Annotated in this window: 202 protein-coding genes, 6 tRNA genes, 3 pseudogenes and 2 CRISPR repeat arrays (2 of these 213 cut by a window edge); of the genes and pseudogenes, 98 read left to right on the top strand and 113 right to left on the bottom strand. The window is 50.4% G+C overall.

The annotated features are described in order from the left end of the window. Positions 1–672 carry the 3' portion of a sensor histidine kinase gene (locus tag J2S36_RS05150; protein ID WP_309956206.1) on the top strand. The gene continues 108 nt to the left of window position 1, outside the view, so only the last 672 of its 780 coding nucleotides appear in the window; its start codon lies off the left edge, out of view; it ends in the stop codon at positions 670–672. After that, positions 669–1,394, top strand: coding sequence for a LuxR C-terminal-related transcriptional regulator (locus J2S36_RS05145; RefSeq protein WP_309956204.1), 726 nt, complete (start codon positions 669–671; stop codon positions 1,392–1,394). Before J2S36_RS05150 ends, J2S36_RS05145 begins: the two co-directional genes overlap by 4 nt. Before the next feature lie 201 nt (positions 1,395–1,595). Here the strand turns inward: J2S36_RS05145 and J2S36_RS05140 are convergent, their stop codons facing one another. Further along, complete coding sequence (locus J2S36_RS05140) at positions 1,596–2,333, bottom strand: phosphoglyceromutase (RefSeq protein ID WP_309956202.1); 738 nt, start codon at positions 2,331–2,333, stop codon at positions 1,596–1,598. 291 nt (positions 2,334–2,624) lie between these two features. Here J2S36_RS05140 and J2S36_RS05135 point away from each other — a divergent pair, with 291 nt between their 5' ends. The 5 genes from J2S36_RS05135 to J2S36_RS05115 all read left to right on the top strand — a co-directional run bounded on the left by J2S36_RS05135 (position 2,625) and on the right by J2S36_RS05115 (position 10,164). Next, the gene (locus J2S36_RS05135) at positions 2,625–5,471 is read left to right on the top strand and encodes a TIGR03773 family transporter-associated surface protein (RefSeq protein WP_309956201.1); all 2,847 of its coding nucleotides are present in this window, start codon (positions 2,625–2,627) and stop codon (positions 5,469–5,471) included. Between the two features lie 236 nt (positions 5,472–5,707). Continuing rightward, positions 5,708–5,780, top strand: a tRNA-Thr gene (locus J2S36_RS05130). Between the two features lie 309 nt (positions 5,781–6,089). Next, on the top strand, positions 6,090–7,016 hold the full coding sequence (locus tag J2S36_RS05125) for a metal ABC transporter ATP-binding protein (protein WP_309956199.1): 927 nt from the start codon (positions 6,090–6,092) through the stop codon (positions 7,014–7,016). Then, the gene (locus J2S36_RS05120) at positions 7,013–7,816 is read left to right on the top strand and encodes an ABC transporter permease (RefSeq protein WP_309956197.1); all 804 of its coding nucleotides are present in this window, start codon (positions 7,013–7,015) and stop codon (positions 7,814–7,816) included. The genes J2S36_RS05125 and J2S36_RS05120 overlap by 4 nt, the downstream gene beginning before the upstream one ends. Positions 7,817–8,070: 254 nt before the next feature. Then, positions 8,071–10,164, top strand: a complete 2,094-nt coding sequence (locus J2S36_RS05115) for a glycoside hydrolase family 3 protein (RefSeq protein ID WP_309956195.1) — start codon at positions 8,071–8,073, stop codon at positions 10,162–10,164. A gap of 246 nt (positions 10,165–10,410) precedes the next feature. Here the strand turns inward: J2S36_RS05115 and J2S36_RS05110 are convergent, their stop codons facing one another. From J2S36_RS05110 to topA, 4 genes are all read right to left on the bottom strand, one after another. Beyond that, positions 10,411–12,012: an alpha/beta hydrolase gene (locus tag J2S36_RS05110; protein ID WP_309956193.1), complete on the bottom strand. Its 1,602-nt coding sequence runs from the start codon at positions 12,010–12,012 to the stop codon at positions 10,411–10,413. Positions 12,013–12,118: 106 nt separating this feature from the next. Further along, positions 12,119–13,516 (bottom strand): DNA polymerase III subunit delta', encoded by a 1,398-nt coding sequence (locus tag J2S36_RS05105; RefSeq protein WP_309956191.1) that lies wholly within the window; start codon positions 13,514–13,516, stop codon positions 12,119–12,121. Beyond that, positions 13,513–14,172: a dTMP kinase gene (gene tmk, locus J2S36_RS05100; RefSeq protein WP_309956189.1), complete on the bottom strand. Its 660-nt coding sequence runs from the start codon at positions 14,170–14,172 to the stop codon at positions 13,513–13,515. The genes J2S36_RS05105 and tmk overlap by 4 nt, the downstream gene beginning before the upstream one ends. Positions 14,173–14,301: 129 nt before the next feature. Beyond that, the gene (gene topA / locus J2S36_RS05095) at positions 14,302–17,082 is read right to left on the bottom strand and encodes a type I DNA topoisomerase (protein ID WP_309956186.1); all 2,781 of its coding nucleotides are present in this window, start codon (positions 17,080–17,082) and stop codon (positions 14,302–14,304) included. Positions 17,083–17,405: 323 nt separating this feature from the next. On the opposite strand from topA, the gene sftH reads away from it, so the two are divergent. Continuing rightward, positions 17,406–19,826, top strand: a complete 2,421-nt coding sequence (gene sftH / locus J2S36_RS05090; protein WP_309956184.1) for a DNA 3'-5' helicase SftH — start codon at positions 17,406–17,408, stop codon at positions 19,824–19,826. Between the two features lie 49 nt (positions 19,827–19,875). Here the strand turns inward: sftH and J2S36_RS05085 are convergent, their stop codons facing one another. From J2S36_RS05085 to J2S36_RS05055, 7 genes are all read right to left on the bottom strand, one after another. Further along, on the bottom strand, positions 19,876–20,286 hold the full coding sequence (locus J2S36_RS05085; RefSeq protein ID WP_309956182.1) for an Rv3654c family TadE-like protein: 411 nt from the start codon (positions 20,284–20,286) through the stop codon (positions 19,876–19,878). After that, on the bottom strand, positions 20,283–20,642 hold the full coding sequence (locus J2S36_RS05080) for a TadE/TadG family type IV pilus assembly protein (protein ID WP_309956180.1): 360 nt from the start codon (positions 20,640–20,642) through the stop codon (positions 20,283–20,285). The genes J2S36_RS05085 and J2S36_RS05080 overlap by 4 nt, the downstream gene beginning before the upstream one ends. A gap of 270 nt (positions 20,643–20,912) precedes the next feature. Further along, positions 20,913–21,143, bottom strand: a complete 231-nt coding sequence (locus J2S36_RS05075) for a DUF4244 domain-containing protein (RefSeq protein ID WP_309956178.1) — start codon at positions 21,141–21,143, stop codon at positions 20,913–20,915. A gap of 302 nt (positions 21,144–21,445) precedes the next feature. Continuing rightward, complete coding sequence (locus J2S36_RS05070; protein ID WP_309956176.1) at positions 21,446–22,126, bottom strand: type II secretion system F family protein; 681 nt, start codon at positions 22,124–22,126, stop codon at positions 21,446–21,448. A 38-nt stretch (positions 22,127–22,164) separates the two neighbouring features. After that, positions 22,165–23,028, bottom strand: a complete 864-nt coding sequence (locus tag J2S36_RS05065) for a type II secretion system F family protein (protein WP_309956174.1) — start codon at positions 23,026–23,028, stop codon at positions 22,165–22,167. A 46-nt stretch (positions 23,029–23,074) separates the two neighbouring features. Beyond that, positions 23,075–24,199 carry a TadA family conjugal transfer-associated ATPase gene (locus tag J2S36_RS05060; RefSeq protein WP_374717344.1) on the bottom strand — a complete coding sequence of 375 codons (1,125 nt, stop codon included), beginning with the start codon at positions 24,197–24,199 and terminating at the stop codon, positions 23,075–23,077. A gap of 134 nt (positions 24,200–24,333) precedes the next feature. Then, on the bottom strand, positions 24,334–25,461 hold the full coding sequence (locus tag J2S36_RS05055; protein WP_309956170.1) for a CpaE-like family protein: 1,128 nt from the start codon (positions 25,459–25,461) through the stop codon (positions 24,334–24,336). Positions 25,462–25,701: 240 nt separating this feature from the next. Here J2S36_RS05055 and J2S36_RS05050 point away from each other — a divergent pair, with 240 nt between their 5' ends. Next, positions 25,702–26,970: a hypothetical protein gene (locus J2S36_RS05050; protein ID WP_309956168.1), complete on the top strand. Its 1,269-nt coding sequence runs from the start codon at positions 25,702–25,704 to the stop codon at positions 26,968–26,970. 66 nt (positions 26,971–27,036) lie between these two features. Here the strand turns inward: J2S36_RS05050 and nth are convergent, their stop codons facing one another. Further along, positions 27,037–27,717 (bottom strand): endonuclease III, encoded by a 681-nt coding sequence (gene nth, locus J2S36_RS05045; RefSeq protein WP_309956165.1) that lies wholly within the window; start codon positions 27,715–27,717, stop codon positions 27,037–27,039. Positions 27,718–28,053: 336 nt separating this feature from the next. Between nth and J2S36_RS05040 the strand changes: the two genes are divergently transcribed. Beyond that, a complete protein-coding gene (locus J2S36_RS05040) occupies positions 28,054–28,731 on the top strand; it encodes a Crp/Fnr family transcriptional regulator (protein ID WP_309956164.1) in 678 nt (225 codons plus the stop codon). A 145-nt stretch (positions 28,732–28,876) separates the two neighbouring features. Here the strand turns inward: J2S36_RS05040 and J2S36_RS05035 are convergent, their stop codons facing one another. The 3 genes from J2S36_RS05035 to J2S36_RS05025 form a co-directional block, all read right to left on the bottom strand. Further along, positions 28,877–29,503, bottom strand: a complete 627-nt coding sequence (locus J2S36_RS05035; protein ID WP_309956162.1) for a hypothetical protein — start codon at positions 29,501–29,503, stop codon at positions 28,877–28,879. 267 nt (positions 29,504–29,770) lie between these two features. After that, positions 29,771–30,709, bottom strand: coding sequence for an L-lactate dehydrogenase (locus J2S36_RS05030; protein ID WP_309956160.1), 939 nt, complete (start codon positions 30,707–30,709; stop codon positions 29,771–29,773). A gap of 357 nt (positions 30,710–31,066) precedes the next feature. Continuing rightward, on the bottom strand, positions 31,067–33,448 hold the full coding sequence (locus J2S36_RS05025; RefSeq protein WP_309956158.1) for a bifunctional metallophosphatase/5'-nucleotidase: 2,382 nt from the start codon (positions 33,446–33,448) through the stop codon (positions 31,067–31,069). A gap of 345 nt (positions 33,449–33,793) precedes the next feature. On the opposite strand from J2S36_RS05025, the gene J2S36_RS05020 reads away from it, so the two are divergent. Together J2S36_RS05020 and J2S36_RS05015 are read left to right on the top strand one after the other, a co-directional pair. After that, a complete protein-coding gene (locus J2S36_RS05020; protein ID WP_309956156.1) occupies positions 33,794–34,027 on the top strand; it encodes a hypothetical protein in 234 nt (77 codons plus the stop codon). A 173-nt stretch (positions 34,028–34,200) separates the two neighbouring features. After that, a tRNA-Gly gene (locus tag J2S36_RS05015) sits at positions 34,201–34,274 on the top strand. A gap of 207 nt (positions 34,275–34,481) precedes the next feature. Here J2S36_RS05015 and J2S36_RS05010 read toward each other — a convergent pair. The 9 genes from J2S36_RS05010 to J2S36_RS04970 all read right to left on the bottom strand — a co-directional run bounded on the left by J2S36_RS05010 (position 34,482) and on the right by J2S36_RS04970 (position 46,491). Then, the gene (locus J2S36_RS05010; RefSeq protein ID WP_309956154.1) at positions 34,482–36,053 is read right to left on the bottom strand and encodes a recombinase family protein; all 1,572 of its coding nucleotides are present in this window, start codon (positions 36,051–36,053) and stop codon (positions 34,482–34,484) included. Continuing rightward, positions 36,050–37,300 (bottom strand): recombinase family protein, encoded by a 1,251-nt coding sequence (locus tag J2S36_RS05005; RefSeq protein WP_309956152.1) that lies wholly within the window; start codon positions 37,298–37,300, stop codon positions 36,050–36,052. Before J2S36_RS05005 ends, J2S36_RS05010 begins: the two co-directional genes overlap by 4 nt. A gap of 788 nt (positions 37,301–38,088) precedes the next feature. After that, the gene (locus J2S36_RS05000) at positions 38,089–38,934 is read right to left on the bottom strand and encodes an N-acetylmuramoyl-L-alanine amidase (protein ID WP_309956151.1); all 846 of its coding nucleotides are present in this window, start codon (positions 38,932–38,934) and stop codon (positions 38,089–38,091) included. Beyond that, a complete protein-coding gene (locus tag J2S36_RS04995; RefSeq protein WP_309956149.1) occupies positions 38,931–39,401 on the bottom strand; it encodes a phage holin family protein in 471 nt (156 codons plus the stop codon). Before J2S36_RS04995 ends, J2S36_RS05000 begins: the two co-directional genes overlap by 4 nt. 85 nt (positions 39,402–39,486) lie before the next feature. Further along, complete coding sequence (locus J2S36_RS04990; RefSeq protein ID WP_309956147.1) at positions 39,487–39,705, bottom strand: acetyl-CoA carboxylase; 219 nt, start codon at positions 39,703–39,705, stop codon at positions 39,487–39,489. Then, positions 39,702–40,124 carry a DUF1617 family protein gene (locus J2S36_RS04985; protein ID WP_309956145.1) on the bottom strand — a complete coding sequence of 141 codons (423 nt, stop codon included), beginning with the start codon at positions 40,122–40,124 and terminating at the stop codon, positions 39,702–39,704. Before J2S36_RS04985 ends, J2S36_RS04990 begins: the two co-directional genes overlap by 4 nt. A gap of 15 nt (positions 40,125–40,139) precedes the next feature. Next, positions 40,140–42,971: a phage tail spike protein gene (locus tag J2S36_RS04980; protein ID WP_309956143.1), complete on the bottom strand. Its 2,832-nt coding sequence runs from the start codon at positions 42,969–42,971 to the stop codon at positions 40,140–40,142. 152 nt (positions 42,972–43,123) lie between these two features. Further along, positions 43,124–43,816, bottom strand: a complete 693-nt coding sequence (locus tag J2S36_RS04975) for a hypothetical protein (RefSeq protein WP_309956141.1) — start codon at positions 43,814–43,816, stop codon at positions 43,124–43,126. Further along, the gene (locus tag J2S36_RS04970) at positions 43,816–46,491 is read right to left on the bottom strand and encodes a phage tail protein (protein WP_309956138.1); all 2,676 of its coding nucleotides are present in this window, start codon (positions 46,489–46,491) and stop codon (positions 43,816–43,818) included. Before J2S36_RS04970 ends, J2S36_RS04975 begins: the two co-directional genes overlap by 1 nt. A gap of 117 nt (positions 46,492–46,608) precedes the next feature. Between J2S36_RS04970 and J2S36_RS04965 the strand changes: the two genes are divergently transcribed. Continuing rightward, complete coding sequence (locus J2S36_RS04965) at positions 46,609–47,286, top strand: hypothetical protein (protein ID WP_309956137.1); 678 nt, start codon at positions 46,609–46,611, stop codon at positions 47,284–47,286. A gap of 19 nt (positions 47,287–47,305) precedes the next feature. After that, positions 47,306–47,803, top strand: coding sequence for a hypothetical protein (locus J2S36_RS04960; protein WP_309956135.1), 498 nt, complete (start codon positions 47,306–47,308; stop codon positions 47,801–47,803). A gap of 190 nt (positions 47,804–47,993) precedes the next feature. Here the strand turns inward: J2S36_RS04960 and J2S36_RS04955 are convergent, their stop codons facing one another. From J2S36_RS04955 to J2S36_RS04880, 16 genes and pseudogenes are all read right to left on the bottom strand, one after another. Next, the gene (locus tag J2S36_RS04955; protein ID WP_309956133.1) at positions 47,994–48,407 is read right to left on the bottom strand and encodes a polysaccharide deacetylase family protein; all 414 of its coding nucleotides are present in this window, start codon (positions 48,405–48,407) and stop codon (positions 47,994–47,996) included. A gap of 20 nt (positions 48,408–48,427) precedes the next feature. Next, positions 48,428–49,012, bottom strand: coding sequence for a major tail protein (locus J2S36_RS04950; RefSeq protein ID WP_309956131.1), 585 nt, complete (start codon positions 49,010–49,012; stop codon positions 48,428–48,430). A 13-nt stretch (positions 49,013–49,025) separates the two neighbouring features. After that, positions 49,026–49,367, bottom strand: a complete 342-nt coding sequence (locus J2S36_RS04945) for a hypothetical protein (protein ID WP_309956129.1) — start codon at positions 49,365–49,367, stop codon at positions 49,026–49,028. After that, a complete protein-coding gene (locus J2S36_RS04940; protein WP_309956128.1) occupies positions 49,364–49,801 on the bottom strand; it encodes an HK97-gp10 family putative phage morphogenesis protein in 438 nt (145 codons plus the stop codon). The genes J2S36_RS04945 and J2S36_RS04940 overlap by 4 nt, the downstream gene beginning before the upstream one ends. Further along, positions 49,801–50,133: a head-tail adaptor protein gene (locus tag J2S36_RS04935; RefSeq protein ID WP_309957494.1), complete on the bottom strand. Its 333-nt coding sequence runs from the start codon at positions 50,131–50,133 to the stop codon at positions 49,801–49,803. Before J2S36_RS04935 ends, J2S36_RS04940 begins: the two co-directional genes overlap by 1 nt. A gap of 14 nt (positions 50,134–50,147) precedes the next feature. Continuing rightward, positions 50,148–50,465, bottom strand: a complete 318-nt coding sequence (locus J2S36_RS04930; protein WP_309956127.1) for a head-tail connector protein — start codon at positions 50,463–50,465, stop codon at positions 50,148–50,150. 32 nt (positions 50,466–50,497) lie between these two features. Further along, positions 50,498–51,724 carry a phage major capsid protein gene (locus J2S36_RS04925; RefSeq protein ID WP_309956126.1) on the bottom strand — a complete coding sequence of 409 codons (1,227 nt, stop codon included), beginning with the start codon at positions 51,722–51,724 and terminating at the stop codon, positions 50,498–50,500. A gap of 14 nt (positions 51,725–51,738) precedes the next feature. After that, positions 51,739–52,617, bottom strand: a complete 879-nt coding sequence (locus tag J2S36_RS04920; protein ID WP_309956125.1) for a head maturation protease, ClpP-related — start codon at positions 52,615–52,617, stop codon at positions 51,739–51,741. Beyond that, on the bottom strand, positions 52,614–53,918 hold the full coding sequence (locus J2S36_RS04915) for a phage portal protein (protein WP_309956124.1): 1,305 nt from the start codon (positions 53,916–53,918) through the stop codon (positions 52,614–52,616). Before J2S36_RS04915 ends, J2S36_RS04920 begins: the two co-directional genes overlap by 4 nt. Positions 53,919–54,023: 105 nt before the next feature. Further along, the gene (locus J2S36_RS04910; protein WP_309956123.1) at positions 54,024–54,194 is read right to left on the bottom strand and encodes a hypothetical protein; all 171 of its coding nucleotides are present in this window, start codon (positions 54,192–54,194) and stop codon (positions 54,024–54,026) included. 87 nt (positions 54,195–54,281) lie between these two features. Next, entirely contained in the window at positions 54,282–54,758 is a 477-nt protein-coding gene (locus J2S36_RS04905) for a hypothetical protein (protein ID WP_309956122.1), read from the bottom strand. Positions 54,759–54,773: 15 nt separating this feature from the next. Then, a complete protein-coding gene (locus J2S36_RS04900) occupies positions 54,774–55,316 on the bottom strand; it encodes a hypothetical protein (protein ID WP_309956120.1) in 543 nt (180 codons plus the stop codon). A 171-nt stretch (positions 55,317–55,487) separates the two neighbouring features. Continuing rightward, positions 55,488–55,672, bottom strand: a pseudogene (locus J2S36_RS04895) (terminase TerL endonuclease subunit); the annotation flags it as partial. 772 nt (positions 55,673–56,444) lie between these two features. Beyond that, entirely contained in the window at positions 56,445–57,005 is a 561-nt protein-coding gene (locus J2S36_RS04890; RefSeq protein WP_309954381.1) for a hypothetical protein, read from the bottom strand. Between the two features lie 181 nt (positions 57,006–57,186). After that, positions 57,187–58,791 (bottom strand): terminase large subunit, encoded by a 1,605-nt coding sequence (locus tag J2S36_RS04885; protein ID WP_309956118.1) that lies wholly within the window; start codon positions 58,789–58,791, stop codon positions 57,187–57,189. Between the two features lie 114 nt (positions 58,792–58,905). Beyond that, a complete protein-coding gene (locus J2S36_RS04880; protein ID WP_309956116.1) occupies positions 58,906–59,094 on the bottom strand; it encodes a hypothetical protein in 189 nt (62 codons plus the stop codon). Positions 59,095–59,479: 385 nt separating this feature from the next. On the opposite strand from J2S36_RS04880, the gene J2S36_RS04875 reads away from it, so the two are divergent. Continuing rightward, a complete protein-coding gene (locus J2S36_RS04875) occupies positions 59,480–60,559 on the top strand; it encodes an IS110 family RNA-guided transposase (protein WP_309956115.1) in 1,080 nt (359 codons plus the stop codon). A 34-nt stretch (positions 60,560–60,593) separates the two neighbouring features. On the opposite strand, the gene J2S36_RS04870 is transcribed toward J2S36_RS04875, so the two are convergent. From J2S36_RS04870 to J2S36_RS04855, 4 genes are all read right to left on the bottom strand, one after another. Further along, a complete protein-coding gene (locus tag J2S36_RS04870) occupies positions 60,594–62,000 on the bottom strand; it encodes a DNA cytosine methyltransferase (RefSeq protein WP_309956113.1) in 1,407 nt (468 codons plus the stop codon). Beyond that, positions 61,997–63,250 (bottom strand): site-specific DNA-methyltransferase, encoded by a 1,254-nt coding sequence (locus J2S36_RS04865; protein WP_309956111.1) that lies wholly within the window; start codon positions 63,248–63,250, stop codon positions 61,997–61,999. The genes J2S36_RS04870 and J2S36_RS04865 overlap by 4 nt, the downstream gene beginning before the upstream one ends. Continuing rightward, the gene (metK, locus tag J2S36_RS04860; protein ID WP_309956109.1) at positions 63,222–64,412 is read right to left on the bottom strand and encodes a methionine adenosyltransferase; all 1,191 of its coding nucleotides are present in this window, start codon (positions 64,410–64,412) and stop codon (positions 63,222–63,224) included. The genes J2S36_RS04865 and metK overlap by 29 nt, the downstream gene beginning before the upstream one ends. A 79-nt stretch (positions 64,413–64,491) precedes the next feature. Then, positions 64,492–65,064 carry a P27 family phage terminase small subunit gene (locus J2S36_RS04855; RefSeq protein ID WP_309956107.1) on the bottom strand — a complete coding sequence of 191 codons (573 nt, stop codon included), beginning with the start codon at positions 65,062–65,064 and terminating at the stop codon, positions 64,492–64,494. Positions 65,065–65,104: 40 nt separating this feature from the next. Between J2S36_RS04855 and J2S36_RS04850 the strand changes: the two genes are divergently transcribed. Both J2S36_RS04850 and J2S36_RS04845 read left to right on the top strand, forming a co-directional pair. Continuing rightward, positions 65,105–65,668 carry a ClbS/DfsB family four-helix bundle protein gene (locus J2S36_RS04850; RefSeq protein ID WP_309956105.1) on the top strand — a complete coding sequence of 188 codons (564 nt, stop codon included), beginning with the start codon at positions 65,105–65,107 and terminating at the stop codon, positions 65,666–65,668. 266 nt (positions 65,669–65,934) lie between these two features. Beyond that, the gene (locus J2S36_RS04845) at positions 65,935–66,339 is read left to right on the top strand and encodes a hypothetical protein (RefSeq protein ID WP_309956102.1); all 405 of its coding nucleotides are present in this window, start codon (positions 65,935–65,937) and stop codon (positions 66,337–66,339) included. On the opposite strand, the gene J2S36_RS04840 is transcribed toward J2S36_RS04845, so the two are convergent. The 8 genes from J2S36_RS04840 to J2S36_RS04805 form a co-directional block, all read right to left on the bottom strand. Further along, positions 66,333–68,798 carry a glycoside hydrolase domain-containing protein gene (locus J2S36_RS04840; RefSeq protein ID WP_309956100.1) on the bottom strand — a complete coding sequence of 822 codons (2,466 nt, stop codon included), beginning with the start codon at positions 68,796–68,798 and terminating at the stop codon, positions 66,333–66,335. The two genes, J2S36_RS04845 and J2S36_RS04840, sit on opposite strands and share 7 nt — an antisense overlap. 409 nt (positions 68,799–69,207) lie before the next feature. After that, positions 69,208–69,585, bottom strand: a complete 378-nt coding sequence (locus J2S36_RS04835) for an HNH endonuclease (protein WP_309956099.1) — start codon at positions 69,583–69,585, stop codon at positions 69,208–69,210. Between the two features lie 143 nt (positions 69,586–69,728). Next, positions 69,729–70,187 (bottom strand): hypothetical protein, encoded by a 459-nt coding sequence (locus J2S36_RS04830; protein ID WP_309956097.1) that lies wholly within the window; start codon positions 70,185–70,187, stop codon positions 69,729–69,731. Further along, a complete protein-coding gene (locus tag J2S36_RS04825) occupies positions 70,178–71,554 on the bottom strand; it encodes an SNF2-related protein (RefSeq protein ID WP_309956095.1) in 1,377 nt (458 codons plus the stop codon). The genes J2S36_RS04830 and J2S36_RS04825 overlap by 10 nt, the downstream gene beginning before the upstream one ends. Continuing rightward, positions 71,535–71,813: a VRR-NUC domain-containing protein gene (locus J2S36_RS04820; protein WP_309956093.1), complete on the bottom strand. Its 279-nt coding sequence runs from the start codon at positions 71,811–71,813 to the stop codon at positions 71,535–71,537. The genes J2S36_RS04825 and J2S36_RS04820 overlap by 20 nt, the downstream gene beginning before the upstream one ends. A gap of 134 nt (positions 71,814–71,947) precedes the next feature. After that, entirely contained in the window at positions 71,948–74,209 is a 2,262-nt protein-coding gene (locus tag J2S36_RS04815) for a phage/plasmid primase, P4 family (protein WP_309956091.1), read from the bottom strand. Beyond that, positions 74,206–74,643 (bottom strand): DUF7768 domain-containing protein, encoded by a 438-nt coding sequence (locus J2S36_RS04810; RefSeq protein ID WP_309956090.1) that lies wholly within the window; start codon positions 74,641–74,643, stop codon positions 74,206–74,208. Before J2S36_RS04810 ends, J2S36_RS04815 begins: the two co-directional genes overlap by 4 nt. Next, the gene (locus J2S36_RS04805; RefSeq protein ID WP_309956087.1) at positions 74,640–75,404 is read right to left on the bottom strand and encodes a phage antirepressor; all 765 of its coding nucleotides are present in this window, start codon (positions 75,402–75,404) and stop codon (positions 74,640–74,642) included. The genes J2S36_RS04810 and J2S36_RS04805 overlap by 4 nt, the downstream gene beginning before the upstream one ends. Before the next feature lie 480 nt (positions 75,405–75,884). Here J2S36_RS04805 and J2S36_RS04800 point away from each other — a divergent pair, with 480 nt between their 5' ends. Further along, a complete protein-coding gene (locus tag J2S36_RS04800; RefSeq protein ID WP_309956084.1) occupies positions 75,885–76,829 on the top strand; it encodes an Abi family protein in 945 nt (314 codons plus the stop codon). Here the strand turns inward: J2S36_RS04800 and J2S36_RS04795 are convergent. The 7 genes from J2S36_RS04795 to J2S36_RS04765 form a co-directional block, all read right to left on the bottom strand. Next, positions 76,826–78,793, bottom strand: coding sequence for a DNA polymerase (locus J2S36_RS04795; RefSeq protein WP_309956081.1), 1,968 nt, complete (start codon positions 78,791–78,793; stop codon positions 76,826–76,828). The two genes, J2S36_RS04800 and J2S36_RS04795, sit on opposite strands and share 4 nt — an antisense overlap. Before the next feature lie 79 nt (positions 78,794–78,872). Next, complete coding sequence (locus J2S36_RS04790) at positions 78,873–79,424, bottom strand: DUF2815 family protein (RefSeq protein WP_309956080.1); 552 nt, start codon at positions 79,422–79,424, stop codon at positions 78,873–78,875. Between the two features lie 23 nt (positions 79,425–79,447). Next, positions 79,448–80,584: a DUF2800 domain-containing protein gene (locus tag J2S36_RS04785; RefSeq protein WP_309956078.1), complete on the bottom strand. Its 1,137-nt coding sequence runs from the start codon at positions 80,582–80,584 to the stop codon at positions 79,448–79,450. After that, on the bottom strand, positions 80,571–80,984 hold the full coding sequence (locus tag J2S36_RS04780) for a hypothetical protein (RefSeq protein WP_309956076.1): 414 nt from the start codon (positions 80,982–80,984) through the stop codon (positions 80,571–80,573). Before J2S36_RS04780 ends, J2S36_RS04785 begins: the two co-directional genes overlap by 14 nt. Further along, complete coding sequence (locus J2S36_RS04775; RefSeq protein WP_309956075.1) at positions 80,981–81,217, bottom strand: hypothetical protein; 237 nt, start codon at positions 81,215–81,217, stop codon at positions 80,981–80,983. The genes J2S36_RS04780 and J2S36_RS04775 overlap by 4 nt, the downstream gene beginning before the upstream one ends. A gap of 5 nt (positions 81,218–81,222) precedes the next feature. Beyond that, positions 81,223–81,912 carry a sigma factor-like helix-turn-helix DNA-binding protein gene (locus J2S36_RS04770; protein WP_309956073.1) on the bottom strand — a complete coding sequence of 230 codons (690 nt, stop codon included), beginning with the start codon at positions 81,910–81,912 and terminating at the stop codon, positions 81,223–81,225. A 351-nt stretch (positions 81,913–82,263) separates the two neighbouring features. Further along, positions 82,264–82,407, bottom strand: a complete 144-nt coding sequence (locus J2S36_RS04765; RefSeq protein WP_270772271.1) for a hypothetical protein — start codon at positions 82,405–82,407, stop codon at positions 82,264–82,266. 181 nt (positions 82,408–82,588) lie between these two features. On the opposite strand from J2S36_RS04765, the gene J2S36_RS04760 reads away from it, so the two are divergent. The 7 genes and pseudogenes from J2S36_RS04760 to J2S36_RS04730 all read left to right on the top strand — a co-directional run bounded on the left by J2S36_RS04760 (position 82,589) and on the right by J2S36_RS04730 (position 89,452). Then, on the top strand, positions 82,589–83,770 hold the full coding sequence (locus J2S36_RS04760) for an ABC-three component system protein (RefSeq protein ID WP_309956070.1): 1,182 nt from the start codon (positions 82,589–82,591) through the stop codon (positions 83,768–83,770). Next, complete coding sequence (locus tag J2S36_RS04755; protein ID WP_309956068.1) at positions 83,757–83,978, top strand: ABC-three component system middle component 7; 222 nt, start codon at positions 83,757–83,759, stop codon at positions 83,976–83,978. The genes J2S36_RS04760 and J2S36_RS04755 overlap by 14 nt, the downstream gene beginning before the upstream one ends. Then, a complete protein-coding gene (locus J2S36_RS04750) occupies positions 83,968–85,671 on the top strand; it encodes a DUF2326 domain-containing protein (protein WP_309956066.1) in 1,704 nt (567 codons plus the stop codon). Before J2S36_RS04755 ends, J2S36_RS04750 begins: the two co-directional genes overlap by 11 nt. Further along, the gene (locus tag J2S36_RS04745; protein WP_309956064.1) at positions 85,668–85,925 is read left to right on the top strand and encodes a helix-turn-helix domain-containing protein; all 258 of its coding nucleotides are present in this window, start codon (positions 85,668–85,670) and stop codon (positions 85,923–85,925) included. Before J2S36_RS04750 ends, J2S36_RS04745 begins: the two co-directional genes overlap by 4 nt. Continuing rightward, positions 85,915–86,337: pseudogene (locus J2S36_RS04740) on the top strand (type I restriction-modification system subunit M N-terminal domain-containing protein); the annotation flags it as partial. The gene J2S36_RS04745 and the pseudogene J2S36_RS04740, both read left to right, overlap by 11 nt. Before the next feature lie 60 nt (positions 86,338–86,397). After that, entirely contained in the window at positions 86,398–86,595 is a 198-nt protein-coding gene (locus J2S36_RS04735) for an N-6 DNA methylase (RefSeq protein ID WP_309957492.1), read from the top strand. 307 nt (positions 86,596–86,902) lie between these two features. Further along, a complete protein-coding gene (locus J2S36_RS04730) occupies positions 86,903–89,452 on the top strand; it encodes an ATP-binding protein (RefSeq protein WP_309956061.1) in 2,550 nt (849 codons plus the stop codon). Positions 89,453–89,606: 154 nt separating this feature from the next. Here the strand turns inward: J2S36_RS04730 and J2S36_RS04725 are convergent. From J2S36_RS04725 to J2S36_RS04700, 7 genes and pseudogenes are all read right to left on the bottom strand, one after another. After that, positions 89,607–90,760 (bottom strand): annotated as a pseudogene (locus J2S36_RS04725) (IS3 family transposase). 235 nt (positions 90,761–90,995) lie between these two features. After that, positions 90,996–91,214: a hypothetical protein gene (locus tag J2S36_RS08620; protein ID WP_374717332.1), complete on the bottom strand. Its 219-nt coding sequence runs from the start codon at positions 91,212–91,214 to the stop codon at positions 90,996–90,998. A 770-nt stretch (positions 91,215–91,984) separates the two neighbouring features. Further along, entirely contained in the window at positions 91,985–92,572 is a 588-nt protein-coding gene (locus tag J2S36_RS04720) for a thiamine pyrophosphate-dependent enzyme (protein WP_309956059.1), read from the bottom strand. Between the two features lie 2 nt (positions 92,573–92,574). Next, positions 92,575–93,054, bottom strand: coding sequence for a hypothetical protein (locus J2S36_RS04715; RefSeq protein ID WP_309956058.1), 480 nt, complete (start codon positions 93,052–93,054; stop codon positions 92,575–92,577). Positions 93,055–93,059: 5 nt separating this feature from the next. Then, positions 93,060–94,286: an MFS transporter gene (locus J2S36_RS04710; RefSeq protein WP_309956056.1), complete on the bottom strand. Its 1,227-nt coding sequence runs from the start codon at positions 94,284–94,286 to the stop codon at positions 93,060–93,062. Between the two features lie 7 nt (positions 94,287–94,293). Further along, a complete protein-coding gene (locus tag J2S36_RS04705; protein ID WP_309956054.1) occupies positions 94,294–95,418 on the bottom strand; it encodes a DNA glycosylase AlkZ-like family protein in 1,125 nt (374 codons plus the stop codon). A gap of 1,050 nt (positions 95,419–96,468) precedes the next feature. Then, positions 96,469–96,843, bottom strand: a complete 375-nt coding sequence (locus J2S36_RS04700) for a hypothetical protein (protein WP_309956052.1) — start codon at positions 96,841–96,843, stop codon at positions 96,469–96,471. Positions 96,844–96,876: 33 nt separating this feature from the next. On the opposite strand from J2S36_RS04700, the gene J2S36_RS04695 reads away from it, so the two are divergent. Then, on the top strand, positions 96,877–97,083 hold the full coding sequence (locus J2S36_RS04695) for a hypothetical protein (RefSeq protein ID WP_309956050.1): 207 nt from the start codon (positions 96,877–96,879) through the stop codon (positions 97,081–97,083). A 357-nt stretch (positions 97,084–97,440) separates the two neighbouring features. Then, a complete protein-coding gene (locus J2S36_RS04690) occupies positions 97,441–97,857 on the top strand; it encodes a hypothetical protein (RefSeq protein ID WP_309956048.1) in 417 nt (138 codons plus the stop codon). 897 nt (positions 97,858–98,754) lie between these two features. On the opposite strand, the gene J2S36_RS08615 is transcribed toward J2S36_RS04690, so the two are convergent. From J2S36_RS08615 to J2S36_RS04670, 5 genes are all read right to left on the bottom strand, one after another. Next, a complete protein-coding gene (locus J2S36_RS08615) occupies positions 98,755–99,066 on the bottom strand; it encodes a hypothetical protein (protein WP_374717331.1) in 312 nt (103 codons plus the stop codon). 167 nt (positions 99,067–99,233) lie between these two features. Further along, positions 99,234–99,485: a transposase gene (locus J2S36_RS04680; protein ID WP_309957490.1), complete on the bottom strand. Its 252-nt coding sequence runs from the start codon at positions 99,483–99,485 to the stop codon at positions 99,234–99,236. Between the two features lie 235 nt (positions 99,486–99,720). Beyond that, positions 99,721–99,927 carry an IS1/IS1595 family N-terminal zinc-binding domain-containing protein gene (locus tag J2S36_RS08655; RefSeq protein WP_445344344.1) on the bottom strand — a complete coding sequence of 69 codons (207 nt, stop codon included), beginning with the start codon at positions 99,925–99,927 and terminating at the stop codon, positions 99,721–99,723. Positions 99,928–100,317: 390 nt separating this feature from the next. Beyond that, the gene (locus tag J2S36_RS04675) at positions 100,318–101,013 is read right to left on the bottom strand and encodes a response regulator (protein ID WP_309956046.1); all 696 of its coding nucleotides are present in this window, start codon (positions 101,011–101,013) and stop codon (positions 100,318–100,320) included. After that, the gene (locus J2S36_RS04670; RefSeq protein WP_309956044.1) at positions 101,013–102,170 is read right to left on the bottom strand and encodes a sensor histidine kinase; all 1,158 of its coding nucleotides are present in this window, start codon (positions 102,168–102,170) and stop codon (positions 101,013–101,015) included. The genes J2S36_RS04675 and J2S36_RS04670 overlap by 1 nt, the downstream gene beginning before the upstream one ends. Positions 102,171–102,630: 460 nt before the next feature. Here J2S36_RS04670 and J2S36_RS04665 point away from each other — a divergent pair, with 460 nt between their 5' ends. From J2S36_RS04665 to J2S36_RS04595, 16 genes are all read left to right on the top strand, one after another. Further along, positions 102,631–102,792, top strand: a complete 162-nt coding sequence (locus tag J2S36_RS04665) for an aureocin A53 family class IId bacteriocin (RefSeq protein WP_309957488.1) — start codon at positions 102,631–102,633, stop codon at positions 102,790–102,792. 166 nt (positions 102,793–102,958) lie between these two features. Next, a complete protein-coding gene (locus J2S36_RS04660; RefSeq protein WP_309956042.1) occupies positions 102,959–103,219 on the top strand; it encodes a hypothetical protein in 261 nt (86 codons plus the stop codon). A 22-nt stretch (positions 103,220–103,241) separates the two neighbouring features. After that, positions 103,242–103,940 (top strand): hypothetical protein, encoded by a 699-nt coding sequence (locus J2S36_RS04655; protein WP_309956040.1) that lies wholly within the window; start codon positions 103,242–103,244, stop codon positions 103,938–103,940. Between the two features lie 6 nt (positions 103,941–103,946). Continuing rightward, on the top strand, positions 103,947–104,855 hold the full coding sequence (locus J2S36_RS04650; protein ID WP_309956038.1) for an ABC transporter ATP-binding protein: 909 nt from the start codon (positions 103,947–103,949) through the stop codon (positions 104,853–104,855). Then, positions 104,852–105,307 (top strand): PH domain-containing protein, encoded by a 456-nt coding sequence (locus J2S36_RS08610; RefSeq protein WP_374717330.1) that lies wholly within the window; start codon positions 104,852–104,854, stop codon positions 105,305–105,307. Before J2S36_RS04650 ends, J2S36_RS08610 begins: the two co-directional genes overlap by 4 nt. Beyond that, a complete protein-coding gene (locus tag J2S36_RS04645; protein ID WP_510183383.1) occupies positions 105,304–106,713 on the top strand; it encodes a PH domain-containing protein in 1,410 nt (469 codons plus the stop codon). The genes J2S36_RS08610 and J2S36_RS04645 overlap by 4 nt, the downstream gene beginning before the upstream one ends. Positions 106,714–107,088: 375 nt before the next feature. Next, a complete protein-coding gene (locus J2S36_RS04640) occupies positions 107,089–107,700 on the top strand; it encodes a helix-turn-helix domain-containing protein (protein WP_309956034.1) in 612 nt (203 codons plus the stop codon). A gap of 196 nt (positions 107,701–107,896) precedes the next feature. Next, positions 107,897–108,187 (top strand): 50S ribosomal protein L7/L12, encoded by a 291-nt coding sequence (locus J2S36_RS04635; RefSeq protein ID WP_309956032.1) that lies wholly within the window; start codon positions 107,897–107,899, stop codon positions 108,185–108,187. A 136-nt stretch (positions 108,188–108,323) separates the two neighbouring features. Next, positions 108,324–108,485 carry a hypothetical protein gene (locus J2S36_RS04630; RefSeq protein WP_309956030.1) on the top strand — a complete coding sequence of 54 codons (162 nt, stop codon included), beginning with the start codon at positions 108,324–108,326 and terminating at the stop codon, positions 108,483–108,485. Further along, entirely contained in the window at positions 108,482–108,934 is a 453-nt protein-coding gene (locus J2S36_RS04625) for a hypothetical protein (protein ID WP_309956027.1), read from the top strand. Before J2S36_RS04630 ends, J2S36_RS04625 begins: the two co-directional genes overlap by 4 nt. A gap of 303 nt (positions 108,935–109,237) precedes the next feature. Next, positions 109,238–109,423, top strand: coding sequence for a hypothetical protein (locus J2S36_RS04620; protein ID WP_309956026.1), 186 nt, complete (start codon positions 109,238–109,240; stop codon positions 109,421–109,423). Then, on the top strand, positions 109,424–109,939 hold the full coding sequence (locus tag J2S36_RS04615; RefSeq protein ID WP_309956024.1) for a hypothetical protein: 516 nt from the start codon (positions 109,424–109,426) through the stop codon (positions 109,937–109,939). A gap of 252 nt (positions 109,940–110,191) precedes the next feature. After that, entirely contained in the window at positions 110,192–111,142 is a 951-nt protein-coding gene (locus J2S36_RS04610; RefSeq protein WP_309956022.1) for an Abi family protein, read from the top strand. Positions 111,143–111,382: 240 nt separating this feature from the next. Continuing rightward, complete coding sequence (locus tag J2S36_RS04605) at positions 111,383–113,206, top strand: glycoside hydrolase family 2 TIM barrel-domain containing protein (protein WP_309956020.1); 1,824 nt, start codon at positions 111,383–111,385, stop codon at positions 113,204–113,206. A gap of 1 nt (position 113,207) precedes the next feature. Beyond that, the gene (locus tag J2S36_RS04600; protein ID WP_309956018.1) at positions 113,208–113,687 is read left to right on the top strand and encodes a NanQ anomerase/TabA/YiaL family protein; all 480 of its coding nucleotides are present in this window, start codon (positions 113,208–113,210) and stop codon (positions 113,685–113,687) included. A 31-nt stretch (positions 113,688–113,718) separates the two neighbouring features. After that, a complete protein-coding gene (locus J2S36_RS04595; protein WP_309956016.1) occupies positions 113,719–115,236 on the top strand; it encodes an amino acid permease in 1,518 nt (505 codons plus the stop codon). A gap of 182 nt (positions 115,237–115,418) precedes the next feature. Here J2S36_RS04595 and J2S36_RS04590 read toward each other — a convergent pair whose 3' ends face one another. Further along, positions 115,419–116,774 (bottom strand): TFIIB-type zinc ribbon-containing protein, encoded by a 1,356-nt coding sequence (locus J2S36_RS04590; RefSeq protein ID WP_309956014.1) that lies wholly within the window; start codon positions 116,772–116,774, stop codon positions 115,419–115,421. 169 nt (positions 116,775–116,943) lie between these two features. Next, a complete protein-coding gene (locus J2S36_RS04585) occupies positions 116,944–117,600 on the bottom strand; it encodes a methylated-DNA--[protein]-cysteine S-methyltransferase (protein ID WP_309956012.1) in 657 nt (218 codons plus the stop codon). Positions 117,601–117,808: 208 nt separating this feature from the next. On the opposite strand from J2S36_RS04585, the gene J2S36_RS04580 reads away from it, so the two are divergent. Then, positions 117,809–120,427: a histidine-type phosphatase gene (locus J2S36_RS04580; RefSeq protein ID WP_309956010.1), complete on the top strand. Its 2,619-nt coding sequence runs from the start codon at positions 117,809–117,811 to the stop codon at positions 120,425–120,427. 460 nt (positions 120,428–120,887) lie between these two features. Here J2S36_RS04580 and J2S36_RS04575 read toward each other — a convergent pair whose 3' ends face one another. Together J2S36_RS04575 and J2S36_RS04570 are read right to left on the bottom strand one after the other, a co-directional pair. Then, positions 120,888–121,895: a hypothetical protein gene (locus J2S36_RS04575; protein ID WP_309956008.1), complete on the bottom strand. Its 1,008-nt coding sequence runs from the start codon at positions 121,893–121,895 to the stop codon at positions 120,888–120,890. A gap of 248 nt (positions 121,896–122,143) precedes the next feature. Continuing rightward, a complete protein-coding gene (locus J2S36_RS04570) occupies positions 122,144–124,864 on the bottom strand; it encodes a metallophosphoesterase (RefSeq protein ID WP_309956006.1) in 2,721 nt (906 codons plus the stop codon). Positions 124,865–125,513: 649 nt separating this feature from the next. Here J2S36_RS04570 and J2S36_RS04565 point away from each other — a divergent pair. Further along, positions 125,514–132,026 (top strand): SpaA isopeptide-forming pilin-related protein, encoded by a 6,513-nt coding sequence (locus J2S36_RS04565; protein WP_309956004.1) that lies wholly within the window; start codon positions 125,514–125,516, stop codon positions 132,024–132,026. A 159-nt stretch (positions 132,027–132,185) separates the two neighbouring features. Here the strand turns inward: J2S36_RS04565 and J2S36_RS04560 are convergent. The 3 genes from J2S36_RS04560 to J2S36_RS04550 form a co-directional block, all read right to left on the bottom strand. Then, positions 132,186–132,262 (bottom strand) — tRNA-Pro (locus J2S36_RS04560). A gap of 169 nt (positions 132,263–132,431) precedes the next feature. Continuing rightward, complete coding sequence (locus tag J2S36_RS04555) at positions 132,432–133,544, bottom strand: metallophosphoesterase (protein WP_309956002.1); 1,113 nt, start codon at positions 133,542–133,544, stop codon at positions 132,432–132,434. Positions 133,545–133,638: 94 nt separating this feature from the next. Then, on the bottom strand, positions 133,639–136,071 hold the full coding sequence (locus J2S36_RS04550) for a transglycosylase domain-containing protein (protein ID WP_309956000.1): 2,433 nt from the start codon (positions 136,069–136,071) through the stop codon (positions 133,639–133,641). A gap of 229 nt (positions 136,072–136,300) precedes the next feature. On the opposite strand from J2S36_RS04550, the gene J2S36_RS04545 reads away from it, so the two are divergent. From J2S36_RS04545 to J2S36_RS04525, 5 genes are all read left to right on the top strand, one after another. Then, positions 136,301–136,624 carry a WhiB family transcriptional regulator gene (locus tag J2S36_RS04545; protein ID WP_309955999.1) on the top strand — a complete coding sequence of 108 codons (324 nt, stop codon included), beginning with the start codon at positions 136,301–136,303 and terminating at the stop codon, positions 136,622–136,624. A 70-nt stretch (positions 136,625–136,694) separates the two neighbouring features. Next, positions 136,695–136,850 (top strand): Sp36 family protein, encoded by a 156-nt coding sequence (gene sp36, locus J2S36_RS04540; RefSeq protein WP_309955998.1) that lies wholly within the window; start codon positions 136,695–136,697, stop codon positions 136,848–136,850. Between the two features lie 138 nt (positions 136,851–136,988). After that, positions 136,989–137,447 carry a RidA family protein gene (locus J2S36_RS04535; protein ID WP_309955996.1) on the top strand — a complete coding sequence of 153 codons (459 nt, stop codon included), beginning with the start codon at positions 136,989–136,991 and terminating at the stop codon, positions 137,445–137,447. A 147-nt stretch (positions 137,448–137,594) separates the two neighbouring features. Then, positions 137,595–138,146 carry a helix-turn-helix domain-containing protein gene (locus J2S36_RS04530; protein ID WP_309955993.1) on the top strand — a complete coding sequence of 184 codons (552 nt, stop codon included), beginning with the start codon at positions 137,595–137,597 and terminating at the stop codon, positions 138,144–138,146. 72 nt (positions 138,147–138,218) lie between these two features. Further along, positions 138,219–138,797: a LytR C-terminal domain-containing protein gene (locus tag J2S36_RS04525; RefSeq protein WP_309955991.1), complete on the top strand. Its 579-nt coding sequence runs from the start codon at positions 138,219–138,221 to the stop codon at positions 138,795–138,797. 177 nt (positions 138,798–138,974) lie between these two features. Here J2S36_RS04525 and J2S36_RS04520 read toward each other — a convergent pair whose 3' ends face one another. The 5 genes from J2S36_RS04520 to cysS all read right to left on the bottom strand — a co-directional run bounded on the left by J2S36_RS04520 (position 138,975) and on the right by cysS (position 145,294). Continuing rightward, entirely contained in the window at positions 138,975–140,339 is a 1,365-nt protein-coding gene (locus tag J2S36_RS04520) for a uracil-xanthine permease family protein (RefSeq protein ID WP_309955989.1), read from the bottom strand. 135 nt (positions 140,340–140,474) lie between these two features. Continuing rightward, a complete protein-coding gene (locus J2S36_RS04515; RefSeq protein ID WP_309955987.1) occupies positions 140,475–141,017 on the bottom strand; it encodes an ASCH domain-containing protein in 543 nt (180 codons plus the stop codon). Between the two features lie 171 nt (positions 141,018–141,188). Next, positions 141,189–142,580 carry a hypothetical protein gene (locus J2S36_RS04510; RefSeq protein ID WP_309955984.1) on the bottom strand — a complete coding sequence of 464 codons (1,392 nt, stop codon included), beginning with the start codon at positions 142,578–142,580 and terminating at the stop codon, positions 141,189–141,191. 164 nt (positions 142,581–142,744) lie between these two features. Beyond that, positions 142,745–143,719: a 23S rRNA (guanosine(2251)-2'-O)-methyltransferase RlmB gene (rlmB, locus tag J2S36_RS04505; protein WP_309955983.1), complete on the bottom strand. Its 975-nt coding sequence runs from the start codon at positions 143,717–143,719 to the stop codon at positions 142,745–142,747. Positions 143,720–143,869: 150 nt separating this feature from the next. Next, a complete protein-coding gene (gene cysS / locus J2S36_RS04500) occupies positions 143,870–145,294 on the bottom strand; it encodes a cysteine--tRNA ligase (protein WP_309955981.1) in 1,425 nt (474 codons plus the stop codon). Between the two features lie 205 nt (positions 145,295–145,499). Here cysS and J2S36_RS04495 point away from each other — a divergent pair, with 205 nt between their 5' ends. Both J2S36_RS04495 and brnQ read left to right on the top strand, forming a co-directional pair. Continuing rightward, positions 145,500–146,960, top strand: a complete 1,461-nt coding sequence (locus J2S36_RS04495) for an MFS transporter (RefSeq protein WP_309955979.1) — start codon at positions 145,500–145,502, stop codon at positions 146,958–146,960. Positions 146,961–147,239: 279 nt separating this feature from the next. Then, positions 147,240–148,592 (top strand): branched-chain amino acid transport system II carrier protein, encoded by a 1,353-nt coding sequence (gene brnQ / locus J2S36_RS04490; RefSeq protein WP_309955977.1) that lies wholly within the window; start codon positions 147,240–147,242, stop codon positions 148,590–148,592. 148 nt (positions 148,593–148,740) lie between these two features. Here brnQ and ispF read toward each other — a convergent pair whose 3' ends face one another. The 6 genes from ispF to J2S36_RS04460 all read right to left on the bottom strand — a co-directional run bounded on the left by ispF (position 148,741) and on the right by J2S36_RS04460 (position 151,276). Continuing rightward, positions 148,741–149,223: a 2-C-methyl-D-erythritol 2,4-cyclodiphosphate synthase gene (gene ispF, locus J2S36_RS04485; protein ID WP_309955975.1), complete on the bottom strand. Its 483-nt coding sequence runs from the start codon at positions 149,221–149,223 to the stop codon at positions 148,741–148,743. Positions 149,224–149,296: 73 nt separating this feature from the next. Next, entirely contained in the window at positions 149,297–150,019 is a 723-nt protein-coding gene (ispD, locus tag J2S36_RS04480) for a 2-C-methyl-D-erythritol 4-phosphate cytidylyltransferase (protein WP_309955973.1), read from the bottom strand. Between the two features lie 177 nt (positions 150,020–150,196). Beyond that, the gene (locus J2S36_RS04475) at positions 150,197–150,745 is read right to left on the bottom strand and encodes a CarD family transcriptional regulator (RefSeq protein ID WP_309955971.1); all 549 of its coding nucleotides are present in this window, start codon (positions 150,743–150,745) and stop codon (positions 150,197–150,199) included. A gap of 235 nt (positions 150,746–150,980) precedes the next feature. Further along, a tRNA-Phe gene (locus J2S36_RS04470) sits at positions 150,981–151,053 on the bottom strand. Positions 151,054–151,089: 36 nt separating this feature from the next. Further along, positions 151,090–151,163: transfer RNA gene (locus J2S36_RS04465), tRNA-Asp, on the bottom strand. Positions 151,164–151,203: 40 nt separating this feature from the next. Further along, positions 151,204–151,276: transfer RNA gene (locus J2S36_RS04460), tRNA-Glu, on the bottom strand. Positions 151,277–151,515: 239 nt separating this feature from the next. Between J2S36_RS04460 and J2S36_RS04455 the strand changes: the two genes are divergently transcribed. The 3 genes from J2S36_RS04455 (at position 151,516) to J2S36_RS04445 (ending at position 154,716) form a co-directional block, all read left to right on the top strand. Continuing rightward, on the top strand, positions 151,516–153,246 hold the full coding sequence (locus J2S36_RS04455) for a mechanosensitive ion channel family protein (RefSeq protein ID WP_309955969.1): 1,731 nt from the start codon (positions 151,516–151,518) through the stop codon (positions 153,244–153,246). Positions 153,247–153,252: 6 nt separating this feature from the next. Continuing rightward, the gene (gene msrB / locus J2S36_RS04450; protein ID WP_309955966.1) at positions 153,253–153,687 is read left to right on the top strand and encodes a peptide-methionine (R)-S-oxide reductase MsrB; all 435 of its coding nucleotides are present in this window, start codon (positions 153,253–153,255) and stop codon (positions 153,685–153,687) included. Between the two features lie 159 nt (positions 153,688–153,846). Beyond that, a complete protein-coding gene (locus J2S36_RS04445) occupies positions 153,847–154,716 on the top strand; it encodes an EamA family transporter (protein ID WP_309955964.1) in 870 nt (289 codons plus the stop codon). Here the strand turns inward: J2S36_RS04445 and J2S36_RS04440 are convergent. Continuing rightward, positions 154,691–155,545 (bottom strand): HAD-IIB family hydrolase, encoded by an 855-nt coding sequence (locus tag J2S36_RS04440; RefSeq protein WP_309955962.1) that lies wholly within the window; start codon positions 155,543–155,545, stop codon positions 154,691–154,693. The genes J2S36_RS04445 and J2S36_RS04440 overlap by 26 nt on opposite strands. Before the next feature lie 100 nt (positions 155,546–155,645). Here J2S36_RS04440 and J2S36_RS04435 point away from each other — a divergent pair, with 100 nt between their 5' ends. The 7 genes from J2S36_RS04435 (at position 155,646) to pstB (ending at position 164,274) form a co-directional block, all read left to right on the top strand. Continuing rightward, positions 155,646–156,254, top strand: coding sequence for a hypothetical protein (locus J2S36_RS04435; RefSeq protein WP_309955960.1), 609 nt, complete (start codon positions 155,646–155,648; stop codon positions 156,252–156,254). 89 nt (positions 156,255–156,343) lie between these two features. Further along, positions 156,344–159,028: an RNA degradosome polyphosphate kinase gene (locus tag J2S36_RS04430; RefSeq protein WP_309955958.1), complete on the top strand. Its 2,685-nt coding sequence runs from the start codon at positions 156,344–156,346 to the stop codon at positions 159,026–159,028. After that, the gene (locus J2S36_RS04425; RefSeq protein WP_309957487.1) at positions 158,977–159,885 is read left to right on the top strand and encodes an NUDIX hydrolase; all 909 of its coding nucleotides are present in this window, start codon (positions 158,977–158,979) and stop codon (positions 159,883–159,885) included. Before J2S36_RS04430 ends, J2S36_RS04425 begins: the two co-directional genes overlap by 52 nt. A 191-nt stretch (positions 159,886–160,076) precedes the next feature. Continuing rightward, a complete protein-coding gene (gene pstS / locus J2S36_RS04420; RefSeq protein ID WP_309955955.1) occupies positions 160,077–161,183 on the top strand; it encodes a phosphate ABC transporter substrate-binding protein PstS in 1,107 nt (368 codons plus the stop codon). Between the two features lie 101 nt (positions 161,184–161,284). Beyond that, positions 161,285–162,358: a phosphate ABC transporter permease subunit PstC gene (gene pstC / locus J2S36_RS04415; protein ID WP_309955953.1), complete on the top strand. Its 1,074-nt coding sequence runs from the start codon at positions 161,285–161,287 to the stop codon at positions 162,356–162,358. After that, positions 162,355–163,464, top strand: a complete 1,110-nt coding sequence (gene pstA, locus J2S36_RS04410; RefSeq protein ID WP_309955952.1) for a phosphate ABC transporter permease PstA — start codon at positions 162,355–162,357, stop codon at positions 163,462–163,464. The genes pstC and pstA overlap by 4 nt, the downstream gene beginning before the upstream one ends. Before the next feature lie 30 nt (positions 163,465–163,494). After that, a complete protein-coding gene (pstB, locus tag J2S36_RS04405) occupies positions 163,495–164,274 on the top strand; it encodes a phosphate ABC transporter ATP-binding protein PstB (RefSeq protein WP_309955949.1) in 780 nt (259 codons plus the stop codon). Between the two features lie 124 nt (positions 164,275–164,398). On the opposite strand, the gene J2S36_RS04400 is transcribed toward pstB, so the two are convergent. Both J2S36_RS04400 and J2S36_RS04395 read right to left on the bottom strand, forming a co-directional pair. Continuing rightward, on the bottom strand, positions 164,399–165,403 hold the full coding sequence (locus J2S36_RS04400; RefSeq protein WP_309955947.1) for an inorganic phosphate transporter: 1,005 nt from the start codon (positions 165,401–165,403) through the stop codon (positions 164,399–164,401). A gap of 3 nt (positions 165,404–165,406) precedes the next feature. After that, positions 165,407–166,027 (bottom strand): DUF47 domain-containing protein, encoded by a 621-nt coding sequence (locus J2S36_RS04395; RefSeq protein WP_309955945.1) that lies wholly within the window; start codon positions 166,025–166,027, stop codon positions 165,407–165,409. 281 nt (positions 166,028–166,308) lie between these two features. Here J2S36_RS04395 and J2S36_RS04390 point away from each other — a divergent pair, with 281 nt between their 5' ends. The 10 genes from J2S36_RS04390 to J2S36_RS04345 all read left to right on the top strand — a co-directional run bounded on the left by J2S36_RS04390 (position 166,309) and on the right by J2S36_RS04345 (position 180,412). Beyond that, the gene (locus J2S36_RS04390) at positions 166,309–167,700 is read left to right on the top strand and encodes a peptidase U32 family protein (protein WP_309955943.1); all 1,392 of its coding nucleotides are present in this window, start codon (positions 166,309–166,311) and stop codon (positions 167,698–167,700) included. 560 nt (positions 167,701–168,260) lie between these two features. Then, positions 168,261–171,389: a CRISPR-associated helicase Cas3' gene (gene cas3, locus J2S36_RS04385; RefSeq protein ID WP_309955942.1), complete on the top strand. Its 3,129-nt coding sequence runs from the start codon at positions 168,261–168,263 to the stop codon at positions 171,387–171,389. Further along, positions 171,379–173,112 (top strand): type I-E CRISPR-associated protein Cse1/CasA, encoded by a 1,734-nt coding sequence (casA, locus tag J2S36_RS04380; RefSeq protein WP_309955940.1) that lies wholly within the window; start codon positions 171,379–171,381, stop codon positions 173,110–173,112. Before cas3 ends, casA begins: the two co-directional genes overlap by 11 nt. Next, the gene (gene casB / locus J2S36_RS04375; RefSeq protein WP_309955938.1) at positions 173,102–173,737 is read left to right on the top strand and encodes a type I-E CRISPR-associated protein Cse2/CasB; all 636 of its coding nucleotides are present in this window, start codon (positions 173,102–173,104) and stop codon (positions 173,735–173,737) included. Before casA ends, casB begins: the two co-directional genes overlap by 11 nt. A 64-nt stretch (positions 173,738–173,801) precedes the next feature. Continuing rightward, complete coding sequence (gene cas7e / locus J2S36_RS04370) at positions 173,802–174,908, top strand: type I-E CRISPR-associated protein Cas7/Cse4/CasC (protein ID WP_309955936.1); 1,107 nt, start codon at positions 173,802–173,804, stop codon at positions 174,906–174,908. 17 nt (positions 174,909–174,925) lie between these two features. After that, a complete protein-coding gene (gene cas5e / locus J2S36_RS04365) occupies positions 174,926–175,645 on the top strand; it encodes a type I-E CRISPR-associated protein Cas5/CasD (protein WP_309955933.1) in 720 nt (239 codons plus the stop codon). A 9-nt stretch (positions 175,646–175,654) separates the two neighbouring features. Continuing rightward, positions 175,655–176,305, top strand: coding sequence for a type I-E CRISPR-associated protein Cas6/Cse3/CasE (cas6e, locus tag J2S36_RS04360; RefSeq protein ID WP_309955931.1), 651 nt, complete (start codon positions 175,655–175,657; stop codon positions 176,303–176,305). Between the two features lie 84 nt (positions 176,306–176,389). Beyond that, on the top strand, positions 176,390–177,331 hold the full coding sequence (gene cas1e / locus J2S36_RS04355) for a type I-E CRISPR-associated endonuclease Cas1e (protein WP_309955929.1): 942 nt from the start codon (positions 176,390–176,392) through the stop codon (positions 177,329–177,331). Positions 177,332–177,452: 121 nt separating this feature from the next. Next, entirely contained in the window at positions 177,453–177,899 is a 447-nt protein-coding gene (gene cas2e, locus J2S36_RS04350) for a type I-E CRISPR-associated endoribonuclease Cas2e (protein ID WP_309955927.1), read from the top strand. A gap of 274 nt (positions 177,900–178,173) precedes the next feature. After that, positions 178,174–179,116: direct repeats of the CRISPR family, unit length 28 nt; unit sequence GTAAGCCCCGCGCATGCGGGGATGATCC. Positions 179,117–179,423: 307 nt separating this feature from the next. After that, positions 179,424–180,064: a CRISPR direct-repeat array (repeat unit 28 nt; unit sequence GTAAGCCCCGCGCATGCGGGGATGATCC). A gap of 27 nt (positions 180,065–180,091) precedes the next feature. Continuing rightward, positions 180,092–180,412 carry a DEAD/DEAH box helicase gene (locus J2S36_RS04345; RefSeq protein WP_309955925.1) on the top strand — a complete coding sequence of 107 codons (321 nt, stop codon included), beginning with the start codon at positions 180,092–180,094 and terminating at the stop codon, positions 180,410–180,412. Here the strand turns inward: J2S36_RS04345 and J2S36_RS04340 are convergent. From J2S36_RS04340 to J2S36_RS04330, 3 genes are all read right to left on the bottom strand, one after another. Then, complete coding sequence (locus J2S36_RS04340) at positions 180,409–180,879, bottom strand: hypothetical protein (protein WP_309955923.1); 471 nt, start codon at positions 180,877–180,879, stop codon at positions 180,409–180,411. The two genes, J2S36_RS04345 and J2S36_RS04340, sit on opposite strands and share 4 nt — an antisense overlap. Before the next feature lie 104 nt (positions 180,880–180,983). Then, positions 180,984–181,277, bottom strand: coding sequence for a hypothetical protein (locus tag J2S36_RS04335; RefSeq protein ID WP_309955922.1), 294 nt, complete (start codon positions 181,275–181,277; stop codon positions 180,984–180,986). Between the two features lie 231 nt (positions 181,278–181,508). Then, positions 181,509–182,432, bottom strand: a complete 924-nt coding sequence (locus J2S36_RS04330; RefSeq protein WP_309955921.1) for a DUF4862 family protein — start codon at positions 182,430–182,432, stop codon at positions 181,509–181,511. A gap of 712 nt (positions 182,433–183,144) precedes the next feature. On the opposite strand from J2S36_RS04330, the gene J2S36_RS04325 reads away from it, so the two are divergent. From J2S36_RS04325 to J2S36_RS04315, 3 genes are all read left to right on the top strand, one after another. Then, positions 183,145–183,537 (top strand): GntR family transcriptional regulator, encoded by a 393-nt coding sequence (locus tag J2S36_RS04325; protein WP_309955919.1) that lies wholly within the window; start codon positions 183,145–183,147, stop codon positions 183,535–183,537. A 128-nt stretch (positions 183,538–183,665) separates the two neighbouring features. Further along, on the top strand, positions 183,666–184,388 hold the full coding sequence (locus J2S36_RS04320) for an ABC transporter ATP-binding protein (RefSeq protein ID WP_309955917.1): 723 nt from the start codon (positions 183,666–183,668) through the stop codon (positions 184,386–184,388). Positions 184,389–184,436: 48 nt separating this feature from the next. Next, complete coding sequence (locus tag J2S36_RS04315) at positions 184,437–185,348, top strand: hypothetical protein (RefSeq protein ID WP_309955915.1); 912 nt, start codon at positions 184,437–184,439, stop codon at positions 185,346–185,348. Between the two features lie 211 nt (positions 185,349–185,559). On the opposite strand, the gene J2S36_RS04310 is transcribed toward J2S36_RS04315, so the two are convergent. After that, the gene (locus J2S36_RS04310; protein WP_309955912.1) at positions 185,560–186,390 is read right to left on the bottom strand and encodes a glutaminyl-peptide cyclotransferase; all 831 of its coding nucleotides are present in this window, start codon (positions 186,388–186,390) and stop codon (positions 185,560–185,562) included. Between the two features lie 303 nt (positions 186,391–186,693). Here J2S36_RS04310 and pth point away from each other — a divergent pair, with 303 nt between their 5' ends. The 3 genes from pth (at position 186,694) to lysS (ending at position 192,678) form a co-directional block, all read left to right on the top strand. Beyond that, positions 186,694–187,278 (top strand): aminoacyl-tRNA hydrolase, encoded by a 585-nt coding sequence (gene pth / locus J2S36_RS04305; RefSeq protein ID WP_309957485.1) that lies wholly within the window; start codon positions 186,694–186,696, stop codon positions 187,276–187,278. Positions 187,279–187,377: 99 nt separating this feature from the next. Further along, positions 187,378–190,971 carry a transcription-repair coupling factor gene (mfd, locus tag J2S36_RS04300; RefSeq protein ID WP_309955911.1) on the top strand — a complete coding sequence of 1,198 codons (3,594 nt, stop codon included), beginning with the start codon at positions 187,378–187,380 and terminating at the stop codon, positions 190,969–190,971. A 174-nt stretch (positions 190,972–191,145) separates the two neighbouring features. Beyond that, positions 191,146–192,678: a lysine--tRNA ligase gene (gene lysS / locus J2S36_RS04295; protein WP_309957483.1), complete on the top strand. Its 1,533-nt coding sequence runs from the start codon at positions 191,146–191,148 to the stop codon at positions 192,676–192,678. Positions 192,679–192,825: 147 nt separating this feature from the next. On the opposite strand, the gene J2S36_RS04290 is transcribed toward lysS, so the two are convergent. Further along, the gene (locus tag J2S36_RS04290) at positions 192,826–193,206 is read right to left on the bottom strand and encodes a hypothetical protein (RefSeq protein WP_309955909.1); all 381 of its coding nucleotides are present in this window, start codon (positions 193,204–193,206) and stop codon (positions 192,826–192,828) included. A gap of 228 nt (positions 193,207–193,434) precedes the next feature. On the opposite strand from J2S36_RS04290, the gene J2S36_RS04285 reads away from it, so the two are divergent. Both J2S36_RS04285 and J2S36_RS04280 read left to right on the top strand, forming a co-directional pair. Continuing rightward, complete coding sequence (locus J2S36_RS04285; protein WP_309955906.1) at positions 193,435–193,590, top strand: hypothetical protein; 156 nt, start codon at positions 193,435–193,437, stop codon at positions 193,588–193,590. After that, entirely contained in the window at positions 193,577–193,759 is a 183-nt protein-coding gene (locus J2S36_RS04280; protein ID WP_309955904.1) for a hypothetical protein, read from the top strand. Before J2S36_RS04285 ends, J2S36_RS04280 begins: the two co-directional genes overlap by 14 nt. Positions 193,760–194,080: 321 nt before the next feature. Here J2S36_RS04280 and glpK read toward each other — a convergent pair whose 3' ends face one another. The 6 genes from glpK to glpA form a co-directional block, all read right to left on the bottom strand. Next, the gene (gene glpK / locus J2S36_RS04275) at positions 194,081–195,607 is read right to left on the bottom strand and encodes a glycerol kinase GlpK (RefSeq protein ID WP_309955902.1); all 1,527 of its coding nucleotides are present in this window, start codon (positions 195,605–195,607) and stop codon (positions 194,081–194,083) included. 50 nt (positions 195,608–195,657) lie between these two features. Continuing rightward, positions 195,658–196,413: an MIP/aquaporin family protein gene (locus J2S36_RS04270; protein ID WP_309955900.1), complete on the bottom strand. Its 756-nt coding sequence runs from the start codon at positions 196,411–196,413 to the stop codon at positions 195,658–195,660. A 288-nt stretch (positions 196,414–196,701) separates the two neighbouring features. Next, positions 196,702–197,373: an ATP-binding protein gene (locus J2S36_RS04265; protein ID WP_309955898.1), complete on the bottom strand. Its 672-nt coding sequence runs from the start codon at positions 197,371–197,373 to the stop codon at positions 196,702–196,704. Positions 197,374–197,382: 9 nt separating this feature from the next. Next, positions 197,383–198,666, bottom strand: coding sequence for an anaerobic glycerol-3-phosphate dehydrogenase subunit C (locus J2S36_RS04260; protein ID WP_309955896.1), 1,284 nt, complete (start codon positions 198,664–198,666; stop codon positions 197,383–197,385). After that, positions 198,666–199,988 carry a glycerol-3-phosphate dehydrogenase subunit GlpB gene (glpB, locus tag J2S36_RS04255; protein ID WP_309955894.1) on the bottom strand — a complete coding sequence of 441 codons (1,323 nt, stop codon included), beginning with the start codon at positions 199,986–199,988 and terminating at the stop codon, positions 198,666–198,668. Before glpB ends, J2S36_RS04260 begins: the two co-directional genes overlap by 1 nt. Then, a complete protein-coding gene (gene glpA / locus J2S36_RS04250; protein WP_309957481.1) occupies positions 199,985–201,736 on the bottom strand; it encodes an anaerobic glycerol-3-phosphate dehydrogenase subunit GlpA in 1,752 nt (583 codons plus the stop codon). The genes glpB and glpA overlap by 4 nt, the downstream gene beginning before the upstream one ends. 337 nt (positions 201,737–202,073) lie before the next feature. Between glpA and J2S36_RS04245 the strand changes: the two genes are divergently transcribed. Further along, complete coding sequence (locus J2S36_RS04245) at positions 202,074–203,033, top strand: sugar-binding transcriptional regulator (RefSeq protein ID WP_309955893.1); 960 nt, start codon at positions 202,074–202,076, stop codon at positions 203,031–203,033. Positions 203,034–203,187: 154 nt separating this feature from the next. Beyond that, on the top strand, positions 203,188–204,183 hold the full coding sequence (locus J2S36_RS04240) for a hypothetical protein (protein WP_309955891.1): 996 nt from the start codon (positions 203,188–203,190) through the stop codon (positions 204,181–204,183). A 39-nt stretch (positions 204,184–204,222) separates the two neighbouring features. On the opposite strand, the gene radA is transcribed toward J2S36_RS04240, so the two are convergent. The 3 genes from radA to J2S36_RS04225 form a co-directional block, all read right to left on the bottom strand. Then, on the bottom strand, positions 204,223–205,602 hold the full coding sequence (gene radA, locus J2S36_RS04235; protein WP_309955888.1) for a DNA repair protein RadA: 1,380 nt from the start codon (positions 205,600–205,602) through the stop codon (positions 204,223–204,225). Positions 205,603–205,765: 163 nt separating this feature from the next. After that, positions 205,766–206,431 carry a potassium channel family protein gene (locus tag J2S36_RS04230; RefSeq protein WP_309955886.1) on the bottom strand — a complete coding sequence of 222 codons (666 nt, stop codon included), beginning with the start codon at positions 206,429–206,431 and terminating at the stop codon, positions 205,766–205,768. Between the two features lie 167 nt (positions 206,432–206,598). Then, on the bottom strand, positions 206,599–207,972 hold the full coding sequence (locus J2S36_RS04225; RefSeq protein WP_309955884.1) for a TrkH family potassium uptake protein: 1,374 nt from the start codon (positions 207,970–207,972) through the stop codon (positions 206,599–206,601). 324 nt (positions 207,973–208,296) lie between these two features. Between J2S36_RS04225 and J2S36_RS04220 the strand changes: the two genes are divergently transcribed. After that, positions 208,297–208,512 (top strand): helix-turn-helix domain-containing protein, encoded by a 216-nt coding sequence (locus tag J2S36_RS04220; RefSeq protein WP_309955882.1) that lies wholly within the window; start codon positions 208,297–208,299, stop codon positions 208,510–208,512. A gap of 3 nt (positions 208,513–208,515) precedes the next feature. Here the strand turns inward: J2S36_RS04220 and J2S36_RS04215 are convergent, their stop codons facing one another. After that, positions 208,516–208,755, bottom strand: a complete 240-nt coding sequence (locus tag J2S36_RS04215; RefSeq protein ID WP_309957549.1) for a hypothetical protein — start codon at positions 208,753–208,755, stop codon at positions 208,516–208,518. Between J2S36_RS04215 and J2S36_RS04210 the strand changes: the two genes are divergently transcribed. The 3 genes from J2S36_RS04210 (at position 208,738) to J2S36_RS04200 (ending at position 210,452) form a co-directional block, all read left to right on the top strand. Next, entirely contained in the window at positions 208,738–208,803 is a 66-nt protein-coding gene (locus tag J2S36_RS04210; protein WP_434533527.1) for a 30S ribosomal protein bS22, read from the top strand. The genes J2S36_RS04215 and J2S36_RS04210 overlap by 18 nt on opposite strands. A 371-nt stretch (positions 208,804–209,174) precedes the next feature. Beyond that, positions 209,175–209,624, top strand: coding sequence for a MarR family winged helix-turn-helix transcriptional regulator (locus J2S36_RS04205; RefSeq protein ID WP_309955880.1), 450 nt, complete (start codon positions 209,175–209,177; stop codon positions 209,622–209,624). A 105-nt stretch (positions 209,625–209,729) separates the two neighbouring features. Further along, on the top strand, positions 209,730–210,452 hold the full coding sequence (locus J2S36_RS04200; protein ID WP_309955878.1) for a histidine phosphatase family protein: 723 nt from the start codon (positions 209,730–209,732) through the stop codon (positions 210,450–210,452). Here J2S36_RS04200 and J2S36_RS04195 read toward each other — a convergent pair. The 4 genes from J2S36_RS04195 to J2S36_RS04180 all read right to left on the bottom strand — a co-directional run bounded on the left by J2S36_RS04195 (position 210,445) and on the right by J2S36_RS04180 (position 214,701). Beyond that, positions 210,445–210,882 (bottom strand): PLD nuclease N-terminal domain-containing protein, encoded by a 438-nt coding sequence (locus J2S36_RS04195; protein ID WP_309955876.1) that lies wholly within the window; start codon positions 210,880–210,882, stop codon positions 210,445–210,447. The two genes, J2S36_RS04200 and J2S36_RS04195, sit on opposite strands and share 8 nt — an antisense overlap. A gap of 86 nt (positions 210,883–210,968) precedes the next feature. Next, positions 210,969–212,096 carry a 1,4-dihydroxy-2-naphthoate polyprenyltransferase gene (locus J2S36_RS04190; RefSeq protein ID WP_309955874.1) on the bottom strand — a complete coding sequence of 376 codons (1,128 nt, stop codon included), beginning with the start codon at positions 212,094–212,096 and terminating at the stop codon, positions 210,969–210,971. 136 nt (positions 212,097–212,232) lie between these two features. After that, complete coding sequence (locus tag J2S36_RS04185) at positions 212,233–213,597, bottom strand: AMP-binding protein (protein ID WP_309955872.1); 1,365 nt, start codon at positions 213,595–213,597, stop codon at positions 212,233–212,235. 48 nt (positions 213,598–213,645) lie between these two features. Then, positions 213,646–214,701 (bottom strand): 1,4-dihydroxy-2-naphthoyl-CoA synthase, encoded by a 1,056-nt coding sequence (locus tag J2S36_RS04180; RefSeq protein ID WP_309955870.1) that lies wholly within the window; start codon positions 214,699–214,701, stop codon positions 213,646–213,648. A 29-nt stretch (positions 214,702–214,730) separates the two neighbouring features. Here J2S36_RS04180 and J2S36_RS04175 point away from each other — a divergent pair, with 29 nt between their 5' ends. The 3 genes from J2S36_RS04175 (at position 214,731) to J2S36_RS04165 (ending at position 219,588) form a co-directional block, all read left to right on the top strand. Beyond that, positions 214,731–215,870 (top strand): o-succinylbenzoate synthase, encoded by a 1,140-nt coding sequence (locus J2S36_RS04175; protein ID WP_309955868.1) that lies wholly within the window; start codon positions 214,731–214,733, stop codon positions 215,868–215,870. A 137-nt stretch (positions 215,871–216,007) separates the two neighbouring features. Then, entirely contained in the window at positions 216,008–217,798 is a 1,791-nt protein-coding gene (gene menD / locus J2S36_RS04170) for a 2-succinyl-5-enolpyruvyl-6-hydroxy-3-cyclohexene-1-carboxylic-acid synthase (protein WP_309955866.1), read from the top strand. 188 nt (positions 217,799–217,986) lie between these two features. Next, the gene (locus tag J2S36_RS04165) at positions 217,987–219,588 is read left to right on the top strand and encodes a trypsin-like peptidase domain-containing protein (RefSeq protein ID WP_309955864.1); all 1,602 of its coding nucleotides are present in this window, start codon (positions 217,987–217,989) and stop codon (positions 219,586–219,588) included. Between the two features lie 98 nt (positions 219,589–219,686). On the opposite strand, the gene J2S36_RS04160 is transcribed toward J2S36_RS04165, so the two are convergent. After that, the gene (locus J2S36_RS04160) at positions 219,687–221,192 is read right to left on the bottom strand and encodes an isochorismate synthase (protein WP_309955861.1); all 1,506 of its coding nucleotides are present in this window, start codon (positions 221,190–221,192) and stop codon (positions 219,687–219,689) included. A 40-nt stretch (positions 221,193–221,232) separates the two neighbouring features. Between J2S36_RS04160 and J2S36_RS04155 the strand changes: the two genes are divergently transcribed. The 9 genes from J2S36_RS04155 to J2S36_RS04115 all read left to right on the top strand — a co-directional run. Then, the gene (locus J2S36_RS04155; protein ID WP_309955859.1) at positions 221,233–221,928 is read left to right on the top strand and encodes a class I SAM-dependent methyltransferase; all 696 of its coding nucleotides are present in this window, start codon (positions 221,233–221,235) and stop codon (positions 221,926–221,928) included. Positions 221,929–222,275: 347 nt separating this feature from the next. Then, complete coding sequence (locus J2S36_RS04150) at positions 222,276–223,559, top strand: NAD(P)/FAD-dependent oxidoreductase (RefSeq protein ID WP_309955858.1); 1,284 nt, start codon at positions 222,276–222,278, stop codon at positions 223,557–223,559. A gap of 185 nt (positions 223,560–223,744) precedes the next feature. Further along, positions 223,745–224,107: an NADH-quinone oxidoreductase subunit A gene (locus J2S36_RS04145; RefSeq protein WP_309955857.1), complete on the top strand. Its 363-nt coding sequence runs from the start codon at positions 223,745–223,747 to the stop codon at positions 224,105–224,107. A gap of 5 nt (positions 224,108–224,112) precedes the next feature. Then, a complete protein-coding gene (locus tag J2S36_RS04140) occupies positions 224,113–224,670 on the top strand; it encodes an NADH-quinone oxidoreductase subunit B (RefSeq protein ID WP_309955855.1) in 558 nt (185 codons plus the stop codon). Beyond that, on the top strand, positions 224,667–225,380 hold the full coding sequence (locus J2S36_RS04135; RefSeq protein WP_309955853.1) for an NADH-quinone oxidoreductase subunit C: 714 nt from the start codon (positions 224,667–224,669) through the stop codon (positions 225,378–225,380). Before J2S36_RS04140 ends, J2S36_RS04135 begins: the two co-directional genes overlap by 4 nt. Further along, positions 225,380–226,729, top strand: coding sequence for an NADH-quinone oxidoreductase subunit D (locus J2S36_RS04130; RefSeq protein WP_309955851.1), 1,350 nt, complete (start codon positions 225,380–225,382; stop codon positions 226,727–226,729). The genes J2S36_RS04135 and J2S36_RS04130 overlap by 1 nt, the downstream gene beginning before the upstream one ends. Continuing rightward, complete coding sequence (nuoE, locus tag J2S36_RS04125) at positions 226,729–227,439, top strand: NADH-quinone oxidoreductase subunit NuoE (protein WP_309955849.1); 711 nt, start codon at positions 226,729–226,731, stop codon at positions 227,437–227,439. Before J2S36_RS04130 ends, nuoE begins: the two co-directional genes overlap by 1 nt. Beyond that, entirely contained in the window at positions 227,436–228,779 is a 1,344-nt protein-coding gene (gene nuoF, locus J2S36_RS04120) for an NADH-quinone oxidoreductase subunit NuoF (protein WP_309955847.1), read from the top strand. Before nuoE ends, nuoF begins: the two co-directional genes overlap by 4 nt. Further along, positions 228,776–230,686, top strand: partial view of an NADH-quinone oxidoreductase subunit G gene (locus J2S36_RS04115; RefSeq protein ID WP_309955845.1) — the 5' portion only. It continues 660 nt past the right edge of the window; 1,911 of the gene's 2,571 nt are visible here — the first part of the coding sequence; its start codon is at positions 228,776–228,778; its stop codon lies off the right edge, out of view. Before nuoF ends, J2S36_RS04115 begins: the two co-directional genes overlap by 4 nt.

Genomic DNA, 230,686 nt, shown 5'->3' with positions numbered 1-230,686 from the left:
TTGCACGACGGAGCACAGCAGTACATTGTAGCGGCGAATATGGCATTGGGGGAGGCGCAGCTAATCTTGCAGATGTGTCTGGAAAAGACGGAGAAAGTGCTGGCGGATTCCGGTACTGTTCCAGATTCTTCTGGTGATTCGGTTAATGCGGTTGATGCGGTTAATGCGCAATTGCATGAGCTTTCACGTATTTTGTTCCGGGCGCAGGATGCTGGCGAAGAAGGTTTGCGGAGCCTGCGGGCTGCTGTGAACAATATTCATCCGCATGTGTTATCGAATGTTGGGCTTGAAGTGGCGGTACGTGCGGCAGCAGAATCGAGTCCGGCGGCGGCGCAGGTGGTTGCACCGCATCCGCTGCCGTTAATGCCCGACGGGGTAGCTGCGGCTGCTTATTTCTTTGTTTGTGAAGCTCTTACTAATGTTGCGAAATATGCTCCTTCGGCCCGCGCAACGATTCTGCTTGCTGCAGATAAAACTTTGCATGTTTCCGTGGTTGATGACGGACCGGGCGGAGCGAAAATCTCGCCTGGGCATGGTCTTGCTGGTTTGCGTGAGCGTTTAGCTGCTTTCGGCGGAGATTTACGCTGTGATTCCCCGCAGGGCGGACCGACCACAGTGGCGGCATCAATTCCGTTGTTACTTGAACCGGGAGAAAGCGGGATTGTACGGTGAAGCTTTTTATTGCAGATGATGCGGCTCTGATTCGTGAGGGTTTGAGCGGAATTCTTGAGCGGACGGGACATGAGGTTGTTGGACATGCGCAAGATGCGGTGCAGCTGCGCTCGCGGATTGGCGCACTGCTGAACGCTGGTGAAGAGATTGATGTGTTGGTTACCGATGTGCGAATGCCGCCGGAAATGCGGGATGACGGACTGCGGGCTGCAGCGGATATCCGTCGTGATTTTCCGCAGTTGGGAGTGATGGTTCTTTCACAATATGTTGCTCCGGCATATGCGAGTGTGCTTTTTCATGACGGAATAAGTTCGGCAGGGGGAAGCAGCAGTTTTTCGCGTTTTCCTGGATCTTTTCCGTATGGTGCGCAAGGCGGACTGGGATATTTGCTGAAAGACCGCGTGGCGCGCGTTGGAGACTTTATCAGATCTCTGGGGATTGTGGCTGCTGGCGGGGTGGTTGTTGATCCGGAAATTGCTGCAGGATTGGTGCAGGGGAAAAGCGGTGCTTTGGGAAAGCTTTCTCCGCGTGAACGTGAGGTGTTGGAGTTGATGGCGCAGGGGCTTTCCAATACTGATATTGCTGAGCAGCTTTATCTTTCCGGAGCTGCTGTTTCAAAACATGTGGCGAACGTATTCCTCAAGTTGGGACTTGCTCCGGGAGAAGAAAATCGGCGGGTGCGCGCTGTGCTTGCATATCTTACAGCGAGCGGCGTGGTCTAATCTGTGCAGCTGCAGCGTGTGTGAACTGGGTAGAGTGTGGCGAACCGGCCAAAATCGACCCAACTAAAAAGGTTCCGCACATTTTGTTCGAGCTGCGGGTGTATGTAATACGAAGAGCCGATAAAACAGAGTGCTGCCGATAGTTTTAGCTATCAGCAGCACTCTGGATATTGCGATGATTACTCATCGTGACTTATTAATTTACTTACCTTGATTGGCAACTGCAGCAATCTTTGCTTCAGCTTCCGGATCGAGATAGGTGCCGCCCTTTTTGACTGGCTTGAGGGTTTCTTCATCTAGTTCATATACGAGCGGTACGCCGGTTGGGATGTTTACGCCAGCGATATCGTCGTCGGAAATCTCGTCGAGGTGCTTGACAATTGCGCGCAGTGAATTACCATGAGCAGCAATCATTACCGTCTTGCCGGTCTTAATTGCCGGTACGATGGTTTCTTCCCAGTAAGGGAGGAGGCGCTCCAGTACGTCTTTCAAGCATTCGGTAGCTGGGATTGGTTCGCCTGCATAGCGTGGATCGGAATCTTGCGAGAATTCGCTGCCAGCTTCGATTGCTGGCGGTGGAACATCGTAGGAACGACGCCACTGCATGAACTGATCTTCACCGTATTCGTCGCGAATTTCTTTCTTGTTCTTCCCCTGAAGGGCACCGTAGTGACGTTCGTTTAAACGCCAATCGCGCTCGACTGGGATCCAATGCCGGTCAGCAGCGTCAAGTGCAAGATTTGCGGTCATGATTGCGCGGCGCAGCATTGAGGTGAAAAGCAGATCTGGGAATACGCCAGCTTCCTTCATTAACTCGCCGCCGTGTGTGGCTTCGGCGCGCCCAGTTTCTGAAAGTGGTACATCCACCCAGCCGGTGAAAAGATTCTTTGCATTCCATTCGCTTTGTCCGTGGCGAAGAAGCACGAGTTTATAAGTCATATTCACTTCCCTTGAGTATTTCGTAGTGGGAATGCGCCTTGATATAGCGCACTTAAGAACATTCTATCGTGTTGGCTGGTTTAGCTAAAGGACGAAGGGGAATCATTTTCTTATTATCAGGTTTGAGTTGGGAGGAAAACTGGCGCAATACAGTTTTAATGAGATCTGTTCTTAAAAAAGAAACGAATCCCACAAAGCTTCTTGTTGAGAAAGAGTCCCAATAAGATAGTATTGATTATTGAAATGGAAAACTATCCGCTTTGGATACTTTGGAACACTGGAAAGATTCACATGAGCTTTGCAACCGCACTAGTAAAAACGCATGGCAGCGAGCAAAAGCGCGCCGCTGGCAAAATCTTCCTCTCCTTATTTGCTGCGCTCGTCCTCGCTTTTGCGCCGCTTACCGCGCAAGCTGCGGAAAAGCGCGTTATCGATAGTGGTCATACAGATGGTTTTTACGTCGATATTACTGGCGCTAAACCTCGTGTAATGATTCGCAATGGGATTAGGAACGATCTTTACAATATGGATTCAACTGAAATTCATATTGCAGATTACTCGTATGTGCTAAGTGAACATTGTCAAGAGGATTACTTCGCATATTTTGATAATAGTTACCTTCCGCAACTGGGTGAAGCAGGGAAAAACGGTTATTACGGTGCGTGTGGTGATGCTAGTGCAGCGCCAGGCATGAGCGCTCCTGGGCAAGAAGAGCTTGGGGCGACGGTGCAGATACAATTCACGAAAGTGGAAGGCCCAGGCAAGATCAGTTTCTATAATAATAATCAGATGGCGGAAGCTGAAGATGGTTCAGATGCGATTTTGCCATTCATGGAGAATGGGAATTTCTATATTGAAGCCGGTGACGTATTAAAAATCCCAGGGCATCAGCATGGGCACTGGTATTTTGAATATGCTGGGTACTATCACCTTACTGGCCGTGCGATTGTGACGAAGAAAGACGGCTCCCGTTCAGTATCCGACCCATTCACGCTCACATACCTGGTTCGGAAAAATAAGCTTGATCAGCGTGAAACGCCGCAGACACGAGTGCTTTCTGAAATTCCAGACACGATTGCTGCGGGAAACTCGGGTAGCGAACCGGAAAATCCGCATTCAGATGCGCCAACTGAGCCAGATGCGCAGCCGGGGGCTGAGGTTCCAGGTAGCACTCCAGGTGACGCCGAGGATGATGGTGTAAATTCGGGAAATGGAAGCGCTGCAGATAGTCCGGAGAAACCCGAAAGTGGCGATGTGTCTCCAGGTGCGCAGTTAGATCCGGTAGATCCTGCCCCTGGCGAAACTGCTGACGAAAACACGATGGGCGAAGATGGTTCAAGCATATTAGACGCAGATCAGCCTGATCCACGCGACGATCAGCTCCAGAAGTGTGTGCCGTCGGGAAATAAGCGCATTGTGCTCAGTCGGGGGCATATTGATCTGTTTAATGTGGTTTCGCAAAACGGAAAATTGGTTTTGAATGCGAAAGATGACACTAGCGGACGTGGTCCAATTGAGCGTCAGCCAGAAGAGGTGATTGTGCATGTAAATTCACATGCGAAGCTAACTCTTCCGACTGGTTTTGCGAATCTGCTTGGACGGAAAGCTAATGCAGATTTCACTGCTCCGATCTACTTCCTTGGTGAAAACGGTGACGATCAAGGTAAAGTTCCATTCCCAGGCTGGGATACGAGCGGGGTGCGTCCAGACTTTGGCGCGATCGATATTGAATTTATGAAAGTACAAGGGCCTGGAGAAGTGTATATGTACACTGCGGGCTTGGGCGCGCCAAGTGCGCAACTTGCTTCGCAAAGTTTTGCAGTGCGCTCAGGAGAAAAAATCCATCAGGCATTTCCAGCTCACGTGCATACAAACTGGATTTTTACCAAGCCAGGTGTTTATACCATGCAAATGCGGGCAGCTGATGCAAGTAATAGTGCACTTACAGATCTCCCAGTAGCTGCAGGGGCGCTGTATACTCCGGGTGCCGGTGCGTCAAATATTGCTACTTACACTTGGTATGTGGGAAGTAATGTTCCGCAGGAATTGATTGATGGGTGCCCAGTGGTGGATCACCCAGTAGATAATAACGACAATGTTGTGGAGAATCCTGCAAGTGAAGATTCAGGCAAGAAAGATCCAGCTGAACTTTCAAACGAAGGGTTGCCGAGCGGGCAAAATGGCGGCGCTGGAAGTGCGCTTCCGCAAAATGGTGTGAACGCGGGAGGCAATGGCAGCGCGCCAAAGCAAGCCGCGCAGCAGCGTTATGTGGATGCAATTTATGCAAGGATAAAGGATGATCGTACGCAGCCAGCAAAGTGGGTTGATCCAACTTCGTTGCCATTTGCAATCGGGAATGCAGGGAGAGCAAAAATGGTGGAAACCGTTGGGCGAATCCCGGCAGGTAGTGATGTGTGGATGATTTCAAGCAGTCAGGTGCAGGGTGTGCCGTGGCTTGGTGTAAATTCGCAGCATCCAACTCTGCTGGCAAAGACTACAGGGCACTTGCGCCTTGCGCTTACATCGTTCTCCGGGCCTGGCGCAATGGAAGTGTTCTACTCCAGTAATTTCGGCGGTGCAGGGCAGCGGATTTTCTCTGGTGGAAACGGTACTGCTGGAGGTGCGATCGTATTGAATCCGAATGTGCATGCGCATCCAAACTGGGTCTTCTCGAAGGCAGGTACGTATCGTGTGGGCGTCACCGTCTCTGCAACCTTAAAGAATGGGCAAAATATCTCGAATCGTACCGTGCTTACTTTCAATGTGGGCAGTGCGAACGGGGTGACGAATGGGCACTTTGATCTTGGAGCTGAAATCGGGCAGGCACTTGTGGGGGCTTCGGGTACTACCAACTTGGGTGGTGCTAAAGGCGGTGTGTTGGCTGCAAAGGCAAATGTACCTTCCCTCAGTAACGGAAGTGGATTGAGTGCAAGTAGTGATCCGTTGAATGGGCAGTCTGGCGTTGGTGCGAAGGCATTGCGTGGTTCGCAGAAAGGCAATTTCAAAGATTCGTTTGATGTAAGTGCAAGCGGGTCGTGGTGGAATACAAATACTCTTCTTGGTGTGATTATTGCACTGCTGCTTGTGAATGCTGCTCTCTCTGGAGTGCGTTTGATGCAAAAACGGAAGCAGAGTTGATCCATCAAGATTTCCATTTAACCTGTTAATCTGTGCGATCTCGGAATTGAGTGAGTGAGAAGATGTGGGCGGGTGAGGAAGTGAAGGTTTTGATTTGTGACGGCTTTCGCGCTCTGATTATTTGAAATTAGTGTGCAAAATTCGGTACATTTATCAAGCTGATTAGTTTCCTCGCCCGCAGCATCTGCTGGTTGATTGGAATCTGGTACTAACCAAATTTTGGTAGTGCAAGGCATGCCGCCTTAGCTCAGTCGGCAGAGCGTCTCACTCGTAATGAGAAGGTCGTGGGTTCGATTCCCACAGGCGGCTCAAATGTGATGTCCCGCGAGATAGGTTCGCCTGTGTCGCGGGATTTTCTTTGTTTTTGCGCTGGGATGTCCGGGCGGGCTAAGCGCCAAACGGGGCTAATACCGGGTTAATGCCCAGAAATTGGGTCTGATGGCGGTGTTTCGTTAGTTTTTGATCCGTCCTTTTCGGATGTTGAGACTGTCTTCCCGGGGGAGGGCAGTGCCAGGGGTATTATTTTCCAGACGGACTTAAACTTCTTGCGAGAACCAATTTTGGACGAATTCAAAATTGATTTTCTGAATGTTGCGGAGCTGGGCGGGGTGAATAGTTGTGAATAATGCTGGCATTTTTCTTAAACTTGAGCATGTTTCTGTTGATTATGGCGGCACACGCCCGGCCTTGTCGGAGATCACGGTAAACTTGCACGGCGGCCGTGTTATTGGTTTGCTCGGGGCGAATGGCGCAGGTAAAACCACGCTGATTAACGTGAGTGCAGGTGTGCGCACGCCAACCTCTGGGAGTGTCACAGTAAAGGGAGGGCCGCTAGGTTGGTGTGCCCAACAACTGATGATCGATTGGTTCGTGAGCATTCGCACCAATGTATGGATGGGAGCCTCCCTCGCCGGTTTACGCGGAGCTGAAGCCTGGAAACGAGCTGATGAGGCGTTGGCAAGTGTCGGGCTCGAAAATGAACCGATCCATGAAACTCCCGAGATTTTGTCTGGCGGTCAGCAGCAGCGCCTCATGATCGCGCGAGTGCTCGCAATGCGCCCGCAGATTATGCTGCTTGATGAACCAACAGTTGGTTTGGACTTGGGGCACATCGCACGTTTGTCGCAAGCGATACATGCCAGCCGTGACCAAGGGAACCTGGTCGTGATTTCTTCGCATGATTTTACTGCGATTGAGTCTCTGATCGATGACGTATTGCTATTGGATGGCGGCATCTTACGCTTTATGGGGACTAAACAAGAATTCGTGACACGGTTTGCGCAGCATGAAAACATCGCGATCGAGCTGGCAGATCCGGTAGCAGATCTTCGCCACCTCGCTCTTCCTCATGATTACAACATCACTATTGATGATGACGGGCGGCATCTCACACTCACAGTTCCGACTGGGACTCCTTTCGGCGGTTTGTTGCGCAGTATCGAAGCCGAAGGAGGCATTGTGAAAGATGTGGTACGCCGCGGAGTGACCTTGGGCGAAGCATTTTTAGCAGCGACCGCAGGCGAGCAGAAGGAGCAGAGCCGATGAGCCAGCGCGCATATAAATCTGAAACCAATGCTGATTCGCGATCCGTGGCATCTTGGTTCCACTCGCTCGCGATTATGATGCGGCTGGAATGGCTCGGAGCCGAACTGCACACCTGGCAGCGTTGGGTGTCCCTGGCGGTATTGCCGATGACATATCTTGGACTGCTCGGTGTTGGGCTTGCCTCCGCCTTTGGGGACGGCACCTACCTCAATTTCGTTGTTCCTGGCGCAATCGTCATGCAAGCTCTCAGCGGTCTGAATAGAGTTGTGGCGCGGACGGTCACTGAACGGCGCTGGGGTCTTGCCGCATTCAAACTGCAATCAGGCGTTCCTAAATCGGCTTATCTGTTTGGTCTGATTTTTCCTGGAATCGCGATATTTGCGGTGCAAGCTCTCATCTTATTGGTCTTTGCGGCGATTCTCGGGGTGCGTTACAGTCTGCTGACGATTGCGGTGATGATGTTCGCTGCCGTGCTGGGCGCGCTCACGTGGAGTCTGTTGAGTTTCGTAGTGGCGTCTGCAGTGCGTAATTATCAGACTCGCGATTTCATTCTGACCATCACGATCATGCCGCTCACTTTTGCGGCTCCCGTATTCTATCCCCTTGATAGTGCGCCGCTTGCACTCAAGATGTTGGCGCTCATCAATCCGCTCACATATCAGGTTCACTTGGTACGCGGTGCCACCTACGGGCAGATCGAAATGCTCCCAGCGTTCGTCTGCCTTGGCACTCTTGTTATGGCTGCAGTAATGGCATTATTTGCCGCTCGGAAAATGCAGGAACTATCTTTCGAAGGATAGAATCCCTCCAGTCCGCAAGGTGCCAGATCCATTCTTGCCCCTCCCAAAAAACGTCGGCTTCACTCGGCTCTGCGTGGCGTTCATTTGAATCCTGCGCTTACACTCGGCGCAACTCGATGTAAGCCTGGCAAATTTACGTATGTAGATATGGATGAAGCCGAAATTGCATTTTGTTGCAAACATCTGTGAGATATAGCGATATGGCCGTCAAAACTGAGAGAATAGAAACGTATGTATCTTGATTGGAGAATGCGATGAAGCAACCAAAATTGGAAGTTCGTGCAAAACAGTTGATTGAAGTTGACGGGCTGAAATTCAAAGATCTCAATGGCAATGGAAAACTTGATCCGTATGAGGATTGGCGGCTTCCATATGCGGAGCGGGTAAAAGATCTTGTGTCACAGATGAATCTCGACGAAAAAGTTGGGATGATGCTGATCAATACGCGCTTCACCGGATATCAGGTGCCTGCAGGGGAGCCTACTTCACACGATGGCATTATTGATGAACGGGTGATCGAAGAAGGCACGAATATTTTTGCGAAACGCAAGATTTGGCCAACTACCCATACCATCAATGAGCTGCACCTGCGGCATTTTATTCTTCGTGATAACTATTCACCAACTAAACTTGCCCGTTGGAACAATGCAATGAATGAAATTTGCGAAGCCTCACGCCTCGGGATCCCTTGTATTTCTACTTCCAATCCGCGCAATGAAAATGCGGAATTCGTATTCGGAATGAACGATGCGATGGGCGTATTTTCCACATTCCCAGCCACAATGGGGATTGCTGCAGCAGTGCTCGGTGAAAAAGCGCTGGGCAAAGATGGGCAGATTTTCTCAGATTTTGCGCAGGCTGCACGGATCGAATGGAATGCTGCAGGTATTCGCAAAGGCTATATGTATATGGCTGACGTAGTTACTGATCCGCGATGGCAGCGGACCTACGGTACTTTTGGTGAAGACCCAGAATTGATCGCTGATGCAATGGAACGTTTTGTTGACGGCTTCCAAGGTGACGAACTTAGCGCAGAATCAATTTCTTTAACTACGAAGCATTTCCCAGGTGGCGGGCCGCGCGAAAATGGTTTCGATCCACACTATAAGGAAGGCAAATGGAACTGCTACCTTACCCCTGGCAGTCTTGAAAAGTACCATTTGCCAGGTTTTCTTGCGGCATTGAAATCTGGATCGTTTATGCCGTATTACTCGGCGCCGTCAATCTCGAAATCAGTAGTGCAAAAGATTGCCGGGCAGGATGTGCCATTTGAGGAAGTCGGTTTCGCATTTAACTGGTATTTGCTTGAAGAAGTTCTCCGGCGCCGTTTCGGTTTCAAGGGATACGTTAATTCCGATTCGGGGATTACCGATAATATGTGCTGGGGTGTGGAAGAGCTGAGTATCCCTGAGCGTTTTGCGAAAGCAATCAATGCTGGCACTGATATTGTGGCGGATACGAATAATGCTCCAGATTTGAAGACGGCAATCGAAAAAGGCTGGATTTCAATGGAACGCGTGGACGAAGCTAATTCGCGGCTACTGCTTGAAATGTTCCAGCTTGGGCTATTTGATGAGCGCACCTATGTAGATGCCGAAGCAGCAGATGAAATTGTGGCAAATTCGCCGGGCTGGGAAAAGGCGAAGGAAGTACATCGCAAGTCCGTCGTGTTGATGAAAAATTCAAATCAAACATTGCCACTTGCTGAAGGCACGAAAGTTTATGTGCAAATGTGGCATAAGAAGCCAGAAACATCCGCGGCAAAGACGGCTGAAGCACGCGAGCAAATTGGAGCAGTGCCAGGATTAGTAATTGTTGATCAGCCTGAGGATGCAGACGCTTTGTTCTTAATGGTCGATCCGCAATCGGGCGATTACTTTAACGCTACGCCGGGCTTGTTGGAACTTACGATTTGTGAAAATAAGCCATTGAAGGCAGTCGATGGCACCGAATATACTGAAACCACTGTTTCTGGGGCGGAAGAATTCCGGCAAATGGCACGCGACGGGCGCGCGCGTGGGCAGAAAGTGATCATTTCGATAAATTACTCTCTGGCGTGGATCATTGATGATATCGAGCCGTTGGCTGATGCCCTGATTGGCTCGTTCCATAGTTTCTTTGACGCACAAGGTGAAGTGATTGCAGGTAAGTTCAAACCGCAAGGTAAACTCCCCATTACGCCTCCGGCTTCGGAAGCCGTAATTGCGGTAGATGAGCAAGGGGTCTGTATCTCACCAAATGATGTGCCAGGTTACGATAAAGATCAATATCTGCCTGTGGGGATGAGCTATGCATATACCGATGCTGACGGAAATGTGTACCGTCTCGGACACGGTTTGACCTACTAATTAACGGGTCTGATCTGGCATTGGAGAGCGTATTGCGGTGCAATATTTCCCGCGTATCGGATTTGTACCGAAAATAGCCTGCGGGGTGCATGAGCAACTAGGAATTTACGGTTTAGTTGCTCATACACCCCGCGTCTTTACTTTTCTCAATAGCGCAGATCGCGCTGCACAGCTATCAATCGTTAGAGGCACCATGCCCTGCTTCGGCAGCAGCTCGCTGGATGAGCAGGCTGCTTAACCGGATTTTTATTTTGCCGGGCAAGTGAGATTTTCTTTTGGCACCGCGCCTGTAAGCAGATAAGAGTTGATTGCATCATCTACGCAAGACGTTGAATGCCCATACGCGGTATGCCCTTCACCTTCCCAGGTGACGAGATACCCATTATCAAGAGTTTGCGCAAATTCTTGTGCCCAAGCATAAGGAGTCGCTGGATCTCCCGTCGTGCCAACAACCACGATCGGTGCGGAGCCTTTCGCTGTGAAAGGTTTGATTTTTTCTTTTGGCTGGTACGCCCAGGCTGCGCAGAGTGCCTCATCGTATTGGGCTGTAGCTCCAAAGATTGGCGATTCTTGCGCCATCTGCGAACTCATTTTCTTCCAGGTAGCCTGATCGCCTGAGAATCCGTAGTCAGCGCAGTTGATCGCCCAATTTGCTTCCATCGAATTATTCTTAAATTCATCGCCTGCTCGCCCAGTGTAGGAATCGAAAAGCAGCAAGAACAATTCCGGATTCTGCTCATTAATCAGGAAATGGAACGCTTTTGACAATGCTGGCCAGGTAGCGTCATCATAGAGCGCCGCAATAATCCCATAAATTAGTGCGGACTGCGTAAGTACACGTTCAGATTCTGCGGCAGGTACCGGCTGGGTGAGAGTCTGCTTCAAAATATAGCTGATCTGTTTTCGCGCATCTTCCACGCTGCCAGTAAAAGGACAATTCCCGTCATGATTTTCAAGGCATGATTTCAAATATGCGTCAAGTGATTTCTCAAAACCTTTCATTTGTGCCAGGCTCTGCTCAAAATTTGATGCCTCGGAAGAAACAGCACCATCGAGCACCATTCTTCCCACATTTTCCGGGAAGAGCTCAGCATACATGCCGCCCAATGAAGTGCCGTAAGAATAACCCAGATAGTAGAGGCGCGGATCTCCAGAAAGATGCCGAATTATATCCATATCACGCGCGGCGCTCGCAGTGCCCACAAACGGGAGCAGCTTCCCTGATTCTTGCTTGCAGCCATTAGCTAGTTTAATCGTATCTTCATGGCTTTTTGCTTCACCTTCCGGAGTATCTGGATAAGATGCTTCGAGCAGGGTGGCGAGTTCGGCATCCGATACACACTGGATTGGCGTAGAATCGCCAACACCACGTGGATCAAAGCCGATAATATCAAAGTGGTTCCGAATCGCAGCTGGGAAATAAAAATTCGCTGCGTCCATCATTTCCAACCCAGAAGCACCTGGACCACCGGGATTTACTAGGAGCGTGCCGATAGCTTCCTGATCAGCTGACCGTTTCTTTAACGCAATTTCCACAGATTCTTGCTGCGGATTAGCATAATCAAGCGGAACTTTAATTTTGCTGCACTGAAATTTTTTACAATCCTCCCAAGCAACTTTTTGCGTATAAAATTCGCTTAACGTATCAGGGATAGCAGGCATTTTTGCTTCGATCGCCCGCGGTGCCGCGACGGAAATTTCGCTTTGCATATTTTGCTGCTCGGCACCTTTATTTGGCGTAGCGCAGGCCGTCATTAGTGAGAGCGTAAGAGCACTCACGATTACGCCAGTGAGTGCACGTTTTGACGTGCGGTGTAAATATTTTTCTTGATTGGGAGAGTTTTGCATATTCCTACCGTATGCTAGTTCGCGCTTTCTTGGCTAGTGCGAAATCTGAGTTGTGGATAATTTGGGTGGTTTTTCGTGTTGGAGAGTTCTTGTTTATTTTGGTTGATCATTCTGGCTGAGTGGCAAGATAGCTTTCGATCAACGCAGATTCGAGAAGTAGCAGTGGGTTTACATAGCTGGTGAGACGTTCACGTGCAGTAGCGATCGCATCCAATACTTTGAGCGTTTGGGTAGATTTGGTAGCATTCGCGCGTTTCGCAATCGAATCTTGAAAATCAGGATTAATCAGCATTGCAGAAGCGCCGAGCTGGATCATCAGCACATCGCGGAAATAACTCAGCAAATATGTGAGTTCACGATCGATCATGTCATGTTGGAGACGGGTTTTACGGCGTTTCTCATCCTCAGCGGCATTACTGATTTGAGCGCGCACCGCCGCTGGGATCTTGCCATTTGGATCAAGACCAAGAGCTTCCATTTTTGCGATCCGGGCTGCTGCTACTGCAGCTTCTTCGCTTGCTTCATGGCTCGATTTCTTTCTTCCCTGTTTTGCCAATGCCGTTGTACTCGTATTTGTGTCTGTGGCAGCAGCTGCAGCAGACTCAGCCTGAGCAAGCATATAGTTGGCATCGGTGAAAGCTTTTGCAGTGATCACGGCATCTCCGATACCACGAATCGATGCAAGTGCCGAAAGTGTGCGAAATCGGAGCGCTTTTGCGCTTTCATCGTGGAGCAATGCGCGCGCAACACCAATATGTGATTGCGCAGCTTGCGCGGCTACCAGGGCAGTTTCAAAATCGATCCCGTCACGCTGCGCAAGCAGCTGGGCGACGGCTTTCGGACTCGGGGTAGCAAGATTAATATTCCGGCAACGCGAACGAATCGTAGGAAGCACATCAGCAGGTGCAGTAGTGCAAAGCATCCACACAGTCTGATTCGCTGGCTCTTCGATTGCTTTTAAGAGCACATTCGTGGTGTTTGTGAGCATCCTATCGGCATCTTCGATAATGAAAATCCGCCAGCTTCCTGATGCGGGAGAAAGATAGGCTTGCGCTACTAAATCGCGGACCTCTTTCGCGCTGATCGTGACGGCATTAGTGGATTTGATTTCGACATCTGGATGGTTCCCCGCCATCACAGCCTTACAACTATTACATTTTCCACATCCAGGCGTATCCGGATCAGTGCATTCAAGCGCAGCAGCGAAAGCCCGTGCCGCCAGCGAGCGCCCTGATCCGGGCGGGCCGGTGATCAACCAGGCGTGGCTCATCGCGGCGAGGTTTACTGCTGCTCCGGCGGCAGTTGCAGCATCGACGGAGAGTGTAGATTGGGGATTGGCTGGTGCCTTTGCGGGAGCGTCAGCTGATGCTTGGTGTAACCGGCTTTCTCGGAGGTGATTTGTGTGCTGCTGTGCTGAGCGGAGCCGTGCGGCATGAGCAGCACGCAGAAATTCGGCGATAGCTGCATCTTGATCAACCAAATCAGTAAATACTTCTGCGCTCATTCTGCCTGCCCTGGTAGTTCGGAAGAATTTTCGCCAGCTTTCGGTAAACCTGCTAATAATGGTGCAACAAGCGCATGGATTTGCGCTGAGATTTGCGCAATACTCTGCTGACCATCAAGGATTTTGATACGTTGCGGATCCGCATCGGCAAGTTGCTTGAATTCTGCGCGTACCCGCTGATGGAAGGTTTCCCCTTCCGCTTCGAGCCGGTCTTGCACTGCTCCAACCCGCTGAGCGCCCTGCGCTACCGGCAAATCAAGCAAAATAGTCAGATCCGGGAGGAGGTCTTCTACTGCCCAAAGTGAAAGTGCGCGGATTTGCTCTTTCGGGAGAGCGCGAGCTGCACCTTGATAGGCGACTGATGAATCAAGATAACGATCAGAGATGACGATCGAGCCGCGCGCGAGTGCTGGACGAATTTTCGTAGCTACATGGTGTGCGCGGTCAGCGGCGTAGAGCAAAGCCTCAGCACGCGCAGTGACACTTCCTCCGTGGAGGAGCATTTGCCGAATCTGTGTGCCGAGATCAGTACCACCTGGTTCACGGGTTATTTCCACGCTATATCCGTGCGCGCTGAGCCAGTCGGCAAGTGCGCGCACCTGCGTTGATTTACCAGCCCCGTCTCCGCCTTCAAAGGAAATGAACAAGCCTGCCATCTTCGATTTCGCCTCACATCTAGTTTTAACTTTGATTATTTAGTTATTCATTCATGAGCACATTCGCACCTGCAGTTTTCGTCCAGAATTACGGGCGGGGAACCGCCTTGCAGCTTCCGATTTTCCGCTTTAATCTGTGCTTGCTGATTTCTTTGTGCGCTGCTTTTTCGCGACTGTCTTTTTTGTGGCAGTCTTTTTTCGTGTGCCAGCCTTTACAGTGCGTTTTGCGCCGTTGCGTTTCTTTGGCCCGCCTTGCTCGGCGATCTTTATTCGCCGCGCTACAAGCAACTCCTGCGCGCGTTGTGCTGTCAGTTGATTGATATCGTCTGAACGTGGCACAGAAGCATTCGTGATCCCGTCTGTGACGTATGGGCCAAACCTGCCGTCTTTCAACAAGATCGGTTTGCCGGATACTGGATCGTCGCCAAATTCTGCAAGCGGCGGTTTAGCAGCTGCACGCCCACGCTGTTTTGGCTGCCGGAAAATTTCTTCTGCCTGAGCAAGCGTGATTTCAAAAATTTGTGCTTCGCTTTCCAATGAGCGTGAGTCTGATCCGCGCTTCAAATATGGGCCATAACGACCATTTTGCGCGGTGATCATCTCTCCCTCAGATTCGCCAACTTCGCGCGGCAATGAGAGCAGTCGAAGAGCGTCTTGGAGCGTCACTGTTTTCGGATCCATAGTGTTGAAAAGTGAAGCGGTACGTGGCTTTGGCTTCGTTTTTGAGACTTTCCCGGTGGGGGTGAGCTGCACTGCATCCGCAGGAAGAACCTCGGAAATATAAGGGCCAAACCGTCCGTCTTTCACCACCAGATCATATCCTGTTGCAGGATCTTGCCCAAGCACGCGATCGTCTTGCAGCGAATCAGCCAAAATTTCTGCTGCTTTTGCAGCAGTCAGCTCATCTGGAGCAATATCGTCTGGTACTGATGCGCGCCGGCCTTCGCTGCCGTCAGCGTTAGTTTCTGAAAGATATGGCCCATATCTGCCATTACGGACGGCGATCCCGTTGCCAATCTCAATCGTATTCAGTGCGCGGGCATCAATATCGCCAAGTCCCTCAACTTGCTCGGAAAGCCCTTTGCCGGTTACTACGCCGTCAGCATTCACCCCGAAATAGAAGTCTTGCAAGTATTCTTTGCGGTCAAGCTGCCCGGCGGCAACACGGTCAAGATCATGTTCCATATCGGCAGTAAAATCGTAATCAACCAAATCTGGCAGATTCTCTTCCAGCAACCGCACGACAGAGAAAGCCAGCCAGGTGGGGACTAATGCCTGCCCGCGCCGATGCACGTACCCACGATCAGTGATCGTGGAAATTGTGGCAGCATAAGTGGATGGACGCCCAATTCCACGTTCTTCCAAAGTTTTTACCAGTGAAGCTTCAGTGTATCTTGGCGGTGGTGCCGTCTCATGCCCTTCAGCTGTGCCAGAAACTGCGTTGATCAGCTCACCTTGCGTTAATTCGGGCAGCCGCGATTCGGTCTTCTCTTCATAGCGCTTTACGTCTTTGCCTTCTTCATAGGCAGCAAGGAAACCTGGAAAAGTAATTACTGTGCCTGATGCGGAGAATACGGCTGCGCTTAATGCGCGGGAACTATCTGGAGCAACTTGTATATTTGCCACTTCAGTAGAAATTTTTACTGATGCCGTCATGCCTGTGGCATCTTCCATCTGAGATGCGATTGTGCGTTTCCAGATCAGTTCATAGAGGTCAAATTCTCTTCCGGTAAGCGCTCCTTGCACTTCTGCTGGTGTCCGGAAATGATCGCCAGCAGGGCGAATCGCTTCGTGGGCTTCTTGCGCACCTTTCGATTTTGTCGCGTAAATCCGTGGCTTTTCCGGCAGTGAAGCAGATCCGTAAAGTTCTTTAATTTGTGCCCGTGCTGCTGCGATAGCTTGCGTACTTAGATTCACAGAATCAGTACGCATATAAGTAATGTACCCGTTTTCGTAGAGCGACTGGGCGAAGCGCATCGTGTCACGCGAACTGAGTCGGAGCTTCCGTGAGGCTTCCTGCTGCAAAGTGGAAGTAGTAAACGGGGCTGCTGGCCGGCGACGGTAGGGTTTCGTTTCGAGGGAGTTGATGTGCGCAGGCGTTCCCTGCAGGGCTGTCGCGATCTCTTTCGCCAGGTGGGCGTCAAGAATAATTACGCCGTCTTTTTCAGCCTTCTCTTTCAGCTTTCCAGCGTCATCAAAATCTTTGCCGACGGCAATGCGCTGAGTCTGCCCAGATGTATCGCTAAGCGCGGTGAGTTTGGCTGTGAAATCAGTATTTTCTTTCTGGAAAGTAGCCGTCACGTCCCAATAGTTTGCTGCTGTGAAAGCCATCCGTTCGCGCTCGCGTTCGACTACGAGACGTGTAGTTACTGATTGCACTCGCCCAGCTGAAAGAGATGGCGCGATCTTCCGCCACAAAAGTGGGGAAACCTCATATCCGACGAGCCGGTCAAGAATTCTGCGAGATTCTTGGGCGTCTACAAGCTGTGTATCAAGTTCTCGGGTGTTTTCCAGTGCACGGTTGATTGCTTCTCGCGTGATTTCATGAAAGACCATTCGCTTCACTGGCACTTTTGGTTTCAAAGCCGCGAGGAGATGCCAGGCAATTGCTTCTCCTTCGCGGTCCTCGTCAGTAGCCAGATAGAGTGTGTCGGCGTCTTTCAGGAGCTTTTTTAATTCGCTGACTTTCTTCTTTTTATCAGGGGAAACAACATAATATGGGGTGAATCCGTCTTCGATATTGACGGCAAATTTCCCGAAGGGCCCTTTTTTCATTTCTGGAGGCAGATCTGAAGGCTTGGGCAAATCGCGGATGTGCCCAATGCTGGCTTCTACCTTGTAATCTTCGCCAAGGTAATTCGAGATTGTGCGAGCCTTCGCAGGAGACTCCACTATCACTAATTTACTCACGTTGTATTCCTTGATTTTACTTATTCTTTAGATTTTTAGCTGTTGTATAGTAGATTTATTCGTTGATAAACGGTGTTTTTGCATCAATCCATGATTCACCAAAAGAGATTTAACTCCTTTCGGGAGCTCATCTCAATACCGTACAAATATATCTGCCTATACCGTATTAATATATGTGTGCTGAGCGAAAAGCAAACAGAAGTGATTTTTTCTTACTTTTGCAATATCTATTTGCTTTGATCAGAGATGTTTTCACAGTTTCCGAAAGCTTTGTTTGCATCATCGCAAAGATGAAAATAAATATCGGCGACGAAGGATAGTTGATGGTAAGTTACATAAAACTCATCGAACAATACGGTGCTGCACAGATTGCCGAGCATCTCGTGATTCCTCCGCGTGCTGGATGCCATGCTGATTGGCCGCAATGGGTGCCAACGCAATTGCGTACAGCGTTGATCGCTGAAGGTGTGGAAAAGCTTTGGACGCATCAGGTACTTTTCGGTGAACTGCTGCAAATGGGGCAGCATACGGCACTTGCCACTGGTACTGGTTCAGGTAAATCCTTGGCAGTTTGGGTGCCAATATTGGCACAAATGATGCAGCAAAATCATGAAAATACTTCCTTGCAGCAAATCGCTCGCAGACCAACTACGTTATATTTGGCACCAACAAAGGCGCTTGGGAAAGATCAGGAGAATGCGCTGCAGAATATTGTGCAAAGTGTGCGTGAGCATCATGATGGAAAAGTAAATTTGCCGTTACTGGCGACCATTGATGGGGATGCTGATTCGCAATTGCGTGCCTGGGCGCGCGACTACGCTGATGTGATTTTTTCTAATCCCGATTTTCTACATTTTGCGATCCTTCCAAATCATGAGAAATGGGCGCGTTTTTTCCGTTCGTTATCGACGATAGTTATCGACGAATTTCATCACTATCGTGGTAACTTCGGTGCAAATGTGGCATTGATTCTGCGCCGGCTGATGCGGATTGCATACTACTATGGGGCATCTCCAAAAGTTGTCTTCCTTTCTGCTACTTCGCCAGATCCGGAAGCTGTGGCGCAGCGGTTTCTCGGTTCTGCATTTGGGCCGGTATTTGCCGTCAGTGATGACGGAAGTCCGCGCGGGCAAAGAGATATTTATACTTTACGTTGCCGTCAGATTCCGCAAGTTCAAGAAACTGAAGCGGTTTTGCCATCGCAGTGGGAGCAAGGATTTTCTGAGCCGATCCTGCACGATGCGAAGCCTGATCAGGTAAAGCGACGTGATGCAATTGTTGAGGCAGGTGAGCTCACTGCCGTCTTAGTGGCAGCAGGGGCGCAGACGCTTACCTTCGTACGCTCCCGGGCAGCTGCGGAGAGAGTGGCTGAAATGGCGCAATCTTTTTTGGGTGAAAACGCTCCGCACTTGGTTGGCAGTGTTGGCGCATATCGGGGAGGTTATCTTCCTGAGGAACGGCGTGCCTTGGAGATGGGCTTGCGCAGTGGAGATATTCGGGCATTGGCAACTACATCCGCGCTGGAGCTGGGGATCGATATTTCTGGGCTTGATGCTGTGATTGTTACGGGATGGCCCGGCACAATGGCATCATTTCAGCAGCAGATCGGGCGTACTGGCCGTGCTGGTGCAGCTGGGGTAGCTGTGTTTATCGGTCGAGATGATCCACTTGATCAATATCTTTTAGATCATTCACAATTACTTGCTCAAACGCCTACGGAGATGAATGTATTTGATCCAAATAATCCATGGATCCTCCCTTCACATCTGTGTGCAGCGGCAGCTGAGTTGCCGCTATCGGAAACTGATTTAGTTGTGTTCGGTCTTGCTGATCAAAAACTTTTCACGCAGCTGACGAGCCAGGAATTACTGAAATCTCGTCCGCAAGGATGGTATTGGAATATGTCTTTGAAAGTGCGTGCACACGATTTGGTAGATTTGCGTTCACAATCACATACCATTTCGATTATTGACGGGGAATCAGGGGCTTTGCTTGGTACTGTATCGCAGGCGCAAGCAGATACCACCGTTTATCCCGGCGCGATCTATGTGCATCAGGGGCAGCCATTTAAGGTGGATGCGCTTGATGGGGAAATCGCTGTGGTGCATCAACATCGCGAAGAAGAGATTCGCACCTATGCGCGCAAGCGGACAAGCGTGCGCATTGAACAGGTGGCTATAGCGCGAGAGTTTTCTCTCGGGACGCTTTGTACTGGCTCTGTACGTGTGGAAACTCAGGTCATTGGTTATGACGTGCGCCGCACGCGAGATGGGATGTATCTGGGATACGTGCCTTTAGATCTACCGATTCGTGAATTCACTACTAGTGGCACCTGGTTTACCGTGAATGAAAATGCATTATTCGCACAAGGTTTGCCAGCTGCAAATCTGCCGGGTGCTTTGCATGCTGCCGAGCATGCAATGATTGGTTTATTGCCTTTATTCGCTGCCTGCGATCGATCGGATCTCGGCGGGCTCTCGACGGCTTTGCATCCAGATACGAATGCGCCGACGGTGATTATTCATGATTCGCTTGCGGGTGGATCTGGGTGTGCCTTGCGCGGCTTTGCTATTTGCGAAGAATGGGTAGCGGCAACGATCGAGTTACTTCAGAATTGCCCATGTAAATATGGCTGCCCAAGATGTGTCCAGTCTCCAAAATGCGGAAATAACAATGAACCATTATCGAAATCAGGAGCACAACAGGTTTTAGAAATTTTGCTGCCCGAATTTTCTCAGCTGTAGCTTTGGTATATCAGCTGGAAGATGTGTGCTTGGCGAGTATTGGTGAGTACTATTTTTCGACAGGGCCGGCGCGTGAGTCTGCAGTGATTCTTCGTGTGAGAAAAGGTAATAGTTGCTGATATTCGGCTTTGATCAGTACATCTTCTTCCATGATTTTACAGCTGCTGATTTTCACGCTCTGTTCCGCATCTGCACTTACAAGAGTTTTTACACGGCTGCAAATTTGTGTTAGTTCTGCACCGTTTTGGATCAATTGTGCGCCAGAAATAGCTGCCAGGTCGGCGTAGTTTTGGGTGCGTGAAAGTTGGCTGGGAATGCTGAGATATTCGGTTGTAAGGATTCCAAGGAAAGCAATGATCAAGATCGCAACCGCGACGGTAAGTGTGGCCATTCCGCTTTCCAATTTTGCCCAGACGATATTTTTGCGTGCCAAACTATTGCATGATCGGTAATGGTTCATGGTTCTAATACCACCGAATGTTTTGCAGTGAAATCCCAATCAATGAGTGCAAAGATTCCGGTGCCTGGTTTGGTGACGGAGATTGATGCGGTATCGCCATGTTTTTCAATTATCACTTTTGCCTCAGCTCCAGCGCTTTCTTGCGCGATTTTAATCGCCTCTTGTGGTTGTTTACCAAGAGCATAAGCGCGTGCTGCTTCACGGGCGCCATCACTGACGAGGCCAATATTGACAGATTGGATCACAGCGCTCATCATCAGCAGGCCAATACCTAAGAACACCGGGAGCGTGAGCGCAAATTCTGCTGAGACCATTCCTGATTCAGATTTTTTCCGAAGCTGATCTAGATTCAGCATTTGGTTTCCTTTCATTGGAAGTAGCTAAAGATGGGTAGTAATTGCGTGGTTTTACTACGGGCAAAGAGTTCGTGAAATGAGAATCACCAGGAGCCCTTCACCCGCAGCAAAACGAACGCTGTATTTTGTGGTTACTTCTCACTGCAAGACCGATATTGTGCTGTTTGATGTGAATCAGCTGTCAAATAGTTATGGAATCAGCTGACGATTGGGAGGATTTGTGGACTGCTATTTTTCGGCGCGAGAGAAGCTAATTATGAAAATCCACGATTAGAGGTAGCTGGAAATTAGTTCCTTGAATAGATTACCGATGAGGTCTTGCAGCCATTCTTGTTGTGAGAGCCAAATCAGAATGCCGGCAATACCAGTAGTGGCAACGGTTCCCAGAGCGTATTCTGCCGTCACCATGCCGTGTTCAAAATTTCGATCAAGCGTTAAATCCTGTCGATTCACTTTGCCAGTGTGCTTGCCAATAAATGCGCGTAACTTACGAATAGACATAGTGTGTTCTCCTTTTTATTGTGACCCTTTTGGGTCAGTTGGTGTCTATTTGCCAGGAATCTCGAAAATGCAGTTGATTTTGTTTTCCAAAAACGTGATCCGCTGCTATTTCGAAAGACTCTGCGGCGTCATCGGCGATGACTTTTTAAGAATCTCGCATTATGCAAATCTACGTTTAGATCTGAAGCCTGCCTGTGGAAGTACAGGTTACGTTTTTCCGAAGTGGAAAAGTGAAAATCATTTTCTGGCAGCAACATTTTCGGTAGTTGAATGAAATGGGCATTCCAGCTTAAAGTTCCCGCTTAAAAAAGGTGCTTCGCAGCTATTACTACGATCGGTACGATGCCAATAAAAATGAATGCTGGCAAAAAGCAAAGTGCAAGTGGCGCTACCAGGCGTGCACCAAGCCGGGCTGCTGCTTCATTTGCCCGGCTTTGCTGAGTTAAACGCAGGATCGCGCTCGTGCGTTCAAGAAGTGGTACTGGAGCGGCACCGTCTTCCCATGCTGGTGCAAGTATGTCAGAAAGGATCGCATATTTCTTGCTCACTCCTTCCCACGCTTCAGCCCAAGTAGCGCCCATCAAAAGACTTTTTGCTACTTGATCTAAAGTGCGTTCCTGCTTGTTTTGCAAGCGAAGAGCACTGCGTGAGCGCTTGTTTCCGAGACGTGAGGGAGTTTGCCGAAAACGATTATTTTGTGCATTTTGCTGCTCACTGAGCGAATTATGTGGAGCGCCTAAACTCATCTCTACTGCGCGCAATGCGGCTGGGATTGCCATCCCGGTATTTAGCGCGGCAGCCGTCAAATCGACAATTGTGACCTGTTCGATCGCGCTGCGTTCTGATTTTGGCAGAAACAATTTTCCAAATCGGGTGCGGAAAAACCATGCGCGAAATGCGTGAAAATAAGTGAGTGCAATTGGCGGGGCGTAGGCCAGCGCAGCGAAAATTGCTACTAATGAAATGAAGAGTTGCTCAAGCATGACGGGTTCCTTATCTAGATAGTTACAGTAATGTGTCTTTAGTGTTCTCCCGTCAGGGCTTGTGCAATCAAAAACCGGACGTAACAGATACCGGCGAGCTCAAATATGATGCCGATGCTGAGGCAGATATTTCCCAGAAAACTGTGAACTAAAAAGTCTGGTACGTTGATCCCGAGCGCAAGTCCGAAAAAGATCCCGATCACTGGCAGTGCCGCAAGCATCCGGGCGGAAGCTACTGGTCCGGCCAGTGCTGTGCGCCGTGCAGCTCTTGCTTCACTTGCTTCGGTTACTCCGCGTGCACAAGAATCAAGTACTTGCGCCATCGGGGCCCCAGCGCGATATCCAAGACGGCAGACAGCGAATGTGGCTGGAAGTGCTTCAATAACGTGTCTTGGAATACCAAAACGGATCCGCTGAAAACGATTTGCGGACCAGATCGCACGTAACGCCTGCGGTACACCGTCAGCATCGAGCACGGGTGGGTGTGCATGGAAGGATGCGGAAAAATTTCGGATCTGCATGCTCTCCGCCTGCATTTTTGGCTGATCGTCGGAAGTGTGAGCGATCTCGGGAGTTTGCTTTAACGGCAGCCCAAGTAGCCCGGTGTGCGCAAGTGTTTTCTCCCATGCAGATTCCAGCATTGCTCCAGAGCGTAACCGGGTAGAGACCTCCGTCAGGATCATTCCCAGATCCAGGAACCGAAAATTATGTGCGCGAAATTTTCGTATTTTTTGCGTGCCCCAAAAGTGTGCTTTGCCTGCTGTGTGTGCTTGCCAGTCAGCGCTGGCTACTCCTTTTCGGGTGTGTGGATTTTGCTGCCGTAATTTTTTGCTGCGTTTTGGGCGGCGCTGCAATATAAAGATCGCCCATGCCAATGTAAGCAGTTCAAGAGTGAGTAACATGTGGTTTCCTGAAATTTCATCTTGCAGACCCGCAGACCTGCAGAACTCATCTTGTGAAGTTTTCACGTAATTGCTTGGCTGCCGGAAATTCCGTGATTTTTGCGTTGGAAAGCTCGGTAGAGCCTGATTTTCCAAGACTGATCTGCCACGCCAGGTGGCATTGTAATTCGCTGCCAACTCGTTGTAATACCCCGATTTCGCTCACATAACGCAGGCTCCCGCTGCGGCGAATATGTACTACAGCATCAAGCGCGGAGGCTGCTTGTGCGGCCACTGCTGATTCCTGCATCCCAGCGAGCGCGCCGAGCGCCACCAGCCGTGCTGGTACGTCAGCCGCAGAATTTGCGTGAATCGTTGCCCATCCGCCGTCATGGCCAGTATTCAGGGCAGAGAGCACATCACGCACTTCGGCTCCACGGCATTCTCCAAGCACGATCCGGTCTGGACGCATCCGCATCGCGGCACGCACGAGCTCACTCATCGAAATCTTCCCAATACCCTGCACATTCGCCCGTCGTTCTTGCAGATGGATCACATGCGGATGCGGTGGGCGCAGCTCGGCAGATTCTTCAATTACTAAGATTCGCTCTGTGTGTGGCACGAGCTGCAGCATTGCACTGAGGAAGGTAGTTTTGCCAGCGCCAGTAGCGCCCGAAATGATCACATTTGCTTTCTTCGTGATGAAGGCTTGCAGGATTTGCGCAAACTGTGGATGGATTGATCCATTTGCGATAAGTTGCGGAAGGCTCAAAGATTTTCGACGATGCGTGCGCAAAGAAATAAGCGGACCTTCTGCGGATAAAGGCGGAAGCACGGCATGCAGCCGCACGCCAGAAGGAAAAGTGCCGTCCACAATGGGTGCTGCATCGTCAAGACGTTGCCCGCAAGTAGCAGCCAGACGTACTGCTAATGCGCGAATTCCGGGTTCAGTTTGCAGTTCTGGTTCAATTTGTGAATCAGGCAGCCGGGTGAGCCCACTTCCGCGATCTACCCACACGCCTGCAGTGCCGTTCACAAGTACATCCGTGACGGCAGGATCTTCCAGGAGCGGAGTGAGAGTTTCTCCAGCACCGAAAATTACATTTGCGACCGAAGTTTTCAAAGCTGCGAGTTGTGAAGTGTAAATCAAAGAATTTGTTTGTGCCTCTCCAAAACTGCGGCCAGCAGACATATCGCGCCGGATATCACGGAGCAGTTGCTGTTTTTCTCGATACCCGGCGGAAGCTAGATTTTCCTTTCCCCCAGCTGTGATCTCGTCATTTTTCATCGTGATCCCATTCTTTGGTTAGTGCGATTTTTCTAAAATCAGATTTGGGTATTTGCTTCGCTAATCTCGGCAGCTTCTAATAGTGCTGCGCATATTTTGCGCACATCGCGGCTGGTGCTGCTGCGCGGTTTATCCCCAGGAGCCAACCCATGCTCACGATCGGCGCGAAGGCTCTTTTGCTGGCGTAAACCAAAGATCGCGCCGCATCCGAGCTGATTTGCGATATCGGCTAAATGCCCGCGATTGTTTGCTCCGACGGCGACTATTGCAAAATTTGTTTCAGGGGGAAGCTGGGAGATCCGTGTTTGTGTATTCGCCAAACTCACAGTATCCACACCGCTGAGAAGCAAAATCGCATCACACCACGGCAGCCATTGATGTGTCGGACTTGCGGGATGCAATACGGATGTTGGTAAATCAAGAATCGTCCATTCGTGTACTTGCGAAAGTGCCGATATTGCATTTTCTCCACTTCCAGCGTCAGGCTCCACACCGCCGCGGGAATCTGCAGAAAGAAAACGAACACCCTCCCATTTCGGGAGTGAATGCGTCAGCCGATTTGCGAGCATCGCCCCCGAACCATGAATATCTCGCCAGCGTTTTCCTGGTGTATTTACCTGCGAAATAATCAGGTCAATCCCGGGGGAGTTGGGATCGAGATCGATTAGCGCGACCGAGTAATTTCGCCGCGCAAACTCGCGTGCGATCCAGAGGGAAGTGGTACTTGTGCCGATGCCTCCTTGCGCGCCGATCACTCCCAATACTTGCCCACGGATCGTTGCTCCAACTGCCGCCATGAGTTCCAAAATTTCAGCAGCATCAGCGCGTAAATCGAGATCCACACTGCCGTCAGCAAAATAAGGTGCAAAAGCTTGATGGAAAGCTGCACGTACGCGTCCTTCAGCGCAATCAGTATCAGTGAAATTTAGGACGGCAGAAGATAGCACAGCTACTGATTGTTTTGCTGGAAGCAGGAGTGATTTTTCGGGATAGCGGTGCGATGCGCTTGTGTGGACGGAGGGATTGGGAAGTGAAATTATCTGGATCCCCACCAGTTCAGATAATTCGCTGAGTTCTTGATAAATCTGCTGGTTTGTACCGTAATAAGCTGCCGATGCGAGATTTTTCAAATCGTGTGTGTTGAATCGAGGATTAAATGTGTTCATAGTTGCGAGTATTGCAAGCTCACGCAAATCTCGACTGCAAAAATATCTGATTGTGGAAAGACGATAGTTTTCCACGTGCGAATAGGGTGAATTTTATTAAATGAAGTGTGGCGAAGCGAACCTGAAATGATCAAACTGTGGTTTTTGTAAATATGAAAAGTGCGAAACGCCGAAGAAAAGCGAGAATCATGCGACGGAATCAAGTAGCGTTTTGTGCAGGAATAACTTTAGGAGAGTACCTTGCATACACCAACTGATCCATATAATTCAGCAAATCGTCGTCCATTTGAAGATGATGACGAAGTGCTCGCGCCAATCGAAGAAGTGTCTGATCATGCTGAAAATTCCGAAACTTCAGGGCTTGATCGTGGAGAATCGGGAGTTTTGGAGTATGGCGATGCAGAAGCGCTTGCCTGGGATAAGGTTTTTACTGCCCAGAGCGCGGCAGTTGCAGGCGAAACGGATGAACCGGTTTCGGCACAAGAAGACACGATCGATTCTTTCACTGCAGATTCAAATGCTTTAACGGAAAATGCGGCAGTTGCGCCGTCGGTAACGGAAAATGCGGCATCAGAAAAGCTAGCTACCAGTGCAAACTCGCCGTCATCCCACAATGATTTCAGCTTCGGCGAAGGCTTTAATACCTTGCCTGCTGAACAGCGAGCTAATGCTGGATTGGGCGATGTGCTCTCCGCGCATTCAGCGGATGAAGCTCGCTATGATGCAACACAAGATGAATTTGTGCCAGGTTTCGTAGCAAGCGGATCAGCAGAAAATATTGGTATCGGAGCAAGCGGAGCCCCTGCAGTTGCAGCTGCGGGTGCGCTCGGAGCGGTAGACGCAACTGCCCCGCAAGCTGCCCCGGCGGTTTCCACACAGCCAACTTCACTTGGCGGGTTTATGCATCCGGGGATCTCTGCCGATGATGATGCGCAGCGGCGTGCCCGTTGGGAGCAAGGTCCGTCAGCATATCTCAACGATGAAGATATTGATCTTGAAGCACCAGGCGGTCGTGCTTGGACGCATGTGGGGATCTTCTTCCTCACTTTGCTTTTGATTCCAATAACTTGGTATTTGCTTTCTGACGCTTCTGTTCGCCTGAATTTAGTGGAAAATAATCCGTGGGATACCGGCGTGGTTTCCTTCGCTGCAATTCTGGAATTATTTGGCGGCTTGGTGGGGATGCTGCTGTTGATTTTGCTTGCACGGGCATCTTCGCTTGGTGCCCAGATTTTCGGCTTCATCCTGACGGTAGGAGGCATGGCAGCTTTGATCGTGCCAAATACCGTAAAATCCTGGTTCACTGATTTAGATCAAGCAATCGGTGATTTCAATGCGTTCACTGCGAATGTGGTGCATCATTTGGATCTCGACTTTGGCTCGGGGCGGATCGCGATCTTCGGTTTAGTATTGCTTGCCTCCGGGCTGACGGCACATTTTGCACGGCGTTCAGGAGCTGAGCGGGCCACGATTTATGAGCGCCGCAAGGCACTCGGGCTTGACGAGTGAGGAAAGCTGAAAATTTTCTCCCGTAAGCGTGCAAGCCGCAGGAGTGAAACAGCACAATAACGAAAACTAAATACCAAGAATTTCGTAGGACGGGCAAATATCTGCCATCGGGCAGCGGGTACACTCAGGTGCACGCGAATGGCAGATTGCCCGTCCGTGTGCAATAATTCGATGGCAAGTGACGGTCCAGATCTCTGCAGGTAAAAGTTTATTCAATTCCATTTCGGCTTTCACTGGATCAGTTTCACGAGTCCAAGCCCAACGCCGCGCCGTCCGGCCAACATGTGTATCAACGGTGATCCCCGGCACTCCGAATATATTTCCGAGCACTACATTCGCAGTTTTTCGCCCGACACCTCGCAAGGTGATCAGTTCTTCGAGTGTGCGCGGCACTTCTCCAGAAAAATCTTCCAGAAGAGATATTGAGAGTGCTTTCACCGACTTCGCTTTCGTGCGATAAAATCCGAGTGGCCGGAGAATTTTTTCCAGCTCGGCAAAATCTGCGCCAGCCATTGCCTGCGGAGTCGGAAATTCGCTGAACAGTAGCGGAGTGACCGAGTTTACGCGTTCGTCGGTGGTTTGCGCAGAGAGCACGGTCGCTACGAGCAGCTCAAAAGCATTTCGATGGATAAGTGCGCATTTCGCATCAGGATAGATTTGAGCGAGACGATCGGTAAGGATTTTGGCTTGAGCGCGACGTGCCTGAAGCGAGCGCGGACGGGATGGAAGCTGCGATTTATGCGGCATAAAAATCCTTCCAAATGCTAAAAAATCAAGGACTCGTTGAAGCGCTAATGGCTTTAGCGTTTTCGCTTAGTGTGTGGATGAAAGAACAGTTGAAATCATTGTACAGCGCCTGAAATTTTCTTGAATGAATCGAATTTGCAGTAAGTTTCGCGAAATACCGTGCAATCCACGTGCCAAATGCGCCGCAACGTGGCAGAATTGAAATCGATATGACCTCAAGCACAACAGTGCACGGAAATTCAAGTAATGATTTCGTGCCAGAAAGCGTGGCGCGGGTCGAGTAATCGTGTGAACCTTGCACAAGTAGGTAGTTATATTAGGAAGAAAGGAATTCCGATGGATTCCAATGTGCTCGCAAATGTTGAACTTTTCAAGGGTTTGACGGATGAAGACCGCGCAGCGCTCGCGGTATTGATGGACGTGACCTCACTTAAGCGAGGCGAATCACTGTTCCAGGAGGGTGATTCTGGTGACCGTTTGTATCTTGTGGTGGAAGGAAAAGTGAAGCTTTCCCACACGGCAGATGATGGCCGTGAGAATCTGATTGCTGTGCTTGGCCCGGGCGAAATTATTGGCGAGCTTTCACTTTTCGATTTAGAACCGCGATCTTCAACCGTTACGGCGATTGCTCCGACAAAACTGTATACGCTTTCGCACGCGGAAATGCGTGAATACATCGAGAATCATCCAAAGTTGGCAATTTCAATGCTGCGTCAGTTAGCGTATCGTCTGCGGAACACAAATCAGCAGATGGCTGATTTGGTGTTCTCAGATGTGCCAGGGCGTGTAGCGAAGGCTTTGCTTGATTTGGCTGAGCGCTTTGGCGAGCGCACGCCTGAAGGCATTTATGTGGCACACGATTTAACCCAGGAAGAGCTGGCGCATCTCGTGGGTGCTTCACGTGAAACAGTGAATAAGTCGTTGGCTGATTTCACGTCTCGCGGCTGGATTCGCCTTGAAGGGCGCGCAGTGCTGCTGATTCAGGTGGCACGGCTCCAGCGTCGGGCGCACTGATTTTGTAAAAGATGTCGGGGTGTGGTTCATATTGCGCAGATATGAACCACACCCCGACATTTGAAAATCGATTATTTTCGGGAAACAAAAGCTGTGCTGATTGAATTTATTATCCCGGATCAGAGCCGTGCTGACGGCAAATCTGTTACTTTGCAGTCTGAAAGTAGCCGGTATCCGTTCCCAAATTGATATCGTACGAAAGTTTAATATCGGCAGGGTCTACTGCCGCAAAAGCCATTCGGCGGGTAAGCGTTTCTCCAGGTTGAATGTCTTTGGTAGTGATATTGTCAATTTCAAACGTGACGCCACCGATCATTATTTCTTCGGCTTTCTGCCCGCCGGAAGTCATAAACACTGACGGCATTAAGGCATAGTAAGGTTTGTCAGAGCCATTCTTGTGGATGATCTCAACCACCACAGGCACACCAGTATACGAATCTTTATATGCTGCGCCCAAAGGGTAAGGTTCAGGCGCCTTGACGGTCACTTCATGACCATTTCGCCACTTGATTGTTTCTCCGAAAGTGACGTGGAAATTAGCTTCGCCCGATTCCGTACTCGATTTCGCTGTTTCTTTGCCAGTTGGTTCGGTAGATCTGGCAGTAGCTTCGTCAGTGCTTTCTTTCGCAGTTTCCGCAGAATCGCGTTGAGTAGATTGCGTGGAGGTTTCTGTTTCGCCAGTGCTTTCTGTTGCGGGTGCACCGCCACACGCGGCGAGGAGTAATGCGAGTGCAATCGCTGCTCCGGTTGCGATATTATTTTTAATTTTCACACTTTCATGTTAAGTTTTGGCATTGTCTTACTGCAACAGTTTTCTTATGCGTTAAGTTCCTCGTTGCCTTGTGTATTCGGCGATTTTACTTTGTTTACGATCTCTTGGAAATTAGCCTTGTGCGACCCCTCGGCTTATTGCCAGGAAAGTAAAACGTGTAAATGCTAGGCATGTCACCTGGCATTTACACGTTTCAGAAAATTTTATGCTGTAAATCGAATCGGATTTGAAAATCCTACTTCGGTTGAATTTTTTGCATCAAATAATTCAGTACCCCACAGACTTGATCGATTCTTGCAAAGTAGCGATCGACTTATCGAGCCTGATTTGTTCTGCGGTGTCGAAAGCGACATCGAGTCGCCGGGTAACGCCATTGCGCCCTACAAGCGATGGGACTGATATTGATACACCGTCAGCCACAGAAGTAACTGGCAGTACCGCATTATGGTTACCTAAAATTGCTTCCACGATCCGCGCAGAAGAGACGCCGATCGCGTAATTCGTGGCCCCTTTACCTTCAATGATCCGGTATGCTGCATTGATTACTTCTTGTTCGATCGAGACAAGCTTTTCTTCCGGGAAAGCAAGCGTGCCGTCTTCATCGTGCCATTCGCGGATTGGCACTTGCCCGACTGTGGCGGAAGACCACAAGGCAAACTCGGAATCGCCGTGTTCGCCTACGATCATTGCATGTACTGAACGCGGCGACACGCCAGTATGCTGACCAATCAGCCAACGCAAACGCGATGAATCAAGAACTGTGCCCGAGCCAAAAATCCGACCTTGCGGAAGAGCAAGAATTTTTGTAGCCACGTAGGTAAGTACATCCACTGGATTAGTGACGAGAACGAATACTGCGTTCGGTGAACGCTCGGCAAGCTGTGGAAGCATGCTTTCTAAAATAGACACATTCTTCGCGGCCAGAGCAAGCCGGGTTTGCCCTGGATTTTGCTTAGCACCAGCCGTAATGATGATCACGTCCGAATTTTCTGTGACGGCGAGATCTGCTCCGCCCATCACTTTTGACGCGAGCATGAACTGTGATCCATGTGCTAAATCAAGTACTTCAGCATCGACTTTCTGCGCATTGATATCGTATAAACTCACGGTTGAAGCTGATCCACGAATCAGCGCGGCATAGGCGGTGGCAGTACCTACAGAGCCAGCACCAACAACAGTTAACTTACGGGATGTTTTTTCATTCATGCCACTATTCTTTCAGAGTAGTGCGAATAGCGCTAGAGGCTAAATGCATAATTTTCGGTAAACTTTCCCAGATTCGTGCGTATTTCTGCTTGTTTCGATGCGTAACCGATGAATCTTGCAGCGCAGCGCTGATTCATGCTTCCGCTTTTATGCAATTTGCTGGAAAATGATTGCCTCGCAGCTGGAAGAGATTCGCAACTACGAGGCAATCTGGATTAAATTGTTTTACACATCAAGCCGCTGCTCACAGTTCGCTGCCAGTCGATGGAGAAAACCGACTAGTTCGAACAAGCAGATTGATCCTGATCGTGAAAGATCTTATCCGAAATCCTGCTTGCAGCATTGCTGATTTGTGTATTAGGCGTTTTTCCGGCGAGCCGCAGCAACACCTGCAAGGCCGAGGATCCCTGCGAGTAACGCAAGCGCAAGCAGACCAGCAGCTTCGCTACCAGTCTTTGCTAACCGTGGATTTGTGGCTTTTGCTTGCCCATTATTGGCATTGGCATCAACTACAGCGCTGGTAGCACCAGCGTTGTTCGTAATTCCAACAATATTTGCATTACCTGAGCTGGTACCTGGTTTTGCTGCTGCATGTGGGCAAGGTACGTGTACCCCAATCCCGGCAGCTGCCGAAACAAGCTCGACACCCTTCTCGTTCAAAACCGTTAGCGGAATAAATACTGATTTTGCATTGGCAGCACATTTTGCTGTGGTTGTCAGCTCTATCGGCTTATTCAAGTATCCTACGCCGTCGGCTGTAACGATTGCTTTTTCTTTTGCTGCGTTTGCATCTTCAAGCGTATTGTTTACATCTGCGGTTGCACTTGCGGTACCGAGCTTTACGGTAACTTTCTTGGTTTGTGCTTCGCTTTCGTGAGAGAAAGAAAGACCGCGCAAATCGACGCTTGCCGTCACATTCAACCCGTCAATCTTATGATTCAAAGTAACGCCTACAGAAGAAACTGCTGAGCGTGGCTGCACCTGAGGATTAGCTGCAAGATATTTCTGGAACGAATCACGATCAAGGTTTTCTGCAATCGGGGTAAGCGTCTTTGCGATTGCCGGATCTTTCAAGATGTCAAAGGAGTCGCCGCCTGCGAGGAGGAAGGTGACTGAACCTACCGAGTAAACTTTCGCTGGGTCAATTTGCTTTCCGTCGATCAAAATCGATGTGATCCGCTCGCCCATCGGCTTTGCTGGGTCGAAAGTGTACTTTACGTTCGCAGAGAGTCCGAGCTTCAGCATCGGGCGTGAAGAGTTCTTACCTAACTTCTTCCACTGCTGTTCAAGCAGAGTCTTGAACTGTGCGCCCGTCATCTTCACATAACCTACTTCGTTGGAGAAAGGCTGGGTTGCGAAAATGTCGCCGACGGTGAGATTGCCATCTTGCGGAGTGAGGTCAGCGCGAATCCCACCGGCATTGATAATGCCAATATCGATCGGCTTGCCGTCAAGCTGTTTGAAGGAGTGCTTCATTGAATCGGCAATCAAGCCGCCAAGAGTGGATTCGGTGCCGCGGTTTTCGCCCTGAGCCTGCACACCACGGTAGAAGTTTGCAAAATTTCTTGCTACTACTTCGGATTTCTTTGCTTCTGCTTTCTTGGTGGCGGCGGAGACAATTGCTTCAACTTTTGGATCGGTACCGCATGCAGCTACCGTGTCGGCTGAAATCTGAATTGCCTTTGAAGAAACCACTTTACCGCTTTGCCGATCGTAAACGAATTGGAGATTCGAGAGATTGTCAGTGAAGGAGCCAGAAGCGGTTGCTGAAAGGGTGTGGCCGTCACTCGCCTTTACTTGTGTGAAATAGTATGGCTTGTGCGTATCTCCGCCCATAATGCCGTCCACATGCTCACCCATCAAAGGGTAGGAGCGTTCTACGTCATTATCAAACATTGCGATCACGATATCTGCTTGCTTACTAGTTTTTAGCTCTGCTGCGATCTTGTTGATTACCGGAGCTGGCTTTTCAAAGGTGAGCTCATCGACGGTGCCTGGTGCGAGCTTGGTCGCCACGTCATCTTCGATTGCGCCAATGAACGCTACTTTCACGCCTGACGGGGAAGTCCAAATCTGATACGGCTGCAGGTAAGGATCGAGGCCTTTCACATTTGCACCCAAATATGGGAACTTGATTTTTGTGAACCCGTTGCGCCCCTCGAAACGATCTTTCAAAGCAGAAATTCCTTTATCGAATTCATGGTTGCCGATCGTGGATGCGAACACATTCATCTCATTGAGAGCGGCAATTGTAGGGTTATCATTTTGCGATCCTGAAGTGAAAGGGGAAGCGCCGATATTATCTCCAAGAAGGGTGAATTGAGAATTGGGGTTAGATTGGCGTGCTTTATTGATATAACATGCCATTGCAGAAAGACCAGCCTCAGTGACCTTATTCTTCTTCTTGTCAACCTTTTTCTCGATATGACCATGAATATCGGTGAGGTTATAAAGATCGATTGTGACGAGATTCGGGTTTGTTTGGTCTGCTGAGGTAGAAGCAGCGGCGGAGCCAGCGGCGGGGGTGGAGTCAGCGGCGGCACTTGGGGTGCTCGGATTCGCTGTTTCGGTGCCAGTGGTAGGTGAAGTTGGGGCGGTGGCTGTTGCTCCGGTGGCAGCCGTGCCAGTGTTAGTGCCGGCACCGGGCGTATCTGTTGCGGCAAGCGCTGATTGTGGCGCTAAAAGCAAAGAGAGTGCGGCGATGGCAGAAATTGTAAGCCGCTTCATTGGAATCTTCATTAATCTCTTCCTAGCTTTGGTAATTTATGTAATTCTGAGATGAGCCGTAAATCGTCAGACGTAAAATCTTGCGTGAGATTTGTGATGGTCTGTGATTTACTAAGTCACCTGACGTGAGAGCAAGTGTCGTTAAAATTTTATGCCCTTTTAACGGGCAGCGCAGTGAAAATATGAATCTGTTTTGAAATGCGCAACCTGTATTTTGAATTTGCTTTACTTTACTTGCTTTTATTCATGTGATGTTTATGGAAAGAGATTTGCGTGCCTTTGATGCGTTTTGAATGTTCCAAGAATGGATTTGGCAATTTTTCCTTCTGCTCAGGGGGTCTTATTTAGTATTGAGCTATGGAAAATGAGGCGGGGAAAACGTGGAATCGAGTGCCAGATCGGCGTTCCCTTGGTGAGATTTTATGGATGACGGTGCTATTTTGGGTGGCGCCGTTGATTTTCATTTCGACGATTTATGTTTTCTACAATGATTCGGCTTGGTGTTATGCCTTGTTTTCTGCGGGAGTGGGAACTTTTGGCGCAGTACTTGGCGCATTGTTGCGCAGATTTCGGCTTCGTCGTGAAAAGTAACTCGTATTTGCAAGCGAACAGTTTTGCGGCTTTGCTCGTATGCTGTACGTGTTTTTTTGAAGCTTGAAGCAAATGCTGAATAGCTGATCAACAGCTAAATTTGTGAGATTTCCCGAAATTACCCATACATGTATTTGCTCGTATTTTGGTTTCGAGCTACACTTAGAGGGTTCGCGGGTGTAGTTCATCGGTAGAATGGCAGCTTCCCAAGCTGCAGAGGCGGGTTCGATTCCCGTCACCCGCTCCACTATGACGTCGAAAATGATAAGTCCCCGGTTGCGTTAGCGAGTATGCCCCAAGGGGGTCAAAACGTTAGCGAGTGTTTAGCGCGTTAGCCTTGACCTGCGGAAATACTTTCCAATCGCCAGCGCCTCGCCCTTGTGAGGTTTTCTGGGCATGAGAAAAGCCCGTCCGCGCACTTATGCACGAACGGGTCAGAATCTTCATTTCAGATCTAAAGCCGGATGCTCACTTCCTCGCCAACCCGGAACACGAACCGGATCGCATCCTCACTAACCACAGCGTGGTCGATGAGTGCGCTCCACTGCGCAGGGTGAAACTCGCTCACTGGCTCCCCTGCCAGATCGCCTAGAGTTGTGGTGATGGCAGCGTGCTTGGCAGCGTTCGCTGCAATATCCGCTTCTAGGCTCGCTTTGCATGCGAGTATCTTACGGTAGGCAGTATCGAGCTCGGTGTACTTGTTTTGGTAGGCGTCTTGATCGAGCGCGCGTTGCTGATTCTCATTAATCAGCGCCTTGATCCGCTCGGTGAGCTCCACGAGTGTGGCCTGGCACGCTACGGTTTGTTCTTCCAAACGACTCGTATCAAACATGCCATCAAAAACCTGCGGCAGACAGCTGTGCCGTGACTGGCAGGCGATCAGTTGGTTGAGTGCTTGGACGAAGGCATTCTTGATTTGCTCGTCTTTCACCGTCGCGCTGCTGCAGGGATGTTCGTCTGTGTATTTGTGGTTGCATTGCCAGACCGTGTATTTGTATTTCGTGTTCGACGCCCACGTTTTACGCCCATACCATGCTCCACACTGAAAGCATTTGAGCCGGGTGGAGAACAAGCCGACTTTCGCCGTTGAAGTGTTGCCATGGCGGGTAGCTAGTTCGTATTGGACTTGATCCCAAATACGCGGAGCAATAATCGGGTCATGGTTGCCCGACACATAATATTGAGGCACTTCACCGGCGTTGACTTTCATACGTTTGGTTAAAAAATCAGTGGTGAACGTCTTTTGCAGGAGGGCGTCGCCCTTGTATTTCTCGTTGGACAAGATTGAGCGCACCGTGGAGGTTGACCACACTTCTTTCCCACGCGGGGTGAGAATCTTGCGGGCAGCGAGTTCGGTTTTGATCTCGCTGATCGCCATCCCGTCAAGGAAAAGTTGGTAGATCAACCTCACGGTTGGTGCCTGGGTCTCGTCGATGACGAGGTTGCCGTCCTCGCCTTTCTTGTATCCGAGCAGCGATTTGTAGGGCACCATAATCTTCCCATCGGCAAAACGCTTCCTGTGCCCCCAGGTCACGTTTTCGGAGATGGAGCGGGATTCTTCTTGCGCCAGGCTCGACATGATCGTGATGAGCAATTCGCCTTTGGCGTCAAAGGTGTAAATATTCTCCTTCTGAAAATACACTTCCACGCCTGCGTCTTTGAGCTTGCGTACGGTGGTGAGCGAGTCGACGGTGTTGCGTGCGAATCGGGAGACGGACTTGGTCAGGATCAGGTCGATTTTTCCTGCCAGGGCGTCATCGATCATGGTTTGGAATCCCTCACGGCGTTTCATGGAGGTGCCAGAGATCCCTTCATCGCAGTACATTCCCGCGAACTGCCAATCATTACGGGAGCGAATGTAGGTGGTGTAGTAGTCGATCTGTGCCTCATACGAGGAGGTTTGTTCTTCCATCTCGGTAGAGACGCGAGCGTAGGCGGCGACCCTTCTGCGTGCCGGTACCCCAGATGAGGCTGCGGCAGATCGAAGCTTCTTTGTTGCGGGTATCGCGGTGACGGTGCGGTTCATGCCAACCTCCCCTCACTGGTTAACCCCACTGGTGCCATGGTTCCATCCGCGAGGTGGAATGTGAGCTGATGCTCGAAGGCCTCGATCATCACGACCTGCTCGCCAACCGACACAGAGTCGAACCCTTGGGTGCCGAGCACGTCCGTGCAGGCGTGTTCGAGGAGACTTTCTCGCAGGTTGTGCCCACTACAGGGGTTTCCGTTCCCAATGCAGGCGCTCCAGCAGCGCCAAAACTTATACGAGGTTCCAGACTTGTAGGTGCGGGTTTTGCGTTGATAATTCTTCCCACACGCCGCGCAGCAGATCCGCCCGGTGAATACGCCCGTGTTCTTTGACGGGGTCCCAGCCGGGCCGATCTTACGCCTGTGCGCGATTTCTGCCTGCACCGCATCAAACATCACCTCATCAATGATTGGCGGGAGGGCTTGCTCAACCCAATATCGCGGCAGCTCCCCGTCATTGAGAGCACGTGTGGGTGCTTGGATCGCGGGGCGGTACATTTTCTGCAGCATTTGACAGCCCTTGTACCGCTCGTTTTCGAGCATGCGACGAAACACTGACCCGTAAAACCGTCCTCCACCGCGCGAACGCACACCTTGATCATTGAGCATGGTCGCGGTTTTCTCTGGGCTGATCCCATCGAGATAATTGGCAAACAGTAAGCGCACAATCTTGGCTTCTTCTTCGACGATGGTGAACTGGCCGTCTGCCCAGTGATAGCCGTAGATGACGAAGGAGTTTGTGCCACCGTTCTTGTACCGGTTACGGATTGCCCATTTGACGTTGTGGGATAGTGAACGGGATTCTTCTTGAGCAAAAGACGCCAACAAAGTCAACAACAGTTCCCCATCAACGCTCAAGGTGTCGATGCGTTCGCGTTCGAAGCGTATGGCCACACCAAGGTTTTTCAGTTCACGGACTGTAGCGAGCAGGTCGACAGTGTTACGGGCAAGGCGTGAGATCGATTTACACAACACAATATCAACACCGCCGTCCCTGGCGGTTTCCATCAGGTCGGCTAAGCCTTGCCGTGATTTCGTTGACGTACCCGTAATACCCTCGTCCGTGAACACACCGACGTAGGACCAGCCGGGCGTGGATTGGATCAGGCGCGAGTAATACGACACTTGCGCCGATAGGGATGCTAACTGCTCTGTGCCGTTGGTTGAGACCCTCGCGTATGCTGCTACGTTGACCAGTTTCGGGGCAGGCGGCCGAACCGGTGTCACCACACTGATGTGTGCCACGTTTTCTCCTTTCGCGTTAGGTCTATACACGCTCTAAAGGCGGTGTTTATCCAGTCGTTTTGCCCACAATCTGTGGTTGATAGATCGGGCTCCACGCCTGGAACAACAACCGGTGAGCACGCTGATACTCTGCGGGTGTGAGCACTCCTCGACCTGCCAGCATGCTCAAGATGTGAGCGTCCGTGATGAAGGCGAGTTCTCGGGCGAACACGTCAGGTTGGGCCAGTTGATCACTAGGAACGGCGAGCGTGTTCATGGTCGTCCGCCACGGGTGCCGAAGCGAGCACGTACATAGCAGGCGTGACAGCAAAACTTTTGACCTAGCTTGTCCACGATCGCGAAGCGGCGTCCGCAGTGCGTACAGGTCTGCTCGCGCACCGGCTCGGTTTTCTGTCGATGCCGCCACGCTTTATGCTTGCAGGCGGGCGAGCAAAACCGAGCCCGAGCTGCTCCCTGTATAGGGCTGGCACACCAGTGGCATACCTGCCAGGCCATCACCGGAGCGGCGTCAAGGTTTCGGCTGGTGCAGTACGAGCGGACCTGGTCACGAGTCAGGGCGCAAAACTCGGCAATCGCTTTATACCCCCAGCCCGCCGTGCGCAGGTTACGAATACGTTGTTCATCAAGATCATTCACAGTGGGGTCACTCCCTTCACCCCACTGCCGACAAACCCCCGATTGTTAAATCCGTCCATGAAACGACGAAAAGCCCCGCCACCACCGGCTCCCCGAGGATTGGGAAGTCACAGTGGTGACGGGGCTCAGTCACTTCGACGTGGCGCGGGTGTTTAGTAGCCGAGCTTGGCGTTCACTCGCGCCTGCACGGCATTGTAGAGGTTTCCGAGGCGGCGCTTACGTTCCTCACCATTGCCATAGTCGCCACGGATCACGGCGTCGGCGAGGGCATCAATGTTGGGTCCGGCAGGATTGGCAGCAGGCGCACGGCCCGCGAGCTTTTCGTTTACGCGCTGCTGGACGGCGGTGTAGTTGGCTCCGAGTCGACGTTTACGTTCTTCACCGTTGCCGTATTCACCGCGGATTACCGCGTCAGCCAACGCGTCAATATTCGGTGCCACAGGAGCAGGTGCAGGATTCGGAGCTGGTGCAGGAGCTGGTGCTGGCGTGTTGCCTGTCATTTGGTCGTACCAGTACTGGGCGCGTGCCATGTAGGTGGCATGCTGGGAACCAGCAAGCGATGCTGGGCAGGAGGTGGCAGAAAAGTCTTTGTGCCCGAAGACGTTTTTACCCCAGACTGGACGTCCAAGACCGTAGAACTTACAGATTGCGGCGACGAGGTGTGCTCCATTGTCGAGGCACGCCTCGGATACAGACCAAGGATCGGAAGAAACATCTGCGTGTTCAATACTAATGGAGGTGGTGTTAGCGTCCCAGTTTCCTGCATGCCATGCAGTATCGCGATCCCATACGAGCTGGCCTATGCGTCCGTCGGTTTGGACTTGGTAGTGGGCTGAGGCTGGGCGGGTTTGCCACACGTCGTAGCAGCCTTTAATGGTGAGGTTGCCTGCGTTGTGGTGGATGATGACCTTATCGATCCGCCGCCCGTTACGCCCTGGCGTGTAGTGTTTGTTCATGATGAGGTCGATATCAGCCTCAAGCGTGTTCCAATTCTTCATGACTGGTTCTCCTTTTCTGTTGGGTTGTTAGCGGTTGAGGGTTTGGTTAGTGGGGGTCTGGTTTCGGCTCGGTTAGCGATCGCATCGAGCGCCCCACGCATCTGCGCCGGGACAGGCAGGCCGAGTCGGGTGGCATTTTCGATTAGGGAGATGCCTTCGTTGGATAGGTAGAAGAAAATGACCGCCGCCCGTAGCACTCCTGGGGTGTCGAGGACGTGGACGTCGATCAGGTGGGCGAGGCCGACGAGGGTGAAGATGAGAATCTTGCGGCTGATACCCCTAAAGCCCACCGAGCTGGAGAGGCGGCGCTCGTTGATGGCTGCCAGGACGCCGGTGATGTAGTCAGCGATAGCGAAGATGATCAACGCGTAGACGAGGCCGTCGAGGCCTCCAAGGTAGGCGGCGAGCCACGCACCGATACCGGCGATTGTGGTTTGGGTGGCGTGCCAGATGGCGTGTAGAGACATGAGAGTTTTCCTTATCTATTGGGCATAAAAAATTGCCTACACCCACATCGGGTGAAGGCAACAAAGAATCCGGCGTCGCAGCGACTTACATGGTCGGGTCGGTGAGCACTTCCAGAATTGGCATGGTTAGGTCGAGTGAAGCGCTTGCTGGCTCTAGGATCGCAGTAGTTTGAACGTCATCTGCTGGTAGTGCGGGCGTGGCATCAGATTCGACCGGGACGATCGGCAACTGCACCTCATCTGGTGATGACTCATCGACGGAAACTTCGGTCAGTTCTGTGTCCTTTTCTTCCTTGGCCTTCATTGGTTGTCCTTGGCAATGGCGTCGTAGAGGACGTCGTAGGCTTCGGCTGCCACGCCAGAAAGCTCACCCTCGTACCCGTCCAGAAGCTGGCGGATGTCTGCTTCGTGGCCGTCGTAGGTCGGGCCAGAGACTTCAGCGACCGAGGCGAGTAGTGCTTGGCGGGCATCGAGGAACTCACCAGCTTTCTCGGGGTTGGCGAGGGCGAAGGTTCCGTCTTCTGCGAATACTGGGCGGCCGTGCTCGTCGAGCGTGGCGTAGGCGGTGACGAGGTCGTATTCGTCTTCCCCGAACCGGGCAATCGCCTCCTTCACCAAGGTGAGCAGTTTCGAGCGGGCACGAGACTGTGCGGTCTTCAAGGGCATGCTGGTGAGTAGCTCTGCGATAGGTTGGAGGTGTTGGTTGGCGATCATGATTTCCATGGATGTTTCCTTTCCTTATGCGAGGTTGGTAGACATGGTAGATAGGCCGGTGTTGGAGTAGTACTGCCAAGTAATGTTTGTTCCTGAGCGTGAAATGGTGGTGATCCATCCGTGGTTAAGGAGCGAGATCAGTGAATTCACTCGGCTCATCAAATCCTTGGTGCGATCGAACAGGCGGGTCATGTTGTAATACGAACCGTTGGTGACGACCATCAGGTCGTAGGTGTGGAAGACGATTTTCGACAGCCCGCTTTGTCCCACCCAGCCCGAGTGCGTGCCGCTGCCTGTGAGCGTGCAGTCTTGCAAGGTGACGTAGCGTGAACCGGTGGTGTAGAACTTATACCCACCAGTACGCAGGTCGGAGCCGAGGTGGATTCCGGCTTTGCCGTAAAACAAGCCTTTCGGGTCAAGGGTCAGGCACGTGTAGTAGTTGCCGCCTTCGGTGTCTTGGTAGGTCCAGGCAACGTAGTCGCCTTTATAGGCGAGCTGGCCTACGATGCCTTGCACATCGGGCTTGTCCTTATGGGCTCTGCGTGCGAACTCGCCGATATAGCGGGTGCCGTACCAAAACTGCATCCCAGCACTCGTGATCTTGCCTTCCAGCGTGTCCCCGTTATACCAAGCGATTTGATATGGGCTAATCCTGATAGATTGCCTCCAGTCTGCCAGCCCTACTTGGATTGCGTTAGTAGAAAGCTTGTCGCCTGTAATCGACCTAGCGGCGATCCTGCCTGCGTTGAGATAGCCGGTGGTGATCTTGCCAGCATCCAGCGAAGCGATCTTCGCGCTCGTGACCGCAGCGTTTTTAATCATCGCATTAGTAATAAACCCGTTAGCGATCGTGAGCTTATCAGAGGTAATACTTCCTGCAGCGATCCTAGCTGCGGCAAGAGTACCACTAGTGATTTTACCGGCTGACAGGGAGCCGATTTTCGCGTCGGTGATCGCGGCGTTCGCGATCATCGCGTTCGTAATAAACCCGTTGGCGATTGTGAGCTTGTCGGAGGTGATTGATCCAGCCTGAATGCGTGCCGCTGCCAGGTAGCCGGTGGTGATTTTCGCGGCGGACAGTGAGCTGATTTTCGCATCTGTGATTGAAGTGTTGGCGATGTGTGCGGTGCCGATTGCGGCATCTGCGATGTGTGCTTGGCTGATCGCTTTCGACCCGATCATCGCAGCCCCAACTGGTGTTGGTTCCCATTGGTTGTGGGAGAGAATATATTGGCGGGCGATCACTCCGTCTACGCGCACTTGCCACAGCGCGCCCTCTGGCCTGCTGGTCGCGTCCGCCACAGTCGGATCGAGGCTCGCAACCGTGAGCCGTCCATCCGAGGTAACCGCAATATCGTGGGCGTCTTGCGCCAACTGGATAGCACCAGCGGCAGCAGCCTTGGCCTCGTCGATCTCCATCTGCGCCGAAGCCATCTGAGTGGCGACAGCATCGGCGGCGGTTTGTGCGTCGTGTGCGGCGGCGAGGGCGTGGCCGACTTGCGTGCGGGCGGCGTCGAGTTCGGCCTGCACCTGTGCATGGTTCAGATCGGTGGCGAGGGCGACCCAGCCTGGTTGCCCAGTGTCAGTGAGCTGGTAGATCCAGATTTCGGTTGTCTCACCATTGCTTTTAAACCATGTGTCACCTAGTTGAGCTTTCTCAGGTTGGGCGCTGCCGTAGTGGTTGGTGTTTTTCCCATCCGCACTAGCCAACGCAAACCCTGCCACATCCGATGCCGATACCGCCGTGCTCATCGCAGACTTCACTTGCTGGGTGACGGAGGTGAACTTCCGAGCAGCAGAGCCGAGTTCGACCGAAATATAGTTACATGTGAGCGGGTTGTATTCGTATGCCACCACCCGCGCCGTGAGCGCAATCCCAAGATCGCCGTGGCGGACGGTCACGGTGTCGCCAATTTCGACGGTTTCGAGCTGGGCGAGGTCTGCGTATTCCTTGATGGTGGCGAGGTCGACGAACCGCACCTTATACGACCCAGACGGCTCATCCACATGCTTGACGCTAAATTCTGCTGCCGCGAGACGGCGCAGCTGCGCGTGTGCCTGATCGAGTGGAAGTTCGCTCTCACGTGGATTGTCAGTGTCGGTGATGGCTTTAACCTGCCCGTAGCGGATGACGCGGATGCGTGGCACCACATAATCACCCAGTCTCGAGCTATCAACATACAGTTCAGGCAAAAGTAGCCCATCATAACCGACTGGCAAAATCCGCGTCATCACCGTCGAAAAATCAATAGTCGATTCAAACCCGGTGAGATTCTTCCGCTCACGGATAACCATCCCATGATCAGCTCCACGCCGTGGGGTGTGGTGGATCAGCCAATTATCGCGGGCCAGTTCACCACCCCAACGCGAAGCAAACGAATTATCCTCACCCGCATCCATCAAAGCTTGGGCGACGGGCATGCGCACCATCCGCGCCGACGAGCGCGTCACCGTATCCGAGGATGTCGCAGTGAAACCGTGTTTGGTGTTCGCCGCGCCAAGAATCTGGGTCAGTGCGTCTTTCGCAGTCTTGTTGACAACGTAGGTGTCGGCGACCAAATTCGCAGCCAGATCATAGAAGACGTGAAACGCGCTCACCTCGAGCAAGCCGTCAAGGGTGGTAGTAACCTCGCTAATCCGAAAACCCTGACGTTGCTCCAGCCCTGGCACGGGCGCTGCCACAATGTTCTCAAGTACGAGGTGCTGTGCTGCAGGCCCATCTGCCGGATAGGTGAAGATCAGTGAGAATTCACCGCCAAGCTCTTCGCTCACGATCGGGTTGATAATCTCCCGGTCGAGCACGCCGAGTCCGGTGGTGGTGAAAATAGTGCTAGTGCGGGCATGAACTGTAATCATTGAAGACCCCTTTCCAAACAAGACAAGACGGCCAGCCAGTGCACAAACGGCTCAAAAATAAATGCACAAATAGGGTGCGGACGTTTTTCCGTACCCCAAATGGCTTAGTTTAATTTGACGAAACACAGATAAATGCATGAGTAAGGATGATTTTAAAGACCCCGCCAATTCGGTATGATGACCACTTTTGATATGCCCGCGCCAAGAGTGATCTGATTTAAACCAGGTTTTAACACTGGGAACGATCCTGTTAACGCATCGGTCTGGACTTTCCCGTGGGCGTGTGCGACGAGGCGTTCGCTGTCGAGCGTGACGGAGCCTGCTGGCGAATTCACGTGATAGACGCGCGCATTGATCGTCAAAGACAACGCTCCGGTGCCAGTAACGGTGATGATCGGATCAGCATCCAACAGGCTAGGGTTGGTGAGCGTCCCCGACTCCAACATCGTTACGGGCTTCAAGCCCTCAGACAAATAGCTGAAGGGCTGGCAGGTGAGCCACGCAGTGAAGAACCCCCACCCCGACAACTCCCTCCGAAGTTCGCTCACTTCGCAGTGCTTAACCTTGCGGTAAACACCAGGATCGGCAGTGAACGCGATCGTAGAAGCATTCGTGAGCTCGTAGACGGCTTTCCTGTAGTTCTCGAGCCTGTCGCGGATAGGAATCGCAAGCTCAAGCTCAAATTCAGCGTCCTCCCAGCCCGTGAACCTGGTCAACGTGCCTGCACGGCCTTCGACCTTAATATCGTCAACAGCTCTTATTGCAACTGGCAGCGCGACTGGTGCGGTAAGCCGCAGCCCAAGCGAAGCCGAAGTGGTCTGGTCGCCCAGGGTGAAGCCGTACATTAGTAGCCTCCTGCCATCACGGCCTGTCTGCGGTCAAGGCGTGCAAGTTGTTTGTCGAGAGCGGGTGCGAGTTTGCCTACCAGCGTCCCATCCGAGAGCGTCACGCTGATGTCCAGTGAGGACAGGATACGTTTCGCAGTCGCATCCACAATCCCAGCCACATCCACACGCTCATTCGCGCTCTCACTGCTTCGCTGAGATACAGCCTTGGGTTGCGGGGTAAGATCAACACTCGGCACTTGCAGATCTGTAACCGCGTCGATCGGGACACTCAGCCCGTTTCCAAGGTCAGCGAATGCGTCCATCGTGTCCTTAGCCAAACCAGTAGCAGCGCTGATGGCTTTGTTCCCATCGGTTTTGATGGAGCCTGCTAGGCCTTCGACGAGCATCCGTCCAGCCCAAGCCATCTTCCGAGAAGGACTGTGGATACCGAAAAAGCCGGTGATCGAGTCCCAAATCCCGCGTGCCCAATTCGAGACCCGATTCCACAACCAGCCCGCCAAGCCTTGGATACCGTTCCACAGGCCGTAAACCAGGTTCTTACCCGCATCAGCCATCGCTGAAACACCCTGCCCGACCGCGCGGACGATACCAGAAATAATTGCTGGAATATTTGACACGATGGTTGAGATGATTCGAGGCATCGCCCGAACCAGCGCGGTAAGTAAATGAATACCAGCTTGGACGAGTTGCGGGATCGCCCCACCAATAGCAGAGACAATCGCGGCAATGATCTGCGGCAAGGCTGCCACGATCGTCGTGATGATTTGCGGTAGTGCGTCAATCAACGCGGTCAACAGTTGGATACCAGCGTCGATAAGCTGCGGGATAGCACCGACCACGCCGGACACGATAGCGGTAATAATCTGCGGCAAAGCAGCCACAATCGAAGTGATAATCTGCGGCATAGCCCCAATCAACGCAGTGAGCAGTTGGATTCCTGCTTCGATGATTTGCGGGATCGCACCCACAAGAAACGTGACAATCCCAGTGATGATCTGCGGCAATGCTTCAATAATCACAGGGATCGCTGCGATCAGACCTTCTGCAAGTCCAGTAATCAACTGTAGTGCCGCGTCCAACAAAAGCGGCAAATTATCCACCAAACCCTGCACGAGCGCCACAAGCATCTGCACCGCCGCTGGAACAAGCTCCGGTAAGGCTTCACCAATCCCAGAAACCAAAGTGGCAATAATCTGTATCGCCGCCTCCAACAAGGACGGGAGAGCTTCGATAATGGCTTCCACTAACGCAACAATCAACGTCACCGCCGTCTTGGCTACTTGTGGGAGGACTTCAATAATCCCTTCGAGCAGTGCGGTGAGGATAGACATGCCGGTTTCAACCACCATCGGTAACTGGTCAGCAATAAACCCGAGAGCCTCCTGTAAGACTTGACCGAGGATGTCGATGAGGGCGGGTGTGCCGCCTTCTTCAAACGCTGCGGTCAGTTCATCAATCCACCCGTTCACCATCGGTAACACCGACCCAGCCAGAGTATCACTCAGTCCGCCAGCTAGCACGACTTTGAGGTTTTCCACCCCGTCGTGCATTGTCGCAAGCTGACCAGAAAACGTTTTGGATTGGGCGTCCATAGCCCCGTAAAACCTGCCACCCTCGCTCGTAGCCGAAGCGAACGCGTCCGCGACCATATCCGCAAATATAGCACCCTTGGCCATCTCTTCTTTCAACTCACCAATCGACTTGCCAGTCTTACGCGAGATTTCCTCGAGCGGGTTAAATCCAGCGTTAATCATCTGCAACAAGTCCTGACCCGTAAGCTTGCCAGTCGAAGACATTTGAGCGAAGGCGAGCGTCAAAGACTCCATCTTCACTGCATCCCCCTGGGAAATATCACCGATCTCATTCAAGTGTTTCTTCGCATCCTCCAACGACATGCCAAACGAGAGCAGGGTTTGCATGTTGGAAGCTAAATCCTGCATACCAAACGGAGTCTTCGCCGCCTGAACCTTCAAATCATTAACCAGCTGTTGAGCCTTCGCCTGATCGCCGAGCATCGTCGTAAAGCTTGTGGAGTATTGCTCCATGCGAGCGTTATACTCCACGCCCTCTTTAAGGGCACCTGCCATGCCACGCCCAATAGAAGCGATCGCATGCCCAATACCTTTCACGCCTGCGATGATCGCTTCAGAAGCAAGGTTGGCTTTGAGCACGTCACCGAAAACACGGGTCTTACCGGAAGTGGAATCCATCTCGTTGCCGAGATCATCGACCGCCCCTTCGAGCCTGCCCGCATCTTTTGCCGCCCCTTTGGCATCATCGCCCGCATCGTCAGCCTCGTCCCCAAAATCCGACAGGGCATCATTATTCGATTTGAGTTCACCCTCGAGCTGGTTGAGCTGCGCGCCCGCGTTATTAAGCTGGATCTGCCAATTCTTCGTCCGAGCATCATTCTCCCCAAACGAGGAAGCGCTGTTTTCAAGCGCCGCACGCAAAGTCTCAATCTTAGCTTTCTGCGCCTCAATCTCTTTACCCAACACTTGGTTACGGGCGGTGAGAGCTTCAGCGGACTTGTCGTTCTTATCAAACGAGGACGCCACCAGCTTCATCTCGCTGCCAAGCACCCGCATTTCACGGTTAATCTCGGTGATCGCGCGCTTAAACTCACGCTCACCCTCCAAACCAATCTTCAAACCAAAACTGGAATCAGCCATAAGTCTGTATTCCCTACATAGATAAATAAAAACAATGACGGATACGAATGTATTTATGTGCTTTTAGGAGGTTTCCTATAATCCTGGGTTAAGTAAACAGTTATCTAGTTTTCCTCAATGAAAGATGTAGGTATGAAAAAGTCAATCATCAGAAGTATTGGATTCACTGTGGCTCTCGCTCTTACTACTAGCACAGGAACAGCATTAGCAGCAGAGAATTCCTCGCTTACGAATTCGGATTTCGCATTCAGTTCAATCATGCACACGCACAATTCCAATGTTGTTGTGACAGCTCAAGGGGTTTCTATAAATGGTGTTTTCTACACACAACAAGAGTTTCGCAGTGCTCTCGATCAGGCAGTAATGTTGTGTTCCACTTATAACTCTGGGATCATGCCAAGAGCAGCGGTTGCTGCTCTTCCAGGTCTCTATTTTATTCCAGGTATTGGGCAAGTAGCCATCGCAGCAACAGGAGCTATTGTTGTTGCAGGAGTGACCATTTCAGTTGGTAGTTGGTTATGGAATACTATTACGTCATGGCTAGCTGATTCACATTCACAATCTATAGCTCGTATTCGGGCTTCTATCCCTTCTCAGCTAAAGAAATCTAACGGTGATGTGAATCTTGGGAAATTTACTAAGAAGCAAAAGGGACGTCAAGAATGGAAGGCTGATAATGGCTGGAGCATTGACAAAGATACAGCAGGACACGGTGGAAGGAAATGGAAGTTAAAGAACAAACAGGGTAAGAGAGTTGCATCTCTAGGCGAGAATGGCGAGGTACTTGGTGACTAGTAATGAGGAAACTGATAGGATGAACGATTTTCTAAGTCATATTGACCAGATCCAAGAAAGTTCATCGTGGCATGTGTTGGACTTCATCCCTTTTCAGCCCAAAAATCCAGATTTTCTTCACTATGAACAATTCTTAGAAACAGGTAACTATGTGCAGGACTTTGCTCGTCGAATTTGTTTCATTTCTTTGACTCTGATAGCTGAATATGAGGCAAAGCTTTACCTTACTGAGAATGAGACTTTCTTTAAGCTTCATCCAGATCTTAAACCGCTCCATAATATACGTGAGCTTCCGTATCAAAAGTTAGATGAGATTATAAAGGAAGTAATCGTTAATGATCTATCATCATTACAAATTTTTTTCACAGATGAAAATGTTCTACTAAGCATTGATGGAGCACTTCAGGTAACGCTCTACAACGCTTGTGGTAGTTTCCTCGAGACATTACGTCTACTTGTTCAACAAAACGGTCTTTTCCTCAAGTGTCATAACGGAAGTGACATCAAAATTTCCTAGATTCCAGCGGGAATCACGTCGTCGATGAACCATTGACGCAGCGGCTGCGCTCTGCCGGTTTCTAACCGCCAACAGTCGACGAGATCCAAAAGTTCGCCGAACACGGTCAGACCCACCTCCACGCGTGTCATGTGGAGGTGGGCTATGCCAATATAGGTAAGCCGTGTGAACACAGCATGGTCGTTTTCGACTATGCGTCCGCCACTGGTGCTTTTGGGACTGGCTCGGTGAGCACATCACGCCTAGTGCCTCGCTGTAAAGCCTCAGCGATTGCGCTACGATAGTCTGCCAGATCGGCAGGGACGGTGAGCAGTTCGACCTCGTCCTCGCTCAATTCTGGGCGTTTATCATCAGGGTGATGGTGGTTGTGGATCTGAACTGATTGGTTGGCCAGTAGCGTGATCAACCAAATCACCTCACCTAATGTTTTACCCAGGTCCTCGGAGGTTTCGAGGGTGTCGCCTAAATGTTCGAGCCCGCCATAGCGCTCGGCGATCAGCCTAGTGGCTTTCGTCGTAAGCACAAGCTCGTAGTCCTCCCCGCCGATGCTGACGGTTGCAGAGCGCCTCGGTTCAACAACAGAGTTTTTCTTTTTGGTGGTCATCGTTTAATGTTCCTTGCTTGTTAGTTTTTGGCAGGCTCGTAGACTTGGTTGTACCAGTTGGTAATCGTTTCTTGTTTCACACCAGTCCCACCCTCGAGCACTTCAGCTTTCCACGGATGCCGCCCCTTACTATCGGGTTTGTTACGCCGTAGAATCGTGCCCTCAATCGAGGGTGTGGAGAACGTGATCGAGTCGGCTTTGGTGGCCAGCGTTTCGGTGGGCAGGGCAAACTTAACCCGATAAAGCCAGAAATATTGATACTTCCCGTTGGAGCGTGCGGCGCGGAAGCCGATCGCCACCGGGCTGCCGCCGTCTTCGGAGGCGGAGATGAGGACGCCGTTAGAATCCACGCTCGCACCCGTCAAGGCGGCCGCTGCTTCACCACCCAGATCGTCAATACCGAGGGTGAGGGTGCCGGATTTGAATTCTTTCACGATCTCACTTGGCCCGTCATCGGCATAGAGGATTGCTTCAGCCACCTCGACGGAGAGTTCTGCGGAGATAGCTTTGGCCAGCGGTTTGGGTTTGGCGTAGGTTTCCTCACCCGTATCGGGGTTTTCGGTGATGGTGGCGTAGTAGAGTTTGTCTAAACCAATCGTTGCCATGGGTGTGTTCCTTTCAGAGTGTGTGGTGGGCCGCGACGTCTATCGCGTAATGGTGGAATCCGGTGTTGGTTTCGAAGCCGACATACCGGCGTGCTGTGATGGTTAGTCCTGCGTCGAGCAGTGCGCGGGTAATCCGGTTGCGCAGGTCGAGATAATTGCTGCGTGTGAATAAAGCGAGGCGGACTTCTTCGATCTCAACGCTGGGCTGGTTGTCGGCGAACACGTCTAACACGTCAGCCAGTGGTGTTGTTACCAGATACGTATCTGGTGCTGGTGTTGTAGTAAACAAGCCGATTTCGAATGGTAGGTCGAGCTTGTCAGCAATATTCGTGAGCTGTTCTAGTAATGCGGTCATTGTCTCACCTGCTCGATCCGCGCCGTGAGCGTCGTTTTCATAGCCTCGATCGCACCACGCCTGGTTTGTGCCCTGGTGGGTGCAAGGAATGGGCGTGCAGGCTGATTAGACCGGCCGTGTTCGAGGACGTTGGCGATCAACGCATTCGCTTTGCTGTCACGCCGGTTTTCAGCGAAGCCGACCTTAATATTGTGATCACCTCGACTGTTCACCTTCACGCTCGTTGTGCCCAGTGCTGCGAGTAGTTGCCCTGTCGAGCGTGATGTCTGTTTGGTGTTCCGGCCGATTACGCTCGTGAGGTTTGCTCGCATACGCGGCTCGACTACGGCGGCTCCCGCCTTGAGTACCTCATCAGCTGAATACTCCAGTACACGGCTGGCGGCGTTGAGGGAGTCAATGAACGCGTTCGGCAAGCGGATCTGCACTCGAGCCATTAGTTGCTCCCTTCAGGGCTGGTGTGGTGAGCAAGAATCTCAACATACCTGCCGATCACTTCGACCGTGTCGATCACATACCGCCCGTCTGGGCTACTGATCTGCATATCCGTCGTGACGGGCAGGTTTGGGAGGTTGCGGATGCGGAAGAGGACGTCAGCCTGTGAGTACGCTGCCCGGTTCACCCACGCAGCACTCGCGTGCCGCACCTCGACCTGCGCCCGCACGGTTGCCCGCACTTCATCGCGTGTGGTGGTGAACCCTGCCTTATCACGCACCGTAACCGGGGTGATGAGGTCGATCGTGGTGCGCATGGATCCAAGAGAAGCCATGAATGTTCCTTTTCTTAGACTTTCCATTCACGATCCAGACGCAGCAGGTTGTTCACCGCGTTCCACACCGCTTTAGCGGCATCCGGTTTATCTGCCCAAAAGCCTGCCGTCGAACCATCACGCGACTCATAGAAATGGGAGGCGAGCATGACAATGCCCTGCCTGGTTGCCCCAGACATCTCGTGTGTTCCGTAGTGGTTTTCAGGCAGGTGCTGGAAAGCGCAGGCGTAGGAGGTGGCCGCATTGATCAACGCAGCAATCAGTCTGTCGTCATCATCGAAGCCGATGAGCAGATTCGCCTTCACCTGATCGATAAGCTCTGTTGTGGTCATTGCGGCCACCTCCTCTCCATGTGCGGGGTTTGTTATGCTCCGGCCTTCTGGGTCAGCAGCTTGACTGCTTCGGGTAGGACGAGCTTGCCGTCCAGACGCTGGGAAGCCAGGAATCCGACCTGCCCGGTGGTGGCGAACAATTCGTTGAGCCGCTTAAACGAGCGGCCCTGTCGGTCGGCGATCCAGTAATACGACAAGTCACCGAAGGCCACCGTCGACGCACCAGCCTTAATCTCCGGAACAAACGTGGACGTATGGACCGGGCGGCCGAGAACCAGATCAGGGGTTCCTGCGGTCAGGGCTGGCTGCCACAAATACTGGCCATTACCATCCTTAAGCTTGCGCACGGTCTTGACGGTCGAATCGTTCATCAGCCACACCGCGTTCTTCCGATACGGGCCGCGCAGGCTATAGTGCAGGTCGATAAGCTCATCAGCCGTAATATCCGTTGCTTTAGCTGTGGTCACCGCCTTCTCACCACCGCCAGATGCAGTGAAGATGCCGGTGGGCTTACCCTTGCCATCCCCGGTGAGGAAGGCTTCTTCTTCAGCAGCGCCAATACGGCGAGCAAACTCCACAGCCAGATACTGCTCAACATTAAACGCCGCATCGTTGAGCAGCTCTTCGCTGATTTTGAGGAAGGTGCCGAGCTTAAACGCCGACAGTGTCACCTGGGTGAAGGCTTCGTCCGATTCGGTATAAGGCTTGCCCTCGTCCAACCAGCCTGCAGTGCCGTGCGTGGAAACCACGGGGATTTTACGGTCCCCGCTAGTGGTTTGGATAACCTTCGCCAAAGAACGCATGATGTTCTGATCCTCCAGTGAGGAGATCAGCGTGCGTTCAAACTCATCAGGCACCAAATATCCGCCTTCAGTGTCGACGCCTTCGGACAGGGCGTTGCGCACCTCCATCGGAGAAGCGTTGAGCCGCATCGCATCCCAAAACGCCCGTTTGTACGAGGCGGTTGCTCGAGGTGCAGTCGGCTTGGCTTCATCATCAGGGCTCATACCGGGCATGGAGGTGAGCGGCATGTTGGTTGCCTTGGCGAGGTCGGCGTCGCGGCGCAACGCGCGTTCAGAACGCGCGATCTCGTTAGTGAGTTGGTCGATCTCGGCTTCCATCTTCGCGTAAGCCTGATCATCTTCAGCAGATAGGCAACCTGTGCTGGTGTCGCGGCGCTCATCAAGGAAGGCCTTCGCCTTCTCCCAAACATCTGCGCGCTTGGTACGAAGGTCAGAAACAGAAAGTGAAGTAGACATGGATATTGGTCCTTTCAGTGGGGTTGATTGATCAATTCGGCGTACAAATCAAGAACCCGCCGACCAACAGGTGCAGCGGGTGTAGTGGTGGGGCGTGGTGGTCGCACAAGCTTCGACGACGACGGTGGTGATGTGGCGGTCAGGTGCGCGACGAGTTTTTGCTCGGCTGCTCGGCGTGAAAACACCGTGCCTTGTCCCACGTTCTTGGGTTGGAACGGAGGGCGCTTCGGCTCCTCGCCGTCGTCCTTGTCAGGCTCGTCAGGCGACTCCACATCGTCCTCATCGTCTTCTAGTTCTTCGTCCGGCTTAGCGTTGAAGGCCGGGCTACGTTCGCCGGTCAGGAGTTCGTCGGCGAAACCCATGTCAATCGCGGCCCGAGCATCCATCCAGGTCTCAGCGTCCATGAGCTTGGACAGCTTCGCCCGACTCAGGTTCGTCTTCTCCTGATATGCATTCAGAATCGATTCTTTAACCGAATCAAGCATGTTCATTGCACGTGCGAGTTCGTCCTTGTCACCGACCGCCATGGTGGCCGGGTTGTGAATCATCAACATCGACACGGGGCTCATGGCGACCTTCGTGGCGGCCATCGCGATCACGGACGCGGCGGATGCGGCGATGCCGTCGATATTGACGGTCACGTGGCCTGGGTAGTCGATGAGCATGTTGTAGATCTGCGCCGCAGCCACCACGTCCCCTCCGGGGCTGTTGAGCCAGATCGTCACCGGACCAGAACCGGCGTTCAGTTCTTGGGCGAAGATACTGGGTGTGATGTCGTCATCGAACCAGGATTCTTCAGCGATCGTGCCGCTGATACGCAAAACCCGGACACTTGTCGCGTCCGGGTCAGAATTGTTTGGCTCGGGGGTGAGCCAGTTCCAAAAACGTCTCATATCCTCCTCCTTAAGGGAAGCTCGTTACTCGAAGGTTCCTGGGCCAGTTCAGGCTCTGGTTCAGATGCGGTTGTCTGCGCGTAGGCTCCAGCAAGCCCGAGCGGGAGCATGTTCCCGTTCACCAAATAGAGGTCACCGCCTGCCTCGATGCTGATGCGGTCGAGGTTTTCTAACTCGCGGATATCGTTAGCGCTCATCCACCCGTTCTGCCGCGCCACCGCATACCCATCCATCCGCGACTTATAATCCCCACGCAGCAAGCCTTCAAGATTAAACTTCACATACACCTGTGGTTTCTCACGCTCAGCAAGGAGGGTTTTGCTGATGGCTTGTTCGAAGCGGATCACCCACGGATCCAGCGTGTACTTCACGAACTCGAGCGATTGCTGCTCAATATTGGAAAACGAGGATTTTTCGAGGTCGCCAATCATGTGCGGCGGAATACGGAAGATTCGAGCAATTTCGTTGATCTGAAACTTTCTCGTCTCCAAAAACTGGGCCTGCTCAGGTGAGACGCTGATGGGCGTGTATTTCATGCCCTCTTCCAGCACGGCGATCTTGTTGCCGTTCCTCGCTCCGCCGAACGTCGACTGCCATGATTCGCGGACGCGAGCTGGGTCTTTGATTGTTCCTGGATGCTCCAACACGCCACCGGGAGCCGCACCATTCGCGAAAAAGCTCGCACCATAATCCTCCGTCGCTTGAGCCAAGCCGATAGCGTTTTTTGCCATCGCAATCGGGCTGTAGCCGACCAGGCCGTCAAAACCCAACCCTGGAATATGTAACACTTCATGCGGTGACAGGCGTACAGTTTCGAACCTGCCACTTGGTTCATCCCATGTACGCTGATACTCATAATACAAACGACCTTGCTCATCTCTGCCCACGGTCATTCTGTTTGGCATCAGCGGATACAAGCCGATAACCTCATCACGACCATTACGAATCACCTGAGCAAACGCATTACCCCACAACAACAAGTGAGTCATCAACGTTTCACGGAACACGAAGGACGTCATCTCCAGGTTCGGCTCATCATGCAACAACCTATAGAGCGGATGATCGAGCGCCTTCACCTTCGCCCCATCAGCACTCTGCCGGTAAACATGCAACGGCAAACCCGCGACCGCCTCAGCCAAAATCCGCACACACGAATACACGGCAGTCAACTGCATCGCGCTACGCTCAGTCACCGGACGACCAGACGACGCAGCCCCGAAGAAAAAGCTATAACCCGAGCCAATCGCATGATCGTCAGATTTGCGAGCAGAGCTGCCACGCAGCCAATTCAGAAAACCCATTTCTCACCTCCTAGAAGAGCAGGCATGAAGATGGGCACCTGCCACAAGACAGATGCCCATCAGATATGAAAAATCGAACCTATAGAAAAATCTAGAAAAATAAGATCATCTATCAGAAACATCACGGTTCTTCGATGTTGCTTTCGAGCAGACCACCCCAGCAAGAGCCACTAAAAAACCAGCCAAGCACAAGAACTCGGCATGAGAAATATCCAGCCACAGAAGAACGATGCCAGCTATGCAAAGCAGCCAACCTGCCACATTGGTTACACGCATTTAATCCCCTATGTCACATACGTCCATTGCTGCTTCCCATCAATCAAGGTTCAATTCCTCTACCTTTTTTGTTATAACGTCCACATCTCAGTCTTCCGTTATCACCCGTTTAGCGGCCTCTGCGGTATTTCGCCACGCTTCACGCACTTCTTCATCATTCATTCCTGGTTCCCAAGACCTCAGTAAGGTAATAGAAACCAGCTCCACAGCTATTGCGAGCGCTGCCATGATTCCTGCCGACAACAGGGAGTTAAGTAGCGCGTACGACGAGGAGAAATAAGTAATTGCTAAAAGAAAAAGCTTCACAAAGATGGGTCGCCAACCACCTGGAGAATTATGTTTCTTTTTTCTTGCGTAATACTGATCAAATATGGTCGATAGTGTTTCGCAAACAACCACACTTACTCCCACAATAGTTATCAATAGATACACGGTCGCCTTGTGGGGTATCAGCCAAAACACAATGTTAGAGGCTATGAAAACACATATACCAATAATAAAACCAGTGATTATGTGCCCCCACCAGGCGTAAGAAAACGAGATGGGCTTCCAAGTCGTACTCATATCACTTCTCCGCTCTCACCCGAAGCAAGCGGAAATCACCCCATCGAATCCGAGAATCATCTCGAGAGCTTGGACACCTTCCTCGCCAATCTCAGCAAAAGCTGCTCCGCTTTTAATGGCTCTCCAAATGCCGCTTACACCACCCCAAATTTTCCGCGCTTCCTTCAGCCATTTGAGTATTTTGCCCACAGGAAGACCATATTGAACAATTACACTTGCTACCTCAGCACCGCACTGCCACCACGATGCTCGCGTAGCTATCCCTCCAACACGTATTCCGTTTAGCGCTCGAGAAAGCTCGGCTTCATAATTCGGCGTTGTCCTCGGGTTTGCATTCCTTAAGTTTTCTGGAACTCTCTCTAATGCCTGAATAAGACGGTCAAGTTCCGCGTCACTCAGCGAAGGTGAAATCGAGTTTAGGTTAACCGATGTCGAGACTGCTGGTGTCGAAACACCTCTACCGTTCCCCTCACTCACGCTAGCAGCAGCTACACCTGTACCCGCTAATCCGAGTGCCAAACTTACAGAGGCTCCAATGACCATATTGTGGATTTTCATTTTTTCTCCTTATTTGTCACGTTGTCGGCACCATGTCGGCAACCTCTGTTCCGCAGTAGCGTCGATGCTTACTGCAGGTAAAACAGTATTTGCGCAACAACTTTGTTGGCTAAATACTGTTATCTACAGTGTAGATATATCTCACATTATGTTGTCAAGAGAAAATTCTTTTTACAGTACGAGTAGTCCTCGTTGGTCGTAAACGCTTCCGGTTTCGGTTCCTTGTCCGCAGCGGATGGCGCGGTCGAGTGCCATGATTGTGGCGACGACGCCGTCGATCTTCTCAGTGTCTTTTGCTTGTCGGGCTTGATGTTGCCTGCCGGATCTTGGAGGATACGGACGTTATCTATTAACCAGACGTTACTGATATTTTATCTGGAAAATATCGAGCATCTTGTGCAAGACGAAAAAACCGAAAGGCTAACAATAATTAAAATTGTTACTATTGTTGAAACAATTTGCGCCCATCTTATATTTACATATATAGAAAAAGGGAACATGCAAAGCCCGCCGATTAACAAAACCGCTGCTGTTCTCATCCCCAAAAACTGTTGCCTCTTAAAACACATCACAAGCGCCAAAAGCCAACTGTAACTGAAAACAATAAAGGTGATTGACGCATTTTTAGCATACCCCAGAGCTAGATGCGTAGCTAGAGCGAACCAAACGGTGTAGACGATAGAAGTAAGAAAAATTCTCCAACTACCCACATTGTCCGCACCGTCTGATTCTGACCTTTGGCAGAACATATTTCCCCTATTTCACACTATCGCTTTCGAGAAGAGCCCCTGCAGCAGCCCCAAGACCAAACATTTTAAGCGCTTGTGCAATCACGGTCTTATGAGCGAGGATGGTTTTCACCAAACTTGCCTGCGTCGCACCAGGAACGCAACTGGAAGAAAATACTACTTTTGTTTCTCGGAGTCGTACTTTAAATACATGGTAACTGCGGGAAATACCACCGAGATCACCACAACTGCAGCCATATTCTCGTGCACTATGTCGTTAAAAAACTCAGAAGTCAAGGTACCAATAAAAAATAAGAGACCGATCAATGCTGTACATACAACCGCCTGTAAAACGTATCGGAGCTTCTGTGACATGAGAATCTTCCTCCCTCCCGTTTCACTACCGCGACCACGGAGTCGCACACCAAATAGCAGATGCAGCCAATGATGCAGCAAGACCTACAACGCCGCCTTTAATTGCATTTTTCCCTACAATTTTAACGATATAAAGAGCAGCTTCCTTCCAAAGTTGCCTTTCGATTAGCTTGGTAAAAGCTCCAGTAAATAATCCCGCAATAGCTCCAAGCCCTGTAACATCAATTACGCATTTTGTGTAATCGCTGGATCTAGTTTGAATAGCAGTATTATTGACAAATGGCTCGCCATTCAATCTTGCTGCTATCACTTCAAGATCCGCTTTATTGACATGCGACATATACCCCGCCTCAGTGACATACCAACGTCCTGCATCATTCTGAGACAAATATGTAGCAAAAATATTTTCTAGCTCTTGCGCAAGTTGCTCTAATTCCTGGCTCGAAGCTATATCGGAGTTCATTACAGAGACTTCAGTATTTCCTCCACCTACAGTATTTATATCTGCAGCTGTTGCGACTCCTACGCTTGACATAGAGAGGGTAGCACTCGTGATAGCTGCTATAATCGCTGTTTTAGCTGTCATAATATTTCTCCTTAGCATGCTTCATTACACGATTTTGCTCTGGCAACATCTGCCCCACAGTGAGTATTGATGTCCGCCACGGAACAACACACTATTACACAACTTCCTTGTTGCTTAAAGTGTTAGCGTTATTCTAACACACTCTTCATTCGCACAGTCAACAAGCATATTGATTTGGAATTCAAAATACTAACAATCCGCGCTCGTCATAAACACTTCCGCTGATGTGTCCGGTGCCGTTTCGGATGGCGCGGTCGAGTGCCATGATGGTTGCGACCACGCCGTCGATCTTCTCGGTGCTCTTTTGTTTGTCGGGTTTGATGTTACCTGCAGGGTCTTGGCGGATGTGAATGTTGTCCACCATCCACGACAGAACTGGGTGCCCGCCGTGCGCTAGGCGTCCTTCGAGTGCGAGTTTCATCAGCTCTTTCGAGGGCGGGCTCATGTCTTTGAAGCCTTGCCCGAACGGGACAACGGTGAAACCTGAGGCTTCGAGGTTTTGGCTCATTTGGACTGCGCCCCAACGGTCGAAAGCAATCTCCCTGATATCGAACCGAGTCCCTAGTTCTTCGATGAAGGTTTCGATCGCGCCGTAGTGGACGACGTTACCTTCCGTGGTTTGCAGGAAGCCTTGCTGCTCCCACAGGTCGTATGGCACATGGTCGCGCGCGACGCGGAGTTTGAGGTTGTCCTCAGGGATCCAAAACCAGGGCGCGATAACGTATTTGTCGTCACCAGTTTGGGGTGGGAAGACGAGCACGAACGCTGTGATATCCGTCGTCGAGGCTAGATCAAGCCCGCCGTAACACACACGCCCCTCCAAATCGCTCAGGTCAACGGGTGCTGAGTTTTGGTTCCACACGTGCATGGGCATCCACCGCACCGACTGCTTCACCCACTGATTCAAACGCAACTGCCTGAACGTGTTTTCTTCAGCAGGGTTTTGTTTCGCGCTTGTGCAGGCTTGGCGGACTTTCTCAATCGGAACCGTGATCCCTAGAGAAGGATTAGCCTTATACCACACGGCTTCGTCGGTCCAGTCGTCCTCACGGCCAGCCCCGTAAATCACTGGATAGAACGTCGGATCGTGCTTTTTGCCTGCGAGGATGTCTTCGGCTTTCTCATGCTGCTCATAACAAATACTATGCGTATCAGTGCCAGCCGTCGTAATCAGGAAGTACAACGGCTGGGTGCGGGCATCACCAGAACCTTTGGTCATGACGTCGAACAAGGCACGCCCCGGTTGGGTGTGCAGTTCGTCGAAGACAACACCGGAGATATTAAACCCGTGCTTCGAATACGCCTCTGCACTCAAGACTTGATAGAAGGAGTTAGTGGGCTTGTAAATAATGCGCTTTTGTGAAGAAAGAATCTTTACTCGCTTCGAGAGGGCTGGGCTCATGCGGATCATGTCGGCAGCTACCTCGAACACGATGCTCGCTTGCTGGCGGTCGGCTGCACACCCATAGACTTCGGCGCGTTCTTCACCATCCCCGCAGGTGAGCAGGAGCGCGACTGCGGCGGCGAGCTCACTTTTGCCCATCTTCTTGGGTATCTCGACGTAGGCGGTCGTGAACTGTCTAAACCCGTCAGCCTTGACGGTTCCGAACAGGTCGCGGATGATTTGTTCTTGCCAGTCAATCAAATGGAAGGGTTTGCCTGACCAGCGGCCCTTCGTATGCTTCAAAGCCTGGATAAAGGCGACCGCATAGTCAGCCTTGCGCTTGTCATAGGTCGAGCCGTCGGCCATGAACCTTGTTGGTGTATAGGCGTGTAGTTGACGCATCGTAATTCACCTCCTCTCCAATGGCATAAGAAAAGCCCCAACCAGCGGGGCGAAAAGTTCTCAGAGCACTGCGCCTAAACCGTGAGGGCTTAGGCGTAGTGTGCGGGGTTTAGATCAGGGCGTCGAGGGCGGGTATTCGGTGCGACGCTCCTCGAGCTGGTGGGCGATGATGGATGCTCGGAAGCCGTTCTTCTCCCGTCCAAGTTTTGCTTCTAGGGCGGTGATTTCAGCCTTACGACGCTTCATCACCTGAACTGAATCGCCGTTCTGAATTGCTAGCTGGTCGCGTTCGAAGCTGTTCATGACCATCTCTCCTTCTCTTGTTTGGTCATGTACATACTGTGAGACTTTTGGGTGTGGCTGGTCTGGGATCGGCTGGCAGGATTAGACCATAGCTCTGGTGGCGTGACTCGTGTATATACCGGCGCAGAGATATTGATCTCCCTGTAAGGGGAGCAAAGTTTCTGGTGCTTTTTGGCTGACATGTCCGCTGCGAGGGTTGTGGTCTGACCCGGCCGGTATGTATTGGCTTGATTAGAAGCATGTCCGCCAGTTTTCGTTGGCGTGACTCGTCACAGTATTGCCAGCAAACCAAGTCCTAGACACGACTCTAAGAACACGATGCCGGATCAGACCTCAAGGTAAGAAACAACCCGCTGTTTTCAATAACCAAGGAGGTTGAATCCATATGGCAATTGTCGCACACCTCTACCGTTTCATCGTAGGCATCGATACACACGCCAGAAACCATGTGCTATCGATCCTAGAGTGCGCCACAGGTGCTGAAATCGTCTGTCAGACGTTCGCCAACACTTCTCAAGGACACGTCCGCGCGCAAGAATGGATCACCAAACACACAAGAGCTGATTTACGTGAGGTTTTAGTATCTATGGAAGGCACAGCCTCCTATGGCACTAGGTTCCGTGTTGCTTTAGAGCAGGCAGGTTACCGCGTGGTTGAAGCCCCACGCCTGTTAGTAAGGGGTCGTAAGAAACTCGCTAAAAACGATGTAATTGACGCCTTTCAGATCGCCGCTAGGACTCTTGGTAAAGATGAAACCGAGCTGACTATCCCAAAACAAGGAGATTATCGTGAGGCTCTGCGTATCCTGGTTGCTGCTAGGAAACAGCTCACACGTGCCACAACCGTTAACATCAACTCGTTGACAGCTCTGACCCGCTGTACAGACCTTGGCATTGATGCCAGACGAGCACTGTCGGTAAAACAGATCCACCAAATCGCCGCACTTGAGGCACAACCCGGTGACGCTATCGACGTACTCGTTGCCAAACAAGAAGCAAAACGCCTAGCCAAAACCATCATTGACGCTCGAACACAACTGGCAGAAAACCAAGCACAACTGGCAATGCTCGTTGAACTAGTAGCCCCAACACTACTTGAAATGCCAGGAGTAGGCCCTGTCACCGCCGCGCAAATGATTATCTCTTACTCCCACGTGGGCAGGGTCAAAAGCGAAGCGGCTTTCGCTGCCCTAGCGGGGACAAGCCCAATACCAGCATCGTCAGGAAACAAGGTACGCTACCGGCTCAACAGAGGCGGAGACCGAGCACTCAATAACGCTCTACATACCGTGGCTCTCGTACGCCTGAGAAACGATGACCAGACCCGCGCCTACATGAAAAAACGACTAGCCGAAGGAAAAACCAAACGCGAGACTATTCGGCTGATAAAACGTTACCTCGCACGCAAAATCTACCGGCACCTCACCAAAGAACTAACCCGCAAACAAGTCACTCTCGCAGCTTGACAAATATAGAAGCGTCAGCCATAGGTGTGGGTGCTTATCCAGTCCCTGCGCGAGCAAAATTTTTCAGTCTTTCAAGGACGTGGCGAGCCACGGGCAAAGCGATCGCGTTACCCCACAACTTGTATTGGGCACTATCACTGGTTGGATTCTTCAACCAAGTTGTGACTTGGCGTGCGGTTCGTGGTTTCACGCCGCGCGCCCAGTTCCAGGTAGCCCAAATGCCCATCCAATACTCGATGTCTTCGCTTGTCGGATCCTCGATAGCAAGACCGTCACACCAATCGTCAGGAAACCCCTGCAACCGGGCGCACTCGACCGGCGTCAACCGTCTGGGGCGCAGCGACGAGCTGGCGACCATGGGCGGGTCGGTGTAATCCGTGGCCAGCAGCGCACCTGCTTGGTTCTTGGTGGCGCGGGTGAAATAGTCGGCTTTGGATGTGGCATAGACGGGCTCCAAGATGACCATGCCGCCCTGGTTGCAGGTCGGCTCTCCGCCTTTCAGGTCGAGGGTTTTCGACACTTCCGCTTCGTAGCCGTAGTGGCCGCCACCGTTGCGGGACTGGTGGATCGAATTCAGGCCAAACACCCTGCGTTCCTCTGGGGCGTCGAGGAGGATGGGGACGTTGGTGGGTGAGTTGCCCATCCGAGCAGTCAGCGTCTGCACCACCCCCGAGGAGTTAACGGTCAACCTCGAGTCCTGCGGATGATGATCCATCAATATCACCGAGCTGCTACGGCCTCCAAGGCTTGCTTCAGGGGTGTGGGCATGGTCTTGTTCTTGCGTGCCGCACGATTCAGAATGCCCTGAGCTGCTCGCGGGCTCAAATAGAATCTCGGGTGCGGATCGGCCTGCAAAATCTGCGACAAGGTAGATGCGGCGGCGTCGTTGGGCCACGCCGAAATATTGTGCGTCGAGTACTCGCCATGCCAGTGAGAATCCCTCACCCATGACACATCCCGCGTACGGCCATCCACCCTCAGGGACAGGCATATCAGGCGTGCTCGGGTCGACGATGCGCGTGAGCGTGGTAAGGACGGTGGCGAAATCGGCTCCTTTGTGTGAGGAGAACGCGCCAGGGACGTTCTCCCAGATCGCGTAGCGTGGAAACATTCCATGGGTTGCTTTCCTCATCTGGTCAATAATTCGTACAGCATGAAAGAACAGGCCCGAGCGTTCACCCGCCAGGCCTGCTTGTTTACCTGCAACGGATAGGTCTTGGCAGGGAGAACCAAACGTGATCACATCCACCGCATCAACATCAGCTCCGTTGACCGTGGTCACATCACCCACATGAGTGAGCTGCGGCAGGCGGCGGGTCGTAACGAGAATCGGGAATGGTTCGATTTCACTCGCCCACACAGGACGAATATCCGCCTGAATACCTGCGAGAGGGAAACCACCCGAGCCATCAAACAAGGAACCCAACGTCAACTCACTCACGGTTCACCCCTCTCAACATCGCGCACCAAATCCAAATACGCGTATTCTTTGCCGCCTCGCAGGCAAGTAATCCCGGCAGCGTCCCCGGTGTGTTCGGCATAACGGCGCAAAATCACGGAGGCGTATTTCTCGTCAAGCTCCATCGCATAACAGATGCGGTCAGTTGCCTCAGCTGCCATGAGTGTGGAGCCTGAGCCTGCGAAAGTGTCAAGTATGATCGCGTTCGCCTGAGTGGAGTTACGAATCGGATACGCCAACAAATCCAACGGCTTGCTGGTCGGGTGATCAGCGTTACGACGCGGCTTGTCAAACCGCCAGATGGTGGTTTGCTTCCGGTCGGCATACCAGCGATGCTTACCGGTCTTCACCCAGCCAAAGAGCACCGGCTCGTGCTGCCACTGATACGGGGAGCGGCCCAGGACGAGGGAATCTTTGACCCAGATGCAACACCCCGAAAGATAGAATCCAGCCTCGGCGAAGGCGCGGCGGAAGTTCAAGCCTTCGGTGTCAGCGTGAAAAACGTAGGCGGATGCGCCTTTTTCACACACGCTCGCCATGTTCGTAAACGCTGATAGCAGGAAGTCGTAGAACTTATCGCCAGCCATTTTGTCGTTCTTGATCGACAAACCCGACCCTGATTCGAAGTCGACATTATATGGCGGATCGGTGAGCACGAGATTCGCACGCTTACCATCCATCAACAACTCGACGTCCTCGGCGCTGGTAGCATCGCCGCACACCAGTCGGTGACGGCCGACCGTCCACACATCCCCACGCTGGACGAACGCGGCAGCTTCGAGGGCGGCGGTGAGGTCGAAATCATCATCCTCCACCTCACCCTCATCCAATGAGCCGATAAGCTGCGCGATCTCAGCATCGTCAAAACCGGTCAGTTCAGCATCGAAATACGAAGCGTCAAGGTCGGCGATGAGGAGGGCGAGTTTGGACTCGTCCCATTCGCCACTGATCTTGTTCATAGCAACGTTCAGCGCCTTTTCACGCATTTCGTCAAGCTTAACGACGACGCAGTCCACGGTTTCTTGTCCCAAGTGTTTGAGAACGGACAGTCGCTGATGACCAGAGATGACGGTGTTGTCGTTCGCCGCGTTAACCACCACTAGCTCGACGTAGCCGAACTCGTCGATGGAGCGCTTGAGTTTTTCAAACTCAGCATCGCCAGGCTTGAGTTCCTTACGCGGGTTATATGCGGCAGGTTTCAGTTCAGCTATCGGTAGCTGCTTGATCAGCATGCTTCTTCACCGCCTCTCGTAGCGTGTCGACGTGAGTGAACGAGTTCTCCCAATGCAGACCGGGATGGCCGAAGTGCCCATAGGTTGAATACTGTGTAAAGCCAGGCTTTCGAAGATTCAAGGCATCGATGATTGCTCCTGGGCGCAGCGGGAACACTTCGCGTGCAGCAGCAGTGAGGATCTCGTCGGAGTGCTCACCACTGCCGAGCGTGTCAATGGTGAAGGCGAGCGGGTCAGCCTTCCCAATCGCATAAGAAATGCTCACCTGGCATTCGTGTGCGAGCCGTGCGTCGACGATCGTTTTCGCGATCAGGCGCGCCATATACGCACCCGAGCGGTCAACCTTCGAGGCGTCCTTACCCGAGAACGCTCCACCGCCGTGTGGGGCGAGACCGCCGTAGGTGTCGACCATCAGCTTGCGACCAGTGAGTCCCGTGTCGGCCTTTGGACCACCCACCGTAAACAGGCCCGAGGGATTCACCAGGATCTCGGTGTCAGCGTTGATCGGCAGGTACGGCTTACAGGCGGATGCGACGATGAGGGTTTTGACCTCTGCCGCAAGCTCATCCAGATCCTTGATCTTCTCGTGTTGGATCGACACCACCACGGTCTCAACCGCCACGGGTCTACCAGCAGCGTCGTAGCGAACTGTCACCTGCGCCTTACCATCGGACTTGATGCCGGTGATCGTGCCGTCCTTGCGGGCTTTGTCGAGCCGGGCGCAGATCTCATGTGAGAGCACAAGCGGCAATGGCAAACGCTCCGGAGTCTCACGAGTGGCATAACCATAAACAGTGCCCTGATCACCCGCTCCTTGGAGTGCGAACTCGGTGTCATCACCGAAACGTGCCTCTAAGGACTTGGAGACTCCGGCATTGATGTCTGGGGATTGGCGACGTGTGAAGAGGAAGACGAAGAACTTCCACGGCACATAACCCGCCTCCACCAACGCGTAACGCACCGACTCACGAATACGCGGACGAACCTTCGAAGTTATCTCGCCAGTCACAATGATCCTGTGGCCAGAGGCCATCACTTCTACTGCAACGCGGGCAGCAGGATCCTCATAGAGGATGTCATCAAGGATTGTGTCTGCGATCAGATCGCAGAGCTTATCGGGATGGCCGACACACACGGCCTCAGCAGTCTTCGTAACAGACATACACACACTCACTTTCAGATCAAAAGGGGCGAAACAAAACGCCCACCCGTAAAACACAGGCAGGCGCAAGAAAAAAGGGTTAGGAGCGGGCTTTGAGCAGTTGCTCCATCACGTCATCACCAGGAGCTGCGCCCGAGTAGTCGGTGGTGCAGGTGGCGCGCACGATCTCGTAAATCTCGTACCAGTACACGTTCGCTTGCTTACCAAAAGACTGGGACATGGCCACAAAAGGGCTGGCGATCGCAGCGCCCGTGGTTGGATGCTTGCCGAGCAGGCCGAACTTGGAGATCGCCTGTTCACATTGCACATAGCGCGCGAACGCCTGCGCATAGGATTCAATCAGCCTGGGTGCCACGAACTGGGAACAGCCGCGTTGGTCGAGCCACTGCCACGTTTCTCGGTAGACGAGATCAGCGCCGAGTGGTTTACCATCACGCTGAATGTCGGAAAGATAACCCGATGGTTCGGGCATGGTCTCACCAGCGAGCACCGCACCGTCCCCAATATCGCTGCCTTCGAAGTCAAACGGCTCACCCAGCGGATCATCAAGCCGCGTGGCTGGGCGGCCTGCGGCGAGCTTCTCATTCAGCGGATCAGGTTTCGCGCCTGCGCGTACGCGGCGTCCGCCACGGTTCGTTCCGTCTTTGGCCATGGGTTTTCATCTGCTTTCCTGCTTTGAGATAATTAGTGGCGTGCCGAGACCGAAGACGAAAACTGAACTATTGGATGCCGCCGAGGCGCAGTATGTGAAACTGGACAGCCTCATTGAGGGCATGAGTTCCGACGATCAGCATACGCATTTTGATCCCAGCATCACCCAAATCGGTAAAGAAGCCCACTGGGCGCGGGATAAAAACCTGCGCGACGTACTAGCCCACCTGCACGAGTGGCAGCGCATGCTGCTTGGCTTCGTCGACGCCAACCCCCACGGTCAACCTCGGCCGTTTCTTCCGTTTCCTCACACGTGGCGAACCACGCCAACGCTCAACCAAAAGATCTGGACTCAATATCAGGGCACTGAGCTTGTGGCTGTCGGCGAAAACCTCGCCGACAGCCACACCGCAGTAGTGGCTCTCATTGGCAAGTTCACCAACGGGGAGCTATTCACCAAGGCGCATTTCCCTTGGACGGGCACAACCTCGCTCGGCTCCTACTGCGTGTCAGCCACATCAAGCCGCTACGAATGGGCAATCAAAAAGCTCCGTGCATTCACCAGAAAGCCGCCAGAACAACCCCATAACCAAGCCCCCCAGTAGCTTCTTACCACGCTGTACACCACAGACAGATACTCGGGAGCCTCTGGTATAGGCGCTCCTGTGCGTCTTTTCATGACTGTCGGGTTCAACGCACCAGGCCTCGTGCCCGCATTCACGCGACATCCGCCCGATCAGCACTACCCTTAGCAATGCAGGGAAACCTTCTTGTAGAATGAAAACCTATTGGGGCATACAACTCCTGATGCCGTTGCCGTATCAAAATGTGTAGCGAAAAGTTGAAGGGACTGGTCATCAAAAAAATATCTGTGTTTCTTGTATCCGCTCTGGCATATTTTGTCGGCGCGTGGCTTTTCATCGCCATCTTTCAACGGTGCAAGGATCAGGATCAGAGATTTTTTGTGGTCTTCTTTTTGATGCCAATCATGTATGTGTGTTTCACGATTCTTCTTCTGCTTTTCAATAAGCATATCATCGGTATTCAATCTGCCCGCGTGTTGCAACTTTCAGCAGGAGCCTTTATCGGACTCTCAGCTTTTCTGTTTTCGCTCGATGGTGTTGGCTCGTTAGTTCATAGTGATTCTTTTTTTCAACTGCTGAGCCAGTTTTCCGTTCCCGCCATCGGCGCTCTTGTTGTTGGTGGTGTAGCGCTTGGGTTTAGCGTTTTTACCCAAGCGCCACACCAAGGAAAAGACCAAATCAATTATCAGTAGATGAATTCAGCTAGCTTTCGGCAAGCTGTCAAACGAATCTCTTCCTTGACGTATCCAGCCAAGAACCATCCTAAAACGGCGCTATCCAAGTCGGCATATTCACTTATTTTCTGATATGCCTCAGTGGAATTATTCGCCCCCAAGCTCCAGCCAATCTGCTTGAATCTGTTGGCAAGTTTGCTGGAATTGTTGTAGTATTCTCGCAATGTTGCTGACAGAAGATGAGCGTTGGAGTCGTTGCCGTTTTCTAGCGTGTTGGCGATGATAATGGCGTCTCCATCACAGCAGAGATCGTCACGGTTACAGTTGTTTCCTACCGAATCCCACTGTCCCTTGTCATTTTTCTTGTCAAGTACTAGCCCCTTCAAGCCAGGATGCTGACGGTAATCGTTACCTTGACCGACTAGAGCTGTGGCCACCTGATCCAGGTTCGCACTGGGATTCCACTCAAGCGTTTTCTGAATGTTTTCCATCGCTGTGGCTAGATCTCCGGCCCAGCCAGTCCACGCGTCTGGGATTAGGTTCCAGTTGGTGTATCCAAGTGTTGTTGCCGCCAGATGCGCAAGGTCAACCGATTCTCCGGTCTTGTCGGTCATGGATTGCCGCCAAGTTTTATCAATATAGCGATTCAAGGCTGCGATAATCTTCTTGCCTACAGCGTCCTTCTCGAGCACGTTTGCGTCAGCGCTCCTGAAACTTTCTGCAGACACGGACCAATTCACTGCAGAGCCGCTACCACCGTCACGCAGGTAGGCTTTTGCTAAATAGTTGAGTATGCAACGCCAAGTTGGAACAGTGACCCATGTTCCTCCACCATGAGATCCTGCAACGTAGTCTTTTCCAACCTTGCCACTGGCACGAAGTTCTTCGAAGCGTTTTTCTAAATGCCAGATCAGATCAATCGGAGCCAGCTTATTGTAGTCAATGCTGGTGTCGGGCGCAGCGTCACCGGCACTCGAAGGAGCAACATGATCCACTGCCGCTGCTTGTCCTGAATAGGCGACCCTGTCTAGGTCAAAACCAGCACCCTTGTAGTCACTGATTTCAGTGAACTGGTCATAGTTCCAATCGTCAGGAATAGGGAAGCCGAGGTTGCCGGAGAATCCTGTAGACATGTCCGAGACGAACGCGCTTCCAGCGTAGCCGGCTTTAATGATGCGGCTACAAATGTTACGCGAGGCGTAGATGCCTACTTTGTATCCGCCTCCCAGGCTTCCTCGCACACCCTGGAAATACGGAAGAATGTGACTTGTGACCTCGGGGTCGGTCGCGTCGAAATCAACTGCGAAATAGATATACGTTCCCGGAATGCCAAGTCTTTGGGCTGCTTGCCTTGCGAGCGTCGCGTGCCGAGCGCCGTTTTCCCGCGTGAAGTGTCGAAGCTTGGTTGAGTACTCCTGGAAAATCGGGAAGAACTTCATCCCTCCGTTGGTGATGCGTTCAAGTTCTCCGGGGCGAATAGCTTTGAAATAGTCAGACGGATCTTTTGAATCCTGATTCGGCTCAGTCAGGTAACGTCCTACGATCTCATAGCCGTTCGCCTTAAGTAGGTTGAGTCGCTCAGCCGTAATCTCGAAGCGCGTGTCGCAAGCGACGCACGGACGGTTGGGATCACCTTTCGAGGTCAAAAGGCTCATCCAAGTCGTTGGGTCAAACTTGCCGGTTTGTGGGATCTTGTACCTGTTCTGAAAACTTTTAATCGCAGCGGGGATTGAAGGATCCCACGCTGTAACTACACGCTGCCCAATTCCATTACATACGAGTGCAGCTGTACCAATCCATACCCATTCGCTGGTGCCTCCGCTAATTGTCTTCAGGCGCGCCTTGGTTCCTGTCCCGAAGTTACCGGTAGCCTGGGATGGAGTGAAACCTTCGATAGCCTGCAATACTTGAATCAGCGCTTTATTCATTTCGCGCCCATATAGGCCGTCAGTGGGAACAATACCACTGTAGGCTTTGTAGCGACGGTTAATCTCTTGCTGTATAGCGCGGATCTCGCTCTTGCCGCCATAGGCAGACAACAGTTTGAACTGCTTCATTGATAGCAGTGCCATCATTAGCTCAAGGTCAATGGTAGCCTCAGTGCTTGTCATGCCTATGTCTTGCTTCAAGACTTTAATTGAGGAAACCATGCCGTTAGTGAATTCGTTCGTGATACCGCCATATACAGCAGGATAACCTTTGCACCAGAGCGCTCCTTGGATGATCCCGTGCACGTTACTTTGTGCCGTGTTTTGGCGAATACCGTTCGGCCAGCGGTTCTTAAAACGTGATTGTGTTCCAGAACCGAAATTGTTCGCGGTTGCCGTGATTCCTAGTTCGATTTGCAGGGCACGAATCAAAGCATTGATCGTGTCCCATCCTGTTTTCCCTGTTTCTTCGACTGAACCGAATCCCGTTTTATTTTTGTAGGTAGCGTTCAACCATTGCTGTGTTTTTAGTACCATTTGATCTGTCATGATTCCTCCTTTTTTGGAAACCAGTTTGTTAATTCAAGACAGGTAAACACCTGCCAGGGAGGGATCCAGAACACCGGATGAGAAGCTCCGAGTTTTTTGCCCTCACCTGTACGTCCCTGGGAAACCCAAATCCGGACGGACAAAGCGCAAGAAAACCGAGCAACACTCAGCGGTATTTCACCCCTCACTGGTATTGCCGACGAAGCCCGAAGTGTTAATACCCTGTTTGATTCGGTCTTTTTGTGTATGGTTGGCCCCGCCCGCTGACCTCCGACAAGGCGTGAGAGATTCGACCTCCCCTACCCCTCGCCAGGCTTTCGACGTTGGCTCGTGTTGGGCAAACGAGACTTAGGTGAGCATCTTTGAGGTTCCAGATGATCGACGCGACAGCAGGCAACGTGTGGACTCGTCAATACGAGTAGACCCGAGGTTGTTGCCTCCACCGATCATCATCAAGCGCGGTCTGCCTGGAGTGGCAGGGCTTGCACAGTGAGCGAAGGTTATCAAAGTCGTGGGTGCCACCGTGCTCGAGCGGGAGCACGTGGTGGACCTCTTGGACAGGCGTATACCGGCCCGCCTCTAGGCAGTCCTCACACAAAGGATGTTGTGCGATGTAGGCGGCGCGAATCTTGCGCCAGCGCGCGCCGTAGCGGGCGTTGATCTTCGGATCCCTTTGGTAGCGCCGGTAGCGTGCGTCCTCTGCCTTGGCGTGGGCCTCGCAGTAGCGTTCACGGGTGAGCTCGGGGCAACCAGGGTGGGAGCATGGGCGGGCTGGTTTGACCGGCATCGCTGGCTCCCTTCCCCCTGGATGTGGTGAAGCCCCAAGATTCCCGTGTGTGGGTTCTTGGGGCTTCTTCTAGTTTTCAACCACTTATATGTTCTCACACTGATATGTGGTTTTCTATCGCATGTTTCGGATACCCGCTAACGCTAGAGCTGTCCGTACAAGGCGGTGGCGAACCTGTCGAGGGCGCGGTTCTTGCGCCGATAGACCGTGTCACGTTCGACGTAGAAGTGATCGGCTATCATCGACACCTTCTCATCTTGCGTGCCCTCGCTGAGGAAGAAGCCTTCGAGGATGAAGCGGTCGTCTTCAGCGATGACTTCCCACGCAGGCAAGAACCAGTCCATGTACTGGCGGGCCTGCAGGTAGCGAGCCTTGTACGCATCTATTCGCTCAATGCTCGCGACGATCCGGTTCTCCGAAGCGTGGAGGTCGCCTGATGGTGGTGTGCCGTCCATGCGTGGGGATGCGGGGCTAGCTGCATCAGCATAAGCCACCTTGATCTGCTCGTCGGTACTCTCGATGATCTGTTCCATCACCGCATAATCCTGCAGAGCGGCGATCGCGGCTTTCCTTGTGTCGAGGTATTTCGTCATCACATGCATGAGCGTGTCCTTTCAGTGGTTGTGTGGATTTCTTGTGCGACCGCGTCGATCAACGCAGCCTGCGTAGCGTCTTTCGCATCAAGGGCTTTGAGCACGACTTCATCGAGCGTCCCTTCAGAGATCAGGTGCGTGATCGTCACAGGTTCGGATTGCCCTTGCCGATAAAGCCTGGCGTTCGTCTGTTGATAGAGCTCGAGACTCCACGTCAACGAGAACCACACCAGCAGATGCCCACCGCTCTGGAGGTTCAGACCGTGACCCGCAGATGCGGGGTGAAGCAGCCCAAGCGCAATCTCGCCCTGGTTCCAAGCCTCGATATCAACGCTCGTTTTGAGTTCGCGAGCCTGTGGGAAGCGGGAGGTGATGCGTTCGCGGTCATGGGTAAACCAGTAGGCCACGAGCAGTGGGTTGCCGTTGGCTGCCTCGATGAGGTCTTCGAGAGCGTCGAGCTTCCGCTCATGCACGGGAGCCCACTGATCGTCGCCGGTGTAGATCGCGCCGCTCGCGAGTTGGAGTAGCTTGCCGGAGAGTGCAGCGGCATTCGCGGCATCAATCGTCTCGTCACCAAGTTGGAGAACGAGGTCGGCTTTCAACTGTTCGTAGACCTTGCGCTCTTTCGGCTCCAACGTCACGGGCATTGTCGTCACCGTAAATTCCGGGAGTTGCAGGTGGTCGGTGGTTCGCATCGACAACGTCATGTCACCAATCGCCGCATAGATCTCGTCCTCAGCACCCACACGGGGCTTATAGGTGAACACCTGCATCCCGTTCCTTTTGTCGGGCACGAACCAGCGCTCGCGGTAACGGGTAATGAACCTACCCAAACGCTCGCCGCCGTCGAGGAGACGGAATTGCGCCCACACATCCATCAGCCCATTCGACGCGGGCGTGCCGGTGAGCCCGACCCAGCGTTTAACGAAGGGCCGCATTTTCACCAGCGCAGTGAACCTTTTGGCTCGATGGTTTTTAAAGCTGGAGAGTTCGTCGATGACGACCATGTCGAACGGCCAGCTACCCCCGAGTTGGTTCACGAGCCATGGGATGTTTTCACGGTTAATAATGGTCACCATCGCAGACTTGGCTAACGCCGCCAGCCGGTCTCGCTTGGTTCCGACAGCAACCGCGACCGTCAAACCTCGCAGGTTATCCCATTTCTTCACCTCAGCGGGCCAGGTATCGCGCGCCACTCGCAGCGGGGCAACCACCAGCACGCGGGAGATGGTGAAGTAGTCGAGCATGAGCTGCCAGATCGCCGTCAACGTGATCACTGATTTACCTAAACCCATCCCAAGGAGAATCGCGGCCTCGTCGTGGTCGATGATGAACTGGGTCGCCTGCCGCTGGTAGTTATGCGGCTGATAGTGCATCAAGCACCTCCCGTATGCCGTCCATCGAATCGACAACGAAGGTCTGGAATCCCTGGTCGCGCAGTTGGTTCATCCGACATGCTTGGATTGGGCGTGGCTGTTTGCCTGGTGCTTTGAGTTCAACGAAAACTACGCGGTTTCTCATCAGGCATATCCGGTCAGGTACGCCGCTGGTTCCAGGGCAGACGAGCTTCCAGCACAAGCCGCCATGTTCTTCAACGGCTTTTTTAAGCTGAGCTTCGATTGTTTTCTCGTTCATGGTCACTCCTTGAATTCAATTCAGGGGTGACGGCATGTGACGAGTCGTTCCTAACCTTTTATATAGAGAAAAACACCATGTAATTTCACATGCGTAAGGTAGGGAATGGCTCGTCACAGCTCGTCACCATGGGGTTAGTTGCCGAACTCGGATGCAATCGCGAGCCCGTAGACATACATGCCGTGCTTGGTCTTTTTCCGCACGAATCCGGCTTGTTCGACCGCAGCGTTGAAGTCGACCATCGGGCGCGCCCATCCTGAGGTGTTTTGCGCCCACGCCCGATACGTCTGGTAGAGGTCGCCAGCCCTCTCCGATAATCCGTCCTCGATGTCGCATGAGTCCTCAAGGAACTGCGAGAACCAGTCGTTGTCCTCCTTATATGCTTGCGAGGCTTGAACCACCTGAGGCGGGGCTTTGAGCTTGTAGCCCTCGGAGTGGATGAGACGCGCGCCCTCCATAATCCACGTAAGGATTGCTCCGCCCGCTTTTTCGAACAGGTGGTCGGCGTAGTTCTTCACGTCCGTATCGCCTTCGATGGTGGCGTTGAACGGGATGACGATGAGCCTGCGCCAGATGCCTGCGTCCATGGCTCCCACACGCGGTAGATGGTTCGTGTAGAGCACGAGGGTGTGGGAGGGGGTGAAGGCGAAGGGGTCCTTGAACTTTTTCTCTGCCGAGATCTGATCGGTCGAGGCAAGCTGTTTAACGTTCGAGGTTGATAGGCGCATACCTTCCTCGGTTTCAGCCGCGATCAAGAGACGTTTGCCTCTGGCTTCGGCGAGTTCGGGTTTGACGTTGCGACGCACCCCGACAGTGAGCGCGTCGGCTGAAATCGTGCCCGAATACGTCCCCAACACGCGGGCGATCGTGTTCCAGAAGGTGGATTTGCCGTTTCGCCCGTCCCCGTAAGCTATGACGAGCGCTTCGACGAAAACCTGGCCGATAGCCGCCAGGCCGACAATGCGCTGCACGTAACCAATCAGCTCAGGATCTCCTTGGAAGAACACGTCGAGCGCATCGGCCCAAATCTGTGCGCCCTCATCGCTGGGGCTGACAGCGGTCTGCTTGGTCAGCAGATCGGCCGGGTTGTGCTCACGGCTTGTGCCGTCGCGCAGATCCCAGGTACCTGACGGGGTGTTGAGCTGGTAGGGGTCGACGTCAAGGTCACGGATACGTACCTGCAAGATCGGCCCGGCTTCTTTCAACGTGGCCGTGATGTTGCGTGACAAACGCCTGGAGAGAACGAACTTGTGGTAGTTCTTTGCCTCATCCCAGGCTCGAAACGCGGTCGCTTGCACAGGCGTGAGCTTGGCGATGCCGCGTGCTTTCGACGAAGCGGATGCCATGACTAGATCTGCGCCGGTTGCCGTCATGGTCTCCCACGTGGACGCGATCAGGCGGTCGGCTTCTTCGAGCTGGCGGGAAGTTAGCTCTTGAACGACGCCTTGTGCGGACAGGTCGTTCTCATCCCACACGCCATGGTCGTAGACAAGCCACTTGGTGGCGAGCGAGTAGCGGATCTTGTTCGCATACTCGCCAGCTAATGTGTCTGCCTGACCGACATCGGAAAAATCATCCGGGCGCAAACCCGCCAACGCCTCATAAGCCTCAGGAGGTAAATAGCCTGGATCAGCAGCGACCTTCGAAGCAAACCTGCACGCCGAGTTCCAGATCGTCTGCAGTTCACCCTCGCTGAGCGGTGGTTCGCACAGATTCGCCTTCCGGTCAAACAGGTCACGCGCCTGATCGGTCTGCCCGTAGCGGATGAGGACCCGCCCAGCGAAGCGCGACAAGGTGGCGTTGCGCGAGCCTTCACCAATCACGAGAGTGCTTTGATCGAAGGCGGCGAACACGTCGATCTCGTCAGCCGCATCGAGCCACGCATCGAGCAACTGGTCGCCCTCATGCACCGTGACCTGTGGGTTGGTGGTGCCGTAAATGAACCTGCCTGCGTCCAGAGCGTTACGATCGAAGAACCCAAACCGGCTAGCGAGGCGATGCTTCAATCCTGCGTATTCGTCTGCGCCTTGTACTTCTCGGACTGGGAAGTAGACGTGGAAACGCGGCCGGGCGGAGAGCACACCCTTCGCCTTCATGTGATTACGAGACGTGGCGGTCATAAACTCCACCCCGGACATGAGCTCGTCAAGCTTCTCAGGCGTGATCCAGTCGGTTTGGGTTTCGGTGTGATCGTTATCGATATCCATCACCACGCAATCCGAGGCTATGAACGCTGCGGTTGAGCGGCGATCATTCACATAGGAGGCAGCCACGTGATCAAAGCCCGCTGCCGCCGTCAACGATGCCACGTCAGTGATGAGGTGCTGGTTCGGGTAGTGGTTATTGTTCTGCACGCCGCTCACGGTGGCAGCAAACAGAGTGAAGGGCGTGGTCATGGCGTGACCTCCTTGAAATCAGAATCGAAATACTTAATGGGCAGGTCGAGGCCACGTGCCCACCCGATCTCCAGGCGCATACCAGGGCTGACGTGACCGACATATGCCCACAGCGCTTCGCACTTGGCGAGCAGCACCCTGTTGAAAAACATCGCCAGCTCCCGCTGATCAGGATCGGCGTCATCCATGAACTGCGGGAACAACAGGTGTGGGGCGAATGGGATTTTGCCCGCGCTCACTGCGAAGGAGCAGAATTGGCGGGCGAGCTCAACGTTCGCTTGCACGTCGCCTGAGTAGGGCGAGCAGATATAAATCAAGGGCCGGTAGCCGAATTGTTCGCGCTGCAGCTTTTTGAGCGCGTGGTAGCTGGTTAGGTCCAGGTAGCCTTCGGTGTTCTTCTTCGAAAACCCAATATCGAGTGTCGTGGCGGTCATGCTTGCACCTGACCTTGACGCTCGATGACAGGCAGAATGCCGAGCTGGTTCTTGAGCAGGTCGTAGATGAACAGACGCCCCTTTTGCGTCCAGTACATGTGGGTGCGGGTCTGCCCCTCGCCGTATTCGTGGGTCTTGGACTGGGTGTATCCCTGCTCGGCGTACTTCGCGTACAGGAACCACCGGTCCGACTGATGGAACTGCACGTGAGCATCACGCAGGATCCGGTTGAGCTTCTTCGCGGAAAGTCCGTAGTCCTTCGCAATCGCCGTCGTCGTCAACAACGAATCGGACTGCAGCACGACGTCGTAGTACGAGACTTTCGGTGCCGCCTCCAACAAGGCTTGCTCTGCTGCCAGGCGCTTGGCCCGCTCGGCACGCAGCGTGGCGATGGCATGCTCGAGGAACTCATCATCAGCGAGCAGTTCGTCGTATGCGTACATGCCGTGGCGGCGAATCGTCGGCAACACCTCATCGAACACCCAGGCTTCGAACTTCTGCGCTGCCGGGAGCTTTGAGGAGATGATCAGCCGATACAGGTTGCCCTCGGTAATGAAGCGGACCTGCTGGATTCCACCAGCGGTCTCAAGGGGGTGGTAATTTGCCACCCCCTTGCAGTGCAGCTTCACCGCGTTCGTCGGATCCTGGTAGCCGAGCGCGGTGGCGACGTCCTTGCCGCAGAAAAGGATCTGGCCATCAGTGGTGATGGTGCGGATGGTGCCGAACACGTCGTTGGTGAATGTTTGAATCTGGTTTCCCATGGCGGGGTTCCTTCCCGAGACCCCGTCGAGAAAAAGTCGTGCCGGTCGGCACAAGGGTTAAGGGCCTCACCCCACTGCCGACGAGCCCGAAAGTGTTAAATCACGGGTACTCAATCGCTTCTCGTTCTGGCACGATTGGTGTTGAAGCCCCGGTGGAGCGCTATCTGTTAGAGCAATCTGGCAGGTATTCTCGCCGGGGCATAGACAAATTTCTCGAGTGCTCTGTGTGGAAGAACCATCATTCTCTTGCTACAGCGGTGCCGACACGGTGGTCTTTTAGACAACATGACCGGTTCCGCTGCCCGCCTCGGTGGGAGCGCAGGGTCGGTTCTCGTTTCTTAGCGGTCTTGGATAAGCTTTCTTCTCTGATGGTGATACTTCGCCGAGTTCTTGATTCTGTCGCTGTTTTCGCGGTATAGTGATTACCACTAGTACCGGCTCGCTTGTATCGGTTTCCGAGACAGGTCAGAGCCGGTCTTCATGTTTTTGGAAGCAGGTGGGCTGGTGGTCGATAAACCGTGGGCCAGTATCGATGAGCAGATTAATATTCTCACTCGTCGTGGCCTATTGGATGCCGGTGATTACCGCCGCGAGTTATCTACTGTCGGCTATTACCGGCTTTCGGGATACTCCTACCCGTTGCGTCAGATCGCTCCATCTGATTCTCCGCAGCGGCGTTTGGACCATTTCGTTCTCGGTGCACGTATGGGGCATGTGGTAGAGCTGTACGAGTTTGATGAGCGGCTACGCTTGGCTGTGTGGCAGGCGCTATGCAAGCTGGAGGTGTGCCTGCGAGTTGACGTGGGGCACGTGCTGGGTGAGATCGATCCGTTCATTCACCTCGACCTCGAACGGATTTGGCCGTCGGGGGCGATGAATCACAGAGCAGCATTCTTTACGCAGAAGCTCACCCAAACACAGTCGCGCTCTACAGAAGATTTCGTCAAGCATTACAACCAGACCCACGATGGGCGTTTGCCCGTGTGGGTGGCCACCGAGATCCTCGAATTCGGACAACTCGTGACCCTGTTTTCGTTGGCTCCCTTCGAACAGCGTCGTCGCATTGCTGACAAGTACTTGGCACGTGCCGACGAGTTGGAATCGTGGATGCGCACAGTGAATTACATTCGTAACATATGCGCTCACCACGCCAGACTATGGAATAGGCAACTCGTTATCCGTCCACTGGTCAAACACCGCCACAGCGACCAAACGCTATCGGCCGTGACACATTCTTCAGGACGTATGTACACCGCGTTGGTGCTCACCGCATTCCTCTTGCGACGAGGAAATTTCACCGCTGAAATACAGGCCATCAGCGACGTCCTAGACAGTTTCCCCACCGAAATTCCTGGCGTCGACCTAACGCACATAGGTGCCAGCCCCAGCTGGAAACAAGATCCCATCTGGACAATCAACAGCTAGTCCTTGCGGTAGTAGTCGCATTCATACCCGTCAGCGTCCAACGGCAGGCCTTCGGCCCATACTGGGAGGGTCGACATAAGAGCACATGCATCGGCGACGGTGAAGCCAGAGTTCATGGGTTCGTCGATGACGATCTCGTCGTGAACATGCATCACAATCCGATGCCCCGCCTTGGCGACGGCGTGCATACCAGTGACGAGCAGGTCACGAGCGATTGCTTGCACAATATTCTCTGTGAGTTTCCCACCGTAAGTTTCTAAACGACCCCACTTACGCCCAGTGGTGGTACCGATATAGGTGATGGACGTGCCACCCCAACGATTTTCACCCAGACGCGGCTGCACATACGCCAACCGCCTACCCGAGGGCAGCTCAATAAACAAGATTCCGGCTTCGACGCTGAATTGCAGATTCCGCAGCCGGATCGGCTGGCGTGAGGTGATCGCAGCGATCGCGGCTTCTTCAACATCTGCCCACAACTCAACGATGTGCGGGTTAGCGGCCCTCCATGCGTCCACAATCGGTTTGAGCTCGTGCTCAGCTAGCCCCATACCCAGTGCTCCCATGGCTTTAAGCGCTCCGACGGAGCCGCCATAACCACAGGCGAGCACCGCAATCTTCCCTTTCTGCCGTAGCTCGCCATTGACGCCGTGTTTCTCGACTGGGACGCCAAACATGCGCGACGCGGTTTCACAGTAGAGGTCTTTACCCTCACGGAAAGCGTCCAGGGTGGTGGTTTCTCCAGCAACCCAGGCGATCACACGCGCTTCAATCGCAGAAAAGTCCGCAACGATAAACCTATGCCCAGGTGAAGGGATGAAGGCGGTGCGGATGAGCTGGCTGAGCGTGTCGGGCACGGAGTCGTAGAGCAGCTCAAGTGCGTCCAGCTTGCCCGTTCTAACGAGCGTGCGTGCTTGGTCGAGATCAGGCAGGTAATTCCTTGGCAGGTTTTGGACTTGAACGAGGCGTCCGGCGAAACGCCCGGTACGCCCTGCTCCATAGAATTGGATCAGCCCACGTGCCCGGCCGTCACTGCCTGTAACGTTTTGCATCGCCTGATATTTCTTCACCGAGGATTTCGCTAGATCACCGCGCAGTTCGAGGACTTCTTTCACCTCGCCAGTCGCGGTATCGAGGGCGGCATTAACATCGGCTTTCGCTAGCGATTCGAGTTCGCAACCTCTGGTGGCAAGCCATTGTTTGAGCTGGATCGGCGAGTTCGGATTGTCCAACCCCGTGAGCTTCTGCGCCCGAACGAGTGCGGTGTTGCGATAGTGCTCATCCACCCCGACAGCGTTATCAACCAGCGTGTGGTCGAGAAGAATCCCAGCATCGTTAATGGTCTGATCGAGAGCATAGGTGTCCCATTCGGACTCTGGCATCGGAAAAAACGCCAGTCTGTCGTGGATGGCTTGTTCGACTTCGACGTCACGACGGTTGTAGTCAATGAAATGTGCCCATCCGGTCGGATCAGCCGACGGCAGGTTCCGCCGTTTGCCGCCATTCAAGACTGAGGGTGTGGCGGGTGTGCAAAACTGCTTAATCAGCTTGCGCCCCGCAGCATCTTTTTGAACGTCAAGTTTAAGGACGGTGGCAACCGCGTCCAAACTCATCGGCAAACCCAGATAAGCAGACCAGATCATCGTGCAGCGCCACTGTCTTGGGTCAAGAAACCCGCCATCCAGCAGTTCGGGGTGATGCGTGCGTAGCCAGGCGGACAAGCAGACTCGTTCGAAGGCGGCGTTATGCGCCCACTTGACCACGGATGGATCTACCAGTGCCGTCAGCACATTGTTTGGAATGGTTTGTCCGCTTGCGAGATCCACAACCTTAACTGGACCGCCGTCGACCGAATATCCGAAGAGGAGCAGGTCGAAGTCGGGGTGCTCGGCATACGGGTAGACGCCTGTCTTGGCGAGTTGGGCGGGGCTGAAAGATTCGATATCGCAGAAGAGTGTTCGCATGACGGGGTTCCTTTCACTTCAGGGTTAAAAGTGGAGGGAACCAACAAGATAGGCTGGTTCCCTCCACGCTTGGGGATAGTTAGTTCAAGAAGTCGTCATCAGCAGCGAAGGTACCGAAGTCGGTCTCAGCCGACACGCGCCCACCACCTAGGCTCTCACCGTCGCGGGTTTTTTGAATGTTACCTAGTGCGCAGGCGATGCCACGGTTGCCGTTTGTGTTGAACGCGTAGAAGGATAGGGATACTCGTGCGTAGCAGCCTGAGTAGACTTCGGCGCGGTCCAGGATCGGTGCGACATTCATGTCGACGATTTGCGGAGCGGTCAGCGAGTTGGCGTTGAGGAAGTAGGCGCCCTTGTAGGCTTCGTCGTCACGCTCAATATCGCCATCGCGCAGCGGGAGCTTGAGGGCTGCCTTGTTCGGGCGCTTCCCACCAAACTTGGCCGTTCCGGCATCGATGGCTGCATCCACCGCGCGCTCGATCGCCGCGATCGTGGCGGTATCAGATTTGGGGATGATCAGTGAGACGGAGTATTTGGGTTTGCCGCCTTGGATGGAGTTCGGCTCCCACACGTGTGCGTAGGATAGGCGGACTTCGCCGGTCACAATACGGGTCGGATTCTGAGTAGTCATAATCTTGTTCTTCTTTCTGTTCGTTACTTGTTTGGTTGAAAATCGGTGGTCGCGCTCACCAGGTCAAGCGCTGGCCGTTTATCGGATGCAGGAACCAGGGTGGGTTTGCCTGCAGGTTTGGTCACGAGATCGCCAAGAATCTCGTTGAAGGCGGGTTTACCCATCAGCTTTTCCATGGCTGTGAGGGTGATGAGCTTGCGGTCATAGATGTCCCTATAGCCAGCCGCCTCAGCCGCTGCAGCGACGTCGGTTTCGGAGGTGTATTTGCGTACCGAACGACCTGCGACGACTTTGAACCCGTCAAAGACCACGCCCTGGTTGACGGCCTTGGAGAGCGCGTAGGCTTCCACGTCGGATGCCCAGGACTTCAGATTCGGAATCTTCGCTAGTACGTCAGCGATCTCCGCATCACTCAGTTCTGCTGGTGGGGCGAACTCGAGCTTGGCCAGCGCAAGATTGGCTTCTGCTCTTGCCCGGCAGGTGGGAGTGAGCTTGCAGAACTGACACCACGACCCCGGACAAAACTCACCCTTACCTGCAGCGGCGAGCTCGGCTTTAGGTTTGACCTCTGCTTCAGCCCACTGTTCGAGCTCGGCAACAGAAATTTCCCAGGTGTCGACGTTCGCCCGGCGTGGCTGGTAGATCGTGACTGCTACGCGCTCGATGTCGTACAGGCTCCCGAAGGCGTGAAGCGCTCCGAGCGCATACAACATCAACTGCGGATTGTTCGCGGCCTCGACGAGGACGCCTTGCCCGTACTTAAGATCAATGATCTGCAGTACGGGTTCGGCGATAATGACGCAGTCCCCAGTGCCAAAACCTCCGGGCACAATATGGCTAAAATCCAGGCGCTGCTCGATCAGCACCTGCGGATCACCACAGGTCTCCTGGGCGATCGAGATGTGTTCCTGGACAAAGGCGACGTAGTCGTCGGCCAAGGTTTCCATCTCGTCATCAATCCAAGACGAGACCGGACGCTTCGAGCGCTGCTTGAGAGCCCTGCGAAGTTTGTGCTCAGCCAGTGCATGGGCGACGGTGCCTTGCTCGGCAGCAGCAGACGTGGATTCTGGCTCATCGGATTCCAGACGGGCGGAGGGCGTGCAGTTGAGCCACCTGTGCGCTCCAGATGCCGAGAGGAGTGCGTGGTCAGACGGTGCCATTAGCAATCTCCTTCGCCCGCTCAAGAAGCCAGCCGAACTTTGACGGATCCACCGCTGAGAGCTTGTCCGCACCAGCCTCGACGATCAGCTCACGAACCTTTGCAGTGTGGCCTTGCGCTGAGAGCTCGGAAAGAAAAGCACGTACTTCTTCGAGCGTCACCACCGGTTCAGGTTCAACCTCCGGCTCGTCCGCGAGTAGTTCTGGCTGGGCGTGCGTGGCTGGGACGGTTTCGCAGGGTTCCTTGATCTGCAGGGCAAGCTCCGGGCGTTCACCAGGCATTCCTGCGTGGTCTTCGAAGCTCTCCTCAACAATCTGCTGAGCCCGCGCAAGCAAATCGGCGAGCGACCGCATCGTCTGGTTTCCATCACGAATGAAGGCGTTAATTTCCGGCATCATCATTTGGACTCACCCGCCTTGAGAGCATCAGCCAGTGCCATGAGGTCGTCATCGGTGTTTTCGGTGATGTCGATCTGCTTGACCGAATCACCGGGGACAAGGATCATGACTTTGCGCGGGGTACCAAGCAGCAGGCGCATGAGCCGTTCACGCAGCCTCACGTTTTTGGTGGCGATGATTCCTGGGTCGTCAGGGATATGCCGGGCTATATGAAGCTTGAGACTATGTCGAGCCATCGGGCTTACCTTTCTTCCTCATTTATGGGAGTAGCCCGGTTGGCTTCTCCCTTCACCCCACTGCCGACACCAGCGAAAGTGTTAAACCGAGCAGCCTCCACCGCCTGTCGAATCAGTGGTTTTACCTCTGCCACCAGCTGCGATACCCGAGCACGGGTCAACCCCATATCGCGCGCCACCGCTGCCTGATTGAGCTTGTCGGTTGCGAGAAGGCGCACCATCACCTCACGATGCTGGGGATCCAACCCGTCGATGACATTCCAAAGTGCTGCGATCTCACGGGCACGCTGGACACTGTTCTCACGTTCGATGACCTGGTCTTCAGCGCTGATACCTGGTGAAGCTGGATCAAGATCGATTTCGAGCATCTGCTCATACGAAAACGGTGCGTTGTTCGGGACGCGGCATCCACGTCGAGGACCGCACCCAGCCCCGCACATGCATTTCTTCTTACCCTTGCCGCGATCTCCACGGACCGCTTTATGCGTGGCAGCTTCCTCTGCGTTCCACAGCTCGTCCAGAATCTTCTGCGGTGTGCAGGGCTTGACCTGATCGAGCGGAACACCCGTAGCTGCGGCGCGTTGCTGGCGGTCGGTAGCGATCATGAGAGCGAACTCCCCAGGGTCAATGTCGAAAGTGTCGGTGATGGACTCGTTCTTGTTGTTGTCTGCTTCGTGCTTGAAGGTGACCTTCATCGAAGGATCTCCATTTCTCCGGGAATCCCGGTGATTTGGAGACCTGATCTGTTTAACTCAGATCACTGGTGAGAACTGCTAGGAAGACGACAAAGGCGAGCCACCCCACCCAGCCCTCAGCAAAGAGGGGTTGGGTGCGGTGACCCGCCGAGCGCTCCCAGAGCAGGTCTCACTAGTGATTTGTTTGTCTACAACCACAGCCAGCACTCGCTGTGGAGGTCGCTCATCCGCCAGATGAGCTCCCGAACAATCACGCTCAGGCTTGGAGAACGTCAGTGCCGGTGGCCACCAGCACTACCGTCCCCACCCACCCGGCCCGCACTGTGTCGAAACCGAGTGGGCTGTGTACGACTACTTGCCGCGCTTGGACGGCTTAGTCTGCGCCAACGCCGAGGCGGCAACAGACTTCGAGTCCTTGCCATAACGGCCATCGGTCAGAATCTTCGACGCCTTGGACGCCACCTTCGCAGACGTCTGCTTACGGTTCCTTCCCATGTGCTTCACCTCCTCACAGATTCGGGCCAATAATTCTTCGCACCCGCGAGATTATTTCGGTAGAATCAGTGAGAGTGGTTGTTCTACTCAGTTAGCTCGCTGCCACTGCCAATGACGTTACGGAGCCACTTGAGACGAACTGAGACACGATTTGAGACAGGGTTGAGACGAGGAGGCGCTGGTGGAGTTTAAGGACTTCTTTAAGCTGCTGAGTTTGAACCTTGACCTTGGCTCCAACCGGGAAGAACGGATGCGTAACCTGTTGTCTTTGGTGTGTGAGGCAAACCCAGGTTTTGAAGGCACTGAGGATGATCCGGTGATGGCCCCTCCGGCTGCGTCGTTGAACCACATCGCCAGCGGCAACAGGTCCTTCAACTCAGATATTGCTGAGCCGATCTTGCGACACAATTTCGAGCCCTACGGACTCGTTGCGACGTTGCAGGAGCGTAGCCAACCCCAGCTGGAACGCATGGCGGAAGCAATTCGCCCCTTTGAACCGTCAATCACGTGGGAGCGTGTCCCTGAATGGTGTGCTGATTACTTCACCCGAGTCTTAACTGCGGCGACAACGAACCAGCAACTCGTGGAGGACGCTCAAGAAAAAGCTCGGCGTATCCAAACGGCCGCAGCACACAAGCGTTTGGGATCTGCTTTGCAGATGGAAGCTGGAGCAACCTGCCCAGCCTTAGGCTGTATGAATCAGCTTCTTCAAGTCAACGATCAAGGCGTGGCAGTCCCAAGCTTCGAGGTGACCGTCATCGACCCCGCAGACGATCCGCGAGATCCTGCGAATCTGATCGCGCTGTGTCCCCATCATCATGCGATGCACACAGGCGCTAATCCACAAGCCGTCCAAGAGCTCAAGGCAATAAAGGATCAACTCGTTTCGCAGTTCAAATCTCGCCTGGCCATATCCCCAGAAGGCATGGAGCAGTGGATACGGCAAGTGTTGGAGAAGATGGGCGGCGCTGGCCAAGGCGATTTACATCAACCGATCACAGAACCACTGGCGGTCGAAACAAAAATCCCAAATGACGTCATATTGCAGCAGGCTGTATTGGCACACGTCGCTGCGTGGTATGTCTTCATCGAATCGACGTTGAAACAGCTTGACTACAGCGACGGCTGGGATTTCGACGAAGTCCGGCACTCGATCAACTCTCAATACCGCAGACTCAAACGCCTTGGAATACCCCAGGACGACGTGTTTACTCAGCTTTCGCAATGGTTGCACACCACCACCGGTGGCAAACTCGTCGCGTGCCAGGCAGTGGTGTCCTACTTCATCCAAAAATGTGACGTGTTCGAAGCACCGTATCCGCCTGTCACCAGTGGGAAGGAGCCTCAGTATGCGCTTTCCTAACAAGCTCTACCCGTTCGGCGAATCCACGCTCTCACTATTCGCGCCAATTCTGACCATCCTCGAAGCCGAACCCGTCAGCATCAGCGAGCTTCGCGTGCGGCTCGATAATCCTGCGATCGAGGACGTTCTCGATGCGCTCACTGCCTTGTTTGCTCTCAAACAGATCAACGTCGACTCCACGACAGGGGTGATTGTCCGTGCTCGTTAGCGTCTGGTCAGACAAGTTCCGCAATAACGGTCAGGTTCGTCCACCGATCGTGTTCCATCCCGGATTGAACACGGTGCGTGGCGGGCAAAGCGCCCAAAACTCGATCGGTAAGTCCACCTTGCTGTTCATCGTGGACTACGCGTTCGGCGGTTCAACATTCGCAAAATCCAAAGCCGTCAGCGCGAAAGCTGAAGGTGCTCACACGATCTACTTCACCTTCCGCTTCAACGACGTGGACTATTACTTCTCGCGCACCACTAACGTGCCAGGGTTCGTCCAAACCTATGAGGATCCCGAATACAAGAACCCCGCTGAGCGGTGGGAGTTCGATGAATACGTAGGCTGGCTCAAACGCCAATACGGATTGTCAGGCATGGATGCTTCCTTCCGGCAGATCATGACAAGATTTGCCCGCATCCAGCAAAAAGCACTGAGCAACGTTGAGACCCCATTACAAGGCCCCGGCCGTGAACCAGTAGCCACTGGGCTGGCTGTGATGCGCCAGCTTTTCGGTGTCTATGACTACCTCAAAGAACTCGAACAAGCTCTCACCACGGCAACGGAAAATCTCAAGGCCGTGCAAAGAACCCAAAAGATTGGTGTGTTCCAAGCACAAAAACTGCGGTTGAAGAGGGAATACACGCAAGCGGTCAAGCACGTTCACCAACTCGAATCAGAACTCGACGCACACATCAAAGGCACCGATCAAGCAATGCTTGAACTCGACGTCGAGCACTCCGACCAGGCTGCAACGATCAAGAGCCATCTGCACGGGCTACGAATTGCACGCGGCAGACTGAAAGCAAAAATTCAGCGCCTCACACAGTCCCTAAACGAAGATTTCCCCACCATCACCGACCCAGACCTCGCACAACTACACGTATTCTTCCCCGACGCGGACCTCGAACGAATCGAAGACGTCCAACTCTTCCACCGAACTATCACCGAGATCGTCTCCGACGAAGTAGAAGACCAGATCACCGCCTACCAGCAAGAACTGGGCTCGCTGACCACCTTCATCGGTGAGGCCGAACAACAGCTCCGAGATCTGAATGTGCCCATCCACGTCTCAGAGAAAGAACTGCGCCGCAACGCCGAAATCGGCGGGCAGCTTGCACTCGTCAAGGAACAAGTAGAAGCCTGGGAAGCAACCCAAGACCTCAAATCAGAGAAGAAAGACGCTGAAGCCCGCCTGAATGAGACCCGTAAGAGCTACGACCGTGAGATCGAAACGAAACTCAACGCTGAGATCGCACGCCTCGACCGCTTCATTCATGAAGGCTCAGGCGACTGGTACCCGCCAGTGTTCACATTCTCCGACACCGGCAAGAGCTACACCTACGGCTCCGAAGTTGACGATGGAACCGGCACAACCGGAAAGAACCTGATCCTGTTCGACCTAGCCATGCTGGAGCTGACCGCGCTGCCATACGTGATCCACGATCACCCGCTGCACCAAAGCATCGAAGACGCAACCGTCGGTCGAATCCTTGAGCTCTACCAGCGCTTCACCAACAAGCAGATATTCATCGCCTTCGATAAAGACGAGCACTATGCAGAAGCGCCCGAAGTCAACACAATCGTCACCCAAACAGCAGTGATCGAACTAGGCAAAGAACACGAAGCACTCTACGGATGGACATGGAACAAGAAACCCAGCAGGAACCCCAAACAAGAGGAAGGCGCGCGATGAAGATCAGCTACAAACCATTGTGGAAGCTCCTCATCGATAAAAGCATGAGGAAGCAAGACCTGCAAGTCGCCGCCAAGATCAGCGCGGGTTCCATTGCGAAGCTTGGCAAAGATGAAAACATCACCACCGATGTCCTGATCAAGATCTGCAACGCTCTCGACTGCGACCTGTTCGACATCCTCGAAACCATCCCGACCGATAACACACAAGACGTAACAGCCCTCGAACAACAAGGAGAAGCGAATGGCCGCTAAAAGTAAGAAAACCCTAGAACAAAAACTGTGGGACGCGGCCGACAAGCTTCGTGGTAACCAAGAGCCCTCAGAATACAAGCACGTCGTGTTGGGTCTGGTGTTCCTCAAGTATGTCTCTGACCGTTTCTAGGAACGTCGCGCAGCGCTCAAAGATGAACTACGCGAAGATGGCATCGACGAGGCCCAGTTCGAAGACTTCCTCGAAGACCGTGACGAATACGCGGGACACAACGTTTTCTGGGTACCTGAAGGAGCACGCTGGCACCATCTACAAGATCAAGCCAAGCAACCAGAGATCGGCCAGCTCATCGATGAAGCGATGCAGCTGATTGAACGGGAAAACCCGACGCTGCGAGGCGTCCTCCCACGCAACTACAGTCGCGAAGGTTTAGACAAGAAACGCCTCGGCGGGTTAGTCGATCTCATCGGCACAATCGGGTTCGGCTCGGACGCTGATCATGGTTCCGACGACGTGCTCGGCTCGGTCTACGAATACTTTCTCGGACAGTTTGCAGGAAAAGAAACAGGTAAGGAAGGCGGAGCCTTCTACACGCCGCGTTCTGTCGTCCAAACGCTCGTGGAAATGCTGCAACCATTCGAAGGACGTGTGCTGGAAACTAGCCGACCGGATTGGATACATTTCAGCGCTGGCTTTGCGCTTGTGGCCTGACTGGTTTAAAATGAGAGGTAGTGGTTCAACTGAAGAGACCGGGTCGTGGCTTTTCTACGGACGACGGATATTCTCCGCGGGCTTTTGTCATTGCGGGCAGGTTTGTGGAAGCCGAGCTAGGAGAGTGATTGTTGAGTGAGTGACCTAGTTCCGAACCTGGAGGCTTTAGAGGCAGAGGTCATTGAGTCTGACAGGACCGATGACCTCAACAGTGTCCTCGCTGCCATCGGTGCAGCCAAAACCCCTGAGGACGCAGTTTCCGGAGTAGTAGCTGTCGTTGATGGCTGGGTAGATGGAGACTAAGGAAATGGCTGAGCTTTCCAAAACCCCAGCCGCTCCTGTTTGGCTTCTTCGGCTCAGAATCCACGGCTTCAGGTCGTATGGGACCGAAGTTCGTGAGATCAACACAGATTCGCCAATCACCCTTATCAGCGCCGAGAACAGCCAAGGGAAGACCGCCACGGCGGAAGCCTTCGAGTTCTTGGTTTCTGGCCAAATAAGCCGTCGTAGCATGTTCGGTGGGGCGAAATCGGAGTACGACAGAGTGCTAACAAACGTCCACCTCGATCCAGTGGAGGACGTGTGGGTAGAGGGCGACTTTAGGTATGGCGATGGCTCCGTAAGAACTGTGAGGCGCTCTCTCTTGAAGGACTTTGACCAATCGAAAGACTGCGAAAGCCGCATAACGATCGATGGAGAGTCAGTCGAAACCTTCGACGCATTCGGCAGTCTGTTGAGTCCGCAGCCAATGCAAGCCCCTGTTCTGCTTCAGCACAACTTGAGATACGCGCTTAGCACCGAACCTCAGAAACGCGCAGAGTACTTCAGTGCAGTTCTCTCATTGGACGACCTCAAGGTCGCGTCTACCGCTCTCCGGGAAGCCAAGCAGCATCTGGAAAACCTTCCTACCCTCGAACTACCGTCGACGTTGAGGGAACTCGCAAACATAGCTCCAGAACTGGCACCTGATGTGAAGGTAGCGCTGAAATCAAAGACGAAAGACTCTCTCCGAAAGGCGATGCATCAGACGACGATCTCGTTTCTCGGTGTCGCGACTGAAAATCTTGACGACTCCTTGGCGACACTGGCGGAGCGAAAGAGAAAGGCAGAGGAGGACGTCTTCCCTTTGCGTTCCATTAGCTTGCCTGTAGAAGAGCTTACGGAGCTGCCTTCGGTAGACACATACTCGGCAGCCGCAACTGAGTACGAGACGAGGCTGGCTGAATCTGGTGAAAGCACAGCGGAACTGGCAACACTATTTCAGGCCCTGGTTCACAACGAGCGGTACTCGGGGATCTCCAAGCCGACGATTTGCCCTGTATGCGAAGATGGCCGACTCACGGTCTCTCGGATTGACGAGATCAAAGCCTCCCTCAAGGGACAATCTGAACTGAATGAGGCTTCCGAAAATCTGGCCACAGATATTCGTGCTCTTGAACGCGACATCAGGGCGTACTCCAATGCGTGGTCAGGGATAGCGCCCGACTGCCTGAACTGGAGCGACGAACAGTGGGAAGCGAACGAGAATCGACTGCGTGAGCTCCTTTCTGGAAGTCAGCACTCAGTCTCCCTTCTAGGGACGAACGGTGTTCGCGAGCGCTTTCAGTCGTTCAAGAGCCTTCTGAAGTCACTGAGGACCGAATGCAAGGACATGCTGACCCGTGCCGAGGACTTGTTGGTCCTCGTGGCCGCTAGGAAGCAGCTGGGGCGTTCGTTGAGCGATGATTTACTGAAAGTGCGCGCGGTGGCAGAGAAGCTGGCTGCAATGTGCGCTGAATCCGAAGGTGTTGTTTCGCGGCTTCGCGATGAACTTGGCGATAAGTTGCTGGCCGTCAAGTTGCCGGGAGGAACGCGTGAACTTCTGCGGCTCGGAGCAAATGTGGACATGTTATGGAGCCAGCTTTCCTGCGAAGCGCGTAGGACAGACGCTAAGCGACGCCTATCGAAGGTCTCGCGAACGCTAAGCAGTGCCGAGAAATCTCTGATCGATCGTCGATTCGATCAGATGGGAGCAGAGATCGAGCGGTGGTGGTCTTCACTTCGACCTTCCGAGCTGATCGGTTTTGGCGGGGTGGAGCGCAGGGCGTCAGGACGCCGATTTGTTAACCTATCCGCAACGATGTCTCCTGCAGAAGGTGAAGCACCCGAGGAACGATCAGCCATCGGCGTGTTTAGCGACAGCCAGTTGAATGCGCTCGGCCTATCGGCCTTCTTGGCACGTCAAGTACTTGCTGGGATCCCCATTGTTATGCTCGACGACCCTCTACCCGGTTTTGACCCAGACCATACGGAAACATTCGCGGACTTGACTCTCGGGCAGCTGATCGATTCAGAAATCCAGGTGATACTTCTGACCCACAACCCAAAGCTCCAAGTCGCCGTGAGGGAACGGTATGCGCACATGGGCATCCAGCACTATCGACTCTCTCTCACTGAGCCATGCGAGGGGACAGAGACAACGGACGAGGGCGACGTCTTTGGTAACTACATGGCCACTGCACAGGACTTGATTGGCAGCAGAACCCTTGGCGGACGCAAAAACGCTTCCCTTCACCTGCGCTGCGCGGCAGAGCGATTAGCTAAGCAAATCATCGCAACGAACCGGACCGAAGACGGCGCCCCAACCCGAGTTTCGGAAGTCAGGGAGAAAACACTTGGAGAACTAGAAAATGAGGTGCGCCCGTATGCTTTGTCGCCCGATGAGCCCGGACGTTGGAGACGCTGGAAGAGCCTGCTAAATCCTGGCAACCACGACAACGATGTGCCATCTTCAGCTGATCTCAAGGTGGTGTTTGGGGATCTCCGCAAGCTGCGGAAGAACCACGAGAAGCATTGGCCAAATGGATTGCTAACGTAGCGCGACTATCATGCCTCGTTAGACCTCCGAATCGAGCGACAACGGCTCGCGTCTCGAAACGTGAAGGTGGAGTGGGCTAGGTTTTGTTCCACTTTACAAACTAGCTATTACAGGCAGATTTTCATAATACGGGTTTGGTTGACGGTTTGTATGGTTATGTTGCGAGCTGGTTGCTCGCGTTTTGATTGTATGTTGTTTCGTATTCGATGGGTGTGAGTTTGGCGAGTCTGCGTTGGCGGCGTTTGCGATGGTATTTGCCTTCAATCCAGGAAATGATCGCTAGGCGTAGTTCTTGACGGGTTTGCCAGGTCTTAGAGTCTAGGACGTTCTTTTGCAGTAAGTACCAAAATGATTCCATTGCCGCATTACCGCCGCAAGCCCCGACCCACCCTATAGATCCTTGCAGCTGGTTGGTTTCCAGCGTGCGGGTAAAGGATTTAGAGATGAACTGGCTTCCTCGATCCGAATGAATAATCACGCCTTGGGGGGGGTAGCCGCGATGCTGGAGCGCCATTTCTAGAGCGTTAACCGCGATACGTGCTTTCATACGCTTGTCGATACTATAAGCCAACGATCCGATTCGACCACAGATCCTTGAACGCACATATATACATCTTTCCCTTCCCTAGTGTGATGCTCGGTAATATCTGTTACCCACACTTGGTTCGGACCAGAAGCTGTGAAATCACGCTTAAGTAGGTCATCATGAACCGGATACCAGCCTTACGGTAGCCTCCCTTACGGCGAATTATCTGTGATGCGACCCCTGCCTTGTTACACAATCTCCATACCCGACGCTCACAAACCATTGGCCGGCCTTGGGATTGGTGTTCATCGTTAAGATCATCGGCAAGTATCCGATACCCGACATAAGGATCTTCACCATGGAAATAGGCCAGCCGCTCAATAAGCGCCCGATTTTGCATTTCGAGTCTAGATATTGGTTGTTTAACCCACTTGTAGTAGTCCTGCCAGCTAATCTTTAACACCCGGCAAGAAAACCGTACCAGGATATGGAACAGGAAACGCTGGGCGGCTAGCTCACGTACAAGCGGGTAAATCATTTTGGGGCAGATTCGCCTGGCTTAAATACGCCGCCGCCCGACGCAACACCTCGTTTCCCATCTCCAACTCACGAATCCGCTTCAAAGCCTTACTTAAATCCCCACCATCAACCGAAGCTGATGATAACGGCAAACCATGCTCAGATAGACGATGATAACGCAACCAGGCCTACAATGTTCCCCGGCCTACCCCCAGATCCCTAGCAACCTACTTAACCGCGATACCCGACTCCACAAGGCTAATCGCATCATTCTTAAACCCTTGGCCTGAAGTAGTCTGGGTTTTCTTTCTAGGTGTTTACCTTGTTTTCCGTTATCGATGGCGATTTATGTCGGCACCAGTACTCTTCCTCGATTTCCTGCGGCGTGCGGGAGTCAAGGTTCTCGTGTAGGAGCACGTGTTCCACCAGGTCACCCACTCAAAGGTCGCGATCCCGACCTCAAGGACATTGTCCCACAAGCAAGCATGGATAAGCTCGTTATTTGTACGAGCCGTTAACATTTTCAGCTAACGCGTTATCCCACGAATCCCCTACACTGCCCGTTGACTCACCAATACCAGCCCGTGTGAGACGCTCATGGTAGACCAACGAGACGTACCGAGAGCCATGGTCACTGTGATGGATTAGATTAGTGGTTGAGTGAGCATTACGGATTGCTTGATTCAACACCTGCAAGGACAGAGCTTCGGTCCGCATCAAGTTCGATAAAACCCATCCCACAATTCTCCTTGAAAAGAACGTCGGTAACAAAAACCGCGTAGACGAAACCAGCACGAGTTTTAACGCACGTAATATCAGCAACCCATAGACCGCGTAGTTCTCTTTATGGGGTTTTGCAGACGAACTCGATGAGTTGCCAATCACGCTTGACTCGAGCCGAGAACTGACAGGCCTTCACCCGCGATACCCACGCGAAGTAATGAAACCTCCCTCACGCTCCTAGTTTAACGTCGCACAAATGAACTCGACCAGAAAACGATCACGATATCCATCAATAAACACGATCATTTACGACGTTTCGAGTCAAGTGCGGAAACGAAAAAAGCCGACGCCAATTTCAAAATCTCGTTACTGTCACGTAACTCTTGACTCTCACGTCGTAACCTAGCGTTTTCAGCGATCACATATTCTTCTACTATCCTGAACGTACCTGAACATCGGGCTTGTTGAACCCACTACCTAGCCGTATGCCAACAGACCCCAAACTTAGGAACAACAACCTCACACGCGACCTGAATCGACGCCCCCTCAGCAAAGATCCAATCCTCAACCAAACGAACCACACAATCCTTCACACCTCAATCAAACTTCTCTAACACAACCCAGATCTTCCCATCCACTCAAACAAAACAAAACCCAGACCACTTCAGTCACGAGCAATAACAGCCAACACCAATCTTGCCAGCCGATCCCAGACTAGCTACCATAAGACTCACAAACTTTTCAATTTAAAACGTAATGGCTCATTAGTGAAGATTCTCATTGGCGTTAAACTCATTAATGTTCTGGAAAGCGACGATGGAATCAATAGGGGAAATGAGACGATCCCTAAATGGGTAATCTAGTGGAAGTGTTTTACAAATTACGGCTCTCAGTCCGGGCTCGAGTCCCCATGCCAAAGCGTCATCAATATTATCTTGTGTAGCTTCCCTCAAATGCTTAAATCCAGAGGCTTCAAGTACGCTGAAGATGCCTTGTGTTCCAGAAAAAGCTGTAGGCTGTCCACCGGTTGTCTGATATCCTCCATTATCTAAAATAAGGCAAAGCATATTTGGAGGGGAAGCTGTCGCGACTGTTGCAACAGCTCCAAGATTCATTAGCAGACTACCGTCTCCCTCAACAGCGACAATCTTACATTTTGACCCAAGGGCCAAACCAAGGCTGACAGGTAACACCATGCCCATAGAACCATATAAAGGCAAAACTACTCCCTCAGGAAAAAGATCCATTGCAAGAAAAGCTGTAGGCCCCAGGTGACATACAACCTGCAAGGTCGTGGAGTGGGTGTTTAGCTTAGTAAACAAGTATTTTATATCAATTGGTTTCTGATTCATTACTATCCCTCAATGAGAACAGCAGTTGGAGCAGATCCAAAACGTGCAGGTAAGGGCTTAGATGATATTTTGCATAAAACATCGATCCCCTCACTTGACGAAGCAGTCACTATTTTACAACCCATAGTTGCAAGAGTTGACTTAACCGCAAAACCCGCAGGAATTTGCGTTGGGTTGCACTCACCGCGACCACCTCTCAACGCTACAGCGATTACGAGTGGAATACCGTATGCAATAACAAGAGAGCCTAATGTGTTCAAAGAAGACATTAGACCAGAAGATTGCATCATCACAAGAGGACGACGTCTTGCTATATACAATCCAGCACCAATAGCAATAGCTTCTTCCTCACGTGAACAGAAGAAGACATCGTTGAGATTAATTAATTCAACCATGTCGTTCAATTCTGAACATGGAACCAAAGGAAAGGAATCGTAGCAATTATTCAGCATATAAGATGGCGAGAGTACAGAATCAAACATGTATCTCACTCCCTGTGACTATTCGGAGTTTCTATAAGAAAAGACATTGCTGTCAGCAGCACAAGGATTATACTTAAGGCATTAAGCGAAGAGGTCAAACCGACTTGTGACAGTAAAAAACCTGCGGACAGATTCGAAAGACCACTACTAATATCATATGATGCTCCGATAGCGGCATTCATCTCTGTTTGTTGCGCTTCTCTATAATGTTCACCTATAAGCACGAAAGAAATGATGAACATGATCGTCATAGCAGAACCCAAAACTATTGAGCCAATAACAACAAATAGTAGCCTGGATCCGAGTGATATAAATACTACTCCGACTGCGATAGAAAGTGATGCAATTTGGTATTGAGAGCTGATGCTAAGTGACCTGGGTTTTATTTTTCCGAAGAATAAGCCTGCGAAAAATCCAGAAAAACTGATTATACTGAGAAAGATGCCAGAAGCGGATTGTTCACCTAGCGATGCTTCAGACCACTTGGTGAGTAGAATACTTAAAGCACCCATCGCAGAGCCAAGACCAAGAATTGGACCAAGAATTCCCCAGGTAGCTCGATTGAGGTAAATCGAGCGGAAATTACTTTTTGGAGATTTGGGAGCCATTGCTGTATCGACTCTTGATTGATTAATTATCAGATCACGAGTAGATACCTCCTTTCTCCCAGCTAAAATAATCAGCGCTGTCGTGCCCATGAATCCGCATAATAGACCGAGCGGAATAGCCCAAAATGCTCCGACAGTAGACCATAGAAGAGCAGTAATCAACGGAGTTATAGCAAACACGAGTTCTTCAGCCACAGAATCAAGTGCATGAAGTGCGCGATTAAAATCGTCGTTTTGAGCAATGCGTGTCCATAACGTTCGTACGAGGGCAGGAGTTGGCGGGACTAACAATGTTCCAATAAACAAAAAAACTACGGCAATATGAAATGGCTGATCAACATAACTAAGAAATGCGCCAAGCGCCATGAATGAACAATATCCGACAGACATAGGAACAATTGTCCTGAGCGGTGAAAACCTCATGATCAGCCTGCCTTTATATGGCGCAGTGAGTGCACCTGCTGCCATCAGCAGCGATGATGCAATGCCAGCAAACATGTACTCATGTTTGCTGGCATATAAAGCGATTAGACCGAATGGCACCAAACCTGCAGCTAAACGACTGAAATTGATCGCTAGAAGCAGTGGTGAAGCTTCACGATCGGAAAGAATCTCTTTGTACATTATCTGCTCACTTTACGCTTTCAAGAGGAGCTGTCCAAAGTTGGAGGATATCTCTAACTTTGCTTTCGACAAAACCTGGATTGACGCTATCGACAATTTCCAGATTTTCCACCGTTACGTTGCCATTTGAAACTCTGGCAGCTATCCGTCCGATAATGTCTTCATTGCTCAGCAGGGGCATGGAAAAGTAGCCAAATTCGCGTTTATGCGCTGGCTTGTAAACTTCGAGCCGATAGTCCTTGCCAAACAGGGCAAGCTGCCGTGGGCGATGCCAAATGAGTGAATCAAAAGGTGAGAGCACCACAATCTGAGAACTGGTCCAATCAAGTTCGTCAACTGCATTGAGCAAGTGTTCACTAACCAGCCAGGTATCTTTAATCCCTTCAATACTGACCGGAATAAAACCTTTTTCATAGCAGTATTCGGCAATTCGTGGGTCTTTCGGGAATCGAAAGTAATCATAAACATCTTTGAGCGTTGCGATGCCCAGAGCATCCAATGCGATATCTACTGTTTTTCGTAGACTTTCCTCAACGCTCAAAACCTCACCAGCTGGCAAATTTGCTTGTTCAGGGGTGCTGTAAATTCTTTGCCAACGTTCATCCCGGCTTACCACAGCCAAGTCGCCAAAGCTCAATAACCATTCGCAGGCGACTTTCACTTCACTACTACGATCCCAGCCGGTGCCGTGAGTTTTGCTCAACATCGCCTGGGTGGCAGGCCCCTCGTCGCGAATCCGCTGCAAAACCTCAGCACCCACTTTCCGATTATATGGAGGCCCAGTAAGACCATTTTTACGAATTAAACTGCGACGCCAGTGAAAAATAGGCCACGAAGACTGAGGGAGCAGCGAATGTGCATGTCCCCAAGTTTCATATAAGCCCGCCGCTGCGTTGTAAAGACCATCAACTTCAGACCGCTGCACTCCCCGGGAAAGAAGCACAATTTCTTGCGAACGCCGCACCGCCTGAATCGAATCAACCTGTACGCAGCCCAACCGCTTCACCACCGAGTCCAAAGAATTGACCGACTCAAGCTGCGCTGGAGCCAACCCCTGCGCCAACACCGCCACTTTACGCGCCATCCGCAGATCAATATTCACAGCATATTTTACTGGCTGGCCTTCGATCATAGTCTCATACACTCACGGCTTATTGGAATCAGACGCGCAACCTCATCCCCTCTTTTAATCTCAACTCGGCGTTTTGGAGCGATAGCGATACTTATGCCTTTAGGCGCAATTCGCTTAAGCGTAGCTGGCGATAATAGTCCTATCTCAACTCCAAGATCCGGCATCAGCGGTGAAGGGATAATAAGGACTCCTACGTCATCCCATTTTTCAACAGTCCATCCCTGCCTCCACTCGATAGTGCCAAGAGCATTGGGAAGGAACATCGATTGTCGACCTGCATCGCTTTCAAACTCATATGAATTTAACCATGGCGGGGGATCGAGAGCTATTGTTGCGTCTCCACGAGTCCAAACCTGACTTTTTCCGACAGCCCGTGCAGAGTTTTCAACAGAAACTCCTCCTGCGACTTCAATTTGCTCAATCGGATAGTTGCAATCTTACGCACAGTTCCATTCGCGTCTTCAAAGACCGACAAGGTTCCAGAGTCTGTGTCCGTGGAGTATATTTCAGTCATGCATTTTCCTTCGTCTGACCTAGCTATTAATGTTACCTACACTATCATACATATCATTCAAGCGGTTAAGTGCCAGGTGTGTTACCCAGAAAGTATTCCTTGTCTTTGGCACTTGGGGTGCACCATTACAAGATACCCTCACCACTGATAAGGTTGGCTCCGATGATCCATTCATTTTATCTATCCCGCCGAAGTAATAAGCACCATTTGCACCAGGCACGAAGAAAATACACCAAGCATGCACCCAAATGCGCCAGCCTAGAGAAATTTGCATCACCCAGCAAGCCTTTGCACCAAGCAACCCGCTTTGTATTAAAATGAACGTCTAAGTCTCCACTATCACGTCGCATTTGATAAGGTCGGCGTTGCGTTTGGCGAGTATGCCCTTGGGGGGTCTAAAAATCGGCGAGCGTTGGCGAGTTCACATTTTGCCTAGTCAGAGCGTTGGCGGGTTCATGTTTCTTGACTGGATCTAGTTTTGGCGGCATAAGAAAACCCGCCCTCAAGTGAGGCGGGCATGGCGACACGAAACAGGTCTACAGGTTGATGGTGACCCGGCGGCCGTCACGGAAGAAGAACTCGATACTTCCGGTGCCAACAATGGCGTGGTCGATCAGGGCCGTCCACTGGGTTGGCTGAAACTCACTGATCGGTTGGCTGGCAAGCTGATCGAATGTGGCCAGTAGTGCATGGTGTTTTGCTTGGCGTTCTGTAATCTGCGCCTCCAGGGTCTTCAATCGGTCGGCAGCCTGGTTGTAGTCTTGCTCGATTCGTTGGATCTGCTTGGCGTATTCGTCTTGGTCGGTAGCGACGTGTTGGTTGTGAGCCACCATTGCGGTGAACGCTGTTTCTAGTTCAGCCTGCCGCCCGGCTAATTGACAAGGAGCGGGGGGGGATAGCGTTCTTGCCATCGGTCTATTTTTTGAAAGGCGAGGTGGGTTTTTATGTCTAAGAAAACTGTTGCTATTGCTAGTGCTGCATTGTTGGCAGCTAGTTTGGTTGTTCCTGGTGCGGTGAAGTCGGTTGCGGCTCCTGAACAACCAACTCCTGAACAACCTAAGAATGATGGTAAGCAGAAAGCTACTGATAAGAAGTCTGCTGATAAGAAGATCGTTAAGGGTAAATTACCGAAGACTGGTGTTAACCGTTAAATTTTGTAAAGTTATTGCTTCCTACGGACTTCGAGCGGCCACATTTATAACCACACCCAGGAAATTGAGGTTTTGAGAGCCTGTACTTATGGAGTAGCCTAGGTGCCAACATGACCGATTCCGCTACCCATCAAGGTGGGAGTCCAGGGCCGGTCTTCGTCTATCTCAGATACCGATCACGGAGTTCAGCCGGTGGTGCAGGCCAAACAATTCAAAACGTATTCAGAGCAAGTTGACCTACTGCGCTCACGCGGCATGAGCATCGTCGATCAAGCACGCAACGAGCACACCTAGATCGGTATGTCCTATGCGTGTGGATATGAAATAATGCGTGTGGATATGAGGGGTTGGAAGGCAATGAAGCAATTACAGGATCAGCACAGTGTGCTTTCTAAAGTGGCAACCTTGATGATTTTCATTGCAGGCGCTCTCGCCACGGCTATTGGCACATTCGAAGCCCTGAACCAGCCAGTGTTACCGCTATGGTCAGTTTCCGTGGCTTTCTTATTCCTCATCGCAGGGTGCGCATTCGCAGGAAAGAGAATGGCGGGCGTGAGTGCCCCGTGGGCGTATCTCGTCGATTTAGCCGTATCCGTGCTGATCGGTTTTACTTGCATGGCGATACAAGAACACGTCGCCAACAACATGTTGGGCGTGAGGATTTGGCGTTTTATTCTTGTGGGCGTCATGTTTTTCGTCGTGTCGGGATATTTCTACAAACGCCACCCATCAGCACCCCAGCCTGTGAGTGAAGAATCCACTGATCAACAGTGACGAGCTAGAGCGCATGGACGTGCTCATCGAGAAAAATTCCTGGCAGGCGTAAAACTTGTGCTTCCCGCATTTGGAGTACGAATACTCGAAAATGGCCATGTTGCTGCTTGCAAGGAATCTTGATCTGCTATTCCATGCTTGCGAGCTGAGTTGTGGATAGAAATGCTCATGCCAGCTAACAGCGAAGCTACAATATCACCATGCAAGCTGAGCCTCGACGGACTATTAACAGCAACTCGCACACTAGATTATTTTTGCTAAAAATTTTCACAACAATAAGCTTTTCATTAGGGTTAATTTCGCTAGTAATTGCAACATTCCCAAGCTTCATATTGACGCGAACCTTGAGCACAGTTTTTCCATTTGCTCCACAATGACGCAGGCCGAGCGAAACGGGAGCGTGGCTCACATTTCCGAGGCAAAGGAAATTGTTGACGAGGGCGCTGTGCGTCCGAGGAACACTATCACCTCGCATTTGATAAGGTCACTGTTGCGTTTGGCGAGTATGCCCTTGGGAGTCTAAAAATCGGCGAGCGTTGGCGAGTTCATGTTTTGCCTAGTCAGATGCCGATTTTAGGCGAAAAAGAAAACCCGCCCAAGAGGACTTCGAGCAGCCATATTTATAACCACACCCAGAAAACTGAGGTTGCGAGAGCCTGCACTTATGGAGTAACCTAGGTGCCAACATGACCGGTTCCGCTACCCATCACGGTGGGAGTCCAGGGCCGGTCTTCGTCTGTTTTAGATGCCGATTACGGAGTTCAGCCGGTGGTGCAGGCCAAACAATTCAAAACGTACTCAGAGCAAGTTGACCTGCTGTGTTCACGCGGCATGAGCATCGTTGACCAAGCACGCGCTAAGTGCCAAAAATCGTTGCTTATGGCGGCGTGTCGTGGTTTATGTTGATTGTCGTGCCCAGCCTTTTTGGATGTGGAGGCCGTCTTTCCAGGGTGTGTGGGTGTTGATGGTGGTGTCGATTTCTACGGGTCTGTCAGAGTCTTGTGGGGTGGGTTTCACAACCGGTGTGATGGTGTTGTTCTCGAAGGTTTCTAAGGGTTGTGGGTCGATTGAGTGGTGGTAGAGCCAGTAGTCGATGGCGGTGAGCATACGTTCTTGTGACAAGCCTCGGTGAGCATGGAGGAAGGCTTTTAAGGGCGAGTTGATGCCTCCTTCGAGCGGGTTTGTTGTTGCAGCGAGTGTGCTTGTCACGTCAAGATCAGGGTCAAGAAAGGTGAATAGAACACCGCTTTTGATGTATGTATCGAGAGATTTTATGATGCGTCTGGTCTCGTAGTGTGTTTACCACCATTTCTTATTGTTTCTTGCGAAAGCAGGAATATCACTAGCGGATACGTCGCTGCGGTAGGTTTTCTCTTCTAACCATTCATCATAGAGTGGTGGAATGCGGCGAGTTTCTTTTCCCAGGTGATCGCTTCTTCGGTGGTGGTGATTCGGGTTAGGTCAAGGCCGAGTTGGCGTAGAGCCTTGTGTTGATCGGTTTTCGGGTTGATGGTTGTCACGCGTCGAATATTGCGTTGGATATGGACTAGGCAGCGTTGAATATGTGCCTGCGGCCAGCATTGTCTAATCGCTCCTAGTGCTCCTTTAGCCCCATCAGTAACGACTATGATCGGGGGCGGGAGTACGTGAAAGTAGAGCCGTGTAGGAGGCTTTGTTTTCTCGTTGGCATAGTTGATAAGCGATCACGCCCTCAGTAGTGGAAGCGATCAGGACGCACCAACCGTAAGCGGTGTATGTGCCGTCGAGAAAGACCTAATCATAAACCTCGCCAGTAACCTGCCAGATCGGGCAGGTGTCCCAACACCAAGCGTGTTCACTTTCCCACGTGGTTAAGGACTGTCCTTAGACTCGCCTGGGCGCGGTGTCAGTGACATAGGCAAGGAACTGGCGGAACTGGCCCTGGTGTTGTTGCCGGTGATCGCGCGATGTTGAACTGTAGCGGCAATCGGGGCAATACCAGCGCCTGGTACCTGATTTGTTCTTCCCGTTTTTCTTCATCGACTCCCCGCATAAAGGGCATGTGCGAGCGCGTTGACTACGAGTTTTCACCCCAAGTACATACACCACGCAATGTCAAGAAAGGTAACACTTTTAACCCCGTAACCTAAAAGACCACGACTTTACCCTGACACGGCAACGGAAAATCCAATCTTAAGCAACGAATATTGGCGCTTAGCCCGCAACAAGTGAGTAAGATACGGGTGTGGCGAGCGCTACTAAGGTGAGCGGCAATTGAGCATTGAGCGTCAGGCGCGTGAAGAACTCGCTAGTTTCAAGCCTAGATGGCTGAGCTTGATTCGAGGGGAAGATGGCGTTGACACCTTCGGCTTCATGTACGATAGCAGCATGGCTTTTTGGCATGTCTCGTGAGAGAAAGCGGTTAAAACTGCGCAGCTGTGTTATTACATTGATGCAAAGGTATGGTTGCCGCTAGCGCAGCTAAATGCTTAATTGAGGCAGTTCGGAATCGTCTTGCACTACACCAGATTTTGCTGCCGTAAAAGCTAACTCGCAGCGATTCGCGCATCCCGTGGCGGTCAATATCTCGGAGGCATATGTGCGTACCGAGTTTTCAGTGAGCCCCAGCTGGCGCGCAATGGCCTTATTAGTGAAGCCTTGTGCTATCAGCTCAAATATAGGCCGATGTCGATCCGGCAAGTTATGGACTGCTTTAACGAACTCAGAGAATTCTTCCTGGCGATGTTTGTGTGCAAGGTAGTTAGCCGTCACTAGTTGAATAGGACGCGGTCCAAGCACGGTAGCCCCTTCGTGCGCTTGTAGTATTTGTTCAATTAGACGAGAGAATCGAGTGTCTTTAGTCAGAAAACCACGAACTCCTAACTCTAATGACTCGGCTAAAGAGCTTTCCCTTTCAAAAGCGGTGAGCATCACGATAGTAATCGTAGGAAACGAAGCTTTCAATATTCGCGCTGTGCTCACTCCGTCTAATACAGGCATATTTACATCTAACAGCGCCACATCTACGGGCTTTTTGGCGAGGATACTCAACGCTTCAGCGCCGCTGGTTACCGTAGCCACAAGGTCTACTCGCGGATCACGGCCAAGTAGCGCCCCAAGGTGTTCGAGCACAATCTGATCGTCATCTGCGAGAAGCACACGGACAGCAGAGTTCATCATCGCTCCTCCTGTGCTGGAATCTCGCCGTATAAAAGCCATCGATTTTTGAAACGCATATATTGCACCATGCCTCCTGATTCCTTGAAATGAAATTCGAGGTTTTGCAGGCCAAAGCCACCGATAATACTGGGTTCCGGATTATCTGCAATGGGATTACTTAGGGTAGCGCTCACGGCGCTTTGCTCGCCTACAGAGATCAACATTGATGCGCAGGCTCCCACAGGGGCGTATTTAAGGATGTTTGTCACTCCTTCACTAATAAGTAGCCTAAGCAAAGCCTTTTGTTGGTCGCTAAGCTCGCTATCGAGATTGTCCGGCATCTCCACTTCGAGTGTTATTTCCCGCGTATTGAGCATTCGTTGCGCCAATTCGATTGTGGAGGCGAGATGTGCACTGGCTGCGGGAGGTTGGCGCATGTCCAGAATTACAGGGCGGACTCGCTGAGATGCTTGAGAAGCGATCTCTGCAAGGTCTTGGAGCTCAGACTGAAGATCCGTATGCTTATCTGCTAAATTCTGCGCTGAAAGCGTGATTCGCACGAGATCTTTGGCTACTGTGTCATGCAAAAGAGTAGCTAGCTCTCTGCGCACATGGGCACTTGCTGCTGCAGCTTCTTCATGCGCTTTTTGTGCTTCCTCTGCATAACGGGTATTTTTGGCGTGCTCTGCTCGAAGCCAGAAGCCCAGACCGAACACTATAATCGCGCCAGTTACTGCGGAAATCAGCTGTTCGGCAAGCGAAGCAGAAGAGAAAACAGCTGCTGAATAAGCAAGCGCTATTTCTGCGGTTATATAAATCGCAAAAGCGGGCAAAATCCACCCGTGTACCACCCAGCTCACGGCAATTATGTATATGCCAAAGATTAGGAAAGAAAAGTCATTTCCCACTGGGGTCACGGCACAAATAATGAACTCCGATAGGTACACGATTTCGAAGGCGAATCCGTAGCGTCCGCCAGCAATGAGCGTGCCTATCATTAAGCCTGCTATAAGTATGGAGTAATCACTGCGGTATTCACCTGCAAGCCAGATGCTTAGCTCCAGTGCGAAGACAGCAACAGCAGCGCCAAAATATGTAATGGTTCTAGGCGTTCTTTTCGTCAGTGGGATTGATCGCACCCACCCCTTGTATGTAGTAGGCTCTGCTGAGGTCATAGACTAATTATTCCCACAGAATGGCATAGAAGAAATTAGCTTACATATAAATAAATTCATTGCTAGATTGGTATCAGGTTCGAAGAAGCGTTCATAAAGCTCAGTCGTGCTAGGTGGAGAGTCTTCAATGCGATTTGGAGATAGCACCTTCGGTATTTCCAGTAGCAACATGAGCGCGACAATTACGGCTATCGATATTCTCCTCACCATAAACCATCATCCTCCAAATCGTATAGCCACTGTTCTCACGAGTATACCGGACAGAATCACCTTCGCAGACCCATATATCAACAAAGATCGATACGAATATGCTTACATTTTGCGATTACATTCCGCTTATGCTAAATGGTTGTATAGAAGTGGCTGTTGAAAATCACAGCTAAATGGTACGGCTCTATCAATAAGGGATGTCTGATTTCCCGTTGATGAGCTATTGCATGAGCAGAAAGCGGTAGCGCACATGGGTGCTGCGTTCAAAGTAATACAGCTACTTGCCAAATACGGTAAGACCGCCGTTAAGTGGGCTTGGGATCATCTTGCAACGATTCTCGATTGGCTGGCAAGAGGCGAAGCTATCGAATGGATAGTTGAGAAGATTAAAGGAATCGTGGGTGCAAAATAGCTTCCGCAGTATGGCAGGTGGTGTGCGAACAAGATGCTGTGCGCATTCCACCTGCCATTTCGAGTAGCGCTTTTCTTTGCAAAACATTCGAATATATTCATTGCGCGCCGTGGTTGCTGATAGCAAACTTATGCAGTTGCGTGCTTGGAATCATGAAAGGAACAAGATGAACTTTAGATCAAAGCTCGCGTGGGCGCTTGCGGGATTCGTGGCTATTGCAACTGGCTTATTTACCTATTATGTGGCTAATCAGGTATCAGCATCAGTAATAGCTGAGGTCAATGCTACGGCCAGCGAGGGACTCATCGCTTTGTGGATCTTCACGATTGGAACAGCTTTGGTGGCCGGTGCAATCGTGCTGCTCCTCGTAGCGTATCTGGCTGGGCGCAGGAGTGCACATCTCGAAGGCACTGATTCAGGACTCTGAGCAAACGCAGGAAATCACGGTTATGAGATCGTTAATTGATTACTACGCGTCGCTTCGCAGCCAGAGAGCCTTCTTGCTGCTCATTGCTCTCATCTCACTGGGCGTCACTGCTTTCCGAGCTAGTGATCGATGGGAAGCACGATCGCTACTTGCCGTAGTTGACACTACGCCCATGCTGCTGGGGTTGATGGTGGTCGTCGTGGTGTCAGGGGTGTGGAGCGCTGGCTCGCTGAATTATTATCTGTTGCGGTATCCAAGCGGAAATCAGGTATTCGCGAAGGTGGTGCTGGCTGCGGTCATTTATGCCGAGGCCGCTGCCATTGCCGTCTTTGCACTCTCAGCAACTGAAGCATTTCTCATTTCCTTGGTGCTAGGCGAATCTTTTTCGGCGATGACGCTAATTCAGGCGTTGCTGCGGTTACTGCTCTTGGTGGGGCTGTTTGCGTTTTTTGCAGCAGGCATAGGATTTTGCGGCAAATCTGTGGCAGCTTCCACGATGCTTTATGTGCTGCTTGTGTGGCTCATGCCGGTGCTTTTGGTGAGTTTTTCGCTACTTAAAGACGGCTTGGGAGATCTCCTCTCCCAATATTCGCTCGCTTTTCTCACTATCAAAATACAGGCAGCAGCATCAGTATCTTTGCTTTCCGCTACGGCAATTTTCGCACTGTGGGCGTTGGCAGCTCTTGCCCTGGGGGCTATTAGATTCCAAAAGGAGCGGTAATTGCACATGATTGCTGTGAAAAGTGTGAGTAAAGCGTATGGAAGTACCCAAGCACTAAGTGATGTGAACTTTGCTGTACCGCATGGCTCTATTACTGCGCTACTTGGCCCGAATGGTGCTGGCAAAAGTACCCTCATGCGCATAATTTGCGGGCTGGAAAATCCCGATTCGGGCACGGTTTCGATAGCGGGCGAAGCCTTAAATAAGTTGAAACGCCCGGTGCAGCAGATAGGGGCAATGCTGGATCCCACTTGGCTCGATCCACGACTAAGCTGTGCGCAGTTTTTGAGAATCCAATCATCGCTATTGGGGATTGCCGACAGCCAAGCGAGCGTGGCGAGGATGCTCGACAAGGTGGGTTTGCCTGGTGTGGCTCGTAAGCAGGTAGGAGATCTATCTTTGGGGATGAAGCAAAGGCTCGCACTTGCTGCTGCACTACTAGGCGATCCGCAGCTTTTGATCCTAGACGAACCTGTGAATGGACTCGACCCGCAGGGTGTGAAGTGGATTCGTTCTTTGTTGATGAATTTTCGTGAGAGTGGTGGCACTGTGCTCATCTCTTCACATCTGATCTCTGAAGTTCAGCTAATCGCTACTCATATAGCAGTGATTAGCGCGGGTAGTTTGCGTTATTGCGGACCGGTAGAAGCTCTTGAGCAAGATAGAGCGGCTGCTCAGTTTAGTGCTACAAGCCAGAGTGCCAATGAGCAATTATTGGGTGCCTTACAATCGTTGAGGCGTGATCTTCATTTTTCTATTGACGATAAAAGCGTGACTGTGCAGGGGTTTTCTTCGCAAGAGGTATTCACTATTGCAGCAAAGCGAGGCATAGTGCTCACTAGTCTTACCCCCGTATTTCGTTCCCTTGAGGAGAGTTACTTCAGCTTGGTAGAAGAAGGAAAGGAATCGTTATGAACGCCGCGATACGGCTGTATCGCATCCCCGATAATTGGCACCGCCGCTCTCTTGCGCGAAACCTCGTTGGTATCCTTGTTTTTTCAATTGTGCTTGGGTGCGTATCTTTGTGGCCGACTACATCTCGGTATTCACTTTTGTGCACGCTTGTTTATTCCTTAATTGTGCTACTTTCGTGCTGTGACGTATTTGTGCTAACTCCGATGGCCATGAGACATACCACGGTTTACATTAGTGATGCTGAGCTCTCGATTAATCGAGGTAAGACTTGGTTGAGAGTTACTCGGATTCCAAGAAAACGGATTAACTCCGTGCGACTATCCCAATCGCTGTTATCTCGAAAATACTCACACGCTAGGCTGGTCGTGACAGCCACGACTGCCGTGATAGATTTACCTATTCTCAGCCTCGCAGATGCTCAACAAATTGCTGACGAGATCGCTTCTGGATGATGAATAGTTTAAAGTTTAGGAACTCTCGGCGACTCATTGTCGGAAATTTGCTACAAGCCTGTAAAACTGGGGTGCCTGTTTCTGTCACGATTCTAACTCTTATGCTAGCTTGCCCACCGAGTGTTGATAAGTGGCTATCTGTGTTACTAATCTACTATTTATTCACGCGTGTGTACGTCATTTTTTATGATTGGTGTGCGTATAGCTACGAAGTTGATGAGGTAGGAGTTCGGTCTATTCGTAGTTTTGTTGCTAAGAGCAGCGCATGTATTCGATGGCAAGATGTTGCGTCTATTTCAATATCTAATGATTTAATCCTTCGCTTGTGCAACATTGTGCGAATCGAGATTTCAGCTAAAGGCAGTGGCGTAGAGCCAATATGCATCTATGGAGTGGATTCCAATATTGCGCAGATTATTGATGAATGGCAACGCTCTTGTCTAATGAGAGCGTGGGACAGTGATCCTAACGATCTTGCGCCAAAGTCTGATTCCTGTCGAGTATTAACGGCTGGTTTAACGCCATGGGAATGTGTAGGCATTACGTTTAGCCATCTGTATTTCTTACCATTACTGTCTTTGGTATTTGGGTGTTTTCAGTTCTTTTTTCTGGGCGAGCAGTATTCGCCGGATATGCTGGCTAGTGTCCGCATCTTCTTCGGACATTTTTCTATCGTAGAGCAATTTGCGGTGGTGTGTTTGGTAGTTGCTATTGCGATTGTATTGGAATCGGTGATCGTGTGGCTGGGCTTTTCAAACGCTCGATCTGAGATTGAAGGACGGCAAATCCGATACTCGAAAGGGCTAGTGGCAAGCGGCGTTCAGTCTATCCCTATCGATGAAGTGGAAGTGATTACTATCTCCCAAAACCCCCTGATGGCTCTACTAGGTCGATTTAATGTCGCAGTACTGGGTTTTAACTTTGCATCAAAGGATTATTCTTCGGGGCGGATTGCTACTTTTGTAAAGTATGCTCAGCTACAAGAGATTCTAGCTGTTTTTAACGTTAACGATTTTAGTTTTCATCGTGGGAAGTGGACATACTTAATGCGCTTAATGGTTTTTGCTGCGGCCACGTCGGGAGCGTTTTTAATGTTAGTGTTTCTATGTGGAAATAGATTTGCGCTAGTTATTACCCTAATGTCAATTGTAGTAAGCTATGCGTTTTTTAATCGCTCGCGCACTTTTGATAATCGTTGCGCTGACACTCAATGGTTGTATATAGAAAAAGCGTATTTAAGGCTAAAAGGTGTTTATTTGCGGACTTCAGAGCTTCACCCTCGATATGAAGTTGTGTTAGCAACTAATACTCGTAAGCTGATAAAGCTTACGGTCATTAGTTTTTTAGGGCGAATGGTACATAGGCGCTTTCTTTGGCGTGTCTACTGGCCTAGATCACGACCCTGAACGGGCACCTTCGATTCGAACCTGTCGGAAATTCCGACAGGTTGCCTGCTCGTCTAGCTCTGCCTCGTCGTAGATGTTGCGAATGTGGTCAACGATGTTTGTTCGAGAGGACTGGAACAGCTCGGTCATCTGCGTCTGAGTTAACCACACTGTCTCACCCTTAAGACGCACCTCAATAGCAATGGCACTATCGGAGTTGATGAGTGCCATCGTTGGACATTGAGACCTCACCATGTTGCAGTATATTTGTGCTAGTCACACGCGTGGCAACCGTCCGTAGCAGGTAGGAAACCCCGCGTAGCCGTGTAGTCGGTTGCGCCTACCGCCGGATCTTTAGATGCTAATAACATCAAACCGATTAAGGGAGGGCTGACTATGGCACTGGCAGATCGCATTAGAGAATGCCGCACTAACCTCGGGTTTTCGCAGGCGGAACTCGCCGAGAGAATTCATGTCTCAAGGCAAGCGGTCACGAAATGGGAATCCGGCAAGGGATATCCAGATATCGATAACCTCAAAGCCATGTCAGTGTTGTTTGCCGTCAGCGTTGACTACCTGCTTGACGAAGAACCCGGCCCAATTACCGACGCGAAGATGCGCGTACCCATTGATCTGGACAATTTGACTGCCGAGCACACTTCCACCGGAGCAAAACATGCCAAGTACGACGTAGCAGTTCGTCAAGTGTTCCCAACCGCAATCATCAAGCCACTGCGACACAGGCGCAAGAATACGAAATCTGAGTCAGTGATTGAATGGATCATTTCCGCTTTGAACTATTTCATAATCGACGTCTTCGGAATTTTCGATCTTAGAGACCGTCTAGAAAAGCTTAATGAGCGCTATTACCTCGTCGAGGAAAAGAATCGTCAACTCCTTGCAACCGTGACACCAGAGGCCGTCATCGCCGAAGAACTCAGTCACCGTGTGGACAAGAAGTTCCGAGTTGGTCAAGACGCCTACCGCGTCGTCAACCGCACAATCTGATCGCAGAGAGCAACGACAAAGCCCACAGTGCACGGCGTTCACTGATCAGATGGGTCAATTACCTTGTTTGAATCGGCGTTTTTGCACGCAAGGGGTCCAGCCCGCTGAGGAACCCGAGCGCGGTAGAGATTGCCATCCTCCTACTCTCTCCGGGATAATCGAAAAAGCACTTTGTCATCATCGAGAGGAACTAACGATGGGTAAGTGGATACATCAAGCGCAAGAAATCGAGCGATTACGCCGTGAAAACCAACGCCTCGTGGCGCTCTTAGCGCAGTTGCAGGCTCGTCTCGGTGAAGAAGCAGACGGTTTTGATCTGTACGGTGTGTCGACTGAGGAGCGGCGCCTTGTTGCCTCGGGACACACAGTAGCGGCTATCAAGACTTACCGTGAACGAACCGGTGCCGACCTTCTGACAGCCAAGAACGCCATCGACTCTGTGGAGATGAGTGATCGTCACCGACCTGGCACACATTTACGGTATTAACCCGCAATCGCTCCCCCGGAAAAGTGTCCGTCGTCCTAGTACGCAGGCGAGTGAGAGCCATAATCCTATTGCACATAAAAAGTGACAATATTAACATCGATGTGTAGGGTTATCTATCCAGCCAAAGGAGACTACCATGAGCAACGTTCTAGAGCTACAGGCACTGAAGGTTGCGGGGGGCAACAAAGCCCGCATCAATTTTCTCGACAATCTCCGTCTTCGGATGCGTCTGGACTATGCTCATGCCGATGAGCTCGGTGTCGATTGCGGTTTGCTGATAGAAACGAGGTTAGTATGATCTCCAGGAAAAAGTGGCTCCTATTAGGCGTCAGCACTGTGGCCATAGCTTCCATAGCATGTGGCGTTTGGTTTTTCATCATCACAAATATGGCCGATGACTTCCAAGAGAGAAACGCCGAGAAGGAATGGATTTATCAGGATATCAACAACGGCGATGAACTATCGGCCGATTATCTATCCAAGGACACCCTTTATCTTTTCAGCACCAACGATGCAATTCGAAGTTCCTACGACTTCGAACAATGTCGCGTGGGCTCAACCATCTTGAGCAAGATTGATACGCATTTCAATCTTCCCTCAAAAAACGGTCAGGCACTATTCTTGGTGGGACAATTCAAGCAGTTCGTTGACGTAAGGGAAGACTCACCGAGAAGGCTCTCTCTAACTTGCAATAATTATCCCAAGGGAAACCAATTGGGACTCGGATACATGAAGGAAGATCGATAAACATTGTACTCAACTTTCGTTAGTCGGTAGGTGCACTTTCTGTATGTTTTGGTTAGAAATTGCTTCCTGGATTCAAAAAGCAGCACCTAAAAGTTCGTGTTTAATCGACTTAAGATTACGGAACGTTCGCCCACCAAGAACCTGATTCGTCTTTTGATAGGTAAACGAAGATTTCCTTTTCCGGAGTGGTGGAAATGATTATAGTAAAATATTGGATTTTTGAGGTGGTTTCTCGCCCTAGCATGCGTGATCTATGTGGCCGCTTAACTGGGTGTGCGATCCCTTGCTCAGAAGGTGACGGGCGTGGGTGGCTACGGCCTTGACGCTGTGCTGAGTGTGCCGTTGGGAATGTTGTTCGCAGCAAAAGAGTTCGTTCTTCCCGTCACCGAATGGGGATGGTCGATGTTCTTCAACGGCGTGTTCATTGGATTCTTTGGCATCTTCCTTTCTGACTACTATTACCGACGCCACCCCGAAAGGACACGGTAGATGACGCCTAGCGACAACACGTTGTTTGATGCTGATGCGGTTGAAGTTCTGATCGTTGAGCATGAATGGCATTATCTCGATATCGTGCCTTTCACGTTTACCAACCCCGCAAGCATCGCCTACGTCGATCATCTTGAATCTGGCGAGCACCTCGATCGTTTTGCTCGTAAGGTGGCATTCGTTTACCTAGGACTGGCGTTCGAATATGGCGGGCAGATCTATATCGGTGATGCCTCATGTTTCCTCGACACCCACCCACAGTTACGGGCGAATCAGAACATCACGGCATTAGATCCTGCGTTGATTGAGCGCATCATTGTAGATGTGATCGTAAGCATGTGCGGCACTATCACCATTATTGTCGAGGATTTGAAGGTGCTTATTGACATCTCGGGTGGTTTCCAAAATGCCGTCTACGGCGCGAACAGTCAATTTCTCAACCACCTGAAACTACTCGCTGGCAGTCAAGGACTGTTCCTCAAACACTATGTCAACGGCACGAGAACCCTACTCTAAATTCCCGCCGGTATGAGGCAAGATTGGCGGGTGAGCGGTTGATAAGCCGTGGGTCAGTGTTGACGAGCAGATCGCCATCCTTGTCCGGCGTAGTTTAGCGGATGCTGCGAGTATCGGCGGGAAATGAGCAGGATGCGGATTGCCAGTTGTTTGACATCCCCATGCACTGTCGGGGTATGATGGTGCTAACCGTTCAGCCCGCCTCGACCTTTGGTCGGGAGTGGGCTGGATCTCTTTACAGGATGGGTGGTTGTGTTGGGTAGACCGGTCAAGCAAGCAGCCACAACCGCTTGGCATATTGAGCTGTTGCGCTCTCGCGGGATGGATGTTGATGCCGACTTTGCAAGCCAATGGCTGACTTACGTCAGCTACTACCGCCTATCAGCATATTGGTATCCTGCCCGAGTACTTACACACGACGGGAATAGAGACGATAGTTTCTGTTCGGGTACGCGTTTTAGTGACGCGGTCGAGTTATATGAGGCAGACCGGAAACTGCGGGCACTCGTCCATGACGGTATGGAACGTATCGAGATTGCTATGCGTACCCGTCTCGGAGAAGCCTTAATCGCCACTGATCCTTTTGCCTATATGGATTCACAACGTTTTCGCCTAACGTTTAACCATCAACAGTGGATTATGGTAATCAATAAACGCATCGCGCGTGCAGGTAGGAATAATGAAGCTATTAAGCATTATCGCGATAACTATGATGGGCAGTATCCGTTTTGGGTGCTAGCTGAGGTGCTTGATTTTGCTGACATCTCACGTCTCTACGAGGGGTTACCTGCATCTGACCAGCGTTCAATTGCTGAGAATATGGGCATTACCATTGACCTAGCAGCTTTATCGAAAAATCAGCAGCGTAAAGCCAAACTACAATCACCGCTCGTGCGCTGGATGGAACAATTGACCATTGTCCGTAATTTTTGTGCACACCACGCAAGACTGTGGAATAAATCCTTCGCCCCTGCGCCTACTGCAGCTTTGCGAACACTTCCTCAATTCCAGAACCTACCAGCAGGGCAAAGCGAGCAGATGTTCGGGGTTCTTACTGTCATGGCCGGCCTTATTCGCATCACATCACCTGGAACAACATGGCCAGACAAAATCACGAATCTCATCAATCATGAATTTTTAGTAAATCCTCTTGTTACCCCGGCCAGTATGGGAATACCAGAAAACTGGAACCGCAGCTTCTAAACCCTACTCCTCGCGATAGTAGCTGCATTCGTACCCGTCCATCTCCAATAGCTCCAGCAACGCTCCCTGCAATTCCACCTGAAACACTTCCGATAGGGGGAGGGAGACCCTCGGTGTGCTCATAGGGATCGGGTTATCTGAGCGGGATTTTTGAGTATTAGCCCCTTATTTCAAACCGGCTCGGAGTGTGTACATAACGGTATGCTCCATTTTATGCACACAGGATAGAATCGAAGGGGATTGAAAATTTGCCGTATCTATCCAGCCTGGGAAAAAGCATATGTTGACCGCATCGAACGTCACGTTCTGGCGCAGCGAAATCATTCCGCTATCGTAATGTGGTCGTTGGGAAATGAATCTGGCTATGGGTGCAATATCCGCGCAATGTACCGCCGTTGTAAAGAACTTGATGCTATTCGTCCAGTTCATTATGAAGAAGATCGAAACGCAGAAGTTGTAGACGTAATTTCAACAATGTACTCTCGTGTATCGCAAATGAATGATTTTGGTGAATTTCCCCATCCGAAACCGCGTATTATTTGCGAATATGCACATTCGATGGGAAATGGTCCGGGTGGTTTAAGTGAATATCAGGAAGTTTTTCAAAAGTGGGATCACATCCAAGGACATTTCGTTTGGGAGTGGGCAGATCATGGCGTGCTGGTAAAAAACGAGCACGGTCAGGAAACGTATTGCTACGGTGGAGACTTTGGAGACTACCCAAACAATGGAAATTTCTGCGTTGACGGTCTTGTATTCCCGTGGCAAGAGCCTTCACCTGGGCTAACAGAGTACTCGTTTGTGATTGCCCCGCTTAGTTTTACATTTTCTGATAATCAATTGCGGGTTACTTCCCGAAAATGGTTTACAGAGATTTCAGGCATCGATATTCGTTGCAAGATTACTTGTAACGGAATTGAATTAGCTGCTTGCAAACTTGTTTTACCTATTCTTAGCCCAGGAGAAACGCACAATTTTTCCTTAGCTGAACTCATTTCAGAAGCGCAGGCAGCGCCGCAGAAACAAATCAACAATCCGGAAATGTGTAGATTCGATTTGTCAGTGCAAGCCGTATCGTCAGGCGGAGATCGCTGGCATCTCCCTGACGCAATATTTGCGCAGGATCAGTTTACATTAGCAGCGGATCAATTCATCAAGCCTGCCCCGAAAAGACTTTCGCAGGCAGGAAAAATCACAGTTGATTCAAAGAATCATATCCTCAGTATTTGCCATCCATCTTTTATCGCGCGATTCGATCAGATTACTGGCAAGTTGATCTTCCTTGGCAGTGAAACGGAAAACATCTTCAGCAGTGCGCCTGAGATACGTTTTTTCCAGCCGCTTATCGATAATCATCAACAGGAATACGATGAAATCTGGAAACCGCGTCTGCTTGATCATCTGCAAGAATCCACTCGTGGATTTACTTATCAAGAACATGACGACGGTGTAACTGTGAATGTGGAAGCCGTCGTCGCTCCGCCAACTTTTGATTTTGGAATGCGTTGTGGATATCAGTGGACTTTCGATAATTGCGGCAAAATCACATTGCACATATCGGGAAGCCCTTACGGAGAATATGCCGATATTATCCCGCGAATTGGGGTAAGTTTCGCTCTACCGAAAGAATTTTCCCAAATAAATTATTCTGGTTGCGGACCGGGAGAAAACTATCCGGATTCAAAGCGTGCAAATCTTTTCGGAAGCTATGAAACTACCCCTCGACAGATGGTAACTCCTTATGTTGTGCCGCAAGCAATGGGAAATCGTTGCGAAACAACTGACGTTACGATTTGCGATAGTCAAGAACGGGGAATCACCATTCTTGCTCAGCAGCTGCCGTTCAGCTTCCGCATATTGCCCTATTCTGACGAACAAATTTCACGAGCTGCTCACTTGAGTGAACTCAGGCAAGAGCAAACAAACGAAGTCAATATTGATTTTGCACTACTTGGATTAGGTTCTAATTCTTGGGGTTCGGAGGTTTTACAAAGCTATCGTACCCACTGGCAAGATTTTGCTTTTTCGCTCGGTTTTTTCCTCTGCACAGGAACGGAACAATGATATGTTAAGGTACTCAAATCTCACGTCGGCACGGCAGGTTCTTGCAGGAACAAAGAAGTGGGACCGCACATTTGAAGCAATCGCAGCAGCAGAATCCCTTCCGTCGGGAATTACATTTTCCGTAGGAGATTCACTGACTTGGCGAAGAATAGACGGAGAAAATTCCGATCCGGATTTTATCCAAAGTATTCGCTATTTGCGCGTGCTGTATTGTGCATCAGGAACTGCTGAGATTGCAGTTTTGCGCGGAGGTCAGATGAAGGAGCCCTATTCTGACCTTACCGATCGAATGCTTGTAGAAGTTCAAAGCCAGCGCGCAAACAGTTTCGGAAAAGCGCCGGAAGTAATAAAAATTTCAATTCAACCAGGAAATCTGGTCATTTTTGATGCTCCTGAGGCAACACAGTTGTTCACCTCAAGAGACTTTTCGGGAGTCCAACTGCGGGTAACTGTAGAAGGAATCAGCTTCCACAATAAGTAAACATTGGATTCACTCAAGCGAAGGTTAAATCATGAATACCAATACTAGAGCGCGTGTAGGAACATATGCGCTTCTCACAATGACCGTAGCAGCGGTTTTTAATTTCAGAAATGTAATCAACAATTCTGTGTCAATCGGTTTGGCATCGGCGCCAGCATTTTTCTTTGCGACACTTCTCTACTTTTTACCTTACACCTTGATTATTGCAGAACTTGTGGCACTCAATAAGAATTCTGAATCAGGTGATTACCAATGGGTGAAGACTTCACTTGGCGGTAGGTGGGCATTCCTTGGCGCTTTCTCATACTGGTTCGTGAATCTTTTCTATTTTGCGTCTTTACTGCCAATTATTTTGGTGTATGCTTCTTATACTTTTTGGGGTCAAGAGAAAGTATTTTCACAAACTACGATTGCGGTAATCTCAATTGCGATATTTGCTCTCGCCACATGGGTATCCACAAAAGGAGCTACCTGGATCGGTAAGGTCACTAGTGTCGGAGCGACGCTGATGATGGTCATGGCACTTGCTTTTATTATTCTTACTGCGGGTGCGCTGCTCGGCGGTTTAGAACCAGCTACGCCAATAACTTTAGGTGCTATGAAACCCGACACCACTTCATTTGCTGCAATGTGGGCATTTTTCGGTACTTTGGCTTGGATTATTCAAGGTGTAGGCGGTGCCGAATCAGTAGGTGTATATATTAACGATATTCGCGGGGGAGTAAAGACTTTCATTCGCACAATTATTTTTGCAGGTTTAATGATTGGTCTGCTCTACGCGATAGCTTCATTACTGATGACGGTGTTCGTTCCTGCCGGAGAACTAACGTACTCTGATGGTATTTTCCAGACGATGGGTGGTTTAGGTGCATACTTTGGTGTCGGAACCGAAATTGTAAATCGCATTGTTGGATTAGTGATGTTGGCTGCAACACTTGGTTCATTATTGATGTGGACGGCTACTCCAGTGAAAATTTTCTTTTCTGAAATTCCAGCTGGAATTTTTGGTAAGAAACTCGTCACCCTCAACGATAAAGGAATTCCCGTGCGCGCTGCTTGGCTGCAGTTTATTATCGTGGTACCAATTTTGTTAATCCCTGCTTTGGGTTCAGAATCAATTGATGGAATGCTGCAGATTGTTATTAATATGACCGCAGCAACTGCGCTCATTCCACCCTTGTTTATTTACTTGGCATATTTCTTCTTCCGCAAGAATTTCGATAATGTACCAAGGTCATTCCGTGTTGGGTCACGCAAATTCGGCATGATTATGTCTGCATTTATGATGTCAGTGTTCGCATTTGTCTTTATCACTGGAACCTTGCCCTATGGTCAAGAAGTTTGGATGACTCTTGTATACAATATTGGCGGTGTTGTAGTGTTCATTGGCGGTGCTTATCTGATTTATCTACGCTACATCAAACGTTTGAAAAAATCTGACCCAAACGCGGCAAAACTAGAGCTTTCACCCACTGCTGTGCGTCTATTGCCGCAGTCTGAAGCCTTTGCGCAGTCTGAGGTGCAGAGCAAAGAGATTCCGAGTAAATAGTTCACTGCGCTGATTTTTTGCCGGTACGCATCACAATCATGATTCGTACTTGGCTGAGTACAATACAACAACTGGAAAATTGGAATAGGGTTGCTGGAGTTATTTGCGAATGGCTCCAGCAACCCTGCAATTGGGAAGTGCTGTAAATTTGCTTATTTAGCTCGCGGTTTATAGTCAGATCTTTAACGTATTTCTGTGACAAGCCAGTCTTCGGCGGCGAAATCGTGCTCTTTTCTGCAGTATGGGCATCGTTTCAGCGATGAAGCGTCAAAGCTGCCTGCGCAATAATGGCATGTTACTTTCTTTACGGAGTAGTCTGGTTTTGCTAGTACACCGTGTTTGTGCACGATTTTCAAATTAACATCTTGTTTACGACGGATGATGCGTTTTCCATCATGAAAGTACAGAATAAGCGGAACTGCTAGTTCTAGTTCCAAATATCCGTTATTTATATGGAGGTTTTTAAATTCCACAACGCCTTGATAATCGAGGTGAACTATCTGCTCTCCCCAAGCGGGAAAAGCATTAGCGGCAAATTGTGGGAATTGTTGCACATTCGGGTGAAATAAAAGAATCCGGAGCAAGGTGAGTGTTTTGGAAACGAAATACTCGTAATTAAAAGAAGGATCTAGTGACCATAGCTGAGAAGTCACCCATTCGCGGTTGCGTTTACCGCGGTTGAGTAATTTTTGTTGTTTTATCCCTAACTTTATCAGCCGGAAAAGGGTAAATATTGCGCGTGCTAAATAAACGAAGAAGAAAATAGGGATAGAAACCGCCAGCATATTTAGCAGTAGGAGAAAGGAAAAACCTTCTTGCATGAATCTCCATGTTGATAGCGCTGCAAGGCAAATTAAACCGACGAAAATTACAAAATTTTTTATGCTGGCAACTTCTTTTTTTCCTAAATCTTCTTGAAAATAGAAGTTGTTAACTTTCGGAAATAGGTCTTTGATGAGATAACGTGTCCTGCAGTAGGGGCACGCCGTCAATAAATTTTCCACAGTTGTAATATTCCCACAACTACTGCACACGTAAGTCGTGTCGTGAATATTTTCGATTTCTTCTTCAGCGGGGCTGACTATGGCCTCATATAAGGCGTAATCTTTTTTCTTTTCTTTGTAAACCGTGCGGGAATTTTTACAAAAGCGAAGGGAACGTAGCACCGTCTGGCTATTGAGAGCTTTGGCAAATTTTGCTGAGCGAAAGTTGAAACTAGAAACGAGATCGAGAAATTTATCAGTGGATGCAATATATCCGTATGGTTCAATATCTATATCACATTCAACACCGTGTGCTGCTAAGCGTTTTTTCTGCAGTGAAAGAAAATATTGTACGTCCTGATTGCCGCTTTTTGCTTGTTCGCCTCGCTCTAAAGCTGCCTCATAATCGTGAATAAATTGGCTAAAAAGTTCTTTATGCTCAGATGCCAAAATGTCGGAAAATTGGACATCTTTGGTATTTTTCTGGTTTTCTTCTTGCATACTGAACCTCGTTTCGAGATCGCTTTTTCCTTTATTTTTCCCCTCATCAATCATCGTAGTCTGTCAATTTATTTTTCAGCTATTTACTATTATTCGACGGTATATTTATTTACCTTGCGGTAACTGAACTGTTGAATCCTGTTTTCCATCCTTTTGTATTCAAAACGAGCGAGAAGGATGGAAGTGAGTGCGGCTCGCGAATGCTTGCGCCAGTTTGCGAAGCTCATTCCGCTAGGGCGAGGCAGGTTAGTCTCGCTTCGTGCTGCAATAACCAGCGCTTCTTATCTATACCTCCTGCATACCCGGTCAGTTTCCGATTCGTCCCGATAATGCGGTGGCAGCCCACGACGATGCTGATAGGGTTTCTGCTAATAGCGTTAGCCACTGCACGGACTGCATTTGGGCGCCCAATGCCTGCTGCCGTGGCAGCGTAAGTGGTTGTCGTTCCAAATCTAACGGATCTCAAATATTCCCAGACTTGAATTTGGAAATCGGTTCCCGTGAAGCGGAGTGGTAGATCGAACTCCCGTCTGCTTCCGGCAAAATACTCGTTAAGCTGGCGTGCGACCTCTTCCGCCAAAGCCGCACCACCTGCGGGGATCAGTACGGGGTGCTGGTTTTCGTGCCAGATGCCGATCAACGCATCGTCATCCGTAACTATCTGCAGTTTTCCGATGGGGGAATTACTCACAAGTTGCAAGGTGTCGTTCCAATCTAGCTCATCAGATCGCTGGAGAAGTTGAGAACCGACCCTGAAGTTTCGCGGGCGGAACTGGTCTTGATAGGGAAAAGATACCAAATATGTAAGATCCTTGCAGTTTTCTGCACACAGCATCAGAAAACGTGAAGCAGCTTTTCCGAATATAGTTTTCCGCTCCACAACAACGAAAACTCTAAAAACGCGAACGCAAGATCTCCGCATATCCGAATCTCATCCGCATATATTTACCTCGTGATAACCAGAGTGTTTCATCCTGTTTTCTGCGCTCCTGTAGTTTGGCGTCGTTGCCGTGTGAAACGCGGTTTTCCTTTCAGATCTATATATGAATCTGTCAAACCAAAGTCCTGCGAATAGGAGAGGGATACTCATGGTTACAAAGACCAAACTGCTGAATCGAGGTGTAGCGGTTGCAAGCAGCATGATGATGACGGTTGGTTTCACTGTTGCTGCTCCAACATTCGTGCTCAATCAGCCGATTACTGCATCCGCTGCACAAGACACTAATACCGGCGACCACACTGGCGCTACCGGGCACAATACGAATGATCCGCACAAGCTATTTGGCGATTTACTCACGCCGCGCTGGACTAACGCTGATACCTCTTATGAGGCTTCACGCAAGGCTTCCGCTCGTTTCGGCAAGCCGCTGGAGGCAGCTCCGAAAGGTTTCGATCTCAGTTACGTTACGCTGTTTGGCCGCCACGGCGCTCGCGGTTCTTCAAGCATGAGCCATGCAAACAACGTGATGAAAGTACTTCGCGCTGCGAAAAATGAAAATAAACTCAATGCGGAAGGCGAAAAACTACTGCGCTACATTGATACGGTGTATCGCTCCGGTCAGGAAAGTGCTCGTGGTAATGGCAATCTTTCTACTCTCGGGCACAAAGAGTGGCATGATATTGCAGCCCGTTCCAAAGAGCGTTTGGGTGATCTTTACCAGAGCGGCAATGATGCAAAGAAGATTATTGACGTTTATTCTTCAAAGAAGCAGCGTGCGATTGATTCTGGTCAAGAATTTATCGACACGTTAAAGAGTGATTATCCGCAGCTGTTCCCAGCAGCTCCAACGCAGGACGTGAACAAGACGATTGCTGATTCTGATATGAGTGATGCTCAGCGCGATCAGTATCTGAAGCAGGATGCCGAATATCTGAAGGCGAAACGCTGGCAAAAGCATAGCCCTGGTGTTGGACTTGACTACGTATCTGCCGCAAAAGAGCTGTTCCGTCCATTTATCGGTGATTTTGTTGATGATCCACAGTTTAATCGAGTTGGTTCACTCTCTGGCTACTGTGGTGGTGTGGCACGCGATATCGTCGAGTTACATGCAATGGATCAGAATCTTTCGTTGGATGAACAGCCTGCTGGCGAGCTCCGTCCTGGCGATTTCCCTGAGCTTGATCGCGATGCGTCAATGATGATTGGCCGCTGTCGTGCTATCGACGAATGGTATAAGCGGGGTCGTGGTTTTGCGCAGACGGCTGACGGGCAGCCACAGTTGTTCTCGTTCCGGGCAGGTTTGAAGCCATTGGCTAAGTTTTTCTCTGCCATTGACGATCCGGGCAACACGGTTGGGACGCTGATTTTCTCGCACAACGAGATTCTGACCCCGCTCAATGCAGTAATGGGAATTCCAGAGATCGGGGCAAATGAAACAGCAAAGCATGGGCAGGTTTACAATTTCGAGGATTTCAAGTTTAACGAAGCTGAATCTGACCCGATGGCTGGAAATATCGAATGGGATCTGTTTACCAATGCTGACGGCCTCAAGCTGGTGCGGATGCAGCATAACGAAATGCCTGCCACTTTCGGTTGGGATTGCCAGCCAATCAAGCCAGGTTCACATTTCTATCTCTATCATGAACTGAAGCGTTGCCTTCCTGATGCTGGGCAGAAGCCGGTTGCTGATGAAGTGCTGAACTCAGAAAGGCAGGCAATCACTGCAGTGCTTGCTGCTAATGATACGGCAGAGAAATTGGCTGCTGCACAAGTGGAGCTAGCTGAACTGAAAAATAAGTTTCAAACCGAGCAAGTGAGAACTGCAGATTTGCAAAAACAGTTAAATGCTGCAACTGTGCAGACGAACACTGTAAAAAAGCAGCTAGAAGCAGCTCAGGCGAAAGCTGTCAAAGATCTTGAACAGGCACGTAAAGAAGCTGATGCGGCAAAGCAAGCTGCGCTCGATGCTGCGAATAAAGAGCACAAAGCTGCCGCACAGGTAGCTGCAAAGAAACTAGCTGATGCGCAATCTAGGCTCGATGAGGCAGAAAATCAGTTGGCTGCCGCAAATCAAGCTGCACAAGAAGCAGCCGAGCAACATGCTGTGGCGATTAAGGTGCTTGAACAAAAAATCAAAAATGCTGAAGCACAGCGTGTTGTCTTACAAAAACAGCTCACTGCGGTGATTGGGCAGAAGAATGCCGAAACTGCTAAGAATGAAGCGCTGATGCAGGAACGCGATAAGGTGAAGCAGCTGGCTTTGGGGCTTGAGAATCAACTCAAAGCAGGTAAGCTCGAACTTACGAAGCTCAAGAGCACTGCTACTGCAGCTCAGCAGGCTGCTGATAAGAAGATTGCCGAGCTGCAAGCACGGCTTGATGAATTGCAAGCACAGCTTGATACGGCAAAGCAGGATATCGCTCTGAAGTTGAACGGCAATAAGGCTGACGGGAGCCGGGTGCCTGAAGTTTCACAGCCTGAGATGGTGCAGAGCGCAGAAGGTAAGACGGCAATCAAGGATCAGCAGTCTCCAGGAGATGCTCATCAGCACAACATCGTGAAGGGTGAGTCTAAGGTGAATATTCAGGGTGAGTCTAAGGTGAAATCTGCAAAGCAAACCGCAGCGAATGCAGATTACAACCAAGTCAATACCGTCAAAACACTTAGTAAGACGGGCGCTAGCGAGATCATCACCTTGGGTGGGGTTGCGATGTTGATCTTGCTTGCCGGCGTGGCTGTTGCTGCAACTTACCGTCGCCTTCGCTAAAGCATCGCCAGATGCCTGAATAACAGATTTGGTCCTGCCATCTGGCAGGACCAAATCTGTTATATAGAGCGAGTGTGAGATAATCTCTGCTTCAAACAACTTCTCCGTCATATGTTTTATTACGACCTTGAGAATGCCTGTCCGATAGTTCGGATGTGTGTCTCAAAGCGGTAATAGATTGGTCTGTCAGCAATTCACTGAGAATGTTTGCCGCTTTAACATGACTCTTCGCGACTCTCGCTGAGGAATAAAGAAACTAAGGAGAAGAGAAGAAAACTAAGAATATATCCGGTGATAGCTAGCGGCAGGTTGTTGTAGTAGATTGCGAAAGCTACATACGCAGTGAGGAAACCTAGGCGTTCTATCGATTTAGGGATGAATTTCTTTAGTTTAATTCTCATAACCTGGAAGAAACTTTCAAGAATTATGAGAAATAAGATGATGAGATACTGCATGATATTCACCTGCCCCAGTTAGCGTAGACGCCGTAGCATCCACCAATACCAAGAATATCGAAGAATCTCTCTTTTCCAATATCCAAAATTTTTGTGATAGCCCGCTCTGTTGCTTGTCCGTATTTTGCTCCACGTAGTTTACCTAAGAGCTTAGACATCGCTGCATTCAATCCGCCCAATGAATCAATTGCTTTTTTGAGTTGAGGAGATTTTGCAATGAAAGCAGCTGCTTTACTTGCCTTTGCTGCTTTAATGATTTGTGTTCCAGGAACAAAGATTGTCACAATATCTGCTACACATAATGCTAAACTTCCCCACCATGCCCAATTTGGGTCAGCGACAATCGGAAATACTGCCCCGTCCGTATTTACAAGTTGAAAAATATCTCCATCATGAATTTCGTAGTGTGTGGGAAGATTCTTTCCATTGGCATCTATTGCCCAAGGGGTCCCTGAACTAATAAGCACTTCAGTGACACCACTCTCCGACTGACGAACTAACGAGAGTGATCCATCAACTTCTATCACCCATTTGCTTCCTTGAGGAATCTCAGAATCGATGCGAAGTATTTCTGTTCCTTTACCTTCCTTAATGGTCCACAACAATTGGATACCGTTATCTGTCGGGTTAGGTAAAACTTCTTGTGTTTTATTAATCAATTTTGGAAGTGTGTCTTCAACTCCTCCCCATCCAAAATCTGGAAGTGAAAGCTCAATGGACTCATCATTTGCCATTGTCTGTATAGCAATATCTTGTGCGGTTGGAAGTGCAGTGATTACGCTTGATTCAAAGGAAAAGGCAAGATTTTCCGCAACCGTAGTAGTTGGTTCGATAAGCTGGTTAAGTGTATCGGATTCGATCGTAACTGCTTTACGTGCTGTGAGACTATCAGCCACGGTGACTGATTCTGAATTGTAATTTTCATCTGCTTGTGCGATTCTAGCAGATGAAAATGGTAGCACAAGTGCGCAGATACTTGCGGCTGCTAGTTTAGTGATTTTTTGAAGTTTCATGATTGTTGCCCTGCTGTGAATCTAACTTAGGGGAGAAGCATCTTTGTTATTCAAGCTGAGTTAAGCATATTTGCGGTGCGTTTGTATACCGACAAATGTCGGTATACAAACCTGTGTGCGGATGTGTAATGCCGAAGAGGAAACAAAAAATATGCAAAGTGTCGCCTTCGCTAAAGCATCGCCAGATGCCTGAATAACAGATTTGGTCCTGCCATCTGGCAGGACCAAATCATTATATTTAACAGCGCTTAGGCCTTCTTGCGGCGAGCTGCAACAGCTACACCACCAAGACCAAGCAGAAGAGCTGCAAGTTCAACTGAATCTCCAATGGAAGCACCCGTATTCGCGAGCTCCTTTCCGGTGGTTACAGTAGCAGCAGAATCCTTCTTCACATCAGCTTTTGTAGTGGTAACAGTAGAAGCAGGATCCTTCATGGCGTTTGCTTTTGCTGCGTCAAGTTCAACAATCACGTGTGCTTTCTTGCCCGTAGCGGCAGCATTAATAATCCCTTCCGGCAGATTTATTGTTCCCGCCTCCGCCTTGTGGGCAGGAACCGTGGTCTTGCCATCGGCAGACGGTTGCGGCTTCTTTCCACCGTTTTCAGTTGGCAGCGGGGTGACCACTACGTTGCCCGGCTGAGCATTCGGGTTAAGCGGGCGCCCTTGCGCATCCAGATAAACAATCTGAATTCCAGAGGTGAGCTTACGCGCCTGAACCTCAACAAGGTCGTAGTTGTCATTCAGGATTGGGAATGCTGAAATAGGAGTCATTGTGACGATGGCTGCTGGCATTACGCCAGAGGCTAGCGCTTTCCCAGTGTAGGGCTCAACCTGAATGTCAAGATATCCGTAGTGCTTGCCACCGGAAACAAGGTGCTTTACACCCGCTTCGTTGGTGCGCCATGTTTCTGGCTCATCGCGTTGCGCCATCCAGATTGAATGTGTATTGAAGGCGAGTGGCACATAAGGCCCGTTTGGATCTGCTGGGTTCTTAATCATCTTCTCGCCGCGCAGACCGTCAGATGCAACGCCGACATCCCAATGGTATACGCCTGTGCCGTCCTTCGCTTCGTCTACATAAGAAGCTTGGAAGGTTTCATCGTGCCCTGAGAAGACGGATACTACGTTGTACTTCTCCAGCAGCGGTTGGAGGTGACGCATCGGCGTACCTGGCTGAGCATCGGAGTACGCATGGTGCATCGTCGTTCCATGTGTGCCGTTCGAGTATGCCACGTGATGCCACTGCACGAAAATAGCCTGCCCCTTGGCTCTCGCATCAGCAAGCTGTGCTTCGAGCCACTTGTACTGATCTGAGCCTGGCATGAAGTTTGGCTGGTCTGGCTTGTTCGGGTCGGCGCCTTCGCCCCACCAGCCGTTTGCTACAGCCTTGGGGTAGTCGCGCTTGTACTGTTCGATATTGAATGCATTTTGGGTGTCGGTACCGTACTTATCCGGGGTGAGTGTCGCATCATTTCCAGTATGGTTTGGTGCGTTCTTTCCACGTGGGGTTTGATCTGTTCCATTTGTGGAATCAATGGAGATCACCGTAACCGGCCCGTAGTCTGTGCGATGGAATGCGTCACGGTATTGGGAGTTTTCCGGATGATTGGTATCGAAGTTCCAGTTGTATTGAGCGCGAGCGCGGATTACGTCGGTGCAGTCGTCCGCATTCTTGCAGTAGCCATAAACTTCGTGGTTGCCAAGTGAGGTGATGGTAGGAATTGTGTCGAGGATTGCAGCTTCGTCGCCAGCGAAGTAGCGGAACCATTCATCCCAGTGGGTTTGGAATGAAGCCCGCTCTGCAATATCTCCAGGGATTAAGAGGAGATCTGGCTGGGCTTTCTTGATCAGCAGATTATTGTATTTTTGCCCCATATCTTCGGTCATTGCATAGCGAAGCTGGTTTTCACCGTCGCGCTTATTTGTGCCGAACTTTTTGGCCCATGCGGAATCGGCTGCATCTGGGCGGGCTTCGGATCCTTTGGTGAGTGGGCTCTTAACCCATTCGCGGAAGGTTACTCGACCAACTGGGTCAGTTTCGGTATCGGAAAAGGCGATGAGTTTGATCTTTTCAATGAATCCTTTGCCGAGAGGCGGATTCGTCTTGAAAGTGGCTTTGTGAGTGTAGCCGTCTAATTCTACCGTGTAGGTGTATTTACTACCTGGAAGTAGACCTTTGATCTGCTGCGAGTACTTGTATGGCTCAGATGCGCGAATCCAGCTGCCTTGCTTGGCGGTGAGGGGATTAGTAGCCCCGCCTGGCTGTGTGCGATCACCAAGCTTGAGTTCGCTATCTTGGTACTTCGAGACGGGGTTGCGAACGCCTTTCACGTCGAGCGTCACTCCGTCCTTTGGCAGGCCGGGCCCTTTAACTGTGATTTTGGCATTGGAACCTGTTTCGGAGAAGAAATTCACCGTCATGGAATCTGAGCGTGGTTGCTGGAGGTAGGGAAGCACGCGGAAACCTTTTTTAGCGGTGGGAGGAACGGTTGCGCCAGCAACAACTGCTGGTTTTTCATTGGTTGAAACCAGGGCGGGGGAGTCAGTGCTTGCCTGCTTTTCGGTGGGGGTGGCTGCCCGTGGAGAAATCTTCGGTGTTTGAATTTCGTTTACTTTGATCGTTGCGAGGGGCTCGTTGCTATCGGCATTATCGGCACTATCGGCGGATTTTACCGGTGCAGTTGTAGTTTCAGATGCAGCTTCGGGGGCTGTGGTGGCTGCTAGTGCATGATCTGCTGCAGCAGTGTGTGCTGCAGGCTTTTCAGATGCTTTGAGTGGATCTTCTGCAGGGGTGGCTTGAGCAGGTAACGCTGCTGGTTGGGCTGATGTTGCAGCGGTAGCTGCAGCTTCTGGAGCTGCAGCTGGTTCACCAGCGGGAGTGTCTGCGTTGGCTGCGAAAGCAGGTGTTCCAATAAGTGAAACGCCAACGATGGCAGCAGCAGTTGCCGCAGCGTATTTACGAGTTTTCATCTCAAATCCTTGTACTAGAGCGTGATTAGAATGTGCAGAGCAATTTTCTCTTCATGCACACACCTAACAATCTAAAGTTTCAAGATGGACAGAAAGTGATCTCGCAGGTTAAGAAGTGTTAAAGAAAGCTGAAGAATTATGTGAACCCGAAAAGGAGGCTGCAGCGAGAGGTTCTTTTATTTTCATTGCGCCAATGCTGGGTGGGGTTCAAGACGGCTATCGAGCTGAGTAATGTTGATGAAATGTTATGCTTTGCCCCAACTCTGATGGTCCTGAACAGATTGCCTGAAGCGAGGAGAAAATATTTATTTTTCTTACTCGGTTTTTGTGTTTATTTCCCCTGCTCAAAGGGGAGGCGCGAGAAAAATATGAAATAAATATATTTTTAGACAAATATTTGAAGTGGGACTAAAGGTAGTGTTATTGTTGATAGGCTCATGAGTTAATCCGAAAGATGAATTTATGCAGCAAATTGGGCGCCCAGTTACGGGTGCTTATCTCCGTTGAAGATTGCTTTTCGCTTACCGCTGCGGTGCAAATTGCACAAATGCAGGGATGAGAAGAATCAAGTGGCTATGCGGCAATAGTGTAGAGCAGCGATACGGAACGTAGTGAGATAAATCCGCACGGATAAATAATTGAGGCATAAATGAAAAGTACCCTACCGGCGCTGATTGGTAAGCGGATCGTATCGGCATTCATTGCATTGCTGATGCTGTTGAGCGCGATAGCTGTGGCAGTCGTTTCTGGCGTGGGCGCTTCCACTCAAGCCATTGCGGCACCCAACGACGGCTGGACAGTAGTGGAAGACAGCACCGAAGTTATCCCGCTTGAGCCGGTTAAATTTCCGCTGAATTTGGGGAAGTTTAAGCAGGATGAGGGTCTTGACGTTAAAAGCATCGAGCTTGACTCGAAAACTAAAAGGCCGGTAATCACTTGGGTTTACACTGCCAATGTGACCAACGAATTAACTGCGCAAAACCAGAAACTTGAGCGGTTCTTCACTACTTCTGCGGAGTCTGGTTTGGGTCAGCCCACCATTGTGTCGGTTACTAAAAATGGTGCTAAAGACAATGGGACTATCACCACTTCTGCTAACGGTAAATTACTTTATTCCGCGAAAGACACTCGCACTGATAAAACTCAACTCGCTACCGGCACCTATGTTTACACCATCAAAACCCCGATTTTGGAGCCGCGTAAACATTATGTGCTGAATGTGGCGAACCGGATGACAACCAAGTTAATCCAAGGAACCACGGTTACGGTTGACGGTAACACCCGCACCTTGGATAAAGATGAAGTAGTTACCGGGTATTCTTTCTTGAACTTCAGCTTGGAAGCTGGACGTAATCCAGTGCTTTCTGGTTACGTCAACCCTACTCCGCAGCGAACAGATGTGGCCGCAGGTGGAGTGAACGTTGCCGGGTATTACACAAGCCCTGATCAAATACATTGGGAATACTCCTACATCAACACCACGAATAGTACTCAAGATCACAATATCGCGATTAATTTGGATGAGTCTCATAGACGAAATGGGTCTGCAAAAGTATATGTATATCAGCCAGGGGTAAGTGGTTACGAGTTAGTAAAAACCAGAGATGTTCCTGCCGACACCTCGACGGTGCCCGTAACGTTAAAGCCAGGCTGGCGAGTGCAGCTGGTCACTACTAGCACTGTTACTGACAATAAAGTGCCGCACACCTTTTCTGGCGCGACAGTCAGCGCACTTAAAGCTGATATGACAGTTAAAAAGTTCTGGCATAAAGAGGTGCTTGACGCCGAAAAGGTTGAAACTACATACAGTGTTGAAGATGCGAACGGTAAAACATGGGATTTGACTATTCCGAAAGGCGGAAACAGTGCAGTCTTGCCTGGCATGGACAGTTACGATACTAACTTCCAGAAGATACGTTATTTCGTTTCGGAAAACCCGGTGCCGGGGATGATCCTTTACAATCAGCTGACCGACAGTGAAACCTACACCTACAGTTTCTTTAATCGCAAGCGTGCAGCTGACGATGCCGTGACTCCTATCAGTGGATCGTGTAGCACCAAAGTATATGGTGTTTTTGAACTGGAAACTACCGATATCAACCAGTACTGGCTAACAGCTCAACGCTATGCGACCGGGTCAGGACTAAAAGGGAAATTCAGGGTTCCTGCCAACGCTACTGGCGGTGACCATTTCATTTTGAAACTGCCACCCGAGTTGAAGCTTGAGTATTCTGGTGACGGTACTTACCCGCTTGGCCAGATTAACGGAAAACCCGGATGGGGCGGCCTTATCGGGCAGATGTATTACATCGGAGGCAACCAGGTTAAATTTGTGCTGTGGGATAATGCCACACATGACCAGGACTATGAGGGTTGGTTTACTATCGGGCGTGAGCTTCCCCATGAACGAATCCAAACCGTCAATGGCAGCGGCAGGCCAAAGCAGGGTGAAAAATACTACTGGGGGTTGAGGGAAAACCCGGATCTTGTTTACAACCCGGCTGACCCTAAGGCCAATGTTGTAGTAAAGAATCTCGAATACCAAGGCACCTATATCGGGCTAAATGGTAGTGCTGAACCTTGCAAATATTCGCTATCGAAATGGACTACCTTCCACTATCAAGATAATGGGATTAATCAACTTGCTGGGCAGATAAATAAGTACGTCACTAAAGAGACTGATGACGCTTTACATTACCGGTCAGTTTTTAATGCGCGAGGTATAGCGACGTACGATCCTCGATATGAAGATAACTTATCGGAAACTATTCAGCTATATCACGGAAATAGCGATGCATCGTTACGTCAAGACGTGAAAGTCTACACTGGCGTGGGGCTTTTGAACGGTGGTGTCAGAAATGATTCTCTAGTTGAACTATGGCCAAATCGTTCTCCGTTAGCTCCCGCAGGTTTGGAAGTTAAAAAAGTATATACCAAGCCACATAATCAATATATTCCTGCTGCTCGACCTGGTCACAAGGACGTGCGTCTGAACTATAAAGTCATCGTAGAGATGTCCGGACACCGCGATCAAACTATGGTGTTGGACGTCAAAGCTAAAAAGTTACAGCCACACACCGAAGGCTTCTACCACAACCAGGCTTATGTTGCGGGACGCGGGTTAAACCTAGACACCAACCAGAGTAGCTATCAGCCAACTCAGGGTGTAGGTGCGGCAAACTATGGAAAATTGGTTGATATTAGCTTCATGAAGGTGGATGAAGCAGGTCACCCAATTAGGAATAATCCAGCTAGCTTCCGGCTGTATCACGACACCGGTGTTTATAGCACAAAGGTGCAGGCAGACGAGAATGGTGTTATTACCTTCAGGGACGTTATCCCTGAAGGTGTGCACGCTAGTGGCCCGTTCGATGGTTCCAACGGTATTTATAATTTGATCGAGGCTGTTCCGCCGCAGGGTTACGTAAAAGGCACGAGCATGCGGATTAAGGTCACCACAAAAATAGTGGATGGGAAGAAAGTGCCGCACATCGAGGTGCTGAAGTACATTGAGCAAAAGGTGCAAGGTACTCAGATTGTTACTAAAGAGTGGGATGTTGAACCTGAGCTTCGTGGTAAGACTTTCCCTGCTTCATTGAAGCTCAATGGTCAACAAGGGCTTTTCCAGTTTAAGAACCAGAAAATCCCGAGCGTTGCGATCAAGAAGATAGATAGCATATCGAAAGCTCCGCTGCGTGGCGCCGTATTTAAATTGAACGAATACCCACTTGCTGACTTCAACCTGGCTAACCCCGTTGCCCCGAAGCGGAGCATCTTACTAGGCTGCGAGGACTCCACAGGTGAGTTGGCTGATTGTGTCACCGTAAATGCCGATGAATTTCGTGTTCCGTCCGCTAAGGTGGACCACATCTACGAATTTCAAGAAGTCAAAGCACCTTCTGGCTATGACCTGCATCCTCATAAGTTCTATATCAAGTTGGTGAAAGAGAAAACAGGCAGCTACAGCTATGAAGAGGTAAACCCAGATAATGTTGCTCAAGGTACTAAGCTAGATCTTGAGGGTGACGTATTCACCTACCAACTTGAAAATAAGCGTAGCAATAAGATTGCCTTTACTAAGGCTGACGTTTCCGGCCAGGTGATAACTGAGGCCAAGGCCCAATTTAGGCTGTATAAATTGGTTACCCCTGGTACCCAAGGTGGAAAAGACATAGCTTTGGCGAGTGGGCAGCAGGTGCATGTGTTGCCCGCGCCTGATGGGGTGCGTAAAATTGACGCTTCGCCGAGCTTTAATTACCAGAATCTAGCTGACGGCACCTATTACTTGATCGAAGAGGTAGCCCCGGCAGGGTATATCTTGCCGAAGTACCCGGTGGCGACTTTCAAAGTCAGCGGGCAAACTGTGATCTCAGATGCAGCAGACAATAAGCTGCAGATCACTAACCACCCGCGCGGCAAATTCAAACTACTCAAGACCAACGATGCGGCTAACCCACAACCACTGCCAGGCGCTGGGTTCACCCTTTATCGGGATGCGAACTTCAGCGACGTAGTGGTTGAGCAACAAATCACCGGGAAAACCGGTGTGCTGTATTTCGAGAATCTTGACCAAGGCACCTATTGGCTAAAAGAAACAAAAGTGCCGCATGGCTATGTTGCCTCCGCGCCGCTGAAAATCGTGGTTACCGCCGAGGGCAAGACCTTAGTGGAGCAGGGCCAAACCGGTGCCGCTAGTGCTAGCACTTCGGTAATTTTTCCTGGCGGTGGAACTGGTAGAGCAGCCAACGCTTCAAATACCCAGATTTTGGATGTCAACGGAAGTTTCGGTGAACTGCAGCGTCAAGATCCTAAGCACCCCAACGGTGTGCACCAAGCGACTGGCGTTGAAGTCAGCCAAAAGATTTCTGCCACCAGCGAGCTAGGTAAATATCGCGTTGATGTTTCGATCTCAGGCGCAGGTTTGAAGAACTCAGCACCCAAGACTGACGTACTGGTCATGCTGGAGAGACGCAACAACAGCTATATGTACGGTGGAGATTCTGGGGATTTCTATCGCGACCGAATTATCAACGATGTGATTACCCCACTGAAGTCGTTGTTACCGGAGGGTTCACGGATCTCGATCTGGAAGTGGGCAACAAACTCAACTCAAGGTGAAGTGATCGATTTCACCCCACTGGGTCAAGCTGCGCAAGCATTGCGCGATAACTATAGCAAGTTAAGAACAGGCGAAGGGTGGGACACTCGTCACTTTGGCTACGAGAGAGATCAAAAGAAAGACTTCCCAGCATTAGTCGATAACGGTATGTCTGATGCCGATCGTGATGCCCGTAAGGTAGTGCTAACCCTTGCCGGTTTGGGCTTAAACGACAGTAAAATAAAAGACTGGAACAGAAACGAAAAAATTAACTTTACAGATAACCGGCAGCGCTTGACAGATATGTTAGGTAAATATGACTTCTATCTCTTTAATGAAGCTGTTTATAAAGATCTTTCAGATGCCAATAAATTCTCTGATTTAGGTTCAGAATTTGTGGAACTTGGCCTTGATCAAAGCCATGTGGGAACAGTTGCTAACTCTCTGCCCCAGGTACAAAGTAGATATCTTGACGGTTTCTATGTCAATGTGCTCTCTAACTTGGTGAATCAAATTGGTGCGCGTGAAGGAAGTCTTGGCATTAACTTGAGTGACAACGTCACCCTCGACGAAAAAGAAACCCTTACGCCGGGCAGCTCAAATATTTCTTTCCAAACTATGGGTGACGCGCCAGTATTGGGCGGGCAGCAGCCAGCGACGCTGGTTTGGGATGCACAGAGTAAAGCAATTCACGGCAGTAATCTGCGGTTCAGTGGAGATGCCGTCAACCCAGCGTTGAACTTTAGCTACCATGTGCGCTCCAACGTCGCCGCCGCCAAACTTGACACTTTCGAGCCAATCAACGCGGCAGCCAACTACCAGCCAGACCTAAGCTCTGCGACTAGCTTCGACCTGCCGATACCGCAAGTGAAAGTGCCAGGTGCCACCTACACGCTGGCCCGCAGCTGGGAGCCAGGCGTGCCGCAAAACCTACAAGGCACCTCCTCGTCCATCTCACTGCTGGTGGCCCCAGAAGGTCAGGCTGGTGCGCCAGCCAAACTGGTGGAACGCAAAACCCTGGCCGGTGAAAATAACCTCACCTTCAAACCGGTGCCAGTGTTCAACTCGAATGGGCAAACCCTGGTTTACCAGGCCAGCGAATCTGGGCTTACTGACAAGCTGACATCCGAGATTCGCTACAACAATAACGCCAGCTATACCGGGGTGAAACGCGGTAACGCCACCATCACGGTTGTGACTGGTGTTAAGAAAACTAATTTCTTAGTGCGTAAAATCTGGGAGAACACCCCAGTAGGCAAGCGTAAAGACGTACAGGTAATGCTTAAGGCACGTGCAGGTGGCGCGGAGTTAGCACTTTCCAGCCTGGGGGTTGAAAATACTCTAGCCACGCTTAATGCAAGTAATAACTTTGAAACAAAGTTCACTGGGCTGCCTTATTACGGGCCTAGTGGTGACCGGATTGTTTACTCGGTGGAAGAAACCGCACTCGCAGGTGCACCGGTGGATCCCAAAGATTACCGCACCGAATACGATTACGGAAGCAACTACGCTACCGTCACCAATATCAAGACTGACGAAGTTACTGTAGTAAATAAGCGTCAACCGTATCTAAGAATCCTGAAACGCGATGCTAATACCAGCAACACTGAGCCGCTCAATGCCCGGTTCAAGCTGGAAAAACTAACCGCAGATGGCAAGGTAGACACTAAATTCTATGATCAGGGCTGGGCTGCGTTCTGGACAGCTGATCCAAATCGTCATAATGACGGCATTTTGCTTGATCGCGACATTACGGAAGGCAAGTACCGCCTTACCGAGGAGAAGGCTCCTGCAGGATACGAAAAGCTGGCAGATCCAATTGAGTTTGAATTACCTAAAACATTAAGTAGCGAAATCAAAATCGGAGAATCTGCTAAGCTTAAGTACAACGCGGATACCCACACATTCGAGCTGACAGTTTTGAATAGGCAAACCGTCGAAATCCCAGGATCATTCCCACTTACAGGAGGATCAGGGTTCGGTACGCACCTATTCATTACCGGAATCTTCTTGGCAGCTTCCGTACTGTGGTTGCGCCACACAGTACAAGGCCAAGTAGGATAAAAGTGAGTGCTGTAGATCTGCCCACGCAGATCTACAGCACTCACCATAAATACTTCGGCATCCGGCACGCCAAACAAATGCACACCGACGCATCTTCGCTAATCAACCCAAAACACAGAAAATCCCCGGCAGACGCGAACATCTGCCGAGGAAATTAAATGGTCGGGGTGACAGGATTTGAACCTGCGACCTCTTCGTCCCGAACGAAGCGCGCTACCAAACTGCGCCACACCCCGAAACACGCGGCTGAATATTAAACCTGAACACATCTAGAACAAAACCAGAAAATTATCAGACTCAAACTCAAACCGAGCAGCCTCTATATCTTAACGCTTTTCTTCGCTACGGAAAAATTGAGACACAAACCGTGAGAATCATTCCACACCGCTACCACGAGGATCACGCCTAAATCCGCATGATATCGATTTGAATTGCCTCCGGCGGGCAGAAAGTACGAATCTGCGCAAACGGAGAAGTACCGATTCCTGCTGATACTTGCACGAGCATATTTCGCGCATGAGCATCCGATAATTTTTCCGACACTCCTTGCAGCAAAAAATCACGTGCACTGGCAGCAGCCTCTGCCTCAACACCATTTTCACAACTCCAGCCAATCACTGTGCCATCCTGATGCAAAGGCAGATCTAACTGATCCATATCGCTACCGCCCGCACTACTAATCGGCCAAGAGAATAAACCGGAAGCATGAGTAGCAGGCAAATCACAATTCGTAACAAGCGCACGATGCACCGGCAAGCACACCTGCCCGCCATGCGTATGCCCGGCAAATACGATCTGGCAGCCAGCTTCCTGCATCTGATCTAGAATCCGTCGATATGGAGCGTGCGTTAAACCAATCCGCACAGTCTGCAGCTCCTCTGGCGGCAAATGCCTTGCTGCATTTACACTACTTTCATTCAAGAATGAAAGCTCAGGGAATCTTGCCCGCCCAATATGCGGATCATCCACCCCAATAAATTCCAGCTCCCAAGTACCGACAGTAATCTTCGCAGTAGCATTATTCAGATTAATGAACCCAAGCTGATCAAGCCCAGCAGTAAGCCGGGCAGTATCTAAGCGGCGAGGAACCGCCTTCTTAACCGGCTGCGAATTTCGCCAGAGATAACTCAACGGATTCTTCGGTTTCGGTGCATAATAATCATTCGACCCATAAACATACACTCCGGGAACGCCACGAAATGCCGATAACGCCTGCAACAGTGGCTCAATCGCGCCATTCTCGGCAATCAAATCACCCGTCAAAACAATCAAATCAGGATTCTGCGCCGAAAGATTCCGCAAAAAACTTTTCCGGCGAAGTTGAGTCCGAATCAAATGCGTATCAGAAATATGCAAAATTCGCAGCGAAGCATCCGGAGAAGGAGTACCGGCAACACCATCAGGAATAATTACGGCACGACGGCGCAACTTATAGGCATGAGCCTGAACCAATGCACTCGCAAAAAAACCGGCACCGAGCACCATCGGACTCAGCCATGCGGCAGTTTTCCATTTCATATTGCTAATTTGACCTCGTCACTTCACGATCTTGATCTTGCTGCACTTTGCCAATGCCTGCAAAAAAATTAATTCGCCAAACAAGTGCTGCATCCTAGTAAGGGGCTGGCCCGGCTGAAATATTCAACGTGATCCTTCCCCCTGGCGCGAGTACTGTGCCCGCCGCCGGTTCAGTCGAAACCACCGTATTCTTCGGGGCATTCGACCATACGCCAGCAGCCACTACAGCATAACCTCTCTCCCGGAGAATACGTGCAGCAGAATTCATTTCTACCCCGCTCACATTTGGGATTTTATGCTGGCCAGCTTCCTCCGCCTCCCGCTTCTTCCGCGCTTCCTCTTCAGCCTCTCGCTTCTTTTCTTCTTCACTCTGCGTATGGAGCAAAACCCGACCGCGCGGAGCCTTAAACCGCATTACCGGCTTATCTTTGAGCGCACCCTGCCCAGCTTTGCGGAAAATCCGGGCAGCGATTGCTTCACCAAAGAGCTCACGATAGTAGACGCCATTGATCGTAATATTTTGCATCGGCTTCACTGCATCAAGATGCCCAACCCAAACAGCAGCACCCATATTTGGCGTAAGCCCAAAGAACCAAGTATTTGTTGAATCGTTAGACGTGCCCGTCTTGCCTGCCACATTACGCCCTGGGATCGCAGCACGTGACCCACCGCCACGAGTTACTACATGCTGCATTACAAGATTGGCGGTGCGTGCAGCTTCTTCCGGAAGCACCTGCTTACAATCTGGCTCCTGCTTTGAGAGCACTTTCCCTGATTTATCTTTGATCTCAGTGAAAGTGATCGGTTTACAAGCCTTACCTTCTGCGGCAAAAGTAGCTGCAGCATTTGCCATCGAAAGCGGAGTGACGGGATCGCCACCGATAATCGTAGCCGGATTTGGCCGTACCGGAAGCGGCTTCCCAACTTTCGCATCCAGCTTTTCCAGACCCTTAATATTCTTCTCCGTACCGACAGTACCCTGGTGTGCGCCCATTGCCCCGGCAAGTTTCGTCATATTACATAAATCTAAATCGCCAGCCATCTCCAGGAAGCCGATATTGTACGATTGCACAGTATTCTCGGTGACGGTCTGCATTCCGGCACGGCGATTGAAAGAGTTCTGTGGCTCCCAGGTGCTAATATTCATCTCCGGTGCACATGAAATGTGAAAATCTTTTGCGGTAAAACGACGCGGATTAGTATTCACTAACTGGTTTGGCGAATGCCCGGTGCGGATCCATTCGGCAAGTGTAAATACCTTAAAAGTTGATCCTGGCTGGTAGCCAATGCCACCCCCACGACCTTCGTCTACATTTGCATTCACTTGCGTGTAATCAGGGTGCTCTTTACTCGGCTTCCCAAAATCAGTATTTTGCGCCATTGCAAGAACCTTACCGGTGCCCGGCTCAACAATCGAGGTTGCAGCATCAACATCAGAAGGATCAGCTACTGGTACTTCCGAAACGAGTGCTGCATATGCAGAATTTTGTGCCTGCAAATCAAGCGTCGTAATAATATCAAGCCCGCCGCGATAGAGCTTTTGAATCCGATCAGCGCGATTCTTCCCCCAAGAATCCGATGCGAGGATATCGCTAATCACGGTTTCACAGAAGTATGCGGCATTGCCTGCCATTGCGCAACCATTGCTTGCAGGCGATATTTTCAGCAGATCTTTCACATTCGTGGCAATTGCTGCATCATATTCTTCCTGGGAGATATATCCCAGCTGTTTCATTTTGCCCAATACGGAATCACGACGGTGCTGTGTTGCTTCCGGATCGGTAAGCGGATTCCACCGATTCGGTGCTTGCGTATTACCGGCAATCATTGCCGCTTCAGCAATTGTGACGTCCTTTGCGGGCTTTGAGAAGAAAAAGCGGGAAGCTGATTCAACACCCCATTGTGAAGGGCCAAATTGTGCGATATTTAAGTAAGCAGTGAGGATTTCATCTTTGCTCATCTGCTTTTCAATCGCGAGCGCGTAGCGGGCCTCGTTTAATTTGCGCCCGATCGAAGTTTCAGTAGCCGCCTTAATCTGCTCATTATCGTTTGCCAAACGCCCTTCTTCAATCAGGGAATTCTTCACATACTGTTGGGTAATAGTGGAACCACCGGCAAGCGCCCCGCCGGTAAAATTATTGAATGCAGCGCCAAGGATGCCTTTTGCATCAATCCCAGCGTGTTCAAAGAAGCGTTCATCTTCGATCGCGACGGCAGCATTTTTCAAATGCTGTGAAATCTGATCGGAAGCGACCACGATCCGGTTTTCAGCATAAAAATTTGCCAGTACCGTGCCGTCAGCTGCACGAATCGACGATTGCTCTGACGGTTTCGTGAAATCGATCGAGGTTGGGAGATCGTCGAAAAGTTTCATCACGGCGTTACTTGCAGTACCTGCGCTGGCTGCAACGGGAAGGATCGCACCGGCGAGTGCAAGCCCGCCGGCCAATGAAAACACGAAAAAAGCAATCACTGCAGAAAATGTGCTTGTGGCAGTGGTGCGATGAGAATTCTTTACGCTTTGCATACTAGCTAGGATACTTTGTTTGGCACAGATTTGCGCGTGACTTATCCGAAATTTTCGCAACAAAAGAACGCGCTTGTAGCGGCAATAATCGAATCTGTGATGGCGATAGTGGATCTGATGTGCATTTTTGGAAAATAATTTGTAACATGAAACACAGGGAAGATCACTAATTTGGCAAACGGCATTAGCAAACGAAACTAGTGCAGCCAAAAATAAGGAGAGTTCAACAATGACGTTGATATACCAAAATCAAGCATGGGCAGCGCAGGCGGCTTGTGCGAATGTTGATCCAGATTCGCTTTTTGTGCGCGGATCGGCGCAACGGCAAGCCCGGCAAGTGTGTTTTTCCTGCCCGGTGCGGATCGAATGTTTAGCTGATGCGCTTGAATCAAAGATGGCTTTTGGTGTGTGGGGTGGTCTTACTGAGCGTGAGCGCCGTGCAATACTTCGGCGTTATCCCAACGAAAGCCGCTGGTATGAACGGCTTCGCACATCCGATGAACCTTTTGCAAGCGAGCTGCGTGCTGGGCGTGTGCCGCGGATTCCGTCCTGATCATTATTGACTTGCAAAAATGTCAGCTAGATCATTGACTTCTCAGGTCAACATAGCATAGCTTTGATGCATGAAAACTTGGGAATATGTTACGGTGCCGTTGTTAATCCACAATACGAAGGCAATTCTTGATAACTGGGGAAGTGATGGCTGGGAGCTGGTTGCAGTACTACCCGGGCCAGATGGTACGAATCCAGTTGCGTATATGAAGCGTGAAAAGTTGTAGATTGCGATCGGTGTTGACGGTATTGTGATCAGTTTCGCTGATTACAATGCTGACGATGAAAAGTAGCTAACCAGCTCAGACTCTGCGCTGATTCCCGCCAATGTGTCGGTATTCGGGATAAAACGAAGGAAGAGCAAAATGAAACCTAGCGAAAAGTTGATTGAACTCGGGATCGAGCTGCCGCAGGTAGCAGCTCCATTAGCTGCTTATGTGCCGGCGCAGAAGATTGGCGTGCAGGTACGTACTTCCGGGCAGTTGCCGTTCGTTTCCGGGCAATTGCCGCTGACTGGAAAAGTAGGCGCAGAGGTCAGCCCTGAGCAGGCGCAAAAATTAGCGCGCATAGCGGCTTTGAACGCATTAGCAGCTGCGGCAGCTGCTGCGGGCGGAATCGATCAGATTTTACAAATCTCGCACCTCACCGGGTTTGTTGCATCTGCCCCCGATTTTTATGCGCAACCAGCTGTGGTGAATGGAGCCTCGCTTTTACTGCAAGAAATTTTTGCAGAGCGTGGGCGGCATACCCGTTCCGCAGTAGGAGTGAGCGTATTGCCATTAGATTCTCCGGTGGAAATTGAACTGAGTTGCGTTGTTGCATAACGACTAGTTGCAATTCGCGATCCGGATTGTGATCGTGGGAAAGAATCGGGTCAGTGCTCTTAATTCACAGCTACGATCACAGTGAATGGAGTACGGAAAAGTAGAGGAAACGCATTAATGCGGCTTTCAGATATTCAAAAATCAGTCTTGGATTACTTACAGCGCGCTGATGATTGGTGCTCGATTCGCGATATCGCGAAAGAACTTGACGTGCATCCGAATTCGGCGCGGCTTGCCGTCACGAAATTAACGAATGCGACGCTAATTGAACGGATCGAGATGCGTGATGGTGCAAAAGGGCGTCCGCGGCTGATGTTCCGTTCCCGCACTGGGAAATTTAACGTCCTACATGACGCATTCCGTTCTATCGAGCACGCTACTGAGATCGAAAAAGAAATCATTGAATCGCTGATCAGCGGGAAATATGAAGGATGTATTGCACACGAGCCGGATTTAGTGCAGGCGCTCGCAGATTTTCTGAAAGCACACGAGGTGAATGTGCAAGTTTCGGGTAAAAATATCATTATTGCTCCAGAGCAGTATTCTGAGATCGAAGATGAGATCCCTGGTTTTTCCGGACGCGTCTACCGGGTACTTGCGCAGCAGGCTGTAGGGGAAAGCGCGGTTATCACGCTCAGCCCGCATTTGTGCGAAGGCAATTTCGTGTTAAGCGTAAATAAACGTGAACAAAATGATTGAAGTCGCGGTCAGGAAAATATTTCGGTGCCGAAAACTACCAAAATCCCGTCTGGCTAAGCTAAATTAAGAAACGTGAATACCTACAATGACAATGCCCGCCGCGCATACCGGCAACGACTCGCCCAACGGCAGATCATTCTTTTTGGCACGATCGGGATCGTGCTTGCTGTGCTGCTTTTGGTGAATACGCTTTTTTGGGCGGGGATCGTGCCTTTCCCATTTAATAAAGAGTTTGCCACCAATAAAGTTCCGGAAAAAGTGGCGGTTTGCCCGCTAGCAGGTGCAAAGCCGGTGGAGCTTTCCCAAGTGAAGGCGCGCGTATTCAACGCCAGTAGCCGTTCCGGTTTAGCGCAGGAAGTAAATTCAAAGCTTGCAGATCAAGGCGTGCAGGTAGGTAGTCCGGCAAATTGGGAATCGAAAGAACCAGTAAACGAGTCTGTACGTTTGCTGACGAAGAAAGATTCCATCGATGCTGCTTACACTTTGCGCGCATTTTTCCCTGAAGCAAAAGTAGTACTTGATGAAAGCGCACAGGACGGCGTGGTTGATGTAGTGCTTGGAAAAGGTTGGAATACGATGCAGAACGTGCCAGTGGAAGAAGATTTTCAGAAGGCGATGGAAGCGATCAAAGATTGCCGTCCAGCTGATTAATCGCAGTATTTTTATACTCTTCAAGCACGCAAACACAATGGTGTAAATCCGGATTTATGCGGATACCGGTGAAAACAGGCTGGTAAATCACAATAAAATACCTAAGAGTGCCCTTTGCAAGAATCATCATGCAAAGGGCACTCGTGATAATCACAGCTTCCGTCCACGAGCTGTAATTTATGGTTCGCGATGCAAAGCTCCTGGCTCAAGCTCGGCACCCGCAGGCGCTGACGCAGGCGTGGCTGGCTCGATCGTGGTGCCACGCCACCGTGAAATCGTGCGCATCGCATGGTAAAGAATGATCGCCGCAAAAGATCCCAAGGCGATTCCTTCAAACACCATCCCATTTACCACCCAAGTGTAATTTGCGATTGCCAGCACCATTGAAATCGCGGCAGTATTGAGATTCACCGGATCAGAAAAATCTACTTTATTTTGCACCCAAATCCGCACACCCAGCATTCCGATCATGCCATAAAGTACTGTCGCTGCGCCCCCGAGCACTCCCGGCGGAATGGTGGCAATCAATTGCCCAAACTTTGGCAGCATTGAAAGAACGAGCGCGATCACGGCAGCTACAAGATAAGCCGCTGTGGAGTAAACGCGGGTAGCAGCCATCACGCCAATATTTTCCGCATAAGTAGTTGTGCCAGATCCGCCACCGCTACCAGCAAACATCGTCGAAATACCGTCAGCAAAAAGTGCACGGCCAGTAACGTCATCCAAATCTTGCCCGGTCATCGCAGCCACAGATTTCACGTGCCCAACATTTTCGGCAATCAATACTAACACCACCGGCACGAAGAGTCCCAGGAGCGAAAGATCAAATGCAGGTGCCCGGAATTGCGGGAACCCAACCCAGCCGGCATGAGCGATCGCCCCGAAATCTACTTCGCCGCGTGCAATTGCCACAATATAGCCAACGAGCACACCGATCAGGATTGAGAGTCGGCCAATGATTCCTTTGAAAAGCACCGTCACCAAGACGATTGCGAGAATCGTGCTGACGGCGGTAATCGGTGCCTGCTTCACGTTGTTCCATGCGGCAGGTGCAAGATTGAAACCAATCAGTGAAACGATTGCCCCGGTAACGATCGGAGGCATCAATTTATCGATCCACTGCGCACCGGCAAAATGTACGATCAAGCCGATCGCAGCAAGCGTAGTGCCAACAGCAATGACTCCGCCTTGTGCCAGCGCGGCCTTCTGCGCATCAAGCACACCGCCACCGCCTGCCACATATCCAGTGACGGCACCAATCGGGGCAATCAATGCGAAAGATGAGCCAAGATATGAGGGGAGCCGTCCGGCGGTGATCAGCATAAAAATAATGGTTCCGATGCCGGTGAAAAACAACGTAGTTGCCGGATCGAAACCAGTAAGTAATGGAACGAGGAATGTAGCGCCAAACATTGCCACTACATGCTGTGCCCCGATGCCTATCGTGAGCGGCCAGCGCATTCGCTCTTGTGGTGAAACCACCTCACCTGGACCAATATGTGTGCCATCGCCGTGCAATTGCCAGCTGAAAATATTTGCCATTTTCGCTCCCTGATTACCGATTCCAGAAACAGAGCCGAGATTAGTGCAAAATCTCGGCTCTGAATTTTTGTTCTCCGTAATCGTAGTGCGTTTCGGAGCAGATGTGAAACTGATCGAGTGTTAAAGTTTTCACCTCTAGTATGGTTCAGAGTGCTTGTAAAGCACCTCGAAATGTTCCACGATCAGATCGTCTTGCGGATCAAAATCGCCGCCAATCAAAGCAAATTCGCGTCGGAAAAAATCTTCGTGATCACTTTTCCACTGTGCATAGGCAGATTCAAGATCGGAAGCAGCTGCATATTCTCCCTCCAGCTGCGCAATCTCGGCAGGCACATCATTAAAGGCATACACTTCAACCTTTGTATTCCGCAAAAGCGCCTGCGGGTACCCTGCACCATCACAGAGGATCGCGAGTTCACCAACTTTTGGATATTCCGCACCTTCGGTTAAATATGCTGGGCCATAGCTGGTAGTGGCAGTCTTTTTTCCAGAAATCACCAAATCACAAAGCATATTAGCCATTTCGGCAGTATCCCCAAAAGCGAATGCGGCAGGGCGAAGTGAGAGTAAATCATCTTGTGCCATGAATGCTTCGGCAGGATTCAGCCGGGCAGCGTTGATTGCACGTGTCCAAAATGCATCCAAATAATCTGCGCGGGGCGCTTTAATTTCTGACATTTCACAGCTCCTTTCGGTTGTATTTCGTAACATAAATCAGATCTTGGAGATAGGTTTTGACGGAGCTGCACAGCGTAGCCCCGCCGTCTGTCAGTGGCGATCACTACCGTTCAAGCGCCTCCTGGCATCGCGAGCGACGGAGTGCAACTTCCCAAGTACCCCGTGCAGCAATCAGGAGCTTGCGGATGAGTCGTTGGCATGCAGATTATTTCGCGCGATGGCATTTTGCACATATTCGGTAGTGACGATACGTGAAGCAGCATTCAATATGAGCACTCCGCCGATCCCCGCTACGAGCTTTGATTTGCGTCCACCAAGCAGCGCCGCACTGATCAAAGCACCTCCAACAGCTGCTTGCCCCGCAGCCACAAGTGAGACGAGCCAGGGTCGCTTGAGATACATCCAACGGTATACCCCAGCCAAATCAGAATCTACAATGCCTTCACCGGCTACTTCCCAAGCAATCGTTTGCCGGAAGGTTTCATGCCGGGAACCAGGCTGAAATACGCGCGAATTAGGGATCCGTGCATGAGCTGTTGCAATATCAATATTTCCGCCAAGGAAAAGCAGTGCACTGACGGGCACCCCAAGCAATTCGGCAAATTTACGTGCGCCAGTGGCAGGAGCAGCAAGCAATGCCTGGCGCACTTCCTCAAATGAGGTATCTACAATATCGGCAACAGCGGCACGGGCAATCGCGCCAGCTCCAAGCTCATCACGCACAAAGCGAATACCCTTTTCTGCGTCTTCAAACCAGCTGAAACAAGGCAGCTCACCTTTCCATTCCCACACGAAACGGCGGGAATTGCGTAGCACCACGAGCGTTGGGCTGATAAAATCAGATTTTCCGAGCGAAAGCTCGATTACCAATTCTGGGCGTGGGAAAATGCGGCGGGTACGTTGTAGCGATTTTCCGAGTGTGATCGCCTGCAGTGAGCCAAGTTTGAAATTCAGCAGCTTTGCATCTTCACTATTTGCCAGGAACGGTAATTCAGAAACTGGGAAATCGCCGACGAGGAGCGTCGGCCCAGCAGCCATTGTCGGGGCTTGCGCACCAGTGATCAAAGGCGCTCCTTGCGGATCGGCAACGGGTGGAATTTCATTTTCCTGATTTGCCGGATCGGCAGGCGCATCGGCAGCAGCTGGTTTTGGCGCATCGCCAGCATCCGCGTTGGGAAGATCCGCCATCAGCAAATCTGCTTCAGCTACACCAACCGCACCAATATCGAGCGGCCCGTGAATCGTTTTACCATCGATTTCAATCGCCACTTTCCGCAGTGAACGCGAGAGGCTTTCGAGCACTTCCGTAGTGGTATGCCCGAGGATCACTTCGCCTTCTTCATCCAAAGTAGCTACTCTGCGCCGGCGCCCAGCCATTGCTAATTCAAAATGGAATACTCGCGGCGCATCTTCAGCAGCGCCGTCAATATCGCCGTCAGCAGTGATGAAATCGCCGCGCCCGAGCAGGCGCTCAGCAGCGAAAAACTCCTGGATTTGGGCAGGCGAAGTGAGTTGCGGATCAAGTAATTCAATTTTACCGGTGACGGTACGCCAAGAAACCATTGCTTTGCCTTTCCGTTGCTGGCAGAAGTAATACTCCGAAAAGATCAACGCACACTTTGAAGCTGGATTTAAGCTGCTTATCGTCATTGATCCTGGTATTAAGCATACACAAAGAAACCTGACAGATCACGAGGCAAATAGTGGAATCGAGAATTAGCAGCAGATCACTGCTCAGCTGCCGTGCGGAAGCGATCTACCTGATAGAGCGCAATACCGGTAGCTACCGCCGCGTTTAGGGATTCCATTTCGGAAGCGATCGGAATCGCTGCAAGCACATCACAAGTTTCCCGCACGAGCCGTGAAAGCCCCTTCCCCTCTGAACCTGTCACGATTACGAGCGGCAAATCTGCCAAATCTAAAGTGTCGATAGTGGTTGTACCTTCGCCCGCCAATCCGACGATAAAATAGCCACACTCTTTCAGCTCAGTAAGTGCCCGGACAAGATTCTTTTCACGTGCGACGGGTACGCGCGCCATCGCGCCAGCAGAGACTTTCCAAACTGTTGCATTCACGCCAGCTGACCGGCGTTCAGGCAACAGCACCCCATCTACATGAAAAGCTGAGGCAGAACGCACCACAGCGCCAAGATTATGCGGGTCAGTAATCGAATCAAGCGCAACGATCAAACCTTTGCGCGTGCCATACAAACCTGCTTCGATCAGCTCAGAAAGTTCCACATACTCATACGGTGGCACTTCAATCGCCACCCCTTGATGGACGGCGCCGTCAGTCATTTTATCAAGCTCTGCGCGGCTCACCTCCACTAGCGGCACGCCCGTTTCAGTGGCTGCGCGGATGATTGCCGCCACCCGCTCGTCATTTGCAAGCGCACCAACGAGAAATACCCGCGTATATGGCAAACCTGAACTGACGGCTTCGGATACCGGGTTACGGCCAGCGATCAGCTCATGCCCTTCCGGAAGCTGCAAAAAGCTCCGCAATTTCGGGCCGGCTTTTTTCGCGGCGAGTGCTTCTGCGGCTTTCTTCCGCTTATATGCTGGATGATATGTGCGATCTTCCGCCTTCGGGGTCGGGCCTTTACCTTCTAAACGCGCCCGCCGCTGCCCACCAGAGCCGACCCGTGAACCTTTTTTCGGCCCTTTGCGGGTAGCTCCCGGATGACCAAAATGCCCAGCCATAATACCTGCCTTTGAATTTTGAACGTTTCTTTCCTGAAGTTTAAGCCTTGAAATCCGATTTCCCTAACTGTACAAATCTGCATCGTGATAAATTTCGCCGATCTGTCAGGGTTACCACGATGAAAGTGCAAAGTGAGTGGAAAATCAGGATCAGGAGACTTTCCAGTTCGCGCCCTCTGGCGCATCTTCCACGGTGATCCCCGCTGCCGTCAGCGCATCACGCAGCGCATCGGCGCGTGCCCAATCTTTAGCGGCACGCGCTTGTGCCCGCTCGGCGAGGATCCCCTGCACCAGCGAATCGAGCGCATCATACAGTTTCCCTGCACCGTCAGCGCCTTTGCGCCAGAGCGGGGAAAGCGGATCAAGCCCGAGCACATCAAGCATTGCGCGGACAAGTAGCTGTTCACGGCGGATGCTTGCAGTATCTTTTGCGGTGATTGCCGCATTCCCGAGTTTTAGATGCTCGTGAATCACGGCAAGCGCAGCGGACACATTCAAATCGTCATCAAGTGCAGCCGTAAAATCAGCCGGATAATCTGCTGCCGTCACGGATTCCACCTCGGCAAGCGGCACTTCACCAGCAATGCTGACGGCGCGTTCAATAAATCCAGATAGCCGCTCCCAGACGGCTGCTGCTTCCATGAGCGTCTTTTCGGAATACGCCACAGTAGAACGGTAATGCACTGTGCCAAGTGCGAGCCGCACGACCACTGCTGGGTGCTCGCGTAAAATATTTGCCACAGTGAGCGAGTTCCCCAGTGATTTGCTCATTTTTTCGCCGTCGATAGTCACCCAGGCGTTATGCATCCAGTATTGTGCAAAACCAAATCCGGCTGCGTGTGATTGCGCCTGCTCGTTTTCGTGATGCGGGAACCGCAGATCAATCCCGCCGCCGTGAATATCGAAGCTTTCGCCGAGATAGCGCGAGCTCATCGCAGAACACTCAAGATGCCAGCCTGGCCGTCCGCGCCCCCAGGGAGTATCCCAGCTGGCGGTTTCGGGTTCTGTTGGCTTTGCAGCTTTCCAGAGCGCAAAATCTTGCCCGGAACGCTTGTCTGGCTCAATCTCTGAATCGTCGGTGTGTAGCTCATTGAGGGATTGACGGGTAAGTGAGCCGTAGTCTTTCAGTGAAGCCACATCGAAATAAACATTTCCAGGCGCACCCACATAAGCATGGCCGGCAGCAATGATTTTTTGGATCAGCTCGATCATTTGCGGGATATGCCCTGTTGCGCGCGGCTCATAGGTCGGGCGGAGTACGCCAAGCGCATCATAGGCAGCAGTAAATTCCTGCTCAAACTGAGATGCCCAAGCCCACCACGGTGAGTTCGCTGCGGCTGATTTATGCAAGATTTTATCGTCAATATCGGTCACATTGCGCACCATCGTGACGGTGTATCCGCTGCGCATCAGCCAGCGCACGAGCACATCGAAGGCAAGAGCCGAACGCATATGCCCGATATGCGGAGAACCTTGGACGGTGGCGCCGCATAAGTAAATCCCAACTTTGCCTGGCTGGAGCGGCTTAAATTCGCGCAGTGCGCGGGCAGCTGAATCATAGATACGTAAACTCACGGATCTAGCTTAGCAAGGAGTATCACGAAACTACCGCAGTTGGCGTAAATCGGCGCATTAATTCACCTTTTTCGCATCCGTAATGGGCTGCGTTTGAGTGTTTACAAGCAGGCTTTCGTAAACACTGGATGAATTAAATCTGACCAAATCTCTCACTCGCACGATTATTCTGAAATCGGGAAGGAAGCGCGGTAGTGTTTCTGGTATGAACGAAATAAAAGCGGAAAGCCCAGAAAATTCAGCAGCAGAAGCACGCGAATCTACATCTGGCAAGCAGGTTTCGCAAAATATCCAGCACCCGATCATTCCAGTGCCCGGAGATTACATTCCGTCAGCTACACAACTCCGCCCGGAAGGTACGCGAGTTTTCAATAAACGTGTATGGTATTGGGGGCTGTGGGATTGGGCATCGGCGGCTTTCAACGCGGTCGTCACTACCTTTGTTTTCACCGTCTACCTGACGAACGATGAGCTCTTCGGCAATGATGCAAATTTCTGGCTGGGATACGCACTGACGGTTGCTGGTTTGATCATCGCGATCGTAGCGCCAGCACTTGGGCAAAGCGTTGATCGTTCTGGTAAATCTGCATCTGTGCTCACCTTTACTACGCTATTGACAGTAGTGGTCACGGCAGGTCTTTTTTTCGTCACTCCCGGGCAAAACGGGCTGCTGCTGGGATTATTCCTGCTTGCTGCGGGCAATATTCTTTTCGAGACGGGTTCGGTGATCTATAACGCAATGATCAGCGATATTTCCTCTCCGTCAAATGTCGGGAAAGTTTCTGGTTTCGGCTGGGGATTAGGGTATGTTGGCGGTATCGTGCTGCTACTGATCCTGTTCATTGGATTCATCTCCCCCGAAGTCGGCTGGTTTGGAGTGACGAGCGCAAACGGGCTCAACGTGCGGGTGGCAATGCTTTTTGCTGCTGCATGGCTCCTGCTTTTCTCCCTCCCGCTGCTCCTAACTGCACGCAATAAGCCACGGCGTACAGAGATCGTGGTAGATGGGCTGATCGGGGCATATAAACAGCTTTTCCGTTCTGTTGCCAAGCTCTGGCGTGAGGATCGTTCGGTAGTCTGGTTCCTGATTTCTTCTGCAATTTATCGCGATGGGCTGGCGGGCGTATTTACTTTTGGCGCAGTGCTCGCTTCTGCTGCATTCGGATTTACTTCAAGTGAAGTAATCATTTTTGGTGTGGCTGCAAATGTGGTGGCTGGGATTGCAACGATCGCATTCGGGGTGCTGGATGACAAGCTCGGTTCCCGCGCCGTGATCATCTTCTCAGTTGCAATGATGGTGTTATTTGGGATGATCGTATTTTTCTTTCATAACGGCATGGGAACACTCAACGGCAAGCAGGTTTACTGGATTTTTGGTCTTGCACTATGCGTATTCGTTGGGCCAACCCAATCTGCATCCCGCACATATCTTGCCCGGATTGCACCTGCCGGCGAGGAAGGAGAGCTTTTTGGCTTATATGCCACTACCGGTCGTGCCGTATCGTTCCTGGCACCATTCATGTATGCAAATGCGATCGTGATTGCTGCAAATCTTACCGGGCAACAGAAAGATGAAGTAGCATACGCTGGAATCCTCGGAATCGCCTTAGTACTTTTGGTGGGATTGCTTACCTTTATTCCAGTGAAAGCGCAGGCAAAACAGTAATAAACGCTTGATAATTCGCTGTTTTACGAATCTGAAAAGAAAATTTGCGGCCTCTCGGCGGAAGATGGACATTTTCTCTCTCGGAGAGCAATTTCGGTAAGCTAAACCGCGGTGCTGTAGTTTACGATATCTGCGATATACATCGCTTCACGGATCGCAGACCATGTTTACGTACAGTGTAAATTTTCGATAGATTTCAGGTTATTTTGCATACCGATGGTTTGAAGTGTGTGCCGAAGGCTGTTTGGTGTGACGACACGAGTGAGAAGGGTGCAAGTTTTGCCTCAGAATACCGGAAAAAAGCAGATTCCATTCAGTCAAATTCTCGTCATCGGCTTTGCGCTTTTTGCAATGTTCTTTGGCGCGGGAAATCTGATTTTTCCCGTAATGGTCGGAGCGGATTCTGGCTCGAATGTCGTCCCAGTAACTATCGGCTTGCTGCTCACAAGCGTGGTGCTTCCAGTTTTGGGAATGGTTGTGGCTGCTACCGAAAGTACAAGTGAAGCAGCGCAAGGCGGTGTTTCTTCACGGATCGGAAAAATTCCAGGCACGATTTTTACGCTCGTCGTATTCCTGACTACAGGGATGCTTTATGCAGTTCCACGGGTAGCAACGGTAGCCTACGAAATGTCTACTGCGCCGCTAATTGCGGGAGTCGATTTCAGTGCCGGTGCGAAGCTATTTTGCTTTACGATAGTTTTCTTTGCCGTGACGGTATTTTTCGTGCTCACCCCGTCTGCAGTGGTGGATCGTGTCGGTAAATATCTTTCCCCGGCATTGCTCGTTTTTCTTGCTTTACTCGTTTGCGTAACGGCATTTACGATGCCCGATCAAGGTGGGGAACCAAGCGAAAAATGGCTGAACTCTCCCTTCGTTGCGGGAGCGATTGAAGGATATAACACGATGGATGCGCTCGCGACATTCGTCTTTGGTGTGGTGATCGTGCAATCGCTGCAGAAGCTCGGCGCAAATACGCCGGGGCAGCGTGTAAAAGAAATGACGAAAGTCGGTTTGGTGGCAGGTGTTTGCCTGGCACTGGTATATATCGGGCTAACGGTGGTTGGTACACGGCAAGCTGGCATGGGATTTAAAAATGGTGCTGAACTGTTGGCTGCGGTATCAGGAGCTGCTTTTGGTTCGGTTGGTCAGATTATTTTCTCAATCATTACGATTTTGGCTTGCCTCACCACAGCAATTGGTTTGCTGACAGCAGCAACTGAGTATTACAAAAAAATATTGCCGGGTGTGCCATTCGTAGTTTTGCTTGGTGTGCAGGTATTTGTCTCGGTGGCTTTGGCGAATCTTGGATTGAATCAGATTCTCGCGATTGTTGGGCCATTGATGCAGTTTGTGTATCCACTTGCAATTACAGTTATCGCCTTGGCTTTGTTTGAGCGGATGCTTCCATTCCGTCTTGATTTCACCTATAAAATTGCGGCAGCAGTGGCGGCGCTGCTTTCATTCATGGAAGCTGGCAGGCTTGCTTTTGGTACTGCATTTAGCTTTATTGATCCATTCTTAGATTTACTTCCGCTGGCGCAGATCCAAATGGCTTGGGTAGTGCCAACTTTGATTGCGATCGTGGTGGGATTTGGGTTTGATTTCCGGATGCGCAAGTCAGTGCGGAAATAAGTTGCTGAAGTTGCTGCAGCCTGGTTATTTTGTGCCGAAAATACTGGGGATTCCGGTAAATTTCGCTGCTTGACGGCAGATCCGAGCAAGCACATGTGCGAGGTAAGCGAAATCTCGCTCGGACGGATGAATAAGCAGGGTATTCGCCTCAGCGCCAAAGGAGCGCTGTTGCGATTGCGGCAATTCCTTCTTTCCGTCCGACGGTGCCGAGTTTATCTGTCGAAGTAGCCGATACGGATACTGGTGCTCCAACTATGGTGCTCATGAGAGTTTCCGCTGCTGCTTTCCGTGCTGCAAAACGCGGTTTTTGCCCGATGATCTGCACCGAAATATTTGCAATTTGCCAGCCAGCTTCCGTGGTGCGGCGGACGGCTTCACTAAGCAGTATTTGCCCTGAAGCGCCGGCCCATTCGGGTCTATCAGTGCCAAAGACGCTGCCGAGTTCGCCTACTCCGCTTGCCATCAGCAAGGCATCAGCTGCAGCGTGAGCAGCCACATCAGCATCAGAATGCCCTTCCAGAGCTTGCTCTCCGGGCCACGGGAGGCAAGCCAGCCAGAGGGTGCGCTGTGGGTCGGTAGAAAATGCGTGTAAATCAATTGCTGTTGCTGTGCGTAAATCTTTGATTTCCATTGTTTTCTTTGTGTCTTTCAAAATTATTTGGGAATGCGCAAATGCTCTAGATCACCTGGTGAAATCTGCATCCTTATTTCAGTGTGGCAGTCTTTTTTGCAAGGAGTTCGGCTATTTCCAGGTCGAAAGGGGTAGTGATTTTTAATGCGCGCGCATCTCCGGGGAGGATCTCTACGCTTTCACCGAGGAGTTCGATCAATGCGGCATCGTCAGTTGCTGCATTTTCTGCGGTAGCTGCGAATGCGTTTCCGTGGGCGTGCGCAGATAACAATAGTTCGCGGGAAAATCCTTGCGGAGTTTGCACTGCATATAATTCTTCGCGTTTGAGTGTTGCAGTGGCAACGATGCGTTTGCGCCTGCCAGATTCATTTTCGATGTGACCGCGTTTGATCGTGTCAATGACGGGGAGTGCGGGAATGACGGCATTCGTGCCAGCTTTGAGTGCTTCTGTGACGCTGCGGATCAACTCCGGTGGGGTGAAAGCGCGTGCTGCGTCATGCACTAATACGTATTTTGTATCGATGACGGCTAAAGCATTGGCTACAGATTCTTGCCGAGTATTGCCGCCGATTACAATTTGTACTTCCAACCCGGCGCGCTGCAAAGCAGTGGAAAATTCAGTTTGCCAGGATAACGGCACCGTCACCACGATATTTTCAATTCCGGCTACACGCATTCCACGCACAGCATGTACGATCAGTGGCGAACCACCGCATTCTACCAATGCTTTTGGAAGATTTGCTCCGAGTCTTGTACCAGCGCCAGCTCCGGCAATAATGGCGGCAATATCTTGCATTGGTGTTTATCCTTTCACTTTGACGGCGCGTTTTAGCAGCAGACGGGCGGTGATAAAGAAAATCAGAATGGATCGGGTGCCAGGATCGGCTGAGAAAAGCGCACGTATTTGCGGATCTGGGGTGTTGCGAAAATAATGGAGCTCGCAGCATTTTCGCTCCGAGCTCCAGAAAAATAATTATTCGGCTGAATCGGCACTTACGCATTCTTCAGCGGAATCTGCTGAAGCTGCCGAACCTGCGCTAAACTCGCCAAGAATCTCATTGAGCAACTCGCCGGCTTCATCGTCAGAGATATCGCGCGCTAATGCTACTTCCGAGCTGAGGATTCCGCGTGCTTGTGCAAGCATCCGCTTTTCTCCGGCAGAAAGCCCGCGATCTAGGTTGCGACGCGTCAAATCGCGAACTACTTCAGCGACTTTATTGACATCACCGGAAGTAAGTTTTTCGCCATTTGCTTTGTATCTGCGCGACCAATTTACCGGCTCTTCAACATTTTCTTCACGCAGCACGGCAAAAACAGCTTCCAGTTGCTGATCATTGGAAACATCACGCACTCCAACTTCTGCAAGCGAATCTGCAGGAACTTGAATCGTCAAATCTCCTTGCAAAATATGAAGTGTTAAATAGAGGCGCTTTTCCCCGCGAATCGTCCGCTCAGAAATATCGTCAATCCGGGCAGCACCATGGTGTGGGTAAACGACTGTTTCGCCGACTTTGAAGCTCATGAATCTGCTCATCTCTCTAGTTGCGTGGTTCCTATTCTAGCAAACTAATTTTCTTCAGATTGAAGATTCGTCCCGATTTCACAACCGGCACAATTGAAATTCGTGGCGATCTGGGAAATTTTGGTGATTTGATAAATGGCGGTGCTGTTTCGGATTTTCAGCTTTTCTTTTAGATACCGTTTGCGCCCCCGAAAGTAGCAGAAAAGCAAAATCCCCGCACAAGGCGGGGAATTTGTGGCTCCGACCGGCGTCGATCCGGTGACCTTTCGATTTTCAGTCGAACGCTCTACCAACTGAGCTACAGAGCCAGATAGAAAAACACCCGGTTTCCCGGGGCTTCTCAGCGACCCTGACGGGACTTGAACCCGCGACCTCCGCCGTGACAGGGCGGCGCGCTAACCAACTGCGCTACAGGGCCTTAGCGATTCGCGAACGAATCAAAGGCGGTTTTTCAACCGTACCCCCAACCGGATTCGAACCGGTGTTACAGGCGTGAAAGGCCAGTGTCCTAGGCCACTAGACGATGGGGGCTTTGTTCGTTTTAACCGAAGTTTTTCTCGAACGGATAAAAGCTTAGCCCGAAACATTGAGAAAAGTAAAACTCGCGCAATGTGCCCTTAGTCACGATTAGCGATATTGGCGTATGAACTGAAATCTCGCGTTTTTTCAAACAGTATTCAATAGGATGCACTTGAATAACGCTCTGAGAGAGACTCGCTGCATATTTTCCCTGCCTGAATTAACCTGATGATATGCAAAATTTCCTCCCGATGAACACAGATAACGCGGCAAAAGAAGCTGTCGAAACTACTTTCGATTTGCTCCAATTGATCCTCTCTATTGGACTGGGGATAGTTGTGGGCATCACGGTTGGTTTAGTGACGGTTGCGATTGGCAGGTTCATGGGGCGTCAGCGCCCGTTTGTGAAACCCTTCTTTGAAGCCTGCTCTCGTCCAGTGATGGCATTGTGTGTAGTCCTTGGTGCCACATTCGGATTCTGGATTCTTGAAGGAATGAAAGATGCGGCAAATCCGCGCTGGTTTTCCGTTGTGGATCATCTTTTTCTGATCTTCTTGATTGTATCGGGCACATGGCTTGTAGTTGGCATGATTAATGGAGCAGTAGAACTGATTCATAATCGGATGCTTGAATCTTCCGAGCGTCGCGCTGCGCGCGTACGTACACAAACGCAAATTCTGCACCGGGTAGTAGTGGTAGTGATTTGGGTGCTTGGCATTGCTGGAGTCCTGCTCACATTCCCTTCAGCGCGCACGGCAGGCGCTTCACTGCTGGCATCTGCAGGTCTGGTTTCTGTGGTTGCCGGTCTTGCAGCGCAAACCACACTCGGGAATGTTTTTGCTGGCTTACAGCTTGCCTTTTCTGATTCGATTCGCGTTGGCGATATCGTGCAATACAAGGGAAATTACACGACGGTTGAAGAAATCACACTCACGTATGTAGTGCTTGCAGTGTGGGACGGGCGGCGGATTATCGTGCCGTCTTCTTTGATGACTACCGAAGATTTTGAAAATTGGACACGGCGCAAACCAGATATGATCGGTGAAGTTACGTGGGAAGTGGATTGGTCGGTGCCAATTGAAGCAGCTCGCAAACAATTTCAATTCCTCCTTAGCGAGACAGACCTTTGGGACGGCAATACTGGTGTGCTTTCGATCAAAGAAGCGCAGGCTCATGCGCTCACCTTACGTGCGGTAGTATCCGCAGCTGATTCGGCAATGCTCACGGATTTGAAATTTTACTTGCGTGAGAAAATGGTGCTTTGGATCCAGCAGGAGGCACCACAGGCGATCCCACACCTGCATTACAGCGAATACGGGCCAATCGATATTTCTCAGACACAAAAAGCTACGCAGAAAATGCTGGAACAGCGCTTGGATCGGCTCATTCCTAGCGGTGGTAGTGAGCTAGCGGCAAGTGTGGGTGAACAAGAGCAGGAAAATCACATACTTGAAACCCCGGATGTAGCGGTTGAAAGCGATCCAACTGCCGTCTTCACCGTGAAAGATTTGCGGCAATTAGGGATTCTGACCGGGCAAGATCAGGATCGGAAAGCTCCCCAAGATCCGCAACGGCAAGTGAAGATACAAGATCCAGTGCATGAAAATCCGGGCAAAAATGAATATCGTGAAGGGCACGAATCTTCGCTGTTTTCTGGCTCGCCACAAGCAGAAGAACGCAAACGTGAATTTTCTGGGCCAGGCGAAGACGTCTATGAAGAACGGAACCGGAAAATTGCGCAAACAAATGCTACGGGCGAATTAACACCAATAAATGCTACACACGGATCTGCAGCACCAGAAACGAAAATTGGGCAGTTAGAAAGCGCTGGTGCGCAAGGTGATACGGGTGATGATACGAGTTGCCGCACTACGAATAATACTGCAGACGGAAAAAAGGTATCTGCTGCGCGCATAGAATCAGATCATGAAGCTAGTTTGCGGGAAGACGAAACTGATTTACCGGAACAGAAAACGAAATGAGGCGAAATGGGTGCGAATAGTGAAATGACGAAAACTGATGCGCAATGGCGAGCAGAACTGACCGTCCCGGAATATCACGTTTTACGCGAGGCGGGTACAGAACGTGCGGGTACCGGAGTATTACTGCATGAAAATCGCGCTGGCACCTACTTTTGCAAGGCATGTAATGCGAAACTCTTCCGGTCGGAAAAGAAATTTGAATCCTTCTGCGGATGGCCGTCCTTTTTCGATCCAGACGAAAATGATGCCGTGCGCTATTTGAAAGACTATCTGCTTGGATATGAACGAATTGAAGTGCGTTGCGCGAACTGCAATTCACATCTTGGGCACGTTTTTGACGATGCTCCGCAAACGCCTACGGGAAAACGCTATTGTATGAATTCGATTTGTCTCACATTCCAACCTGATGGGGCGCCGGATAGCGCAAGAGTGCGCGGTTAGCCCGAAAGTAATTAGGGTAAATACGAAATTCGCTGCAGGGGCGGTGAGCTTCCAGCTTTCTGCAGAAATACTCCTGGCGAGCGCAAACTACGAAACTGTGTCTGGCGAGATAATCACCGGGTAATAAAAATAGCCGTCACCCGTGTTATAAAGATTAGCGTGAAAAAATTCGATGCAGCAGCTTCAGAGCGTGTTTTTGGCATGTTCGCTCCGCTAACGATGATTGCCGCCGCAATCATGAACTATGCCGGTACAGCTTTCGCAGTCGGTCTCTTTGATGTGGCTAGTGTGACGGCTGTAGGCTGGGGGCGATTCGCTACGGCGTCCCTGATCATGATCGTCATTTTTCGACCAAAAATTGAGCTAAAAAGAATTTGGGTGCCAATCCTTTTCGGTCTTGCAATGACTTCCATGAATCTGGTGTTCTATCATGCCATTGCACATATCCCGCTCGGTGCGGCAGTCGCACTTGAATTTTTAGGGCCGGTGATCCTTTCCGCAGTGACCGCGCGGGGTTGGCGCGTGCGTACCGGGCTAGTTCTCGCTGTTTGCGGCGTTGGAATGATCTCTTGGGTAGGCGTTGATATTGCGAATCGAAATGTGCAGATCGGAGTGCTGCTTGCGCTTGCTGCAGGCATTTTCTGGGCGATCTACATGTATCTGGGCGGGAAAATTGCAGCTTCCGGAAAAGGCTCACACGCACTGACGATCGGGATGAGTGCGGGCACGCTTTTCTATCTGCCATTTGCTGCGAAAAGTTTTCTGCCAATTGCAACTAGCCCGAAATATCTTGCGCTGATGTTTCTCGTGGGGATTTTTTCCTCAATCCTGCCTTTCCTCGTGGAATTGACCGTGATGCGTTATATTGCCACCCCCGTTTATGCACTTCTCGTGGCACTTTACCCGGCTACCTCAATACTCGTTGGATTCGTAGTTTTAAGGCAAATACCAACGACGGGAGAGCTCGCCGGGCTATTCCTGATCACAGCTGCCGTAGCACTCGTTAACGGCGTGAAAGAATCGCGTTGATCAAATCGGCTACTGGATTCTCCGTTGCAGGCAGAATGTACTTCGCTTCGGCACGTAAATCGGGTGTGGCGTTTGGCGCTGCTACCGGGATGCCCATCATCGCTAGCCAGGAAACATCGTTTCCAGAATCTCCCGCTCCGAGACCAGTAGCAGCATTCAGGCCAAGCTGCTGATGCACATATTCGATCCCAGTACGTTTTGTGACATGCGGTAGTGTCACGTCAAGAAATTCTGGACCGCCACGCACAGCGGACGGGAATCGTGAAAGTACCTCAGCTTCAATTGCGTCAATTCGGGCAGGTGCAGCTGCGAAACAAACTTTCGTGAGCTCATCCCATTGGATGTTATCTTCTGCGATTCGTGGAAATTCTGTTAAGCCAGTAGCCGTCTGCATCGAAATTTGCGAAACATGCGGAATATATGGATCGTTGGCGCTCACAAGGATTTCATCTGCGGTTTCAAGAAAATATGAAACTCCCAGTTCGTGCGCGGTTTCAATCACGCGCTGCGCTACTGATGCCGGAAGGAGCTGCACATCTACGATCTGATCGCGAAAGCCATCCCAGACCACGGCTCCATTTGAAGCCACGATCCAGCCTTTTACCTTGGCATCGTGAAATAAGAAATCACTCCACGGTAATGGTCTGCCAGTAGCGATAATAATTGGGATCCCGGCAGCGTCAAGATTGCGTAGGGCTGCGTTCGTTTCTGCAGTGAGGATCGATTTTTCATTTGCGAGAGTGCCGTCAACATCAAAGACACAATGTGTTGGGATTTCTGCGGGCCAGGGCAGATGCGCAAAATCGAGCAGGAGTGGTTCGTTTATCATGGTTTAAGTCTACGGGAAAGAAACTGTTAAGTGCCTAATATATAGAGAGTTTCCACTGCTGGCGATAGGATAGGGAAAAGATCTTTGAAAGGTGGCAATGATGAGTGGTCAAAAGCCGCGGCGTCCGGCGCAGCTGCAGCCTGAACAGGTGGAATTGATCCAGGGAGATGCGGATACTGCTTTCAGTTCTGAGCTTGCTCATGCTAGTGCGCAAGCGATTGTTCCGTTGTCGTCTGAGCATTTTTTGGATGTTCAGACGATCGAACGAGTAAAAATGCTGATCGCTGCTGAAGGGGTAGATGCGCTTGCGGAAACATGGGTGATGCTCCCTGCCGATACCTTGCCAGGGATTTTATGGCGTGGTTATTTATTGCGTGAATGGGTGCGCCGATTTACGCAGGAAGTGCAGCTGCGATATGCGGCAAGTGAAAAGTATTTTTCACAGCAAGATGCGGAAAAAGTAAAGCTTGTCGCGCGCCCGGAGAAAATCCTTGCAGCATGGAATGAAGTGTTCATGGGTGATTATCGGAAAGATTTTGCGTTGGTATTGCGCGATTCAGCCCGCTTTTGCGATTTTCTTGGTTCGGTAGTGCCGGCGTGGATTGCAGATGAAGCACATCCACTGGCAACTTCGGTAACATTGCGTGATACTGCGATGCTGCGGGTGGCGCAAGAATTTCAAGATGCTGCCGGGAAGATTAGAGCGTGAACGCAACTTGAGTTAACCGAGTGTTTACCTAAATTCTCAAATAGAAAAAGCCGGTAGCATTAGGTAGTTTAATCTGTCATTATGAAAGCATGAGCGAAGATCAGCGAAATTTTGAAAACCCTGCCGTCAGTGATGATGCAGGGGCACAGCCCGGTACTCCAGATACCCTCGATCGAATTGGAATAGATTTACACAGCGAGGATCAGCACGGTGCTGAAAAAGGAAAAAGTTCAACCGAAACGGTCGATTATGCTCCGAAAAAGAGACGGAAGCAGAGTGATCGCGATGAGCTAGAACTTGCTGAAGCGCGTCTCGGTTCAGCCGTTTCGACACGCTCTTTGATGGAAATGGCGCAGGCTGCCGCGCAGAAGCGGGAAAAGAAAGCGAATGATGGGAAAGACGGGAAGGGAACGTCTACGAAAATGCCGCTTCCGGAGGGGCGTTTTGCTGATCGAGAGCTTTCATGGTTGGCATTTAATGAGCGCGTGCTTGAACAAGCGGAAGATCCGGATCTTCCGCTGCTAGAGCGTGCTTGGTTCCTTGCGATTTTTGCTTCAAACCTGGACGAATTCTATATGGTGCGGGTAGCTGGTTTGAAAGCACGGATTGAGGCCGGCGTAGCAATGACGAAATCTTCTGGGCTTGCACCGCGTCAGGTATTGGACGGGATCAATGAGCGTACGCATGAGCTGATGGAGCGTCACGCAAAAGTATTTGCCACTGATGTGCAGCCGAAATTGGCAGAAGTGGGGATCCACCTGCGGCATTGGCATCAGCTTGGGGCACTTGAGCAAGAACGGTTGCAAAAATTCTATCGGCAACAAATTTTCCCAGTGCTCACGCCGCTTGCCGTTGATCCAGCGCACCCATTCCCGTATATTTCTGGGCTTTCGTTGAATTTGGCAGTGATTTTGCAGAATCCGAAAACTGGTAAAGAGCTTTTTGCGCGCGTGAAAGTCCCCTCGCTACTGCCGCGTTTTATTGCTGTTGATTCAGAAGGCCGGCCATACCGCCCGGAAGAAGTACCGCTTAATGCGGCAGGTGGCACTGAATTTGTGCCACTGGAAGAAGTGATCGGCGCGCACCTTTCGACACTTTTTCCGGGGATGGAAGTGCTTGATTACTCTACATTCCGGGTTACGCGAAACGAAGATCTCGAAGTTGAAGAAGACGATGCTGAAAATCTGTTGAAAGCCCTTGAAAAAGAATTGAAGAAACGCAAATTTGGGCCAGCAGTACGTTTGGAAGTAGCACAGTCAATGAGCGATCATGTGCTTGCACTCTTAATGAAAGAATTGCAAGTGCGTGATGCGGATGTCTTCCGGCTTCCAGAACCGCTCGATTTGACTGGGCTGAATGAAATCCATGATCTTGACCGTCCACATTTGAAGTACGAGAAATTTGTGCCCGTCACGCCGCGTGGTTTTGCTGAATATGAGTCAGCGACAGCGCAAGATGTGTTTGAATCGATTGCTCGGCACGATATCCTTGTACAGCACCCGTATGATTCGTTCTCGACATCCGTGCAGCAATTTATCCAGCAGGCAGCAAAAGATCCGAAAGTACTGGCAATCAAGCAAACTCTGTATCGTACATCAGGTGATTCGCCAATTGTGGATGCGCTAATTAAAGCCGCAAATGCTGGCAAACAGGTACTTGCCGTCGTAGAAATCAAAGCCCGCTTTGACGAACAAAATAATATCGAATGGGCGCGTAAGCTTGAAAAAGCCGGGGTGCATGTGGTTTATGGCATTGTTGGGCTAAAAACACATTGTAAGCTGTGCTTGGTGGTGCGGCAAGAAGAAGACGGACTGCGCCGATACTGCCATGTGGGTACTGGTAATTACAATCCAAAGACGGCACGTGGCTATGAAGATATTGGGTATTTCACTGCTGACCGGGAAGTAGGGCAAGATCTCACACGTCTGTTTAATCAGCTTTCGGGATACTCCCCGAAAGCAAATTTCCATCGCCTGCTTGTAGCTCCCGTCGGCGTGCGTGACGGGATCATTGAATGCATTAAGCAGGAAACGAAGAATAAGCTTGCCGGTAAAGATGCGTGGATTCGGCTCAAAGCAAATGCAGTGGTCGATGAGCGGATTATTGATGCGCTTTATCGGGCATCGCAGGCAGGCGTACCGGTGGAAATCCAGGTTCGTGGGATTTGTTGTCTGCGCGCAGGAATTCCTGGGCTTTCGGAAAATATCAAAGTGCGTTCGGTACTTGGCAGGTTCCTAGAGCATTCGCGGGTATACGCATTCCATAATGACGGAGATCCAAAAGTTTTCATTGGTTCGGCAGATTTGATGCATCGCAATCTGGATCGGCGGATTGAAGCGTTGATTACAATTCTGGATCCGCAAATGAAATCCTTCCTGATTGATTTAGTTGCTGTGGCGTGTGCGGATACTACAGCCTCATGGCATCTGGAGCCAGATGGGTGGGTGCGCGTAGCTCATGATGCCAATGGTAAACCGCTTGTGCATGTGCAAGATCTGTTAATGAAGCGCGCACGTTCCAGCCTTTCCAGCAAGCGTAAGAAGAAGCGTTTTCCGACGGCTCCGCGCGTGCTGCATTTTCAACCAGTCGTAAGTGAAGAGAGTGTACGATGGCGGGAAAAGAAATTACCGATGCGCGAGTCTGGGCAGCTGGAGCAATCATCTGGAGAGAAAATCCAGCCGGCAGAAATGGTGCAACACGAGCAAAAAGACTTGAAGTCTTGGTGGTCCACCGTCCGCGCTGGCGTGACTGGTCTTTTCCAAAAGGAAAACTGAAGCCGTATGAGACGATGCGTGCCTGCGCGGTGCGTGAGATTCGTGAAGAAACCCGCCTTGATATAGTGCTTGGCGTGTCTCTTGGGTGGCAAAACTATTTCCTTTCTGACGGGAAAAAGAAAGCGGTTCATTTCTGGGCAGCACGCGTGGTTGATGCGAAGTCGCCGGTGTTGCGGGCGCGGAAAAAGGTAAAGCCCGCACCGAAGCATGAGATTGATCAGATCATGTGGATCCCCGCTGAGATTGCATTAGGGAAGCTTACGTATGAACGCGATGTGCGGATGCTGCGTAAATTGTTGAAATTCCAAAAGGCGGATGCGCTTGATACGCAAACGCTGATCGTATTGCGGCATGCAAAAGCAATCAAGCGTGATTCTTGGAAGAAGGGGAAAGGGCCAGAACATACGCGGCCCTTAGCTCGCTCAGGTGAGGCACGTGCGCAAATGCTCGTAAGTGAACTTTCCGCATATGGGATCGATTCCTTGCGCACTTCTCCGTGGCGGCGTTGTGTGAGCACTCTCGAACCATATGCAAAGCTTACTGGCGTGAATTTGCGGCGAAAAAACGGGATGACTGAGCGTTCTTATGTACATGATGCAAATTGGCTCTCCAATTATTTTCGCGAAATGATCGGTGGATTGCAGAAGAACCGGGCGATTTGTATTCATCGCCCAACAATCCCTGGATATTTGCAGCAAATTAAATCGGCGGCGGCAAAAAAGCAGTTTGTAAAAATTCCGCAGCAAGATCCCTGGCTAGAGCCTGGGCAAATGATTGTATTGCATCTTACAAAAAAGCTTGCGCCAAAACATCGAATCGTGCAAATTGAGATTGTGAACAGCGATTTTAGAAGTTGATTGCAATAAAATACCGATGCTGCTAATGCCAAAATCAAGGCTTTTGCGAGTAAAAATGAAGAGTTAACTAATTGTTAACCTCGCGTGTGTTTGTGCTTTAAGTTTATCGTTTAGTCTGGCACATAGTTGGGGGAAAAGCCTCCAAGAACGCGGGAGTAAAATCCTGTGCGAGACTCAAAGGAAACTGAATCTTGAAAACTACACGCGGTATGAAACTCTTTGCAGCAGCAAGCGCACTCACTCTCGGTCTGGCTGCATGTGGCAATTCGACTCCTGAAAAGAAGGAAGACAATGCAGGAAAGTCTGATGCAAAGGCATCTGGTCTTTCTGGCACGATCAATGGTTCTGGCGCAACCGCACAGCAAAAGGCGCAGCAGGCTTGGCGTGATAACTTCACCAAAGCAAATCCAGGCGTAGTTGTGAATTATGACGGCACTGGTTCTGGCACTGGCCGCGAACAATTTATTTCCGGCAAGGTAGTATATGCGGGTACTGATTCTTTGCTGAAGGACGAAGAAATTCAGGCAGCAACCAAGCGTTGCGGTTCTGAACCACTTGAACTTCCGCTTTACATTTCACCGATCGCAGTAGCTTTTAATCTCCCAGGTATCAAGCATCTGAATATGACTGGCGAAATTATTGCCAAGATTTTCGATGGCAAGATCAAGAAGTGGAATGATGCAGCGATTGCGGATATCAACAAGGATGCGAAACTGCCAGATCTGCCAATCATTCCAGTGAACCGCGCAGACGATTCTGGTACTTCAAAGAACTTCCAGCAGTACTTGGTGGCAGCTTCTAACGGCAGCTGGGGATACGAGCCAGCCGATAAGTGGCCAGTGAAGGATACGCAGTCTGCTGAAGGTACCTCCGGCGTGATCAATCTTGTAAAGTCCACTGAAGGTGCAATCACCTATGCTGATGCTTCCCAGATCGAGAATCTCGGATCGGCAGCAGTGGAAGTTGCTGGTGAATTCCTTCCATATTCGCCAGAAGCTGCAGCAGCAATCGTAGATGGTTCCCAGCCGAAGAAGAATGCAACTGATCGTCTGCTCGCATACGATTTGAAGCGTGATGGCTCAATCAAGGGTGCGTACCCAATTGTGCTCGTCTCCTATGTGATCGCATGTACCGATTACAAGGATGCGAATGACGGCAAGCTTGTGAAGTCGTACTTGAGCTATATCGCATCGAAGGAAGGTCAGGAAGTAGCTACCAAGGCTAAGGGCGGTAATGCTCCAATTTCTGATGCGCTTCGTGCAAAAGTGACTGCAGCAATTGACCTGATCAAGGGCTAAAATAGCTGCTCACTGAATGTGTTTAACTAATCAATTGGGCGTGGGCAGGCTGGAAAGCGGGCTCACGCCCAAACCGTGAAAAAGGATGGAGCCCAAAGCAAGTGGCGAATAAATCCGATTGGAATCTTACAGGCGGTCAAAAGGCACGCAGCAAAGATAAAGCTTTTTCGAGCTTGGTCACGCTTAGTGCATCGTTTATTCTCGTATTGCTTGCCGCCGTTGCAATATTCTTAATTCTCTCTTCCAAGAACGCCCTACTGGCAAGCAACGAAACAATTGCGCAAGAAGTCGGCTTTGCAGATGATCTCACCTTCTGGCAATTTGCTGGCGCAGCACTCTTTGGCACGTTGTTGGCGGCAGTGATTGCGTTGATCGTTGCAGTCCCATTTGCCGTCGGTATTGGGTTGTTTATCTCACATTATGCACCTCGGAAGGTTGGTACAGTTGCCGGTTATGTAATTGATTTGCTGGCAGCAATTCCATCTGTAGTATTTGGGCTCTGGGGGATGCTCACACTCGAACCGTTGATGCGTCCGATCTTTATGCGCATCTCCGAGTTGCTGACGGGCCTATTTGAATTCCTTGCGGGCACTGTTGAAACCGTCGGTGAAAAAGAAGTGTGGAGCGGTGGTCTGCCCGGATTCTCCTATATGGCACAAAATTTTGACTGGTGGCCGATCCGTCCAGATGCGGCACAATTCCTACCGCCTGCACGGAATATCTTGATGGGCGGCATTATTTTGGCAATCATGATTTTGCCGATTATTACTTCACTTTGCCGCGAAGTGTTCCTCAAGACGCCACGCCTGCAGGAAGAAGCTTCGCTTGCGCTTGGGGCAACTCGCTGGGAAATGATCAAGATGGTCGTGCTTCCGCATGGGCGCTCAGGCATTGTATCTGCTTCAATGCTTGGTTTGGGGCGTGCACTTGGCGAGACAATGGCTTTGCTGATGGTGCTTTCGCCTGGTTTGAAGATCAACTTTGATCTACTCCGGCCGGGTCAGCATTCCACGATTGCCTCGCAAATTGCATTGCGTTTCCCTGAATCGTCCGGGTTAGCATCTGATTTCTTGATCGCGCTCGGTTTGATTCTTTTCGTTGTAACATTCGCGGTCAACTTTATTGCCCGTGCGATCGTGGCCCGTTATTCCGAATTCTCAGGAGCGAATGAATGAGTCTGAACACTGAAACTGGAACGCAAAGCGCACAGCCGAAAGTGCAGATAGCTGCTGCACAATCTTTTCTTGCAAAGCAGCGCCAACTTCCGGCGTGGTTTAACCTCGCAGCTGTAGCTGTTGCACTCGTGATCGGTATTCTGTTCAACGTATTGATTGCAGCAGAAGCTGATTGGATCGCTGCCGGGATTTGGTCTGGAGTTATTTTCCTCGTGCTGGCAGCAATTTTTGGATACACCATTGAAGGTCGTCGTTATGGCGCTGATCGAGTAGCTTCATCGCTAATCATCGGAACGTTTATCCTTGCCGTCATTCCATTGATTTCCTTGCTCTATACAGTATTGCTGCAGGGCTGGCACCGGATGAGTGATGCCGGCTATCTGACAGCTACAACAGCAGGTACTTCCATTGAAGGGACCGTCACCGGCGTAGGGCACGCAATTCTTGGTACTTTCATTGTTACTGGTGTGACGGCGCTGATTTCCGTGCCACTTGGAGTGCTCACGGCAGTGTATTTGGTGGAATACGGGAAAGGTCCATTTGCCAAAACGATCACTTTCCTCGTAGATATCATGACGGGTATCCCATCGATTGTGGCAGGTTTGTTTGCGGCAGCGATGTTCCCGCTGATTTTGCAGCTACTTACTGGTAGTCCGGAATTTAAGACGGGTTTCTCTGGCTCGATTGCGCTCGTGGTGTTGATGACCCCGATCGTAGTGCGCAATACGGAAGAACATTTACGGCTTGTTCCGAACGGATTGCGTGAGTCTGCGTATGCTTTGGGCGTGACCAAGGCGCGCACAATTACCAAAGTGGTATTACGGACCTCTGCTTCTGGCATTATTTCAGGTGTCGTAATTGCGATCGCGCGTGTGATTGGTGAATCCGCACCACTGATGATCACCGCAGGTACCACTGATATTTACAATATGAATATGTTTGAAGGTCAGATGCTCACTATGCCGGTGTATGTTTACTACCAGTACAAGCAGGGCAATATGGAAAACGCTTGGGGTGGAGCGTTGCTCTTGATCATCATCGTGCTGTTGCTGAATCTTGCAGCACGATGGATTGCGAAGAAGTTTGCGCCAAAGGGTGAAGCTTAAGGCTCCTCAAGGCTGTTGAAAGGAAATAAAGTGTCTCAAGGGATTGTAGCCAAAGACTTAAATATTTATTACGGCAATTTCCTTGCCGTGGAAAATGTGAACGTGGAAATCGCACCAAATTCGATTACGGCGCTCATTGGTCCGTCTGGCTGTGGTAAGTCTACGTTCTTGCGTTCGCTAAACCGAATGCACGAAGTGATCAATGGCGCACATGTGCAGGGCTCTGTGATTATTGACGGCGAGGATATTTATGCGCCAGGTGTTGATCCAGTGCAGGTGCGGAACCATGTGGGAATGGTTTTTCAGCGGCCAAATCCCTTCCCAACGATGTCGATTGCAGATAATGTGCTTGCTGGAATGCGGCTGAATAATAAGAAATTGCCAAAAGCTGAAGCTGAGCGGATCGTGGAAGAATCGCTGCGTGGGGCGAATCTTTGGGAAGAAGTGAAAGACCGTCTTGATCGGCCGGGTTCATCACTTTCTGGCGGGCAGCAGCAGCGGCTTTGCATTGCGCGTGCAATTGCAGTGCGTCCGCAAGTGCTATTGATGGATGAGCCATGCTCCGCGCTTGATCCGATTTCGACATTGGCAATTGAAGATTTGATGCACCAGCTGCAAAAGGATTACACCATCGTGATCGTCACCCATAATATGCAGCAGGCTGCGCGAGTATCGCAAAAGACGGGCTTCTTCAATATTGAAGGTACTGGTAAACCAGGGCATTTGGTTGAATATGACGATACTGAAAAGATTTTCTCGAATCCGGAGAAGAAAGAAACTGAAGATTACGTATCTGGTCGTTTCGGGTAAGTTTCAGGATCGTGAAAGCCGATTAAAATTTAATATCTAAAATATCCGGGTGATGACGTGGATGGATTTTCCGAAATATCATCACCCGGATATTTTTATATGCTGTGTTTGATTCGATAATCCGTCAGGCAATTCCGTGGAGTAACCCGTAAGTAACAATTGCGACGGCTGCTGCGGCTGGAATCGTTAAAAACCAGGCGGTAATAATATTCCCTGCCACACCCCAGCGCACTGCAGATTTCCGGGTGGTAGCGCCGACACCCATGATTGCTGCCGTGATCGTGTGAGTAGTGGAAATTGGAGCATGCCACAAGAAAGCTGTGGTGTAAAGTACGCTGGCAGCAACTACTTCGGCGCCAAATCCGTGTGCCGGATCGAGCTCAATAATTTTTGAACCAAGCGTTTTCATGATGCGTTGACCGCCGATAAGCGTACCGAGTGAAATCGCTAATGCGGCACCGAGCTTTACCCATAGTGGAATCCCGCTGCCGTTCCAATATCCGCCAGCTACGAGCGCGAGTACTACTACTCCCATTGTTTTTTGTGCGTCTTGCAAACCGTGCCCGAGTGCCATCAGCGCGGCAGAAATGGTTTGTGCATGACGGAAACGGCGCATCGTTTTCTTATAGGTGGCGTTTCGGAGGGAATACATCAGGATCTTCATGAGGCAGAAAGCTAGGAAGAATCCCACTACCGGTGAAATGAACATCGGAATAACTACTTTTTCGCCAATCACACCCCAATGCACGGTGACGGAAGCGGCAATGCCTGCGCCCATCAAACCACCGATCAATGCGTGTGATGATGAGGAAGGAAGCCCAAACCACCAGGTGATCATATTCCAGACAATAGCTCCGACTAAGCCGGAAAGTACAATGATCAGACCGTGATTATCGCCAGGCGGAGCGATAATCCCAGAGCCGATCGTCTCGGCTACACCGGTGCCGAGCAGCGCGCCAATGAAATTCATGACGGCTGCCATGATTAGCGCCTGGCGCGGTGTGAGAGCGCGGGTAGCGACGGAAGTAGCGATCGCATTCGCAGCATCATGAAAACCGTTTGTAAAATCGAAAACGAATGCAATAATGGCTACTAGCGTCACCAGGAAAAGAGTCATTGAGATGTCCATACTTTAGGACTCCTTGATTGCGATGCTCTCAACCAAGCCGGCGAGGTTTTCGAAGGAATCAATTGCTGATTCGAGCGTGTCTACTACGAACTTCATCTTCAAAACTTCCATTGGCTGCGCATTTTCGGCGTTGAAAAGCTTTGAAATCAATGAGCGGTAGATCGTATCGCCGTGATTTTCGAGTTGGTTGATACCGACCCAGTAAGCGCGAGTTTTCTCGTCAAGCTTCTTCAAATTGCTTATCGCATCCGTTGTGGTGTGTGCGCAGTCATTGATGATTTGTACGAGTTTTAGTGCTTCTTCAGGAAGTTCTTGGACGCCGTAGAGTACAATGTCGTCTCCAGCTTCGTCGATTAAATCAATGCAATCATCGACGAGTGATACAAGTGCGTAAAGGTCTACACGGTCGTAGGGGAGTACAAAGCTGTTGTTAATCATGCGTTGCACTTTATGGTTGGCTTCGTCAGCCAGATTCTCAACGTCGTGGAGTTTGAGATTGAGCTCAGCGCGCTTTGTCGGCTCTGCGTGAGCCACCTGCGAGAGAATATCGGCTGCTGAAACGAGGTGCTCTGCCTGTTCACTGATGAGCTGAAAAACAGCCTTCCCGCCGCCAAACTTAGCCATGTTCATTCCTTTGGTATGTGAATTACTTACAAGTAAACAATAAATTAACTTTTGGTAAATCTGTACTTGCTGCGCAAAACTTTGCCGAAATAATTTTGCAGGAATGGGGTGTGTGGCGCGGTGTGAGACTCAGTGCACTTGATTTTGGGACTAAATCCCCATGTGAGGGCTTGATTATACTGGAGACGGTAAAATTAAAGATGTGCAGGGAAAGCAAATAAAAGTGGATGCTGCCGTCAAGATTAATACGTGGTCATCCAAAATGAGCTGCGAGGGGAAAATTGGGAAATATACAGGAAAAGCTACAGGTGAATCGCGGCTTAGCTGTACGGCGGCGCCAAAAACCGGAAGTTCTTGCTCCTGCTGGAAGTTTAGAGACTCTGCGTACGGCAATTGATTTTGGCGCGGATGCCGTCTATTGCGGTGGAAAAGCGTTTGGGATGCGAGCAGCGGCGAAGAATTTATCACTCGAAGATTTTGCTGCAGGTTTGGAATACGCCCATGCGCGCGGGGCGCGCCTTTTCGTTACTTGTAATATTCTGCCTAATTCTGACGAGGTGCAAGCCATGAATGAATACATGGGGCAACTCGGGGAAATCGGAGTGGATGCGCTGATCGTGTCAGATATTGGCGTGCTGATGGCGGCTCGGCAGGTAGCGCCAAATACAGAGATCCATATTTCAACGCAAGCGGGCGTGACTAATTATCAGGCTGCGAATGCACTGCATCAGCTTGGCGCCTCACGCGTGGTGTTGGCACGTGAGCTAAGTTTGGATGCGATTGGGCAAGTGCGTGCAAATGTGTCGGATGAGTTGGAAATCGAAGCTTTTGTGCACGGCTCAATGTGTATGGCTTTTTCGGGGCGTTGCTTGATTTCGCAGCATACCACGGGGCGTGATGCAAACCACGGTGATTGCGCGCAGTCATGTCGGTGGAAATATCATGTGGTGGAAGAAAAGCGGCCAAATCAGTTTGTTCCGGTAGAGATTACTGAGCGTGGCACATTCTTGTTTAACTCGCAAGATATGAATGTGCTTGATCATGTGCATGAGGTGATTGATGCTGGCGTGACGAGCCTGAAAATTGAAGGGCGCGCAAAAGGTGCCTACTATGTGGCGACGATGGCGAACGCTTATAAGACTGCGGTGAACTGTTATCTGGAACAGCGTGGATATGAGGCTTCGGACGGGGAAATATTGCGTGAGTTTACGCAGGAATCCTTGCGGTCAGATTTAGCTGCAGGGCGTGCGGGTGAGGTAAATTATCCGCAATGGTTGCACGATGAAGCAGAAAAAGTGACGCATCGTGAATATTCGACTGGTTTTTATTATCCAGAAAATCCGGCTTCCGAGAACGTGATAAGTGGCGGGTATATTAACGAATGGCGTTGGCTGGGGGAAGTACGAGAGTATGATGCACAAGCCGGGCGTTTGCGGATTTATGCGCGCAACAAGATTGCGCCTGGAATGGAAATTGAATTTTTGGCACCTGGGCGAGAGCCGGTAGCGATGCGTGTGCCAGCTGAAGGCTTACTTGATGAAAAAGGAAAGCCGGTGGAGCAAATCAATCATCCTGCGCATGAATTTTCTTTGCCGTGCAATGTTGAAATTCCGCATGGTGCAATGATCCGTGCGCAGATGAAGCGTGCAGGCGTGCGTGTAGCGCAAGCGTAAAGTATTGGCGAGTGCGTGAAGGTCGCGCTTTTAGCTGGTGCAGTAAGTTTTGTGTAATGCCGCTGTGTTTTGCTGTGAGACTGTGTATCTGGCTGGGGCCTTGGCTAATCTGACGTGAATGGGAGCTGTAAATTCTGAGAATTTACAGCTCCCATTTTGGAGGACACCGAACCTGAGAGCGCCTGTCGGCGCGAAGGCCGCTCGTAGCGGCAAATAATTGGAGCCCGGGGCTTTCACGATCCGGTGTCTTGGCTCTTACTCTAGTGGTGATCAGTGTATTTTGCCAAGTGTTTCACATAGTACAAATTCTTATCCGTCAGAAAATAATTGCACAAACGTGCGGGTGGTTTATCTCGCTTGGCGGTGATGGGGGGGGGAATCCGTCATACTCGAACTATCGGATATGTAAATATCGGGTGCGTATAGAAATATTTTTTGAGAAATATGTAAGATGCATAGCGTGGTGTGCATTACACAAATAGCCAAGTTTGCGGTGCGTATAATCTTGCAACTTCAGCTTCTGCTTATTTTTTTTACTTACGCATTTGTGAGGTGGTTTGATGAAAGATAGTTCAATTGAGCAGGAGAAAAAGAGCGAGCTTTTTCTTTCAAAAGGAGCCCGCATCGCCTGGGCAAAAAGCCCTTATGAGCGGTATGGAATTGCTGACGACAGTGACTTTGAGCCTAAATGGCTGCCGCTTTTTTATCACTGTGCCGATAGCGCGGGCGTAGGGAGAATGCTTACGCAAAAGTGGCTTGCACCCAGGCAAAAAGAAATGCTTGCGCGCGGCATTGGCTATAGGTGTGCTAATGAATGCGAAGCTGAAATAGCAGCTTTAGTCTCGTTCGTATGTGCTATGCATGATATTGGAAAGTTGACTCCAGCATTTGCGATTCAAGTAGATGATCTTGCCTTACACATGGAAAATTACGGTTTCACATTTTCCGGCATGACGGCAGAATCACGAAAACAGCTTCCGCATGCGCTTGCAGGAGAAGTAATCTTTAAAAAGCTCGTTCAGGATATGGGGTGGAGTAAGGGTGCAGCTAAGTCTTTGGCTTCTGTGATTGGTGCACATCATGGCATACCGCCGACCGCAAAAGATGTTAGCGATGCTTCTTCTCGGGCACATGAGCTTGGTCAAGACCAATGGGAAGCAGCCCGAGAAGAATTACTTTCCTGGTGTATACGTATATCGGGAGCAAAACCATATTTTAATCATTGGGGTACTGTAGATTTTTCTCAGCCATTGCTTGCTTTACTTTCTGGAATCGTGATCACAGCAGACTGGATTGCTTCTAATACCGATTATTTCCCGCTTATATCACGCAAAGATCTGAGGTACCGCGATGAGGTGTATTTTCGTGAGCGGCTGAGGTGCGCGTGGGCATTGATTGATTTACCGATTCCGTGGCGCCCGTATGAGGTGAATTCTGATACAGACGTTGATGCCCAGCTTCGTGCTGATTTTTCTTTACCGCCAGAGGCTTCTGCCCGCCCAATGCAAAGAGCTGCTTTTCAGGAGGCGCTTAATGCGGCAGATGAGCCTGCTCTTTTGCTTGTGGAAGACGTTATGGGGTCTGGGAAAACGGAAGCAGCTCTTTTGGCTGCTCATATTCTGGCTGCGCGGCAAGGAGCTTCGGGTGTGTGGGTCACTCTCCCCACTCAAACTACAGCTAATGCAATGTTTAATCGCTTACTGGCATGGGTTGCAGAGATGGAAAAGAGCAGTGACGGCACCAGTGATTTTGCTGTACAGCTACTGCATGGTCGGGCACATCTCAGCGACGATGTGCAGAAGCTGAAACGGCGTGGTTATGCGCTGCATAATAAGAAATTTTCTATTGACAGCGAAGCACAGCTGGAATCTGATATTGATGTTTTGCAGCGAAACATGGAAAAAACAGCATATCGGCAAGCTGCTCATTCTCTTCCGATACCAAACAGATCGTGCGATGTGGGGCGAGATGAAGAACTAGATCAGTCGGTTCATTCGTACAGGGCGAATAAAAAGTCTAGCAGCCGTATCTCCGTTCACCCCTGGGAATCTGGGAAGAAAGCATTGATGGCTGATTTTGTCGTAAGCACGATCGATCAGCTTTTGATGGTGGCGTTAAAAAGCAGACATTTAGCATTGCGGCATTTTGGGGCGAGCAGAAAAATCGTGATTATTGATGAGGTTCATGCCTGCGATGTCTTTATGAATCAGTATCTTTATCGCGCTATTGAATGGCTGGGAGCATATGGAGTGAGTGTGATAGCTTTGTCGGCTACTCTCGATGATGCTTCTCGTAAGGAACTGCTTCATGCTTACCAGCGTGGGCGGAACTATGCTCGCCCAAAGCTTTCGCGTAAAGACCGAGGAAAAAAGTGGAAAAAGCAAGACGCTAATCTTGTTTCTGATTTCGTCATTGCTCCACAAGAGCAGGAACCTTATCCTGCTCTTAGTGTGGCGACTGCTCATGGTGTTTCTACTGAGCACGTGGAATCTACACAAAATAGAAGTGTTTATGTGCGCCAGCTTGATGATTCAATTAATCATTTTCTTACAGAGAAATTACGTGACGGCGGATGCGCGCTCGTCGTGCGGAACACTGTGAAACGTGCTCAGGAAACATACGTGCAGCTTCAGGAGATTTTTGGGGACGACGTAGTGTTGATGCATGCGCGATTTATTGGTGCTCACCGTACAGAAAATGATCAGTGGCTGCTTGATAATTTTGGAAAGGATGCTCGGGAAGGGCGGCGTCCTAGAAGAAAAATTGTTGTCGCCACGCAAGTAGTGGAGCAAAGCTTAGATATTGATTTTGATCTGCTCATATCGGATCTTGCTCCGATTGATGTTTTACTGCAGCGTGCAGGGCGAGTGCATCGGCATTTAGGGCGCGTAAGACCTGTTGGTTTGGAAAATCCAATATGCTGGATCGCTGAAATGCCGCAAACCGGGGAAGAGCCGAATGTGGAACGCGGTTCAGCAGCTGTGTATGGAGAAGTCTTGCTATTGCGGACAGCTTTCGCGCTACAACCTTATATTTGCGGCGGTAAAACCCTGCGGCTTCCTGATGATGTGCGTCCGCTGATGTCTTTTGTGTATAGCGAGAAAGAAGAACAGAATCTGCCAAGTGAATGGGGGCAGAAATACGCTGTGGCTAAAAATAAGTTTCTTGAAAAGCGCAGGACATCTGAACAGAATGCACAAACATTTTGTTTAGATCGTCCCAAACCTGCTGGAAATGAATATGCGGTAGCGTCACTAGATGGCTGGGTGCAGGGGCATATTGACGGCGATGAAGATTCGCTGATTAGAGCAGGTGTGCGGGAAGGGGAAGATTCTTTGGAAGTCATTTTAGTAGATGCTGATGACGCTGAAAATATGGCTACGTGGCGACTCGTAGCTGGTGTTTCACCAGATATCCCGCGTGAGATACCGACGGATAGTAATCCGTCGTTTGCACAGGCGCAGGCATTGATGAATTCGATTGTGCGTCTCCCTGCAAAATTCACAAATCATGGTACTTTTGAAAGGACGGTGGAAGAGTTAGAAAGCCTACATCCAAGCTGGGATTACCATACGCCGGTGTATGGGCAGCTTGTGCTTCCGCTGGTACACGGTGAGACGATTGTACAGGGATGTACACTTCGATATTCGAGAGAGCTGGGTCTGATGGAGGTACGCAATGATTGCTAAAGATGGTGGCTTTGGTGTATCTAGCACATCGTCTGCGTCTTTTAACTTGGTAGATGAGCCATGGATTATGGTGCGGTATCTTGACGGAAATACTGGAGAAGTTTCGTTGCTGCAGCTTCTCGATCAAATGCAGAATATTGCGCAGATTGCAGGAGAGCTTCCCACCCAAGATTTTGCAGTATTTCGGACGATCCTTGCGATCTTTTATCGTGCACTTGATATTGAAACTAAAGCGGACTGGTTTGAGTGCTATCACGATCCTGAAACGGTATGCAGCGATGTACGTGAGTATCTAGCAGCAATGCATGACCGATTCGACTTGCGTCACCCAGAGTATCCGTTTTATCAGGTGCCTGGTAAAGGTACTGTGTGCGAGCCAGGAGTTTCATTAAGAAAATTAATTGCTGATTATCATAATAAAAAACAAGGGAATGAAGTTTATCCTTTCTTTGTTAATCGTGCATTAAATGGCTCAACAAAGATTACTTGGGCAGAAGCTGCTAGATGGCTTATCTATGTTCAACAATTTGATGTAGGTGGTCTGCATAGCAATCTTTTTGTCGATGGAAAAAAGATTGGCGGTTATGTCAATAGAGGTAAAAGTGGCTGGCTAGGGCAAATCGGTGGAATGTGGATTAATAGAGAAAATCTTTATGAGTCGATCTTTTTCAATTTAATTCCTACTGATTATTTTCCGTCTTCTGATCAGGGTGTAGAAGATTTTCCTTCTTGGGAAACATATGAAGTCTTTTGGAAAGATAGCAAAGGAAACATCATTGATACTGACAGGTTATTAAAGCAAGATCGTATTCCTCAAGGAATTATCTCATTGCTAACATGGCAAGCTCGGATGGTTTTTCTTGATGGTGACGATAGTGGAGTATCTGGAGTAGCGATTGGTCACAAACCTTATTTAATTTCAGGGGAGAATCGTTTTCTGGAGCCGATGACAACATGGGCTATCTCTCAAAAAGATACGAAAATAAGTAAAACTGCTATTTATCGCCCGAAACGGTATAATCCCGCTATTCAAGTATGGCGTGGTCTTTCTGCTATTCTTCCGCAGATTTCGATGAGTAACAAAGTTAATATTAATGGAGTCGAATATAGGCAATTCAGAAGTGCATTAATTATCGAATGGATCCATGAGCTTGTATCTGAGTGGAAAGAAGTTTCTCCACTGATCGATCTTCGCACCGTAGGTGTGATTTTTACAGACTCTAAGTCTTCTACCATAGAAACTATTCTCAACGATGGAGTTGAGTTGCCAAAGGTATTATTAGAGCCAGAAAGAGCTCATCTGCAGTTATTTGTGAGAGACAGCGTAAAATTAGTAGATAATGTAGCTAAAGCAGTATTTGTGCTGGCTTCTCAGACTTCTCAAGCAGCAGGGCAATCTACTGAAGAAGCTAAAGCTCCAGCCGAGGATTATAAGCGTAAGTTTTACTCGAATGTTGATCGTGATTTCCGTCAGTGGCTCAAAGAATTAAGAGACCCTAGCGATCAAGAAAAATTAGCTCGCTACTTGCGCAGAGCTGCAAATGATATGGAACAAGAGATTACGGAATCACTCCCAACGGATATTTTATTTGCGGCGAGCAGAGCGATAAATCGTTACCGGCGAGTCGTTAATGAGTCCTTAAAAAATAGTTTGCTGATTGATCTTCATAATAACCAAAAAGGCAGCGCCGCGAAAGAAAAGGACGGGCGTGATGGTAAATAATAAACGAGTTAGTAATGCGATAGTAAAGGCTCGTCTGGAGCGACTGCAGAAAGCATTTCTTGCGGGTCAGCCTTGGAGTAAAGCAACATTGGCTCATCTTCGTGAAGCAATCGGGAAAGAGCCTGGAAGCATTCCTGAAATATGGCAGATCACGAGTATGCCTGTTCCTGAGGAATGGCACAGTGATAAGCCTACCTGGGAAGAAAAAGCGGCACACTGGGTTTTCGTTCTCTATGCCCGTCATCAGCAGTCAAAAACCCAGCCAATGCATTCCGAAGAGAAAAGTGCAGCTTTTGGACGAGCCGTCAGGAATTTAACTAACTCAGATGATCAAGATGATTCCCCGATAAATAGACGAATCAAAGCAACAATTAGCGCGGATACACTTGATAGCCTCTGTGCTCATATGTCTGGACTCATTTCACAGCTTCGCAGCAACGAGATTCCGCTTAATTACGTACAGCTCTATGATGATCTGGTTTTATTCCAACAACCAGGAGGAGCAGATACTGTTCGCCGGCGTTGGGCGCGAGATTACGTTAATTCATGCGTCAAGCCGCAAGAGGATGACGGTGATAGCGATGGTAATAAAGAAGAAGCGATTGGCACAGATTATCAGGTGTAATACACGCATACTTTAATCACTCATCTATAAAACTCTGATATGCAGATATTGAAAGGGAAATACAATGACTACTTATATTGATTTTCACATTATCCAGACCGTTCCACCGTCACTCATCAACCGCGATGATAACGGAAGTGCAAAGACAGCAATGTATGGAGGTGTTCGCCGTCACCGCGTTTCCAGCCAATCTTGGAAACGGGCAGCACGGCTTGCTTTCAATGGCGACTTACCCAAAGCAGAAGCGGGTATTCGCACAAAGCGAGTTATTGATTTAGTAGCTCAAAGGATTATTGAAAAGCGGGCTGATTTGGCTGAAATGGCTGATGGGAAAGCTCAGGCTGTGCTGGAAGCAGGTGGAGTTAAATTTGACCAGCCCAAGAAAGGTGAGGAAGGAAGAAATCCTGATTCTAAATTTTTGTGGTTCCTTTCCAATGTGCAAATCGATTCTCTAGCTGATATTGCTATCAATTCTGCGGATCAAAATGTAAAACCAGACAAAAAATCAGCTAAAAATGCATTGAAACAATTAAATTCTTACGATCTTGCTCTTTTCGGCAGGATGGTTGCAGACGATAAAGACCTTAATGTGGATGCTTCCTGCCAAGTGGCTCACGCGATTTCCACACATGCTGCGGCACGTGAGTATGATTACTTCACAGCTGTTGATGACGTAAAATCTGCTGACGCTTCTTCAGATGCGGGTGCAGGCATGATTGGGACGGTAGAATTCACATCGTCCACGCTATACCGTTACGCGACAATCAATCTGCAGGCTTTAGAAACATCGCTCGGCGATGTAGATAGCGCGAAGCGTGCAGTCGCTGCATTTGCGAAAGCATTTATTACATCTATGCCGACTGGAAAACAAAATACCTTCGCAAACGGCACTCTCCCTGAAGCAGTATATATTGCGGTACGCAATGATCAGCCAGTCTCTCTCGTGCAGGCATTTGAAAAACCAATAACGGCAAACGAAACAAGCGGATATTCCAGCCGCTCCATCGAAGCGCTCGCCAAGTATGAGCATGAACTCGAAAAAGTGTACTCCAAACCCAAGGCCGCATTTACGATGGCTATCGGAGATAAAGGCGAAGAATTTGCTGCACTCGGAGAAAGCGTGGCTCTAGCTGACCTTGAAGAACGTATCATAGCCGTATTAAGCGCTTAGCTAGCCGAGGTTCAATAATGAGTGTATTAATACTTCGCTTAGCTGCACCGCTTCAGGCGTGGGGAGATTCCTCTCGATACAGTGTGCGAGAAACGCAGGATGCTCCTACCCGTTCTGGAATTTTAGGGCTGCTGTGCGCTGCGGAAGGGCGAGATCGGAAAGCTGATATAAGTGATCTGAACGATTTGCAATTAGCAGTACGCATTGATCAGCCAGGGAAGCTCTTGCGAGATTTCCAGACCGAGCGTTCTTTAGACGGAAAAGTAAGCATGCCATTATCTGCACGCTTCTACCGAGAAGATGCGGTCTATACCGTATTTATCTCAGCGGAAGCGGAAAAAATTACGCACTTTGATCGGGTGCTGCGGAATCCCGTTTATCCACTCTATTTGGGAAGGCGTTCCTGCCCTCCGGCTCAACCTTTAATTATGGGCATTGTGGAGATGGATCTTTTGCGAGCATTGCAGACGTATCCGTGGCAAGCAGCTGAATGGTATCAGAGACGTATTGCGTGTAGAGGCGAAGAATATTGGGCTGAAGCATTACTGGATCCAAGTATCGAATGGGCAGACGAAGCACACTCCATTACAGAACTGCATCGAGATATTCCCGTCTCATATTCACGTGAGAAAAGAGAATATACGTGGAGAAAAGTGCGCCGGGTTCAGGTGAAGCTATATCAGCCTGAAGATTATGCCGCTCATGATCCGATGGAATTGCTTGTGCCGAACCTTTAGAGGAGAAAAATGTACTTTACCAGAATTGAGCTGAATGCTGTTCGGCGTCAAACTCGTAAGCTGCTTGGGAATCCTGAAGCGATGCATGCAGCAGTGTCTTCCCTTTTTCCCAGATCATTAGAAGAAACGGGAAGATTACTGTGGCGAGTAGATCGCTTGCGTGAAGCTCTTTATGTCTATCTTGTATCTGAGAAGAAGCCTGATGCTGCGAGTCTGATTGAGCAAGCAGGTTGGGAAACGGCTCCCGCACAAATAGCTGATTATTCTGCATTTTTAGATCAGCTGACGAAAGGGCAACAGTATGCATTCAAGTTGTGTGCCAATCCCACACGCACGATATGGATTCCAGGAAGCAGAGGGAAAAGAGTTCCCCACGTAACAGCTCACCAGCAGCTTCAATGGTTTCTAAATAAAACTGAAGCATTAGGAATTAGCTGCGTTGGCGAAAGTGAGAGCGAAAATCCTACTGTACAAATCACAAGGCGCGGGCAACAGCTGGTTTACAAACGAGCAAACCAGCGAGTTCCGATCACATATGCGGTATTTGAAGGCTTGTGTACCGTCACCAATCCAGAATTATTACGTAAAGCGTTATGCGAAGGAGTGGGACGGGAGAAAGCATACGGGTATGGGTTATTGACGTTAGCGAAACCAGAATAATGGCAGTACTGATACTGGATGCGCTTAGAACATGCTGAAATACGGGAACGCGGTACTGCTTTAGAACTGTGAATTGAGAGCATTGTGGGAATTTTTGATGTCACGAGCAGGATAAGTCTTCCGCGCTTAAAAGATCGGATCACTTTCCTTTACCTTGAACATTGCGTTGTGCACAGAGCTGATGGCGCGATCACAGCCAGAAATGAAACTGGCACGATCAACGTTCCAGCTGCCCAGTTAGTCTGCATCATGCTTGGTCCTGGTACTTCTGTTAGCCATCAGGCAGTCACACTCATCGCCGAATGCGGAGTTACTTTAGTATGGGTCGGCGAGAATGGAGTTCGCTATTACGCGCATGGACGATCCTTGGCGGAATCAAATCTTGTGATCCAGCAGCAAGCGCGTCTCGTCACCGTCAAAACGGAACGACTGCGGGTAGCTAGAGAAATGTACGCGATGCGTTTTCCCGATGAGGATACATCTGGCTATACAATGCAACGTTTACGAGGGCGTGAAGGAGCAAGAATCAAAGCCATCTATCGAGAGGAAGCTGAAAGAACTGGGGTAGCGTGGAAAGGGAGAGACTATAAACCCGAAGATTTCAATGACTCAGATCAGATAAATCAGGCACTATCTGCTGCAAATGCGGCACTGTATGGCGTGGTTCATTCCGTCATTGTCGGCTTGGGTGCTTCTCCTGCTCTAGGATTCATCCATTCAGGGCATGAGCGATCATTCGTGTATGACATTGCTGATTTATATAAGGCAGAATTATCGATTCCTTTAGCTTTTGATGTAGTTGCTGCAATGCCAGTGAATCTTACGAGTGCAATCCGTACAAGAATGCGTGATCAAATATTTGAAAGAAAGATAATTCAGCGAGCCGTCAGCGATATTTTGACGCTTTTAGGGGCAGCTAAAAAGAAAGATGAAATCAATACTGATGTGGTGACTCTCTGGGATTTCCAGCGTGGAGAAATTGAAGCTGGAGCTAACTATGATGCCGATAATGTCAGTGGATTCTAATTATGGGTATCGATATTTGAGAAGGACTTTGCGAAATACTGTGAAAGCAAAGTTTCAAGTTGAAGAGATAAAAGTAGAGGGATATGGAGAGAATAGAGACGCTTGAGACGGCGGAGGCAGGATGATAGTTCTCGTCACATCAGCGATACCTAACCTTTTGCGAGGAAAACTCACACGGTGGCTTTTCGAGCTAATGCCTGGGACATTTGTGGGGAACGTATCTGCAAGAGTTCGTGATGAATTATGGACCGAAGTGGAAGAAGGAGCTGGGCGAGGAAAAGCACTCCTTGTTTACCCTGAACGTAACGAGCAAGGAATGGCATTTCGTACGGTCGGGCAAACTTGGCAGCCAATGGAAATAGAGGGTCTGACGCTTATTCTTCAACCAAGCAGAGGGGCGAATACGGCGCACGTATCTAAAAAATCAAAAAAATCGAGCGCAATGGAAAGTTTTCCTCGTAAGGAAAAAACTCAAGATAAATCGGAAGGATGGAGTATTGCTTCGCGTCGGAGACGTTTTCGTACTGCCGTAGAGCGGCAAGCGCAAGAGCATTATCCTGAGGATTGATTTTTGCGATTCGTGAGAGAAACATATTACGACATTTTGTACGGCTTAATTAGGAAAAGGATTCTATTCCGGATAAAAGGTTGCTTGAAAATTGTAAAGTGTTATTGAATGTGGATGCGGATGACAGCGGATCTGAGATTAGCTATGGATAAGGAAAATTAGGATCAGATGTAAAACTGAATCGGTGTTAATAGCTATTTGAGCATCTTGCAGTTTTACTTTTGCAGTAATAATTTTATTGAAGGATCTAACGGGAAAATGCTGGTCACTTAATGTAAGCCCCGCGCATGCGGGGATGATCCCTGCTGCTCATTTATAGCGCTCATTATCAACACGTAAGCCCCGCGCATGCGGGGATGATCCTTTCAGTCCACATGGAATTCTGCCTCCATGTGGGTAAGCCCCGCGCATGCGGGGATGATCCTGGCACTAAGGAAAATATTGGTACAGGTGTCAGGTAAGCCCCGCGCATGCGGGGATGATCCCCGGCACCCTAAAATTCACTGACACACTACCTGGTAAGCCCCGCGCATGCGGGGATGATCCCGGTTGGCGGTGGAAAACCCCTCCAACCGTGAAGTAAGCCCCGCGCATGCGGGGATGATCCCCCGCCGATATTATCTGAATAGAATCTCGCAAAGTAAGCCCCGCGCATGCGGGGATGATCCCTTTGTCTCGATGATGACTCTTACTCAGCAGCAGTAAGCCCCGCGCATGCGGGGATGATCCCCAATTTGGCGTTGAAGCCTTTGGCTCTGGTAGGTAAGCCCCGCGCATGCGGGGATGATCCCCAATTTGGCGTTGAAGCCTTTGGCTCTGGTAGGTAAGCCCCGCGCATGCGGGGATGATCCCCAATTTGCTCTTTGAAAGCATGATATCTCTTAGTAAGCCCCGCGCATGCGGGGATGATCCCTGTGTGCAGACCTCACTCACTCTAAAGAGTGGGTAAGCCCCGCGCATGCGGGGATGATCCCTGGTTCTGCTTTCTCATCTCGATAAATGATCCGTAAGCCCCGCGCATGCGGGGATGATCCCAAGACACCGCCCAGCTAGTACCGAATCACGGCGTAAGCCCCGCGCATGCGGGGATGATCCCAAGACACCGCCCAGCTAGTACCGAATCACGGCGTAAGCCCCGCGCATGCGGGGATGATCCCTCGTCTTAAGGCACAAAAAGTTTTGTTGAGGCGTAAGCCCCGCGCATGCGGGGATGATCCCCACACAAAAATATGGGTAAACGAAAAATACGCCACCCTTCCACGATACAATGAGATACCAAATAACTTTGCGAAAAAAATCTTAAAGCAAATTGGAGCAGACTAATGGGAACATACACCGCACGCGCGACACGTGAATGTGATTGGTGGACTGTGACCGTCGATGAAATAGACGGACTTTTCACAATGGCACGCCGCCTTGACCAAATACCAGACCAGGTAAAAGACGCACTAGCCTTATTCCCCGAAATCGAAAAAGCACCAGAAAAAGCAAAAATAAACATACTCCCAATCGGAGAATATATTGAGTAAGCCCCGCGCATGCGGGGATGATCCCCCGCCGATTACGAGCTGCCCTGATTTGCGTAAGAGTAAGCCCCGCGCATGCGGGGATGATCCCTGGGAAGACAGCTCAGAACCAACATGGGTGAGGTAAGCCCCGCGCATGCGGGGATGATCCGTATTTGATGATATTTTCTGCCGTATTGTTTTTGTAAGCCCCGCGCATGCGGGGATGATCCCTTTCCGATGTAGGCAGGGCTGAGGTGTCCATCGTAAGCCCCGCGCATGCGGGGATGATCCCCTAACCATCACAATCGCACGACTACCCTTTGGGTAAGCCCCGCGCATGCGGGGATGATCCGTATTTGATGATATTTTCTGCCGTATTGTTTTTGTAAGCCCCGCGCATGCGGGGATGATCCTAAAGATTTTCACAAAAGACACACTCACAGCCAGTAAGCCCCGCGCATGCGGGGATGATCCTAAAGATTTTCACAAAAGACACACTCACAGCCAGTAAGCCCCGCGCATGCGGGGATGATCCCCACGCGGGCGGTTCTTGTTCTTGATCTTCTTTGTAAGCCCCGCGCATGCGGGGATGATCCGTCATGAGATTTTACTGTTTTGGTTAATGTAACGTAAGCCCCGCGCATGCGGGGATGATCACGTTTCCCGCAAGCTAGAGTCCTGGATGTGGCAAAAGACTTCACTGACTGGAATAGTCAGAAGATTCGGATTGGGTTGATTCATCCAGCCTCGGCAGGGCATGGGCTCAACCTCCAAACTGGCGGGCACCTCATCTGCTGGTATTCCCTCACGTGGTCGCTAGAGCTTTACCAGCAGTTGAATGCTAGGCTCTACCGGCAAGGGCAGACTTGTCCGGTTACTATCACGCATCTGATTGCGAAAGGCACTATCGATGAGCAAGTTATGGCAGCCCTAGAGCGTAAGGATACAAGCCAGAGTGCTTTGCTGGATGCGGTAAAAACTTGTCTTGGGGGTGTGGGGTGCTAGCTTTTGGCAAGCTGGGAGATACGCCCCCTGCTTACACCCATAATCACAGCAGCATCAGAACTAGTCACCCCTGCAGCAAGCAGGTTATGCACTACTGCGCGAGTTTGAGCAGCGGCAGCTTCTTGCGCCTTAGCAGCAGCAAGCGTAGCACTCTTAGCAGCTTCGATTTGGGTACTCAAACCATCCAGACTAGGGATAACGTCAATATCCCATCCGGAATGGTCTACCTCTGGGTATACAGTGTCCAGATAATCTACAACCTTATGTGAACCTGCTGCGGTAATGAAAGCGAATGCCCCAAAATCAGTAATCTTCTCAATAGAGGTTTTACTTACATCGCCTACATACGGCAGCCCAAGTATAACGAGACTGTTGTTGCAACAGTAGTGAATACTTTTGCCAGTGAGGTCTTCATGCCCAGTTCCCTCTTTCTGAGCCAGTAACAGCAAAATATAAGTATCTTGCATTACAGTGCATCATATGTCGCGAAATGGTGAAGTAATGGCAGCCAAATACGAGAACGGCAACAGAAGATTTTTATTTAATCTCCAAGACTGTAAATAAAAATCCTTTAACCAAGAAATAAAAATCCGCCGATAACGGAAACTAACGCCGATAAAATCCCGACAATTACAGTGGCAATAAACGTTTTTTCTGCCTGCTTAAAATCTTTCCTGCCCGCATGCCACGTCACTAAAAGGACAGCAGCAACAGCCGTAAATAAGACTGTAGGAATGTACCATTCAAGCACAGACTTGCCTTGTATTCCTCGCACAAGAAAAGTGATGAAGAAGAGCAGCGCGCCACCAGCAGATGTCAATCCACCCGATAGGAAACCCTCACGTACTCTCTTTTCGCTCAGCAAAATACACTCCCGGTAGTAGGTAGTAGGAAGAAGCGTAAACGGAAATAAAACTTCTTCACGGAAACCGCCTCGAACCCCTCGGGGTGACTTCCCCTACACTCTACCAAAACCATCATGAAAACACTACCAATAGCCATGATGGGCAATCCGGCCGTTAAAAATTGCGACATCTTCACGTCGGACTTTGCCGCAATTTTTTCAGGATTTTCATTGAAAATGAGATTTAGTTCGTCAGTTCAGGTAGTTCGCTAATTCTGCTATTTCGCGCAGCAGAGCTATGCGTTCTGGATTGGATCCAGAGGAAAGAGATATTTTTCCTCCGATATATTTCGGGGCGCTTTCAAGAGCTGCCTCAAAAGCGGCGCGTCCCAGATCGCGGGTTAAGACAGATGCAGGTTGGTGTTCGTGCAGTCCAATATGGGCGTCAACCCAGGGTCCCCATTGTCCGTCATGTTGATTCTGCGCTCCCGAAAGAATCATACCGCCCAAGTGTCCACGGGCTGCCGTTTGCTGAATATGTTCAAGAGGTAGATCGGTGCTGCGTCCTTCGATGGCGTCACGCCCCCAGTTGAGTGACTCGAATATGTTCGGTGCCCCTACTGCTTCAATAGCCGCCAGCTCGTCGTCAAGGCTCAAAAATCCTTTTTCTACCGCGTGTTCTTCTGTCCAAGCGTCGCAGTGTTCGATTGTTAACTTTGCCCCGTCAAGATCCCATTGTGCGAGCTCTTCTAGAGAACGCTGAAGAGCTTCGCGGGTGCCTTTCTCTTGAGGCGCAGTATGTAAGGCGAGGAATGAGAAGAATTGCCTGCCGGTCAGGTCATTCATTTCTTTCATTGTTTCAACGGCTGCGCGTAGGAATGCTAATCCTGCGTGGCGTCCGTCTTCATCGGGGGAAGCAATTCCCCATGATTTATCCCCAATATGTTTCATCGCTCCTGGAATTGGGGTTAAGACGTTTACGGCGTAGACGGGCTTCATCTGCTGAGCAAACCAATGAGGATCTTCGCGTAGTCCGTCGCCGAAAAATGGAATTTCCAGCCCGCCAATCCAAGGTTCTTGCGCTAGGAGATCGTAATATTCTTCTTGCCAAGCAAGATCTCCAGATGTGGAGGCGTAGGCGCCGATCAGGAATGGGATATCGTGTGCAGCAGACATATTGCGCCTTTCTTTGCTTATTTGGCTTATTTGCTTACTAATAGGAGTAATTTTGAGCGGAGTTGGCTGAGAGTGTCTCAGATAATTTAGTCTCAGCAGATTCTTCTGTCTTTATTGTAGAACGAGTCGCGAGCAAATTTTGTGAAAATTTCTGCTAAAGCTTTTGTGATCATACTTTGCAAGAGTTCATAGTCTTGGTAGGACGCTGAATATTTATCCAAATTTCATACAAGTCCACAAAACTACTGCCACAACTCTGAACTCGCTGTCTCATAGGCGGTTCATTTCACCGGCACGCTCCTAGATGCAAAGCGATTCAGACAAAACCAATTATGCAATCGCACCAGCCGCCTGCCATAAACTGTGCGAAGGATCGCCGTGGCTAAACGATCATTAACCATCCGCACCGTGGGATTCTGAAAATTCTGTGAGTACCTTTGAGTCATGTTCAAATCCTCGCAAAAACAGGCAGGAATAAAACCAGTACGTTTCAGAACTGCGCTAGTGTTTTCGTCTTTGCGAGCGGTGAGTAGTCAATATTGTGTGCAGTGTTAATTGTTTGACGGAGCGGTCTTTTCTGAAGCAGCTATCGGTGTGATTAGAAATCTATTATTGTATTGCTTCACTAATACAATCTGTGTTACTGTGTTAGTACAGTTCGAGCTGAGTGTTAAATCTGTTTTCGGAATGGCGTTGGAGAAAAAGGGGAGTGATGGTATTAAAAAGTTTTCAAATTGATCCAAATCGGCCGATTAGTGAGCAGGTTGTTGCAGAATGTATGCGGCTCATTGTTACGGGGGTGTGGGAGCCGGGGGAAAAGATTCCAAGTGTTCGTGTGCTTGCTGTGCAGTTTGGAGTGAATCCCAATACTGTGCAGAAATCTCTTAGCGTTCTCGATGAGCGAGGCTTACTTGTTTCTCCTAGTACGGCTGGAAGATTTGTGACGGAGAATGTGGAGCTTGTTACGCAGTCTCTTGAGGGGATAGCGCGAATGTATGTGGAAGAGTTTGCGGAACGGATGCAATCTCTGGGGGTTACGTCTAAGCAAGCAAGAGAATATTTGTCTGATTTTTGGGATGCCGGCGCGGTAGAAAACGCAAATTGAAATCTGCGAAATTTCAATTTATGCAATCTGAAAACAGGGCTTTGTGTAAGGAAAATGTAAACGTTTTCGTTTCCGGCTTTAGTTGTGGGAGCGAAACAATGGAACGGTTGAATGTGTAAGGATGATAAATGTCTAACGCGATTTATGTTGAAAATTTAAGTAAATCTTATGGTGGTTCACGAAAGAAAAATAATGTGCAGGCATTGCACCAAGTGAATCTCGCAATCCCCAAAGGTCAGATTGTTGGGCTGATGGGTGAGAATGGGTGTGGCAAAACGACGTTGTTAAAAATTCTTGCCGGAGCGGTACTTGATTATGAAGGCACGGTTTTGCTAAATACTCAACGCCCTGGAGTACTGACGAAATCTCGGACGAGTTTTCTATCTGATTCTTTGTCGGTACCGAACCGGCTCACTGGAATCCAAGTGGCACAAATGTATCAGGATTTCTTCTCCGATTTTGATCAAGAAAAAGCGCTTGAAAAATTGCGTTATTTTGGAGTGCCGATCGATCGTGCGGCTGCAACTCTCTCTAAAGGGCAAGTTGAGAAAATGCAAATAGCAATGGCAATGTCTCGAAAAGCTGATTTATATCTTTTGGATGAACCTTTATCGGGTGTCGATCCAGCTGCGCGTGATCAGATTTTGCACGGGATTCTCAATGATTTCAACCCAGAATCAACAATGATAATTTCAACTCATCTAATTCAAGATATTGAAGCCATTGTGAGTTACGCGGTTTTTATGAATGACGGAAAGATTCGACTTGCCGGTGATGCTGACGGCTTGCGTGAAAAGCATGGAACTGGCTTAGATCAACTTTTCCGAGAAATGTATAAGTGGACAGCCTGAAAGCGTCTGGAATTTGTTATCGGAAATTAGAAAATGGGTGGAATAGTGATGGAAAAGAAAAATTTGCGAAATAAAGTTTCATTTGCTGCGTTAATGCGGCATGAATGGCGTTTGAATGGTCGGCTAGTTTGGGGATTTATTGGTGTGCAACTTAGCTTGCTGATCATAAATTTACTTATTGGATATTTACCTGCAGCTTGGATGATCGGGTTATTCGGTAATACTGTTTCTTTTGTTTATGTTTTAAGTATCATCATCATTAATGTTTTTGCGGTGCTGGTTTGTGTTGTGCTAGCAAGTAGTTACTTTGAATCGATGCATGGAAAATATGCATTTTTTACGGCAGGTATTCCGGTACGTGGAAGTGTGCATCTTTTCGTAAAGATGCTTCACTCTTGGGTGGCTTTTGTATTGACAGTAGTGACGGCGATCATTGCTAGTATCGTTATCACTGTGGAAATAAATGCGCATGAACTTCGAGGTAAATTTGCGCAGATGCTTGCAGATGGTGTTCCTCTTAGCGGTAGTGATATGCGCGTGATGCATGGAATAGATTTCCTGAAGCTGCAGTTTGAAATGTACCCGTCATACATTATCGGTGGACTGATTCTTGCGTTATTTTACAGCATCAGTCTCGTAGCAGCGTTTGCTTTTATTATTACGATTGGTAGTACACAGCGGATGCGTCGCTTTGGTGGTGTGAATGGTGGACTCGTGATCATGACTATTGCAACTTGGGTTTGTACCCAGATAATCGCTGTCATTTTAACTGCTGTAGTGCCATTGACGATCAGGGAAAGTAGTAATTCTTGGAGTGGTTTTGAGCTTTCACCCAGAGAATTTGGTTTTATCGCAGCAAATCATGAGTTACCACTCGGGATGGTATTGGGAGTTTTCTTATTCATTTTTGGATTCATATTTTTCACGGCGCGTAACTTAAATCGAAAGCTAAGTCTGTGAGCCGATAGTTTTCTGTTTTGCTTGAGTAGTGAAATTGGGAAGTGGATTTACTTGGAGGGGCGGTGCTTACAAGAAGCTGTAAGTAAATTTTGCTGCGTTGCAATATGCGTAGGATGTATATGGTAGCGGAAGTAATTAAAGACGGGATGCGCGCAAACATAAACTGTGCAAACAGTTTTATGGGAGCGTGCATCGTCATTAATGATTATTCTCAGTTCAGAAGTTTTACAAGGTATATTTTCTTCCAAAGTTTACCTGTAATATAAAACAGATTATCTGTAGAGTGGGCGATACCGTTCAAAACTGCGTCTGGATTTTTAACGCCATTTTCGTCACTAATCTGCTCCGCCAGATCAGTTAAATCCCAAGTATTTGTGACGGTTTCACTTTTCGGATCGAGGGCAATAATTTTGTTCGTGAGCCAAATATTGGCATAAATTTTTCCATTCGCGCATTCCAGCTCGTTGAGATTTTTGATTCCGACAGATATTTCGCCTTTTTTATTCAGATTTTTATCGTATTTGAGGAGCTTATCTGAACCGTTCGAGATGTATACGGTGCCGCTAATATTATCGGCACATATTCCCCAAAAATCACCTGGGTATGCAATAATTTTCAGATTATTCGTGGATATTGTGGAAGCTGCTTTATTTGCAAAGAAGTTGGCAGGATATTGGTAAATTTTATTTTCTTTCCAAGTGCCTTGCCACCATTGTGCGCCAACCTGGGTGAGGCCTTCGGCGAAAACATGATCAGGAAGCTGCATATTTTTAGTTACAGTTCCTGTTTTGTGGTTTATTGTCCCGATAGTCGATGCGCCGTATAGGCCCGAACTGTATGCGAGATGTGTCTCATCAAGTTTCTCAAGTCCTTGGATAAAAAGTGGTTCGCTCAATTGGGTGCTTGATATAAGCTGCACGCTAGATTTTGCGGGAGCTAGATCCTTTTTCAAATATTGATACCCGGCAAAGCAGCTAATAAAAATCACGGCAAAACCTAGTAGACCTCCGATGAGCGCATATTTTTGACGGGAGGAATACAAAATTTAAGCTCCTTGAAAGGGTTTGAGGTAAAAGCGAATACTTTCATTAAAATATCATGAATATTTTATCTGCCTGTGATGTAGTATGTGTCACTAATCTCGTCAATGGGTTTAGTTTATTAGCTGCCTTGTGTGTGAAATAACTGGATGGTTTCGGATACGTCAATCTGAAATAATGGTTTGATGTCGGCACCGGTAGTGGAAACATCCAGAGAAGATACAAAATGCTAGTAAGATGGATATGTTTTGTTTATCGGCGTGGTGTTTATGGAATAAGTTGTGAAAAATAGGCAGGAGTATGCGATGTACACAGTTTTTGGATTAGGTAATCCTGGCTCACAATATGCTCATACTCGGCACAATATTGGTCAAATGGTGATTGCCGAAATCGTGCATCGCGCGGGTACCACTTTATCTGCACATAAAGCGTCAAATACTCACGCTGCATCAATGCGTCTTGGTTTAGCTCCAGGTAATCCAGGAATGCAGGTAATTGCCGGTATTAGTAATGGGTATATGAATACTTCTGGCGGGCCAGTAAGTGCTTTGCTCAACTATTTTGGTCAAATCCCAGAAAATCTGATCGTGATCCACGACGATCTTGATTTACCCTTTGGTGAGTTGAAATTAAAACGTGGCGGCGGCGAAGGTGGTCATAACGGTCTCAAATCGATTACCAAATCGCTTGGTACGAAAGACTATATTCGGATGCGTTTTGGGATTGGGCGTCCGCCAGGGCGGATGGATCCGGCAGATTTTGTGCTTGGAAAGTTTAACGCACAAGAGCAGAAAGAACTTCCATTATTAATTAGCGAAACGGCAGACGCGGTTGAAGCCGTCCTTACTTCCGGTCTGGAAAAAGCGCAGATGCGGCTGCATACCAAATAAAGCTGTAGTAAAAATAAGCTGATCCAGATTGCCGCTATATCCGAAGCGATACGTGTTCCTTGTGCAGAAAAAGATGAGCAAAACAATGAGAGGCTGCTTGTGAATCCGAATTCGATTCTTAATTCCATCCATGCTTTTGATGAGTTGGCAAACTTCCGTGCCGAAAAGCTAATAGATGTGGATTTGCCACGCGGTTCGGCAGCTTTTGCAATCGCGAAAATATTGCAAGCTGATGGAGAAAATAGGCAGCAAAATTTGGCATCTTCACTGCAAGTAGTTGTGACGGCATCTGAATATGAAGCAGAAGAGCTTGCGTCATTCTTAAAATATTTCTTACCAGAAAATGCGATTGCCGTCTTTCCGGCTTGGGAAACGCTTCCGCATGAGCGCCTTTCACCGCGGGCAGACACGGTTGCGCGGCGTTTGCACGTGTTACGCCGCCTAGCGCATCCGGAAGAGTTTGCACCGCTGAAAGTAGTTGTGATGCCGGTGCGGGCACTGCTCCAGCCAATCGCGGCAAATTTGGGTCAAATACAGCCAGTGCGGTTATCTGTCGGTGAAAGTGTTGATCTTTCCCGGCTGCAGGCTGCACTTACGAATACCGCATACACGCGTGTAGATATGGTTGAATCGCGTGGCGAGTTCGCGGTTCGCGGCGGAATTGTAGATATTTTCCCGCCGACGGAAAAGCACCCATTGCGGGTTGAATTTTTTGGCGATGAAATTGATGAGATCCGCACTTTCGCGATATCTGATCAGCGTTCCTTGGCTTCGGTCGCGGAGCTGTATGCTCCGCCGTGTCGGGAAATTTTGCTCACTGATGCGGTACGTTCGCGAGCCGCAAAGGCTTTAACTAAGTTACCGGGTGCGGCGGAAATGCTTGAACAGATTGCTGCTGGTGTGGCTGTGGAAGGAATGGAATCATTAGCGCCAATTCTTGTGGATGAAATGATTTCAGTGATTTCCGAATTGCCGGAAAAATCTCGGATGATTTTGATTGAACCAGAGCGGATCGCGGCACATGCGCAGTCTCTTGCGCAGACCACTGCTGAGTTTCTGGCGGCAGCGTGGTCGAATGCGGCTGCTGGAGGGGAAATTCCGGTAAATGTGGATACGGCATCATTCGCTTCATTACAAAGCGTGCGCAGTGCTGCATTGGATCGTTCTTTCAGCTGGTGGAATTTTGCTGCATTAGCAGGCGAGGATACGCTCAGTTTTGGATTGCGGGAGCCGAAAAATTTTGGTGGTGATACTGAAAAAGCGTTTGCTGATTTGGCGCAGAAAATTCATGACGGTTGGCAAATCCTGCTGACCGCTGATTCTTCCGGTCTTTCGAAGCGCCTTGCCGAGCAGCTTTCACTCGCGGATGTGCCGAATCGGATGATGACGGTTTGTGATATTGCAAAAGCAACTGAAACGATCAGCGAAACCAGAATCGGCGCAGCAGAAAATGAACTTGAGCCGTCGGTAGTGCATCTGGCTGTACTACCGTTGAAGACGGGATTCGTTGACGAGCGTAACAAATTCGCGATTATCTCAGCTCACGATATTCTTTCACGGATTCGGACACGCGGTATTGTAAACGGGAAACAGGCAATGCCAACACGGCGGAAAAAAGCCGTAGATCCGCTGACCTTAAAGCCTGGCGATTACGTGGTGCATGAACGGCATGGCGTAGCGCAGTTCGTGAAATTGGTGAAACGCCAGCTTGGGGGAGCAAGCGGCACTACGCGTGAATATATGCTGTTGGAATATGCGGCAAGTAAACGCGGTGGCGCGCGCGATCAACTTTGGGTGCCTACTGATCAGCTTTATCTCGTCTCGAAATATTCTGGCGGTGATGCGCCGTCATTGAATAAGATGGGCGGTGCAGACTGGGCGAAAACCAAGGCTAAAGCCCGTGCAGCGGTGAAGGAAATCGCGCGGGAACTGATCCGGCTTTATGCAAAACGGCGTGCTACTCGCGGGTATGCCTTCAGCTCAGATACTCCGTGGCAGCGTGAACTTGAAGATGCGTTTGAATACGTGGAAACCCCTGATCAGTTGCACACGATTGAAGAAGTGAAGCGCGATATGGAATCGCTGGAGCCAATGGATCGGCTGATTTCTGGTGATGTGGGATACGGTAAAACAGAAATTGCCGTCCGCGCTGCATTCAAGGCAATTCAAGACGGGAAACAGGTGGCTGTACTGGTGCCAACTACGCTTCTCGTGCAGCAGCATCTTGAAACTTTCCGTGAGCGTTATGCTGGTTTTCCGGCACGAGTGGAAGGCTTGAGTCGGTTTCAGACGCGACGTGAATCTGATGCGGTGAAAGACGGTATTGCAAAAGGCGAAATTGATGTGGTGATTGGTACGCATCGGTTGATTACGGGCGAAGTGCGATTCAAAGATCTTGGGCTGGTAATTATTGATGAAGAGCAGCGCTTCGGTGTGGAGCATAAAGAGACGCTAAAACAGCTGTATCCGCAAGTAGATGTGCTTTCGATGAGTGCAACTCCGATTCCGCGTACTTTGGAAATGGCTGTCACTGGAATTCGGCAAATGTCTACTCTCGCGACTCCACCTGAGGAGCGGCACCCGATTTTGACGTATGTCGGGGTGCAGGATGCAAAGCAGGTGAGCGCGGCGATCAAGCGCGAACTATTACGTGACGGGCAGGTTTTTTACATTCACAACCGAACCCAGTCGGTCAATAAAACTGCAGCAAGTCTAGCTGAATTGGTGCCGGAAGCACGTGTGGGCGTGGCACACGGGAAAATGAGCGAATCACAGCTTGAGCTGGTAATTCAAAAATTTTGGGAAAAAGAGATCGATGTACTGGTTTGTACCACAATCGTGGAAACCGGGCTCGATATTTCGAATGCAAACACATTGATTGTGGAAGATGCGCAAAAACTTGGGCTTTCGCAATTGCATCAGTTGCGTGGACGGGTCGGGCGCGGCCGTGAACGAGCTTACGCATATTTCCTGTATCCGCCAGAAAAGGCGATGACGGAAACAGCAATTGAACGCTTACGCACGATTGCAGCGCATACTGAGCTTGGTGCGGGAATCCAAGTTGCGATGAAAGATTTGGAAATTCGTGGTGCCGGTAATCTGCTTGGTGGCGAACAATCCGGGCATATTGCCGGTGTGGGATTTGATCTGTATTTGCGGATGGTTTCGGAAGCTGTGGCAAAACTGACGGGGCAAGCTGCAGCTGAGAATGCAGCAGAGCAGGCTGAAATCCGCATCGAATTGCCGGTGGATGCATATGTGCCGCAGGGCTGGGTTTCTTCTGAGCGGTTGCGTCTAGAGATATACACTAAGATTTCGGCTGCGCGCACGGAAGCAGAGCGTGAAGATATTCGCCATGAATTGGTTGATCGTTATGGCGAAATTCCACCGGAAGTAGCGCGGCTCTTCCGGCTTTCGCGTTTGCGTGAGTTAGCTGTGCAGGTGGGAGTAGCAGAGATTTCGCTACTGGGGCGAAATGTGCGAATCGCACCGGTGGAGCTTTCAGATTTCCGGCAGGTGCGTTTGAAACGGCTTTACCCGAAAGCGCTTTTGAAACCTGCTGTCCGCGCAATTTTGGTGCCTTTACCGGAAGCGGAATTAGGGCGAATCTCGGATAGTGCAGAAATCTATGAGAATGAAGCAATTTTTGAATATGTGGAACGGTTTATTCACGCAATTCTTGTAGCTGAGTGATTTCATGACGTGAAAACGTGATGCTGGGCTGTTTTGCGTGGCGAGTTTTACTGTAGCGTGCTCATCTGGAAGAATTGGCACAAGAAAAGTGTTGAAATTGCGCGCTTGTAAGCAGTTTTTGAGTCAGGTAGTGGCTGCTGCTTTCAACCGGTTAAAAGCGAATAGGATGGAATGATGAATCAAAATCCGGAAGCTAATTCTGAAGTATTTGGTGATGATGCCCCCGAGCAGATTCAGGTACGCCGTGCTAAGCGTGAAAAGCTTCTCGCGGACGGCTATCAGGCATATCCGGCAGAACTCCCAATCACGGCTACGATTCAGGAAGTGCGTGCAAATTACGCTAACGTAGAGCCAGGCGAAGAACTTGTAGATGAAGTGGGTGTTGCAGGGCGAGTAATGTTTATGCGTCCTTCAGGGAAGATCGCATTCGTAGTTTTACAAGCTGGAGACGGTACGCGGCTGCAAGTAATTTTTTCGCTTGCAAATGTGGGGCAAGAAGCTCTCGATTATTTGAAAGCAAATGTAGATTTAGGTGATCATTTATTCGCTGCAGGGCATATTGGTGCTTCAAAGCGCGGTGAGTTATCGGTTTTTGCGCATTCCTGGCAGATGGCAGCGAAGGCAATTCGTCCGCTTCCAAAAACTTTCACCACTGCTGACGGTGAAGAAATGAGTTTAGGCGAAGAAACGCGCGTGCGGCAGCGGCATCTTGATTTGATTACGCGGCAAAGTGCTCGCGATATGATCCGAATTCGGGCGAAAATGATGCGCTCAATTCGGAAGACTTTTGAAGATCGTGAATTTATCGAAATCGAAACTCCGATTTTGCAAACGCTGCATGGTGGTGCGGCAGCGCGTCCGTTCACTACGCATATTAATGCTTATGATGAGGATCTTTATTTGCGGATCGCAACTGAGCTTTATTTGAAGCGTGCAGTTGTGGGCGGTGTTGAGCGCGTTTACGAGATCGGAAAGAATTTCCGGAATGAAGGCGCTGATTCTTCACATTCTCCTGAATTTTCGGCGATGGAAGCATATCAGGCGTATGCCACTTATGATACGATGGCGCAGCTGACGAAGGATTTGATCCAGAATGCGGCAATGGATATTTTCGGCACTACTACCGTCACTTTGGCTGACGGAAGCGAATATGATTTGGGTGGCGAATGGGATGAAATCTGCCTCTACGATTCGCTTTCAGAAAAGTTAGGCGAAGAAATTACTGTGGAAACGCCGCGTACACGGTTGCTTGAAATTGCTGAGCAGTATGGGATCAAGGTTAAGGACTATGCCGTAAATGGCAAAATCGTAGAAGACATTTGGGAAGAACTCGTGGGTGACCATCTTTATAAGCCAACTTTCGTCCGTGATTTCCCAGAAGATACTTCGCCGCTCACTCGTGGGCATCGTTCCAAGCCGGGGCTTACCGAGAAGTGGGATTTGTATATTCGTGGTGTGGAGACGGCTACAGCTTATTCAGAGCTTGCTGATCCGGTGATTCAGCGGCAGCGGCTGACGGCGCAGTCGTTGGAGGCTGCTAATGGTGATCCTGAAGCGATGCAGTTGGATGAGGATTTTATTCAGGCGATGGAGCAGGGTTTTCCTCCTGCTGGCGGTATGGGTATGGGTATTGACCGGATGTTGATGGCGTTGACAGGGCTTGGGATTCGTGAAACGATTGCCTTCCCATTCGTGAAGCGAGGGTAGTTTACTTTTTCGTGAGCGATATTTGTTAATTTTGTAAGTTGGTCTGCTGTGAGGTAAGTTCGTTACCCTACAGCAGACCAACTATTTTTGGTGTATATTATGATGCAACTGTTTCACCAACTACTGGGAATTATTTTCCAGTACTAGCTATTTCCAAGACTTCTGAACGCATGCCTTAACTGATCCTGCGCCGAATCCTGCTGCGAAACTAACGCATCCAATACATCCTAATCCGGCAGTGCCTGCACAAGCGACACCACAAACAAGACCAAGACCAGCCAGCACCCAGCTTGAAATACCTAATTTCGATAGACAATTATTAAGATTTCCCCAATCTATCCACATCGGCGTAGCGCTTTTACTGAATGATGAATTGGAAGGAACAGGGGTGATCTGATCTACAGATTTGATACCATTTATCCAACTTTTTACGTGTACATGATGAGAGTTTACCGGTTTAACATACATTTCAAATGTTTTAATACCTTGAGAGGTGATGAAAAATGTGAAACGGTTTGTAATTTTCAAGTCTGCTCTGCCGCTAAAAGGTACAGAAACTATGGTATTGCTTGGTATGAGGAAATTTTTGCGTCATCCCAAAGTAGTGTGTTTGCTGATTTTGGCAGGTATTGGGAATTCTTGGCTAATAAAATTGATTCCGCTTCTTTCTCATGAGAAACAGATTCTAATTGCTCTTGGAAAAAACTAATTGTATCTATTGTCTCTTGTGTTTTTTGATAGAGAGGCGTAGTGGTTATGTTTGAATATCTAGTTGATTTTGGCGGGTTGGCGGAAGCGTCTGTGGGGATCACGAAGCTGCTTGTAAACATTCCTGCAGAAGTACATACAGCGACGGCGATATATGTAGTAGTTTTAGTTTTTTTGGTGTTTAGCGGCAATGTGTACTGCTAGGAAAAGTGCAGCTATCAGCGAAGTAAGCCCGCATACGGCAAATGTGGCAGACAAATTTTCGATCATCGGCATTAGCGCGAAAGAGATGCTTGCACAGATGAGCAAAAATAAAAGCGCAAACTTAGCTATTGATCCACTTTTACTTTCTGTATTGGCAGATGTAATGTGACTGTCTTGGTTTTTCATGATTTTCCTCCTTAGGATCATTGCGAAAACCTGACAAAACAATTGTGACACTTATTCGCAAGGCGTGTAATGAAAATCATAAATTACTGATATTGATGTGTTTTCTTAGATCTGATCAGACTGAACTTTATCCGTGTTATTTCAAATAAAATCTTTCTTAATCTGCAGTCGTTGGAGGCTGCTAATGGCGATCCTGAGGCAATGCTAAGTTTGGCGGCTCACTGTGTCTACGAAAGATTCAGTGAGCCGCCAAACTTTCTACTAGAGTTTTCTAGTCTGAGTTAATTATCAGGCAAAATTAAAATTATTCACTTTGCACGTCTTCATCAACCCAGTCGAATGTGCGAGTGACGGCTTTCTTCCATAAACGCATCTGACGCTCACGCTCGCCGCTTTCCATTTGCGGTTCCCAACGCCGATCTTCGCACCAGTTTGCGACCACATCTTGCTCGCCGTCCCAGAAACCGACCGCGATACCAGCCGCGTATGCTGCGCCTAGTGCAGTAGTTTCGGCTACTTTTGGCTTTACAACCGTCACGCCGAGAATATCTGCCTGGAATTGCATGAGTGCAGAGTTTGCGGTCATGCCGCCGTCTACGCGCAGTTGTGAAAGATTTACTCCCGAATCTGCGTTCATTGCTTCGAGTACTTCAGCTGTCTGGAATGCGGTTGCTTCCAGCACGGCACGTGCTAAGTGGCCTTTATTATTGTAACGGGTCAGCCCGACGATCGCGCCGCGTGCATCGTCTTTCCAGTATGGTGCGAACAAACCAGAGAATGCTGGCACAATATATACCCCGCCATTGTCTTCTACTGTTTCAGCCAGTGTTTCGATTTCTGATGCGGTAGAAATAATGCCGAGCTGATCGCGCAGCCATTGCACGAGTGATCCCGTCACTGCGATCGAGCCTTCAAGCGCATATACGGCTTTTTGCTCGCCAATCTTATAACAGACGGTGGTGAGCAGCCCATTCTGGGAGGTGATTGCTTCCTCGCCGGTGTTGATCAGCATAAAGCAGCCGGTGCCGTAAGTATTTTTCGCCATGCCTTTCTCAAAGCAGGCTTGCCCGAAGGTGGCAGCCTGTTGGTCGCCTAAATCTCCAGCAATCGGCGTGTCGATAATCAGGGAGTTCTTCGCACCGTAACCGTAGATTTCTGACGAAGATTTAATCTCTGGCAGCATCTGCATTGGAATCTGCATATCTGCACAAATATTTTCATCCCATGCGAGCTTGCGTACATCCATCAACATTGTGCGTGAAGCATTAGTGACATCAGTTACGTGTACGCCGCCATTTGCGCCGCCGGTAAGATTCCAAATCACCCAAGTATCAGTATTACCGAAGAGGAGATCGCCAGCTTCAGCTTTTTCCCGTGCTCCTTCTACGTTGTCCAAAATCCACTTGATTTTCGGCCCTGAGAAGTAAGTAGCCAGACCAAGACCGCAAATATCCTTATACTTATCTGGGCCAGCTTCGCCAGCAAGTTCACGCACGATTTTCGCAGTGCGCGTATCCTGCCAGACGATCGCATTATAAATCGGTTCACCCGTATTTTTATCCCATACTACGGCAGTTTCGCGTTGATTCGTGATACCGACGGCCGCAATTTCGTGACGATTCACATCGGCTTTGGCTAATGCCTGACCAATTACTTCACGTACGTTATCGCGAATTTCAATTGGGTCGTGCTCTACCCAACCAGCTTTCGGCATAATTTGTTCATGCTCTAATTGCCCGATGGATACGATTTCACCGGAATGATTAAAGAGGATTGCGCGTGAAGATGTAGTTCCCTGATCGATGGCGAGTACGTATTTCTTTTCAGTCATCTTTGACTTCCTTTCAAGTTCTAAAATCTACGAAATTTTCTGGCAAATTTTTACATTATTGGCGCAAGTAGATGCAAGGTGCCTTCGCCGAAAAGGAGTCCGGCAAGAATACCGCCGATGATCGGGCCGACGATCGGTACCCATGCGTAGCTCCAATCAGATCCACCCTTTCCTTTGATTGGCAAAATTGCGTGCGCAATACGCGGTCCAAGATCACGGGCTGGATTGATCGCGTATCCCGTCGGGCCGCCAAGCGATGCGCCAATCGAAATAATCACTAGCGCGACGGCAAGTGGTCCAACAGCAACATTTTGGGTGTAACCAGAGACGAGTACCCAGGCAACGAGCACGAATGTAGCGATTGCTTCGGTAATGCAATTCCAGAGTGGGTTGCGAATTTCCGGGCCGGTAGCAAATGTGCCAAGAATTTCTGCCTGATTATCGTGAGCTGCGTAATGATCATGATAGACGAGCCAGGCAATGATCGCGCCGACGAACGCACCGAGGAATTGCGCCACAATGTACACCATCGTTGATGCGAAAGTGATTGCGATCCCGGGCATAAATTCTGCTTTTCCAGCGGCGATCATGCCGAAAGTGACGGCAGGATTAAGATGCCCGCCAGTGGACCAGGCGAAGTAGACACCGAGATAGACGGCTAAACCCCAACCAAAGTTGATGAACAGCCAACCGGTGCCGCGACCTTTTGATTTGGTGAGAAGATTTGTGGCTACTACGCCCACACCGAGGGTGATGAGAATAGCTGTGCCAATGAATTCTGATAAGAAAATTGCTCCAAGAGACATCTGTTTGCCTTCAACTTCCTTGTTAACTATGGCGTATTGTGTTCGCTGAAGTATTTTGGATTTGATCATCCAATTACGGCATCTTTACCGCGTCTTCAGGCTTATTCTCACTATCCCATAAGAGAAGTTGTATTAGGTGCGTCACAGCAAGATTTGGGTGAACGTGCAAAAGGAAGGCGGTGAAATGAAACATCTTGCAGTGATATTTCATTTCACCGTCGCAGATCAGCCACATTTCTCAGCCGGATATTGGGTACCTAATTTAGAAGGCTGAAATTTATGATGGAATCAGTGCTCCGATAATTTGCCCCAGCGTTGTGCTGCAAGTACCTGGGTCAAAGCTTCCTGAGCTTCAGAATACGAAACCTTCCTTGCCCCTTTTGCCTCAAGGGCAGCATACATTTTTGGTTCACGCATAAAATGCGCAAATCCACGCCGCAGCAAATTCGGTAAAGGCTTACGGGCTTCATCGAGATCGCGCATCAAACGGAACCAGAAAGTTTGAATCCGTGGACGGCAAATGCAGAGTGCATCAGCAAGAATCCCCTCCCGGCGCAAATCGTCAATAATATCTGCTGCAAAAATTCCTTCGGCTAATACGTAGCGTCGTCCGTCAAGATCTAAATCTCGTTCGCCGATGCGAGCATTGCTTGGGATATCGTAAATCGGGATTTGTGTAGCGCCTTGGGTGCATAATTCGACGAGTGCATTTATCGCACCTGCGCGATCCCAGGTACGAATCGAATCCCAATCAACCATCCCATGCCGACGAGGTAAACCGGGCCTATCGCCGTCATAATAAAACTCATCAAGTGAAACTACTGGTAGCCCAGTGCGTGAAACGAAACGCGTCTTCCCACTACCTGACGGGCCAGTGATCAAAATTACCTGTGCGTGAGGTTCGCGCTTGATGTCGTCAGGAAGGTCAAAGAGACCGTCAGTAGTGAGAGAAGTAGCCATGTAAAAAGCTTAACGCAATTCTTCCCAGGGCATGCCACGGATCTCGTTCGTGCCGGCAAGACCGAAAGCATGATGCAAAAGCTGCACGGGGTGAATCACCTCAGCGCCGGAGCCTTTTCTGATTTGCCACCGGCAGGTTTCGGTTTCACACGCAGCAAGTTCCGGATTTGTTTGTTTCACCATATCGAAGAGTGGCTTCCCGATTTTTTGAGCTACCTCATACTTTTCTTTCTTCAAACCGTAAGTTCCGGCAATGCCGCAGCAAGCGCGCCCAGATTCGATAACTTTCACACCAGGGATCGTTTCCATCAGCCGGATCGCCGGCTTGCCAATACCTTGCGATTTCACCTGGCACGGTTGATGGTATGGAATGGTGAGTTCGCGGCGCTGTAATTTTTCTCTCGGAAATTCACCGTTGTCAATTAATTCAAGCAGGAACTCGGAAGTCTCAACCATCCTTGACCCCACATCGATCAGCTCTGGATCATCAATTCCCATGATCTCGTGGGCTTCATGCCGGAGCATCCCGGCGCAAGAACCGGAAGAAGAAATAATCGTCAATTCTTTGCCTGCCGCTCGCAGCTGTGCGCAAAGCTTGCGGACAGCCTTTGTAGCTTGCGCAAATAAACCGTTAGATTGCTGCGCCAGCCCGCAGCAGCCTTGCTTTGGCACGATCACTTCATAACCCAAAAATTCGAGCACCTCGACTGTGGCGATCGAGGTAGCAACTTCAAAGTATCCGCCAGCACACCCGTGGAAAAATACGATTGGTCCTTTCGGGAACGGGCCAGTGCGCTCCCGCTCATGCTGCTTAAACCACTTTGGGAAGGTCGTAAAACGCGCTTTCGGCACGGGAGCATCTCGGTGAACGCCCACCACTTTCTCTACCACAGTGCGCAGTGGTTGATTTGCGAGAGCCGCATTTGCAATTGGTGCAAAGGGGCGAAGTAGTTTACCTTCAAGTTCTGTTTGCGTGATCAGTCGGTCGCGCAGTGGCATCTTATCGGCTTTGGCGACGGCGCGGGCTTGCGCGTTTATCTCGGCAATTTTCACGCCTTGCGGGCAGACGGTGGTGCAAATTGAGCAGCCGGAGCAGTAGTCGAGGGAATGATCAACAGATTTTCCGTGACGGAAACGTTCTGCTTGTGGTCCGACGAATTTTGGCCCTGAAAAGAGCGGAGTGGCTTCCATAACCGGGCATTGTGACTCACAGATAGTGCATTTAACGCAAGAATCCAGTGAGATTCGTGCGAGCGAGGCTTTTGCGTGCTCTAAACCAGGATCGTATGCCATTAGTTGTCCTCCTTGTTTGCGGCATTTGCGCTTGATTCTGCTGCAGTGCCTGGATTCTTCGCCAGTGCACTGGAAATAATTGCCTGCGCAGCAGTGTAAGCACTACCAAGGCTGATTCCTTCACCACTTTTTTCTTCCCACGCTAAGGCTCCGCCCAGAATGCTTCCGACACAGTACAAGTTTTCGTACTGGAGCTTGCCGTCAGCGTCGATTGGATTCATCTTTGCATTTACCAATACGCCGGTACGGAAAATATTTTCTGCGGCAAAATCTGGCTCGGGTGCCTTTGGCGTATACAGCGGTAGATTAAAGACGCTTTCCCGGATTCGTAAATGTGAATCGCGTGTAAGATTTCCTGATTCAAATCCTCCCGCGCCGTCAATCACAAAATCTACTTTTACGTTAGTTTTCCTTCCGGCGCGCTGTACTTCCACTGCGGTGACGCGTTTTCCGAAATTCTGAAATCCGGTAGCGACGGAGTTTAATTGAATATCGATTCGCGCATCCCGACACATCTGCGTGAGCGCGTCATTGATTCGTCTGCCAGGAATGGAAGGAGGCGGAAGCGGGATTTCACCAACTGGCACGCCGAGCTGTGTTGCAAAATCGGCGAATGTTTCTGGTTTTATGCCAAGTATGGCTGGGAGCAGAATTTTCTCGCCAGGGCGAACTTCTTTTTGGAGTAGCGCAATGAGTGTACGCACTTCGATGCTCGAAAGTGATTGGTCAAGTGTCCTTGCATGAGTGGTGCTACTTGCATCCGTCTCTTTTCCATCGCGTACCGGCAAATCAGCTTCAAAAGCGCGGGCTTGTACGGATACGAATGGAGAGCGGGAAAGGTTATCGGCAATCAAATTCGCCGGGAAATCTTTGATTCGTTTTAAGCCGACGACGAGTAATTTATCTCCGTCAGTGAGCGCTGATGCGCGCATTGCATTCGGAAGTGCGGCAGTCGGGCGAACTGCGCCCACTGCCGTCGGCACGAGATGATTTGTGCTTAAATCGCTTGGTGTTTGTGAATCGAAAAAATTCAATTTTTGCGTCAGCCAAGCGGCTCCAGCAAGTGTATTTTTCAGACCAATCTGGGTGTAGGGGTGCGCTGGATTCGCTGCGAGAAACTTCGCGAATCCAGAGGTAAGATCGCGGATTGGTGATTCGGTTGGATTTTTTGCATGCCAGCCAAGGATGTCGATTGTGCCGTTTGCCAGCAGCATTCCGCCCAGTCCGCGTGAAATAATCGTGACGGTATGCCCAGCTTCGTGCAGCATCAGTGCACTTGCCATCCCGGAAAGTCCAGCTCCGATTATTAAAATGCGGCTCATTGTGCTTCCTCCTGCGGGTACTTCAGTTGTGAATCAGATGTTGATGGCTCGAAACCGACGGGGCTGATACCGTCATGACGGCCATGATTTAATCCCAAATCGCCAGTTGCGAGTTTCGCAGTCGAGCTTGGGCTTGGGAGATGGTCGATATCGAGTGCTCCGGAAAAAATCCATTTATCTAATGCGGCTTCACGGAGTTGCTGCCCGAAGAGCAGCGGGCGGATTCCCTGTGCACGGTTTGCAATGAATAAACGCAGCATCGTGGAGGAGCGGTCAGCGATTTGTGCGCTCGAATCGCAAGATTTTGTGCTCACAGTTTCGGCAGGATCGTTGTTTGCAGCATCTTTCTTCGTAAAATCATGCATGATACCAGCTGTGCGTAAAGCACAGAATCCGCCTTGGCATGGCCCCATTCCGATACGCAATTTCCGGCGCAAATCATCAATATTTGATTCTGGAGCTTGCGATAGTTCAGCCTCGATCATTGAACGCGTGACGAGTTCGCATTCGCAGACGATTTGATCATCAAGGCGGTCTGCTTCTCGCTGCGCGAGCCGATCGCTGACGAGATGAGTTTTCCGGTTTTGTGCACTTGGGACGGCTTCGCTGGCGGTGATACATTCGCGTTTTTCGCCCAGTACTTCGCACATTACGTCAACCACATTTTTTGCCATTAGCCGGTATGTGGTGAGCTTTCCGCCAGCGATGGTGAGCATCCCGTGGATTCCGTCGCGTTCACCGTGTTCGAGAATCGACATTCCACGCGACATATGGCGCGTATCGGTAGCGTTTACGCGAGTATCTTTCACTAGTGGGCGTGCCCCAGCCCAGACGTGTACTGCACGGGAATCGCGGAATCCGGGGATCATCGCTTCGCCAGCGTCAAGCATTTGCTGTACTTCTGCATCTTTGATCGGCAGGAAATCGGGATCCTTCGCGGCTTCATCAGTCGTGCCGATAATGCAGACAGTGTGTGCTGGCACGATAATATCGCCGTCAGCTGGGTAAACACAGCGATTGATGACGGTATTTACAAGCCGATGGTTCATCGCGACCATGATCCCGCGGCCAGGAACTACATCAACACCTTGAATCCCGGCAAGTGAAGCAATTTGCCCAGCCCAGGGACCGCCGCAATTGATCACGAAGCGGCAGTTGATTTGCACTTGTTCGCCGGTTTTTTCGTTGTATGCTACTACAGCTTCAACGGCTGAATCGCGCACGATAATGTCAATCGCTCTGTGGTAGGGGTACACTTTTGCGCCGTAAGCTTTGGCGCTTTCGATTGCGCCCCAGGTCATCCGCCACCCGTCTACGGTGCCATCTCGTACTTCAAAGACGCGTTTTGTACCTGGATGGAGTCGCGGTTCGCGCTTTAATGCTGCAGCTACTGTGATTTCACTTGCCGGAACGAAAGTATCGTGGGCGGCTTGCAGAAATTTATCGGCGTGTTCTTCAGAGTCGGATGGAGTGACGACGAAGAAACCGCCGGTTTCTTCCACGGCATCGGCATGGATTCGGCGTACGATCTCATTTTCTGCAGCACATTCGGTGGCTGAGTGCGGATCGGAAATCACGTAACGCCCACCGGAGTGCAGCAGACCGTGGAATCTGCCGGTGGTGCCTTGGGCGATATCAGCACGTTCGAGCAGGATAGCTTGGAATCCGCGCATTGCGAGATCGCGAACTGTGCCCGCGCCTGTGGCGCCGCCGCCGATTACTACGACTTCTGTGTTTAGCTGTTTCATGATTTGAACTGTCTTCCACATTGAAGGAGTTTGCAAAACTTTGCGTTAATCGTTCTTGAAAATGCATTGCGTGTCAGCAAATTCTGAAGATTTTGCATGAGTTTTTTGGTTTACGCATTGGGTGAACGAGAGTGTTCTGTTCACTGCTATTTCTAAGAGTATGAGGATAATGAGAAAATTAGTTACTTGATTTTGGGCTTTCTGGATAAAATGGGCAGATGTGCACCAACGTGCACAATCTATGGAAACAATTTCACAAAATCTTGCGTAAATCGGTATTTCCGCACGTCGAGGCTTGCGTAAATACTTGTTTTTGCTGAAAGTTCGGGTGAGAAAAGTGAGTGAGCGGCGAAATCTATCCTACGAAGCTGCCGTGATGTACTTCGTGCAAGGCGAGACGATGGAGTCGATTGCACGCCGCCTTGGCGTTTCAAGGTCTACTGTTTCCCGGTTAGTTAAGGGTGCTCGCGATGCTGGATATGTGCAGATTTCTTTACATCCTCCAAAAGAGCTCACAAACTCGCTGGGAATGCGGATTGCGCAGCGATATGGGATTAAAACGCATGTAGTGCCAGTGCCTTTTGGGGCAAATGAGGCTCGGCGGTTGCAAGCCGTAGCGACGATGGCAGGAATCGTCATTTCCGATCTTGTTAAACCAAATACGGTGATTGGCGTGGCTTGGGGAAACACTGTCTCAGCAGTAGCCGATCAGCTCGTGCCACGTGCTGCTTCCGGATCCGTAGTGGTGCAATTGAATGGTGCAGCGAATAAAAACTCAACAGGGATCCCGTATGCGGGTGAAATCATCGCGCGTTTTGGAAAAGCGTATGGTGCTTCCGTCTGTCATTTTCCGGTGCCGGCTTTTTTTGATTACGCTGCCACGCGCGAACATCTTTGGCGTGAACGCTCGGTTGCGGCAGTGCGCCAAATGCAGGCAGATGCGGATATTGCCGTTTTTGGTGTTGGCGCATTGGATGGAAAGATTCCTTCGCAAGTGTATGCAGGCGGATATCTGAGTCCGGATGAGTTAGCGCAAGTGTGCCGTGAGGGCGTGGTGGGAGATGTCTGCACGGTATTGTTACGGGCTGACGGATCTTGGGAGGATCTGGAAATAAACGCGCGCGCTTCAGGCCCGAGTCCGCAGCTGCTGCGGCAAATTGAGCGGCGTGTTTGCGTGGTTTCGGGGGTTGAAAAAGCGCGTCCACTGCTTGCGGCATTGCGGGCCGGCGTGGTGACGGATTTGATTATTGATGAGGATTCGGCGGCGAAGCTGGAGGAACTAACCGCAGCTGATTGAAATGTGTAGCTCTAATAATTTGCCGACAAGCGATTGTCGTGCGAGAGAATATCCATTGCTCGGCGTGGGTGTTTCAGCTTTCTGCCGATAAACCGATACGGTAAAGAACGTGGTACAAAAACGAGATGACAGGCAGCAACGCGAGGCAGCAAAAATGAGGAAACAGCGCACGCGGCAGGACGGTGTGGCAGGTGTTGATTCACGCCGTGTGGATAAGTTTCAGTCAAAATCTGTGCGAAATAAATCGCTGCACACTGCTCGGGAAACAGCTGTACCAAAAAACACGGAAAATTTGCAAAGCCGTGTCTCGCAAATAAAAAGAACTGCGCCGCAAACGCGCACCAAATCGGCTCGTATGCTGGCAGGGAAGCGAGTAGCTACGAGCCGGGTGAGATCTAATGGCAAACCGAATCGTGAACCTGAAACTTTGCGTGGAGTTACTGAAACTCCGCGTAAAATGGCAAATCGTCGGGGGCCATTAAAAAATCAAAAACCAAAGATTGCAGCGCAAAGATTATCGCGCAAGCAACGCAGTTCGGCTGCCAGGAATTCGTTCTTCGAAAAAATCACGCACCTTTCGAAAGACCAAATCACAATCTTGGTTTTGGCGCTGATCGTGTTGGCGCTCTTAGCTGTTTTTGCCTTTTCATACGTGAAATCACAAATCAATGAATATCGTGAGACGAAAACAGCCCCTGCAGCGGCAGCTAAATTTACGCCGATCGCCTGCACTGACGAGAATCTTGAGCTAAAGCTGGAGGTTGCTGCGCGCAAAGGTGAAACTGGCGCAGTATTTAACGTGCTGTTTCGGAATCCGAAAACTACTGCACCGTGTTTGATTGATGCTGGATATTCCAATGTGAAGTTGAATGTAGTATCTGGTGATGCGCAAGTGTGGAATTCACAGGTGTGCGCAGCGGGTGTGAAAAACAAGCAGTTGCTCATCGGAAAAGGCGTGACGTCAAAGCAAGGATACATTTGGAATGGGGTACACGCTGGCTCGGGATGTAAGGGCACATCCTTAGCGCAGCCAGGTACGTACCGGGTGCAATTAAGTGTTGCTGGGAAAAACGTGGTAGATAATTATCCATTCATAATCAACTCAAACGGTACCATCTCGATTCCTGCAGCGAACGCTCCGGCTGAGTAAATCGATAGCAGCTAAAAATCAATCAAAGAGTGCTCTGCTTTACGCTAAAGCGAGTACTTTCTCAGCTGCGTCACGTAAATCCTGCACCTGCCAGATTTTCATTCCCTGCGGCACCTTGATCGGATCCGCATAAGGAGGCACGAGTGCGATTTTGAAGCCTAGCCGCCCGGCCTCATTCAACCGTTGCTGTAACCCAATTACCGGGCGTAATTCTCCCGTAAGTGAGACTTCACCTAAGGCAATTACACCAGGTGCTAATGGTTGATTTGCTGATGCGGAAGCTAATGCTAAAGCAACTGCCAAATCTGCAGCTGGTTCAATTGCTCTCGCGCCACCAACTGTCGAAACAAATACATCGCAGCGTTCAAAAGCAACTCCGAGACGAGATTGAATGACGGCAAGCATCATCGCCACCCGCGAATTATCCACTCCCACACTAACTCGACGTGGCGGACCGGCAGGATTCACACTCAAAGCCTGAATTTCCACCGGCATTGGCCGCCGTCCTTCAAGCGTGACGGTAACGCATGTGCCAGGCACGGTCAGATTTCGTGCGGATAAAAACAGCCCGGAAGGATCTGCAAGGCCACGGATCCCCGCATCTACCAACTCGAAACATCCCACTTCGTCAGTGGCGCCATAACGATTCTTGATTGCGCGCACTAAACGCAAACGTGAATGCCGATCTCCTTCAAACTGACAAACTACATCAACAAGATGCTCAAGCACGCGCGGCCCAGCAATTGAACCTTCTTTATTTACATGCCCGACTAAAATCGTTGGTAGACCAGTGGTTTTGGCAAGATTTACGAGTGCTGCCGTTACTGCACGCACTTGCGCCACGCCACCTGCTGCACCCTCGACTTGTGTATCTGCGATGGTCTGCACTGAATCGATGATCAGCAAAGCGGGATTTACGGCAGCTACATGTGCAAAAAGAGCAGCTAAATCAGATTCTGAGGCGAGCAGTAAATTTGGATTCAAAGCACCGATCCGTTCAGCCCGTGAGCGCACTTGCGCGGCAGATTCCTCACCGCTGATATAGAGCACTGGAGCATTTCTGCCCAGGCTGCGCTGCGCTGCTGCCTTAGCTGCAACATCAAGAAGTAAAGTTGATTTACCAACGCCCGGCTCGCCTGCGATCAAGACAACTACACCTGCGACCAAACCTCCACCAAGTACGCGATCAAGTTCTGGAACGCCAGTGGGATGTTTCGTAGAAGCCTGGGCGGAGACCTCAGTAATTGGCTGTGCTGGAGAGGTGGGGGCAAGCGCTCCGCCTTTTAGGAAAGAAGATTTGCGAGATTCACGAAATTCTTCCACCGTGCCCCAGGCAAGGCATTCGCCACACCGCCCAACCCATTTGGTGGTGCTCCAGCCGCATTCTGTACAGACGTAATTAGTTTTGTTTTTTGCCATGCTCATAGCCTAGCGTGCCCCTCCTGGGAAATTTCATTGCTTTTATGAAAAAGCTGAATCGATACGAAAAAGCAGTTTAGCGAAATCGGCTCAGACGGAAGAATCTTCATCGAAAAGTGAAAGTGAACTGCGCGCAATAAAACAGCGCACGCAAGAAATAAAATTAAATCCGCTCAGCGAATTCTTCCAAAAGCGTTGGATCTCCAGAAACGATCAAAGTATCTGCGGCGTTGATCATCGTCTCCGGAGTAGTATATTCGAAGGGCTGCCCCGGAGATTTCACTCCGATCAAAGTGATCCCGTATTTTTCGCGCAGTTTTAACTGTGCAACAGGGAAACCGATAATATCGCGTGGCGGGAGCATTTTCACGATCGTGAAATGGTCTTCCATCTCGATATAATCAAGCATTTTTCCAGAAACCATATGTGCTACACGCTGGCCGGCATCGAACTCTGGGTAGACTACGTGATGCGCGCCAATCCGTCGCAAAATTGTGCCATGCTCGCGAGAAGTTGCCTTTGCCCAAATCTGCTCCACACCAAGATCCACAAGATTCGCCGTGATCAAAACGGACGCTTCTAATGAGGTGCCTACGCCAACTACCGCAATCGAAAAATCGCCCCCACCAAGTTGTGTTAAGGCTTCCGCAGAGCGGGCATCTGCTTCAACTACGCGAAATCGATTCGCCCATTTTTGTGCCAGGATTGGATTTGATTCCACGGCGAGCACGTCTTTGCCTAATTTATCGAGAGTAACAGCAATTGCGGCGCCGAAGCGCCCGAGTCCGATTACGAGCACTGCATCTTTGGAAGTATCTTTTCGTGCCATGGCTGCCCCCTCACCCGTTAAATCAGATTTATGCGAGAAATATCTGCACTGCTTGTGATGCATCCTTGCCCAAATCGGCACTGCGCAAATACTATTTCGATCTCCTTAAGTTTAACGAGAAAGCAGCAGATTCCAAAAGATTCTAAGGCGTGGGGGCTGCCAATGCATTAACCGATCACTGGGCGCTCTTCGGGGAAGCGAATCACCCGGCGCCGATGCCGTAATGCAAGTGCGGCAGCCATCGTCATTGTACCTACCCGCCCCAGATACATGAGCACGATCAATACGATCTGCGCAGAAGCGGGCAAGGAAGCCGTAATCCCAGTGCTTAAACCACAGGTAGCGAAAGCTGAAATCACTTCAAAAAGGACGCTATTTAACGGTAAATGAGTGATTTGGAGGAGTAGCATCGTGGCTACTCCGACGAGCAGTGCGCCGAGGAAGGTAGCTGAAATTGCTAGTCGCAGTACGTCGTGTGGAATGCGTTTCTCAAATGCTTCGGTATCGCGATCGCCACGCGCTTCTGCCAAAATTGCAATCATCAACACTGCGAATGTAGTGACCTTAATTCCGCCGCCAGTGCCAGCTGAACCACCACCGATAAACATCAGGATATCCATCATGAACCGCGAAGCTTCGGTGAAATTATGCGGATCGAGAGTAGCTAAGCCAGATGAGCGGGCCGTCGTTGAATGAAATAGGGCTAATAGTACTTTTTCTGCTCCAGGTACTGTGCCAAGGGTGGATTCATTCTGCCATTCAAGCAGCACGAAAAGCAGAGCGCCGCTGACAAGTAAAATTAAATAGGTGACGACGGTAAGTTTTGAGTGCAGCGACCACTTTGCAAACCGTGTGCGCTGCTGTGAAATATTTAAAATCACCGGAAAGCCAACTGCACCAATAATCGTGCCGGTGATCACTAAAATCCCAAAACTCCATGAATCTGCGTATGGGGCAATACCGCCAGGCAAAGAGACAAAACCGCCATTATTGAAAGTGGAAACGCCCATAAAAATTGCGTGCCCAACAGTTTCGATCAAAGCTCTGCCATCATCGGCAAAAACTGCCAGAAAACCAAGTGAAAGTGCCGTCTCTACAGTCAAAGAAGTGATCACTACAGCGCGGAGGAGCGAACCAACATCCCCTAACCGGCTTTTCGTTTCCGTTGCAGTAAGGATCCGCTGTGTTAAGCCAATGTGCCGCGAAACTGCCAGGCCGAGGAGTGAAGCAAGTGTCATCACGCCGAGGGCGCCAATCTGCATTGCCAGTACGAGCACGCCTTTCCCGAACGGACTCCAGTAAGTAGCAGTTTCAACTACCGTTATCCCCGTCACGCAGACAGCGGAAGTGGCTGTGAAAAGTGCCGTTAAAAAAGGAGCAGCAATTGCGCCGTGCGTAGCGATCGGGAGCATTAGCAAAAGTGTGAAGATCACAATGATCCCAGCAAATACAAGCATTGCAAAACGGGCAGGAGAACGCTTTGCGAAAGAATCGAGGCGATCGCGAAACTGCGTGGACAAGCGCAGGCGTGAGTATGGCATGGATCCTTCCCTCCGCGTCAGTATTTGCTCCGAGTCTGGCACACTCCACTTTAATGCATTTTCGGCGCTGTGGTTTTTGTTGTGGGCTGGTGCGCTGGTGAGCTTGAGCGACGTGCTAGTTTTAGTGGCGATGAGCGGAAGCTGATTGATGAAAACGCTGGAAGATTGGAACTGGAAGATTTGGAACTTGTGCACCAAATTTGCCTGCAAATTTCGCGGCTCCAATGTGCACCTTACGGAAAATGTAGTACCATGTAAAAGAAGTGCGGATTTCCGCTGTTTTACTTTTCATTTTGTATGCACTAGCCCCTGAGGACGGTTCGGATGGCTCAAAGCTCACCATCAGCACCGCAATTTTTGACCGTTGCGGAGGTTGCTGAGATCACTAGAGTATCTCGCATGACTGTGTATCGGATGGTTCATGCTGGTGAACTGCCAGCAGTTCGCTTTGGAAGCTCATATCGCGTGCCGCGTTCTGCTCTGGAGCAGCTACTGGGTGCAAGCACGGATTCGGATTATCAACAAGCAACTGGGAGTTGATCCTTATTTCGCACGAAATTTATGCGAGTGATGGTGAAACAGGGTCGTAAAATGAGCGATTAGACGCACAGTTTGCGTTTGATTCTTAACAGTGTGCAAAGTTTTGGTAGTATTTCCAGTTGTAAAATCGTTTTGATCAGGGTCAATTTCTCTTGAATTGATTTGTTCAGGCAAAAAGTGTGGAGGTGAACCTTGGGTTCCGTAATCAAGAAGCGCCGTAAGCGTATGTCCAAGAAGAAGCATCGTAAGCTCCTGCGCAAGACACGTCATCAGCGTCGGAATAAGAAGTAAGCGATTTCGCTGAATTTTGCTGCAGCGTAGCATTTCTCAAATCTTGCTCTGCAGCCGGGAGATGGCTTCGGAAAATAGCTAGTGAGTAGCGGGTCTCGTTTGAGGCGCGCTACTTTGCTATCTGCGGCTAAAAGTGTGATTGTGTGGAATAAATAAAAGTAGCGGATCGGGGCTATCGAAATTTTCCTTTCGATGTTGTCTCCTACTGTATCCGTAAAGTTAAATTGAATTTTCATCCTCTAGTCTGGCTGATTTTTTGAAATTAGCGGTTAGATTTAAGGTACTAGTTTTTAAGGTTTGGATTTTTTAACCCGTAATACGGTGCATAAAAATCAAATACAACTTTCTGTGTGGAAAGAAAGGGGTCTGGTATGAAAGATCGCCAGGACGTTCCGTGGTTAAATGATACTGAGCAGCAAGCATGGCGCAATTTATTGCGGGGCACGGCATTGATGCTCGAACGGATTAGTGCTGATCTGGAAACTGAAAGCCAGCTCCAAATTAATGAATACGATATTCTCGTAAACCTCAGCGAAGCTGAAGACCGAAAAATGCGGATGTCAGATCTGGCTGATGCAGTGGTGCATTCGCGCTCACGGCTGACACACACCGTGAAACGCCTTGAAAAAGAAGGACTTGTAGAACGCTGTAGATGTAATGAAGATCGCCGCGGGATCATCTGTTGTCTCACAGATGCTGGATTTGCACGTCTCGTAGCCGCCGCACCTGGGCATGTGATTTCGGTGCGCGAGCATCTCTTCGCGCGGCTGCAGCCGCAAGAAGTTCTCGAATTAGGGCGTTTAGCTGAAAAACTGATCTAGAAAGAGATACATTAGAACTACGCCGCTAACGAGCATTCTATTAAATAGATGATGCAGTACTGGCGCATGAATCGGAAGCATAAATATTGCAGTGAAGGAAGTGCGATGCCGTCTGCTTTGGAAGCTCTAGATAAAAAGAACCTCACTACTGTCCATTTGGTACGCCACGGCGAAGTAGATAACCCCGATGGTGTGTTGTACGGGAGGCGAAGCGGATTCCATCTCACTAAGCTCGGGCAGCAGATGGGGCAGGAACTTGCAAAAGCTTTCATCGCGGGAGGGCATGATATTCGTGCCGTCATTACTTCGCCATTAGAGCGCGCAATTGAGACGGGTACTCCAACGGCAGAAGCTTTTGGCTTAGAACTGAAAAATACTCCTGACCTGATCGAAGCCGATAATAAATTTGAAGGTTTGGCTGTAAATAATAACCGTTTAATGCTTGCTCATCCGAAATATTGGAGTTGGTATCTGAACCCGTTTACACCATCTTGGGGAGAGCCTTATACGGAAGTGGTGGCGCGGATGCGGCGTGCGATATTCCAAGGTCTGAATGCTGCTCGTGGTGGAGAAGCTGTACTAGTTTCGCATCAGCTGCCAATTTGGACGATGCGGAGATTTATTGAAGGACGGCCGCTTGCGCATCATCCGGGTAAGCGAGAATGTTCGCTTGCCTCATGTACATCATTGGTGTTTTCACAAAATCAGTTAATTGCATTAAATTACTGGGAGCCGGTAGCGCATTTACTAGCGGCAGCAGAAGATATGGTGCCAGGTACTTCGCAAGCGGCTACTAAGAAATCAGCTGCGGCAAACGCAATCAACTGAAGCTGCCTGATCCGTAAAGTCCGCGAGGCGTATCGTCGTCTTCATCCCGATTTTTTCGTTGCTCATCAAGATCTGGATTTTCTTCGGCTTTTTTCTGTTCATAATGCCGACGCCGATTTTGTGCTTCTAACCGCGAGAGAAAATCTGGATCATCATCTGGGGCTATGGGGGCAGATGATTGCGGATTTTTTCCTTTGCGGAATTTATCAGCTAAATCAGCGGCACCAAATTGCGAATCTGCCTGGATGATCTTCTGTAATTTAGACCCAACCCACAAGAGCGCCCCGAGTACCGGAACAAATATGATTCCAATGATCCAGATTGGTTTCGCAACACGAGCAGGCATTGCGGCACTATCGGTACGAATACAATCAATGAGTGCATAAATAATGAGGGCTAAGAGAACTAATACTAGAATCACTCGGGGCATACTAGAGAGTTTAAGCGAAAGGATCAGTAAAAGCCATCGGTAAGAAGCTGATTCGGAAAAAGAAAGCGATATCGGAGCAGAAGAATTTATTTCCGTCGCCTTTGTGCTTTCGAACGAGATCCCCGTGTGTTGGATCTTGGCGCACGTGAATTTTTGCCGCGTTGCTTTGCGCTGCTGGAATATGAAACTTTTGTTCGCGCATTGCTGCTTTGCACTCGTGTTGATTTCGAGCGCCGGGTACGCATTATTTTCGAGCGAGAAGTAAATTCAAATGCGAGCCAAAAAATCAAGACCATCAAAGCGATTGCGATCCCGATCAGAGCTCCGATACCAGTGATCTCACCAATTATGATCCCGCCTGTAATCAATACAGCGTAGCCGATCTCATAGAGTCCGGTTTGTTTCAAAGCAGGGATGAGAGCAGCGCCTGTGGCTCCGCGCATTACCGGCTTCGCGATTTCTGTTGCCCAAGGCACTAATATCAGTGCGCACATCATAATTGGGTAGTGCCCTGCAAAACCGATCGTTAAAAATAAAATTGGAATCAGTAAAAGTAACAGATAAGCGATCCGCGCTCGTTTTTCTCCGAGTCGGACGGCGAGTGTGCGCTTATTTGCAATCTTATCGGTTGGGATATCACGGATATTGTTGATCATTAGCAGGGCGCAGGCGATCATCCCGATCCCGCTCCCAGCGATCCAGGCAAGATCAGGCATCGTCAGGCTTTGCGTGTAAACCGTGCCGACGGTAGCCACATAGCCGAAAAAGATCAAAACGAAAAGTTCACCGAGCCCGTGGTAACCATAAGGGTATTTTCCGCCGGTGTAATACCAGGCAGCGATAATCGCCGCGGCGCCAACCGCGAGAAGCCACCATGCACCCGAAAGTGCCACGAGGACTATTCCAAAAAATCCAGCGAGTGCAAAAGCGCTAAGCGCTGCAGCAAGCACTTTTCGCGGATTGGATTTTCCACCGCCAGTTAGGCGTGGTGGCCCGGCGCGGTGTGTATCTGTGCCGCGGATCCCGTCAGAATAATCGTTTGCGAAGTTCACGCCAATTTGCAGCAGTAGCGCCACAGATGCTGCCAAGAGTGTGCGGATGATCGAGAAAGCATTTTCTGAATAGGCGATCCCGGCTCCGGCGATCACTGGCGCGATTGCCGCAGGAAGTGTGCGCAGCCGTGCTCCTTCGAGCCAGTCGTTGAAAGTTGCCATAATTTGCTGCTTTCTCTTCGATCCGATGCTAGTTCAGACAAGTGTACTTGAGAAATCGATCTTTGCCTGGATCACTCAATTATAGGTGCACTTGCGGGAGCAATCAGGGAAGCAGTGTTTTGCAATACGATACAGCTTAGTCGGAATGTATTTGCGCAACTAGCGCGGCAAGTTTCCGCCGGTCTATTTTTCCGGATCCGGTCAGCGGGAATGCTGGCTCGCTTTGCGGTGCGTGCACTAAATTTTCACCATGTGAATCGGCTGTGTGCTGGGCAGTGCCTTCCGTCGGTGCAGATTGTGCAGAGTGCGAGGTACGGTAGGGGGAACCATTCCGCGGATCGGGCAAGTCTGTAAGCGCATATATTTTCCGTGGTGCCCAGCCTCGCTCAAATTTATTTTCTACGAATTTATGCACTTGCGCTTGTGAAAGTTTCCGAGCGCTGACGGCAATTACTTCTGCACCCCAGATCTTACTTGGCACGGAGACAACTACACATTGTGTCTGAAATTCGGTGGAAATCGCATCTTCTAAAAGTTGTGGGATCACAGTTAGACCGCCAGTGATGATTGCATCATCGATGCGCCCATTTACTTTCAGGATGCCATCTGAAATTTCACCCCAGTCGCGCGTATGATGCCAGCGTATACCTTGCGAATCACGAGAAAACTCTTGCGTTTGGGGCTGCCCGAGATAGCCAAGCGCGACCACCGATGAACCAATCGAAATCTGCCCATTTACGCCAACTTCTAGTTTTGTATCGCCAATCGGGATCCCATCGTAGACGCATCCGCCACAAGTTTCTGTCATCCCATAGCTGGTGACGGTACGCAAGCCAAGTAGCTGAGCCTGCTGGAGTAAGTCGGTGCGGATCGCAGATCCGCCAACGAGATTTACGTCTATACCGCAGTAAGTGCTGAGCGAAGGATGCTCATTTTGGATTTCTGCTTTGCCTGACGGTAAAAGCGAATCCATAGGCGCTGATGCAAGCAGGCGCGTGAGTTGAACCGGTACTTGCGAAAGGTAATGGCGCGGGGCAGCGCTTTGCGAGGTTGCTTGCCGAAAATCAGCACAGCTCGTAAAATCTCCGATAATTGGCGAAAAACCAGCAAAAATTGAACGGAAAATTGTTTGGAAACCGGCAATATGATAGATCGGAAGTACGTTGATCCAGGCTCCTGGACCGCCAAAGTGATCATGCGTGGCAGCTGCAGCGGCTGCCAGTGATTCCCATGAAAGTGCAACGATCTTGCCTTGCCCGGAAGTAGATCCGGAAGTGCGGAGCAATACGCCAGTGCCTTTCGGGATATCGTAGGCTGCTACTTCAGCAGCGCTTTTTAGGGCATCTGCTTCAGGCGGAATAAGGAAAACTGGTTTTGTTTTCGCGCCGCTTTCCCAGGTGTGGAAAGCCCGCGCGATCTGTGCTGCCGTTTTCATCCGTCCTGCTACGCTTCGTGAAGCCTGGATCACCGTGCAGCTTGGAGTGTGAAAAGAAGTAGTCATGATCAATTAATCGTTTTTGCCGTTATCCTTGATGCGTTTGCATAAATTTTACGCATAATGTGGGAATCCATCCCAGTTAGGTGCGCGCTTTTCTAAGAAGGCATCTCGTCCTTCCTGCGCTTCTGCCGTCATATAAGCCAAACGCGTGGCTTCGCCCGCAAATACCTGCTGCCCGGCTAACCCGTCATCAGCCAGATTGAATGCAAATTTTAGCATCCGAATTGCCTGCGGCGATTTTGTAGCTAGGATTTTAGCATATTCGAGCGCTTTTTCTTCGAGTATCGCGTGCGGTACGGCTTCGTTTACCACACCCCAATTTTGTGCATCCTGCGCTGAATATTCCCGTGCAAGGAAGAAAATCTCGCGCGCGCGTTTATCACCAACCTGCCGAGCCAATAGGGCGGATCCATATCCGGCATCGAATGAGCCCACATTGGCATCTACTTGCATGAATCTTGCGTGTTCAAGTGAAGCAATCGAAAGATCGCAGACCACATTCAATGAGTGCCCGCCACCGGTTGCCCAACCTGAAATTGCCCCGATAAACACCATTCCTGAAGTGCGCATTAGTCGTTGTACTTCAAGAATGTGCAGCCGGCCAGCACGTGCCGGGTTTGCTGCTTTCCGAAGCTCGGCTTGCTGAATTTGCAAAGCTGCGGCATCAGCATTCGAGCTTGGATTGGCGCCAGCATCTGAAACTGTATTTTCTGATTGCGGGAGATCGTAGCGATAGCCGTCGCGCCCGCGAATCCGCTGGTCACCTCCAGAGCAGAAAGCCCAACCGCCATCTTTTGCGGAGGGGCCGTTGCCAGTGAGGATCACGGTACCGATTTCGCCAGTGAGTCGAGCGTGGTCAATTGCGCGAAAAAGCTGATCGACCGTCTCTGGGCGAAATGCATTGCGCACCTCGCTGCGATTAAATGCAATTCGGGCGACGGGGAGATCATGTTCAGCAGTTACCTCTCCAGCAGCGTTGAATTTGCGTGCAACTCCGCGATGATAAGTAATATCGGCATCTGGAAAGCCGGTGACGCTGCGCCATTTGTGAGGGTCAAAAATTTGCGATACCTGTTTGGGTAGTGGAGAAAACTTCGTATTGTTCATGATTCTATTGTGCCAGTTATGCTAGAGCTATGAGCAAAGCAGGATTTATGCCCAGCGTCTTTCGTGCATTGCGTGCTGAATCTGGGCAAATAAAAGCATATATTTTCGAACTTCCGATGCGGGTGAAGTTTCGCGGAATTACGATGCGGGAAGGCGTATTGCTGCAGGGGCCAGCCGGATGGGCTGAATTTTCACCATTTTGGGATTATCGTACTGCTGAGAGTGCCCGGTGGCTGATGGGCGGGCTTGACAGCGTATTGCGCGGATATCCGCTTTCAGCTCAGCAGCGCCGTGAAATTCCGATCAATGCGACGGTGCCAGCGGTACCGGCACCGCAAGCAGCTGAAATTGCACAAGCGCTGGGGGCACACACGGCAAAAGTGAAGGTAGCTGAGCCGGGTCAGACGATACAAGACGACCTGAGCAGGCTCGCTGCAGTACGCGCAGCGCTTGGTGCAAAGGCTAATATTCGGATCGATGTGAACGGCAAATGGGATCTGCGCACTGCTTGCGATAATTTGCCAAAATATGATCGAGCGGCACGCGGTTTGGAGTATGCGGAACAGCCGTGTGCGGATGTAGCTGATTTAGCGCGCCTGCGGAAGCGGATCCCGTCGGTGCAGATCGCTGCAGATGAATCATTGCGGAGAGCAGAAAATCCGTTACTGGTACGTGATTTGGCGGCAGCTGATGTAGTTGTGGTAAAGAATCAGCCACTGCTAGGGGTGCGCGCAGCGCTTGAGCTTGTAACTGAACTTGATTTACCAGCCGTTGTAAGTTCAGCTTTGGAAAGTTCTGTCGGGCTCGTAAGCGGTTTGTATTTGGCGGCAGCTTTGCCTGATTTGCGGTATGCGTGCGGGCTGGGCACAGCAAAGTTGTTTCATATCGACGTAAGCTCGCAGGCTTTGCTGGCGCGTGCGGGGGTATTGCCAGTGCGGAAAGTGGATCCAGATTTCTTGCTTGATGCCTATCACCGGGACGGATATTGTATGGCTGAATTAAAAAATGGCGAATCTAGGCGTCAGGAAGTATCTGCTCCGCGGGCGGAAACTTTTTTCAAATGGGAAAAACGACTGCATGAAACATGGGAATTTTGCCAGGCTCAAGGATGGTTGCATGAAAAACTTTTGGTGCAGCTCATTCGTCCGCAGTACCTGCGCGAAATCTGAGTTTGGCTTTTGATTTCAGTGTTGCCAGTGGCATTGCCCTTACCGCGTTGTACAAGTATCCCCTTGGCGGGGAGAAACCGTGTAAAAATAAGGGTAGCTAATATATCTGATCGAATCATTCTAAGGAGCGCATCTCAATGCCGCAAACTCTGCCGGAGGAATCAATGCTTGAGCCGTCTGCACTTATTGCACGCGAAATTATCGAGACGGCAATGCGAACTGGGATCCGTCATTTTGTGCTTTGCCCTGGTTCGCGTTCTGCACCATTAGCAATTGCGTTAGCGCAGGCAGAGGCGCATGGTGCAATTGAACTATTCGTGGAAACTGACGAGCGGGTGGCTGGTTTTATTGCCTTAGGTCTGGGCAAGGTTGGCAAACCGGCGGCCGTCATCACTACGTCTGGGTCTGCCGTGGCAAATCTACATCCTGCGGTAGAGGAAGCATTCTATTCGGCAGTGCCATTGTGCGTGATCAGTGCTGATCGGCCGCATGAAATGCGGGGAGTGCGGGCGTCACAAACTAGTTTGCAATCCCAGATTTTGCGTGGGTCGATCGTTGATTTTGTGGATTTACCGGCAGATTTGCAGCAGCCAAAAGCTGTGGCAAATCAGGTGCGGCGGCTTGTGCGCAGATGTTTCGGATTTGGGATATCTGGCGCATCCGGCCCAGGTCCAGTGCAGTTGAATATTGCTTTTGCGCCTCCGCTGCAGACTGCCCATTCGTGGGAGCCGATGCGGTTTGCACAAGGTTATAAAGTGGCAAATGCGGCGGGTGGTGCAGTGAATTTCCCGGCACCCGTGCAGGCAATAATGCCGCGAGAGTGCAGCTCGATCGGCGTGGCGAAACGTACAGTAGTGGTGGCTGGTCCTACAAGCTGCGGAAATGGAGCAGATTTTGCACAGCAGCTTGCGCGAGAACTTTTCCAGATTCCAATCCTGGCTGAGCCGGGGAGTGCGTTACGCCGTCTGCCGCAGGCAATGCCTGCCCATCCGGTATTGCTGCAAAGTGCACTCGTGCAGGAAATTGAACGGGTGATTGTGATCGGGCATCCTACTTTGACCCGGGAAGTGGCAGGTCTTTTGGCGGATCCGCAAGTTGAAGTGATCGTGGTTGATGAAGCGCCTACCTATACTGACGTGAGTGGAAATGCAGCTGAGATCATCAATCTTGGAGATATTGGCGGGTACGCCACTGCCGATTTGGCTTGGTATCGCTTGTGGGAGCAGGCATCTTTAGCTGCGCGCCGGGCAGTTTGGAATCATCTAGAAGAATTTTCAGGGTCAGAAAAATCCGCAACGCCTTCGTTGCGCCTAAGCCAAAGTGAGATCGCAATAGCATTGGCTGCAAGTAAAGTGCCAACATTTTATGCGGCTTCGTCAATTATTCGCGAAGTGAATCTTTGGGGAAGCTGCGCAAATCAGGATGTGTATGTAAATCGTGGATTAGCAGGGATCGACGGGAATGTTTCAACTGCGATTGGGATTGCTTTTGGGCTGCAAGAGCCAGTGCGGGTAGCTGTTGGTGATCTCGCATTTATCCATGATTTAGGTGCTTTAGTGCGGGCAGCTGAGCCGCAAAGTGCGGAATTAGATCTGCAGGTGGTGGTGTTGGATGACGGCGGCGGCTCACTTTTTGCGACGCTCGAATATGGCACTGGTGATGAACAGATTTTCAATCGGGTATTTCGTACCGCCCGCGAATTTGATTTGGCAGCATTTGCAAAAAGCTTGGGAAATCGTGTGAAGTTTACCGAATTTTTGGGTAACTACGTGCAATTACAAGAATTTTTGCAACGTGATCCGGCAGGAATTGAAATTGTCTATTTTAATTTGCGCGGAGCAACGATGCAGCAGACGCGGCAGCGACGCGTGGCTTTACGTGAAAAAGTACTGGCGGCAGTGCAGCGGAAATGCCGAGCGGTGAAATAATTCAGGTTTGTACATTTTGCTGAGGGCATACGATTCAGCCTGTTTTTCAGCAAATTTTCAGAAAAGCTGAATGTTCTTTGGAGTGAAACATGTTTTATTGAGCAATGGAAGATTTTCATTCTCCGATAAAAGATTCGGCAAGGATGTTTTGATCATTAGTAATAGTTAAATACAGAAGGTGAGAGAATATGAGTTCGGAAGAAAATTTTGAAAATGATGGGATGACGGCTGCGCCCGAAGCAAATCACCAAGTGGAGTCAGCAGATCCGGTGGTAGTCCAGCGTCCAGCAGTACAGAACTACCCAGGGCAGCCGAGTGCAGCAGCTGCAGAAGGCGCAGAAAAAGAAGTTGATTTCCAGCCAGAAGCTGAACAAGCCGAACAAAATAAGGTACCTGGCGCAGAAGCTGAGATTGCGAGCGGTCAGCTAAGGATGCAAGCTGGTGCACAGCCCCCAGTTGCCAATCCGCCGGCAATACCTGCAGGTCAGATGCCAGCTCCAGAATCAGCTGCGATGGTAACTCCAGATGTTGCTTCCCAAAATACTGCACCAATCTTTGCGGCAGCAACAGAAACACATCACGCACACCCGTGGCAGGAAACAGCGCCTGCAAGTCCGCAGCAAGCTACAATGCCGCTGATATTTGATCCCGCTGCTGTAGTTTTAGAAAAGCCCCGGCGGAAGCGCCGGAATCCGAGTTGGTTTGCATTTATCAGCGGGCTGATCATTGTCTCTTTGCTGAGTACATTAATGGCAGTGGGAATAATGACCCTCCGCTATGACGGTACACGGCCAGCGGCGCTGGGAAAGGCAGAAAAAATTGTAGCGCCAGTGGTGCAAGCCAATGGCAAGACTCCTGATTGGGAAGCGGTGGCAAAAGCAGTGGGGCCAGCCGTCGTGGCAATTGATACAAAATCAAGTGCTGGTACGGCAGCAGGCTCAGGAGTGATTATCGACGAAAAAGGTCACGTACTGACCAATGATCACGTTATCAGCGGAGCGAAAGAGGTGTGGATCAAACTTGCTGACGGGCGTTTGTTTGAAGCCAAACTTGATGGAACTGATCCGGCAACAGATCTTGCCGTGATTTCGTTCAAGAATCCGCCTGCAGATTTGACCGTAGCTGCTCTCGGCACTTCGCAAGATTTACAGGTGGGTGAAGCTGTTGCGGCGATCGGCAATCCGCTAGGATTGAGCTCCACAATGACTTCAGGGATCGTTTCTGCCCTTGATCGCCCCGTGCAGACGATCAATAAAGATGCGAAAGATCCCAATAGTGCACGTGTAGTAACAAACGCGATCCAGCTTGATGCAGCCGTTAACCCGGGAAACTCTGGCGGGCCAGTATTTGACGCAGCGGGCAGAGTGATTGGAATTGCCTCATCAATCGCAACAGTGCGAGCAACTGAACATGCTCCAGGTGGTTCGATTGGTTTAGGTTTTGCGATCCCAATTGATTTGGCAAAAAATATTGCCGCGCAATTGATTCGCAACGGAGTAGCAGAGCATGCTTATCTCGGCGTCACGATTCGCGATGGGGTCGCAGTATATGGCCGGGAGCAGCGGCTCGGAGCCCAGGTAGATACCGTGCAGCCAGGTACCCCGGCAGCAAATGCGAAACTACGTGAAGGCGATGTAATAGTTGCGGTAAACGGACGGAATGTGGTTTCGGCAGTATCACTCACCGGATATATCCGTCAGTATCAATCAGGGGAAACCGTTACGCTGACGATTGCACGTAACGGTGAATTACAGGAATTGGATGTAGTACTTGCAACTCGTCCAGACTAACCCCTTGGCTGGGATGAAGCACATCTGTGTGTAGTACAGGTGGGGGCGGATGAATCAACAGCGATTCATCCGCCCCCACCTTTGCATGTAAATAAAAATCAGCAGCTGTGTAATTGGTCGGAATATTTCGGAAATTGCGCACTGAGCGCGTTTAAGATCGGCGCAAACTTTGCGCGTGTCTCGGCAAGTTCGCGCTCGGAAATCGAATCGCCCATAATCCCGCCTCCTGCCCAGGCAGTGGCAGAATGTAAGTGTGGTGAGAGGCCACAGCAGCGCAAAGCGATTGCCCACTGGCCACAGTTTCCGCTTTCTCCTTGTGAAATCCAGCCGACGGGAGCGCCGTAGCGCTCGCGGTCATGTGATTCAAGCCGCGCAATTACGGCAAGCGCTTTTTCGCGTGGGCTTCCACCTAGCGCGGCTGTTGGATGTAATTTTGCGATCACTGTGAAAAGCGAATGTTCTGGAGCGAGCGTAGTGTAGATATCTGTAGCAAAATGTTCCACATTTGGCAGCCGTAAAATATAGGGCGCCCCGATTTCTAGTGCCCCAAATTCGCTTAATACGGAAACCGCAGAATCTACTGCAATCCGATGTTCAGAAATATCTTTTTCAGAAGTTTCCAGATCAAATTCGGTGTGCGCCGCAGCTGTATGCGAATTGGTTGAAGTTAGCGGGGCAAGCGTCGTGCGAAGTGGTTTTGTGCCTGCTAAGACACGGCAATGGATCCGATTTGCAGGATCATTGGAAAAATCTGTTTGCGCAAGCATCTCCGGGGAAGCGCCGACGATACCGTCGATCGCGAACACCCATGTATCACGGTACTTGCGATGCAAATGGTCAATGAATGCAGGGAGCGAAAGCGGATTCGGGAAATTTAGTTCAATTGAGCGGCTTAAGACGACCTTGTTTAATTCGCCTTTTTGGATCAGCGAACTCGCTTTCGCTACCTGTTCCATCCAAATCTTTTCGGATGGTAGTGGGGTGATTTGCATCTTTTGCGGTGTTGGAGCAGGCAAAAATTTTTTCTTCTGGGACGTTTTGAATTTCGGTAAGCGTGGCGTTTGGGGCGCGGTAAATTTTGCGGCTGGCTGTGCATTGGGGGTGCGAAGACAAGGATCATCGTGCTTGATCCGCTCGATCTGCTGAATCAATCCAGCCCCGGAAATTGGAATTTCGGGTGTATTTTCGCCATCACGCCAAATCTGTGTCAGCCAGGTTTTCCCACTCCGGCGACCAAGTAGTAACCGTGGCACGATGAGTGCTGAACCTGCACTTGACTGCGCCGTGAAAGAAAATGAGCCAAAAGCAATCAGTCCGCTGCCGCTCACACCCGCGCGGTCGTCAATATTGCTTTGCGCACTCAATTCTTTCCACCAGATATCAGCCAAGGCAAAACGATTATCTGCAGCCACCTGATGTGTGGCATGGTTTTGCGGAGCACAGCCGGCGATATCGTATCTTAGTGCCTGCCCGAATCCGAAAAGATAATCGTCGGCATGCCTCCAGGCGAAACTTTGCCGATTGATTTGTGCACACAAATCTTGTGCTGTTGGAAATAAATCAAAAGGGATGGAACGAACATTTAGCTGCACAGTTTTTATCACAAATAACGATAATAGTCCGAATGGTGATTAAATTCGTAGTATGAGTAGAGCTGATTTAGAGAAAAATCCCAAAGACGTATCGCGAATGTTTAATGAAGTAGCACGTAAATACGATTTGATGAACGTCGTGCTGACTGGAGGGCTGGTCTTTCCCTGGCGAAAAGTGACTACGGCTGCCCTGGAAATCGAGCCGGGAATGAAAATTCTTGATATTGCTGCTGGCACCGGAAGCTCTACTGCGCAGTATGCGGCAGCTGGAGCTGATGTGATCGGCTGCGATTTTTCTGCGGGTATGATCGAGGAAGGACGGCGCCGTCATCCGCAACTAAAATTTGTGACGGGGGACGCGACTGATCTTGATTTTGCTGATAATTCATTTGATGCCACCACGATTTCATACGGGATCCGGAATGTGAGCGATCCGCGCAAGGCGCTTTCCGAAATGCTGCGCGTGACAAAACCCGGTGGAAAACTTGTAGTTTGTGAATTTTCACGTCCGGTGAATCAGTATTTTTTTGCGTTGTATAAGTTCTTTTTACACCGGGTAATGCCGATTCCTTCGAAAATTCTTTCTTCTGATGCGCCTGCCTACGATTATCTGATGGAGTCGATCCTTGATTGGCCCGATCAATGTAAATTCAGCCAATGGCTGCGGGAAGCTGGTTGGGAAAACGTTGAATATAAAAATCTGACGGGTGGGATTGTCGCGATTCATCGGGCACGGAAGCCAAACTAAATCAGCAAACTGCTGTTTTGGTGCGTGAGAAGAGTGTGCAGATAATTCAGGTGTAGCAGCTGCGCAGAATAGTGTGACCCAGATTTTATGCGCACTTTTTGTTGCGTAAAGTCCAGGTTTGAGGTGGGCTTCGAGATTTTTCTCGCGTAGAATTTGACCGGATACGTATGTGAAATTATGTGCAACAAATTTTGTTGGAAATAATTTTTTTCGCACACTGATGCTTGATTGAGTAGCAGGTCGGTTGGTTTTTCTGGTGTTGTGCCGGATTGTGGCTTGCAATCATGGCAAGTGGCAGATGATTATTTCTGGCAGGCGGCACACAAAGTTTTGGGAGCGATATACGCATGGATATTGTGCGCGAAGCGGATGTGGTAATTGTGGGCGCAGGCCCCGGAGGATCCGCAGCAGCCCACTATTTAGCCCGCTCTGGAGTGCACGTAGCAGTACTCGATAAGGCAGTTTTTCCACGCGATAAGGTTTGTGGGGATGGTCTTACGCCACGCGCTGTCGCTGAGCTGATTCGGATGGGAGTGCCAATTCCTGAATCAGCTGGGTGGGTGCGTAATTATGGCGTTCGAGCCTATGGCGGCGGTCATAAAATTGAAGTGCCGTGGCCAAATATCGCTTCCCAGCCAAACTATGGTTCAGCATGTGCACGAATCAAACTTGATCATCTTTTGATCCAACATGCGGTGGATTCTTCGGCCCAGTTATTTGAAGGGGTTACCGTTACCGGAGCTTTGCAAGATGAGCGTACCGGGCGAGTAATTGGAGTGAAAGCTCGACGAACTGCGGAAGGCGCAAAAGGTGCGGAATTTACTGTGCGGGCACGCTACGTGATTGATGCTGGCGGTGTATCAGCTCGCCTTGCTACTTCCGTGGGCAGAGAAAAAAATCCGCGCCGGCCAATGGGGGTAGCGATCCGGACATACTTCGAATCGCCGCTCGCGAGTACCGATATGATGGAATCTCATCTTGAACTCTGGTCAGGAGAGCCAGGAAAATCTCAACTGCTGCCTGGCTACGGGTGGCTATTTGCAGTAGGCGACGGCTTAGTAAACGTTGGGCTGGGATCACTTTCTGCAACAGCGAAACCGAGCGGTATTGATTATCGTGCCGTCTTCAAAACTTGGATCGAAAATGTGCCAGAAGAATGGGGACTGAACGCAGATACGCAGCGCGGACCATTGCGCTCAGCTGCACTGCCAATGGCATTTAACCGCAAACCACATTATCAAGACGGGCTGGCGCTGGTGGGCGATGCAGGCGGGATGGTTTCGCCGTTCAATGGTGAAGGCATCGCATACGCACTTGCCTCTGGCAGGATCGTTGCCGATTTTATCTTGCAGGCAATGAATCGACTCACGACCGCGCAGAGTGAACGGGTGATGCAGCAATATCCACAAGTGCTGCGCGCGGAACTCGGCGGCTATTACACCTTAGGACGCATTTTTGCGTCCCTCATTGAACGTCCTGAAATTATGCATCTTTGTGTAAAGTACGGGCTTCCACGCCCGACACTGATGAAATTAGTGATGAAACTGCTTTCAGATACTTATGATCACCGTGACGGCGATTGGATGGATAAATTGCTTACGGCATTGACGAAGGTGGTGCCAAAAGCATAGATGCAGAGAGAGCTGAAGCACGCAAAAATGTCTGCGCAAAATGCAAAGCTGTATTTGAAAGCGCAGAGCGCGAAATGCGTGAGAGAAGTCTTGCGTATAAGACATTTAATTTTCAAAGCTTATATGATTAGAGACGAATTGTGCCCGATGTGGCGTTGGAATGATGCAAAAAAGATGGAGGCCAGATGAACCCGTATGTGCCACTCCTGATCATGATTGCAGCAGCAGCCGTGATCGCTCTTGGAGGCCTGGTTGCTTCTGCGATTTTTGGACCGAAAAAATATAATCGCGTGAAAGTAATGAACTATGAGTGCGGCGTGGAAGCTACTCCGAATGGTGGAAGCTCACGGCGTTTTCCGGTGAAATATTTTCTCACTGCGATGACCTTCATCGTTTTCGATATTGAAGTCGTCTTCTTATATCCGTGGGCGGTTGCGCATGATCAGCTCGGGCTCTTCGGCTTACTGGCAATGGCTACATTCGTAGCGCTGATCACGGTTCCATTTATTTATGAATGGCGTCGTGGAGGCTTGGATTGGAGTGAATAAACACAATGGGTCTTGAAGAGAAAATTCCGCAAGGTATCGGTCTGACCACGATGGAAGCCGTGCTCGGCTGGGCTCGCGCACGTTCACCTTGGCCAGTCACGATGGGTCTGGCATGCTGTGCAATCGAGATGATGGCTTTTGGTGCCGTCCGCTTTGATGCATCACGCATTGGAATGGAAGTGTTTCGGGCGTCTCCGCGTCACTCCGATTTGATGATCGTATCTGGGCGCGTCAGCCAAAAAATGGCTCCGGTAGTGCGCAATATTTACGATCAGATGGTGGGGCCGAAGTGGGTCATTTCGATGGGTGCGTGTGCATCATCGGGTGGAATGTTCAACAACTATGCGCTGGTGCAGGGGATCGATCATATCGTGCCAGTAGATATTTACTTGCCGGGGTGCCCGCCGCGTCCGGAAATGTTGATCAATGCGGTATTTGAATTACGTAATCAATTGATCGAGAAAGCTCCGCTGGGGCAAGACCGAATTGATATGTGCAAGGCTGCAGAAGCTGCTGCGCTCAAGGCTGAGCCAATCGAATTACAGAAAGGACTCCTCGCATGAGTGAAAATCATGATGATGCGCTGATGCCGCAGTCCAAAGATTATCTGGCTGGCGAGTATCTGGGCACCCGGAAAGGTTTATGGGGTGTCAAACATCTTGCTGATACCACTGGTTTTTCTGAGCAACGCGAAGTAGTGGCGATCTCGCAGCCGGCGGTACGTCCCTTTGGCGGATGGTTTGATACAGCCGTCGATATTATCCTTGAGCTTGCAGCGAAGGATGGTTACACAGAAGCAGACGTGATCGAAAAAGTCACTACTGATCACGGTCAGCTTGTAATTTTTGTGAAACGCGAACGTGTGCTGGATGTTGCGCGTTATCTACGTGACGATCGTGATTTGCGTTTTGAAATGTGTCTGGGCGTATCTGCAGTGCATTATCCGCAAGATCGTGGACGAGAACTACATGCGTATATTCCATTTTTCTCAATTACACACAATCGGATGATCGCATTGGAAGTAGCAATTCCGGAAGCCGATCCGCAGATGCCCTCATTGACTTCGGTATATCCGGGCGATGACTGGCCAGAGCGCGAAGCTTTCGATCTGATGGGTATTATTTTTGACGGGCATCCTGGTCTGGCGCGTTCGGCAATGCCTGATGATTGGGTTGGGCATCCGCAACGGAAAGATTATCCGTTGGGCGGGATTCCAGTTGAATACAAGGGTGCAGTGATTCCGCCACCAGATACGCGGAGGGAGTACAACTAATGGCACAGACAATGCCTCATGCGACGAAAGCTTTCGTCGAAACTGAAACGAATTCGTATCCGGAATTTTCTGCTGCCGGCGGTGATTGGGCGACCCTTGCGAAGGAAGCTGAAGAACTCGGTGAAGATCATATCGTGGTAAATCTGGGGCCAGTGCACCCAGCGACTCACGGTGTCTTGCGTTGCCAAGTTGAGCTTGACGGCGAAAATGTAAAAGAAGTCCGGGCAGCTACTGGTTTCTTGCATACCGGTATCGAAAAAAATATGGAATACCGGACCTGGACGCAAGGTGTTGCTTTCTGCACCCGAATGGATTACGTTGCGCCGATTTTCCAGGAAGTTGCATATTGTCTCGCCGTGGAGAAATTGCTCGGGATCACTGCGCAAATTCCTGCGCGTGCAAGCGCGATCCGGGTGCTGCTGATGGAAATTGGGCGAATCAACTCGCATCTTGTGGCGATTGGTTCAGGCGGTAATGAGCTTGGCGCAACCACAATGCTGACTTTAGCATTCCGCGGGCGTGAAGACTGCCTGCGAATTTATGAGGATATCACTGGTTTACGAATGAATCATGAATTTATTCGGCCCGGCGGTGTACTTGAAGATTTGCCGGAAAACGGTGTGGCATATATCCGTGAGCTACTGCCGAAGATCAAGCGCACACTCGAAGATATGCAGGATTTGACGATGCAAAATCCGATCTTCAAGCTGCGCCACGTGGATGTCGCCGTCTCCCCGCTATCTGCGATGATGGCACTTTCCATGACGGGGCCGTCAGTACGTGCCGCTGGTGTGCCGTGGGATTTACGTAAAACGCAGCCGTATTGCGGCTATGAGAAGTATGAATTTGATGTGCCAGTGGCAGATAAAGCCGATGCATACAATCGTGTGCAGGTGCGTTTTGAAGAATGCTATCAGTCATTGCGAATCTGCTATCAAGTACTTGACGAGCTTGAGCGCACCGTTGGGGAACCAGTGATGGTAGCGGATAAAAAGATTGCCTGGCCGGCACAGCTTTCGCTGAGTTCTGATGGGCAAGGGCAGGCTTTAGAGCATGTACAAGAGATCATGACCGAATCAATGGAGTCTTTGATCCACCATTTCAAACTGGTGACCGAAGGTTTCCGGGTACCGGCTGGGCAGGTGTTCCAAATGATTGAACACCCGAAGGGAGTGTTCGGTGTGCATTTGGTCAGTGACGGCGGCACTCGCCCATACCGTGCTCATTTCCGCGATCCGGGATTTAATAACCTGCAATCGTTGAGCATGATGGCTGAAGGCGGAATGCTCGCGGATATGATCATTGCTTTGGCGATGATCGATCCAGTTATGGGAGGGGTTGATCGTTAATGGCACTGGAAAATACTTATGCTCCAGAGGTGGAAGCACAAATACGGGAAGATGCTGCGAAAGTACTTGCGCGGTATCCACAATCTCGCTCTGCGATCATGCCATTGTTGCACTTGATCCAGTCGGTCGATGGTTTTTGTTCACCGCGCGGAATCGTGCTGGTAGCAGAGATCCTCGGGCTGACCCGGGCGCAAGTTTCAGCTGTCGCCACTTTCTATTCACAGTATCGCCGTCATCCTAATGGCGAATACAATGTTGGCGTATGCACCAATGCATTGTGTGCAGTAATGGGCGGCGATATCATCTGGGACGAACTTACCGAATATGTTGGCGTAGGTTCAGATGAGACGACTGCTGATGGAAAGATTACACTTGAGCGTCTCGAATGTAATGCTGGTTGTGATTATGCGCCCGTGGTAATGGTGAATTGGGAATTTTTTGATAACCAGACTCCAGAATCAGCAAAGCAAATAGTTGACGATATTCGCGCAGGAAAAGATCTGCATCCAACTCGTGGCCCGGAGAAAGTACATACGTTCAAGGAGATCGAACGTGTGCTTGCCGGTTTTGAAGACGGTCACGTAGATGAGGGCGTCGGAGCAGGTGAAGCGTCTTTACGCGGCTTGCAAATTGCCCGTGCACAAGGTTGGACAGCACCACAGCCGATGGCTGATGGTGCAGAGAATGGAACGGAAGGTGGCGCAAAGTGACTACTTTCTCCAAGCCAGGGCTGCTCTCTCCCGTACTTACCAACACTTGGGATCAGCCAAAATCCTGGAAGCTTGAAACTTATCAAGCAAATGGAGGATACCAGGCGTTGACGAAAGCCTGGCAGTTGAAGTCTGCTGATGAATCAGCGATCACGAATCTGATCAAAGAATCAGGTTTGCGTGGGCGCGGCGGCGCTGGCTTCCCCACTGGTCTGAAATGGTCGTTTCTGCCAGCTCCAGACGGCGGACAACGATACCTGGTGGTGAATGCTGACGAATCTGAGCCAGGAACTTGTAAGGATATTCCGTTCTTGATGGCGAACCCACACCTGTTGGTTGAAGGCATGGCAATTTGTATGCTCGCAATCGGCGGAAATCATGGATTTATTTATTTGCGTGGCGAAGTAGTGCATGTATATCGACGGCTGTTAGCTGCAGTGCGTGAGGCTCGTGAGGCTGGGATGCTGGGCAAAGGTCTTGGACCAAATGGTGATTATGATCTTGACATCACCGTGCACGCCGGTGCCGGCGCATATATTTGTGGTGAAGAAACAGCATTGCTTGATTCGCTTGAAGGATATCGTGGGCAGCCGCGATTAAAGCCACCGTTCCCTGCCGTAGAAGGCTTATATGCCCGTCCAACCGTTGTAAATAACGTCGAATCGATTGCTTCGATCCCGGGAATTATCAATCACGGTGCGCAGTGGTTTACCGCAATGGGTGCAGATACGAAAAATTCTCGCGGGCATGGAATTTTCTCAATCTCGGGGCATGTGCAAAATCCGGGGCAATATGAAGCTCCATTTGGGATCACAATGCGTCAGTTACTTGAGCTAGCTGGCGGGATTCGTACTGGGCATGAATTAAAATTCTTCGTGGTTGGCGGATCTTCCGTACCACTATGGACTCCAGCGCATTTGGATATTCCGCTCGGTTATGAGGAAGTAATGGAAGGTGGTTCAATGCTTGCTACCCGTGCGATCCAGATTTTTGATGAGACGGTTTCTGTAGTGCGGGTGATTTCGCGATGGATTGATTTCTATCAGCATGAATCGTGTGGAAAATGTACTCCCTGCCGTGAAGGTACTTTCTGGATGCGTCAGATCATGCACCGGCTGGAAGCTGGTCAAGGGCAGCCAGGCGATATTGAGCGCTTGCAGGAAATTGCCGGAAATATTGCCGGACGGTCTTTCTGCGCACTTGGTGATGCAGCATCCACTCCAGTGCGTTCTGGAATCGAGAATTTCCGTGAAGAATTTGAACTTGGCTACCATACGCCAGCTGCTGAACTCTTCCCGATTGGCAAGTCTGCGGTTTTCAATAAAGTAGGTGCGAAATGACGGCGACGCCAGTACAAGATTTGATTACGATAAAAGTTGATGGCAAAGAGGTGAGCGTCCCAAAGGGTACGTTGATCATCCGCGCAGCGGAAAAAGCCGGGGTACACATCCCACGTTTTTGTGATCATCCATTGCTGAAGCCTGCGGCAGCGTGCCGTCAGTGCCTAGTAGAAGTGGCAAGCCCGAATCGTGAAGGCGTGGTGGCAAAAATGCCGAAACCACAGCCTGCATGTGCGGTTACCGTCTCTCCGCAAATGGAAGTGTACACTGGAGCTACTTCAGAGGTCGCAAAACAGGCGCAGCAGGGAATCATGGAATTCCTGCTGATCAACCATCCGATGGATTGCCCGGTCTGCGATAAGGGCGGTGAATGCCCGCTGCAAAATCAGGCGATGACGGATGGGCGAGCGAAGTCGCGGTTCATTGATATTAAACGCACCTATCCGAAGCCAATTTCGGTTTCGGCGCAAATTTTGCTTGATCGTGATCGTTGTATTCTCTGCCAGCGTTGTACACGTTTCTCCACACAAATTGCGGGGGATGCCTTTATCCAGTTGCAAGGCCGTGGCGGCGGTACTCCGGGAAATGAAGTGCACGCTTTACATGGCTCGCAAATTGGTAACTTTGATGCAGGGACACTTGATTTTTCTGCGGCTGATGGTACGCATCTGGCAAAAGCAGCTAGTGATTATGTTGGCGCGAATGGGATGGCTGGAATGAGGGTCGGTTTTGCGGCCGGGCCAGTTGGAAATGCGGAAGCTGATGTTGAAGGAAAGCCTTTTGCTTCCTATTTCTCGGGTAATGTAATCCAGATATGCCCAGTTGGTGCTTTGACTTCGGCATCCTACCGTTTCCGCGCTCGCCCATTCGATTTGGTATCGGTGCCGTCAGTGACGGAGCATGATGCTTCGGGCGCTGCGATCCGTGTAGATTATCGCCGTGGCACGGTAGTGCGGCGCCTGGCAGCCGAAGATGCGGCAGTAAACGAAGACTGGATCACTGATAAAGATCGTTTTGCTTTCCGCTGGCAAAATGGCGCGGATCGTTTGCAGTATCCACGGGTTGAGCAGCGGGCAGATGTCTCGTGGTTTGCTGCGATTGAAGCTGCAGCCGCAGGTTTACGTAAGGCAAAGCACGTTGGTGTGATCACCGGCGGACGGCTCACACTCGAAGATGCGTACGCGTACGCGAAGTTTGCGCGAGTTGTTTTGGGTACGAATAATGTTGATTTCCGTACCGATGTAGCATCTGTGGAAGAGGCACAATTCCTTGCCGCACAGGTTGCTGGGCAAGATCTTGGTGTGACCTATGCTGATGTGGAAAAAGCCGGGCACGTATTGCTGATTGGCTTAGAAGCGGAAGACGAATGTGGCACACTGTTCTTGCGTTTGCGGAAAGGCGCACTGGCAAAGACGACCTCACTCAGTGTGATTTCGGCGTATGAAACGCTTGGCACTACGAAAATGTTTGCCCGCTTTGTGCCGGCTGTACCTGGTGCAGAAGCGGATCTGCTTGCGGCGATTGATGCGGATGCGGCAGGTGTGAACGGCGAAATTTATGCTGATTTATGTCAGCCAGGTGCCGTTATCTTGGTGGGTGAGCGGGCTGCTGATACGCCAGGGGCACTCTCAAAGGCAATCGAACTCGCACAGCGTACTGGTGCGAAACTTGCGTGGGTACCACGCCGTGCAGGAGCGCGCGGAAGTGTAGATGCAGGTTTACTACCGGCACTTTTACCTGGTGGACGGCTAGTTGCAGATCCGCAGGCGTGTGTTGATGTAGCTGCCGTGTGGGGTGTTGATGCATTGCCGACGGAAGCTGGTTTAGATACACAGCAGATGCTTGATGCAGCCGCGGCGGGTGAGCTTGATGCGCTCATTTTGGCAGGCGTAGAGCTTGCAGATCTT

Origin of the sequence: Arcanobacterium hippocoleae, assembly GCF_031456295.1 — a bacterium.
Lineage (GTDB): Bacteria > Actinomycetota > Actinomycetes > Actinomycetales > Actinomycetaceae > Arcanobacterium_A > Arcanobacterium_A hippocoleae.
Note: the sequence above shows the minus strand (reverse complement) of the source record. Positions and strands in the feature narration are given on the sequence as shown.

Excerpts from the sequence above, each read along its gene's own strand:
- J2S36_RS05140 (WP_309956202.1), bottom strand. The coding sequence starts at position 2,333 with ATGACTTATAAACTCGTGCTTCTTCGCCACGGACAAAGCGAATGGAAT.
- J2S36_RS05135 (WP_309956201.1), top strand. The coding sequence starts at position 2,625 with ATGAGCTTTGCAACCGCACTAGTAAAAACGCATGGCAGCGAGCAAAAG.
- J2S36_RS05120 (WP_309956197.1), top strand. The coding sequence starts at position 7,013 with ATGAGCCAGCGCGCATATAAATCTGAAACCAATGCTGATTCGCGATCC.
- J2S36_RS05115 (WP_309956195.1), top strand. The coding sequence starts at position 8,071 with ATGAAGCAACCAAAATTGGAAGTTCGTGCAAAACAGTTGATTGAAGTT.
- J2S36_RS05110 (WP_309956193.1), bottom strand. The coding sequence starts at position 12,012 with ATGCAAAACTCTCCCAATCAAGAAAAATATTTACACCGCACGTCAAAA.
- J2S36_RS05105 (WP_309956191.1), bottom strand. The coding sequence starts at position 13,516 with ATGAGCGCAGAAGTATTTACTGATTTGGTTGATCAAGATGCAGCTATC.
- tmk (WP_309956189.1), bottom strand. The coding sequence starts at position 14,172 with ATGGCAGGCTTGTTCATTTCCTTTGAAGGCGGAGACGGGGCTGGTAAA.
- sftH (WP_309956184.1), top strand. The coding sequence starts at position 17,406 with ATGGTAAGTTACATAAAACTCATCGAACAATACGGTGCTGCACAGATT.
- J2S36_RS05085 (WP_309956182.1), bottom strand. The coding sequence starts at position 20,286 with ATGAACCATTACCGATCATGCAATAGTTTGGCACGCAAAAATATCGTC.
- J2S36_RS05080 (WP_309956180.1), bottom strand. The coding sequence starts at position 20,642 with ATGCTGAATCTAGATCAGCTTCGGAAAAAATCTGAATCAGGAATGGTC.
- J2S36_RS05075 (WP_309956178.1), bottom strand. The coding sequence starts at position 21,143 with ATGTCTATTCGTAAGTTACGCGCATTTATTGGCAAGCACACTGGCAAA.
- J2S36_RS05070 (WP_309956176.1), bottom strand. The coding sequence starts at position 22,126 with ATGCTTGAGCAACTCTTCATTTCATTAGTAGCAATTTTCGCTGCGCTG.
- J2S36_RS05065 (WP_309956174.1), bottom strand. The coding sequence starts at position 23,028 with ATGTTACTCACTCTTGAACTGCTTACATTGGCATGGGCGATCTTTATA.
- J2S36_RS05060 (WP_374717344.1), bottom strand. The coding sequence starts at position 24,199 with ATGTCTGCTGGCCGCAGTTTTGGAGAGGCACAAACAAATTCTTTGATT.
- J2S36_RS05055 (WP_309956170.1), bottom strand. The coding sequence starts at position 25,461 with ATGAACACATTTAATCCTCGATTCAACACACACGATTTGAAAAATCTC.
- nth (WP_309956165.1), bottom strand. The coding sequence starts at position 27,717 with ATGCCGCATAAATCGCAGCTTCCATCCCGTCCGCGCTCGCTTCAGGCA.
- J2S36_RS05040 (WP_309956164.1), top strand. The coding sequence starts at position 28,054 with ATGGATTCCAATGTGCTCGCAAATGTTGAACTTTTCAAGGGTTTGACG.
- J2S36_RS05030 (WP_309956160.1), bottom strand. The coding sequence starts at position 30,709 with ATGAATGAAAAAACATCCCGTAAGTTAACTGTTGTTGGTGCTGGCTCT.
- J2S36_RS05025 (WP_309956158.1), bottom strand. The coding sequence starts at position 33,448 with ATGAAGATTCCAATGAAGCGGCTTACAATTTCTGCCATCGCCGCACTC.
- J2S36_RS05020 (WP_309956156.1), top strand. The coding sequence starts at position 33,794 with ATGGAAAATGAGGCGGGGAAAACGTGGAATCGAGTGCCAGATCGGCGT.
- J2S36_RS05010 (WP_309956154.1), bottom strand. The coding sequence starts at position 36,053 with ATGAACCGCACCGTCACCGCGATACCCGCAACAAAGAAGCTTCGATCT.
- J2S36_RS05000 (WP_309956151.1), bottom strand. The coding sequence starts at position 38,934 with ATGAAGAATTGGAACACGCTTGAGGCTGATATCGACCTCATCATGAAC.
- J2S36_RS04995 (WP_309956149.1), bottom strand. The coding sequence starts at position 39,401 with ATGTCTCTACACGCCATCTGGCACGCCACCCAAACCACAATCGCCGGT.
- J2S36_RS04990 (WP_309956147.1), bottom strand. The coding sequence starts at position 39,705 with ATGAAGGCCAAGGAAGAAAAGGACACAGAACTGACCGAAGTTTCCGTC.
- J2S36_RS04985 (WP_309956145.1), bottom strand. The coding sequence starts at position 40,124 with ATGGAAATCATGATCGCCAACCAACACCTCCAACCTATCGCAGAGCTA.
- J2S36_RS04980 (WP_309956143.1), bottom strand. The coding sequence starts at position 42,971 with ATGATTACAGTTCATGCCCGCACTAGCACTATTTTCACCACCACCGGA.
- J2S36_RS04975 (WP_309956141.1), bottom strand. The coding sequence starts at position 43,816 with ATGTACGGCTTCACCCTGGGCGACCAGACCACTTCGGCTTCGCTTGGG.
- J2S36_RS04970 (WP_309956138.1), bottom strand. The coding sequence starts at position 46,491 with ATGGCTGATTCCAGTTTTGGTTTGAAGATTGGTTTGGAGGGTGAGCGT.
- J2S36_RS04965 (WP_309956137.1), top strand. The coding sequence starts at position 46,609 with ATGAAAGATGTAGGTATGAAAAAGTCAATCATCAGAAGTATTGGATTC.
- J2S36_RS04960 (WP_309956135.1), top strand. The coding sequence starts at position 47,306 with ATGAACGATTTTCTAAGTCATATTGACCAGATCCAAGAAAGTTCATCG.
- J2S36_RS04955 (WP_309956133.1), bottom strand. The coding sequence starts at position 48,407 with ATGACCACCAAAAAGAAAAACTCTGTTGTTGAACCGAGGCGCTCTGCA.
- J2S36_RS04950 (WP_309956131.1), bottom strand. The coding sequence starts at position 49,012 with ATGGCAACGATTGGTTTAGACAAACTCTACTACGCCACCATCACCGAA.
- J2S36_RS04945 (WP_309956129.1), bottom strand. The coding sequence starts at position 49,367 with ATGACCGCATTACTAGAACAGCTCACGAATATTGCTGACAAGCTCGAC.
- J2S36_RS04940 (WP_309956128.1), bottom strand. The coding sequence starts at position 49,801 with ATGGCTCGAGTGCAGATCCGCTTGCCGAACGCGTTCATTGACTCCCTC.
- J2S36_RS04935 (WP_309957494.1), bottom strand. The coding sequence starts at position 50,133 with ATGGCTTCTCTTGGATCCATGCGCACCACGATCGACCTCATCACCCCG.
- J2S36_RS04930 (WP_309956127.1), bottom strand. The coding sequence starts at position 50,465 with ATGACCACAACAGAGCTTATCGATCAGGTGAAGGCGAATCTGCTCATC.
- J2S36_RS04925 (WP_309956126.1), bottom strand. The coding sequence starts at position 51,724 with ATGTCTACTTCACTTTCTGTTTCTGACCTTCGTACCAAGCGCGCAGAT.
- J2S36_RS04920 (WP_309956125.1), bottom strand. The coding sequence starts at position 52,617 with ATGAGACGTTTTTGGAACTGGCTCACCCCCGAGCCAAACAATTCTGAC.
- J2S36_RS04915 (WP_309956124.1), bottom strand. The coding sequence starts at position 53,918 with ATGGGTTTTCTGAATTGGCTGCGTGGCAGCTCTGCTCGCAAATCTGAC.
- J2S36_RS04910 (WP_309956123.1), bottom strand. The coding sequence starts at position 54,194 with ATGCGTGTAACCAATGTGGCAGGTTGGCTGCTTTGCATAGCTGGCATC.
- J2S36_RS04905 (WP_309956122.1), bottom strand. The coding sequence starts at position 54,758 with ATGAGTACGACTTGGAAGCCCATCTCGTTTTCTTACGCCTGGTGGGGG.
- J2S36_RS04900 (WP_309956120.1), bottom strand. The coding sequence starts at position 55,316 with ATGAAAATCCACAATATGGTCATTGGAGCCTCTGTAAGTTTGGCACTC.
- J2S36_RS04890 (WP_309954381.1), bottom strand. The coding sequence starts at position 57,005 with ATGACAGCTAAAACAGCGATTATAGCAGCTATCACGAGTGCTACCCTC.
- J2S36_RS04885 (WP_309956118.1), bottom strand. The coding sequence starts at position 58,791 with ATGCGTCAACTACACGCCTATACACCAACAAGGTTCATGGCCGACGGC.
- J2S36_RS04880 (WP_309956116.1), bottom strand. The coding sequence starts at position 59,094 with ATGAACAGCTTCGAACGCGACCAGCTAGCAATTCAGAACGGCGATTCA.
- J2S36_RS04875 (WP_309956115.1), top strand. The coding sequence starts at position 59,480 with ATGGCAATTGTCGCACACCTCTACCGTTTCATCGTAGGCATCGATACA.
- J2S36_RS04865 (WP_309956111.1), bottom strand. The coding sequence starts at position 63,250 with ATGCTGATCAAGCAGCTACCGATAGCTGAACTGAAACCTGCCGCATAT.
- metK (WP_309956109.1), bottom strand. The coding sequence starts at position 64,412 with ATGTCTGTTACGAAGACTGCTGAGGCCGTGTGTGTCGGCCATCCCGAT.
- J2S36_RS04855 (WP_309956107.1), bottom strand. The coding sequence starts at position 65,064 with ATGGCCAAAGACGGAACGAACCGTGGCGGACGCCGCGTACGCGCAGGC.
- J2S36_RS04840 (WP_309956100.1), bottom strand. The coding sequence starts at position 68,798 with ATGACAGATCAAATGGTACTAAAAACACAGCAATGGTTGAACGCTACC.
- J2S36_RS04835 (WP_309956099.1), bottom strand. The coding sequence starts at position 69,585 with ATGCCGGTCAAACCAGCCCGCCCATGCTCCCACCCTGGTTGCCCCGAG.
- J2S36_RS04830 (WP_309956097.1), bottom strand. The coding sequence starts at position 70,187 with ATGCATGTGATGACGAAATACCTCGACACAAGGAAAGCCGCGATCGCC.
- J2S36_RS04825 (WP_309956095.1), bottom strand. The coding sequence starts at position 71,554 with ATGCACTATCAGCCGCATAACTACCAGCGGCAGGCGACCCAGTTCATC.
- J2S36_RS04820 (WP_309956093.1), bottom strand. The coding sequence starts at position 71,813 with ATGAACGAGAAAACAATCGAAGCTCAGCTTAAAAAAGCCGTTGAAGAA.
- J2S36_RS04815 (WP_309956091.1), bottom strand. The coding sequence starts at position 74,209 with ATGACCACGCCCTTCACTCTGTTTGCTGCCACCGTGAGCGGCGTGCAG.
- J2S36_RS04810 (WP_309956090.1), bottom strand. The coding sequence starts at position 74,643 with ATGACCGCCACGACACTCGATATTGGGTTTTCGAAGAAGAACACCGAA.
- J2S36_RS04805 (WP_309956087.1), bottom strand. The coding sequence starts at position 75,404 with ATGGGAAACCAGATTCAAACATTCACCAACGACGTGTTCGGCACCATC.
- J2S36_RS04800 (WP_309956084.1), top strand. The coding sequence starts at position 75,885 with ATGTTTTTGGAAGCAGGTGGGCTGGTGGTCGATAAACCGTGGGCCAGT.
- J2S36_RS04795 (WP_309956081.1), bottom strand. The coding sequence starts at position 78,793 with ATGCGAACACTCTTCTGCGATATCGAATCTTTCAGCCCCGCCCAACTC.
- J2S36_RS04790 (WP_309956080.1), bottom strand. The coding sequence starts at position 79,424 with ATGACTACTCAGAATCCGACCCGTATTGTGACCGGCGAAGTCCGCCTA.
- J2S36_RS04785 (WP_309956078.1), bottom strand. The coding sequence starts at position 80,584 with ATGGCACCGTCTGACCACGCACTCCTCTCGGCATCTGGAGCGCACAGG.
- J2S36_RS04780 (WP_309956076.1), bottom strand. The coding sequence starts at position 80,984 with ATGATGATGCCGGAAATTAACGCCTTCATTCGTGATGGAAACCAGACG.
- J2S36_RS04775 (WP_309956075.1), bottom strand. The coding sequence starts at position 81,217 with ATGGCTCGACATAGTCTCAAGCTTCATATAGCCCGGCATATCCCTGAC.
- J2S36_RS04770 (WP_309956073.1), bottom strand. The coding sequence starts at position 81,912 with ATGAAGGTCACCTTCAAGCACGAAGCAGACAACAACAAGAACGAGTCC.
- J2S36_RS04765 (WP_270772271.1), bottom strand. The coding sequence starts at position 82,407 with ATGGGAAGGAACCGTAAGCAGACGTCTGCGAAGGTGGCGTCCAAGGCG.
- J2S36_RS04755 (WP_309956068.1), top strand. The coding sequence starts at position 83,757 with ATGCGCTTTCCTAACAAGCTCTACCCGTTCGGCGAATCCACGCTCTCA.
- J2S36_RS04745 (WP_309956064.1), top strand. The coding sequence starts at position 85,668 with ATGAAGATCAGCTACAAACCATTGTGGAAGCTCCTCATCGATAAAAGC.
- J2S36_RS04730 (WP_309956061.1), top strand. The coding sequence starts at position 86,903 with ATGGCTGAGCTTTCCAAAACCCCAGCCGCTCCTGTTTGGCTTCTTCGG.
- J2S36_RS08620 (WP_374717332.1), bottom strand. The coding sequence starts at position 91,214 with ATGCGGACCGAAGCTCTGTCCTTGCAGGTGTTGAATCAAGCAATCCGT.
- J2S36_RS04720 (WP_309956059.1), bottom strand. The coding sequence starts at position 92,572 with ATGAATCAGAAACCAATTGATATAAAATACTTGTTTACTAAGCTAAAC.
- J2S36_RS04715 (WP_309956058.1), bottom strand. The coding sequence starts at position 93,054 with ATGTTTGATTCTGTACTCTCGCCATCTTATATGCTGAATAATTGCTAC.
- J2S36_RS04710 (WP_309956056.1), bottom strand. The coding sequence starts at position 94,286 with ATGTACAAAGAGATTCTTTCCGATCGTGAAGCTTCACCACTGCTTCTA.
- J2S36_RS04705 (WP_309956054.1), bottom strand. The coding sequence starts at position 95,418 with ATGATCGAAGGCCAGCCAGTAAAATATGCTGTGAATATTGATCTGCGG.
- J2S36_RS04700 (WP_309956052.1), bottom strand. The coding sequence starts at position 96,843 with ATGGCAAGAACGCTATCCCCCCCCGCTCCTTGTCAATTAGCCGGGCGG.
- J2S36_RS04695 (WP_309956050.1), top strand. The coding sequence starts at position 96,877 with ATGTCTAAGAAAACTGTTGCTATTGCTAGTGCTGCATTGTTGGCAGCT.
- J2S36_RS04690 (WP_309956048.1), top strand. The coding sequence starts at position 97,441 with ATGAAGCAATTACAGGATCAGCACAGTGTGCTTTCTAAAGTGGCAACC.
- J2S36_RS04675 (WP_309956046.1), bottom strand. The coding sequence starts at position 101,013 with ATGAACTCTGCTGTCCGTGTGCTTCTCGCAGATGACGATCAGATTGTG.
- J2S36_RS04670 (WP_309956044.1), bottom strand. The coding sequence starts at position 102,170 with ATGACCTCAGCAGAGCCTACTACATACAAGGGGTGGGTGCGATCAATC.
- J2S36_RS04665 (WP_309957488.1), top strand. The coding sequence starts at position 102,631 with ATGGGTGCTGCGTTCAAAGTAATACAGCTACTTGCCAAATACGGTAAG.
- J2S36_RS04660 (WP_309956042.1), top strand. The coding sequence starts at position 102,959 with ATGAACTTTAGATCAAAGCTCGCGTGGGCGCTTGCGGGATTCGTGGCT.
- J2S36_RS04655 (WP_309956040.1), top strand. The coding sequence starts at position 103,242 with ATGAGATCGTTAATTGATTACTACGCGTCGCTTCGCAGCCAGAGAGCC.
- J2S36_RS04650 (WP_309956038.1), top strand. The coding sequence starts at position 103,947 with ATGATTGCTGTGAAAAGTGTGAGTAAAGCGTATGGAAGTACCCAAGCA.
- J2S36_RS08610 (WP_374717330.1), top strand. The coding sequence starts at position 104,852 with ATGAACGCCGCGATACGGCTGTATCGCATCCCCGATAATTGGCACCGC.
- J2S36_RS04645 (WP_510183383.1), top strand. The coding sequence starts at position 105,304 with ATGATGAATAGTTTAAAGTTTAGGAACTCTCGGCGACTCATTGTCGGA.
- J2S36_RS04640 (WP_309956034.1), top strand. The coding sequence starts at position 107,089 with ATGGCACTGGCAGATCGCATTAGAGAATGCCGCACTAACCTCGGGTTT.
- J2S36_RS04635 (WP_309956032.1), top strand. The coding sequence starts at position 107,897 with ATGGGTAAGTGGATACATCAAGCGCAAGAAATCGAGCGATTACGCCGT.
- J2S36_RS04630 (WP_309956030.1), top strand. The coding sequence starts at position 108,324 with ATGAGCAACGTTCTAGAGCTACAGGCACTGAAGGTTGCGGGGGGCAAC.
- J2S36_RS04625 (WP_309956027.1), top strand. The coding sequence starts at position 108,482 with ATGATCTCCAGGAAAAAGTGGCTCCTATTAGGCGTCAGCACTGTGGCC.
- J2S36_RS04615 (WP_309956024.1), top strand. The coding sequence starts at position 109,424 with ATGACGCCTAGCGACAACACGTTGTTTGATGCTGATGCGGTTGAAGTT.
- J2S36_RS04600 (WP_309956018.1), top strand. The coding sequence starts at position 113,208 with ATGTTAAGGTACTCAAATCTCACGTCGGCACGGCAGGTTCTTGCAGGA.
- J2S36_RS04595 (WP_309956016.1), top strand. The coding sequence starts at position 113,719 with ATGAATACCAATACTAGAGCGCGTGTAGGAACATATGCGCTTCTCACA.
- J2S36_RS04590 (WP_309956014.1), bottom strand. The coding sequence starts at position 116,774 with ATGATTGATGAGGGGAAAAATAAAGGAAAAAGCGATCTCGAAACGAGG.
- J2S36_RS04580 (WP_309956010.1), top strand. The coding sequence starts at position 117,809 with ATGGTTACAAAGACCAAACTGCTGAATCGAGGTGTAGCGGTTGCAAGC.
- J2S36_RS04575 (WP_309956008.1), bottom strand. The coding sequence starts at position 121,895 with ATGAAACTTCAAAAAATCACTAAACTAGCAGCCGCAAGTATCTGCGCA.
- J2S36_RS04570 (WP_309956006.1), bottom strand. The coding sequence starts at position 124,864 with ATGAAAACTCGTAAATACGCTGCGGCAACTGCTGCTGCCATCGTTGGC.
- J2S36_RS04565 (WP_309956004.1), top strand. The coding sequence starts at position 125,514 with ATGAAAAGTACCCTACCGGCGCTGATTGGTAAGCGGATCGTATCGGCA.
- J2S36_RS04555 (WP_309956002.1), bottom strand. The coding sequence starts at position 133,544 with ATGAAATGGAAAACTGCCGCATGGCTGAGTCCGATGGTGCTCGGTGCC.
- J2S36_RS04550 (WP_309956000.1), bottom strand. The coding sequence starts at position 136,071 with ATGCAAAGCGTAAAGAATTCTCATCGCACCACTGCCACAAGCACATTT.
- J2S36_RS04545 (WP_309955999.1), top strand. The coding sequence starts at position 136,301 with ATGACGTTGATATACCAAAATCAAGCATGGGCAGCGCAGGCGGCTTGT.
- sp36 (WP_309955998.1), top strand. The coding sequence starts at position 136,695 with ATGAAAACTTGGGAATATGTTACGGTGCCGTTGTTAATCCACAATACG.
- J2S36_RS04535 (WP_309955996.1), top strand. The coding sequence starts at position 136,989 with ATGAAACCTAGCGAAAAGTTGATTGAACTCGGGATCGAGCTGCCGCAG.
- J2S36_RS04520 (WP_309955989.1), bottom strand. The coding sequence starts at position 140,339 with ATGGCAAATATTTTCAGCTGGCAATTGCACGGCGATGGCACACATATT.
- J2S36_RS04515 (WP_309955987.1), bottom strand. The coding sequence starts at position 141,017 with ATGTCAGAAATTAAAGCGCCCCGCGCAGATTATTTGGATGCATTTTGG.
- J2S36_RS04510 (WP_309955984.1), bottom strand. The coding sequence starts at position 142,580 with ATGGTTTCTTGGCGTACCGTCACCGGTAAAATTGAATTACTTGATCCG.
- rlmB (WP_309955983.1), bottom strand. The coding sequence starts at position 143,719 with ATGGCTGGGCATTTTGGTCATCCGGGAGCTACCCGCAAAGGGCCGAAA.
- J2S36_RS04495 (WP_309955979.1), top strand. The coding sequence starts at position 145,500 with ATGAACGAAATAAAAGCGGAAAGCCCAGAAAATTCAGCAGCAGAAGCA.
- ispF (WP_309955975.1), bottom strand. The coding sequence starts at position 149,223 with ATGGAAATCAAAGATTTACGCACAGCAACAGCAATTGATTTACACGCA.
- ispD (WP_309955973.1), bottom strand. The coding sequence starts at position 150,019 with ATGCAAGATATTGCCGCCATTATTGCCGGAGCTGGCGCTGGTACAAGA.
- J2S36_RS04475 (WP_309955971.1), bottom strand. The coding sequence starts at position 150,745 with ATGAGCTTCAAAGTCGGCGAAACAGTCGTTTACCCACACCATGGTGCT.
- J2S36_RS04455 (WP_309955969.1), top strand. The coding sequence starts at position 151,516 with ATGAACACAGATAACGCGGCAAAAGAAGCTGTCGAAACTACTTTCGAT.
- msrB (WP_309955966.1), top strand. The coding sequence starts at position 153,253 with ATGGGTGCGAATAGTGAAATGACGAAAACTGATGCGCAATGGCGAGCA.
- J2S36_RS04440 (WP_309955962.1), bottom strand. The coding sequence starts at position 155,545 with ATGATAAACGAACCACTCCTGCTCGATTTTGCGCATCTGCCCTGGCCC.
- J2S36_RS04435 (WP_309955960.1), top strand. The coding sequence starts at position 155,646 with ATGAGTGGTCAAAAGCCGCGGCGTCCGGCGCAGCTGCAGCCTGAACAG.
- J2S36_RS04430 (WP_309955958.1), top strand. The coding sequence starts at position 156,344 with ATGAGCGAAGATCAGCGAAATTTTGAAAACCCTGCCGTCAGTGATGAT.
- pstA (WP_309955952.1), top strand. The coding sequence starts at position 162,355 with ATGAGTCTGAACACTGAAACTGGAACGCAAAGCGCACAGCCGAAAGTG.
- J2S36_RS04400 (WP_309955947.1), bottom strand. The coding sequence starts at position 165,403 with ATGGACATCTCAATGACTCTTTTCCTGGTGACGCTAGTAGCCATTATT.
- J2S36_RS04395 (WP_309955945.1), bottom strand. The coding sequence starts at position 166,027 with ATGGCTAAGTTTGGCGGCGGGAAGGCTGTTTTTCAGCTCATCAGTGAA.
- cas3 (WP_309955942.1), top strand. The coding sequence starts at position 168,261 with ATGAAAGATAGTTCAATTGAGCAGGAGAAAAAGAGCGAGCTTTTTCTT.
- casA (WP_309955940.1), top strand. The coding sequence starts at position 171,379 with ATGATTGCTAAAGATGGTGGCTTTGGTGTATCTAGCACATCGTCTGCG.
- casB (WP_309955938.1), top strand. The coding sequence starts at position 173,102 with ATGGTAAATAATAAACGAGTTAGTAATGCGATAGTAAAGGCTCGTCTG.
- cas7e (WP_309955936.1), top strand. The coding sequence starts at position 173,802 with ATGACTACTTATATTGATTTTCACATTATCCAGACCGTTCCACCGTCA.
- cas5e (WP_309955933.1), top strand. The coding sequence starts at position 174,926 with ATGAGTGTATTAATACTTCGCTTAGCTGCACCGCTTCAGGCGTGGGGA.
- cas6e (WP_309955931.1), top strand. The coding sequence starts at position 175,655 with ATGTACTTTACCAGAATTGAGCTGAATGCTGTTCGGCGTCAAACTCGT.
- cas2e (WP_309955927.1), top strand. The coding sequence starts at position 177,453 with ATGATAGTTCTCGTCACATCAGCGATACCTAACCTTTTGCGAGGAAAA.
- J2S36_RS04340 (WP_309955923.1), bottom strand. The coding sequence starts at position 180,879 with ATGCAAGATACTTATATTTTGCTGTTACTGGCTCAGAAAGAGGGAACT.
- J2S36_RS04330 (WP_309955921.1), bottom strand. The coding sequence starts at position 182,432 with ATGTCTGCTGCACACGATATCCCATTCCTGATCGGCGCCTACGCCTCC.
- J2S36_RS04325 (WP_309955919.1), top strand. The coding sequence starts at position 183,145 with ATGGTATTAAAAAGTTTTCAAATTGATCCAAATCGGCCGATTAGTGAG.
- J2S36_RS04320 (WP_309955917.1), top strand. The coding sequence starts at position 183,666 with ATGTCTAACGCGATTTATGTTGAAAATTTAAGTAAATCTTATGGTGGT.
- J2S36_RS04315 (WP_309955915.1), top strand. The coding sequence starts at position 184,437 with ATGGAAAAGAAAAATTTGCGAAATAAAGTTTCATTTGCTGCGTTAATG.
- pth (WP_309957485.1), top strand. The coding sequence starts at position 186,694 with ATGTACACAGTTTTTGGATTAGGTAATCCTGGCTCACAATATGCTCAT.
- lysS (WP_309957483.1), top strand. The coding sequence starts at position 191,146 with ATGAATCAAAATCCGGAAGCTAATTCTGAAGTATTTGGTGATGATGCC.
- J2S36_RS04285 (WP_309955906.1), top strand. The coding sequence starts at position 193,435 with ATGTTTGAATATCTAGTTGATTTTGGCGGGTTGGCGGAAGCGTCTGTG.
- J2S36_RS04280 (WP_309955904.1), top strand. The coding sequence starts at position 193,577 with ATGTGTACTGCTAGGAAAAGTGCAGCTATCAGCGAAGTAAGCCCGCAT.
- glpK (WP_309955902.1), bottom strand. The coding sequence starts at position 195,607 with ATGACTGAAAAGAAATACGTACTCGCCATCGATCAGGGAACTACATCT.
- J2S36_RS04270 (WP_309955900.1), bottom strand. The coding sequence starts at position 196,413 with ATGTCTCTTGGAGCAATTTTCTTATCAGAATTCATTGGCACAGCTATT.
- J2S36_RS04265 (WP_309955898.1), bottom strand. The coding sequence starts at position 197,373 with ATGGCTACTTCTCTCACTACTGACGGTCTCTTTGACCTTCCTGACGAC.
- J2S36_RS04260 (WP_309955896.1), bottom strand. The coding sequence starts at position 198,666 with ATGGCATACGATCCTGGTTTAGAGCACGCAAAAGCCTCGCTCGCACGA.
- glpB (WP_309955894.1), bottom strand. The coding sequence starts at position 199,988 with ATGAGCCGCATTTTAATAATCGGAGCTGGACTTTCCGGGATGGCAAGT.
- glpA (WP_309957481.1), bottom strand. The coding sequence starts at position 201,736 with ATGAAACAGCTAAACACAGAAGTCGTAGTAATCGGCGGCGGCGCCACA.
- J2S36_RS04240 (WP_309955891.1), top strand. The coding sequence starts at position 203,188 with ATGAGGAAACAGCGCACGCGGCAGGACGGTGTGGCAGGTGTTGATTCA.
- radA (WP_309955888.1), bottom strand. The coding sequence starts at position 205,602 with ATGGCAAAAAACAAAACTAATTACGTCTGTACAGAATGCGGCTGGAGC.
- J2S36_RS04230 (WP_309955886.1), bottom strand. The coding sequence starts at position 206,431 with ATGGCACGAAAAGATACTTCCAAAGATGCAGTGCTCGTAATCGGACTC.
- J2S36_RS04225 (WP_309955884.1), bottom strand. The coding sequence starts at position 207,972 with ATGCCATACTCACGCCTGCGCTTGTCCACGCAGTTTCGCGATCGCCTC.
- J2S36_RS04220 (WP_309955882.1), top strand. The coding sequence starts at position 208,297 with ATGGCTCAAAGCTCACCATCAGCACCGCAATTTTTGACCGTTGCGGAG.
- J2S36_RS04215 (WP_309957549.1), bottom strand. The coding sequence starts at position 208,755 with ATGCTTCTTCTTGGACATACGCTTACGGCGCTTCTTGATTACGGAACC.
- J2S36_RS04205 (WP_309955880.1), top strand. The coding sequence starts at position 209,175 with ATGAAAGATCGCCAGGACGTTCCGTGGTTAAATGATACTGAGCAGCAA.
- J2S36_RS04200 (WP_309955878.1), top strand. The coding sequence starts at position 209,730 with ATGCCGTCTGCTTTGGAAGCTCTAGATAAAAAGAACCTCACTACTGTC.
- J2S36_RS04195 (WP_309955876.1), bottom strand. The coding sequence starts at position 210,882 with ATGCCCCGAGTGATTCTAGTATTAGTTCTCTTAGCCCTCATTATTTAT.
- J2S36_RS04190 (WP_309955874.1), bottom strand. The coding sequence starts at position 212,096 with ATGGCAACTTTCAACGACTGGCTCGAAGGAGCACGGCTGCGCACACTT.
- J2S36_RS04185 (WP_309955872.1), bottom strand. The coding sequence starts at position 213,597 with ATGACTACTTCTTTTCACACTCCAAGCTGCACGGTGATCCAGGCTTCA.
- J2S36_RS04180 (WP_309955870.1), bottom strand. The coding sequence starts at position 214,701 with ATGAACAATACGAAGTTTTCTCCACTACCCAAACAGGTATCGCAAATT.
- J2S36_RS04175 (WP_309955868.1), top strand. The coding sequence starts at position 214,731 with ATGAGCAAAGCAGGATTTATGCCCAGCGTCTTTCGTGCATTGCGTGCT.
- menD (WP_309955866.1), top strand. The coding sequence starts at position 216,008 with ATGCCGCAAACTCTGCCGGAGGAATCAATGCTTGAGCCGTCTGCACTT.
- J2S36_RS04165 (WP_309955864.1), top strand. The coding sequence starts at position 217,987 with ATGAGTTCGGAAGAAAATTTTGAAAATGATGGGATGACGGCTGCGCCC.
- J2S36_RS04155 (WP_309955859.1), top strand. The coding sequence starts at position 221,233 with ATGAGTAGAGCTGATTTAGAGAAAAATCCCAAAGACGTATCGCGAATG.
- J2S36_RS04150 (WP_309955858.1), top strand. The coding sequence starts at position 222,276 with ATGGATATTGTGCGCGAAGCGGATGTGGTAATTGTGGGCGCAGGCCCC.
- J2S36_RS04145 (WP_309955857.1), top strand. The coding sequence starts at position 223,745 with ATGAACCCGTATGTGCCACTCCTGATCATGATTGCAGCAGCAGCCGTG.
- J2S36_RS04140 (WP_309955855.1), top strand. The coding sequence starts at position 224,113 with ATGGGTCTTGAAGAGAAAATTCCGCAAGGTATCGGTCTGACCACGATG.
- J2S36_RS04135 (WP_309955853.1), top strand. The coding sequence starts at position 224,667 with ATGAGTGAAAATCATGATGATGCGCTGATGCCGCAGTCCAAAGATTAT.
- J2S36_RS04130 (WP_309955851.1), top strand. The coding sequence starts at position 225,380 with ATGGCACAGACAATGCCTCATGCGACGAAAGCTTTCGTCGAAACTGAA.
- nuoE (WP_309955849.1), top strand. The coding sequence starts at position 226,729 with ATGGCACTGGAAAATACTTATGCTCCAGAGGTGGAAGCACAAATACGG.